The 206,862-nt window shown below is 50.5% G+C and carries 176 protein-coding genes, 6 tRNA genes, 1 rRNA gene and 1 pseudogene; 56 read left to right on the forward strand and 128 right to left on the reverse strand.

Translation table 11 applies throughout. The features are described 5' to 3' along the window. Window positions 1–4: 4 nt before the first annotated feature. Window positions 5–637, reverse strand: coding sequence for a peroxiredoxin (locus G535_RS0100775; RefSeq protein WP_026860321.1), 633 nt, complete (start codon window positions 635–637; stop codon window positions 5–7). 292 nt (window positions 638–929) lie between these two features. Between G535_RS0100775 and G535_RS0100780 the strand changes: the two genes are divergently transcribed. Beyond that, window positions 930–1,682, forward strand: a complete 753-nt coding sequence (locus G535_RS0100780; protein WP_026860322.1) for a sulfite exporter TauE/SafE family protein — start codon at window positions 930–932, stop codon at window positions 1,680–1,682. A 20-nt stretch (window positions 1,683–1,702) separates the two neighbouring features. On the opposite strand, the gene G535_RS0100785 is transcribed toward G535_RS0100780, so the two are convergent. Both G535_RS0100785 and G535_RS0100790 read right to left on the reverse strand, forming a co-directional pair. Beyond that, window positions 1,703–1,960 (reverse strand): DUF2798 domain-containing protein, encoded by a 258-nt coding sequence (locus G535_RS0100785; protein ID WP_026860323.1) that lies wholly within the window; start codon window positions 1,958–1,960, stop codon window positions 1,703–1,705. 42 nt (window positions 1,961–2,002) lie between these two features. Continuing rightward, entirely contained in the window at window positions 2,003–2,587 is a 585-nt protein-coding gene (locus G535_RS0100790) for a Tll0287-like domain-containing protein (RefSeq protein WP_051206869.1), read from the reverse strand. Window positions 2,588–2,722: 135 nt separating this feature from the next. Here G535_RS0100790 and G535_RS0100795 point away from each other — a divergent pair, with 135 nt between their 5' ends. Further along, window positions 2,723–4,288, forward strand: a complete 1,566-nt coding sequence (locus tag G535_RS0100795) for an AbgT family transporter (protein WP_026860325.1) — start codon at window positions 2,723–2,725, stop codon at window positions 4,286–4,288. 5 nt (window positions 4,289–4,293) lie between these two features. Here the strand turns inward: G535_RS0100795 and G535_RS0100800 are convergent, their stop codons facing one another. From G535_RS0100800 to G535_RS0100810, 3 genes are read right to left on the reverse strand one after another with little or no spacing between them, the layout of a single operon-like run. Beyond that, window positions 4,294–5,481 carry a multidrug effflux MFS transporter gene (locus G535_RS0100800; RefSeq protein WP_051206870.1) on the reverse strand — a complete coding sequence of 396 codons (1,188 nt, stop codon included), beginning with the start codon at window positions 5,479–5,481 and terminating at the stop codon, window positions 4,294–4,296. Continuing rightward, complete coding sequence (locus tag G535_RS0100805) at window positions 5,478–7,220, reverse strand: bifunctional metallophosphatase/5'-nucleotidase (protein WP_034727150.1); 1,743 nt, start codon at window positions 7,218–7,220, stop codon at window positions 5,478–5,480. The genes G535_RS0100800 and G535_RS0100805 overlap by 4 nt, the downstream gene beginning before the upstream one ends. Then, on the reverse strand, window positions 7,220–8,152 hold the full coding sequence (locus G535_RS0100810) for an isopenicillin N synthase family dioxygenase (protein WP_026860328.1): 933 nt from the start codon (window positions 8,150–8,152) through the stop codon (window positions 7,220–7,222). The genes G535_RS0100805 and G535_RS0100810 overlap by 1 nt, the downstream gene beginning before the upstream one ends. A 171-nt stretch (window positions 8,153–8,323) precedes the next feature. On the opposite strand from G535_RS0100810, the gene G535_RS0100815 reads away from it, so the two are divergent. Together G535_RS0100815 and argE are read left to right on the forward strand one after the other, a co-directional pair. Continuing rightward, window positions 8,324–8,911 carry an outer membrane beta-barrel protein gene (locus tag G535_RS0100815; RefSeq protein WP_026860329.1) on the forward strand — a complete coding sequence of 196 codons (588 nt, stop codon included), beginning with the start codon at window positions 8,324–8,326 and terminating at the stop codon, window positions 8,909–8,911. A 47-nt stretch (window positions 8,912–8,958) separates the two neighbouring features. Further along, window positions 8,959–10,122: an acetylornithine deacetylase gene (gene argE / locus G535_RS0100820; protein WP_026860330.1), complete on the forward strand. Its 1,164-nt coding sequence runs from the start codon at window positions 8,959–8,961 to the stop codon at window positions 10,120–10,122. Here the strand turns inward: argE and rnhB are convergent. After that, window positions 10,119–10,685: a ribonuclease HII gene (gene rnhB, locus G535_RS0100825; protein WP_026860331.1), complete on the reverse strand. Its 567-nt coding sequence runs from the start codon at window positions 10,683–10,685 to the stop codon at window positions 10,119–10,121. The genes argE and rnhB overlap by 4 nt on opposite strands. 81 nt (window positions 10,686–10,766) lie before the next feature. Between rnhB and G535_RS0100830 the strand changes: the two genes are divergently transcribed. Together G535_RS0100830 and G535_RS0100835 are read left to right on the forward strand one after the other, a co-directional pair. Further along, on the forward strand, window positions 10,767–12,302 hold the full coding sequence (locus tag G535_RS0100830) for an AbgT family transporter (protein WP_026860332.1): 1,536 nt from the start codon (window positions 10,767–10,769) through the stop codon (window positions 12,300–12,302). A gap of 3 nt (window positions 12,303–12,305) precedes the next feature. Further along, entirely contained in the window at window positions 12,306–13,091 is a 786-nt protein-coding gene (locus tag G535_RS0100835) for an SDR family oxidoreductase (RefSeq protein ID WP_026860333.1), read from the forward strand. 39 nt (window positions 13,092–13,130) lie between these two features. Here the strand turns inward: G535_RS0100835 and G535_RS0100840 are convergent, their stop codons facing one another. The 14 genes from G535_RS0100840 to G535_RS0100905 all read right to left on the reverse strand — a co-directional run bounded on the left by G535_RS0100840 (window position 13,131) and on the right by G535_RS0100905 (window position 33,774). Further along, window positions 13,131–14,264 (reverse strand): energy transducer TonB, encoded by a 1,134-nt coding sequence (locus G535_RS0100840; protein WP_026860334.1) that lies wholly within the window; start codon window positions 14,262–14,264, stop codon window positions 13,131–13,133. 119 nt (window positions 14,265–14,383) lie between these two features. Beyond that, window positions 14,384–15,940 carry a dihydrolipoyllysine-residue acetyltransferase gene (locus G535_RS0100845; RefSeq protein WP_026860335.1) on the reverse strand — a complete coding sequence of 519 codons (1,557 nt, stop codon included), beginning with the start codon at window positions 15,938–15,940 and terminating at the stop codon, window positions 14,384–14,386. A gap of 13 nt (window positions 15,941–15,953) precedes the next feature. Continuing rightward, the gene (locus G535_RS0100850; protein ID WP_026860336.1) at window positions 15,954–16,931 is read right to left on the reverse strand and encodes an alpha-ketoacid dehydrogenase subunit beta; all 978 of its coding nucleotides are present in this window, start codon (window positions 16,929–16,931) and stop codon (window positions 15,954–15,956) included. Next, window positions 16,931–18,130: a thiamine pyrophosphate-dependent dehydrogenase E1 component subunit alpha gene (locus G535_RS0100855; RefSeq protein ID WP_026860337.1), complete on the reverse strand. Its 1,200-nt coding sequence runs from the start codon at window positions 18,128–18,130 to the stop codon at window positions 16,931–16,933. The genes G535_RS0100850 and G535_RS0100855 overlap by 1 nt, the downstream gene beginning before the upstream one ends. A gap of 86 nt (window positions 18,131–18,216) precedes the next feature. Beyond that, window positions 18,217–19,260, reverse strand: a complete 1,044-nt coding sequence (astE, locus tag G535_RS0100860; RefSeq protein WP_026860338.1) for a succinylglutamate desuccinylase — start codon at window positions 19,258–19,260, stop codon at window positions 18,217–18,219. After that, the gene (locus G535_RS0100865) at window positions 19,247–19,987 is read right to left on the reverse strand and encodes a DUF599 domain-containing protein (protein WP_026860339.1); all 741 of its coding nucleotides are present in this window, start codon (window positions 19,985–19,987) and stop codon (window positions 19,247–19,249) included. Before G535_RS0100865 ends, astE begins: the two co-directional genes overlap by 14 nt. A 117-nt stretch (window positions 19,988–20,104) precedes the next feature. After that, window positions 20,105–23,272, reverse strand: a complete 3,168-nt coding sequence (locus tag G535_RS0100870) for an efflux RND transporter permease subunit (RefSeq protein ID WP_051206871.1) — start codon at window positions 23,270–23,272, stop codon at window positions 20,105–20,107. Between the two features lie 11 nt (window positions 23,273–23,283). Beyond that, a complete protein-coding gene (locus tag G535_RS0100875; RefSeq protein WP_157981194.1) occupies window positions 23,284–24,453 on the reverse strand; it encodes an efflux RND transporter periplasmic adaptor subunit in 1,170 nt (389 codons plus the stop codon). A 182-nt stretch (window positions 24,454–24,635) separates the two neighbouring features. Then, window positions 24,636–26,603, reverse strand: coding sequence for a monovalent cation:proton antiporter family protein (locus G535_RS0100880; protein WP_026860342.1), 1,968 nt, complete (start codon window positions 26,601–26,603; stop codon window positions 24,636–24,638). Continuing rightward, a complete protein-coding gene (locus G535_RS0100885) occupies window positions 26,600–27,499 on the reverse strand; it encodes a DMT family transporter (RefSeq protein WP_051206872.1) in 900 nt (299 codons plus the stop codon). The genes G535_RS0100880 and G535_RS0100885 overlap by 4 nt, the downstream gene beginning before the upstream one ends. A gap of 13 nt (window positions 27,500–27,512) precedes the next feature. Continuing rightward, the gene (gene tilS / locus G535_RS12565; RefSeq protein WP_051206873.1) at window positions 27,513–28,514 is read right to left on the reverse strand and encodes a tRNA lysidine(34) synthetase TilS; all 1,002 of its coding nucleotides are present in this window, start codon (window positions 28,512–28,514) and stop codon (window positions 27,513–27,515) included. A 12-nt stretch (window positions 28,515–28,526) separates the two neighbouring features. Continuing rightward, window positions 28,527–29,483 (reverse strand): acetyl-CoA carboxylase carboxyl transferase subunit alpha, encoded by a 957-nt coding sequence (accA, locus tag G535_RS0100895; RefSeq protein WP_026860344.1) that lies wholly within the window; start codon window positions 29,481–29,483, stop codon window positions 28,527–28,529. A gap of 37 nt (window positions 29,484–29,520) precedes the next feature. Beyond that, entirely contained in the window at window positions 29,521–33,015 is a 3,495-nt protein-coding gene (dnaE, locus tag G535_RS0100900) for a DNA polymerase III subunit alpha (RefSeq protein WP_026860345.1), read from the reverse strand. Window positions 33,016–33,135: 120 nt separating this feature from the next. Next, on the reverse strand, window positions 33,136–33,774 hold the full coding sequence (locus tag G535_RS0100905) for a hypothetical protein (protein ID WP_026860346.1): 639 nt from the start codon (window positions 33,772–33,774) through the stop codon (window positions 33,136–33,138). A gap of 73 nt (window positions 33,775–33,847) precedes the next feature. Between G535_RS0100905 and G535_RS0100910 the strand changes: the two genes are divergently transcribed. Beyond that, window positions 33,848–34,453: a YqiA/YcfP family alpha/beta fold hydrolase gene (locus tag G535_RS0100910; RefSeq protein ID WP_198678989.1), complete on the forward strand. Its 606-nt coding sequence runs from the start codon at window positions 33,848–33,850 to the stop codon at window positions 34,451–34,453. Between the two features lie 67 nt (window positions 34,454–34,520). Further along, on the forward strand, window positions 34,521–36,548 hold the full coding sequence (locus G535_RS0100915; protein ID WP_026860348.1) for a GGDEF domain-containing protein: 2,028 nt from the start codon (window positions 34,521–34,523) through the stop codon (window positions 36,546–36,548). 71 nt (window positions 36,549–36,619) lie between these two features. Here G535_RS0100915 and G535_RS0100920 read toward each other — a convergent pair whose 3' ends face one another. The 6 genes from G535_RS0100920 to G535_RS0100945 form a co-directional block, all read right to left on the reverse strand. Continuing rightward, window positions 36,620–38,845 (reverse strand): NADP-dependent isocitrate dehydrogenase, encoded by a 2,226-nt coding sequence (locus G535_RS0100920; RefSeq protein ID WP_026860349.1) that lies wholly within the window; start codon window positions 38,843–38,845, stop codon window positions 36,620–36,622. A 180-nt stretch (window positions 38,846–39,025) separates the two neighbouring features. Beyond that, window positions 39,026–41,608 (reverse strand): TonB-dependent receptor plug domain-containing protein, encoded by a 2,583-nt coding sequence (locus tag G535_RS0100925; protein ID WP_026860350.1) that lies wholly within the window; start codon window positions 41,606–41,608, stop codon window positions 39,026–39,028. A gap of 167 nt (window positions 41,609–41,775) precedes the next feature. After that, window positions 41,776–43,971 (reverse strand): M3 family metallopeptidase, encoded by a 2,196-nt coding sequence (locus G535_RS0100930; RefSeq protein ID WP_026860351.1) that lies wholly within the window; start codon window positions 43,969–43,971, stop codon window positions 41,776–41,778. Between the two features lie 139 nt (window positions 43,972–44,110). Then, a complete protein-coding gene (locus G535_RS0100935; protein ID WP_026860352.1) occupies window positions 44,111–44,458 on the reverse strand; it encodes a YkgJ family cysteine cluster protein in 348 nt (115 codons plus the stop codon). Between the two features lie 198 nt (window positions 44,459–44,656). Beyond that, window positions 44,657–44,733: transfer RNA gene (locus tag G535_RS0100940), tRNA-Asp, on the reverse strand. 25 nt (window positions 44,734–44,758) lie between these two features. After that, a tRNA-Asp gene (locus tag G535_RS0100945) sits at window positions 44,759–44,835 on the reverse strand. 235 nt (window positions 44,836–45,070) lie between these two features. Here G535_RS0100945 and dnaQ point away from each other — a divergent pair. After that, window positions 45,071–45,766, forward strand: a complete 696-nt coding sequence (gene dnaQ / locus G535_RS0100950; RefSeq protein WP_026860353.1) for a DNA polymerase III subunit epsilon — start codon at window positions 45,071–45,073, stop codon at window positions 45,764–45,766. Then, the gene (gene rnhA, locus G535_RS0100955; RefSeq protein ID WP_245581313.1) at window positions 45,751–46,227 is read left to right on the forward strand and encodes a ribonuclease HI; all 477 of its coding nucleotides are present in this window, start codon (window positions 45,751–45,753) and stop codon (window positions 46,225–46,227) included. Before dnaQ ends, rnhA begins: the two co-directional genes overlap by 16 nt. A gap of 9 nt (window positions 46,228–46,236) precedes the next feature. Here rnhA and G535_RS0100960 read toward each other — a convergent pair whose 3' ends face one another. Together G535_RS0100960 and G535_RS12570 are read right to left on the reverse strand one after the other, a co-directional pair. After that, a complete protein-coding gene (locus G535_RS0100960; RefSeq protein ID WP_026860355.1) occupies window positions 46,237–46,626 on the reverse strand; it encodes a rhodanese-like domain-containing protein in 390 nt (129 codons plus the stop codon). Continuing rightward, window positions 46,626–47,375, reverse strand: a complete 750-nt coding sequence (locus G535_RS12570; RefSeq protein ID WP_051206874.1) for a methyltransferase domain-containing protein — start codon at window positions 47,373–47,375, stop codon at window positions 46,626–46,628. The genes G535_RS0100960 and G535_RS12570 overlap by 1 nt, the downstream gene beginning before the upstream one ends. 56 nt (window positions 47,376–47,431) lie before the next feature. On the opposite strand from G535_RS12570, the gene gloB reads away from it, so the two are divergent. Further along, window positions 47,432–48,145, forward strand: a complete 714-nt coding sequence (gene gloB / locus G535_RS12575; protein ID WP_051206875.1) for a hydroxyacylglutathione hydrolase — start codon at window positions 47,432–47,434, stop codon at window positions 48,143–48,145. A gap of 72 nt (window positions 48,146–48,217) precedes the next feature. Beyond that, on the forward strand, window positions 48,218–49,831 hold the full coding sequence (locus tag G535_RS0100975; RefSeq protein WP_026860356.1) for a lytic transglycosylase: 1,614 nt from the start codon (window positions 48,218–48,220) through the stop codon (window positions 49,829–49,831). Window positions 49,832–49,854: 23 nt separating this feature from the next. Here the strand turns inward: G535_RS0100975 and ligA are convergent, their stop codons facing one another. From ligA to smc, 3 genes are read right to left on the reverse strand one after another with little or no spacing between them, the layout of a single operon-like run. Further along, window positions 49,855–51,867, reverse strand: coding sequence for an NAD-dependent DNA ligase LigA (ligA, locus tag G535_RS12580; protein WP_034727158.1), 2,013 nt, complete (start codon window positions 51,865–51,867; stop codon window positions 49,855–49,857). Between the two features lie 11 nt (window positions 51,868–51,878). Further along, a complete protein-coding gene (gene zipA / locus G535_RS13740; protein ID WP_051206876.1) occupies window positions 51,879–52,880 on the reverse strand; it encodes a cell division protein ZipA in 1,002 nt (333 codons plus the stop codon). A gap of 38 nt (window positions 52,881–52,918) precedes the next feature. Then, entirely contained in the window at window positions 52,919–56,386 is a 3,468-nt protein-coding gene (smc, locus tag G535_RS0100995; protein WP_026860357.1) for a chromosome segregation protein SMC, read from the reverse strand. Between the two features lie 138 nt (window positions 56,387–56,524). Between smc and cysZ the strand changes: the two genes are divergently transcribed. From cysZ to G535_RS0101010, 3 genes are all read left to right on the forward strand, one after another. After that, complete coding sequence (cysZ, locus tag G535_RS0101000) at window positions 56,525–57,265, forward strand: sulfate transporter CysZ (RefSeq protein ID WP_026860358.1); 741 nt, start codon at window positions 56,525–56,527, stop codon at window positions 57,263–57,265. A gap of 80 nt (window positions 57,266–57,345) precedes the next feature. Then, window positions 57,346–58,140 (forward strand): hypothetical protein, encoded by a 795-nt coding sequence (locus tag G535_RS0101005; protein ID WP_026860359.1) that lies wholly within the window; start codon window positions 57,346–57,348, stop codon window positions 58,138–58,140. A 59-nt stretch (window positions 58,141–58,199) separates the two neighbouring features. Further along, complete coding sequence (locus G535_RS0101010; RefSeq protein WP_084616742.1) at window positions 58,200–59,024, forward strand: S1/P1 nuclease; 825 nt, start codon at window positions 58,200–58,202, stop codon at window positions 59,022–59,024. A gap of 52 nt (window positions 59,025–59,076) precedes the next feature. On the opposite strand, the gene G535_RS0101015 is transcribed toward G535_RS0101010, so the two are convergent. After that, window positions 59,077–60,081: a glycerophosphodiester phosphodiesterase family protein gene (locus G535_RS0101015; RefSeq protein WP_026860361.1), complete on the reverse strand. Its 1,005-nt coding sequence runs from the start codon at window positions 60,079–60,081 to the stop codon at window positions 59,077–59,079. Between the two features lie 51 nt (window positions 60,082–60,132). Further along, window positions 60,133–62,829 (reverse strand): TonB-dependent receptor, encoded by a 2,697-nt coding sequence (locus G535_RS0101020; protein ID WP_026860362.1) that lies wholly within the window; start codon window positions 62,827–62,829, stop codon window positions 60,133–60,135. Window positions 62,830–63,016: 187 nt separating this feature from the next. On the opposite strand from G535_RS0101020, the gene G535_RS13745 reads away from it, so the two are divergent. Further along, on the forward strand, window positions 63,017–64,120 hold the full coding sequence (locus G535_RS13745) for an ROK family transcriptional regulator (RefSeq protein WP_051206877.1): 1,104 nt from the start codon (window positions 63,017–63,019) through the stop codon (window positions 64,118–64,120). A gap of 92 nt (window positions 64,121–64,212) precedes the next feature. After that, a complete protein-coding gene (gene rimO, locus G535_RS0101030; protein ID WP_034727161.1) occupies window positions 64,213–65,598 on the forward strand; it encodes a 30S ribosomal protein S12 methylthiotransferase RimO in 1,386 nt (461 codons plus the stop codon). On the opposite strand, the gene G535_RS0101035 is transcribed toward rimO, so the two are convergent. Together G535_RS0101035 and G535_RS0101040 are read right to left on the reverse strand one after the other, a co-directional pair. Further along, the gene (locus tag G535_RS0101035; protein WP_026860364.1) at window positions 65,595–66,974 is read right to left on the reverse strand and encodes a DNA recombination protein RmuC; all 1,380 of its coding nucleotides are present in this window, start codon (window positions 66,972–66,974) and stop codon (window positions 65,595–65,597) included. The genes rimO and G535_RS0101035 overlap by 4 nt on opposite strands. Next, window positions 66,967–68,478, reverse strand: a complete 1,512-nt coding sequence (locus G535_RS0101040) for a fumarate hydratase (RefSeq protein WP_026860365.1) — start codon at window positions 68,476–68,478, stop codon at window positions 66,967–66,969. Before G535_RS0101040 ends, G535_RS0101035 begins: the two co-directional genes overlap by 8 nt. A gap of 129 nt (window positions 68,479–68,607) precedes the next feature. On the opposite strand from G535_RS0101040, the gene pabB reads away from it, so the two are divergent. Genes pabB through G535_RS0101055 form a run of 3 tightly spaced genes read left to right on the forward strand, consistent with a single transcriptional unit; the run spans window position 68,608 to window position 71,906 of the window. Then, on the forward strand, window positions 68,608–69,924 hold the full coding sequence (gene pabB / locus G535_RS0101045; RefSeq protein WP_026860366.1) for an aminodeoxychorismate synthase component I: 1,317 nt from the start codon (window positions 68,608–68,610) through the stop codon (window positions 69,922–69,924). After that, window positions 69,921–70,514 carry a CoA pyrophosphatase gene (locus tag G535_RS0101050; RefSeq protein ID WP_026860367.1) on the forward strand — a complete coding sequence of 198 codons (594 nt, stop codon included), beginning with the start codon at window positions 69,921–69,923 and terminating at the stop codon, window positions 70,512–70,514. The genes pabB and G535_RS0101050 overlap by 4 nt, the downstream gene beginning before the upstream one ends. An 18-nt stretch (window positions 70,515–70,532) precedes the next feature. Continuing rightward, a complete protein-coding gene (locus G535_RS0101055) occupies window positions 70,533–71,906 on the forward strand; it encodes an L-serine ammonia-lyase (RefSeq protein WP_026860368.1) in 1,374 nt (457 codons plus the stop codon). 5 nt (window positions 71,907–71,911) lie between these two features. Here G535_RS0101055 and cysB read toward each other — a convergent pair whose 3' ends face one another. Then, complete coding sequence (gene cysB, locus G535_RS0101060; RefSeq protein WP_026860369.1) at window positions 71,912–72,886, reverse strand: HTH-type transcriptional regulator CysB; 975 nt, start codon at window positions 72,884–72,886, stop codon at window positions 71,912–71,914. 75 nt (window positions 72,887–72,961) lie between these two features. Here cysB and G535_RS0101065 point away from each other — a divergent pair, with 75 nt between their 5' ends. After that, window positions 72,962–73,309, forward strand: a complete 348-nt coding sequence (locus G535_RS0101065) for a translation initiation factor (RefSeq protein WP_241970471.1) — start codon at window positions 72,962–72,964, stop codon at window positions 73,307–73,309. On the opposite strand, the gene G535_RS12595 is transcribed toward G535_RS0101065, so the two are convergent. The 4 genes from G535_RS12595 to G535_RS0101085 all read right to left on the reverse strand — a co-directional run bounded on the left by G535_RS12595 (window position 73,306) and on the right by G535_RS0101085 (window position 79,829). After that, window positions 73,306–74,961 (reverse strand): ATP-binding SpoIIE family protein phosphatase, encoded by a 1,656-nt coding sequence (locus G535_RS12595; RefSeq protein ID WP_051206878.1) that lies wholly within the window; start codon window positions 74,959–74,961, stop codon window positions 73,306–73,308. The genes G535_RS0101065 and G535_RS12595 overlap by 4 nt on opposite strands. 29 nt (window positions 74,962–74,990) lie before the next feature. Beyond that, the gene (locus G535_RS0101075; RefSeq protein WP_026860371.1) at window positions 74,991–75,296 is read right to left on the reverse strand and encodes an STAS domain-containing protein; all 306 of its coding nucleotides are present in this window, start codon (window positions 75,294–75,296) and stop codon (window positions 74,991–74,993) included. Window positions 75,297–75,450: 154 nt separating this feature from the next. After that, window positions 75,451–76,734 carry an amidohydrolase family protein gene (locus tag G535_RS0101080; protein WP_026860372.1) on the reverse strand — a complete coding sequence of 428 codons (1,284 nt, stop codon included), beginning with the start codon at window positions 76,732–76,734 and terminating at the stop codon, window positions 75,451–75,453. Window positions 76,735–76,736: 2 nt separating this feature from the next. Further along, window positions 76,737–79,829, reverse strand: a complete 3,093-nt coding sequence (locus tag G535_RS0101085; RefSeq protein ID WP_026860373.1) for an amidohydrolase family protein — start codon at window positions 79,827–79,829, stop codon at window positions 76,737–76,739. A 181-nt stretch (window positions 79,830–80,010) separates the two neighbouring features. Between G535_RS0101085 and G535_RS0101090 the strand changes: the two genes are divergently transcribed. Then, complete coding sequence (locus G535_RS0101090; protein WP_034727164.1) at window positions 80,011–80,475, forward strand: c-type cytochrome; 465 nt, start codon at window positions 80,011–80,013, stop codon at window positions 80,473–80,475. A 5-nt stretch (window positions 80,476–80,480) separates the two neighbouring features. Here G535_RS0101090 and G535_RS0101095 read toward each other — a convergent pair whose 3' ends face one another. Continuing rightward, a complete protein-coding gene (locus G535_RS0101095) occupies window positions 80,481–81,110 on the reverse strand; it encodes a cytochrome b/b6 domain-containing protein (RefSeq protein ID WP_026860375.1) in 630 nt (209 codons plus the stop codon). A gap of 170 nt (window positions 81,111–81,280) precedes the next feature. Here G535_RS0101095 and G535_RS0101100 point away from each other — a divergent pair, with 170 nt between their 5' ends. Next, the gene (locus G535_RS0101100) at window positions 81,281–81,658 is read left to right on the forward strand and encodes a response regulator (RefSeq protein ID WP_026860376.1); all 378 of its coding nucleotides are present in this window, start codon (window positions 81,281–81,283) and stop codon (window positions 81,656–81,658) included. Here the strand turns inward: G535_RS0101100 and tyrA are convergent. The 6 genes from tyrA to ffh form a co-directional block, all read right to left on the reverse strand. After that, complete coding sequence (gene tyrA / locus G535_RS0101105) at window positions 81,605–82,759, reverse strand: bifunctional chorismate mutase/prephenate dehydrogenase (RefSeq protein WP_026860377.1); 1,155 nt, start codon at window positions 82,757–82,759, stop codon at window positions 81,605–81,607. The two genes, G535_RS0101100 and tyrA, sit on opposite strands and share 54 nt — an antisense overlap. A 102-nt stretch (window positions 82,760–82,861) precedes the next feature. Continuing rightward, on the reverse strand, window positions 82,862–83,221 hold the full coding sequence (rplS, locus tag G535_RS0101110; protein ID WP_026860378.1) for a 50S ribosomal protein L19: 360 nt from the start codon (window positions 83,219–83,221) through the stop codon (window positions 82,862–82,864). A gap of 20 nt (window positions 83,222–83,241) precedes the next feature. Further along, entirely contained in the window at window positions 83,242–84,012 is a 771-nt protein-coding gene (trmD, locus tag G535_RS0101115; RefSeq protein ID WP_026860379.1) for a tRNA (guanosine(37)-N1)-methyltransferase TrmD, read from the reverse strand. Further along, entirely contained in the window at window positions 84,012–84,542 is a 531-nt protein-coding gene (rimM, locus tag G535_RS0101120; protein WP_026860380.1) for a ribosome maturation factor RimM, read from the reverse strand. The genes trmD and rimM overlap by 1 nt, the downstream gene beginning before the upstream one ends. Window positions 84,543–84,567: 25 nt before the next feature. Further along, the gene (rpsP, locus tag G535_RS0101125; protein ID WP_026860381.1) at window positions 84,568–84,816 is read right to left on the reverse strand and encodes a 30S ribosomal protein S16; all 249 of its coding nucleotides are present in this window, start codon (window positions 84,814–84,816) and stop codon (window positions 84,568–84,570) included. A 107-nt stretch (window positions 84,817–84,923) separates the two neighbouring features. Further along, window positions 84,924–86,297, reverse strand: a complete 1,374-nt coding sequence (gene ffh, locus G535_RS0101130) for a signal recognition particle protein (protein WP_026860382.1) — start codon at window positions 86,295–86,297, stop codon at window positions 84,924–84,926. A gap of 154 nt (window positions 86,298–86,451) precedes the next feature. Between ffh and G535_RS0101135 the strand changes: the two genes are divergently transcribed. Together G535_RS0101135 and G535_RS0101140 are read left to right on the forward strand one after the other, a co-directional pair. Beyond that, entirely contained in the window at window positions 86,452–87,243 is a 792-nt protein-coding gene (locus G535_RS0101135; protein ID WP_026860383.1) for a cytochrome C assembly family protein, read from the forward strand. A gap of 94 nt (window positions 87,244–87,337) precedes the next feature. Then, complete coding sequence (locus G535_RS0101140; protein WP_026860384.1) at window positions 87,338–88,639, forward strand: HlyC/CorC family transporter; 1,302 nt, start codon at window positions 87,338–87,340, stop codon at window positions 88,637–88,639. Between the two features lie 4 nt (window positions 88,640–88,643). Here G535_RS0101140 and G535_RS0101145 read toward each other — a convergent pair whose 3' ends face one another. Together G535_RS0101145 and gshA are read right to left on the reverse strand one after the other, a co-directional pair. Next, window positions 88,644–89,252, reverse strand: coding sequence for a transglycosylase SLT domain-containing protein (locus G535_RS0101145; RefSeq protein ID WP_026860385.1), 609 nt, complete (start codon window positions 89,250–89,252; stop codon window positions 88,644–88,646). A gap of 12 nt (window positions 89,253–89,264) precedes the next feature. Continuing rightward, window positions 89,265–90,869, reverse strand: coding sequence for a glutamate--cysteine ligase (gene gshA / locus G535_RS0101150; RefSeq protein ID WP_026860386.1), 1,605 nt, complete (start codon window positions 90,867–90,869; stop codon window positions 89,265–89,267). 146 nt (window positions 90,870–91,015) lie between these two features. Here gshA and G535_RS12600 point away from each other — a divergent pair, with 146 nt between their 5' ends. Both G535_RS12600 and G535_RS0101160 read left to right on the forward strand, forming a co-directional pair. Further along, window positions 91,016–93,061, forward strand: a complete 2,046-nt coding sequence (locus tag G535_RS12600; protein ID WP_051206879.1) for a response regulator — start codon at window positions 91,016–91,018, stop codon at window positions 93,059–93,061. Window positions 93,062–93,071: 10 nt separating this feature from the next. Beyond that, window positions 93,072–93,251 carry a hypothetical protein gene (locus G535_RS0101160; RefSeq protein WP_026860387.1) on the forward strand — a complete coding sequence of 60 codons (180 nt, stop codon included), beginning with the start codon at window positions 93,072–93,074 and terminating at the stop codon, window positions 93,249–93,251. On the opposite strand, the gene G535_RS0101165 is transcribed toward G535_RS0101160, so the two are convergent. From G535_RS0101165 to G535_RS12605, 9 genes are all read right to left on the reverse strand, one after another. Next, complete coding sequence (locus G535_RS0101165) at window positions 93,248–94,378, reverse strand: sodium ion-translocating decarboxylase subunit beta (protein ID WP_026860388.1); 1,131 nt, start codon at window positions 94,376–94,378, stop codon at window positions 93,248–93,250. The genes G535_RS0101160 and G535_RS0101165 overlap by 4 nt on opposite strands. Window positions 94,379–94,384: 6 nt before the next feature. Further along, a complete protein-coding gene (gene oadA, locus G535_RS0101170) occupies window positions 94,385–96,169 on the reverse strand; it encodes a sodium-extruding oxaloacetate decarboxylase subunit alpha (RefSeq protein ID WP_026860389.1) in 1,785 nt (594 codons plus the stop codon). Between the two features lie 13 nt (window positions 96,170–96,182). Next, window positions 96,183–96,428, reverse strand: a complete 246-nt coding sequence (locus tag G535_RS0101175) for an OadG family protein (RefSeq protein ID WP_026860390.1) — start codon at window positions 96,426–96,428, stop codon at window positions 96,183–96,185. A 114-nt stretch (window positions 96,429–96,542) separates the two neighbouring features. Further along, a tRNA-Arg gene (locus G535_RS0101180) sits at window positions 96,543–96,619 on the reverse strand. Between the two features lie 24 nt (window positions 96,620–96,643). Then, window positions 96,644–96,720, reverse strand: a tRNA-Arg gene (locus G535_RS0101185). Window positions 96,721–96,732: 12 nt separating this feature from the next. Further along, a tRNA-Ser gene (locus G535_RS0101190) sits at window positions 96,733–96,825 on the reverse strand. Window positions 96,826–97,005: 180 nt separating this feature from the next. Then, window positions 97,006–97,197 carry a carbon storage regulator CsrA gene (gene csrA, locus G535_RS0101195; protein ID WP_026860391.1) on the reverse strand — a complete coding sequence of 64 codons (192 nt, stop codon included), beginning with the start codon at window positions 97,195–97,197 and terminating at the stop codon, window positions 97,006–97,008. 136 nt (window positions 97,198–97,333) lie between these two features. Then, window positions 97,334–99,934, reverse strand: a complete 2,601-nt coding sequence (alaS, locus tag G535_RS0101200) for an alanine--tRNA ligase (protein WP_026860392.1) — start codon at window positions 99,932–99,934, stop codon at window positions 97,334–97,336. Window positions 99,935–100,016: 82 nt separating this feature from the next. Next, on the reverse strand, window positions 100,017–100,511 hold the full coding sequence (locus G535_RS12605; protein ID WP_051206880.1) for a regulatory protein RecX: 495 nt from the start codon (window positions 100,509–100,511) through the stop codon (window positions 100,017–100,019). Window positions 100,512–100,603: 92 nt separating this feature from the next. Between G535_RS12605 and G535_RS0101210 the strand changes: the two genes are divergently transcribed. Beyond that, the gene (locus tag G535_RS0101210) at window positions 100,604–101,323 is read left to right on the forward strand and encodes an SIMPL domain-containing protein (protein WP_026860393.1); all 720 of its coding nucleotides are present in this window, start codon (window positions 100,604–100,606) and stop codon (window positions 101,321–101,323) included. On the opposite strand, the gene G535_RS0101215 is transcribed toward G535_RS0101210, so the two are convergent. The 23 genes from G535_RS0101215 to dusA form a co-directional block, all read right to left on the reverse strand. Continuing rightward, window positions 101,307–102,314 carry an agmatine deiminase family protein gene (locus G535_RS0101215; protein WP_026860394.1) on the reverse strand — a complete coding sequence of 336 codons (1,008 nt, stop codon included), beginning with the start codon at window positions 102,312–102,314 and terminating at the stop codon, window positions 101,307–101,309. The genes G535_RS0101210 and G535_RS0101215 overlap by 17 nt on opposite strands. Beyond that, window positions 102,311–103,165 carry a 23S rRNA pseudouridine(2605) synthase RluB gene (rluB, locus tag G535_RS0101220; RefSeq protein ID WP_026860395.1) on the reverse strand — a complete coding sequence of 285 codons (855 nt, stop codon included), beginning with the start codon at window positions 103,163–103,165 and terminating at the stop codon, window positions 102,311–102,313. Before rluB ends, G535_RS0101215 begins: the two co-directional genes overlap by 4 nt. Further along, window positions 103,162–103,764: an SMC-Scp complex subunit ScpB gene (scpB, locus tag G535_RS0101225; RefSeq protein ID WP_026860396.1), complete on the reverse strand. Its 603-nt coding sequence runs from the start codon at window positions 103,762–103,764 to the stop codon at window positions 103,162–103,164. Before scpB ends, rluB begins: the two co-directional genes overlap by 4 nt. Then, the gene (locus G535_RS0101230; protein ID WP_026860397.1) at window positions 103,745–104,572 is read right to left on the reverse strand and encodes a segregation and condensation protein A; all 828 of its coding nucleotides are present in this window, start codon (window positions 104,570–104,572) and stop codon (window positions 103,745–103,747) included. Before G535_RS0101230 ends, scpB begins: the two co-directional genes overlap by 20 nt. 8 nt (window positions 104,573–104,580) lie before the next feature. After that, window positions 104,581–105,204, reverse strand: coding sequence for an L-threonylcarbamoyladenylate synthase (locus G535_RS0101235; RefSeq protein WP_026860398.1), 624 nt, complete (start codon window positions 105,202–105,204; stop codon window positions 104,581–104,583). 21 nt (window positions 105,205–105,225) lie between these two features. Then, the gene (locus G535_RS0101240; RefSeq protein WP_034727171.1) at window positions 105,226–106,059 is read right to left on the reverse strand and encodes a PHP domain-containing protein; all 834 of its coding nucleotides are present in this window, start codon (window positions 106,057–106,059) and stop codon (window positions 105,226–105,228) included. Beyond that, window positions 106,056–108,077 (reverse strand): NADPH-dependent 2,4-dienoyl-CoA reductase, encoded by a 2,022-nt coding sequence (locus tag G535_RS0101245; protein WP_026860400.1) that lies wholly within the window; start codon window positions 108,075–108,077, stop codon window positions 106,056–106,058. The genes G535_RS0101240 and G535_RS0101245 overlap by 4 nt, the downstream gene beginning before the upstream one ends. A 103-nt stretch (window positions 108,078–108,180) precedes the next feature. Beyond that, complete coding sequence (locus G535_RS0101250; RefSeq protein WP_026860401.1) at window positions 108,181–109,587, reverse strand: ABC transporter C-terminal domain-containing protein; 1,407 nt, start codon at window positions 109,585–109,587, stop codon at window positions 108,181–108,183. A gap of 9 nt (window positions 109,588–109,596) precedes the next feature. Then, the gene (gene betT / locus G535_RS0101255; protein ID WP_026860402.1) at window positions 109,597–111,570 is read right to left on the reverse strand and encodes a choline BCCT transporter BetT; all 1,974 of its coding nucleotides are present in this window, start codon (window positions 111,568–111,570) and stop codon (window positions 109,597–109,599) included. Between the two features lie 146 nt (window positions 111,571–111,716). Continuing rightward, the gene (gene rpsQ / locus G535_RS0101260; RefSeq protein ID WP_026860403.1) at window positions 111,717–111,980 is read right to left on the reverse strand and encodes a 30S ribosomal protein S17; all 264 of its coding nucleotides are present in this window, start codon (window positions 111,978–111,980) and stop codon (window positions 111,717–111,719) included. Next, window positions 111,980–112,171, reverse strand: a complete 192-nt coding sequence (gene rpmC / locus G535_RS0101265) for a 50S ribosomal protein L29 (RefSeq protein ID WP_026860404.1) — start codon at window positions 112,169–112,171, stop codon at window positions 111,980–111,982. Before rpmC ends, rpsQ begins: the two co-directional genes overlap by 1 nt. Then, window positions 112,171–112,584, reverse strand: coding sequence for a 50S ribosomal protein L16 (gene rplP / locus G535_RS0101270; protein WP_026860405.1), 414 nt, complete (start codon window positions 112,582–112,584; stop codon window positions 112,171–112,173). The genes rpmC and rplP overlap by 1 nt, the downstream gene beginning before the upstream one ends. An 11-nt stretch (window positions 112,585–112,595) precedes the next feature. Continuing rightward, entirely contained in the window at window positions 112,596–113,282 is a 687-nt protein-coding gene (gene rpsC / locus G535_RS0101275; RefSeq protein ID WP_026860406.1) for a 30S ribosomal protein S3, read from the reverse strand. A 10-nt stretch (window positions 113,283–113,292) separates the two neighbouring features. Beyond that, complete coding sequence (gene rplV, locus G535_RS0101280; protein WP_026860407.1) at window positions 113,293–113,625, reverse strand: 50S ribosomal protein L22; 333 nt, start codon at window positions 113,623–113,625, stop codon at window positions 113,293–113,295. Between the two features lie 12 nt (window positions 113,626–113,637). Beyond that, the gene (gene rpsS / locus G535_RS0101285; protein ID WP_026860408.1) at window positions 113,638–113,916 is read right to left on the reverse strand and encodes a 30S ribosomal protein S19; all 279 of its coding nucleotides are present in this window, start codon (window positions 113,914–113,916) and stop codon (window positions 113,638–113,640) included. Window positions 113,917–113,932: 16 nt separating this feature from the next. Beyond that, the gene (rplB, locus tag G535_RS0101290) at window positions 113,933–114,757 is read right to left on the reverse strand and encodes a 50S ribosomal protein L2 (RefSeq protein ID WP_026860409.1); all 825 of its coding nucleotides are present in this window, start codon (window positions 114,755–114,757) and stop codon (window positions 113,933–113,935) included. 14 nt (window positions 114,758–114,771) lie between these two features. Beyond that, window positions 114,772–115,074, reverse strand: a complete 303-nt coding sequence (gene rplW, locus G535_RS0101295) for a 50S ribosomal protein L23 (protein WP_026860410.1) — start codon at window positions 115,072–115,074, stop codon at window positions 114,772–114,774. Beyond that, entirely contained in the window at window positions 115,071–115,676 is a 606-nt protein-coding gene (gene rplD / locus G535_RS0101300) for a 50S ribosomal protein L4 (protein WP_026860411.1), read from the reverse strand. Before rplD ends, rplW begins: the two co-directional genes overlap by 4 nt. 18 nt (window positions 115,677–115,694) lie before the next feature. Further along, window positions 115,695–116,339, reverse strand: a complete 645-nt coding sequence (gene rplC / locus G535_RS0101305) for a 50S ribosomal protein L3 (RefSeq protein WP_026860412.1) — start codon at window positions 116,337–116,339, stop codon at window positions 115,695–115,697. A gap of 38 nt (window positions 116,340–116,377) precedes the next feature. Next, complete coding sequence (rpsJ, locus tag G535_RS0101310) at window positions 116,378–116,689, reverse strand: 30S ribosomal protein S10 (RefSeq protein ID WP_008488677.1); 312 nt, start codon at window positions 116,687–116,689, stop codon at window positions 116,378–116,380. Between the two features lie 466 nt (window positions 116,690–117,155). Next, the gene (locus tag G535_RS0101320) at window positions 117,156–118,349 is read right to left on the reverse strand and encodes a dipeptidase (protein ID WP_026860413.1); all 1,194 of its coding nucleotides are present in this window, start codon (window positions 118,347–118,349) and stop codon (window positions 117,156–117,158) included. 215 nt (window positions 118,350–118,564) lie between these two features. Further along, entirely contained in the window at window positions 118,565–118,816 is a 252-nt protein-coding gene (locus tag G535_RS0101325) for a hypothetical protein (RefSeq protein WP_026860414.1), read from the reverse strand. Between the two features lie 132 nt (window positions 118,817–118,948). Beyond that, a complete protein-coding gene (dusA, locus tag G535_RS0101330; protein ID WP_026860415.1) occupies window positions 118,949–119,995 on the reverse strand; it encodes a tRNA dihydrouridine(20/20a) synthase DusA in 1,047 nt (348 codons plus the stop codon). Window positions 119,996–120,086: 91 nt separating this feature from the next. Here dusA and zur point away from each other — a divergent pair, with 91 nt between their 5' ends. Further along, window positions 120,087–120,533: a zinc uptake transcriptional repressor Zur gene (gene zur / locus G535_RS0101335; protein ID WP_026860416.1), complete on the forward strand. Its 447-nt coding sequence runs from the start codon at window positions 120,087–120,089 to the stop codon at window positions 120,531–120,533. Window positions 120,534–120,548: 15 nt separating this feature from the next. Here zur and dnaB read toward each other — a convergent pair whose 3' ends face one another. From dnaB to G535_RS0101405, 14 genes are all read right to left on the reverse strand, one after another. Further along, complete coding sequence (gene dnaB, locus G535_RS0101340) at window positions 120,549–121,961, reverse strand: replicative DNA helicase (protein WP_026860417.1); 1,413 nt, start codon at window positions 121,959–121,961, stop codon at window positions 120,549–120,551. Window positions 121,962–122,051: 90 nt separating this feature from the next. After that, complete coding sequence (locus G535_RS0101345) at window positions 122,052–123,014, reverse strand: DUF4097 family beta strand repeat-containing protein (RefSeq protein WP_026860418.1); 963 nt, start codon at window positions 123,012–123,014, stop codon at window positions 122,052–122,054. A gap of 22 nt (window positions 123,015–123,036) precedes the next feature. Next, complete coding sequence (locus tag G535_RS0101350) at window positions 123,037–123,543, reverse strand: hypothetical protein (protein WP_026860419.1); 507 nt, start codon at window positions 123,541–123,543, stop codon at window positions 123,037–123,039. Beyond that, a complete protein-coding gene (locus G535_RS0101355; RefSeq protein ID WP_241970470.1) occupies window positions 123,521–124,093 on the reverse strand; it encodes an RNA polymerase sigma factor in 573 nt (190 codons plus the stop codon). Before G535_RS0101355 ends, G535_RS0101350 begins: the two co-directional genes overlap by 23 nt. A 137-nt stretch (window positions 124,094–124,230) precedes the next feature. Continuing rightward, complete coding sequence (gene rplI / locus G535_RS0101360) at window positions 124,231–124,680, reverse strand: 50S ribosomal protein L9 (RefSeq protein ID WP_026860421.1); 450 nt, start codon at window positions 124,678–124,680, stop codon at window positions 124,231–124,233. Between the two features lie 40 nt (window positions 124,681–124,720). Beyond that, on the reverse strand, window positions 124,721–124,948 hold the full coding sequence (rpsR, locus tag G535_RS0101365) for a 30S ribosomal protein S18 (RefSeq protein WP_006956988.1): 228 nt from the start codon (window positions 124,946–124,948) through the stop codon (window positions 124,721–124,723). A gap of 10 nt (window positions 124,949–124,958) precedes the next feature. Next, the gene (gene priB / locus G535_RS0101370) at window positions 124,959–125,267 is read right to left on the reverse strand and encodes a primosomal replication protein N (RefSeq protein WP_126775179.1); all 309 of its coding nucleotides are present in this window, start codon (window positions 125,265–125,267) and stop codon (window positions 124,959–124,961) included. A gap of 23 nt (window positions 125,268–125,290) precedes the next feature. Next, window positions 125,291–125,662: a 30S ribosomal protein S6 gene (gene rpsF / locus G535_RS0101375; protein ID WP_026860423.1), complete on the reverse strand. Its 372-nt coding sequence runs from the start codon at window positions 125,660–125,662 to the stop codon at window positions 125,291–125,293. Between the two features lie 138 nt (window positions 125,663–125,800). After that, on the reverse strand, window positions 125,801–126,247 hold the full coding sequence (locus G535_RS0101380; protein WP_026860424.1) for a hypothetical protein: 447 nt from the start codon (window positions 126,245–126,247) through the stop codon (window positions 125,801–125,803). Continuing rightward, window positions 126,247–126,993 (reverse strand): 23S rRNA (guanosine(2251)-2'-O)-methyltransferase RlmB, encoded by a 747-nt coding sequence (gene rlmB, locus G535_RS0101385; RefSeq protein ID WP_026860425.1) that lies wholly within the window; start codon window positions 126,991–126,993, stop codon window positions 126,247–126,249. Before rlmB ends, G535_RS0101380 begins: the two co-directional genes overlap by 1 nt. Further along, on the reverse strand, window positions 126,990–129,332 hold the full coding sequence (gene rnr / locus G535_RS0101390) for a ribonuclease R (RefSeq protein ID WP_026860426.1): 2,343 nt from the start codon (window positions 129,330–129,332) through the stop codon (window positions 126,990–126,992). Before rnr ends, rlmB begins: the two co-directional genes overlap by 4 nt. Before the next feature lie 172 nt (window positions 129,333–129,504). Then, the gene (gene ccoG / locus G535_RS0101395; RefSeq protein ID WP_026860427.1) at window positions 129,505–130,866 is read right to left on the reverse strand and encodes a cytochrome c oxidase accessory protein CcoG; all 1,362 of its coding nucleotides are present in this window, start codon (window positions 130,864–130,866) and stop codon (window positions 129,505–129,507) included. Window positions 130,867–130,969: 103 nt separating this feature from the next. Beyond that, a complete protein-coding gene (locus G535_RS0101400; protein WP_026860428.1) occupies window positions 130,970–132,382 on the reverse strand; it encodes an aminotransferase-like domain-containing protein in 1,413 nt (470 codons plus the stop codon). Window positions 132,383–132,517: 135 nt separating this feature from the next. After that, window positions 132,518–132,604 (reverse strand) — tRNA-Leu (locus G535_RS0101405). Window positions 132,605–132,793: 189 nt separating this feature from the next. Here G535_RS0101405 and G535_RS0101410 point away from each other — a divergent pair. Further along, window positions 132,794–133,309 carry an RDD family protein gene (locus G535_RS0101410; protein WP_026860429.1) on the forward strand — a complete coding sequence of 172 codons (516 nt, stop codon included), beginning with the start codon at window positions 132,794–132,796 and terminating at the stop codon, window positions 133,307–133,309. Between the two features lie 31 nt (window positions 133,310–133,340). On the opposite strand, the gene lptG is transcribed toward G535_RS0101410, so the two are convergent. Together lptG and lptF are read right to left on the reverse strand one after the other, a co-directional pair. Next, window positions 133,341–134,417 (reverse strand): LPS export ABC transporter permease LptG, encoded by a 1,077-nt coding sequence (gene lptG / locus G535_RS0101415; RefSeq protein ID WP_026860430.1) that lies wholly within the window; start codon window positions 134,415–134,417, stop codon window positions 133,341–133,343. A 1-nt stretch (window position 134,418) separates the two neighbouring features. Then, window positions 134,419–135,522 carry an LPS export ABC transporter permease LptF gene (lptF, locus tag G535_RS0101420; protein WP_026860431.1) on the reverse strand — a complete coding sequence of 368 codons (1,104 nt, stop codon included), beginning with the start codon at window positions 135,520–135,522 and terminating at the stop codon, window positions 134,419–134,421. A gap of 123 nt (window positions 135,523–135,645) precedes the next feature. Between lptF and pepA the strand changes: the two genes are divergently transcribed. From pepA to G535_RS0101435, 3 genes are read left to right on the forward strand one after another with little or no spacing between them, the layout of a single operon-like run. Then, on the forward strand, window positions 135,646–137,151 hold the full coding sequence (pepA, locus tag G535_RS0101425) for a leucyl aminopeptidase (protein ID WP_026860432.1): 1,506 nt from the start codon (window positions 135,646–135,648) through the stop codon (window positions 137,149–137,151). A 2-nt stretch (window positions 137,152–137,153) separates the two neighbouring features. Beyond that, window positions 137,154–137,609, forward strand: coding sequence for a DNA polymerase III subunit chi (locus G535_RS0101430; protein WP_026860433.1), 456 nt, complete (start codon window positions 137,154–137,156; stop codon window positions 137,607–137,609). A gap of 17 nt (window positions 137,610–137,626) precedes the next feature. Continuing rightward, on the forward strand, window positions 137,627–140,479 hold the full coding sequence (locus tag G535_RS0101435; protein WP_026860434.1) for a valine--tRNA ligase: 2,853 nt from the start codon (window positions 137,627–137,629) through the stop codon (window positions 140,477–140,479). Here G535_RS0101435 and G535_RS0101440 read toward each other — a convergent pair. The 8 genes from G535_RS0101440 to G535_RS0101475 form a co-directional block, all read right to left on the reverse strand. After that, window positions 140,474–141,826 (reverse strand): GntP family permease, encoded by a 1,353-nt coding sequence (locus G535_RS0101440; RefSeq protein ID WP_026860435.1) that lies wholly within the window; start codon window positions 141,824–141,826, stop codon window positions 140,474–140,476. The genes G535_RS0101435 and G535_RS0101440 overlap by 6 nt on opposite strands. A 133-nt stretch (window positions 141,827–141,959) precedes the next feature. Further along, window positions 141,960–146,906 (reverse strand): S8 family serine peptidase, encoded by a 4,947-nt coding sequence (locus G535_RS14330; protein WP_034727187.1) that lies wholly within the window; start codon window positions 146,904–146,906, stop codon window positions 141,960–141,962. 159 nt (window positions 146,907–147,065) lie between these two features. Further along, on the reverse strand, window positions 147,066–147,437 hold the full coding sequence (gene rraB / locus G535_RS0101450) for a ribonuclease E inhibitor RraB (RefSeq protein WP_026860437.1): 372 nt from the start codon (window positions 147,435–147,437) through the stop codon (window positions 147,066–147,068). Then, window positions 147,427–148,164 (reverse strand): 1-acylglycerol-3-phosphate O-acyltransferase, encoded by a 738-nt coding sequence (locus tag G535_RS0101455; RefSeq protein WP_026860438.1) that lies wholly within the window; start codon window positions 148,162–148,164, stop codon window positions 147,427–147,429. Before G535_RS0101455 ends, rraB begins: the two co-directional genes overlap by 11 nt. Before the next feature lie 62 nt (window positions 148,165–148,226). After that, window positions 148,227–150,467: a DNA topoisomerase IV subunit A gene (gene parC / locus G535_RS0101460; protein WP_026860439.1), complete on the reverse strand. Its 2,241-nt coding sequence runs from the start codon at window positions 150,465–150,467 to the stop codon at window positions 148,227–148,229. 14 nt (window positions 150,468–150,481) lie between these two features. After that, window positions 150,482–152,374 (reverse strand): DNA topoisomerase IV subunit B, encoded by a 1,893-nt coding sequence (gene parE / locus G535_RS0101465; RefSeq protein ID WP_026860440.1) that lies wholly within the window; start codon window positions 152,372–152,374, stop codon window positions 150,482–150,484. A 76-nt stretch (window positions 152,375–152,450) separates the two neighbouring features. Continuing rightward, entirely contained in the window at window positions 152,451–152,891 is a 441-nt protein-coding gene (locus G535_RS12610) for a DUF1249 domain-containing protein (protein WP_034727190.1), read from the reverse strand. Beyond that, window positions 152,888–153,493, reverse strand: coding sequence for an NUDIX domain-containing protein (locus tag G535_RS0101475; protein ID WP_026860441.1), 606 nt, complete (start codon window positions 153,491–153,493; stop codon window positions 152,888–152,890). Before G535_RS0101475 ends, G535_RS12610 begins: the two co-directional genes overlap by 4 nt. Window positions 153,494–153,757: 264 nt before the next feature. Here G535_RS0101475 and tolC point away from each other — a divergent pair, with 264 nt between their 5' ends. Further along, on the forward strand, window positions 153,758–155,107 hold the full coding sequence (gene tolC, locus G535_RS0101480) for an outer membrane channel protein TolC (protein ID WP_026860442.1): 1,350 nt from the start codon (window positions 153,758–153,760) through the stop codon (window positions 155,105–155,107). 5 nt (window positions 155,108–155,112) lie between these two features. Then, on the forward strand, window positions 155,113–156,045 hold the full coding sequence (lpxL, locus tag G535_RS0101485) for an LpxL/LpxP family Kdo(2)-lipid IV(A) lauroyl/palmitoleoyl acyltransferase (RefSeq protein ID WP_026860443.1): 933 nt from the start codon (window positions 155,113–155,115) through the stop codon (window positions 156,043–156,045). Here the strand turns inward: lpxL and glnE are convergent. Next, a pseudogene (gene glnE / locus G535_RS12615) lies at window positions 156,042–158,801 on the reverse strand (bifunctional [glutamate--ammonia ligase]-adenylyl-L-tyrosine phosphorylase/[glutamate--ammonia-ligase] adenylyltransferase); the annotation flags it as partial. The gene lpxL and the pseudogene glnE sit on opposite strands and share 4 nt — an antisense overlap. A 16-nt stretch (window positions 158,802–158,817) precedes the next feature. After that, window positions 158,818–160,308, reverse strand: coding sequence for a CYTH domain-containing protein (locus tag G535_RS0101495; RefSeq protein WP_026860444.1), 1,491 nt, complete (start codon window positions 160,306–160,308; stop codon window positions 158,818–158,820). Between the two features lie 229 nt (window positions 160,309–160,537). On the opposite strand from G535_RS0101495, the gene putA reads away from it, so the two are divergent. Further along, the gene (gene putA / locus G535_RS0101500) at window positions 160,538–163,708 is read left to right on the forward strand and encodes a bifunctional proline dehydrogenase/L-glutamate gamma-semialdehyde dehydrogenase PutA (RefSeq protein ID WP_026860445.1); all 3,171 of its coding nucleotides are present in this window, start codon (window positions 160,538–160,540) and stop codon (window positions 163,706–163,708) included. Here the strand turns inward: putA and G535_RS0101505 are convergent. Genes G535_RS0101505 through G535_RS0101515 form a run of 3 tightly spaced genes read right to left on the reverse strand, consistent with a single transcriptional unit; the run spans window position 163,705 to window position 167,721 of the window. Next, a complete protein-coding gene (locus G535_RS0101505; RefSeq protein WP_026860446.1) occupies window positions 163,705–165,483 on the reverse strand; it encodes an acyl-CoA dehydrogenase C-terminal domain-containing protein in 1,779 nt (592 codons plus the stop codon). The genes putA and G535_RS0101505 overlap by 4 nt on opposite strands. Before the next feature lie 60 nt (window positions 165,484–165,543). Further along, window positions 165,544–166,272 (reverse strand): general secretion pathway protein GspB, encoded by a 729-nt coding sequence (locus G535_RS13755; protein ID WP_051206884.1) that lies wholly within the window; start codon window positions 166,270–166,272, stop codon window positions 165,544–165,546. Continuing rightward, the gene (locus G535_RS0101515) at window positions 166,273–167,721 is read right to left on the reverse strand and encodes an ExeA family protein (RefSeq protein ID WP_026860447.1); all 1,449 of its coding nucleotides are present in this window, start codon (window positions 167,719–167,721) and stop codon (window positions 166,273–166,275) included. Window positions 167,722–167,827: 106 nt separating this feature from the next. On the opposite strand from G535_RS0101515, the gene G535_RS14335 reads away from it, so the two are divergent. Then, window positions 167,828–168,943, forward strand: a complete 1,116-nt coding sequence (locus G535_RS14335; protein ID WP_026860448.1) for a tRNA nucleotidyltransferase/poly(A) polymerase-related protein — start codon at window positions 167,828–167,830, stop codon at window positions 168,941–168,943. Here the strand turns inward: G535_RS14335 and G535_RS0101525 are convergent. The 3 genes from G535_RS0101525 to folB are packed head-to-tail and all read right to left on the reverse strand — an operon-like array spanning window position 168,923 to window position 170,611. Further along, the gene (locus tag G535_RS0101525; protein ID WP_026860449.1) at window positions 168,923–169,717 is read right to left on the reverse strand and encodes an undecaprenyl-diphosphate phosphatase; all 795 of its coding nucleotides are present in this window, start codon (window positions 169,715–169,717) and stop codon (window positions 168,923–168,925) included. The genes G535_RS14335 and G535_RS0101525 overlap by 21 nt on opposite strands. A gap of 17 nt (window positions 169,718–169,734) precedes the next feature. Then, the gene (folK, locus tag G535_RS0101530; RefSeq protein ID WP_241970469.1) at window positions 169,735–170,277 is read right to left on the reverse strand and encodes a 2-amino-4-hydroxy-6-hydroxymethyldihydropteridine diphosphokinase; all 543 of its coding nucleotides are present in this window, start codon (window positions 170,275–170,277) and stop codon (window positions 169,735–169,737) included. Further along, window positions 170,258–170,611: a dihydroneopterin aldolase gene (gene folB, locus G535_RS0101535; RefSeq protein ID WP_026860451.1), complete on the reverse strand. Its 354-nt coding sequence runs from the start codon at window positions 170,609–170,611 to the stop codon at window positions 170,258–170,260. Before folB ends, folK begins: the two co-directional genes overlap by 20 nt. Before the next feature lie 98 nt (window positions 170,612–170,709). Here folB and plsY point away from each other — a divergent pair, with 98 nt between their 5' ends. After that, on the forward strand, window positions 170,710–171,300 hold the full coding sequence (gene plsY / locus G535_RS0101540; protein ID WP_026860452.1) for a glycerol-3-phosphate 1-O-acyltransferase PlsY: 591 nt from the start codon (window positions 170,710–170,712) through the stop codon (window positions 171,298–171,300). 6 nt (window positions 171,301–171,306) lie between these two features. On the opposite strand, the gene tsaD is transcribed toward plsY, so the two are convergent. From tsaD to G535_RS0101555, 3 genes are read right to left on the reverse strand one after another with little or no spacing between them, the layout of a single operon-like run. After that, window positions 171,307–172,323, reverse strand: coding sequence for a tRNA (adenosine(37)-N6)-threonylcarbamoyltransferase complex transferase subunit TsaD (gene tsaD / locus G535_RS0101545; RefSeq protein WP_026860453.1), 1,017 nt, complete (start codon window positions 172,321–172,323; stop codon window positions 171,307–171,309). A 51-nt stretch (window positions 172,324–172,374) separates the two neighbouring features. Then, window positions 172,375–173,487: a PilT/PilU family type 4a pilus ATPase gene (locus tag G535_RS0101550; RefSeq protein WP_026860454.1), complete on the reverse strand. Its 1,113-nt coding sequence runs from the start codon at window positions 173,485–173,487 to the stop codon at window positions 172,375–172,377. A 21-nt stretch (window positions 173,488–173,508) separates the two neighbouring features. Further along, on the reverse strand, window positions 173,509–174,546 hold the full coding sequence (locus tag G535_RS0101555; protein ID WP_026860455.1) for a type IV pilus twitching motility protein PilT: 1,038 nt from the start codon (window positions 174,544–174,546) through the stop codon (window positions 173,509–173,511). Between the two features lie 37 nt (window positions 174,547–174,583). Here G535_RS0101555 and G535_RS0101560 point away from each other — a divergent pair, with 37 nt between their 5' ends. The 4 genes from G535_RS0101560 to G535_RS0101575 are packed head-to-tail and all read left to right on the forward strand — an operon-like array spanning window position 174,584 to window position 177,099. Then, the gene (locus G535_RS0101560) at window positions 174,584–175,273 is read left to right on the forward strand and encodes a YggS family pyridoxal phosphate-dependent enzyme (protein WP_026860456.1); all 690 of its coding nucleotides are present in this window, start codon (window positions 174,584–174,586) and stop codon (window positions 175,271–175,273) included. A gap of 16 nt (window positions 175,274–175,289) precedes the next feature. Further along, a complete protein-coding gene (proC, locus tag G535_RS0101565; protein ID WP_026860457.1) occupies window positions 175,290–176,117 on the forward strand; it encodes a pyrroline-5-carboxylate reductase in 828 nt (275 codons plus the stop codon). An 11-nt stretch (window positions 176,118–176,128) separates the two neighbouring features. Beyond that, window positions 176,129–176,653, forward strand: a complete 525-nt coding sequence (locus G535_RS0101570) for a YggT family protein (protein WP_026860458.1) — start codon at window positions 176,129–176,131, stop codon at window positions 176,651–176,653. A gap of 2 nt (window positions 176,654–176,655) precedes the next feature. Continuing rightward, window positions 176,656–177,099, forward strand: coding sequence for a DUF4426 domain-containing protein (locus G535_RS0101575; RefSeq protein WP_034727197.1), 444 nt, complete (start codon window positions 176,656–176,658; stop codon window positions 177,097–177,099). Here the strand turns inward: G535_RS0101575 and G535_RS0101580 are convergent. Further along, window positions 177,096–178,832, reverse strand: a complete 1,737-nt coding sequence (locus tag G535_RS0101580) for a potassium/proton antiporter (RefSeq protein WP_126775177.1) — start codon at window positions 178,830–178,832, stop codon at window positions 177,096–177,098. The genes G535_RS0101575 and G535_RS0101580 overlap by 4 nt on opposite strands. 74 nt (window positions 178,833–178,906) lie before the next feature. On the opposite strand from G535_RS0101580, the gene G535_RS0101585 reads away from it, so the two are divergent. Continuing rightward, the gene (locus G535_RS0101585; protein WP_026860461.1) at window positions 178,907–179,500 is read left to right on the forward strand and encodes an XTP/dITP diphosphatase; all 594 of its coding nucleotides are present in this window, start codon (window positions 178,907–178,909) and stop codon (window positions 179,498–179,500) included. Further along, the gene (hemW, locus tag G535_RS0101590; RefSeq protein WP_034727200.1) at window positions 179,500–180,636 is read left to right on the forward strand and encodes a radical SAM family heme chaperone HemW; all 1,137 of its coding nucleotides are present in this window, start codon (window positions 179,500–179,502) and stop codon (window positions 180,634–180,636) included. The genes G535_RS0101585 and hemW overlap by 1 nt, the downstream gene beginning before the upstream one ends. 15 nt (window positions 180,637–180,651) lie before the next feature. Here hemW and trmB read toward each other — a convergent pair whose 3' ends face one another. Both trmB and G535_RS0101600 read right to left on the reverse strand, forming a co-directional pair. Next, window positions 180,652–181,404 carry a tRNA (guanosine(46)-N7)-methyltransferase TrmB gene (trmB, locus tag G535_RS0101595; protein WP_026860463.1) on the reverse strand — a complete coding sequence of 251 codons (753 nt, stop codon included), beginning with the start codon at window positions 181,402–181,404 and terminating at the stop codon, window positions 180,652–180,654. 85 nt (window positions 181,405–181,489) lie between these two features. Further along, window positions 181,490–182,545 (reverse strand): OmpA family protein, encoded by a 1,056-nt coding sequence (locus G535_RS0101600; RefSeq protein ID WP_026860464.1) that lies wholly within the window; start codon window positions 182,543–182,545, stop codon window positions 181,490–181,492. Window positions 182,546–182,715: 170 nt separating this feature from the next. On the opposite strand from G535_RS0101600, the gene mutY reads away from it, so the two are divergent. From mutY to G535_RS0101620, 4 genes are all read left to right on the forward strand, one after another. Next, window positions 182,716–183,759: an A/G-specific adenine glycosylase gene (mutY, locus tag G535_RS12625; protein ID WP_051206885.1), complete on the forward strand. Its 1,044-nt coding sequence runs from the start codon at window positions 182,716–182,718 to the stop codon at window positions 183,757–183,759. 40 nt (window positions 183,760–183,799) lie between these two features. Then, on the forward strand, window positions 183,800–184,072 hold the full coding sequence (locus G535_RS0101610) for an oxidative damage protection protein (protein ID WP_026860465.1): 273 nt from the start codon (window positions 183,800–183,802) through the stop codon (window positions 184,070–184,072). A 189-nt stretch (window positions 184,073–184,261) separates the two neighbouring features. Continuing rightward, window positions 184,262–185,374 carry a glutamate 5-kinase gene (gene proB / locus G535_RS0101615; protein ID WP_026860466.1) on the forward strand — a complete coding sequence of 371 codons (1,113 nt, stop codon included), beginning with the start codon at window positions 184,262–184,264 and terminating at the stop codon, window positions 185,372–185,374. After that, window positions 185,371–186,624 carry a glutamate-5-semialdehyde dehydrogenase gene (locus tag G535_RS0101620; protein ID WP_026860467.1) on the forward strand — a complete coding sequence of 418 codons (1,254 nt, stop codon included), beginning with the start codon at window positions 185,371–185,373 and terminating at the stop codon, window positions 186,622–186,624. Before proB ends, G535_RS0101620 begins: the two co-directional genes overlap by 4 nt. Here G535_RS0101620 and waaA read toward each other — a convergent pair. Further along, complete coding sequence (gene waaA / locus G535_RS0101625) at window positions 186,621–188,642, reverse strand: lipid IV(A) 3-deoxy-D-manno-octulosonic acid transferase (protein ID WP_026860468.1); 2,022 nt, start codon at window positions 188,640–188,642, stop codon at window positions 186,621–186,623. The genes G535_RS0101620 and waaA overlap by 4 nt on opposite strands. A 5-nt stretch (window positions 188,643–188,647) precedes the next feature. Next, on the reverse strand, window positions 188,648–189,388 hold the full coding sequence (locus G535_RS0101630) for a hypothetical protein (protein WP_026860469.1): 741 nt from the start codon (window positions 189,386–189,388) through the stop codon (window positions 188,648–188,650). A 154-nt stretch (window positions 189,389–189,542) separates the two neighbouring features. On the opposite strand from G535_RS0101630, the gene G535_RS0101635 reads away from it, so the two are divergent. Then, window positions 189,543–191,132: a cryptochrome/photolyase family protein gene (locus tag G535_RS0101635; RefSeq protein ID WP_051206886.1), complete on the forward strand. Its 1,590-nt coding sequence runs from the start codon at window positions 189,543–189,545 to the stop codon at window positions 191,130–191,132. A gap of 51 nt (window positions 191,133–191,183) precedes the next feature. On the opposite strand, the gene G535_RS0101640 is transcribed toward G535_RS0101635, so the two are convergent. Beyond that, a complete protein-coding gene (locus G535_RS0101640) occupies window positions 191,184–192,995 on the reverse strand; it encodes a DEAD/DEAH box helicase (RefSeq protein ID WP_026860471.1) in 1,812 nt (603 codons plus the stop codon). 290 nt (window positions 192,996–193,285) lie between these two features. Between G535_RS0101640 and G535_RS0101645 the strand changes: the two genes are divergently transcribed. From G535_RS0101645 to trxA, 3 genes are all read left to right on the forward strand, one after another. Then, on the forward strand, window positions 193,286–194,743 hold the full coding sequence (locus G535_RS0101645; RefSeq protein ID WP_026860472.1) for an NAD-dependent succinate-semialdehyde dehydrogenase: 1,458 nt from the start codon (window positions 193,286–193,288) through the stop codon (window positions 194,741–194,743). Further along, window positions 194,740–196,101, forward strand: a complete 1,362-nt coding sequence (locus G535_RS0101650) for an aldehyde dehydrogenase family protein (RefSeq protein WP_026860473.1) — start codon at window positions 194,740–194,742, stop codon at window positions 196,099–196,101. The genes G535_RS0101645 and G535_RS0101650 overlap by 4 nt, the downstream gene beginning before the upstream one ends. Window positions 196,102–196,170: 69 nt before the next feature. Further along, entirely contained in the window at window positions 196,171–197,019 is an 849-nt protein-coding gene (trxA, locus tag G535_RS0101655; RefSeq protein WP_026860474.1) for a thioredoxin, read from the forward strand. Here trxA and alkB read toward each other — a convergent pair. Continuing rightward, the gene (alkB, locus tag G535_RS0101660; RefSeq protein WP_026860475.1) at window positions 197,016–197,666 is read right to left on the reverse strand and encodes a DNA oxidative demethylase AlkB; all 651 of its coding nucleotides are present in this window, start codon (window positions 197,664–197,666) and stop codon (window positions 197,016–197,018) included. The two genes, trxA and alkB, sit on opposite strands and share 4 nt — an antisense overlap. Window positions 197,667–197,805: 139 nt before the next feature. Here alkB and G535_RS0101665 point away from each other — a divergent pair, with 139 nt between their 5' ends. From G535_RS0101665 to nspC, 4 genes are all read left to right on the forward strand, one after another. Beyond that, the gene (locus G535_RS0101665) at window positions 197,806–199,224 is read left to right on the forward strand and encodes a sodium-dependent transporter (RefSeq protein ID WP_026860476.1); all 1,419 of its coding nucleotides are present in this window, start codon (window positions 197,806–197,808) and stop codon (window positions 199,222–199,224) included. 5 nt (window positions 199,225–199,229) lie between these two features. Continuing rightward, the gene (locus G535_RS13760) at window positions 199,230–201,134 is read left to right on the forward strand and encodes a tRNA(Met) cytidine acetyltransferase TmcA domain-containing protein (RefSeq protein WP_051206887.1); all 1,905 of its coding nucleotides are present in this window, start codon (window positions 199,230–199,232) and stop codon (window positions 201,132–201,134) included. A 103-nt stretch (window positions 201,135–201,237) separates the two neighbouring features. Continuing rightward, window positions 201,238–202,437, forward strand: coding sequence for a saccharopine dehydrogenase family protein (locus G535_RS0101675; RefSeq protein ID WP_026860477.1), 1,200 nt, complete (start codon window positions 201,238–201,240; stop codon window positions 202,435–202,437). Window positions 202,438–202,446: 9 nt separating this feature from the next. Continuing rightward, window positions 202,447–203,583, forward strand: a complete 1,137-nt coding sequence (nspC, locus tag G535_RS0101680; RefSeq protein WP_026860478.1) for a carboxynorspermidine decarboxylase — start codon at window positions 202,447–202,449, stop codon at window positions 203,581–203,583. A gap of 46 nt (window positions 203,584–203,629) precedes the next feature. On the opposite strand, the gene G535_RS0101685 is transcribed toward nspC, so the two are convergent. The 4 genes from G535_RS0101685 to rrf all read right to left on the reverse strand — a co-directional run. Next, window positions 203,630–204,370: a type III pantothenate kinase gene (locus G535_RS0101685; RefSeq protein WP_026860479.1), complete on the reverse strand. Its 741-nt coding sequence runs from the start codon at window positions 204,368–204,370 to the stop codon at window positions 203,630–203,632. After that, a complete protein-coding gene (birA, locus tag G535_RS0101690) occupies window positions 204,357–205,349 on the reverse strand; it encodes a bifunctional biotin--[acetyl-CoA-carboxylase] ligase/biotin operon repressor BirA (protein ID WP_026860480.1) in 993 nt (330 codons plus the stop codon). Before birA ends, G535_RS0101685 begins: the two co-directional genes overlap by 14 nt. Next, window positions 205,346–206,347: a UDP-N-acetylmuramate dehydrogenase gene (gene murB, locus G535_RS0101695; protein ID WP_051206888.1), complete on the reverse strand. Its 1,002-nt coding sequence runs from the start codon at window positions 206,345–206,347 to the stop codon at window positions 205,346–205,348. The genes birA and murB overlap by 4 nt, the downstream gene beginning before the upstream one ends. A gap of 429 nt (window positions 206,348–206,776) precedes the next feature. After that, window positions 206,777–206,862 (reverse strand): 5S ribosomal RNA (gene rrf / locus G535_RS14410); the annotation flags it as partial.

The following is a 206,862-nucleotide window of genomic DNA, read 5'->3' on the forward strand; positions in this document are numbered from 1 at the left end:
GCGATTAGTCTTTTACTTGGGTAAAGCGCAAGTATGGCTTCACCGTTTTAAAGCCTTGCGGGAATTTCTTCTCGGCGTCTTCCATCGATACTGATGGTGGGATGATCACATCACCGCCAAGTTCCCAATCTGCTGGCAATGCGACGCCATGCTTATCACCGGTTTGCAGTGCATCAATGACACGCAAGATCTCAGTGAAGTTACGGCCCACGCTCATTGGATACGTCATCGTGAGACGAATTTTGTGATTCGGGTCGATAATAAAGACTGAGCGCACTGCTGCAGTTTCACTTTCACCTGGGTGAATCATTTCATAAAGCTCAGCAACTTTCTTGTCAGCATCTGCAACAATCGGAAATTTCACCTGAGTGTTTTGCGTCTCGTTGACATCGTTGATCCAACCATTGTGCTCTTCAACGGTGTCGGTCGATAAACCTAATGGCTTCACGCCACGCTTGGCGAACTCTTCAGCAAGTTGTGCTGTGCGTCCCATTTCAGTCGTACATACCGGCGTGTAGTCAGCTGGGTGACTGAAGAAAAAGACCCAAGAGCCTTTCGCCCAATCGTGAAAATTAATTTTGCCCGCAGTTGTTTCGATGTCGAAGTTCGGGGCGATATCACCAATACGTAATCCCATAATACTTTCCTCTTTGGTTAACTCACTGCTTAGAATGTCTGTACCAAAAATGCTGAGCCTCAAATAAGCTCACCCACTCTGGCAACGCTTTAACGCGCAAGTTCCATTTCAATAGCGCGACATATTTCGTGTTTAACTAAATTACGAAATAAGGTAGACTATTGCAAGTCGAGTTTGTCGATAACCGCTATCGCTTTCTTCAAGCGTTAGTTTGCCGCAAAATTCCTTTACTATGTGCATGCGTTGCTAGGCGTTTTTGTTCTAGCTCATAACTTTTCGAAAGGACGACATCATGATTGGAGCCATTCTAGGAGCGATCTTAATCGGGATCAGTTTAGGGGTCTTTGGTTCAGGAGGGTCGATTCTTACCGTCCCGGTGCTGCTGTACCTTGCCAACATGCCTGCCAATATGGCCATCGCCTCTTCGCTCTTAATTGTAGCCCTCATTAGCTTATTTGGCGGTGCGCTCGCTACCCATAAACGTCTCGTGTCATGGCGCCATGTTTGGTTATTTGGCTTGCCTGGTATGCTAGGCGCCTACGGTGGTGCTTGGGCAGGTACCGCGGTTGATAGTCGTATTCAATTGTTGGTCTTCGTCGTATTAATGATCATCGCCGCCGTAATGATGTGGCGCAAACGAGGTAACCAAGACACACAACCTAGTGATATCAAAATGTTACGCATTACCCTTGATGGTCTTATTGTTGGGGCTATTACCGGTTTTGTGGGCGTTGGCGGTGGTTTCTTAATTGTACCGGCGCTGGTCTTGCTTGGCGGCGTGCCAATGTACTTGGCCATTGGTACCAGTTTAATGATTATCGCCTTGAAGTCCTTTGTTGGTTTTGCCAAGTACTATACAGCGCTAAGTGCGCAAGGTTTGCAGTTTGACTGGCATACCATCGCCATTGTCACCATTGCGGGTATCGTCGGAAGCTTTGCTGGGGCTTGGATCAGTGCGCGTTTGCCGCGTGATAAATTACAAAAAGGCTTTGCGATTTTCTTGATCGTTATGGCCACTGTGGTGCTTACCCAGTCGGTCCTCTAGCGCGGTCACTGTTGAGCCTCTTAATGAGGCTCAACAATAAAGCGGGTTAAACGCTGCACCACCGGCAGCACCATCAACAAGGTCGGGAACGCGACCAACCACGACATCAACCATGCTTGCGGCCATAACCCCAACAACTCCGTAGTAAAACCCACCGCCAAGAGCGTACTCACCAAAGAGACAATACAGGTCATAAAAATCGACAACAGTAATGGCATGACTTTCGATGCATACTTGGCCGGTAACTTACGGGTTTTCTTCTCTACCTTAGGTTCCATACTGCTCTAGTTCCTCATTTATTTCTTACATAAGCTTACGGCTTACTTCGAGAGCCACTCAATTAAGAAGGCGCCGCGTAAATCGCCCACTTCAAAACCCGTTGCTTGATCCTCTGGGTACTTCGCTTGAATCGCCTGTTGCACGGGGGCAGCAATACTACTGCCGTGACAAGCTAGGCACTGAGGTTGCATAACGATAGCGCGCATGTAGGCTTGCGAGCCATCCGCTTGGGTAATGACGTGTTCCGGTACCACACTGGCATCGTCTGCAAGTGCAGCAGCCATGGCCTTCATCACTTCAGCTTGTGCTACGGTCGGCTGATTGTTCGGATTCCGTACCCGCAATGCCGTACGCCCCACCGTAACCTCTTGCTCGCGACTCAAGCGCGATGCAATTTGCGGCGCCTCTAAATGACACACCTCAATGGCATGCACCGGCCCCTGCGCCTGCATTGCCGCCTTGAGTTTGCCCGATAGTTGTTGCTGCAAGTCTTGCGCTAACGCGCGCGATTGGGTTTTGAGTGCGGTGTCACTATCGTCTTGTGCCCATGCTGGCAGTGTCACAAAAGGAAGTGTTGTGCTCAGTAGTATACCAGCAATAAGGGTGCGGGTTGTTGTGAATAGCATGGTCTGATGCTCCTTTGCTTTAATTAAGAACATTCTAAATTAAAACCCTTGCTTTGCAAAGGCCATGAGTACAACCTGTTTTTAGTGTACAATCGCCGCCTTAATTTTTGGTAAAGACGATAGGAGCCTTATTGCATGACGCAAGCCACCTCGCCTTCAGAACAACAAAAACGCGGAGCGTTTACTCGATTTCTCGACACTGTCGAGTGGTTAGGAAACCTACTTCCTCACCCCATCACCCTGTTCGCTTTATTTGCCCTTGGCGTGATCGTCGCCAGTGGTATCGCCAGCTACTTTGGGTTAAGCGCCCTTGACCCGCGTCCAGGCGGTGAAATGATTGAAGTCGTCAGCCTGCTGAACGCCGAGGGCTTACAGCGCATTGTCACAGGCTTGGTCAGCAACTTCGTGGGCTTTACCCCACTTGGTACCGTATTGGTTGCCTTATTGGGCGTTGGTATTGCTGAGCGCTCAGGACTCCTCTCTGCCGCGATGCGTGGCTTAGTGATGAATGCACCGCCGATCCTCGTTACCATCACTGTGGTGTTAGCAGGCGTACTATCCAACACTGCTTCTGAGCTTGGTTACGTGGTACTTGTGCCGCTTGCTGCGATGATTTTCCACTCGCTTGGACGTCACCCACTGGCCGGTCTTGCGGCTGCCTTCTCGGGCGTCTCTGCTGGTTATAGCGCCAACTTGTTCTTAGGTACCGTAGACCCATTGTTGGCCGGTATCACCAGCAAAGCCGCTAACTTGATTGATCCAGCGTACGAAGTCGGTGCTGAAGCGAACTGGTTCTTCATGATGGCGTCAACCTTCTTGATTGCCACTATGGGTACCTTAGTGACCACCTTTATCGTGGAACCTAAGCTGGGCAAATACGATCCTAAAGAAGCCAGTATCGACTTGTCAGAGCAAAAGATTGAATCACTCTCACCACTTGAGAAAAAAGGTCTTATCGGTGCAGGGTTGAGCTTCCTCGCGCTTGCGGCTCTGCTTGCGGTTACTGTCGTTCCAGAATGGGGTATTTTGCGTCACCCTGAAACTGGTGAAGTTGCAGGTTCGCCGTTCTTGAAAGGCATCGTTACCTTTATCTTTATCACCTTTGCCATTCCAGGTTACGTCTACGGCCGTATTACCCGCGTCATGCGCACCGACAAAGATGTGATCGACGCTATGTCTGACGCCATGAGTACCCTTGGCATGTACATTGTGTTGGTGTTCTTTGCCGCCCAATTCGTTGCTTTCTTTGGCTGGACCAACTTCGGTAGCATCTTCGCCATTAAAGGTGCAGAGTTCCTGCAAAACGTCGGTTTAACCGGCCCTGCGGTGTTTATTCTGTTTATCTTGATGTGTGCTTTCGTAAACTTGATGCTCGGTTCAGCGTCAGCACAGTGGGCCATCACCGCGCCGATTTTTGTTCCTATGCTGATGTTGATTGGGTACGCACCAGAACTTATTCAGGCGGCCTATCGTATCGGTGACTCGGTCACCAATATCATCACCCCAATGATGAGCTACTTCGGTATTATTTTGGCCGTGGCGGCCCGCTATAAGAAAGATATTGGTTTAGGCACGCTGATTGCGACAATGTTGCCGTACAGTATGGTCTTTATTGTCGGCTGGACTGCGTTCTTCTTCCTCTGGGTGTTCGGCTTAGACTTGCCAGTTGGCCCGAACGCACCAACTTACTACACACCTTAGTCCTACTAAGGTGTGCGTAACAATCGGTAGGCGATTGTGGCAGTAAGGCCACAACCGCCTATCACCATCAACATCCCAAGCGGATGTAAATGGCCGACACTATTCACCAACGCAGAAATCAACCCCGCAATCAGAAACTGTAAGCTTCCCGTTACCGCAGACGCCGATCCAGCACGTTCTTGCTGCTCTGCCAAAGCGCCAGCCATGGCATTTGGAAACACCATGCCTAGGGTACTGATGTAAACAAACACCACCATCAACACCCACCAAAAACCTGCATTTAGCCAAGCAAGTAATAGCGCACTAAGCGCGACCAATGCCAAAAATGGCAAGGAAACATTGAGGATCTTACGGGCGTCACGGCGACGTAACAACCACGCATTGAATTGTGATAAGCCGATAATACCGATGGCGTTAAAACCAAACAGCCAACTGTAATGGGTCGGATCAAGACCAAAGTGATCAATGAATACCACCGGCGACCCCGTAATGTAAGCAAATAGACCTGCTTGCGCGATACCGCCAGAGAGCGAATAACGTAGAAACCCACGGTCTTTTAACACGTCCCAATAAATCGGTAGACTACGCCGCATTTGCACGGCACCGTTAAAGCCACGGGTTTCCGGCAGACGCACATGCACAATGGCCATACAAGCTAGGGCTAGCGCAGACACAATCAAAAAAATCGCTTGCCAACCCAATGCTTGGGTTACATAAGCGCCAGCCAGTGGGGCCAGTACAGGCGCGATGCCCATCACCAAAATCAAAAACGAGAACACTTGGGCTGAGGCTTGCGCACTGTAGAGATCGCGTACCATGGCGCGGGCGATAACTAACCCTGCACAAGAGCCAATGGCTTGGAAGAAGCGCAGCACGATCAAACTTTCAAGGTTTGGCGCATAAGCACAGGCCAATGATGCCAAAATGTAGATGGTTAAACCAAAATACAACGGCGGCTTTCGCCCCCATTTATCTGAAGCGGTACCATAGAGCAATTGACCAATGAAAAGGCCAAAGAAGAACGAGGTTAACGAAAGTTCGACGCGATTGGCTTCGGTGCCATAGCTGCTGGCAATGTCACCGAATGCCGGGAGGTACATGTCAATGGAGAGTGGCCCAAACATGGTTAACAGGGCCAACACCACCACCATTAAGTCAAAACGCGCTGTGTCCGATACTTGATACTGACTCATTCTGCGACCGCTCGATAGCTTTGTGTGCTATGCGCGCTCGGTCGTTCAATGATTTGCGTTTTGCGTGCCCAATCCACGAAAGACTGCGCATAGTTCACATAAGTGTCCTGCACTAACCCCTGTGCGTTCAACTCACCTAGAAGGCGCCAGCCATCGGCGCCACTCGACAAGAAACTGTTGGTGATCATCGTGTAGTGCTGGGTCGCAACCAGCGGCTGCCAGCCCTCTGCACCTTGAACTTCAAGATTGCTAAAGCGCTCTCCGTCAGGAGCGTTAAGATCAACATCAAAACGAATCCCAGCACCGTGCGGGTAAGCACCATCCGAACCTGAGTCCGACAACGCGTAGCTCACCGCTTGTTCAAGCACTTCTTTGACTTGCGCTCCAGTGATCGCAACCTCGACCAGGGTGTTCGCAAACGGCAACAACTGATAGGCATCGGCGACAGTTAGGCTGCCAGCGGCAATTTCGGTACGTACACCGCCGCCGTTTTGTAGCACAAAGTCAGCCTGCGGCGCACTCGCAAGGAACGCTTGCGCAACCACCGCATGAATGTCGGACTGCCGTCCAATACCACACTCCGGCTGCGTCGCTGGCCCCATCCGCTCGATACATAAACGCTCGGTAACCGTCGCAATTTCAGCTTGCGTTAAATGTTCAAGGCGGTCTTGATACTGCACTAAGACGCGTTGGGCTTCGGCATCAGGCGCTACCGCAGTAATGAACGGCTGTTGTTGCACCGCTTGTGGCGCATCGGTACTCACTAACAGGTGTGGCTGACCACCACACTGCGCAACAGCGTCGCCGGCGAAGGTGATCTGTAACTCCCCCACTACTTGGCTGTATTGCCAGGCTTGCGCAATACACACCGGCGTACCATCCAAGTTTTGTACTTGCATGGGATACGGGCCTACAGTCGGTAGGCCTTGTTGAGCATAATTGCCAAGCAAGGTGTGCGAGTCGCCGCCAATAACAAAGTCGACCGCTGGCAATTGCTCAGCCAGGCGCAAATCATTTTTGTATTGAATGTGCGTAAGCAAACCAATCTTTTCGATGCCTTGCTGCTGCAACTCTGCCACATAATAACGCGCCGTGCTTAGTTCGTCGGCAAACATGGTCGTGGCGTCGGGTTGCGACGAGTTTTTCGTTTTGACGGCAATATCAAGGCCAATCACCCCGACCTTCTCACCATTGAGGCTAAAAATCGTATAAGGTTTAAAGCTATCCCAACGGGTCTTCGGCGTTAGTGGCGATACCCCGACTTCAGGTTGCACGTTGGCGCCTAACACTTCAGTACGACAGTCATCGGTTTGCGCCAAGCTATCTAAAAATAACTTCAGGCCAGCGTCACCATTATCAAACTCGTGATTGCCCAAAGCCATAGCGTCAAAGCACACCTGATTCATCAGTGCAGCGTCGGCTTCACCTTTGAAAATACTGTAAAACAAGGTGCCAGTAATGGCGTCGCCGGCATGCAGCGCCAACACATTTTCGTTGGCGCCACGAATAGCATCAATTTGCGCCACCACACGCGCAAAACCACCCGTTTCAACCGTGTAACTCTCACCACCAACGCGCAGTTGCGTACTTTCGTGCGGCAACAAGTTCGAGTGATGATCATTAATGTGTGCCACCGTTAATTGAAACGGCGCTTCGGGTGCTGGGCTTTGTGCACAACTGGTAAGAACAGCAATACTTACCAGACTACTGGTGACACGAAACAGACGACGCAGTTGCATTATTTCACCAATCCAATTTCACGCAGACGCTCCATCAAGTAGTCATCTGCAGTAATTGCTTCCCAACGTTTTGGATTATCATCGCTGATACAGCTAGCCAGCGGCTCAATCATCACATCTGGGTTGAAGTGCAAGAAAAACGGAATCGAATAACGCGACTTCGCACTATACGGCGCCGGCGGATTCACCACGCGGTGAGTGGTTGATGGCAAGACACCATTGGTCAAACGCTGCAACATATCACCAACATTACAAATGATCGCGCCTTCAATAATGGTCACCGGGATCCAAGATCCATCTTTCGCCAACACTTCCAAACCTGGCTCGCGCGAACCGACCAATAAGGTCAACACATTAATATCTTCATGTGCACCGGCACGTACTGACGGCGTGCCCTCATCAATGATCGGCGGGTAGTGCAATGGGCGCAAAATCGAGTTACCAAGGTTCACTTTATCGTTAAAGTAATCACGTGGCTGCTGCAAATACACCGCCAAAGCTTCCAACACGCGTAAACCTAGCGCGTCGAGTGAACGGTACAGCTGTAGAATTTTGTCTTTAAACGATGGCAACTCTTGCGGCCAAACGTTCGGCGTGAGTTGCGGATAAGGCGCTTCGCCTTCAATTTCACGCCCCACATGCCAAAACTCTTTTAAATCAACATGTTTTGCATCTTTGGCGATTTCGGTTCCAAACGGTGTATACCCACGCGCACCACCGCCACCTGGAATGTGATACTGCTTTTTCACTTGCTCCGGCAGAGCAAATAATTCGCGGCAGGTATCCAAAGCTTCATCAATAAGTTGTTGGTCAACACCATGCTGGGTTAAGGCAACGAAACCATTGCTTTCATAACCTTCACCAACCAAGTTAGCAAATGCCTCAAAATCTGCGTCATAGAGGCTCATATCAATGTGTGGAATCGACTTCATCGGGGACCTTTCGAACGGGTTTAAGAACAGTTGTCTATGTTAGGCAGTTTGCCCCCTAAACACAACGCAAAGCCGCAAAAACAGGCAGGTAAAACTTCGGTAAACCGTCTTTTCAAGTTGCCAAAGGCTTAGCACACTATAGAACGAATTCATTACATGAGGTAATTCATCATGAGTACGTTTAGTAAAGTGTTTACCCTTACTGCAGTAGCCAGTACTTTGGCCGTCGTAACCCCAAGCTTTGCGCAAACGCAAAACAATGCCCCGTTTGAGGCGCCCGAAGTAAATAGCGCTTACAACTTCATTAGCGCTGGTATTGCGGATCACGACGAAGGCGATGATGGGTTTATCCTCGAGGGTAGCTACCAGTTCAACTCACCGTGGTTCGTAGGCGGTTACTTCCGTGACGGCGATGACGGCTTCCAAGGTAATGACCGCGATGCCTACGGCGTGAAACTTGGCCGCCACTTGTGGTTGAGCGATACCGTGTTAGCCGATTTCTCGGGTCGTGTAGGTCACGTTGATTTTGGCGGTTTTGATACCTCGTACTGGGGTGTCGAGGGTAACTTACGTACCCGTATCGACCGTTTTGAGATCTACGGTGGTCTTGGTTGGGTCGACTACAATGACGCCGGCGACGATACTCAGTATCAGTTCGGTACGCGTTTTTACATCAACCCACAATTTGCTGTTGGCGCACGCTATCAAGACAGCGAATTCGGTGACGGTATTCGTTTAGAAGCAAGTTATCACTTCTAATAAAATAAGGTATGCTGTGACTTACCGTGCATTCAATGGAGTACAGTATGTCACAGCTACCCCCTTTTCTGACCCTCTATCGCGAGCTTATCGCGATTCCTTCGGTTTCTTGTCTTGACCCACATTGGGATACCAGTAACAAAGCGGTCATCGACAAACTCGCCGGGTGGCTGACCACACTAGGTTTTGACGTAACCATCAATGAACTGACACGCCAGCAAGGCAAATACAACTTGCTTGCGAAATACACGCCCGCGCAAAGCGACGGCAGTGGTGGCTTATTACTCGCTGGACATACCGACACGGTGCCATGGGACGAAGGCCGCTGGACCAAAGATCCGTTTCAACTACATGAAGCCGATGGCAAACTCTATGGCCTCGGTAGCGCCGACATGAAAGGCTTTTTTGCCTTTGTCCTTGAAGCATTACGTGATATCGACTTAAACAAATTGAGCAAGCCCGTATATGTACTGGCCACGGCTGATGAAGAGACCACTATGGCCGGTGCTCGCGAATTAGCTGCTTTTGAAGGGTTACGCCCTGACTTTGCCATTATTGGCGAACCGACCTCCATGACCCCAGTCACCATGCACAAAGGTCATATGACCGAAGGCATTCGCGTTACCGGGAAAAGTGGCCACAGCTCGAACCCAGCGGCGGGCGTGAATGCGATTGAGATCATGCACGATGTCATCACCAACTTGCGCGAACTGCAGCAGGAGTTCAAGCAGCGCTATCACGATGACCACTTCGATGTGCCCTACCCAACCCTCAACTTCGGCAATATCAATGGTGGCGATGCCGCCAACCGCATTTGTGCCTGCTGTGAGATGCACATCGATATGCGTCCGCTACCAGGTATGAGTATTGATGAGCTTTATGGTTTACTTGATGAGAAGCTCAGTCCGTTAAAACAGCAATTTGCTAACGCGATTTGTCTTGAGCACATGCACGAACCTATTCCGGGCTATCGCTGTGACCCTGACGCCGCCATTGTCAGTTTGGTGCAAGAGTTAACCGGTAACGCAGCAACGCCCGCGAACTACTGTACCGAAGCCCCTTTTGTACAAGACCTCGGCTGCCAAACCATCGTCATGGGGCCTGGCTCGATTGCCCAAGCGCACCAACCGGATGAATTTATTCGTCTCGATGAAATTGCCCCAGCGCAACAGCAGTTGCGCCAAGTCATTTTGCGGATGTGCAGCGCTTAAACGTCTTCACCCAAGACCCGGCGCACAGGTTTAAAGCTGCGCCGGTGAATGGGACACACACCATGTTCTTGAATCAAGGCGAGATGCGCCGGCGTTGGGTACGCCTTGTGCTTGGCAAAATCGTACACCGGATACTGCTCATGCCATGCCAGCATTTGTCGATCACGTTCTACTTTGGCCAAAATCGAGGCTGCACCAATACAGGCATGCAGCGCATCGCCACCAACCACGGCTTCTGCCGGCACTTGTAGTTTCGGTAGTTTATTACCGTCAACCAAGACTTTTTCCGGAGCAATCGGTAAGGCTTCCACCGCACGCTGCATCGCCAGTAATGAAGCCTGTAAAATATTAATGGCGTCAATTTCGTCAGCATCACACTGCGCAATCGCCCAATACAAAGCTTTCGCTTTAATCTCTTCACTTAGTGCCTGACGTTTCTTTTCAGACAACTTTTTTGAATCATTGATCCCTTCAATGGGTCGCTGCGGGTCTAAAATCACCGCTGCGGCGACCACTGGGCCGGCAATGGGGCCGCGCCCTGCTTCATCGGTTCCACAAATCATGGTAGCTCTGTTGTTCTCCTATCCTGATGGGGTATGATACGTGCGTCTTACAAATAATAACAATAGTAAAGGGGTTATCTCATGTCTGAACCTTCCTCGTTACTCAACCGTATGCTCGACAAAGTCGAGAAGGTGGGTAACAAACTCCCTGATCCAGCCGTTATGTTCTTCGGCTTGCTCATCATCGTATGGGTCGCTAGCTTCTTATTATCTGGCGTTCAATTCGATGCTGTGCATCCGCTAACTGGCGAAAATGTTGGCATCACCAACTTATTAAGCGGCGCCGAAATGGCCGACTTCCTCGCCAATATGGTAGGCACCTTTATGGGCTTTGCGCCGTTAGGCGTTGTCTTGGTTGCCATGTTAGGTGTTGGTGTAGCCGAACGTAGTGGCTTTATCAACGTAGCCATCAAACTGATGCTCAACGTAACGCCAAAGCTGTTACTTACGCCGGTCTTGATTCTTATCGCCATTGTGAGTCACACAGCAGTTGATGCCGGTTACGTGTTAGTCATTCCACTCGGTGGGGTGATTTTCTACGCTGCGGGCCGTCATCCATTAGCGGGTATTGCGGCGGCGTTTGCCGGTGTTTCAGGGGGCTTTAGTGCCAACTTTGTGCCATCAGCCATTGACCCGTTATTGCAAGGGTTTACCCAAACCGCAGCGCAGATCCTTGATCCGCAGGTGCAACTCAACCCACTGAACAACTACTTCTTTACCGCGGCGTCTTCCATTGTCGTCATTCTCGTCGGTTGGTATTTAACGGACCGCGTCATCGAGCCGCGTTTGAGCAAAACGCCAATTGACGGTGACCAAGAAGACATGCCAGCCCTTGATGATGTCACCCCACGTGACCGCAAAGCTTTCTACGCTGGTGTGATCACTATGGTACTCGGCTTGGTTGCTTTGTTTTTTGCGGCTACGGCTGAAAATACGCCGCTGGCAGATGCATCTGGTGAACTCGCTTCATTCACTGCACCGTTGATGAAGATGATTGTACCGTTAATCTTCTTGCTGTTTATCCTGCCAGGTATTGTCCATGGTTATATTTCTGGAGCCTTTAAAACCTCGCAAGACGTCATTGGTGCCATGACGAAGTCGATGGAAGGCATGGCTTATTATATGGTCATGGCGTTCTTCTGTGCCTTGTTTATTAAAGCCTTCGGCGACTCAAACTTAGGTATCTTGTTGTCGATTAAAGGTGCAGCCTTCTTAAGTTCACTTGAACTTTCTGGCGGCGTGACCATGGTGGGCATCATCATTTTGGTCGCCTTTATCAACTTGTTTGTCGGTTCAGCCTCAGCCAAATGGGCATTGATTTCACCGATTTTCGTGCCAATGCTGATGCAACTGGGTTATTCACCTGACTTAACCCAAGCGGCGTACCGTGTCGGTGATTCCACCAGTAACATCATCACGCCATTGTTGCCGTACTTCCCACTCGTTGTGTTGTACTGTCAGCGCTATGTGAAAGGCACAGGTATCGGTTCATTGGTGGCACTGATGTTGCCGTTTACTGTGAGCTTGTTAGTGATTTGGTCGGCGTTCTTCGTCTTGTATTGGATGGCCGGCATTCCATTGGGTATTCAAGCCAACTACGTTTACCCAGCGGGCTAAGCTATGCAGTACTACTCAGGTAAAACTGTGTGGTTGACCGGTGCCTCTTCAGGCATCGGTCTTGCCATGGCTGAGCAACTTGCCGAGGCAGGTGCCCACCTGATTTTAACGTCACGCCGTGCCGAAGCGCTTGAGGAAGTCCGTCAGCGCCTCGCCCACCCTGAACGCCACCGAGTCCTCGCTCTCGACCTAAGTCAGCCAGAGCAAGCCGCTACGGAAGCGCAACAGGCACTTGGCGATCAGGTGATTGATATTCTCATCAATAATGCCGGTGTCTCACAACGTTCCTTGATCCTTGAAACCGATCTGAGTGTGTACCGTCAACTGATGGAAATCGACTACTTTGCCGTAGTCGCCCTCACCAAATTGGTGCTACCGCGTATGCTTGAACGTCGCAGTGGACACATTGTCACCGTGTCATCGGTAGCGGGCAAAGTCGGCACTAAACTGCGCAGTGGTTATAACGGTGCTAAGTTTGGTGTGCTTGGGTTTATGGATGCGCTGCGCGCCGAAACTCATACGCATCAACTTGTCGTAACCTCTATTCTGCCGGGCTTTATCAACACTCAAGTGGCGCACAACTCGCTGACGGGGAATGGCTCAGCCTTAGGTCACGAAGACCCTGATAATGCCGGAGGTATTTCTGCGGAGGAATGTGCGCGTCAATCGCTCAAAGCTATTGCCGCGCAAAAAGCTGAAGTGGTCGTGGGTTCTGGCTTATCGAAGCTTGCGCCATTGTTACAGCGCTTCTGGCCGGGCTTAGTACGACGTATTGTCGCCAAGCGCTAATTTGTTGTCGCTGCCTTGGGCAGCGACACCTTCATGACGCTAGAAGAAAATTGGACGCTTGCCACTCTGCTTCTCAATAGAAAAATCAAGCTGGACCTTCAGCCCATCAGCTCGAACAAATTCTCCATTCACAAACCCTGGCGCATAACGCCACATTGCCAATGCTTCTTTCGCGGCGATACCAAAGTATTCGCTGGTCTGCTCAACAACTTCGATATCACTTACGCCACCGTCTTCGTTGACAGCAAAGCTCAGGAGCACTGCGCCACCCTTATCGTTTTGCAGTTCTTCGGTCGGATAGCTTGGGCTCGTACGATAAATCACCGTCGGTTCATGCTTTGCCTCACCTAAGTTCACACTTAGCCGAGAGACGGACTGTGCATGCAGCGCTGCCTCTTTGTCTTCTTTACGCTTGCTGTGAATCCGCGCCAAGCTAGTATGCGCTGCGATGCGTAGCTTTAGCATTTCCGGCGCGTCTGACTCGGGTAAATTAACGATGCGGCGCAAGGTCGACATCGCACTGGTGTGATTATTGTCAGCCTCGTCGTGGCTCGCAATATTGTAGGCCGCGGTCAGGGTGTGCAAATGCGTATCACCCAAGCGCTCAGCGCTTAACTGATACAGCTTTTGCCAACGTGATTTCTCTGAAAGACCATGGTTGAGGAGTTCTGTGGCGAAGAGTACCCGCATGCCAATCACACGCTCGGGTTGCTCATTTACATACTGATTGAGGATGGTTTCAGCTTCTTGTACGTAACCCTTCGTTGCCGCGCTGTCCTTGCCTGCCACGGAACGAACACCAATGAGTAAAGGCGCGACGACCTCATATGCATCCTCACCATAAGCACTGCGAAACACAGTGATCATCTGTGCGGTAAGTTGCTGATACTGCTCTTGTTGGAGTGTCTCGGGAGCTAAAGACAACAAATAATTCATTAACAGGGTCGCGGTATTAATATCGTTTTCGCCAAAATAATCTTGTCCGGCCTGCCAAGCCTCGCGAGCCACCTGTTGTAACTCGTCAGTTGGTGTTGTTGGCGTTTGACGCGCAGTTAAATAAGCTTGATAGCTCGACTGAAATCGCTGTTGAGCTGCTGAGGCTTCCTCGCTATACACGCTGTTACTAAAAAGTAATGCGCATAAGCCCAATCCTATTACAAATAACTGGCGCATACCGACTATCTCCTATTAACAAGTTAATAAAAAGATAACATAGCGTCTACACTAATACCAAGACCGTTAAACACAAAAAAACCGGCCTTTGGCCGGTTTTTACACTATTTATTAACTGGTTAGACCATATGCACAAGCATTGAGGTCGGATCTTCAAGGAATTCTTGCCAACGTTTGTTAAAACGCGCAATCGTCCCGCCATCAATGATCCTATGGTCACCTGACCAACTTACCGTCATGATGTTACGCGCAACCACATTCCCTTGCGCATCAAAACGCGGTAACTGTTGTACTTTACCCAATGCCACAATTGCCGCTTCAGGTTTGTTAATAATCGGCGTCGCTACCGTGCCACCAATCACCCCGATATTCGAGATTGAAATGGTTCCGCCTTTCATATCTTCTTGCGCCACGCGACCTTCACGCGCTGCTTGCGTTAGACGCGTCACTTCGTTGGCGACATCAATCAAGCTCTTGTTTTGTACTTGCTTCACATTCGGAACCAGCAACCCAATTTTGGTATCCACTGCCATACCGATATTGTGATCATCGAAGTATGTCAACTCAGTGCACGCGTCATTAACTTGCGCGTTCATGATTGGGAACTCTTTCAATGCCAACGACAGCGCTTTGATAAAGAACGGCATCATAGTGATACGAATACCTTCGTCTTTATACCGCTCTTTCAGCTGCTTCTGCAGCGCCATTACCGCCGTCAGATCGAATTCATCGGCATAGGTAAAGTGCGGGATCGTACTGACCGATTGGACCATCGCTTTCGCCATCGCCGCTTTCACGCCGCGAATCGCTTCTGTCCGTGTTCCGCCCGTTACTTGTGTCTGTGGCGTCGCTGCTTGCGGGGCTGATGCAGTAGTTGCTGAAGTCGTATCGCCTTTGGCGAAGCGCTCAACGTCTTCTTTCATCACGCGGCCTTTCGCACCAGAACCAGTTACTTGGCTCAAGTCAATATTTAGCTCACGCGCACGTCGGCGCACTGCTGGGCTAGCAATCGCCTTGCCAGAACGAACCTCTGTCTCAGCCTGTGCAGGCGCTGCTGTAGCGACCTCTGCTACGGCAGGTTTTGGCGCTTCGTTAGCGGCCGCTGGAGCGTCACTACCGCCTTCTACGCGAACGGCAAACAAAGGTTCGTGTACTTTGGCGATATCACCTTGTTTGTAATAAAGCTTTTCAACTACACCGTGCTCTTTGGCGGGAATTTGTACCAAGGCTTTATCGGTCATCACATCAACCACAGGTTGATCTTCTTCGATGACATCGCCTTCTTTTACCTGCCACTCAACGATTTCGCACTCAACAATACCTTCACCGATATCCGGTAAGATAAAGTCTGTTACACTACTCCCACTTGCCACCGCCGCCGGTTGCGCCGTTGCCGCAGGTTGTTCAGGTGCAGTCTCATCAGCACTTACATCGTCCCCGTCGGCACGAATCGCAAACAGTGGCGCGTGCACTTGGGCAATTTCACCTTGCTGATAATAAAGCTTCGTAACAACACCATCTTCTTTGGCCGGAATTTGCACCAAAGCTTTATCGGTCATCACATCAACCACAGGTTGATCTTCTTTAATGCTGTCACCCTCTTTGACCAGCCACTCGACGATTTCACACTCGACGATGCCTTCGCCGATATCGGGTAAGATAAAATCTTTACTCATCGCTTAGGCCCTCTTAATAGGTCATCGAAGCTTTAATGGCTTCGTAAACTTTCAGGTGGTCAACGAAGTATTCTTTCTCGTGACTCAATGGGTACGGCGTATCGAGACCACACACTCGCGCAATTGGCGACTCAAGGTACAAGAAACATTTGTCTTGAATGGTCGCAGCAACTTCACTGGCAAAGCCGTTGGTCAGTGGCGCTTCTTGGGTCACGACTAAACGACCGGTCTTTTTCACCGAGGCAGCAACGGTGTCGTAGTCCCACGGTAGTAAGCTCACCAAGTCGATAATTTCGCAATCAATGCCTTGCTCAGCGGCCATATCGGCAGCTTTCTCAGCCATCTCGACTTGGGCACCCCAAGCAACGATGGTCAGGTCTTTACCTTCACGCACCACGTCCGCTTTGCCTAACTCTAAGGTGTATTCACCTTCAGGCACTTCGCCCGTCGAGGCACGATACAAGCGCTTCGGCTCCATGAATAACACTGGGTTCGGATCGAAAATCGCGCTGAGCAACAAACCTTTCGCCATGTATGGGTTACGTGGCATGACAATCTTCAAGCCAGGCGTATGAGCAAAGTAGGCTTCTGGTGACTGCGAGTGGTAGTGACCACCGGCAATACCACCACCGTATGGTGTACGAATGGTTAACCCACCCACGTTAAACTCATTGCCTGAACGGTAACGGAACTTCGCCGACTCGTTTACGATTTGGTCAAACGCTGGGAAGATGTAGTCACCAAACTGGATTTCCGCCACGGCGTAGCTGCCTTGTGACGCGAGACCGTTGGCAAAACCAAGAATACCTTGCTCGACCAGCGGCGTATTAAAGTTACGGTGACGACCATACTTTTCGGTCAACCCAGAAGTCGCTCGGAACACGCCACCAAAGGCGCCGGTATCTTCACCGAAGCTGTATACTTTGTCGCTTTTTGCCATCGCCAAATCAAGCGCGCTGTTGATGGCCTGCAATAAATTCATTTTCGCCATTATTTTTCTCCCCCGTCCATGCGCGACGCAGTTTTCGGGTACGCCTCTGGGTACTTACGAATATGCGCTTTAAGCTCTTCAAGTTGCTCTTGCAACTGCTTGGTTGGGGTATCGTACACATCCTTAATTAATTCATCGATGTGTGGCACCGGTACTTTCTCGGCATCTTTCAATGCAGCCAATACTGCGGCTTTTTTCTCGGCGTAATTCTCTTCAGCAGCTTCTTTGGTAAGCCACTTTTGTGCCATCAGGTAGCTTTCAAAGCGCGCCAACGGATCTTTTGCGCGCCATGCAGCTTCCTCTTCACGGGTACGATACCCGGTCGGATCATCAGAAGTTGAGTGGCCCGCCATACGGTACGACATGCCCTCAATCAATACTGGCTCATTCTCTTCAACAGCCAATTTACGCGCCAATTGGGTCGCTTGATACACTGCGAAAATGTCATTGCCATCAACACGGATGGTTTTCATGCCATAAGCCACACCACGTGGGGCAATACCGTCACCGGCATATTGCTCACCCTGAGATGGCGTTGAAATGGCATAACCGTTGTTACGGCAGAAGAAAATAACGGGAACTTTATACACTGCGGCCATATTCAAGGCGGCGTGGAAGTCACCCTCAGAAGCGGCACCTTCACCGAAGTAGCAAAGGGTACAGTTGCCGGTTTGGTCCATTTTCTGACCGTAGGCATATCCTGTCGCTTGTGGGATTTGGGTCGCAAGTGGCGAAGCAATGGTCATGAAGTTTAACGCCGCGCAACCATAGTGCACTGGCATCTGACGACCTTTACCTAAATCACGCTCGTTCGAGAACAACTGATTCATGAACTGCTCAACAGTGAAGCCACGGAACGCCAAGGCGCCCTGCTCACGATACTGTCCCATGATCATGTCACCATCATCAAGTGCAGCGGCAGAGCCAATGCTGGCAGCCTCTTCACCGAGTGATGACAAATAGAAACTGATCCGTCCTTGACGCTGCGCAGCAATCATACGCTCATCCAAAATACGAATGAACTGCATGGTGTCATGCATCTTTAGTGCAAGTTCTTTATCGATTGCAGGAACGCTTGCGCCTTTTTGAACGCTGCCGTCTTCTTTGAGGATTTGCAGCATGGGGATTTGCAACGCAGAACCGTCAATAAACTGCGGTTCGGTCACAATATCAAGCTGATGTTGTTTGTCCTGTGCCATAACTTTCTCGTTCTAAGAAAAATTGCGCTCACTTTACCTTTACGTCAACTGACATGCAAATAAGTGAGCGTCGGTTTGCACAAAAATCAGACCAGTTGTAACCCCTCAACAGGTAATTCTACAACGGTCAGAAGTGCCCGCTGTCCCAATGCTACCTTAGCATTCGGGAAAATAATCCGTTCGCCGTCCTGACTCACGCGATACTCGGTATCGCCATCAGTGGCCAATAATTCCCCTTTCGCAAATGCCGTAAAATTCGCCACATCATCAGGAAAATGCAGGGTAAAATTCTCGACTGTACGGTTTATTGTACGGTAGACGTCGTAAACTTTTGTCCGTGCCGGATCAAACGTCGGCAAGCGCAACTCACGTTCGCAAATTAAGGCGGTAAACATACGTTCCGCAGCAGCGAACTTGCTTCGGTCATTTTCGCCAAACGGACGTACTTTTCCGAGCTCAACGGTAAAAGCATCGGCCCCGTGGGTGCGCGCACTGTAGTAACTGAAGGTCGTGGTCGGCGCTTGATTCAAGAGTAAGGTCTCAACCCCGCACTCGGCCAAAAAGGTAAACTGTTCTTTCTTGTACGGCGCGCCGTGAGTAAACGGATACACTGCGAACTTTTCATACTGAGAATCACGGATCGCAGTATGCAAATCGTAATGAAAACGACGACGTTCGCCCGCCGGCGCATTCGCATAAAAGCTGCTGACATAGTGTTCGAGGTTTGCCGCGCGATGGTGTTCAGGCGTATCGCCATTGGCATGAGCACCACTAAATAAGCGGTTCATGTTCATATCCACAAAGCGTTTACCAATGCTAATCGCAGCCGGGTTGGCAATCAAAAACAAGGTTCGCTGCACCGGTTTAATCTCACCACGCAAGATGGCATGAATGATGTCGCGAACAATTTCAATTGGTGCGGTCTCATCACCGTGCACAGCACACGACAGCACCACATCTTTATCGCCAGGCTGCTCTGGCTCAACGCTGATCACGCCATAGTCTTGAAACAATAGCGCACCGCCGTCATACGCAATACGTCGGTTTAATAATTGTTGGTCATTCTCAAGTGGTTCACCGGCCGCTCCTTTGAGGGTCCAGGTTAAAACATCCACATCATTGTGCGTCACGCTCTGACTCCTGTTGATTAATTCGTCCTGGTTCCAGCCCTTTTGTCGCTAACAAGGCGCGCAACACGCGCGAACGATACTCGCGACGGTACAATACGCTAACCACCAAAATGGTGGCGATCACAAACAACGCAGGATGTAAGAACCAGCTCAAATAAGCCAGTGCAAAGTAATACGAGCGTAGTCCGTTGTTGTACTCATGCCCCGCTTGGTCCAATACTTTAGCCGACTGACGGGCAAAAATTTCGCGCTGCTCATCAGTGAACTCAGTACTACGATACTGCGGCGCTGCGCCCATCAATACCGAGACAAAACCAAACTGGCGAATCGCCCAGGTAAATTTGAAAAAGGCAAACACGAAAATCAGCGACAGTACGGCCAATTTAAACTGCACTTTCTCGGGTGCCGTATCAGCGGTAAAGGGTAAGGAATGTAAAACATCCACAACTTTGTCAGCCGACGCCAATAAGGTCAGCACACCGGCGAGCACCAGTACCGTTGACGAGGCAAAAAAGGTCACCGTACGCTCAAGGTTACCCAGTAAGCTAGCGTCGGCAATTTGGTGTTCTTTACGGGTCAACGTCGTCATCCAATCGATCCGGAGCTGACGTAAAACATGGGACAAACTATAGGTAGTACGTGCTCGGATGCGAGCGAACTGGGTGTATGAAACCCAAACCGTTACGAAGAATGCCAGTGTAACGATATCGAGTGTAGTGAGACTCATGCTATCGACCTTGCGCTGACTGAAGCGGTGGAAGAAAGCAGCCCTGAATGTCCAAGGCTGCTTCATTAATCATTGTAAGGTCATTAGTTTACCATCATATGACGGAATTGTCCGAGGCTAACTTTTCGGAGCCGGTTTCTCCGTCAATCCGTACCATGACAACATGGTTTTCACGCCACGCTTCGTGTCATCCAAAATCAGATACAAGCATGGGATGAGTAACAAGGTAATGACCGTGGCAAACAAAATACCGAAGCCCAGTGAAATCGCCATCGGGATCACAATTTTTGCCTGCAAACTCTTCTCAAGCACTATAGGTAATAGGCCGAAGAAGGTCGTCAAACTGGTCAAGATAATCGCTCGGAAACGCGCAGAACCAGCATCTTGAACCGCCTTACGCAATGGCACCCCTTCACGACGGGATTGGTTAACGTAATCCACCATTACCAGCGAGTCGTTCACCACGACCCCAGCAAGCGCGATGATACCGAACAAGCTTAGCACCGAGATCGGCATACCTAGAATCCAGTGACCAACGACAGCACCAATCATGCCAAATGGAATAACTGACATAATAATGAGCGGCTGACTGTACGACTTTAACGGGACGGCCATCAATGCATAAATCGCAAACAAGGCCAACACAAACCCAATCGCCAACGAACTGGTCGCTTCCGCTTCATCTTGCGAAGCACCCTCAAGTTTAACTTGCACACTTGGGTACTTATCTAAAATCGGCTGCATGTAGTCACGCTGCACTTGCTGCACCACTTCAAAGGGTTCAACACTATCTTTGTCGACCCGTGCGCGCACGTTCACCGAACGCTCACCATCGTTACGCGTAATCGTGTTATAGCCTTTCGCATGTCGAATCTCGGCCAACTCAGTAAATGGAATCAAAGCGCCATCACTTGAGCGTAACTTCATGCTTTCAAGATTACCGATGGACTGACGTTCGTCGTACGGATAGCGCACCATGATCCGCACTTCTTCATCGCCACGCTGAATCCGTTGTGCTTCCGCGCCATAGAAGGCGTAACGTACCTGGTTGGCTAACTCACTTAAGGTGATCCCCATTGCCGTCGCTAATGGCTTGGTTTCGAGAATGATTTCATCATTACCTTCGCCAAAAGTGTCTTCAACATCAAACACACCATCAAATTCTGTCAACACATCTTTGAGCTCACGCGCTGCTGCGGCAAGCTCGTCAAGGTCTTCACCGGCTAACTGGAACTCCACATCAAAGCCAGCGCCACCGGCAATACTGCCTTGGAAATTAATCGATTTCACGCCAGCAATTTCAGGCGTTTCCATACGCCAACGATTGATAATGCTAAAGCCATCAATATTGCGGTCTTCACCTTTTTCAAGCTCAACCATCACCATGCCACTGGTGTTACTATCGAGCCAAACGTTGGTATGCTTGACGATTCCCGCGCCCTCTTCGTCCTGCACTTGGGCATCCACTCGCAGCAACGCTTGGTTAATACTTTGCAAGGCTCGAATGGTTGCATCTTCAGATGAACCGGGCTGCATTTGCACGCTGGTTTGGACAAAGTCGCTTGGAATATTCGGGAAGAAAACCCAGCGTACCACCCCGCCAGAAATAAGCCCGAACATTAAAATAAACATGCCTAAGAAGCTCGCTAGCGTGGTATAGCGATAATGTAAACACTTCGCCAAGAACGGACGGTAGAAGCGCTCTACAAAGGCGCGTAAGCTATCAGCAATTTTATTGCGCACACGCTGGAAAGCATTTGGCTTGGCATGCACATCTTTACTGTATTTCATGTGAGCGATGTGGGCTGGCAAAATCAACTTCGATTCGACCAAAGAAAACGCCAGACACAAGATCACCACCCAAGCAATGGACTCCCAAATGGCGCCCATACCGCCGTCAACCATCAGCATTGGAATAAAGGCCACCATGGTGGTCAACACCCCAAAGGTTGCTGGTATGGCAACTTTTTTCGCACCACGCACCACGTTGTCAATCGACTTGCCGTTGTTTTCAATTTCAGTGTAGGCGCTCTCGCCTATGACAATGGCATCATCGACCACGATCCCCAGCACCAAAATAAAACCAAACAAACTGATCATGTTGATGGAGATATCAAACATCGGCAGTGGCATTAACGCGATGGTTCCCAAGAAACAAATCGGAATGCCTAACATGACCCAAAATGCTAACCGCAATTGTAAGAAGAGCGATAACATCAGGAAAACCAAAAAGCCGCCGTAAATCATGTTATCGATCATTAAATCAAGACGACCTTGCAGGTAGTAAGAAGAGTCTCCCCAATGGGCAATCTGCACTTCTGGCGGTAGCTCTTTTTGCTTGCGCTCAACGTAATTACGCACGGCTTCAGCAACGGCGAGATCGTTTTGATCGCCTACCGAGTCAACTTTAACGAAGGTTGCAGGCTTACCGTCAAACTCAGTGAAGCGACGACGCTCAATAAACTCATCTTTAACCGTCGCGATATCACCCAGCGTCAACCGCGTACCGTCAGGATTATTGATCAAAACAATGCTTTCAAACTCGTCCCCGAAATAGGCTTGATTATTGGCACGTAAGAGAATGTCGCCATTAGGCGTGCGAATCGAACCGCCAGCCACATCTAAAGAGGTGCCACGTACAGCATTCACGATTTGTTGAAAGCTTAAGTTATAGCGCTGCAGATCGTGCTCAGAGATTTCGATAGAGATTTCGTAATCACGCGCACCAACCACATCTACTTTAGTAATGCCGCCCATACTCCGCAGATCATCACGTACAGCTTTCGCCAACTCTTTTTGATTGCGCTCGGTCATGTCCCCAAAAATACTAATCCAGATCACGTTCCGCTGCGGACGCATGCGATAAATATTGGGATTTTCAATTTGTTGCGGAAAGTTCGGAATCGCATCAACGAGCATCTTCACTTCGTCCATGACCACTTGTTCATCGTAGCCATTTTCGACTTCAATGCTGACCGAGCCAAAGCCCTCACGTGCGGTCGAGGTCATGCGCTCGACACCGTCAATGTCTTCGAGAGCATCTTCGATCAGCAACAGGACGCCTTGTTCCACTTCTTGCGGCGCGGCACCCGGGAAAGGGACTTGGATACTGATCACATTGAATTCAATTTCCGGAAACATCTGTTTGCGGACTTGTGACACCATGAAAATACCGGTGATGATGATCAGCGCCATGAGTAAGTTGGCGGCCACTGCGTTGTTGGCCCACCAAGCGATAAGACCTTTTTCTTGTGGCTTGATATTACGAGGTTCTGACGATTGCATGGAAAATCTCCTTATTCGCCAGCGTCATCAGTATCGCTACTGACCACAACTTCCGTTTCATCTTCCGACGATTCAGCGGCTCCAGAACCTTCCATTTGCTGTGGCAAAGGATCGCCAGGTAAACGTACCTTCATACTCGGTAAGGCATTACTTAATTGCGTTAACACCACTTTGTCGCCACGTTGTAAACCATCACTGATCACCAGATCATTTTCCTCTTGGCGTAAAATGCTCACGCTACGACGTTGTAACCGACGCTCGTCGTCAACCACCCACACGTTACCGTCGATGGTGAGTGCAAAACGCGGAATACGCACCACGTTTTCGACAAACTTACCTTCAATATCCAATTGCACAAAACGACCGAAGCGCAACACTTGCGGATGCGTCTGTCCTTGGCGGTTGTACGGGTCGTCTACTTCGACCACACCGTAGATCACCCGACTGTTGTTATCCAAAATACCTTCACTACGTACCAAATGACCTTGCCAATGATAGGTTTGACCTGCCACGTTTGAGCTCAACTGAACCTGTGGAAACGCATCATTTTGAGAGAAGTCCGGTAGATTTAGGTACGCCAAATCTCGGTCACTTAACGGCACACGAATTTCGGCAACTTTAGTACCGAGCAGTTGGCCCACCTGACTACCTAGATTGACATACTGCCCCAAATCGACATTTTTGTTTTGCAGCAAGCCGTCAAAAGGCGCACGAACTTCAGTGCGTTCCAAGTCACGTTTGGCTTTCGCGTAGGCCGCTTCCGCAGATTTCACACCAGCAACAGCACTAGCAACTTGCGGTTCTCGCAAGCCTAGCGATGGAATCTCGCCAAGCTCCAACGACTCCCACTCTTCTTTGGCGACCCGCGCACGCGCGCTTTCCTCGGCAAGGGTTGCTTGCGCTTGCGCTAAGTTCGCTGCCGCATTTTGTAGCGCCACTTCATAGTCGCTTGGATCGATGCGCAGAAGCACTTCACCTTCTTTAAAAAAGCCACCGTTATTGAAGTTGGGAGCAATCTCAATGACTTGCCCACTGACTTGCGTCACGAGACTGGTGGTGTGCTTCGGCATCACGTTGCCTTGCCCCTGTACCGCGAGGTTGAGGTTCTCAGGCACAACTTCTTGCACTTCGACTAAGGCAGCGGGACGCTCCATGCTGCGTTTAGGAAGCTGTGGTCGCATCGACGACAGCACAAACAGAAGGATAATTGCGAGAATAATTATTGTAGGTGGTAAAACTGCGCGTTTTGGAAAGGCCATTGTCGATTGATTTCCATGAGTTCGTTAATTTCTAGCATATAGTATGCGGGAATAAGTGACGAACAAGAAAGCAGTTTATGTTGCGAGATGTAACAAATGTAACATTATCCATTCAATAGATAACTTTCACTTGCTTCAATCGCGCGGGGGCCGCCCGCCAGCACTACGACATCATCTTGGTGCAAGACAAAATCACCACGTACTTCCGTAAACTCTTCTTCGCCGCGACGGACGGATTTCACTGTAACTGCGAGCTCATCCAACGCCAGTCGTTTTAACTCTTTACCGCACGCATAGGCGCTATCAGAAAGCTGGACCGCGTGTAAAAATTGCAAGCGATCAATTTTCTCTGGGTCCATATCGGTGGTCTCACCGGGATAAAACCCATGCATCTCGCCATAATGCGAGCGCCGTGCTTGATCAAGCCGCGAGAGGATCCGGCGGATCGGAATGCCCGAGCGACTGAGTACTTGCGACACTAACATTAGACTCGCTTCTAGAGTATCTGGCACCACTTGGGTTGCACCCGCCTCCATCAATTGTTGCAGATGCAAGTCATCACGCGAACGTACAATAATTTCAGCGTGTTCATTCAATTCTCGAATCGACTTCAACACTTCAAGTGCTTTCAAGTCTTCGGCGAAACTAATAATAATCAGTTCAACCTGTTCAGCATGGACCGCTTTTAAAATATCCCGCCGCGCCGCGTCGCCGTAATACACTTTGTCACCACCGGCAATCGCTTCTTGCACACGACGTGTGTCATGGTCAATCGCCAAGTGGTCAATGCCTTCTTGCGTCAAGAAACGACTGACCGTTTGACCGACTCGACCATAGCCTAATACCAGCACTTGCTTTGGCTCGCTAAGTTCAGGCTGGCCGAGATCCGCCTCATTTGGCTCTGCAACCTTGCGTAACAATGGCCGTACCAATTGTGCGCAACGTTGAATCACCAGTGGCGTAACCGCCATTCCCAACACACCGACGCCGACGAGCATTGACGCAATTTCGGCGGACAGTAACGAATAACTCAAGGCCAGCGACACTAATACGAAACCAAACTCCCCCATTTGGAAGAGCATTAGCCCTGCGCCCCAGGCGTCTTCGTCGCGCTCTTTCATATAACCCGCCAAGGTACGCACCACCAGCATTTTGATAATCCCAATGCCGAGTACCGCCAACACAATCCAATGCAAGTTGTGCATGAACACTTGCAGATCGAGTTGCATGCCTACGGTAATAAAGAAGAGGCCCATCAAGATATCGCGAAACGGCCGAATATCAGCTTCCAACTGATGCTTGTATTTACTTTCGCCGAGCATCATGCCGGCCAAAAACGCACCGAGCGCCATCGACAAACCAAACAAATGCGTTAAACCGCCCGCAACCAATGCCACCAATAGCGTTGCGAGCACAAAAAGCTCGTCGGTACGTAACCGCGCGATTTCTCGAAAAATATGTGGCAATACCCACTTACCAATGGCCATTAACACCACAACCACCCCAGCGCCCTTAACCAAGGCAACCGCGAGGCTTTCCCAGATACTGACGTCGGTTGAGCTACTTGCCAGCAAGGGAATGATAATCAACATCGGCACTACGGCGATATCTTGGAACAACAGCACCGCAACCGTCGCTTGCCCCTTGCGTGTGGTGAGCTGTGAAGACTCACCAAGTTGCTTAATCACCACCGCGGTTGAACTTAACGCCAAGGTCCCCCCAATCACCATCGCCGCTGTCCAGTCGTCCAACCAAAGGAAGGCGAGCCCCGCAAACAACAAGGTACAAATAACAACCTCACCGGCACCTAAACCAAATACCAAGCGCCGCATGGCAATCATTTTGGGTAAAGAGAACTCTAAGCCGAGCGAAAACAGCAACAACACCACCCCGAGCTCGGCAATAAAATGATAATCGTTCGGGTCTTGAATCCACGCCGTCACGTCAGGCCCAGCAACGATGCCGGCGACCAGATAGGCTAGAATCGCTGGAAGTTTGATCCGCCGAAATGCCCACACCAGCACTACGGCAATGGCGAGCAAGAGTAATACGTCGGCAAACGTTCCATTCATGTTGATTTCCTTTGCAAATAAAGTCCAAGACAGATCAAGCTTAGTCCAAATAAGGTGGTCAGTTGAATGACTTCGCCCAAAATAAAGTAAATAAGTAACAAACTAATGAAGGGGCTCAAGAAAATCAGCATCGATAATTGTGCGGTTTTTTCCGCCGTACGCATTGCCGTAAGCCACAATAAAAAAGTGATACCCATCTCAAACAAACCGACATATGCCGCCGCGGCCAGCGCCTGCCATTGCCCCCAAGGTAAGGCTTGCGGGTCAAGGGCAACGGCAATCCCCAGCAAGCCACAACCGAAGGCGAAACACCAAAACATGGCCGGAATCGGCGCATCGGTGTTTTTGGTATTGATCAGCCAATACAATGCCCACAATAAGGTGCTGAGTACCGCCAGGCCGATGCCGAGCCAGTTGGTTTCACTAAAGTTCCATTGCCCGCCGGTCGCGATCAACACCACCCCACTGTAAGCAATCAGCATGGCAACAAATTCACGGGCCGATAAGCGTTGCTTTAGGATTGGCACGGCCAATAAAGCCATGGTAATCGCCCAAGTATAGTTAATGGCTTGCGCTTGTTGCGCTGGCAACTGGTCGTATGCGGCGAACAACACCCAATAATACGTAAAGGGGTTCAGCGCACCTTGTGCTAAATAAAACAACCAACGCCGCCGGCCTAAGGCTAAGGTTTCCCGCACGCGCCCTTGCCACAACAACAGCGTTGCAAACACCGTAGTGCTGGTCAAGGCCGCCAGAAACAACAAGTGTAAGGGGGATAAATAACCTAAGGCGATTTTGAACGCCGTTGCGACCGTTGACCAAAGCCCCACAGCCATGAGGCCAAAAACCATCGCACGACGCTGATTCAGTGGTGCTGAAACGGCGGATGTGGTCATCGTGACTCCTTGCTTAAACCCGTTGGTGCAGTTGTAAGAAGCGTTCGCGGGTACGCGAAACGTAATGATTGCCCCACGCGACTTGGGGCTGACGATCATTGCCGGTATGGAGCATTTGCACGCGCAGCTGTTCTAACTGAGCGTAAGATGGCATGCGCGCACCTTGTTGTTGCAACCAGGCTCGCAACAAGGCGCGTTGGGTGACCACCGACTGCTTCGCTACAGGCTCAACGGCTAAGGCTCCGTCACTACGGGTCCATTGTGCCAGTTGTGCGCCTAGCAATTCATCTAACACCTGCTGCTGCTCGGCACACAGCTGTGCACTACGCAATACCGCATCACCAAAATGTGGCCAGCGCTGTTCTAAGCGCGTCACAATTTCGTGCCGTAGAAAGTTACGATCGATGCTGGTGTCATAGTTGGTATCATCTTCAATCCAAAACAATTGGTGCTGATGGGCATAGGCATAAATTTCGGCCTTACTCACCCCAATGAGAGGCCGCAGCCATACCTGCTCGCCTGGGCGCTCAGCGGCGTCTGCGGTAATACATTGCGCCATCGCAGCTAAACCTTTTGGCCCGGCACCACGTTTGAGTTGCAGTAAAAAGGTTTCGATTTGATCGTTGCGATGCTGCCCTAGCAACATCACCGCCCCAGGCTCCACCAGTTCACTTAAGCGTTGATAGCGCGCATCACGCCCTGCAGCTTCTTTACTCACGCGCGCGCCAAGCGGCACAGGCAAGGTTTCACAATGCATTGGAAACTGTCGCCGCGCACAGTCAGCCACGAGGCCACTTGCCCAAGCTTCAGAATCAGGATGAAAGTGATGATCAAGATGAATGGCGAGATAGCGGTACTGAGGATGTTCGCTGCGCCAGCGATCAAGTAAGTCGAGAATTGTTTGCGAATCAGCGCCACCACCGAGGCAGGCGACAATTTGCTGTTGCGGACGCAGCGCTAACTGAGTTAGCGCTGCGTTGAAGTCAGAATAGAGATCACGATAGCTAGGAAGCACGGCAATCGAAGGTTAACAATAACCAAACGACATCAGCTTCTGATAACGTTGTTCCAGCAATGCCGTGCGATCAAGGCCTTTTAAGTCTGCCAAATCGCTTTGAATGCGTTGCTTCAAACGTTGCGCCATTTGTTCATAATCACGGTGCGCACCACCTAAAGGTTCAGGAACGATGTTATCAATAAGACCGAGTTCCAAACTACGGTCCGCCGTCACACCCATCGCTTCCGCTGCGAGCGACGCTTTCTCTGCGCTCTTCCACAAAATCGAGGCACAACCTTCTGGTGAAATTACTGAATAGGTTGAGTGCTGTAACATGTTCACGCGGTCACCGACGCCAATCGCCAAAGCACCACCTGAACCACCTTCGCCAATGACGGTACACACAATAGGTACATTCAAACGCGCCATCACTTTCAGGTTGCGAGCAATGGCTTCAGACTGACCACGTTCTTCCGCACCAATGCCTGGGTAAGCACCCGGGGTGTCAATGAAGGTAATGATTGGCATTTTGAAACGCTCAGCCATTTCCATCAAACGCAAGGCTTTACGGTAACCTTCAGGTTTTGGCATGCCGAAGTTACGACGAATCTTTTCTTTGGTTTCACGGCCTTTTTGGTGGCCAATAATCATCACCGGCTGCCCGTCCAGACGCGCAGTACCGCCAACAATCGCGCGGTCATCAGCAAAGGCACGATCGCCTGCTAACTCATCAAAATCGGTGAAAATATGCTCAATATAATCAAGCGTGTAAGGGCGTAGCGGATGACGCGCCATTTGCGCGACTTGCCAAGCACCGAGGTCACCAAAGATTTTTTCAATCAATTGCTCGCGCTTCTCTTGCAACTTGGCAATCTCTTCTTCAATCGAGATATCAAAGTCGCCTTTCGCGCCGACGGCTTTTAACTCGTCAATTTGCGCTTGCAGCTCAGCAATTGGTTTTTCAAACTCTAAAAAATGCAAATTCATTTGGACTCCCATTCACTCCAGCACCTGCCGCAGTGGATCAAAATTCTAGCGTGACGTGTTGCGCTCCAAGCTGTTGTTCCAGCTCGTATAATAATTCATCTTCAGGGGTCACGAACCACTCGGTACCCGCATTATAGGTGGCTTTGACATCAGTGCGATGATAGTCAAATACCAACGGGCAGGCGCCTCCTTTGTACGGCTCCAGCGTTTGCAAAAGCTGTTGCAAGGCTTTGCCTTCCAAATGTTCCGGGCGCACCGTGATCCGTAATCCCTTGGCATACTGTTCGCGAATGCCAGTGATCGTCATCACTTCTCTGGCGGTCATTGTATTGCCGCCAGAGTAATCATCAAAGCTGACCTCTCCTTTTATGACCAAAATCTGGTCTTTGGCCAGCAAATGTTCATAGGTTTCATAATCCTGTGCGAAAAAGCGTACATCAAAGCGGGCTGTTTTGTCATCTAAAGTCACAATCGCCCAACGAGCACCTTTCTTGTTCACCATCACGCGTAAATCGATCACGAGTCCGGCGATACTTGTCATCTGTTCACGCCCCGTCGGACGTACGTTGGCTAAGTTCGCCGGTACATAATTGCGCAATTCCGAGCGATAGCGATTAATCGGATGTCCAGTTAAGTATAGCCCAAGGGTTTCCCGCTCGCCGTCAAGCCAACGCGCTTCTGGCCATGGCGCAACATTCTCAAATTCTGCCGCCGGTGCGTCACTATCATCGGTTGGTGCAAGAACGCCGAATAAATCGGTTTGGCCAATGGCCTCAGCGCGCGCATGTTGCTCTGCTTGGCGCATGGCTTTTTCTAAGGTCGCGACTAAGGCGGCGCGATGCGGTCCAAGCGAGTCCATCGCGCCAGCCCGAATCAAACGCTCGAGCACACGACGATTCAACTTCTTCAAGTCAACGCGACAGCAGAAATCAAACAGGTCTTTGAAAGATCCGCCTTCTTGTCGGGCACTGAGAATGGCTTCAATCGGGCCTTCCCCTACCCCTTTAATGGCACCGATGCCGTAGACGACGTTACCTTGCTCATCAACGGTGAATTTGTATTGACCGACGTTCACATCTGGTGGCAACAGTTTCAGCCCCATCTGCTCACACTCGTCCACCAAGGTGACAATCTTGTCAGTGTTGTCCATATCGGCTGACATGACCGCCGCCATAAACTCGGCTGGATAATGGGTCTTCATCCACAAGGTTTGATACGACACCAACGCGTAGGCTGCCGAGTGTGATTTGTTAAAACCATAGCCGGCAAACTTTTCTACCAAGTCGAAGATTTTCATCGCTAAGTCAGGATCGATGCCCATCTTCTTCGCGCCTTCCGCGAAAACCTCACGCTGTTTGGCCATCTCTTCTGGCTTTTTCTTACCCATTGCACGACGCAACAAGTCAGCGCCGCCAAGTGAATAGCCTGCCAGTACCTGAGCGATCTGCATGACCTGCTCCTGGTACAAAATAACCCCGTAGGTTGGCTCTAGAATTGGCTGTAACCATTCGTGTTGGTAGTCTTTATCTGGATACGAAATAGGCTCACGACCGTGCTTACGGTCGATAAAGTTATCCACCATGCCTGATTGCAGCGGACCTGGTCGGAACAAAGCAACCAATGCGATGATGTCTTCGAAGCTATCCGGCAGCAGCTTTTTGATCAGCTGTTTCATCCCGCTTGATTCCAGCTGGAACACCGCTGTGGTCTGGGCTTTTTTCAGCAGCTGGAAGCAACGCGGATCATCCAGTGGGATCTTTTCAATGGCAATCGGCGCTGCGTTCTGGCGCGCTCGTTTAGCGTTCACCATATCTAGCGCCCATTGAATAATGGTCAGGGTACGCAGACCTAAAAAGTCAAACTTAACCAGACCGGCGGACTCAACATCGTTCTTATCAAACTGGGTGACCGGCTGTTTCCCTTCCTCATCGCAGTACAAAGGGGAAAAGTCTGTGATTTTATCTGGTGCAATAACAACACCACCAGCGTGTTTCCCGGCGTTACGGGTCACGCCCTCAAGAATACGTGCCATATCAATAAGATCACGTACGTCTTCATCTTGGTCGTACATTTCATTCAGGCGCGGTTCAATCTCGAACGCCTTCGCCAACGTCATGCCCGGGTCGCCCGGCACTAACTTGGTAATTTTATCGACAAAACCGTATGGATGCCCCAGTACCCGTCCGACATCTCGAATGGATGCCTTCGCCGCCATCGTACCGAAAGTAATGATCTGTGAGACCGCTTCACGGCCATAGAGCTCGGCAACGTGGTCGATGACCTCGTCCCGCCGTTCCATACAGAAATCGATATCAAAGTCTGGCATTGAGACCCGTTCTGGGTTCAAGAAACGTTCGAAAAGGAGATCGAGCTCTAACGGGTCAAGGTCGGTGATTTTCAGGGCATAGGCCACCAATGAGCCTGCCCCCGAACCTCGTCCAGGCCCAACTGGAATCCCGTTATCTTTTGACCATTGAATAAACTCCATCACGATCAAGAAGTAACCTGGAAAGCCCATTTGGTTGATAACATCGAGCTCAATTTTCAACCGCTCGTCATACTCAGGACGTTGTTTGGCACGCTCTTCAGGATCTGGGAACAGCGCTTCAAGACGCTCTTCTAAGCCTTCTTCGGATTTTTTCACCAAGAAGTCTTCAGGTGACATACCACCGGTTGGGAACGCTGGTAACACGTACTCATCAAGGGTGATGGTCACGTTGCAGCGTTTCGCAATTTCAATGGTGTTGGCAATAGCTTCAGGAATATCGGCAAAGAGATCGAGCATCTCTTCGGGCGTTTTCAAGTATTGTTCACGGCTATATTTCTTCGGCCGACGCTTGTCATCTAAGGTGTAACCATCGGCAACGGCAACCCGTACTTCGTGGGCTTGGAAATCTTCAGGTTTTAAGAACACCACTTCGTTGGTGGCTACGACAGGCACATCCTGCTCAGCCGCCAAAGCAACCGCCGCATGCAAGTAGTCGTCCTCTTGCGGACGCCCCGTACGCAACAGTTCTAGGTAAAAACGATCCGGAAAATACTGTTGGTAAAAGGCTAGTTCCGTCTCAGCCTCCGCTTTACGGTTTTGCAGTAGCTTGCGACCAATATCACCTTCGCGACCGCCACTTAGCAGCAACAAGCCTTCAGCATGCTCTGCCAACCAACCCTTGTTGATGCATGGGCGACCGGCACGATGGCCCGCCAAATAACCACGACTGATCAGCTGTGTTAATTGCTGATAGCCTTCGTTGTTCATGGCTAACGCAGTCAGCCGAAACGGCGTTTCTTGGCTATCGTCGTTCCAATCGTCAGGCAACACCCATAGGTCGCAACCGACAATCGGCTTTAATCCTTTGCCGTGAGCCGTGCGGTAAAAGCGCACCAAACCACACATATTCATTTGATCGGTTAAGGCAAACGCAGGCATTTGAGCATTCGCAGTGGCTTCACAGATCGGCCCAACCTTGGCAAGGCCATCAATCATCGAGAAGTCACTGTGAACCCTTAAATGAATAAATTGTGGGGCTGTCATCGAGGCGTGTTCCGTCATGCGCAATAGCAGTTTCTTGTCGTTAGCTTAGCGCTCTATTGTGCCGTATGCCGCGATTGATGTCATGCCCTGTTTCGTGTTCAACCGCGGCTTTTACATCGACTAAGGCGTGGTCTCGGTGAAGCGTTCAAAAAAAATCGTATGATTACCCTCATGTGCATCGGCTTGAAACAGGGTTTGATAGTCGGAGGTAAACCATGGCCGCTGGCGTAAGGATTTTTGCACTTTAATCAACGTATCCAAAGGTGCTGTGATTTTATCCGAAATGAGTACCTCACACACTGATGTACCGCAACGTACGCCATTGAGCATGTCTGGCGATAAGTCATTGTCTGGGTCGGCGAACACCGCAGCAACATCCTGACTCACTTGGTAGTGCCAATCCTGATCAATTCCTTCGCGATCAACACGCGTGCGTAAATCCTCTAAACGCTGCGTTTGCTTGGCGTGAAATGCCTTCATGTCGATGTCCAAATCTGCGAGCGTAGTCGGAGACTCCTGCTGTTCTCGGGGTCTCGCGCGTTCTACTTCTTCCGGCTCCATCGAACCGCTTGTCCTAGGCTCGGTAGGCGTTGCGGACGCAGCAGTGATGTCTGACGGCACGGTTACCGGTGTCTCTTGCTCGATCACTGCCGTTGGCGCTAGCGCTGAATAAGTATCATCTTGTTGATAAGCTTGCCATAATAGCCCAGAAAGTAGCGCTATAATTGCCAGATAAATCAGGTGCATGAATTTACTCATAAGTATTTCCTTTTTTGCTGGCATTTAATAACAATTATCCAACCTGATCAAGTAACCCCGTAAGGACGGTAACATGCAACCAGTGATTCTCTTTATTCATGGGTTTGGCTCCAATGGCTTTGGTAGCAAAGCGCAAGCCATGCGCCGCTACTGTGAACAGCACGATATCCGCTTCCTAGCACCTTCGCTGCCGGTTATCCCAGCGCTCGCGCTACAAACCCTTGAAGAGCTCATTGAGCAACTGAGCGCCATCATTGCACCACAACCACTTTGTTTGATGGGCTCATCGCTTGGCGGCTTTTATGCCCACACCTTAGCGGTAAAATATGATTTACCTGTAGTGCTCATCAACCCATCCATGCACGCCGGAACCTCGTTGCGCCGGGCGCTGGGTCAAGCGGTAAACTATTACGATGATAGCCCTTACGAATGGCGTGAAAGCTATGTTGAAACGCTGGAATCGATTGAACCTAAGTATCCATCGCCGCTGACCGCCGACAAGTGCTGGCTGTTGGCGCAAACCGGTGATGAGCTATTGGATTACAACGAAGCCGTGAACGCTCTGCCACATGCACGTCAAACCATTGAGCGTGACGGTGATCATGGCTTTGTTGGGTTTGAACGTTACCTCGGGGAGATTGTTGCGTTTTTTCGTGATGCCAGTGACGCAGCGGCATAAGAACCGCTAGACAGTATTTTTCTTTCGGCGTATGGTGAAATTGTATTCGCTAAAAACAAGAATAATCATGCTGTTGAAAACTGTACGCGCCACCCAAGCTTCACTCTCACTCCTATCGGTAGGGCTTGCTATTCTTGGCCTCAGTACTTCAACAGTAGCAGCCCCAAGCGTTACCTTTTCGAGCTTAGAACACACCCATCTTGCCCAGCTCAGCAGCAGCCCGCCGCAGCGCGACAACGACATTGAACAGCAGCTCGATAACTTACTCGACGGCGAGCTAATACCTAGTGATCACGCCGCGTTAGATGAACTGCTCCGCCATATCGATAGCTCCACGCCAATCGATACTTTCGTTCGCGCACACGGCTATCAAGTCATGCGCTTAGCGCGCTCGCAACAAGCTTCTGCTGCCTTAGCGCTGGCACAGGAATTGAAAACTCTGGCCGAGACACACACGAGTAGTAATGCGCTGAGTGAGGTCGAAACCCTCTTCGCAGAAACCTACTTGGCCACGGAGCAAATGCCCTTAGCTCTGACCCAAGTAGAACTGTTGAAACAGCGCCTCCCGCTCACTAGCAGCGCTCGCGTCCGATATCATATGCAACACCTTATCGCACGAGTACTGCAGCAAACAGGAAACTATTCCGAAGCATTGGAGCATCTGCTTGCGGCACGCGAGTTAGTTCCCGCAACGCAAACACAAGGCCAAGCACGGCGGCGGTTGTCATTAAATGTTTTATTGGCACGTATTCAAGCCCATTTGGGCCAATGGCAGGATGCTCAAACCACTACCGCTCAGGCCATTCAACAGGCCATTGCACAAGATTCGCCTCAACACCTGCCAGATCTCTATTTGCTGCATGCCTACGCTCAACAGTATCAATTTGGTCCCTCTGCTACGCTCGTCGAAGCTTTTTTGAAAACCGCCGCAGTCGCGCATGAGGCAAACAATAGCCGTGTTGAAATGCTCGGCTATAACAACGCTGGTGCTGCGGCATTACTGCTGCAAGACCTCAACGCAGCCGCCGAGTACTTGGAACGTGGCCGCGTTTTAGCAACTGCACTAGAACGTCCGCTGGAACGTTCAGTCACTGAATTTAATCTAGGCTATATCCAAGTGTTAGAAGGTAAGCATGCACAAGGTATTGCCGCGATGCTAAGCGCTGCGGAAACCTTTAATCAACTGGCGCAAAAACGTGAACGTATGCTACTGCTCACGCACATCGCGAAAGCCTACGCGATAATGGGGGATTACCAACAGCAAGCCGCAACCTTAGCGCAACAGCTAAAAATGACGCAGGAGCTTGCCGACGAGCAGCGCGACCAACAACTCGCAGACCTCCAGTTACGCTACCAAGCAACTGAAAAAAACTACCAAATTAAGCTGCTCGAACAAGAGGCGGAGTTGCGTGAACAAGAGCTTGCTGCGCAGCAACGACAACAGCAATGGACACAAGCCACCGCTATCGTCGCACTACTCTTTCTTGGCCTTTTGGCATTTGGCTATCGTAAAACAAGGCAATTGAACGGCTTGTTAAATCAAGCCAACAGCGAGTTACAACATCAATCCCTCCACGACCCGTTGACAGGTCTCTACAACCGCCGCGCCCTGACTGACCCAACGGTGGGTGCTGATCCTCGCCTACAAAGCGTTCCTTATGCGGTACTAATTATTGATATCGACCACTTTAAAATGATCAATGATCAGCACGGCCACGCCGTTGGCGACGAAGTGTTGATTGCCTTCGCGCAACGACTGCGCAATAGCATTCGTGCCACTGACAACGCCATGCGCTGGGGCGGTGAGGAATTCTTAGTGTTGTTCAAAGCGATCGATCGTGACAACCTGCTTGAGGTTGTCCAAAGCGTATTGCGTAAGGTCGTACAGTCACCCTTTGCCACCAGCGCGGGCAACTTGCCCGTGCATATTAGTGCCGGATGCGCCTTAGTCACATCGGCAACGACTGACCCTCGTTTAAGCAATGCCGTTAAACAAGCCGATACCCTGCTGTATCAAGCTAAACACGCCGGCCGTCAACGTCTTCACTATGCCCTCTCCCCGGAGCATGTTGAAAGCCTGTCGCTTCGTTTCTAAGCACCACAACGAAAAAGCCGCACCACCTACTAAGGTGATGCGGCTTTGATCGCGTTTGTAGAGCTTAGTGCTTACAGGTTTGCGAGTGCTTCGTTCAATGTCGCCGAAGGACGCATTGCTGCAGACACGAGTTCACCGTTTGGCTGGTAGTAACCACCGATTTCAACGGCTTGGCCCTGAACGCCATTCAACTCATCAACAATCTTGTCTTCGTTCGCGTTTAAGAACTCAGCAAGTTTGCTCATACGTGCGGCAAGGTCAGCATCTGCAGTTTGCGCTGCCAACGCTTCGGCCCAGTACATGCCCAAGTAGAAATGGCTACCACGGTTGTCGATTTGACCCAACTTACGTGCTGGTGACTTGTCATTTTCCAAGAACTTAGCTGTTGCTTGATCAAGCGCATCAGCAAGAATTTGCGCGCGCGCGTTGTCAGTACGCTGTGCCAGGTGCTCCAACGACGCAGCTAAAGCTAAGAACTCACCCAGTGAATCCCAACGTAGGTAGTTTTCTTCGACAAACTGCTGTACGTGCTTAGGCGCTGAACCACCTGCACCTGTTTCGAACAAACCACCACCGTTCATCAATGGGACGATTGACAACATCTTCGCTGACGTACCCAACTCAAGAATTGGGAACAAGTCAGTGAGGTAATCACGTAACACGTTACCTGTTACTGAAATCGTATCTTGGCCAGCTTTCATGCGTTGCAAGGTATGACGGGTTGCTTCAACCGGCGCCATAATTTGGATATCCAACCCAGCAGTGTCGTGATCTTGCAAGTAAGCTTCAACTTTCTTGATCAACTGTGCATCGTGCGCACGGTTAGCGTCCAACCAGAAGATAGCTGGCATACCACTCAAGCGTGAACGCGAAACAGCAAGTTTCACCCAGTCACGGATAGGTGCGTCTTTCACCTGACACATACGCCAGATATCGCCCTGCTGCACGTCGTGCGAGAACACTTCTTCACCGGCTTGGTTCAGTACTTTTACAGTACCGTTCGCAGGAATTTCAAAGGTTTTGTCGTGTGAACCATATTCTTCAGCTTTTTGCGCCATCAAACCAACGTTCGGGCAAGTACCCATGGTTGCTGGATCGAAAGCACCATTTTCACGACAGAAGCTAATGGTTTCTTGGTAGACACCGGCATAACAACGATCAGGAATCATCGCCAAGGTATCTTGACGCTCATCGTTGATGTTCCACATTTTACCTGAGTCACGGATCATCGCAGGCATAGAAGCATCGATGATCACATCACTTGGTACGTGCAAGTTGGTGATACCTTTGTGCGAGTTCACCATCGCCAAGTCTGGCTGGCTCTCGTACACTTTTTGGATGTCTGCTTCGATAAGCTCGCGCTGCTCAGCTGGCAACTCAGCGATTTTCGCTAAGACATCACCAAAACCGTTGGTCGCATCAACGCCCAAGGCTTCAAATTGGCCGGCGTATTTTTCAAACACATCTTTGAAGAAAATCTTCACAGCGTGACCGAACATGATTGGGTCTGAAACCTTCATCATGGTGGCTTTCAAGTGCAGTGACAGCAACACACCTTCTTCTTTCGCTTGCGCAGTTTCGCGCGCGAAGAATTCTTGCAGTTTCGCGACATCCATACGTGCCGCATCGACAACTTCGCCGGCCAGCACTTTAATGCCTTCTTTCAAAACGGTTTGACCCGCTGGCGTGTTCAAAACAACCTTCAATTCATCCGCTTGCGCGAAAGTGGTTGATTGCTCGCTACCGTAGAAATCACCATCGTCCATGTGGGCAACACGCGTTTTTGAGTCTTTGCTCCACGCGCCCATGCGGTGCGGGTGTTTCTTCGCATAGTTTTTCACTGATGCTGGCGCACGACGGTCTGAGTTACCTTCACGTAAGACTGGGTTTACTGCAGAACCTTTAACTTTGTCATAACGCGCTTTAATGTCGCGTTCTTCATCAGTTTTTGGCTCAAACGGGTAATCAGGGAGTGCGTAACCTTGGCTTTGTAACTCTTTGATACACGCAGTCAACTGCGGAATAGAGGCACTGATGTTTGGAAGCTTGATGATGTTCGCTTCAGGCGTTTTCGCCAACTCGCCCAACTCAGCAAGCGCGTCACTGATGCGTTGCTCTTCAGTCAAGAACTCTGGAAAAACAGCAATCACACGACCTGCTAAAGAGATATCGCGGGTTTCAACGGTCACTCCAGCGGCGTCCGTGAACGCACGAATAATCGGCAGCAACGAATAGGTTGCTAAGCGAGGTGCTTCATCGGTTTCCGTGTAAATAATCTTTGAACTATCATTCGCCATGGTGGTTTCCTTTGGAGGTTCAAAAAAGGATGTAAAAGTGGCGCGAATTATAGCAAGAAAGGGTTTTATAGACCAGCCAGCAGAAGTTAAATCTGACTATTCATAGCGTTTATGACAGAACCGTCATCAAGGATAAAAGGTGGGCCTACGCCCACCTTTACTCGGTACAACATTCCAGGGTTAGAATTTGTAACTTACTTTACCGTAGAGGAAAGCACCGCGCGGATTATGTACAGAAGACGCATAACCGTATAAGTCACCGTCACCATCACCGATCGCAAACGGTGGCTCGTCATCTAACACGTTGGTGCCACCAATGACCAATTGCATCTGTGCCGAGACATCGTAGCGCAGTTGCAAATCTAACAAGGTCTGTGCGTCAACAGTACGCGCTTCACTGGCCTCAACATCCTGTGGCGCTTGGTAATCTTCAAACTCACCGATATAGGTAAGTGAAGCTGTCGCGCCCCAGTTGTCACGTGACCAATCCGCCGAAGCTTGCCAACGGTGCTGCGGATAATTGTATTCACCCGCGTAATCAATACCGTTTTTCTCAAACTTGGTCATGTAAGACCAATCCAATTTCAAAGACAAGTTGCCCATATCTTGCAGCGACATGCCGTAATTGGTCGAGAAGTCGAGACCACTGGCTTCTTGTGAGCTGATATTGATGTAGCTGTTACGCAGCTCCGACAATGGCCCTAAGGTCTCACCAGGTAATGGTGCTAAACGCACACAGACGGTGCTGTTTTGATCATTACACTCGGCCGCGTAGACCGCTTCAAAGTCATTCCGATCAATTTTATTGTCTTGGGTGATCGACCAGACATCAGCACTGATATCCCAGTCTTGCGTCACCTGCCACACCGCACCGATATTCCAGCTTTCCGAAGTTTCCGGCTGCAGGTTTGGGTTCCCTTCAAAAACAATGGTGTAGTCCGTCGCAGCACACGCTGAGTTGTTCGGATCGATCACCGGACAACGATAGCTATCGAGGAAGAATTGTGACACTTGCGATGGTCCCAAACCAATTTGCGCCAACGACGGTGCCCGGAAGCCTTCACCATACGAAGCACGGAAGCTCAGGGTATCCGAAGCTTTCCAGCTCAGTTTCACTTGTGGGTTGGTGGTTGAGCCAAAGTCACTGTAATCATCGTGACGCGCAGCAACACTTAGCTCCAAGTTATCGGTGATCGGCGCTAAAAACTCCACGTATGCCGCCCATTGGTCACGTTCCGCTGCAGCAGAAACCGACTCTGTACCAAAGATCAAACCACGTTGGAATTGATCATCCGGCACGTCTTCCACATCTTCTTCGCGATACTCGAAACCGGCGGCCATCATCACCGGACGTCCTTGCATTTCAAACAGCTCACCCGACAAATGACCGTCCACTGCAGTCAAGTGAGATTCACCGCGACGTACTAAGGTAGTGGTGATGGCGTCAATCACTTCTTGTGGGTTGGTCACGCCACCAAATGGGTTATAGCGACCGGCATTAATCTCTTCTTGTAAGAAGTCGGTACGTACCCAACCTTGTGACTTATCACCAGTTTGAATCGAGCGACTACGGGCTTTCTGCACGGCAACATCCCAGTCCCACATGCCGACCATACCACGCAATCCACCAACCAACCGGAAGGTATCTGATTCAATGCTCCACACCCGGTTTCCTGCATCAACGGTACGATAACGGTTAATATCAACACGCTCACCAAATGGGTTGTTCGGATGATCTGCGGGCACATAAAGGCCAGCATCAAGATCAAGCGGTGTTGCCGCACCACCAGCCATTGAGGTGTTGTGTTGGGCAGAGAACTCCATATAACCTTCAATGCTACTGTTCAGCTGACGATTCATTAGCACTAATGCACCTAATCGCTCCGCCGGCGGTAACGCCATCGCATGTGGACCGTAATCGTAGACACAGGTTGAGCCTAAGGCGTTTTCCGCCGGACAACCTGGGTCAATCACCACTTGGCCATTAAGAATAAAGTTGCCTGGGTAACCGCGTGATGAGCGGAAATCATTACCGCCATAAGGGGCCTGGTTCGCAGTACCGTTGCGACCTAACTCGCCGCCCATAATGGTGCTGTTTTTAAAGTAATCAAGAATGACCGTAGTGTTGCTCTTATCATCACCGGCACCCCACACGGCACTCATGGTCGTTTCATCATAAGTTGGCCCAGTCGTACCACCGTAGCCCACATTTAATTCGGTTCCCACGTAGTCATCGCGGAGGATCACGTTCACCACACCGGCAACCGCATCGGAACCATAAATTGCTGACGCACCGTCTTTCAGAATATCAATGCGCTCAATCGCAGCCATTGGAATGGTATTAATGTCCACAAACGAGTTTGCCACGCCTTCGGCAAAGGCCGAGACGTTCACGCGGCGACCATTGACCAGCACCAGCGTCGCATCAGCGCCAAAGCCACGGAGACTTACTGCAGCGCCACCATTGGCGGTGGAGTCTTGGCTATTGCCACGGGTCGAAAATGTACCTACACCCGCAGCAGGCATCCGCTCGAGCAACTGTTGTAGATTAGAAAAGCCGGAAGCATCAATATCATCACGCGTGATCACATCAACCGGAGATGCACCTTCAAGATCGGTACGGTTGATACGTGAACCAGTGACTTGGATACGCTCATCAGCTTGCGACGCGTTCGCTTCGTCTTGTGCTTGAGCATAACTTTGAGGCGCGTACATAGCGGCAAGCGCTAACGTACACAAAGATAAACGAAATGGTGTGTTCATATTCTTATCCCTAGATTGTTTGATTTAACCACTTAACATATTGAAAACAAATATGTCAGTTCTGTTATCGCACAACTTTTGAGCAGAATCAAAACACCACTGTAAAAAAAACGTAAAGACCGCAAGTCATTCAACTTGCGGCCTTTTTCATTTAATTAAGAAACGTCTTAATCAATTTTAGGGGTCGTTAGGCCACGACGCTCAAGCAATGCGTCAACCGTAGGCTTCTGACCACGGAAGTCGATGTACTGTTGCATTGGGTCTTTACTGTTCCCTTTTGACAGGATCGCTTCACGGAATGCCTGACCGTTTTCCAAGGTCAAACCACCGTTCTCTTGCACGTATTTGAACGCGTCAGCAGCCAACACTTCTGACCACATGTAGGCGTAGTAACCTGCTGAGTAACCACCAGCAAACACGTGCGCGAAGTAGTTTGAACGGTAACGTGGTGGTACCGCTTCAACGGCAACACCGTTGCGCGTCAATGCTGCTTGTTCGAAGGTGTTCACATCTTCGATGCTGGCCGCTTCTTCAACTGACAACGTGTGGTATTCAAGATCCAACAATGCCGCTGCGATGTACTCAAGGGTGTCATAACCCATATTGAAGTTTTTCGCTGCCATGACTTTGTCGAGCAATTCTTGTGGGATCTGCTCACCCGTCTCGTAGTGCTTCGCCATGTTCGCGATCACTTTCGGGTTCAAGGTCCAGTCTTCTTGGAAGGTCGACGGGAATTCAACGTAATCACGTGATACTGAAGTACCAGCAAGCGACGGGTACATCACGTCAGAGAACATACCGTGTAAAGCATGCCCCATTTCGTGGAACATGGTGCTTACTTCATCGAAGCTCAGTAACGTAGGTTCACCGTCAGGTGCTTTGGTGATGTTCATGTTATTCAAGATCACCGGCTTGTTATCCAACAATTGTGATTGCGACACGAATGAACTCATCCATGCACCACCACGCTTGCCATCACGGTTGAACCAGTCACCGTAGAACAAACCAAGGCTTTCACCGTCAACGTCTTTCACTTCGTAAACGACCACGTCATCCGCGTAAGTCGGGATATCGTTGCGCTCTTCAAACGTGATACCGAATAACTGATTCATGGCATAGAACACACCATCTTCAACCGCACGGTTAAACTCGAAGTATTGTTTTACTTCGTTTGAATCCAGCGCATATTTCTCAGCACGTACTTTTTCTGCATAGTACGCCCAGTCCCAAGGCTTAACCTCAAAGTCGCCGCCTTCAGCTTCAATAACTTTTGCAATTTCAGCCATTTCAGCTTCAACGTTGCTAACAACCGCTGGCACAAGGTCACGCAACATTTGTTGTGCTGCTTCTGGTTTTGCTGCCATGCTTTGCTCAAGCACGTAGGCACCCCAGTTGTCATAACCTAACAACTGTGCTTTTTCAGCACGTAATTGTGCCATTTGCTTCACTAATGGACGGTTATCGGTGGCGGTGTTACCGCTACCACGCAATGCTGAGGCTTTCCAAATCTGCTCGCGCAACTCACGGTTTTCAAGTGACGCTAAGATCGACTGACGGGTGGTGTTCGTGACGCTAATCACGTATTTACCTGCCATATCTTTCGCTTCTGCAGCTTTCGCGAGCTGAGCAATATGTGACTCGCTTAAGCCGGCAAGCTTAGCTTTGTCGTCTACGACAACCAAGTTTTCATCAACCAAGGTCATCAGGTTGTTACGGAATTCTGTCGTCAATGACGAGAGTTCTGAGTTAATTTCACGAATACGCGCTTTCTCGTCTTCGTTTAACTCTGCACCCGCACGGACGAAACCTTTGTAGGTATCTTCGATCAAACGTAGCGCTTCGCCTTCGTGCTGATCACGATTCTCGTATACCGCTTTAACACGCGCAAACAAATCAGCATTCAAGCTGATGTTGTCGCTATGTGCAGCATATTTAGGCGCCATGGTAACTTGCAATGCACGGGTATCGTCGTTCCCTGCTGAACCTGCAACGTTACCGAATACTGCGCCTACGCGGCTCAAAAGTGCGCCAGACTTTTCCATCGCAACAATGGTGTTTTCAAAAGTTGCTGGTTCTGGGTTGCTCGCAATCGCTTCGATTTCTTTGCTGTGCTCTTCCATACCCGCCAAAATAGCTGGCTCGTAGTGCTCAAACTTGATTTTAGTGAAGTCTGGCGCGTGGAATGGCAAAGTGCTTTCCGCGTAGAAAGGATTGCTTTGGTTAAACTCGCCAGCCGCAGCTGCGGTTTGTGTTTGCTCAGCTTGAACTTCGGTGGTAGCTGGTGATTGAGCGGCGTCTTTATCTGAACATGCAGCGACAGTAAGTGCTGCACCGATAGCAACCGCGATCAGGCTCTTACGCATGAGGTGTTCTCCCTATGGATTTATTATGTTAGCCCTTCACCTTAACAGAAAAGGGCTGCAAAAGAAGTGGCCATTAATGTAACCGTTGGTAACAAGTCACTCAAGCGCTTTCGTGGCGCAAAGCTTGCAATTGAACGGATCAGGCCACGTTTTTGACCGGAATTAAAGGGGCTAAACCATATTTTGCCCGGGCTTTGTCACAATAAGGATTGGCTTCCTCATCCCCCGCCGCGAACTCACGACAGGGTGACGGGCGATCCGCATAGATACGACATCCGACCCGCTGGCCAATTTCGCCTTCCAGCGCAACGCAGCGCGGTTCAGCTTGATTGGTGCCCTGCATGCAAAGCAAATGAGGGTGAAAGTTTTCCGTCAATTCTGAAGGCACGTAACCATTGGGAGCCCCCGTCGCTTCACCCCAATAGAAAGAAACACGATAAGACGCGCAGCAAGCTCCACACGTCAAGCAGGCCGAAACCGTACTCATTGCGCAAAACTCCATAAAAAAGGTTAGGTTTATGGCGAAACATGAAGATGATTTTCGCACCGCTCAGCAGCATTGGCTGATCCGCAAAATAATATAGGAAGAATTGAATTTCGCGCAATAAAAATCGATAACGTAATTTTAGGGAGGGATAAAAACAAAAAAAGCCCAAGTTGAATCAACTTGAGCTTATCAATATAGTGGCGGAGCGGACGGGACTCGAACCCGCGACCCCCGGCGTGACAGGCCGGTATTCTAACCAACTGAACTACCGCTCCGCAGCGGCTATACTGTTGAGGAAAGTGGCGGAGCGGACGGGACTCGAACCCGCGACCCCCGGCGTGACAGGCCGGTATTCTAACCAACTGAACTACCGCTCCAACTTCCTCGCATTTGGGTTGCCTTGGTAGGTCCCCCCGAATGCGGAGCGAATATTACGAGGGCTGCTGGGTCTCGTCAACCTTTTTTTTGAAGATTTATTTCGTTTGCCTGAAAATTCATCAGTTCGTTCTTTTTTTGTAAGTTTTGTCCGGGAATTTAAGCCGTCGTCGCTTTTTTTTATCAGTTACGGTAATCTGCGTAGCTTCTCATGAGCGTCAGCAAGGACCGTCCTACATGCGACAAATCGTACTTGATACAGAAACCACCGGTCTTGACCCGGCCAAAGGCCATCGCATCATTGAAATTGGTGCGGTTGAGTTGATCGGGCGCAAACTCACCGGCAATACCTTTCATGTTTATATCAATCCGCAACGCGTAGTTGAGCAGGAAGCGATTGAAGTCCACGGCATTACCAATGAGTTTTTGCAAGACAAGCCAGTGTTCTCGCAAATTGCTGACGATTTTCTCGAATTTATTCGTGGTGGCGAGTTGGTCATCCATAACGCTGCGTTCGACGTTGGCTTTATGAACCATGAGTTTGCTCTGCTTCGCAATGGCACCGGCGTCACCCGCGATTACTGTCAAGTTCTTGATACCTTATTACTTGCGCGTGAAATGCGACCAGGGCAAAAGAACAACCTAGACGCGCTGTGTCGTGCCTACGGTATTGATAACTCGAATCGAACCTTTCACGGCGCCCTCCTCGATGCCGAATTGCTGGCCGATGTCTACTTAGCGATGACCGGTGGCCAGACCAAACTTGAACTGGCCACGCAAAAGAAAACCTCGCAGCACAATGGCCAAGCGGTGGACTGGACTCGTGTACAGAACAAACCAGCGTTGCGCGTCGTCAAAGCGACGGCGGAAGAAGAGCAAGCGCATCAACAGCGCTTAAGTGTCATTGACGCACCCTTATGGCCACAATCATGAAGCAAGTGCATATCTATACAGATGGCTCTTGTCTTGGGAACCCAGGCCCTGGCGGTTATGGCGTTGTGATCGAGTACGGCAAACACAAAAAAGAACTGGCAAAAGGCTTTCGTCTGACCACCAACAATCGTATGGAAATGCTTGCCGCGGTGGTTGCATTGGAGGCACTCAATCAACCCTGTCAGATCACCTTGACCTCAGATAGCCAATACCTCAAGCAGGGCATTCAGCAATGGATCCACAATTGGAAACGCAACGGTTGGCGCACATCGAATAAGAAGCCAGTAAAAAATGCAGATTTGTGGCAAGCCTTAGATAAAGCCTGCGCCCGACACAAAGTCCAGTGGGAATGGGTAAAAGGACACGCGGGACACCCGCAAAATGAACGCTGTGATGAGCTAGCGCGTGAAGCGGCGAGCCAGCACGCCACCCATGACGATACTGGCTACCAGCCTGAGTAGCGCGTTGCGCTACTCGCCATTAACTTGCGGATACTTGGCTTCATCCCACGCCTGCATACCACCAGCGACGGAATACACATTGGTAATCCCCATACGTTCCAAAGACTCTGCCGCTAACGCTGAACGTCCTCCTGAACGGCAAATCAAGTACAACGGCTGTTGCGCAATGCGTTGCAGGGCATCTTCATAACCCGCGACATCAGGATGCTGATGCAATTGCATTTCTAATACGCCACGTGGCATGTTCACGGCTTGGTGAATATGACCTGCAGCGTACTCACCCGGCTCGCGCACATCAATAACACGGCCACCTTCGGCAATCACTTGCTGTAACTGATGCACATCAATTTCTTTTACGTTCGCTTTGGCTTTCGCACATAATTCTTGAGCTGATAACATTAGAACTCCTTCGTTTGTGTCTGATTTGCCACAGGTACTGTCTGTAACTTTGGTTGTAAATTTCGTTTCGCTACTTTTTCCGGCAATAAGGTCAATGGGTAGGCACGTTTCTTGGCAACGATCATATACCCTGCTCCTAGTTGCGGCAGCCATTGGCTCGCTTTGGTCATGCCCTGCTCCAGCCACAGCCAGCGCTGCTGCAACATGCTTGGCGCTAGATAATGATGGGCACAGACCTCAAAATTAAGCAGTGCCAACCAATCCATCACCCGTGCACAACTAAAGTAGCGTGCATTCCACGGGTACTTTTTTCGTTGTCCCGGCCACAATGCGCGGCAGCGATGCGCTGCCAGCGGGTTTAATCCCACCAGTACTAGCGTACCATCATTAATTAAGCTATAGCTAAATTCTCTTAGTATTTGGTGGGGATCATTGGAAAATTCAAGCTCCATGACAGATAAAATTGCATCAAGACTTTGTTCGGCGAACGGCCAAGCCGTGGCCTCAGCGTAAACATCAGCCTTAACCTGCGTTGATGGCGCTACAGAGAATTGATGAGAAACCTTGCACTGGGGCACTGCGAGGGCCGCTGCAAGCGCACCACTTTTTGCGAAATGATAACCAAACACGCGCCCAAGTGCAGGGCGCAACGCAGCTTCTACCTGTTGCTTGAGCCAAAGGCCATGGGCAATTTCTTGCCAAGATTCGGGGGCCTTTACGTGATTTTCGCGTCGCGCGGGTTTTAACATCGCCCTACCTCACCTGTATACTGGTGCCAAATGAGTTGATTTAGGATGTTAACACTATGATCGTGACACCAATACGAGCATTTGATGATAACTACATTTGGGCCATTCAGCCAGCACCTGACCAAGCCGCAGTCATTGTTGACCCGGGTGATGCTGCACCGGTACTTGCTTGGCTTGCGCAACAGGACGTTGGTCTGGCGAGTATTTTGGTCACCCACCACCATTGGGATCATACCGATGGCATCGCGCCGTTAGTGCAGCACTTTCATGTACCTGTCTACGGCCCTGCCAACCCAGCAATTAAAACCATCACGCATCCGCTTCATGACGGTGACCGCGTCACCCCAGTGGGGTTAACTCAGAGCTTTGAGGTCATTGCCACGCCGGGCCACACGCTGGATCACCTCAGTTACTATGGGGCAGCCAGTTTGTTTTGTGGCGATACCCTGTTCAGCGCTGGGTGCGGCCGCATGTTTGAAGGCACTGCGCCACAATTTTTTACATCTTTACGTAAATTGGCAGAACTTCCTGAACAGACCAGCGTCTATTGTACCCACGAATATACCACTACGAATTTAGCTTTTGCTGCGGCTGCCGAGCCTGATAATCGAGCGATTGCGCATGCACAGCAACGGGTCGCAGAGCTACGCGCGCGCGGCTTACCTTCGTTGCCAACCACATTAGCGGACGAATTGGCGATCAACCCGTTCTTGCATGCACGCAATGCACAAGAATTTGCGCAGTTAAGACAGTGGAAAGACAACTTTTAAAACTTTACACTGTGAACAATTGCGAGCTAGGGATAAGTAGCGAAGCATCAAGTAAAGCATAGGAATTACTGCATGAAAAAATGGATCATGGTTACGCTTAGCGCGTCTGTTCTTGCTGCCTGTCAATCGACGCCAGAACAAACCGCCGCCGAGCAACATCCGCGTAACGCATCCGAGCAGCCAGCGAAGACTGCGAAACAAACGCCTGACGTCATTATTAGTAGTGCCGGAGCAGACGCTTCTGCGCCGACCCCACCCGTTGTCGTGGCAGAAATTCCGCCACAAGAAGAAAGTGATATTTGGCAACGTATCCGTCGCCAATTGACGATGGAAATCCCTGAGAATGCACGCATCAAAGCGCAACGCGACTTTTATCTAAAGCACCCAGCCTACATGGAGCGTATCGCTAAACGTGCTGCACCTTTCATGCATTTGATCGTCGACGAAATTGAGCGCCGTGAACTACCGTTGGAGCTCGCGCTTTTGCCAATCGTTGAGAGCGCGTTTGATCCCTTCGCCTATTCACACGGCAGCGCCGCCGGGATCTGGCAATTTATTCCAGGTACCGCACGCCAATACGGCCTTGATATCAACTGGTGGTACGATGGACGTCGTGATGTTTATGCCTCGACCCATGCCGCACTCGATTATTTAACCGACCTTAATGGCCGTTTTGACAACTGGCTGCACGCTTTAGCCGCATATAACTCAGGGGGTGGACGCGTCTCCTCTGCGATTCGCCGCAACCAAAAAGCAGGTAAACCTACCGACTTCTGGTCGCTCGACTTGCCGCGTGAAACCCGTGCCTATGTGCCTAAATTACTCGCCCTTGTCGATATGCTAGAAAACTACGAAGACTACCAAGTCAGTTGGTTGCCGATCGACAATATGCCTTATTTGCACGTGGTCGAAACCAATTCACAAATTGATCTTGCGCTTGCTGCAGAAAAATCAGGCATGGCGTTGGAGCAATTGCATCATTACAACTCAGGTTATAATCGCTGGGCCACCGATCCAGATGGTCCGCACCGTTTATTACTTCCTGATGAAAACGCACAGCAATTGAAAGACTGGTTGGTATCAGCCGAGGCAAAAGACCTCGTCCGCTGGACTCGTCACAAAGTAAAGTCAGGGGAAAGCTTAAGTGTGATTGCCAAGCGCTACCACACGACCGCGCAAGCGATTCAACAAGCCAATTCGATTCGTGGTCATCTGATCCGCGCCGGCGATTACCTACTGATCCCGGCCGCTTCACAGAACGCTTCCGATTACGTGCTTGCTGCTGATCAGCGCTTGAACGCGACCCAGCAACGCCAACGTCAAGGTAAGAAGGTCGACCACACTATCGTCAGTGGCGACACTTTATGGGACATCAGCCGGAAATATAAGGTGAATCTGCGCGAACTTGCCAAGTGGAATGGTATGGCGCCGTCAGATCCGTTGCGTTTGGGTCAGACCTTGGTGGTCTGGTTAGAGGGTGAGCAAGCCAAATCGACCGGCGTGACGCGTAGCATTCGCTATCGCGTGCGTTCAGGCGACTCGCTAGCCCGCATCGCCCAGCGTTTCAATGTCACCATTCGCGAAATTGAGCAATGGAACAAAATCAAGCGCTCAAGCTATCTGCAGCCAGGTCAGCAACTGAAACTCATTGTTGATGTGACCCGCATTGATGGAAGCGGCACCTAATCTTCGATCAGGTGCCCTTAGTCTTACTTTAGTAACGCGTGTAAATCATCTTCGCTGAGCACTGGCACGCCCAGTTGCTCAGCTTTCGCCAGCTTTGAGCCGGCACTATCGCCGGCAACCACTGCCGTCGTTTTTGCCGATACGCTACCTGTCACCTTCGCACCACGCGCTTGCAGCGCTTGCTTCGCTTCATCACGTGTCATGGTCGTAAGCGTACCGGTAAGCACATAAGTATTGCCAGCAAGCGTCGCTGCTTCTTCAGCGACGACTTCAACCGCTGGCCACTGCACACCAAGCTCGAGCAACTCAGCAATAATTGTCTGGTTATGCGGCTCGCGAAAGAACTGGTAAATATGGCTAGCAACCACTTTACCCACATCAGCAACCTCTTCAAGTTGCTCTTGCGAGGCAGCCATTAACGCATCTAAGCTGGCGAAATGCGCAGCTAAATTCGCCGCGGTAGCTTCGCCCACTTCACGAATACCGAGCGCATACAAAAACCGTGCAAGCGTCGTGGTTTTACTCGCAGCAATCGCCGCGACAACATTCTGCGCAGATTTTTCGCCCATACGCGGCAGCATTGCTAGTTCACGTGCATGTAAACGGAACAAATCTGCCGGCGACTTCAGCCATTCGCGCTCGACCAGCAACTCAATTAATTTATCACCCAAGCCATCCACATCCATCGCCTTACGCGAGGCAAAATGCTTCAGCGCTTCCTTCCGCTGCGCGGCGCAAATGAGGCCGCCAGTACAGCGCGCCACAGCTTCACCTTCTGCACGCTCAACGTGAGAGCCACAAACGGGGCACTCCGCTGGAAAAACGATGACCTCGGTGTGTGCTGGGCGGCGATCCATAACCACACTGACCACCTGTGGGATCACATCGCCGGCACGACGAATGATCACCGTATCGCCAATACGTACATCTAAACGCGCAATTTCATCGGCATTGTGCAACGTCGCATTAGCCACAGTCACACCACCGACAGCAACGGGTTCAAGACGTGCGACAGGCGTAATTGCCCCAGTACGGCCAACTTGAAAATCGACCCCATGGAGGACGGTCATTTCTTCTTGCGCCGGAAACTTCCAGGCGATGGCCCAACGCGGCGCACGTGATACAAAACCTAAGTCTTGTTGCTGTTTAATGTTATCTACCTTGAACACCACACCGTCAATTTCATAGCGCAGCTGCTCCCGCCGTTGCAAAATATCTTGATAATAGGCACTGCAACCTTCGGCATCACTCACCTGTTTCACTTCAGCGCTGATCGGTAGGCCCCAGTCAGACAACTGTTGTAAACGCTGGTAATGCGAGTCGGCCAACACTTGCTCAGCGCTTACCACGCCCATGCCGTAAGCATAAAAGTGCAGCGGCCGCTGAGCGGTGATACGAGAGTCTAACTGGCGCAAACTACCTGCCGCAGCATTACGCGGGTTGGCAAAAGTCTTCTCGCCCGCGGCCAATGCTTTGTCGTTATAGTCGGCAAAAGCTTTGACCGGCATAAAAACTTCACCACGCACTTCTAAGCGCGCCGGATAATCACCTTGCAACTGCAGTGGCAAGTTGCGGATCGTCCGCACGTTACTGGTAATATCTTCCCCTACTTGACCATCGCCGCGCGTCGCGCCACGCACCAACTTACCATCTTCATACAAGAGGCTAACGGCAGCACCATCTAATTTAGGTTCGCAACAATAGGTTACCGCAGCAGCTGTATCCAAACGTTCATTGACGCGTTTACTAAAGGCGTTGAACTCTTCGTCACTAAAGGCATTATCAAGCGACAGCATCGGCGCTTCGTGTTGCACTTGCGTAAACGCATCTAATGGGGCGCTCCCCACTTTTTGCGTAGGTGAATGGCTATGAGAAAGTTCAGGGTGTTGCTGCTCTAGTGCTTGTAACTCGCGAAACAAGCGATCGTATTCGGCATCGGGTACCGTCGGCGCATCAAGTTCATAGTATTCACGGTTATAACGGGTCAATAAAGCGCGTAGTTGCTCTACGCGCTGGGTCACTGAAGGGTCTGTCATAGTAGGTTCTTTTATTGCCGAATCAAACGCTTACGTTCATACTCGCGAATGCTTTGATGAATATGCTGCACCGCCTGACGCGTCAACGGATTACGGTGTTCATCGAGTACTTGCCCGCCTTCCACCGCAGCGGCAATTTTCTCTGCGGCATTGTGCATCATGGTAAACGCTTGCGTTGAGTTACTTTTAATCGGAAGTGCTAAGAATAGCGCTAAGCCTTTCGTGTGAAACTGCTCCATCGCATCAATATCAAAGGTGCCTGGATTAAACATGTTCGCCAAGCTGAAGAGGACCGGGCCGGTGCCAGCGGTATCCACATGGCGATGGAAGATATCGAACTCACCATATTTAAAGCCAAGCTCGGTAAGTTGCTGCAACAAAACTGGGCCTCGAATATCACCCATAACATGCAGCGCGATCACCATATCTGGCGCCTGTGACAAAGCTGGCTCTTCATCTGGTTCAAGCGGCAGATCCATGCTTTGCTGCGTTGGCGCTGGACCTTCATCTTCTTCTCGAGGACGTTTGACACGTGCTGCCTTCGTCGGCTTCTCTGGCGCAACTTTCACTTCATCTTCGGGCACAGACATCGACGGTAATTCAAGACCGTCATCGTCTTGTGCCGCACGAATACTCTCTTGTTGCGGCTCCGGCTCAGTGACAAAGCTCTGCTGCTCAGGCGCTTCATGCGCTGCCGCTGGAGCCTCTGATACTGGCGTAGCTGCTGTTGCTGCAGCCGTTTTCGGTGCTGGCTGTGACGCTTGCCCCTTGGCGGCGGTACGCTGTTGCGCAACACGTTCAGAAGCTCGTTGAATCACCCGAACTTCACCAATCCCATCATCATCAAAGCCGGCGGCACGATCGCTTTGTGCCCGTTGCCGCTTGCGCTCCAATTCAAGCTCAAGTTCCAACTTGCGGCGCTCGTTGCGTCGAATATTCCACATGCCATGACCGATAATTAAACCGATAAAGACAAGGCCAATGATACTAAAAACGATTTGCATGGTACTCATTACAGGCTTTCCATGATTGATGTTCTGTGTTCTTGTTCCTAAGAAGCTTCGGTCATTGCCACTGCCTCGTCGACATCGACCGCAACTAATCGCGACACGCCGGGTTCTTGCATGGTGACGCCAGCAAGGTGCGAGGCCATTTCCATGGCAACCTTATTGTGACTTATATAAATAAATTGCACAGTTTGCGACATTTCTTCGACCAAACGACAAAAACGTCCTACGTTCGCATCGTCTAGCGGCGCATCCACTTCATCCAGTAAACAAAAGGGTGCCGGATTCAAACGAAAAATCGCAAACACCAATGATAAAGCGGTTAAGGCTTTTTCACCACCCGATAACAGGTGAATTGTACTGTTTTTCTTGCCTGGTGGTCGCGCCATGATGGCCACACCTGTTTCGAGTAAATCATCCTCGGTAAGTTCCAGATACGCACTGCCGCCACCAAACACCTTTGGAAACAACTCTTGTAAGCCGCTATTGACCGCGTCATAGGTGGTTTTGAAGCGCTGTCGCGTTTCCCGATCAATTTTGCGTATGGCGGTTTCCAACGTCTCCAAACTAGAACTTAAATCATCATGCTGGGTATCGAGGTAATCTTTACGCTCTGCTAACGTTTCAGCCTCTTCAATGGCGGCAAGGTTAATAGCGCCAAGACGGCTAATGGCACTTTGTAAGCGCTCAACCTCTTGCTGCCATTTTTTCTCTTCCGCAGCTTCAGGTAAATGCTCGAGCACAGGCTTCAAAGGCTGTTGCATTTCTTCCAGCACGGCAAGCACATTACGGCTACGCTCCTGCACTGCAGCCAACTCCATTTGGGTACTTTGGATGAGCTGACGCGCCTTTTCAATTTGCGTTTCAACACCTTTATTCCCGCTACTAACGTCATGCAATTTTTGCTCAAGCTCTGCCAATGCATTGCTGTGCTGCAAACGTTCTTCATCAAGCACTTCACGTTGCGCTAACAACTCTTCCAGTTGCATGGCCAACAGTTCAATGGCTTCGTTACTTTCATCTGGATCGGCTAAAGTCTGTAACTGTTCTTGGGTCTGAGTCTGTTGCTGTTGCACGCGCTGACACAAGGTTTGTAAATGTTGTAGCTGACTTTTCAGTTGCTCAACCTGCAGTGTTTTCTCTTGCCATTGCTGCTGAGCCTGTTGTGCATTGGTGCGTAAACTATCCCGTTCGGCCGCAAGCGCTTCACGCTTACGTTGCCAGTGTTGCTCATCTAACTCAGGCTGTTGCTCTTGCCACTCCAAAAGGCGGAGCGCCAGCTCTTCGTGCTGGAACTGCAGCTCTTGTTGCTGCTCACTGCAGTCAGTGTCACGAACGCTGAGCTGTTCAAGCTTCACCTGCAACCGCTGTTGTTGCTCTTCGAACCATCGTTGCTTTTGTTCAACAGTAGCGAGCTGAGCTTGCTGTTCCGCCCGCTTCTCACGTAGCTGCTGAAGCACACTCTCGAGCTCCTCACGCTCAGTCGTCAACTGCTCCCGTTGCTGTTCAAGCGCGCTATAGTGCTGTGATACGTCAGCTAAAGTTTGCTCAACCTGAAGCAACTCTTGCTGCTGTAGTAACTGACTTTCTTGGGCCGCGATCTGAGTCGCTTGGTAGCCGGCTGCAGACCATAACTGCCCCTCAGGCGTTAAGGCATAGCGCCACTGTTGGGTGGCCAATACCTCCTGCACCGCATCGGCATCTTCAACCACAGCAATGTGTTGCGCCAGCGGCCAAAATGCTAAAGGGCCGCTGAACTGACTGGCAAGACTGCCAGCCGGTGCGGGCGTGTCATGCAGAATCACCAACCGACTGCCGAGCTCCGTGGGCCAATGCGGCGGCACTGTGTCAATGACGAAAGCATCGAGCCAGTTAGTGACAACTTGCTCGGTGGCAAAACGCCAACGTTCGTCAACCTGCAACAACGCGCGTAATTGCCCTTTATGTGTGAGCTGCTGCGCTTGTAGCCATAGCTCTAACGCCTCTGGCCAGTTTGCCTGCGATGCCTGCAACAGCGTTTGCAGCGAACTTTGCCGACCGAGCAGTTGCTGTCGCTGTTGCGCGGCCGCAGCTAAATCTTGCTCGATGCTTTGGCGTTGTTCGCGTAACGCGCTAAGGTGCTGTTGTCGCTGCGTCAGTTCAGCGTCGAGTCGCTGTAACGCCTCACGCTCGGTGTCTAACGCTTGCGCATCGAGCCCCTGTTGCAACTGTGCTTGCTCTGCATTGAGGTCGTGTCGCTGTTGCTGCAATTCCAGCTGCAGCTGTTGTTGCCGTTGCAACTGATCAGCGACACGTTCTTGCTGTAGTCGAAGTTGTTGCTCACCCTCGCGCTGCTGTTGCTGCTCGGTCAAAAACTGTTGGTAATCATTTTGCCATTGCAGCCATTGTTCTTCGTGGGCCTGAGCAGTAAGCTGATGTTCTTCAGCACTTGCTTCCAGCAGCTCTAGCTCGGGCTGCAACAATTCCAGCGCCAGCGCGGCTTCTTCTTCTTGCGCACGGTCCCGCGCCAGCGTCTCTGCCAGTTGTTGCAACTCGGCCACAAGTTGTTGTTGCCGCTGTTCGCGCTGCTGCATTTCCGCGCGCTTGCTTTGCAACTGATGCTCGGTGCCGGTGATATCGTTACCCAGCTGGTAAAAACGTTGCTGTACATCATCAAGCTGTTGCTTGACCTCAGCGGCTTGTTCGCGCAACTCCACCGTGCCACGCTCACTGCCACGTTGTTCAGCGAGCCAGCGCTCCAATTCCGTTTCTTGTTCACGCAAGGTTTGCCGTAAGCGTTCCGCCTGCTGCTCATGATTGAGCCAACGCAGCGCCTGCAACTCCGCCTTAAACTGCCGCTCTTGTTGCTTAAGTTCTTTATACCGACGTGCCGCTGCCGCCTGGCGTTGCAATTTATTGAGTTGACTGCCTAACTCATCCCGGACATCGTTCAATCGCTCGAGGTTATCACGGGTATGCTTCATCCGATTTTCAGTTTCGCGGCGACGTTCTTTGTACTTTGAAATCCCCGCGGCTTCTTCGATAAACACTCGCAACTCTTGGGGTTTCGATTCAATCAGCCGTGAAATCATGCCTTGTTCGATAATGGCGTAACTACGCGGTCCAAGACCGGTGCCAAGAAACAAGTCCGTAATATCCCGACGGCGACATTTGCTGCTGTTGAGAAAGTAATCCGAACGGCCATCGCGGGTTACTAAGCGTTTCACAGAAATTTCAGCATAGCTGGCATATTCGCCCTGAATGCGTCCATCGGTGTTATCAAACACCAATTCAACGCTGGCCTGCGAGACTGGTTTCCGCGCGCCTGAACCGTTAAAAATAACGTCCGTCATGGCATCGCCACGGAGGTTTTTCGCAGAACTCTCACCCAGCACCCAACGCACCGCGTCAATGACATTCGATTTGCCACAGCCGTTCGGCCCAACAACACACGTCATTTGGTGAGGGAAAGGCACTTTCGTGGCATCAACAAAAGATTTGAAGCCAGCGAGTTTAATGTGTTTTAGGCGCATTGAGTCCGAAAATTAGTTATCATTCTTGTCCGTTCATAATGCTAGATTTTGTAACATTTTCAAGATTAGTTGACGAGTATATCCGCGTATACTGCGTTAAGCTTGAGCAAATGCTTTTTTTCTCGACAGGAGTCGTCCATGACCACATCCTCAGCCAGTGATTTTGGCGCTAGTTACGTTGCCCGCGGTTTTGAACTTGCGTTTCAAAAAGGTGTACGCCGCTACGCGCTCATCCCACTCCTGATCAACATCGTATTATTTAGTATCGCCATAGCTGCGGTATTCCACTATACCACGCTTTGGGTGGCAGATTTTATGACCTGGCTGCCGGCGTGGCTGTATTGGCTGGAGGTCATCCTCTGGCCGTTGATTATTGTTGCCGTACTGCTACTTTTTGCCATGACCTTTACCAGCGTCGCGAACATTATCGCTTCGCCTTTTAACAGTTTGTTGGCAGAGAAGGTCGAAGCGCGACTGACCGGTATTCCGGCGCCAGACACAGGCCTTACTGGCTTAATCAAAGATATTCCACGTACCCTTGGCCGCGAATTTCAAAAAATTATCTATTTCTTACCGCGCAGCTTAGGCTTCTTTTTATTACTGCTCTTCCTACCGGTCATTGGACAAGTGCTTTGGTTGTTATGGGGCGGCTGGATGATGACCATTCAATACGCTGACTATGCCTTTGATAACCATAAAGTTCCTTTCCGTGACATGCGGCAGAGTCTGTACCAGCATCAAGGCAAGAGCCTTACCTTTGGTGTGGTGGTCGCCTTCCTCGCCTCGGTGCCAATCATTAACCTGTTAATGATCCCCATTGCTGTATGTGGCTCAACGGCGATGTGGGTCGATCACATGCGCAGCAATCATATCCGCTAGCGAGGCCGTTTAAGTCACGTTATACTGAGCGCACTTCCCATGACAACGAGGTCGCGCGCTTGCGAAGATGGATACTAGTAATGACTGCTCTTACCGCACTGTTGTGCCAGAGTAGCCACGCCGCGCCGCCATTAACCATTCAATGGGGGGTCAACAATGCCCCTCCATTTCATATCCTTGAAGGCTACCTGCATGAAGAAGGGCTTTGTGATGTCATGTTGCAAGCCTTCAACGAAGCCTTACCCAAAACACCGCAAAAACACGTCAGGTATCCACAAGGACGCATTGCTGCACTCATGCAACAAGGTGAAGACCTCTGCTTTCCATGCATGATCCGTAATGGTGACACCCCTATTCCAGTGATCTATTCCGACACCATTTTCAAATATCCGGCCCACGGCATCATCACCCGTCCTGATGTTGCAGAAGACATAGCAGCGAATTTTGGCAATCCGGTCGACTTGGTGGAAATGTTAAAACTCGGCAACTACCGTTACGGCCAACCTTTAGGACGCCGCTATGGTGAATTACAGCCGTATCTGGAGCGTTTTTTACACAACACTCCGCACTACACCGAGATCACTGGCCCTAGTGCCAATGCGAATATGCTGGCCATGGTCAACGCAGAGCGTCTTGATTTTGTCATTGATTACCCGATGGTCATGAACTACCACCGCGAAATTTTGCCCATCGATCTGGTGTTCTTACCGATTAAACAAAATCATCAAAACTACGTCGAGGGTGCTGTCGGCTGTCCGCAAACCGACTGGGGTCAGCACGTTATTGACCGCCTCAACGACGTTATTCCAGCCATTCAAAATAACCAAACCTTTCAACAGGCAAAAGATCGTTGGCTTTCCATTCAGAACCCGTAGAATAATCGGTTCACCATGCACGTTTAGGTGCCCGTTCACAGTTGTAAAAGGTTCCCCCTATGAAAACGTTGAAGTTCTCGCTCGCCAGTATTGGCGCTGCCAGCCTTATTTGTAGTGCCGCTTTTACCGCAACCGATGCCCATGCCTGGGGTAAGATTGGTCACCGTATTACCGGTAAAATTGCCGAAACCTACCTGACCGATGACGCGCGCAAAGCGATTAGCGCTATTCTTGGCGCAGAATCTTTGGCCGAAGCGTCGACCTACCCTGATGAAATGCGCTCGAACCCGGACGAGTACTGGCAAAAAACGGCGAACCCTTTTCATTATGTTACCGTGCATGACGACGCGCGCGGCTACCATGCTGATGACTGTCCTCCTCAAGGTGATGGCGCAAGTGCGCTTAAAGACTTTACCGCCACCTTGCAAGATCCTGAGGCAAGTTTAGCGGACAAGCAGTTGGCATTACGTTTTATCGTGCACATCATTGGCGATCTTCATCAGCCCCTGCATGTGGGCTCTGCCGCACGCGACGACAAAGGTGGTAATGATGTCAAAGTGACCTTCTTCGGTCAGCGCAGCAACTTGCATCGGGTGTGGGACTCAGAGCTGGTTGAGCACCAGAAGCTCTCGTACAGCGAGTTCTCGCATTGGTTACAACGTGCGATTACCAATGAGCAATACCAGCAATGGAACACTGCAGAAGCCAAAACCTGGATCGACGAAAGCGCAGAGTACCGCGAAACGGTTTATCCAGCGCAAGACGAAGATCCGTATCTGTCGTGGCAATATGTCTATGAGTACACGCCACTGATGAAACAGCGTTTACAACAAGGTGGGGTGCGCATCGCAGCCTACTTGAATCACGTCTTTGCTGACAAGTAAGGTCGCGAGCAACAACGAAGGGACGCCAAGGCGTCCCTTTTTTACGTCGCAACTAAGGTGCCAAAGTACGTAGACCGCGTTGCTTGAGATAGTCCAATAAAAACTTAGGCTCATCAGTTTGCATGATCGTTGCGCCCTGCTCCGCCCAGAAACCGAACACCTGGTCGGGGTATTTCAGGCCAAGCACATCATGTCGGCCACCATTCCATTGCAAGTATTCAGGTTTACCGAGCAAAGGGTCAACATACAACGTGTTGACCCACAGATGCACATCATACTCTTTTGCTAAGCGCTTCACGGCGGGTGAGAACAAGACGCCACCATCGGGGGTGCGGGCGACCTTCGCCTGCTGCGGTAAGCCAACAACCATTTCAGCAGCCTGCGGTTGAATGCGCTCAAAGCTGTTGCGCAACTGCTGCAGCGAAGCACCATTTTTATCCCAGTGCATCGGCATAAAATCTACCGGATAGGACAATTCAGCCATCAGCGTTTCAATCGCCGTCAATTGCGCTGGCGTATCCGCAACCTCTTTAAGAATAATTTGCTGTTCCACCCCCTGGGCTTTAGCAATTTCTAACGCTTCAGTTAACTGGTTAATGTTCAGTTTAGGATCTAAGTTGACCATAATCTGATCTTTCACCATCGCATAAACTTCCTCGAGTGAAGGAATACGATACTCCGTACGCTCACCCGTAACTTCATCAATCAGGCGGAGTTGGCGTAACTCCGCGAAAGTCATATCCTTTACCGCGCCTGAGCCATCGGTCGTGCGGTCAACGGTCGCATCATGGATGAGCACAAAGCGGCCATCTTTCGTCGCTTGAATATCCAGCTCGACCATATCTACGCCCAGCGCAATCGCATAAGCAATTGCTGGTAGCGAATTTTCCGGCAAAATAATCTGACCGTTTTCCATGAATGCAGCGCGATGCGCCACTACCATGACATAGTCTGAAGATGGCGATTGCCAATGCTGTAAGATACGCTCCACCGGGGTTGCCGCCCAACTCGTCAGCGACCACGCCAAGCCCACAAAAGCACACATTAGTTGTTTCATGATTTATCCCAAAAGTAATACGGAGCGCGCCCTAGCGCCCCGTAAGTTAAATTAAAAACTACCGCGAATACCAACTTGCACCACTCGTCCTTGCGCTACAAAGCGGTCATTCAACACTTTTTGATAATCCTCGGTGCCATCACTGGTTGTCTTCACTTGATAGGTGTAGATGTCTTCACCTGTCATGTTCAGCCCCTCAAAGAACAGCGTAAACTGGTCATTCAAAGCATAACTCGCGGAGAGATCGAGCTGGCCATAGCTTTCCGTTAGGTTATCGAAGCCATTCCGCCCCCCGGTGGTATAGTCCGAGCGATAATTGTAGGCCGCGCGTAAACTCAGCCCATAGTTCTCGTAATACACCACCGCGTTAAACAGGTCATCGGATTGGCCTGACAGAGGTTTGCTAACGCCTGCATAGGTGGTGCGCTCACTTTCCGAGAAGGTGGCATTAAGCAGCACGCCCATGCCATCGAACGCAGCAGGCAAAAACGACAGGGGCTGTTGGTACTGCAACTCGATGCCACGTAGGGTGCCACTTTCCCCATTCACCGGCTTGGTCACCTGGAACATACTGCCGCATACGTCTTGCCCTTGATCATTGACGATACCCGAGCACTCAACGACCTCATTAAAAGTTTCGCTGACAATGAAAGATTCAATATCTTTGTGGTAATACGTCGCTGCGAGCAAAGCTTCATCGCCGAAATACCACTCCAACGAAAGATCAAGATTATTGGCGCGGAACGGGTCCAGTTCTGGGTTCCCTCGAGAGGCTGATAACACCGTCGGGTTAATCGCAATTGATGGCGCGATATTCGCTAAGGTAGGACGTGTCATGGTACGACTTGCACTCATGCGCGCAATCACATCGTCGTGCAGCTGCCATTTCGCATTAAAACTTGGTAGCCAATCGCTGTAATCGGCAACAAAAGCCACCGCTTCTGGCTGCCCTCCTGACTGCTGGAAGCCAGACGACGTCACATCTGTTTTGACATAACGTGCGCCGAAATCTAAGAAGAGTGGGCGCTCGCCGAGCTCAACGGCAAACTCAGATTTAAAATAAATCCCATAGGTCTGCTCTTCCACTTCATAGGTTTGCAGTTTATCCACGTCACTACTGCTCAAGTCACCCGGCAGAAGTTCGGCATTCGCTTTATCAACATCGGTCAGCAGGAAGTCAGAGCGATAGGGTGCGTCGGCATGATAATTGTCAAACAGGTCACTGGCAGCAATGGCGTAGTCAGCGAAATCAGCAGAAAATGCAGGGCGCAGTTCTTTCAAGCGCGTTTGCCCTTTCACGCGATCGCGCCATTGCATACCAAACTTCAAACGTTGTAAGGCGCCGTAATAGTCACCGGTGAAATCGACACGTAACGAATGCTCTTCATCGTCACGCTGAAACGGCCGAAAACGCAGCTGCTGCGAACTAAATTGACTGGCATCAAGCCAATCTGCACCCTGTAAATTGGGGTAGTGAGGGTTGTCCGAAAAGTCGTACGAAAAGGTGCCTAGGTGTTCCCACAAATATGTACGGCTAAGTTCATCTTCTTGCGCACGCGAGTTTCCGTACACTAGGTTGGAGGTCCAGGTCTCATCCATAAACCATTCCGCACCGAGTGTGATGTGAGTTAGCTGGGTGTCGACTTGGCGAGACAAGGTTTCCGAACGTTGCGACTGGTTGTTGATGGTACCCGCCACGGCAATGCCATTCTCAATCGTCATCGACGTCCATTCTTGTCCCATGTTAAAGCCCGGGATACCGTCAATTGTGGCGCGAATTTCATCTTGGCTAAAGTCAGCAAACAACACATCTGCAGTCAGTTCGACACTATCGCTCGGACGCAACTGCAACGCAGCGGTGACACCGGTACGATCGCGTGCCAACAACTGCGGACCTAAACGCGGCAGTTCAGGAGTAATGGTATTCGCGGCAATGCCCTTAAGTTGCTCAAGATCACTTACCGCCTCACCATTAATCATGACTGTTGGAGCATTCGCTTGATTGAACTGGGACAGGTAATTCGCAAACCCCGAATTGGAGCCACTCCACCCCCAGCCCTCAGAAACATCACCACGCACAGCCGTTTTGGAATGAGACACCGATACCAGTGCGCCGAAGCTATCGCTGAACTGCTTTGAGAACATCCCCACCAGACGAGGCTTCACCTCGTTATCACCTTTCTCAGCATCAGCAACACTGGCCGAGAACGCCAGTTTGTCTTCGTCATAATCAAACGCTCGAGGTGTTTTTAGATCAATGGTCGCGGTCAGTCCACCTTCGGTCAAGTCTGCCGAATTCGATTTGTACACCTTGGCGTTAGTAAAGAGTTCAGAGGCAAAAACATCAAAATCAAACTCCCGCCCTTGATTACCTGTTGCCACCGACAAGCCGTTCACCGTGACTTTAGTCCAGTCAGTTTGGCCACCACGCACTGACACTTGATTGCCTTCACCCCCTACCGAGCGATTCACAGTCACGCCGGCGATGCGTGCCAACGACTCGCCAATATTCAGATCTGGGAAGTCGGCAATATCTTCTGCGGAAATGGCTTCAGTAACACCTACAGCGTCCATTTTTACGCTGAGTGCTCGATTCAGTGAACCACGAACTCCGGAAACCACAATCTCTTCAATTTCTTGTGACTCCGATGCAACCTGATCTTGCGTCAGCGTTTCAGCAATCGCAGCAGGCAAGGTGGCCAAAGTAAACAGCGGCAAGGTGCCAAACAAAGCAGTTTTTAGTTTCATAGTGATGACCCAGTTATTTGCAAAATTAAATTCCCTCGCAGGGGAACCTTGAGTGGGCCACACTATAAGGCAGAAATATGACAGAATTATTATAAAGTATAATTTACTTTACTTAATATTTGATTGCTGAACCAACACCAGGCGCCTATAATGCCTAGCATCATTTGTAAGCTAACTTCTTGACCCTATGAGCCTATTTCCTCTCAACACAAGCGAAAAGTTTGTGTTACGTGCAGTGCACTCCCATGGCGCGGTAACCCGTCAACAAATAGCGACAGCATTGGGCGTGTCGAAAATGCAGGCAACCAATATTGTCAAATCACTCACCGAGAAAGGCTTACTGACTGAAACCCCAAAGAACCAAGGCTTACGAGGTCAACCCGCGCGCGCACTATCGATTCACCCCAAAGGCATGTACACCCTTGGGGTAAACTTTACCGAACAGCATGTTGATACGGTACTTATGAATGGCGTTGGCACCATTGAAGCCAAACAAACCTTTGCCATCGAGCACGCCGACGTAAATGCTATCGTCGCACACGTGAATGCCTTTATCGGCGCTACGCTCTCGCGTAAACGTATTCCTGCCAAGCGCCTAGTGGGGGTTGGGGTATCAGTGCCGGGTGACTTTATCGATGACCGTAAGATCATCGTACCGACCTACTTCCCACAGTTAACCAATGTCAATCTCGAAGCCGCCTTTCAGCAACAACTCGACTACCCCGTTTATATTGAGAACGATAGTAATTGTGCGGGTTGGGGTGAAGCGATGTACGGCCGCGGTAAAGCCTTAAAGCACTTCATCTATATCAACATCGGCTATGGGATTGGTGGTGGCATCATTATCAACCAACGCTTGTATCGCGGCGCGCACGGCAATGCCGGTATCTTCGGAACCCCGTTCCCAGATCGCGACGCACCCCGACCTTCAGGCTCGGATCTGCTTGCCACATTGCAACACCAAGGTATCGATATCAGTAGCTTTCATCAATTGGAACACCTGCCCGTCACCGAGACCCCAGCGGTGCAACAGTGGCTGCAACGCGCTGCTGCACAGCTTCGCCATCCACTCTACGTGTTGGCACGGGCGTTTGACCCTGAAGCCATCATTATCGGCGGCCGCCTACCGATCGCATACTACGATGCGCTGGTCGCCCAGATTGACGACGGCTCGATGTTTCAAAATGACTGGGGCCCCACCCCGCAACCGCAATTGCAGAGCACTAGCCTGGGTGATTTAGCTGGTGTGGTGGGCTCTTGCTCACTCTGCTATACGCAGCTTTTTGATTAAAAACACAGCGAAACGACGCGGTTTTTTGTGACGCGTCCCTTTGCTTTCAGTTAAAATATTCGGACATGTTTTAACTACACAGTAGACACCTTATGTCCGTAGAACAATTCCAGCCAGAACAAACAACTGGCACAAACGCCCCCACAATCGGCTTCGTCAGCCTTGGCTGTCCGAAAAACCTGGTCGATTCTGAGCGTATTCTGACGCAATTGCGCACCGAAGGTTACGATATCGTCAACACCTACGACAATGCCGATATGGTGATCGTGAACACCTGCGGCTTTATTGATAGCGCCGTACAAGAATCGCTCGATGCCATCGGCGAAGCGATTCACGAAAACGGCAAAGTCATTGTCACCGGTTGCCTCGGTGCTAAAGACGACGAGATTCGTGAAGTTCATCCAAACGTACTTGCCATTACCGGCCCGCATGCCTATGAGGAGGTGATGGGACACGTGCATCAGTACGTGCCGAAACCAACCCGAGCGCCGTTTGAAAATTTGGTGCCAGAAACCGGTGTCAAACTTACCCCTCGTCACTTTGCTTATCTGAAAATTTCTGAAGGTTGCAACCACCGCTGTACCTTTTGCATCATTCCTTCGATGCGCGGTGACCTTGTCAGCCGCCCCATTGGCGATGTTCTTGCGGAAGCCCAACGTCTTGCTAACGCAGGCGTTAAAGAGCTGTTGGTGATTTCACAAGACACTAGCGCTTACGGTGTCGACGTGAAGCATAAAACGGGTTTTTGGGATGGTCAGCCAGTAAAAACCCGCATGCTTGAACTGTGCGAAGCACTTGGCAAGCTCGGCATTTGGGTGCGTTTGCATTACGTCTACCCTTACCCATCCGTCGACGATGTGATTCCGTTGATGGCTGAAGGCAAATTGTTGCCGTATTTAGATATTCCGATGCAGCATGCCAATAAACGCATTTTGCGCCTCATGAAACGTCCGGGTTCGGCCGAGCGCACCTTGGAGCGCATTCAAAACTGGCGCAAAATTTGTCCTGAGCTCACCATCCGTAGCACCTTTATTGTCGGCTTCCCGGGCGAAACCGAAGAAGAGTTCGAGGAATTGCTCACCTTCTTGCGCGAAGCACAACTCGACCGCGTTGGCTGCTTCACCTATTCAGATGTCGAAGGCGCGAAAGCGAATGAACTGCCTGACCCTGTGCCAGAAGAGGTAAAGCAAGAGCGTTACGCGCGCTTTATGGAAGTTCAACAAGAGATTAGTGCAGCACGCTTACAACAAAAAATCGGCAAGATTCTGACCGTATTGATTGATGAAGTGGATGAAGAAGGTGCGATTGGCCGCAGTTACGCGGATGCCCCTGAAATCGACGGCCTCGTCTACTTAAATGGTGAGCAAAACGTGCAACCAGGTGAGTTTGTCCGCGTGCAGATTGAGCACGCTGATGAGTATGACTTGTGGGGAACCTTAGTGGATGACAGTGTTGACGACAATGCGATAGCGAGTTAATCCTCGCTATCGTCACCCAGTAATTTACTGTCGAGCTTTTTCGAGGTTTGCACCCCCATTTCTTTAAACTTTTCCACGCGGCCAACGAGGTTACCTCGGCCGCTGGAGAGTTTATTCATCGCCCCGTCGTAGTGGTTCCGTACTGTATCCAAGCTCTTGCCGATTTTTTGCATGTCTTCAATAAAGCCGACGAACTTGTCATAGAGTTTTGCCGCATCTGAGGCAATGCGCTGGGCGTTTTGGTTTTGATGCTCGTACTGCCAAATATTATTCACCGTGCGCAGCGCCACCAATAAGTTGGTTGGACTTACCAACATGATATTGCTGTCCAAGGCGAGTCGAATCAGCTCAGGCTCACGATCCACCGCGAGCAAGAACGCCGGCTCAATAGGAATAAACAACAGCACGTAATCCAAGGTTCGAACACTCTCAAGCTGTTGATAATTCTTTTTCGATAAGCCTTTAATGTGCGCCCGCAACGAGTTGACATGCTCACTCAACGCAGCCTCACGCGCCTGATCATCGTCACTATTAAAGTAACGCTCATAGGCGACCAAAGAGACCTTGGAGTCAATCACCACGTCTTTCTCGTTCGGTAAATGCACGATAACGTCAGGTTTAAACGACTTACCATCTTCATCGCGATGATGGCTTTGCGTTTCATACTCATGCCCTTCGCGCAAACCAGACTGCTGCAGAATCCGCTCAAGCACCACCTCACCCCAGTTACCTTGGGTTTTAGTATCGCCTTTTAGGGCTTTGGTGAGCGCATCGGCTTCGGCCGCCATTTGCTTGTTCAGCTCTTTTAACGACGTAATCTCCGTCGTCAATGACGCACGTTGCTTCAGCTCTTCGGTGTACTGACTCTCGACCTGCTTCTTAAACGCTTCAAGCTGTTGCTTGAATGGTGCCAGCGTCGTTTCTAAAGTCATTTTGCTGGAGTGCTGCAAACGCTCCGATTTTTGCTCAAAAATTTGCTGTGCTAAGCGCTCGAACTCTTTCTTCATGCGCTCTTCACTAGCTTCCAGCACTTGCTGCTTTTCTTGCGCATGCTCGAGCGTCTTCGCCAAATCGGTTTTTAATCCGGCGATTTCAGCTTGCAACTGACCACGCTGCTGCCGCAGCTGCTCTTGTTGTTGCTCATGCTGTTCGATGCGGCGCTCGGCTTCTCGTAACTGCTGTAACGCACGCTGCTCACTTTGCTCTAGCTCATGCTCGAGTTGCGCTTCACGCTGTGCGGCCATGCTTTGTTGGTGCTCCAGTTGCTGCGTAACACGCAGCAACTGTGGGCGTAGCCAAAGCCAGCCCAACACACCACCTAACACCATGGCGCCAGCAGCAGCCAATAACCATTGCCAAATCAGCAGATTAAGCATCTTGCGCTTCCAGTTTCACACGCCAAATTGCTGGGCCTGTTTCATGGGCATTTTCACCGGTGCTATCCACCGCCACTGTTACCGGCATGTCTTCAACTTCGAACTCGTAAATCGCTTCCATACCTAGGTCTTCAAAAGCCACCACGTTGGCTTTCTTGATTGCTTTTGCGACCAAGTAGGCAGCACCACCTACAGCCATCAAGTACACCGCTTTGTGTTGCTTAATACTCTCAACCGTTGCAGGACCACGTTCCGCTTTACCGATCATGCCAAGGATGCCGGTCTTATCGAGCATCAGATCAGTAAACTTATCCATCCGCGTCGCCGTTGTTGGGCCCGCCGGTCCAACCACTTCATCACCCACAGGGTCAACTGGACCTACGTAGTAAATGAACTTGTTGGTAAAATCGACAGGTAGCTCTTCACCGCGATCCAGCATGTCTTTGATGCGTTTATGTGCCGCGTCGCGACCGGTTAACATTTTCCCGCTCAGCAATACCGTCTCGCCGGTTTTCCAGCTTTCGATGTCCGCTTGGGTAAGTTCATCAAGGTTCACGCGACGCGCGTCATCACCAAGCTCAAAGGTAATATCCGGCCAATCTTCTAGTTTCGGCGGCTGCAAATCAGCAGGACCACTACCATCGAGCACAAAGTGTGCATGGCGGGTCGCCGCACAGTTTGGAATTAAGGTTACCGGCTTTGAGGCAGCATGAGTTGGCGCGGTCTTGATTTTTACGTCCATGACCGTCGTAACACCACCAAGACCTTGGGCGCCAATACCAAGCTTGTTAACACGGTGATAGATCTCTAACCGCAACTCTTCTTCAGCATTTTGTGGGCCGCGCTCAAGCAGTTCTTGAATATCAACAGGATCCATCAACGCTTCTTTGGCAAGTACTGCTGATTTCTCGGCCGTACCACCAATCCCCAAACCAATCATCCCCGGTGGACACCAGCCCGCACCGAGTTTTGGCATGGTTTCAACCACCCAGTCAGCGATCGAGTCGCTAGGGTTTAGCATCATCATTTTTGATTTGTTTTCTGAACCACCACCTTTGGCAGCAATCATCACCTCAACGTTATCGCCCGGCACCATGTCAATGTGCACCACAGCAGGCGTGTTGTCGCCCGTGTTTTTACGGGCACCCGCAGGGTCGGCAACAATAGAAGCACGAAGCGGGTTGTCAGCGTTGGTGTAGGCGCGACGGGTTCCTTCATCAACCATTTGTTGCACGGTTAAATCGGTCTTATCCCACTGCACGCCCATGCCAACTTTAACAAAGCAGGTGACGATGCCGGTATCTTGACAGATTGGACGATGGCCTTGTGCAGCCATACGTGAGTTCGTGAGCACCTGTGCAATGGCGTTCTTCGCCGCTTCACTTTGCTCTTGGTGATAAGCTTTTTCTAACGCTTGGACGAAATCAAGCGGGTGATAATACGAAATGTACTGCAAAGCATCAGCGATGCTGTCAATGAAATCAGCCTGGCGAATGGTGGCCATGATTACCTCTACTTCCTCCAATGATAATTGCCCGCTATCATAGCGTTTTCACCCCTCGCTGACCAGTTTTAACACGGTGTATGTTAAGCTTAACCGGCGCGTCGAAAATCTGTGAGGAGCTGAACTGTCGTGTTAATTGAAGCTGTTGCTATTGACCTAAAACCAAGCTTTGCCCAGCTATTTACCGCCATCGCGGATGAACCCTGGGCGCTCCTCCTCGATAGCTGTGCACATGCACAGGGCAACTATGACTTTATCTTCTGGCAGCCCGCGCAAGTGGTCACGGTTGCTGATGACTGGCCAGCGCAATTGCAACAGCTGATGGCGCAAGTACCTAGCTATCAAGGGCCCGCCGACCTGCCGTTTCAAGGCGGTCTTGCGGGAGCTTGGAGCTATGACGCGGGACGCGCACTGGAGCGCCTCCCCGAGCAAGCGAAAGCAGACATTCAGTTGCCGGAAATCGCAGTGGGGCTGTATACCCACGCCTTGATTCGCTGCCATCGCCAGCAGCAAACCTGGTTGCTCTGCCCGTCCACCGAACAGGCAAACTGGCAACGATTTTGGCAACGCGCCGCAACCCCATCGCCAGCAACAGCCGCGTTCAAACTTGCAAACGCCTGGCAAAGCAATATGACGAAAGCCAGCTACCTAGAAAAATTTACCCAGGTACAGGACTATTTGCGCGCTGGCGACTGCTATCAGGTAAACTTAGCGCAACGCTTTCAAGCCCCCTTTCAAGGCGATCCATGGCGGGCCTACCTGCATCTTCGTCAACGCAACCAAGCCCCTTTTTCTGGCTTCATGCGACTCGGTGAAGGTGCCCTGCTCAGCCATTCGCCCGAACGCTTTTTGGCGACCGATGCTCAGGGGCATGTTGAAACCAAACCCATCAAGGGAACACGGCCTCGCCACAGCGACCCTAGTACCGATCAAGCCCTTGCTGATGAGCTCCAAAATGCCAGTAAAGACCGCGCTGAGAACGTCATGATTGTCGACCTCCTCCGGAACGATCTAAGCCGCGTTTGCCTGCCTGGAAGTGTGCAGGTACCAAAACTCTTCGCCATTGAAAGCTATCCTGCGGTACATCATTTGGTGAGTACCGTTGTTGGCCAGCTGCCATCGCCTCAGGATGCGCTATCGCTACTGGCAGCCTGCTTCCCCGGCGGCTCAATTACCGGAGCGCCGAAAATTCGCGCGATGGAAGTTATTGACGAACTGGAACCTCATCGGCGGAGTTTTTATTGCGGCAGTCTGGGGTATTTTTCTCAGCATGGCGCGAGCGATACCAACATTTGTATACGGACGCTGGTCACTGCGGGTGACCAGATCTACTGCTGGGCCGGTGGCGGCTTAGTCATCGACTCCAACGGCGATGAGGAATACCAAGAGACCTTAGATAAAGTGGCAAAAATTTTGCCGGAACTAGGCGCGTTGAACCACTCATGACGCGTGACGAATTTCTCCGCCGCTTTCAACTGCACGGTTCACTCGAGCCACAACGGCCCCTGCCAAAGCGTTTACGCCCAGCAGCGGTATTGGTACCGCTTTGGGAACGCGATGGCGAGCTGCAACTGGTGCTGACCCAACGCTCGTCTCACTTACGTCATCACGCTGGACAAATCAGTTTTCCTGGAGGTCGCCAAGAACCCCAAGATACGACCCTCTTCGCCACCGCCTTACGTGAAGCCGAAGAGGAAATTGGCCTATCGCCAGCAGCCGTGGAGCCCGTTGGGGTATTACGCGATCATCCTGTGATCAGTAATTTTTGTATTCGCCCCTACGTGGTCTTCATTCATCCGCAACAACCTTTGCGTGCCGATCCGAATGAAGTCGCCGAGCTGTTCACCGTGCCACTAGCGCAGGTGCTGCACCAGCGCCAGCACTTTGCCTACCGACTCGAGCGCTTTCATTACGATAAGGTATACTTTATTCCGTATCAGCAGCGAAATATTTGGGGCGCAACCGCCGGAATTTTGCGAGAATTGGCCGATCACGTGTATCCTGAACGGCAGCGTTTTTATCGTTCATTAAATTAAAGGTTTCTAATAACAACTATGATTAGTGTTTTTGATATCTACAAAGTGGGTATTGGCCCTTCCAGTTCACATACCGTGGGCCCAATGCGTGCTGCCAAAGAATTCCTTGAGGCGGCGGACAAAGCTGTTGGTATCGCACAGGCAACCAGCGTCGAAGTTGAGTTATTTGGCTCGTTAGGGCAAACCGGTAAAGGCCACGGTACTGGCAAAGCGGTTATTTTAGGTCTCGCAGGCGAAGAGCCTGAAACGGTCGACACCACCGAAGTTGATGGGTTTTTAGCAACGATTGAAGCTGAGCAACGCCTAAAGTTACTTGGACACCACGACGTGCACTTCCCACGCGACGGTGCCATCGTTTTCCATCGCCGCAAAACCATGCCTCGCCACGCCAATGCGATGGAATTACGCTTGTTGAAAGATGGCGAAGTGCTCTACAAAGATCTCTATTACTCCATCGGCGGTGGCTTTATTGTCCGTGATGCTGATTTCGATGACACACTGGAAGAAGCGATTGAGCAATCAAGCAAGCCCATTCCATACCCGTTTGATACCGCGGAAGAGCTACTCGCCCAGTGTCAGGAGCACGGCTTACGGATCAGCTCATTAATGCTCGCCAACGAAAAAGTATTTCGCAGCGAAGCTGAAATTCGCAGCGGACTTATGCATATCTGGCAAACCATGGACGAATGCATCGACCGTGGTATTCGGACCGAAGGCATTTTACCTGGTGGACTCAAAGTGCGTCGACGCGCACCAGGCCTGTATCAGCGTTTGAAGAATGAAAAATCTGCCGACCCGATGCAGACCATGGACTGGGTCGACTTGTTTGCCCTCGCCGTAAATGAGGAGAACGCAGCTGGCGGCCGGGTGGTCACCGCACCGACCAATGGCGCGGCAGGAATCATTCCTACGGTAATGAAATATGCTGACAAATTTATCGGACAACTGGACGAAGAAACCGTGGTCCGTTTCTTACTGACCTCAGCCGCGATTGGCATTCTTTACAAAAAGAACGCTTCGATCAGTGGCGCAGAAGTCGGTTGTCAAGGCGAAGTCGGCGTCGCCTGCTCGATGGCCGCTGGTGCACTTGCGGAACTCATGGGCGGTAGCCCCACCAACGTCGAAAATGCTGCCGAAATCGGTATGGAACACAACCTTGGTTTAACCTGTGATCCGGTCGGTGGTTTGGTTCAAGTACCTTGCATTGAGCGCAACGCGATGGGCGCCGTCAAAGCCATCAACGCAGCGCGGCTTGCCCTACGTGGCAGTGGTGATCACAAAGTATCCTTAGATAAGGTCATCAAAACCATGTGGGACACAGGCAACGATATGAAGACCAAATACAAAGAAACCGCACGTGGCGGTCTCGCTGTAAATATTATCGAGTGTTAAGGCCTTTAACAGGTCGGCAATTCGATAGCATCAAAGAGGTGATCAATAGCGTCTTGTGAGCGCTGTTGCATCGCCTCTTCCACCACAGGTTTAGTCAAATGTGGCGCAAAGGTCTCTAAGAATTCGTACATGTAGCCGCGTAAGAAGGTCCCCTTGCGAAATCCAATCTTGGTTGTGCTGGCAGCAAACAAATGCGCTGCAGGAAGCGCCACTAAGCCCTCGTCAGAGACAGGATCAAACGCCATCGACGCCACCACTCCGACACCTAGCCCAGCTTTCACATAAGTTTTAATCACATCAGCGTCGGTCGCAGTGAACACGACATTGGCTGTTAAGCCAGCATCACTGAACGCCCGATCAAGTTCGGAACGTCCAGTAAAGCCATGCACATAGGTGACAATCGGCAGCGCCGCCAATTGTGCAATACTCACCTCGGTCGTATTAGCTAAGGGATGATCTTTGGGGACGATAATCGAGCGGTTCCAGTGGTAACACGGCAACATGATAAGATCTTGATAAAGATGGAGCGCTTCGGTGGCAATCGCGAAGTCAGCTTCCCCCTTGGCCGCTAAGGCACTAATCTGCTGCGGTGAACCTTGATGCATATGCAACGACACCTGCGGGTAGCGTTGCATGAATTTCGAAATTTTTGCAGGTAACGCATAGCGCGCTTGCGTGTGCGTGGTTGCAATACTCAGCTTACCGCGGTCTGGCAAGGTGTATTCATTGGCAACGGCCTTAATACTATCGACCTGAGCCAAAATATTACGGGCAATATCAATCACCTCCTGCCCCGCCGTCGTCACCTGCGTTAAATGCTTACCGCTACGCTCAAAAATTTGAATCCCCAACTCGTCTTCCAGCATCCGCACTTGTTTGCTGATCCCAGGTTGTGAGGTATACAGGCTTTCGGCTGTCGCTGAAACATTTAAGTTATGGTTTAATACCTCAACGATATAGCGTAGCTGTTGTAATTTCATAACGGCATCCATTTCGATTCTATATTCTAAATATATATAACACTTTGGTTAGTTATTCCAATAAGAAAATTTGAGGTGACTGTGTCCAGCTTTGCCGATCAACTGAAAAATTTAGGTTTCTCCGCATCAGAATCAGCCTCAGAAAACGAGGCTGAACAGGCGTCTACGTCAGCACCTAACACCCGTCAGCCGGTGCGCATTCAGCGCCAAACGAAAGGACGCAAAGGCAAAGGCGTTACGGTCATTTTTGATTTGCCCAACCAGCCTGAGTTGCTCGCCGACTACGCCAAACGTTTACGTAAACAATGCGGTGTTGGAGGGAGTGTAAAAAATGGCACCATTGAATTACAGGGCGATCAACGTGAAGTGTGTCAGCAATTTTTACAACAACAAGGCTTTACCGCTAAGCTTGCCGGCGGCTAGTGCTTGCTGCGCGGTATCGCGTAATAGGTAAAGCTAATTTCCCGGCCGCCATCATGCCACTCGATATCGGTAGCGAGTTGCCGTAGCAGGTCGATACCGCGACCATAACTGCTGTAGCCGTCTGCCGTTTCATCGAACTCAGGCCACTCCCATGCAGCTCCAGAATTGCGCACATTAAAACGCAAACGGTGGTGCGCACGCGCATACTCGACCCGAATCGTAATGCTTCCTGACTGCAATTGGGCCAAGCGTTCCGCGCGCAGCTGATAGTAGTAGGCAAAACCTTCAGGATCAGCTTTGATCCGCGAGTCAAGTCCCAGCAGACCATGCTCCAAGGCGTTGTTAAACACTTCCGCCAGTAGCAAGTAAATCGTGGTGCGATGATGATGAATAGGCGGCAGGCGCCCCAATACTCCGAGAATAGTCGCCACCACATCGAGGTGCTTTAAATCTTCCGCTTCTAGGTGACTGGTGAAGCTAAATGGTAAGACTTCCAGTTCATCCTGCTCTTCTTGTGGGCCCAGTCCAGTCGGACAGCACTGCAAGATGGCCAAGGATAAATCGTCTTGCAGCGGTTGTGCGCCGCGGAATTGCGCCAGCTTTTTCACCAGTAAATCAAACTCGTCCAAGCCCGAGTACCGCATTAGATAGCGTTCCAGCGCCTCTAGGCCAAGAAATTCACGGTTCTGACTCAACATTTCGATGACACCATCAGTGTACATCGCAATACGGTCATCGGAGTGCGTCTGAATCGTGGTGGTATGGGCTTCAAAAGCATCGCTATCAAGCACCCCGAGCGCCATATGCTGCGCCTTCAGCCGTTGCTTGATTTCACCATCAGCCCCCAAAACTATCGCCGGCGGCATACCGCCATTCCAATAGGTAACACGCTGCCCATTAGCCGACAACTCCATAATAAAACAGGCACAAAACATCTCATTGGGGAGCAACTGATTGAGGCGATAGTTGAATTCTTTCACCATCTCTGCGACCGAGACACTGTTATCAACCATGGCAAAAAATGCCTGTGATAAAGGCAAAGCCCCTGTTGCTGGAGCGAGCCCGTGACCGGTAAAGTCAGCCATCAAGACATAGAGGCTTCCCGTTGAGCCGGGTGCTACGAGGCACAAATCACCGTTAAACTTGGCTGCAGGGGTCAATAAGGTGCGAATATGCGGGTATTCAAGATAATTACGACTAAGGGCATTTTTGAAGATATGTTCGACCAACGCATGCTCGCGATCAACACGCTGGTTATGCCAGAGTAGGCTTTCTCGAACGGCTTGCAGTTGACGACTGTTATTAAAGGCATCGGCAACGGATTTTATCCGTTGTATTACGCGTGTGCCGCTACACTGCTGCCAAGCAAGACTATCGCCCTCCCATTGCATCAACAGTTTGCTACTGAGCTCATTCGGCACAATAAGTAATTGCTCAGGACACCGCAAACGCTGCAGCAGAAAGCTCTCAACGGTCTCAACCACCAACAAGGACGGACGCACCAGCTGTGCTTGCGCAGACCATTCAGCAACAGGAATACATCGAATACGGCGGGCAATATCGAGCTGTTTTAACGCATCACAAACGTGTTGGGCAAAGACGGAGTCATCATAATAAATGTCGATAACTAATTGACGGGACGAACGTAGCATCACGACTGCCTCTCAGTGCGCGCCCCTAATCAATCAATGACAAAGAGCTTATCAAAGCGAGAAATATCTAAGATTGATTTTACTTCCGGACGACAATTGATGATGTGAATCGCATTCACGTGATCACAAATTGCTTTGCGCATATTCAGCAACATTCCAAGCGCTGAACTATCTAGGTACTCAGTTTCGCGGAGGTCAACGTAGACATGTTGGGTTTCTTCACCCAAAGAGCTATAGGCACGTCGAAAGTCATTAACCATACTAAAGTCAAACTTTCCTCGAATCGAAAGCGTGAGATCTTTGCCATCGTTAGAGATATGACGTGATACAGACATTAACCACCTACTCATTATTGTTATTATTGAACGAAATGAAGCTAAATAGTGCCAACTCAACCCAATAAAAACAAGTTATATCCACTTGTTTTACGTTCAAAAAGATAAATAAAAGCCAGTTTAATTAAACTGGCTTTTTATCTTAACAACTTGCTTAAGGCTTTTGCTTATATTTGCTATAGAGCTGCTTGTGGCGGTTATTCAAGTCGACCTGACGCCCTTCAATAAAGAGCTGTTCCACATCTTGACCAATCGGGTCCAACAGATCGCCAGCAGAAATCACCAACGTTGCTTGTTTACCAACTTCAATACTCCCTAAACGATCGGCAACGCCTAAGAACTCGGCAGGCTTCAGGGTAATCGCTTGTAGGGCCTGTTCAGGGGTTAAGCCATAAGCCGCGGCATTCCCCGCCGCAAAAGGCAAGTTCCGAACGTCCCAATAGCCGGGGTAACTAATCGCGAAATCAACCCCAGCCGCAGCGAGCGCAGCTGGCGTAGCAAAAGCTTGGTCAAAGCTTTCATCGTGACGGCTTGGCAAACCGAATGGCGCGCCAAATACCACGCGTACCTCTGCAGCAGCCAATTGGTCAGCCATCCGCCACGCATCGCGCGCACCCATGAGTACCCAATCAAAACCATACTCTTTGGTGAACTCCATCGCTTCTTCGATTTGGCGTTTGTCGTTGGCATGCACAAACAAGGTTGAACTACCATCAAACAATCCCAACATCGCTTCCCAACGCAAGTCGGTACCGTTCAACGCTCCGGCTTGCTTGGCGTCGTGGTAAGCCTTTGCTTGAATAAAAGCAGCTTCGACCTGTTTCCGCGCTTCGGCATTTGCTTTACGTTGTTCTTCCGGCGAGCGGCGCTCCCACCACGCATTGTTGATACCCACACGTGGCCAATTTAAATGCACCCCAAGGTTTAAACGTTCAGCTGCATCTTCGTAAGTCCATCCATCGAGCTGCAATAAGCTTGAGCGTCCGGTAATCAACTCGCCTTGCGGCACAACTTGCGCATGGGTGATGCCGTTGTAACGAATGGTTGGAATAACCTCAGAGTCAGGGTTATAAGCAACGTGACCACTAACTTCCGGAGTCAAGAAGCCCGTTTCACCGGCATCTTCGGTGGCTCGCACAGCTTCAATTTCACGCAAGCCCAGCGTGGTATCCATCGCAATCACACTTGGGTACACATGCTTGCCAGTGACATCGATCACCAGTGCCTCTGCTGGTACGTCAAGGTCAACACCGACAGCAGAAATTTTACCGTCGATGAAGAGCACATCAGCCTCGTTCATCACCCCATTTGTAACCGTATGTAAGGTGCCATTTTGCAGCATGATCGGTTGTTGTTGTGGTGCTCCCGGTACAATGTCATGAGCGGCAGCGGTCAGCGATAAAGTTGCCGCAGTCACGGCAGTCATTAACTTCTTCATTCTTAGTGGTCTCCGTGGCTATGAGCGGTAAACGTCTGTAACCAAGTATCGTGCTCAGTATCACAATGCCAAGTAGGTTGCTCTGGCTTATAGCCATTAGCTGCCCCCTTGCTCGCATTCGGATCAGCAAGTACTTTTTGGATCAGCGCTTGTTTTTCATCGCGCAGCGCGACACGTAAGGCTTGATCCTGCTCACGGTTAAAGAAGTTACGGGCGTTGATCCAGGTCTGTTCCACCCGCGCGTACGAACTCAATGGGTGATGATTCCAGATCACAAAGTCAGCATGCTTGCCTTCTTTGATACTGCCGACATACGCGTCTATTTTTAGCTGCTTCGCTGGATTCAATGTCACCATTTTCAAGGCTTCATGCTCATCCATGCCGCAGTAAGTCACTGACTTCGCAGCTTCGGTATTTAGGCGGCGTTGTAAGTCATTACTATCAGAGTTGACGCTGGTCAGTACGCCTTTATCGGCCATCAAACAGGCGTTTTGCGGAATCGCATCATAGACCTCAAATTTGTACGCCCACCAATCGGCAAAGGTTGAGCCACCGGCACCATGCTTCGCCATTTCTGAGGCCACTTTGTAGCCCTCAAGAATGTGCGTAAAGGTGGTCAGAGTGAAGTTGAACTCTTCTGCCAAACGCAGCAGCATTAGAATTTCAGACTGAACGTAACTGTGCGCATGCACGAAACGTTGACGATCTAAAATCTCTAGCAAGGTTTCTAAACGATAGTCAGGGCGTGGTGCTGCTGTCTGCTTGCGCTCGCTACGACTAAGTTTTTCGTAAGCTTGCATGCGCTCGCGATACTCAAGCGCCGCAGTAAAGCCATCTCGCATCAAGGTTTCAACGCCCATACGCGTTTGTGGGTAACGCGTACTGAGCCACGATGGGTAGCGGCTTTGCTTAACGTTCTCACCGAGTGCAAATTTAATTGACGGCGGCGCTGCATCAAACTTCATTTGATCCGCGGTTGCGCCCCAGCGCAGTTTAATCACCTGTGCTTGTCCGCCCATTGGGTTCGCTGAACCATGGAGCAGTTGCGCCATTGTTGTACCGCCCGCGAGCGAACGATAAATATGAATATCATCAGGGTTAAGCACGTCACCAATGCGGACTTCAGCGGTAATCGCCTCTGAGCCTTCATTGACGCCACGGTCAATCGCAATATGCGAATGCTCATCGATGATACCTGGCGTTACATGCATGCCAGAGGCATCAATCACGGTGTAGCCCGACGGCGTGTTCAAGTCCTGACCAATGCGATAAAACTCACCATTGCGTACCAAAATATCGGTGTTTTCTAACACCCCCGCCTCATCAGCGGTCCAGACCGTGGCATTTTTAATGTGTAAGTTCTGTCGCTCAGGCAAGCCATCAAGGCCGTAAGCCACATTTGGATAGGTCAACCGGCTCACATAATCCGCTGTCGCCTGAGGCGACGATGCGGCCGTTGCATCTGCAGCGGTGGTATCGACCTGACGTTGCGCATCAAACGCGTGCGAACTGCCATCCGGGGCAATGGCAATGCCGCTAAAACGTTGCTCCGCAGCTTGTTCCAAACGCACACGCCAAGCACCTTGCTGTCCTGCCAAGTTGGCGTCAACCACAAAGCTTAAGGTGCCATCATCACGACGCACCGAACGCAGCTTGCTGCTCTCCTCACCTTGCTTCAAACTGCCACTGACGCGGCTTTCACCTTGTAAAACAAAGCTCACGCTTGCACCAGCGATGGTGGCCTGCAACTCACCGGCAAAATCAGCGCGACGCAAAGGGGCGAACTCAGTTTCTTCACCTTGTAACCAGACCGACTTAATCGTCCCTTCAGTAAACAGGTCCCCCTCAGCAACAACAAAGTCAGCCATGTATCCAGGCGCTAAGCGGCCTGCTTTGTCACTCACCCCGGCAATCTGCGCCGGAACTGTTGTCAAAGCAGCTAAAGCACGCTCAGCACTTAGGCCATGGGCAATCGCTTTACGTAGGTTTGGCCAAAAATCAGCGGCTTTACCCAATTGGTGCAAGGTAAAGGAGAAATCAATATCGGCTGCGGCCAGCGCGGCAGCATTCCCCGGAGCACGCTCCCAATGACGCAAATCAGCTAAGTCAACATCAAGGTCATCGTTTACGCCAGAAAGCTCAGGCGCTGCCGGGAAGTTCAACGGCAAAATAATCGACGATTGCGTGGCCTTAATGGCGTCGAGGCGACTGTATTCATAGTTTGAGCCAACGTAAGTGACTGGCACTTCAAAGCTGCTAAACAGCGTGTGTGCGCGTAACAATGACTTATCATCAGCGACTTTAAATACCATACCTTCACGTTCAATCGGGGCAAGCTCTGCCAACGCCGCGTTATATTCAACCGGACCGTTGTAGCTATCTTTGCCGTACGCTTGCTCGTACCAATTGGCATCGGACAAAGTTTGTCGGATTAAGGCGATAGAACCCATTAATGAGCTAGGGTATTGCTGTTGCGACGTGCCCTTATCAAACGAGCCAAAGTGACGCGCTTGCGCACGATAAATCACGTTGTTGGCAATCTTATCTGCCAGTGATAGCGTGACCGCTTGGCCTTGGAAAATACCGTCAAGCCGCGCACTTTGCACCGCCGTAAAGCCTTGAGCAATATAGTCTTGCGCTGCCTTGGTGTCGCTGGCAGCGGCATCGACCCACTGTTTTTGGGCATGAATGGCGTCGTTCGCGGCATTTCCGCCTTCGCGTTTATTATTGTACTGCGGCTTGGTTGAGAACCAAGGTCCCCGCTGCGCCTGCTCTGGGGTCGGTACGCCGTAATTGCTGTAGGCGTCGATAAAGCCCGGATAAATCGTATGGCCGGTTAAATCGATCACGCGCGCGCCTTCTGGTGCGCGGTTATTTTTGTTAATGCGTTCAACTTTGCCGTTGCGAATAACGAGCGTCGCGTTTTCTAAGGTGGTACCTGGTTCGGTGACGATGGTCGCGTTTTGCAATGCCACAAACTGCGACGAATTGTCATGAAGCCCCTGTATGGTGGTGGTTTGCGACGCGCTGGCTAACGCTGGCAGCGCTGCGCACATCGCCACCGCCAACTTACTCAGGCGGTTACTTCTAAGCATCGTTATCCCCTTGAATTGTTCTTGTTCGGTAAGGTTTTAGGTTTAAAATAATTGTTAACTAGCTTACATTAAGTGGAATGATGCGTTAAGCGCAATCCATTAAGGGATAAACAGCGTAGTTCAATCGGTAAAGCGTTGTATGATGATTGAGCTGCAATATTTAATACAGAGGAGTTGTTTCATGTTATCAAAAGTAGTTAAAACGACTGTGGTTGCTCTTGCTATCGCCGGCAGTACAGCAGTGCTTGCACAGCACGCCTTTAATGATGCGGACAAAGCCGTTGAGTACCGCCAAAAAGCCTTTTCTATTATGCAAAACAACTTTGCTTACATGGGCGATATGGTGAAAGGTGATGTGGCATTTGATGCAGCCATTTTCGCTGAGCGCGCAGAAACCTTTGCCAAGCTTGCCGGTGTACCTTGGACAGGTTTCTCACAAGAAGGCGCAATGCCAGGCGACAATACTGATGCTTTGCCAGCAATTTGGGATAATTGGGATGACTTCCAACAGCGCGCTGCAGACTTCCAAAAAGATGCAGATAATCTAGCTGTTGCTGCGCGTTCTGGCGACCAAGGTGATATTCGTTCAGCCTTTATGGCCGCGGCAAAAAACTGTAAAGGTTGCCACGACCAATATAAAGACTAACGCGATTAAGCCCAGAAATACCAGCCGCTGGCAGCGAGCAACGCTGCCACGGCCCACGCAATAAGACTTGGCCGTAAACGTGGCGCAGTCACATTCTCTCGCTTTCCGTGCAGCATCGCCGCCAACAAATTAATGCCTCGCAAGCGATACACTACAATCGCGAAAACATGCAAGCCAACCAAGGCTAGCAGCACATTAAAATTCCCTTCATGAATATCGGTCAACGTACCTTGCCAATCGCCACTCACAAGACTCGCAAGAGGGCCTGAGAAGAAGATCTCATCAGTTGCGAATAAGCCCGTGGTAAGCTGCACTGCCAGTACCAGCCACAAGGCCAACACCGCCCAGCCCCCCATGGCGTTGTGGGTATTACCCGGGGTATAGTTCTTTGCACGCATATGCTTCGCGTGTGCTAGTACTTCTCGCGGGCCGCGGACAAAAGCGCGGAAACGCGCATTTTCGCTCCCCACTAATGCCCAAACAAGACGCGCAAGTAGCAAGCTACCTAAAACAATGGCGATCTTTAGATGCCATTCCATCTCACCGTTTTCCCCCGTCCACCAAAGGCCTGCTACAGCCAAGACCATTAACCAATGGTAGCCGCGGACAAAACTATCCCAAATTTTTACCTTCATTGTTGTTCGCCTTTGCCGAAATTGATCGTCATTATGTTAGCGCTAATTTCTTACAACGAGAAGACGCTCAATTGATCCTGCGCATGATTTCGCTCGTTCCCCATAACATCGCTTTTTAGTCACGACTTTGTTAAGTTAACCAGCGAAGAGATGTTGAGGAGGTTTTCACGGTGGCATCAAATTTATGTGTTTTAATTGTCGACGATGACTTCATTTCGCAAGAGGTTGTCAAAGCGATGCTTAGCTCGTTTACGCACGTCACAACATACGTCGCTGCGAGCGGAGCTGAGACCTTACAACAGTTAGCACAGATACAACCGCAATTGATCTTACTTGATCATGAACTGCCTGATACGACCGGAGAAGCCTTGCTGCAACAGATTCAACAACAGCACCCGTCAGGCGCTGTCATCGCCATTGTCACTGGCCATCAGGCAGATGCCCTTCGCGCCCACTACGCGAGTTTAGGCACCCACCATCTGCTCCAAAAGCCGTTAGCTCCCGCCGACCTTGCTGAGTTGGTGCGCATCGCCAGCACTGGCGAGTAAGCGCTGGCTATCCTCGAGGAACTTCTTCGAAAATTCACCGAAGTACTGCCCAACTTCGGTGAACTTCTGCGTAAACTGTGATTTTTCACCTCGCTCAAGATGACTTAATGTCTCATTAAAGGTATCGAGGTAGCGTCGCATCATGGCAAAGTTTTCTGGGTGCGCCAAAATAATATCAGCATAAAGGTCAGCGTTTTGTGCGAACAAACGTCCGACCATCATTAACTCTAGTCGGTAAATCGGTGAGCTAAGATCCAATAGTTCTTGGATATTGGCATGTTCCGCTTGTAAATGTGCGCCATACACGAACGTTGATAAGTGACGCATCACCTGGATAAAGCCCATTGCCTCGTCATGACGCGCAGCGGTCGTTTGATATAACTGGGCGCCCCAACGCTTTAACGTTTCCAACAACCATTGATAGGCTTCAGCTTGGCGGCCATCCGTCACGACAATCAACTGCTTCGCTAGGGTCGCCAATTGAGGTCCAAACATCGGGTGCAAGCCCACCACTGGACCTTGGTGTTGTGCCAACATCGCCTGCATAGGTTTCACTTTAATACTGGTAATATCGGCAAGCACACAATGCTCAGGCAGCGGCGGTAGTTGCGCGATCAGGTCACAGGTAATGTCTATCGGAACCGCAAATAACACGAGATCAGCCTTGGGCCACCACTGCGCTGCAGCTTGCCAATCGTTTGGTCCCAGACGAAATACCTCAGCACCAGCTTCGGCAAAACGTTCCGCAAAGAAGCCGCCGAGGGCACCATCACCACCTACGACAACAATGGTTTTATCTTCAAGGTGAACATCTGCGGCTTGTTGCTGCAAGTATGACTCTCGCATCACACGACGCAGCACATCTTCAATCAGATCAGGAGAAAGGCCCACAGCCTCTGCCTCTGCACGACGCGCGCTGAGCAATGCAGCCTCACGCTCTGGCACATACAACGGCTGACCAAGCGCGCGTTTCACCACGCCTACCTCAGTGGCAAGCTGACGGCGCTGCTGCAAAAGTTGTAACAAGGCACTATCGGTCGCATCAATGGCTTCGCGTAACTGCGCTAAACGTTGAGCTGGGGATGCTGTGGCTTCTGACATTCATTAAACTCCTAAGGCGTGGGCAAGCGAGACTTCATTGTGCCTTATTTTGGCCATAAAAAAACCCGCCAGAGGCGGGTTTTTTCAGGTTTGCGAGAAACCTTATGACAACTTCTCGCGGATACGTGCAGATTTACCTGAACGCTCACGCAAGTAGTAAAGCTTAGCACGACGTACCGCACCTTTACGCTTCACTTTGATGCTGTCGATGATTGGGCTGTGCGCTTGGAATGTACGCTCAACACCTTCACCATTTGAAACTTTACGAACCGTGAATGAAGAGTGCAAACCACGGTTGCGTTTAGCGATAACCACGCCTTCAAATGCCTGAACACGCTCACGGCTACCTTCAACAACCTTAACATTAACGACCACTGTATCACCCGGTGCGTAGTCCGGAAGGTCGGTTTTCATTTGTTCGTCTTCGATCGCTTTGATCAAATTTTGACTTACTTTTGCCATAATAGCCTCACTTTCCTAGGTTAACCGCCCGCCGCAGCGTCGGCTTGATGCTCATGTATATAAGCGTCGAGCAGCTGTTGCTGTTCGTCAGTCAGAGCTAGGTCATTTAACAATTCTGGACGTCGGAGCCAAGTTCTACCAAGAGCTTGCTGCAAACGCCAGCGTCTAATTTGTTCATGGTTGCCACTCAGTAATACCGGTGGCACAGCCTCACCATCGAGCACTTCTGGTCGTGTATAGTGTGGGCAATCCAGCAAACCTGCGGCAAAGGAATCTTCTTCTGCTGAGCCCTGATGACCGAGAACGCCTGGAACCAGACGCGCTACACTATCAATCATGACCATTGCGGGTAGCTCACCACCACTTAACACGTAATCTCCAATCGACCATTCTTCATCAACGTGGCGTGTAATCACGCGTTCATCGATGCCTTCATAGCGACCGGCGATTAAGATGAACTTGTCACGCTGTGCCAATGTTTGCACACCTGCATGATCAAGCTTGCGACCCTGAGGTGATAAATACATCACCTTGGTATCGGCTCCTAGTTGTTGCTTGGCTGCTGCAATCGCATCAGTGAGCGGTTGCACCATCATCAACATACCAGGCCCACCGCCATAAGGACGGTCGTCTACGGTGCGATGTTTATCGTGAGTAAAATCACGCGGATTCGTAAGATGAAGCTCTAACAACCCATCGCGAACGGCTCTACCCGTTACACCGTTGTCGGTAATCGCTTGAAACATTTCAGGAAACAGCGTAATTACGCCGACCTGTAATTTCTCAGCCATTAAAAGTCCGACGGCCAATCCACAACAATGCGTTTGTTTTCTTTGTCGACATCTTGAATGTACTGACTCTGAATAAACGGAATCAGACGCTCAGAGCGACCAAATGCATCATTGCTGTTCGCTTTCACCACCATCACATCATTCGATGCTGTGGCCATAATCTGGTCAACGACACCCATGTTGTAACCGTCGGTATTCACCACGGTCATGCCCATCAGGTCGCGCCAGTAAAATTCATCCTCTGGCAATTCAGGCAGCTGTTCCGCCGCAATCACAATGTCAGCACCCGTAAATAAGTGCGCGGCATCACGATCTTCGACACCAACAAGCTTCGCAATCAATCCTTTGTTATGTCGACGCCATTCCTCGACTTGGATTTCTTGCACTTGTCCCTGCTTACGAATTTGCCAAGGGTGATAATCAAAAATGGCTTCAACGTCATCAGTATAGCTTTGAATTTTTAGCCAGCCTTTTACGCCGTACACTGCCCCAAGTTGGCCAATGACTACGTGTTCAGAAGGTTGATTCATAGCTACCTATCTTCGATATCGTTGATTAAGCTGCGCTACGCGCATCTTTTAAAAGCTTAGCTACGCGCTCAGATACTGTTGCGCCGTGACCAACCCAGTGATCAACACGCTCAAGATCTACACGTAATTTCTCTTCTTGACCACGCGCTAGCGGGTTGAAGAAGCCTACATTTTCAATGAAACGACCGTCGCGGGCATTGCGACTGTCGGTCACTACCATTTGGTAGAATGGACGCTTTTTAGCGCCGCCGCGTTGTAAACGAATGGTTACCATTACGTTCCTCGATACAGTTTTATAATGTTAAGTAAATAGAAAAATCTCCGACCGGGGTCGAAGAGCCCGGCAATTCTACCGATTTTTCTTCCGAATGCAAGTATTCTCTAGCGCTTAGGGAACATTCCGGGGGGCAATTTGCCGCCCATTCCGCCCATGCTGCGCATCATCTTCGCCATGCCGCCGCCTTTCATTTTTTTCATCATCTTCTGCATTTGCATGAATTGCTTCAATAATTTATTGACGTCCTGGATCTGCGTTCCAGAACCAGCAGCGATACGACGTTTACGTGAACCTTTAATCAAATCAGGGTATTCACGTTCTTTCGGTGTCATGGAACTAATGATAGCTTCCATACGCACCGTCATTTTGTCATCCAGTTGACCTTTCATTTGCGCAGTCATTTTGCCCATACCAGGCAATTTGTCCATGAGCCCCATCATGCCGCCCATGTCACGCATTTGCGCCAACTGTTCACGGAAGTCTTCCAACGAAAACTTCCCTTCTTTCATCACTTTTTTGGCAACACGTTCGGCTTTACTGCGATCAACTTTTTGCTCTAGTTCATCAATCAGTGAGAGCACGTCTCCCATTCCCAAAATACGCGATGCAACGCGTTCAGGATGGAAAGGTTCAAGCGCCGTGTTTTTCTCACCAACACCTAAAAACTTAATTGGCTTACCGGTAATGTGTCGAATCGATAACGCTGCACCACCACGCGCATCACCGTCGGTCTTCGTCAGGATGACACCTGTTAAGGGTAACGCTTCGTTAAAGGCTTGCGCGGTATTCGCCGCATCTTGACCGGTCATGGCATCCACCACGAACAAGGTTTCAATCGGTGTGATTGCCGCATGGAGCTCTTTGATTTCCGCCATCATGGCTTCATCTACCGCAGTACGACCGGCGGTATCCACCAACACCACATCAATGAACTTTTTCCGCGCATGGCTGATCGCTGCTTCGGCAATCGCCACCGGACGCTGGTCCGTCGATGAAGGGAAAAACTCAACTTCAACTTCCTGCGCGAGCGTTTCCAGCTGTTTAATCGCCGCAGGACGATAAACGTCAGCAGAAACCACCAAAACTTTTTTCTTTTCACGCTCACGTAAATAACGCGCGAGTTTACCGACACTGGTGGTTTTACCCGCACCTTGTAAACCCGCCATCAAAATCACAGCCGGCGGTTGCGTGGCCAAGTTTAACGGCACATTGCCTTCACCCATGGCGTGTTCAAGTTCTTGCTGAACAATTTTCAGAAACACTTGGCCTGGCGTGAGGCTCTTATTCACTTCAGTGCCTACTGCGCGTTCTTTCACCCGTTTAATAAATTCACGGACCACCGGCAGTGCAACGTCGGCTTCAAGCAAAGCCATACGCACTTCACGCAAGGTGTCTTTGATGTTGTCGTCGGTCAAACGACCTCGACCGGTAATGTTCTTTAACGACTGCGACAGGCGTTCACTTAAATTCTCAAACATGGCTTACTGTCCATCTAACTGCTAGCTGACAATGATCTGGCGGCGATTATAGCGTAATTCAAGCAAAGTTTCGCTCCCCTATTGGGTTTCTTGTGAAGAATGAATATACTCAAAACTTCATTTCGTGCTGTGAAACCCGTTGGATAACAAAACCATGATGGCAAGCCTACTCGCTTTAACGCTGATTCTCTACTTCGCAAGTGCAGTCTCACTGTGGCGACGCCTTGCACATGACCATGCCCCGAACCGCTTGGCATGGTGGTTAGCACTTGGCGCCATCGTCTGTCACGGCGCCCTGCTTGGCGTATACCTTGCTGGTGATGCCTTTGACCATTTGAATGTGGCCAGTAGCTTAAGTAGCGTTGCCTTTTTGCTCGCAGCCTTTTCATTGGTGCAAGTCAAACGCAATAGTGGCCTCGTATTACGTCCGGTGATTTATCTTTTTGCCGCGGTAAGCTGCGTCTTGTTAGTGGTAAGTCCTGCCCATTGGGGTGCCACCATCGCTGGCTCGCACGGCTTAGTCATTCATATTGTGTTGAGTTTGTTGGCCTACGCAGTATTGATGCTTGCCACCTTGTACGCTGTGCAACTACTGTACCTAAGCTACCTGCTGAAAAACCATCGTCGCAGCGCGGTCTCAAGTTACCTACCGCCACTGATGATGGTTGAGAGTTACTTTTTCCGCCTTTTAAGTACGGGCACGGCGCTGCTCTTTATTGCGATTGGCAGTGGCTTTGTGTTTCTTGATGACATGTTCGCCCAAGGTCAGGCTCACAAAACCATTTTGAGCTCCATTGCTGCGCTTATTTACCTTGCCGTTGTGTTCTTGCATGGCGTTAAGGGCGTGCGCGGACGCGGTTTGGTGATTACCAGTGTCGTCGCCAGTGTGTTACTTAGTCTTGGTTATTTCGGTAGCCGCTTCGTTCGTGATGTTTTATTGAGCTAAGACAAAGAAAAACGCCGAATATCGCATGTCAAACTTGACTTGTTTGACCATCCGATTAAATTAGGCGTTCAAATGTTTAATATAGGTAACCTTCTTGGACGAAATAGCCACGTCGACCCTGCTGATAATATTGGGTCTCTTACTGTTTCTCTCAGCGTATTTCTCAGGTTCGGAAACCGGCATGATGTCAGTCAACCGATACCGTCTACGCCATCTCGCTCAACAAGACCATACTGGCGCGCAGCGCGTACAGTATCTGCTTGACCGTCCCGACCGCCTGATTGGTCTGATCCTTATCGGCAACAACTTGGTCAACATTGGCGCCTCCGCCATTGCCACCGTGCTCTGCATTCGCTGGTTTGGTGACGCGGGTATTGTGGTTGCCACCTTTGGTTTAACCATTATCGTGCTGATTTTCGCTGAGGTAACCCCCAAGACCATCGCGGCCTTGCATCCTGAGCGGGTTGCCTTTCCTAGCTCCGTGATCCTCAAGCCGTTGCTCGTGATCATGTACCCTTTCGTGGCCAGCGTGAACTTTATCACCAATGGCTTCATGCGCTTACTCGGTATCAACCCTAACACCACTATGGGCCAAGATGCGCTAAGCTCGGAAGAACTACGCACAGTGGTCAACGAAGCGCAATCAATGATCCCCAGCAGTCACCAAGACATGCTGATCAGTATCCTCGATTTGGAAAAAGTTACCGTCGAAGACGTCATGATTCCACGCTCGGATATTAGCGGCATTGACGTGCAAGATGACATTAAAAGTATCGTCAAACAGCTCTCTCAAGCACAGTACACTCGTCTGTTGCTCTACCGGGGGGAAATTGATGATGCAATTGGTTTCTTACACGCCCGTGATATCATGCAATTGGTCACTAAAGCCAATGGTGACGCTGATAAAGCCGAGCTGATTCGCTCTGCCCGCGAGATTTATTACATTCCAGAAGGCACCACTCTGAACGTGCAGCTGTTGAAGTTCCAGCACAATAAAGAGCGGATTGGCCTGGTGGTCGACGAGTACGGTGATATTCAAGGTCTGGTAACGCTTGAAGATATTTTGGAAGAAATCGTCGGTGACTTTACCACCAACATTACTCCGGCGCCGAGTGAGTCCGCACTGCCACAGGAAGATGGTTCCGTGGTGGTTGAAGGAACCGCGAACATTCGTGAACTCAATAAAGAAATGAACTGGGAGCTGCCGACCGACGGTCCAAAAACTGTCAGTGGGCTCATTGTTGAGTTACTCGGGGATATTCCACAACAACCGTTGTGTATGCGTATCGAAGGTTACGCGTTAGAGATCATTGAAAGCAGCGAAAACATGGTGAAACAGGTTCGTTTTTTACCGGCCGAGTCACGCCATCAAGAACAACAAAACTTGTTCAACTAAGCGCTTACGAGAATAAGCGCCAGAACCAGCCACGCTGCAAGTCATCCTCACACCGACGTAGTTGCGCGCCATAATTACTGGCGCGCTGCTTCACCCGCTCAGCGACATTCTGCAACCAGGCTTTATTGCGATAGGTGCCACGCTTATAGCCGGTCCAGCCTTCATGGTAGTTCAGGTAGAGTGCGTAAGTATCCCATTTGGAGACGCCATTGACACGATGGCTTTTATCAATAAACCAGCCCATAAAATCAATCGCATCATCAAAAGAATCGCGTGACGCCCAGCTATTTCCCGACTCCCGCTCGTAGTCGTCCCACGTTGGTGTTTTTGCTTGCGAGTAACCATAAGCACTGCTGACACGTCCCCAAGGAATAATCCACAGCAGGTAATCGCGTGGTGGCAAGGCGTCATGCTTAAACGAACTCTCTTGATACATGATCGCCATCGGAATTTGGATAGGTACGCCCCAGCGGTCACGCATGTCCGCCGCCGCGTCGTACCAATCCGGTTTCTCATAGAAGATTTCACATAGATCATCGGGTTGTTTAGGTGGCGCAGTGGCACAGCCACTCAGCACTACCAAGGCTGCGCCCAAGATCACTCCCCGTTGCATCCAGTAACCCTCTTATCCTTTTGCGACCGGCAAATGTGCCTTAGCAAAGTAATCGTCAAGAAAAGCGTCAAACGACGACCCTGCGTCATCTGCTTCACGTTCGGCTTGTTTCGCAATCGAGGTTGCCGTCCATTGCTCAAACTGCGCTTCGGTAAAATAACGGAGCGGCTGTTGCAGCTGTGCTCGATACTGACGCGCCAGCTCCATGCCTAAGCAACTATTGTCCATGTCCTGATCGCGCATCAGCTTCATCATTTGTCCCGAGAAGGTCAACTCTGGATTCAACACCATCGGGTAGTGCTCGCGTACCGTTTGCTGATACGCATCATCGTGCGCACCATCTAAATAAGCAGCAATCCCTTGGAGGTCGGCAAAAAGCTCTTCTAACCAATCAGAGATTGGCCGTTCATAGCCGTTATCTTGCAAGGTTAAACGCGGATTACGACCATCGAGCACGACGCGGTTGAAGTTTTGCTCAGTAATCAATTGCGCGTCCCAGTCCAATTCGGGGCTGTCATTAAACAAGCACCATAACAGCAGCAAATCGAGCATACGAATTTGCGCCGCACTAATGCCGACGGGACTAAACGGGTTTACATCCAACGCCCGCACTTCAATGTACTCCACCCCACCACGCTCAAGCGCTTGGGTCGGTGTTTCACTGCCCTGTGCAACACGCTTCGGCCGAATCGGCGAGTAGAACTCATTTTCAATCTGCAAAATATTGTCATTCAACTGACGATACGTGATTTCACCCGCAGCGTTGGTCTGCTTTACACCAATTTTAGTAAATTGCTGCGACGGCGTGCTGATCGCACGTCGTAAGCGTGCAATATAATCGGTCAATGAATTATAGGTAATACGCAGATCAGCTTGTTCTTTGTTTGTGTAACCAAGGTCGCTCATGCGCAGTGAGGTCGCATATTCACGGTAGACCGTGCCTTTGCCCATGCTTTTGAATTCAATTTGGCTGTCTGCGTGCTCTAGAAACGATTTACAAATCGCGGGAGAAGCACCAAATAAATACGGAATCACCCAGGCGATGCGTTTGTAATTGCGGATCAGACCGAAATAACGTTGCGAGATATAAGCGGCATCTGGCTGTTGCTGGTCAGCACTGGCTAACACCTCCCACATTGCGGCTGGAATAGAGAAGTTGTAATGCACGCCAGCAATGACCTGCATGCCGCCACCATATCTATGGGTCAGCCCCTCACGATAGAGGTTTTTCATGCGTCCGCTGTGCGAGCTACCATAACGTGCAATCGGGATCTCACTGTCTTTGTCGACAAAGCACGGCATACTCAACGGCCACATTAATTCATCACCAAGGTAACGATAAGTGTAACTGTGAATATCGGTCAATTGGTCAAGCGTCACCTGAATATCGCTGGCCACTGGCGTAATGAACTCCAGTAACATTTCAGCATAATCAGTGGTGATATGTGGATGCGTTAACGTACGTCCCAACCCCTCAGGATGGGAGGTTAACGCAAGCTTTCCGGCGGGAGTGATACGTAAACATTCACGTTCAATGCCGCGTTGAATTTGCTTGAGCGCTTGTGAGTCGCGACACGACTCAAGGCTTTTTAATGTTTGGCTTAGCGATTCTTGCAAAGTGGATCCTGCCCGTCTACTACATCGGCTTTACATGATGCAAAGCTTACTGGTTATCAAAGGATACGTCCATGATCATGAGATCATTTGGCGAACTGCACAGCTCATGGCATCATGACCACTCACAATGCGAGAGAGTCATCTATATGAGTGCGAATCACCCTAAAAACAACCCTCCTCACGCCGATACCCTTGCTGAATTAGAGCAGGCGATCGCATCTGCTAAAGCGGCAGATAAAGCGAAGAGCGAGTTTTTAGCAAATATGAGCCACGAAATTCGTACCCCGATCAATGCCATTTTAGGGATGACACAGCTCTGTTTAAAAACCGATTTAAATGAAAAACAACGCGGTTACCTGCGTTCGGTCGAGAGCTCATCGAAAATTTTGCTCGGAATTGTGAATGACTTGCTCGACTTTTCCAAGCTCGAAGCTGACAAACTCACCATTGAATCCATTCCGTTTGATCTTGAGCAGGTCCTGCATAATCTGTCTGATCTCTTTGCCTATCGTGCACATGATAAAAATATCGAGTTTGTGATTAATTTGCCGCCGAATCTGCCGACGCGGTTGATCGGTGATCCACTGCGCTTGAACCAGGTTTTGGTGAATTTAGTCAGCAACGCCATCAAGTTTACTGAGCATGGTGAAGTGGTCGTATCGGTCACTAAACTTGACGAAACCGATAGCCATTTGTACTTGCGTCTGTCGGTCACCGACACTGGCATTGGCATGGACGAAGAACAGCGTCATAAGTTGTTTCATGCATTCACCCAAGCCGATAGCTCAACGACGCGAAAATATGGCGGCACCGGCCTTGGCCTAGCCATCAGTCAACGCATTGTTAAATTGATGAATGAACACGGTATTGGCGTGGTTAGTAGCAAGGGACAGGGCACGACCTTTTTTATTGAATTGCAGTTGCCATTGCAGTTGCCCAAACAAGAGCGCATCCCCAGTGAAGTGCTCAACGCGCTGCAAAACAAACATGTGATGATTGTTGAAGACAACCTCACCACCCGTGAAATGCTGAATGACCAGTTACGCAGTTTACACATTAATGTGAGCAGCTATCGCACCGCCGAAGATGCTCTTGCACATGCACCGTTCAACGCGATTGATGTGTGTATTATTGATTGGCAACTGCCCGGCCAATCAGGGCTGGAGTTGTGCCAGCATATTCTTGCTCAAGCACAGGCACCGAAGTGTATTTTGGCCACCTGCTATCACGCCACCGATCTGATTGATAGTGCGCGGGCGGTCGGCGTACATGGCCACCTCCCCAAACCCTATACCAGTAACGCCGTGATCCGTGAATTGGCACGTGTGTTCGCACTGACGCAAACCAGTAGTGGTAAGCAACTGAATTGCGACATCCATGACCTACAAGGCACCCGCGTGCTACTGGTCGAAGACAATGATATCAACCAACATATTGCCAAAGAAATGCTTGAGCACCTTGGCCTGATCGTCAGTGTTGCAGGCAATGGTGAAGAAGCCTTAGAAGCCGTACAACACACCAGTTTTGGGTTGGTACTGATGGACATTCAAATGCCGGTTATGGACGGTTACAGCGCCGCGCAAGCCATTCGCGCCCTCTACGCCTATGAGCAACTACCGATTGTGGCGATGACAGCGAACAGTTCTAGTGAAGATATCGAACGCTCGCTTGCCGCCGGTATGCAAGACCACTTGTCCAAACCTATTGACGAAGCACAACTCATTGCCGCCATCGAGAAATGGTGCTGTCGTGACCGCTGTACCACCGGCAGCACACCAACATCAACCACTCCTGAGCCCGCTAAGTTTCGCTATCCGACGCACCACGACATCGATTTTCAAGGGGCGCTAGAGCGCTTAAATCATAACATTACTTTGTATGTGGACTTGGTTCACCGCCTCTACGACGGGTATCAAGACGCCCCTTTAACAGTGCTCGACTTCATCACCAAAGGTCAGCATCAAGAAGCACAGCGTTACTTTCACTCGTTAAAAGGCTCTGCCGCCAACTTGGGATTATCTGGCATTGCGCAGCTCGCAGGACGCCTTGAACAAGCGATGAAAACTACCGAACTTGATCAGGTCGCTGACCACATTACACGTTTACGGCCGATGCTGGAGCAAGCCAAACTGGCTGCCTCGGACTTAAAGCTCTGGGTCGAACGCCAACCTAATTCGCCATTATCGTCGTAGGGAACTGACTATGATTCGTTTTTTATTTTTAATTCCGTTGCTACTTGGTTTGCTGTGGTGGGTCTATCTCATGACCAACGGCTGGACGCTGAAACAAGGACGTAAAGGCTTTCTCTACATCCTTATTTTCAGTGTGGTAATTGCGGTGTTTTACGGAGTCTTACTCTGGCTGACCGGACGACAATTTTAGCCCACTAACGCCAACAGAATACCGGCAGCGACCGCGGACCCAAGCACACCCGCCACATTGGGTCCCATCGCATGCATCAGCAGGTAATTGTTCGGATTCGCCTCTAAGCCAACCTTATTCACCACCCGCGCAGCCATCGGCACCGCAGACACGCCCGCAGCGCCAATCAACGGGTTAATCGGCGTTTTACTATAACGCGCAAGCACCTTAGCCATTAACACCCCTGATGCAGTACCAATTGCAAAAGCTACCGCGCCAAGCGCCAAAATACCGAGTGTCTGTACACTTAAGAACTCTCCCGCTGAAAGCTTAGAGCCGACCGCCAACCCAAGGAAAATAGTGACAATGTTAATCAACTCATTTTGCGCGGTGTGGCTGAGTCGATCCACCACACCGGCTTCACGCATCAAGTTCCCTAAGCAGAACATCCCCACTAAAGGCGCTGCTGCCGGTAACAGCAACGCAGTTAGCAATAACACTAAAAGCGGAAATAAAATTTTCTCCCGTTTCCCGACTGGCCGCAGTTGCTCCATTTTCACCGCCCGTTCGGCTGGGGTTGTCAGCAACTTCATGATGGGGGGCTGAATAATCGGCACTAACGCCATATAGGAATAGGCTGCAACGGCAATCGCACCAAGCAGATCGGGACTCAGCTTAGAGGCCAGAAAAATAGCCGTGGGACCATCCGCGCCACCAATAATGGCAATCGCAGCAGCATCCTGCAGCGAAAATTCAAAGCCCGGTAACGCATTCAGCGCAATGGCACCAAACAAGGTGGCAAAAATGCCAAACTGAGCAGCAGCGCCGAGCAATAAGGTACGGGGGTTTGCCAACAAGGGGCCAAAGTCGGTCATCGCCCCAACCCCCATAAAGATCAGCAGTGGAAATACTGCGGTGTCGATCCCTACTTGATAGATGTAATAAAGAATACCATTGGGCTCAGCGAGGCCAGCTAATGGGATATTGGCAAGAATAGCGCCAAACCCTATAGGTAACAGTAACAGCGGCTCAAATTTCTTTTTAATGGCCAAATACAGCAGTACCAAACCAACTGCCATCATCACAGCTTGTTGCCATGTAAACGCTGATAGTGCGGTACTTTGCCAGAGGGTTACCCAACGTTCCATAGTCGATTACTCCACTCTCAGAAGTACATCACCCACGGCAACACTGTCGCCCTCTTTGATCAAAATCTCCGCCACAGTACCCGACTGTTCCGCTTTGATATCCGTTTCCATCTTCATCGCTTCCAACACAATCAAGACGTCACCTGCGTTGACTTGTTGCCCCGCTTTCACGACCACTTTAAACACGTTGCCAGCGAGCGGTGCAGCAACCTCATGACCCGCGCTAGTCGATGCAGCAGGGCTTGCCGTTGGTGCGCTGACTTCCTCAGTATGAATCGCACCAGCAGGCCCCACCTCGACGCGAAACACTTTACCGTCAACTTTCACATCATACACGGCCGCATCACCAGCCACGTTTTCAGGTGCTGCTTGAACAGGTTTGCTTGCTGGTGTCTCGGCGCCGCCATTCGGGACAGGCTCAAAGGCATCCGGATTGTCACGATTGGTTAAAAATTTCAGACCAATTTGGGGAAACAGCGCGTAGGTTAAAACATCATCCACCTGCTGCTCTGCTAAACGAATTGACTTCTCTTTGGCATGCGCCAACAATTCAGTGGTTAGCTTATCCATTTCGTCATCGATTAAGTCCGCCGGACGACAGGTGATCGGCGCATCGCCTTCCAGCACCTGTTGCTGCAGCTCGGCGTTCACCGGCGCAGCGGTCGCCCCATACTCTCCGCGCAACACACCTTTGGTTTCTTTCGAGATCGATTTATAACGTTCACCGCTCAATACGTTGAGTACGGCTTGAGTGCCCACAATCTGCGAGGTTGGTGTTACCAATGGGATATAACCTAAATCTTCACGTACCCGCGGAATTTCCGCCAACACCTCATCAAATTTCTCGACCGCGCCTTGCTCACGTAATTGGTTTTCCATGTTGGTCAACATGCCGCCTGGCACTTGCGCCAACAAGATACGCGCATCAACGCCTTTCAGTGAGCCTTCAAACTGTGCATACTTTTTACGAACCTCACGGAAGTAGCCCGCAATTGCTTCCAACTTCTCAAGGTCCAGCCCGGTATCACGTTCCGTTCCTTCGGTCATCGCCACTAAGGTTTCTGTTGCCGAATGGCCGTAGGTCATACTCATTGACGAAATGGCGGTATCAAGCATATCGATGCCCGCATCAATGGCCTTCTGATAAGTCGCAGTACTTAACCCTGTGGTTGCATGGCACTGCATCGCAATTGGCAGCCCTGTGGCTTGCTTAAGCGCTGTAATGAGCTCATAGGCAGCTTGCGGGCGCAATAATCCGGCCATATCTTTAATACACAGCGAGTCACACCCCAAATCCGCCAGTTCTTCTGCCATCGCCACCCACTTTTCTAAGGTGTGAACAGGACTTACAGTGTAGGACAAGGTTCCTTGTGCATGACCTTCAACGTCCTTGGTCGCTTGAATCGCAGTTTGCAAATTCCGCACATCATTCATCGCATCAAAAATGCGGAACACATCAACCCCATTGATTTTTGCGCGCTCGACAAAACGGCGCACCACATCATCGGCATAATGGCGATATCCAAGTAAGTTCTGGCCTCGCAACAGCATCTGTTGTGGTGTTTTCGGCATCACCTTTTTGAGCTCACGAATGCGCTCCCACGGGTCTTCCCCCAAGTACCGAATACAGGCATCGAAAGTAGCTCCACCCCATGACTCCATTGACCAATATCCAACGTCATCTAATTTTTCAGCGATCGGTAACATGTCATCAAGACGCATCCGCGTCGCTAGCAACGATTGGTGCGCATCGCGCAAAACTAGCTCCGTAAGTTGCAATGGTTTAGTCATGGAAAGCTCCTTCTTACTGATGAGGTGGGTGGTCACGACGATAGGCGTGAACCGCTGCGGTAATCGCAGCTATACGTTGTGCATCGGTAGAGGCTGTCGAAGCCGTGGCAACGGCCTGGGGAAGTGCACTGTCGTGAGGAGGCTCAGCCGCAAAGCGGCGTAAAAGTCCCATCACCAGCAAAAGCAACGACAAAAACACCACAACGGAAAGCATTCCGGTGGTCATTATCATCAAGGCATCGAGGAGTTGTTGCTGCATATCACTTCACCCGTCTGTGCAATCATACCGATAAGCGTAACTTAAAAGCAGGATAACACAACTTCTGAAGGGGTCAGTCTAAGTAAAGGATATACAAGATATAAATCTGAGAAATGGCGCGCTCGGGAGGACTCGAACCTCCAACCGCCTGGTTCGTAGCCAGGTACTCTATCCAGTTGAGCTACGAGCGCACTTTTCAGTTGGCTTTGTCAAAATGGCGCGCTCGGGAGGACTCGAACCTCCAACCGCCTGGTTCGTAGCCAGGTACTCTATCCAGTTGAGCTACGAGCGCGTTGTTGACAAATGGCGGTGAGGGAGGGATTCGAACCCTCGATAGAGCTACAAACCCTATACTCCCTTAGCAGGGGAGCGCCTTCAGCCTCTCGGCCACCTCACCGCTTACTTGTGGCGATGAATTCTAGCGACGTTGAAAATAATGTCAAACAGTTTTTTGTGTTTCTACGTGCGTTTGTGGGATTTTTAAACATCTCGAGCAAATTTCCCGCAGAACTCGAGATAATTCTACGTTAGATACAAAAAAAGCCGATGTTTAAACATCAGCTTTTTGCGGGAAGATCTAATCTTGGTTTTCAGACTTATCGCTATTTTCAGCCTGAATGCGCATGTAAATTTCTTCGCGGTGGACTGAAACATCTTTTGGCGCATTCACGCCAATGCGAACTTGATTGCCTTTAACACCCAGTACGGTGACGGTTACATCGTCGCCAATCATTAAGGTTTCGCCGACGCGACGCGTTAAGATTAACATGATACCTGCTCCTTCCCTACGATTAACACTCCATCATGGAGCGTGGCTATTACTCACAGCCGAACTTCAACATTCTAGCAGGGAAATGCCGCCTTGACAGCAAGTTTAGCGGCATCCCATGCAACTTCTTCGTGCTTTACTGAAGTAAGGCTTCCAATCGCTGTTGCGCTGCTGCTAACGCGGCAGGAATAGCGGCTGGATTGCTACCACCAGCTTGCGCCATGTCTGGACGACCACCGCCTTTACCACCGACTTCAGCAGCGGCGACGTTCACGACATCTCCAGCTTTTACTTTAGCAGTCAGATCCTTAGTTACGCCAACAATCAGGCTAACTTTTTCGCCTTGACCGACAGCCAAAACCACAACACCCGAGCCTAACTGATTTTTCAGATCATCAACCATACCGCGTAACGCTTTACTTTCTACGTTATCAAGTTCGGCTACGATCACTTTATGACCGCCAATCAATTGCGCGTTTTCGACTAAACTACCGCCCGCTTGTGCAGCTAATTGTTGCTGTAAGTCAGCAATCGTACGTTCAAGCTCTTTCGCGCGTTGCAGCTGTTGCTGCACCCGTTCTGGTAATTGGCTGGGCTCGGCTTTTAATAACTCAGCACTGTTGCGTAACAATTGTTGCTGCTGCTGACTATAGCCTAAGGCAGCCAGACCTGTTACCGCCTCGATACGACGCACGCCTGAAGCAATGCCAGCTTCGCTGACCAGGCGGAAGCTACCGATGTCGCCAGTCTGCTGTACGTGAGTACCGCCACACAGCTCCATCGAATAATCCCCCATCCGCACCACGCGCACGTCATCATCGTACTTCTCACCAAACAGCGCCATTGCCCCAGCTTGCTTAGCCTCTTCAATGGGCATTAACGCCGTTGATAACGCATGGTTCGCAATAATTTGTTCATTCACTTGGCGCTCAATTGCAACGATTTCGTCGTTGGTTAACGCGGCAAAGTGTGAGAAGTCAAAACGCAAACGCTCGGCGGTAACTAAACTACCCTTTTGCGTCACATGCTCACCCAAAATGTTACGTAAGGCTGCATGCACTAAATGGGTTGCACTGTGATTACGCTTAATCGCAGCCCGGCGTTGCGCGTCAATTTCTGCATGCGCGCTCGCGCCAATGGTCACTGTTGTCTCAGCGCGACCGTGATGCGCAATGGCTTTACCGATATATTGTGTGTCTTCTACCACAAACACACCATCGTTAAGTACCAAGCGTCCGGTATCTCCGGCTTGGCCACCGCTTTCCGCATAAAACGGCGTCGACGACAACACCACGATGCCTTGTTGCCCTGCAGCCAATTGCTGGACGGCTTCGCCTTCGGCAAATAACTCGACCACTTCACTGCTACCTACTGTTTCGGTATAACCTGTGAAGGTACTGCGCTGCGAGGATTTTAATCGCGCGTTGTAATCAACACCGAACTGTGACGCTTGCTGCGCACGCTTGCGCTGTGCTGCCATCTCGCTCTCAAAGCCATCATGATCAAGGGTTAACTCTTTTTCGCGGGCAATATCCGCAGTCAAATCGACTGGGAAACCGTACGTGTCATAGAGTTTAAAGACCACATCACCCGGGATAACGGTGCCTTCAAGGTCGGCCAAAGCATCGTTCAAAATCGCCAAACCACGCTCGAGGGTCTTGTTAAACTGGTCCTCTTCGCGGGCTAACGCATCAGCGATAATCTGCTGTTTTTGCACCAACTCTGGGTACGCTTGTCCCATCTGCGCAGTTAGGGCCGGCACCAACTTATGGAAAAAGGCGCCCTTCGCACCTAATAAGTTACCATGACGTACAGCACGACGAATAATACGACGTAGCACATAACCACGGCCTTCGTTCGACGGTTGCACACCATCGGTGATTAAGAAGCTACATGAGCGAATGTGATCGGCAATAACACGTAATGATTTATTGCTTAAATCATCGGTACCGATTTCTTTCGCCGTCGCCTTAATCAAGGCATCAAACAAATCAATTTCATAGTTGCTATGCACGTGCTGCATAACGGCAGCGATACGTTCTAGGCCCATCCCGGTATCGACCGATGGCTTTGGCAACGGTTGCAAAGTACCGTCAGCTTGACGGTTGTATTGCATGAAGACCAAGTTCCAAATTTCGATGTAACGATCACCGTCTTCATCTGGAGTTCCCGGCGGTCCACCCCAAACGTCTTCGCCATGGTCAAAGAAAATTTCCGAGCAAGGACCACAAGGACCAGTGTCGCCCATCGCCCAGAAGTTGTCTTTTTCGCCGATGCGCGCAATACGCTCTTCAGGTACACCAATATCATTCGCCCAGATCGCGTAGGCTTCGTCATCTTCGGTAAATACCGTGACCCACAACTTATCCGCTGGCAGTTTCAAGATGTCAGTGAGGAACTCCCAAGCGTAATGAATTGCTTCACGCTTGAAGTAATCGCCAAAACTGAAATTCCCCAACATTTCGAAGAAAGTATGATGGCGCGCGGTATAACCTACATTCTCAAGGTCATTGTGTTTACCACCGGCGCGAATACAACGCTGCGCTGATGTGGCGCGCGAATAATCACGCTGCTCGTCACCTAAAAAGACATCTTTAAACGGCACCATCCCGGCATTAACAAATAACAACGTGGGATCATTGTTAGGAATTAATGATGCCGACGGCACACGTTGGTGGCCTCGCTCGGCAAAATAGGACAAAAACGCTTCACGGATTTCGGCGCTAGTCATACTCATGTACACTTTCCTACTACGACTTGTTGGAGTGAAAAATTTCGATTAATTAGCGCGCAAGACTACCATGATTGCTACGCCACGACTAGTACGAGTGTGCGTCGTCACTTGCGTTTTGTTGTGCCAGAATTTGCTTCACATGATCAAAGTTAAAGCCTCTGCCCTGCAAATAACGCATCCGCTTTTCACGCTCACTTTTTTGCGCCGCCGGCGCTGCGCCAAAACGCTTACAGAGTTGTTCAAAGCCAATCGCGACCCAATCCGGTTCAGCCTGCATAAGCGCGTGGTCTAGCAGCTCACTACCAATGCCTTTACTGGCCGCTTTGGCTTTAATTTTTAACGGCCCATTGCCCGTCGCCAACTGTTGTCGCAACCAAATCTCGGTGTAACGTTCATCCGATTGCCAACCGTTGGTTTCAGCTTTAACTAACAACGCCTGAATAATGTCATTAGGGAACCCACGCTGGCGTAATTTCTGGCGCAGCTCAAACTGGCTATGCTCACGCCGCCCCAGCAACCGTAGTAAGGATTCTTCGGCTTGCACGCGCAGCTCTTCAGAAGTTGCCTCCTCAGCGACCATGCTTTACTCCTTATTAACTTATTTGTTGTCACAGGGAATCTTTTCAATCCGTCATACTCTCACTACTTAAGTCGTAAAAAAAGGATGTCTTTATGAAACGTATGATTCCACTTTCTTTGATCGTCGCCAGTGCCGCTTTGTTAGGCTGCCAGCCACAAGCAAACGCAATGCCAAACGAGAGCGTAGCGCCAGCGACAATTTCCGTGAACGGCAGTGCTGCTGTTGAAGCTGTCCCAGACCGTGTTCAAGTTCGCCTGAATGTTGAGCGCACAGGCAAAGATATTCCCGCGTTAAAAGAGGAAGTCGATGCCATTACTGCGGAGCTTTTGAGCTACCTTGCTAGCGAAGGTATCGCAAAAGAAGATATCCAATCCTATGCAGTGCGTATCAACCCGAAATACCGCTACGATGACGGCGAGCAAATTCTACTTGGCTATCAAGTGAGCCGTCGCGTCGTGGTTGATTTTGATGAAGCCGACCAGCACAGTGCTTTCTTAGAATTTGCACTTGATAATGGGGTCCAGCGCGTTGAAGAACCGCAGTACAGCATCAGCAATGCCGATGGCCTCTACGAGCAAGCGCTTGCGCAAGCCGTTGCCAACGCCCGTAGCAAAGCAGATAAACTTGCAGCTGCAGCCGGCGTTACCATCACTGGCGTGCGCCAAGTGAATGAAAACTCGCACCAAGCGCCAGTGGCTCGCTATCGCATGATGGCCGCCAATGAAATGGGCAGTGCAGATGTAAGCTTACCAGGTCAACAAAGCGTGAACGCACAGGTTCATGTCGTGTTTGAAATCAGCGCGAAAGACTAGGTAGCACCGTTGTCATACAGTGCGGGCCGCCCCCGGCCCGCACAAACTCTCGAGCATCAACGCCAACCACACTTACCTCAGGCAGCGCTTGTTGCAGCGTTTGCAAGGCCAGGGCGTCATCTGCATGCGCAAATTGTGGGACAAGCAAAACATCTTTTAACCGCAAGAGATTAGCATAACTACGCAGCAGCGGCTGCTGGCCTCGCGCCATTACACCAGGAACGCGACGCACATCGTGAAACAATGCAGCATCGTCTTGCCAAGTTTGCGCAGCCGGTAACGCTATCCAACGATAGGCTTGCGCCCAGGGTTGTTGCTGCAATGCCTGTACTTCGGCGTTCCACGCCGGGTCATGAGGGCTTTGCACATACACCAAGGTATCGGCGGCAATAAACTGCACTTGGTTATCGACATGACCTCCGGTCTCATCGGCACCTAGTGCCTGTTGCAACCAGATCACCCGCTTAAGCCCAAACATCTGACATAAACGCCGTTCCAGCTCTGCAAGACGCAGCTGCGGATTCCGTTGCATTAAACTTTTCGCGTGGATAATTGCTGTTCCCGCACCATCGGTGGTTAACATTCCGCCTTCAAAAATCAGTTCAAGCGAACGCCAGCGCACGCCGTGCTGACGCGTTAGTTGCTTGGCAAAGCGGCGGTCACGTTGGTAATTACAGTTCAGATCATGCCAGCCGTTAAAGTCTGCCACCACAGCCTGTTGCGGTGTCAGCCAAAGTGGCGAGATATCACGAGCCCAAGCGTCGTCGTAGGCAATCGGGAACCACGCCAACCCGCTTGGTAACTGCGGCAAGGCTTGGTGTAGATAAGGCGGATGGATACCAAGGATCACGGGATGGTGCGGCGCGATCGCCGCGAGCATGGTCAGTACTTGCTGTTGCGCATACTGTGCCTGACCACGCCATACATCATTGCGATAAGGCCACAGCATCAGCAATGGCCCTGTCAGTTGCCAGTCGGCAAGAAGGCTCATTTTCGTGTCTGTCGTTTCGCGTTCTGTAACCGTTGGGCTTGACTACGACGCGCGCGAGCATAGCGCTTTTGCCGCGTCTCAGGTTTCCGAGGATCGATAAACGAGCGGTCTTCTGCGGGCAATTGCACCAATTGTCGCAGGTAATTGATTTGTTCAAGCGGCAGCTCGCCCCAGCCACCTTGTGGTAAGCCCTGCTCCAAACGGATCGAGCCATAACGCACCCGCATAAGACGACTGACGGTCACCCCTTGCGATTCCCACAACCGACGTACTTCGCGATTCCGGCCCTCGGTAAGTACCACGCGATACCATTGGTTCATACCTTCGCCGCCGCCACGCTTAATTTCTTTAAAGGCAGCAGGGCCATCTTCTAATTGCACACCTTTTTGCAGCTTCCGCAGCATGGCGTCGGTCACTTCACCAAACACGCGTACCGCGTATTCACGTTCAATTTGGCTACCAGGGTGCATCAATCGGTTCGCCAGTTCACCGTCGGTGGTAAAGAGCAAAAGACCCGAGGTGTTAACATCAAGGCGACCCACAGCAACCCAACGCGCACCTTGGACACGCGGCAAACGGTCATACACCGTTGGGCGCCCTTCAGGGTCTTTACGGGTACATAGTTCGCCTTCAGGCTTGTGATACATGAGCACACGACAGACCACATCTTCTGGTGGCTTAATCGTTACTTCATGTCCATCAATTCGCACTTTGGCGTCAGCATCAATACGTTCGCCCAAAGTTGCCACTTTACCATTAACGCTCACGCGTCCGGCCGCAATCTTCGCTTCTAATTCACGGCGTGAGCCATGACCTGAACGGGCTAATACTTTTTGTAACTTTTCACTCATGGGGCGCTTTCACTCTCTTCTGTCGCTGTCTCAGCGGTTTTCTCTTGAGCAACTGGCCCTGTATTCGATGCCTTTGCTGGGGGCTCTGGAATAGCAGGTAACTCAGATAGATCTGTCAAATTAAAATAATCGAGAAAGGTACTGGTGGTGGCGTACAATTGTGGTCGACCGGGAACTTCCCGATGCCCTACCACTTTGACCCAGCCCCTTTCTTGCAAGGTTTTCATGATCTGCGAACTCACGCTTACGCCGCGCACTTCTTCAATGTCGCCACGCGTAATCGGCTGTCGATACGCAATCAATGCAAGGGTTTCCATCAGCGCTTGTGAGTAACGCGGTGGTTTCTCTTGCCACAGACCGGCGATTATACCACCTAATTCGGCGCGCGTCTGAAATCTGTAACCCGATGCCACTTGCTGCAACTGAATACCACGTTCTTGATAATCGCTCTGCAATTCAGCGAGCACGTTCCGCACCTGCTGCCGTGATACATCGCGGCCATGCGCGAGAAAATGATCAACAATTTGCTGCACATTCATCGGCGCCTCAGCAACAAACACTAAGGCTTCGATCAGTTGCTTAAGCTGTTGTTGTTGCATAAGCCTCCCCTCGGGTCGACAAATGAATTTCTGAGAATGCTTCCACCTGCACCACTTCAATCAAAGCTTCTTTGGCGAGTTCCAGAATGGCGAGGAAGCTTACCACCACACCAGCCTTTCCTTCGCTAGTCACCAGCAGGTCAGCAAAGCGCACCCGCGGCTGTTGTTGCAAAAAATCTAAGATACGACTCATCCGTTCTCGGGTTGAGAGTTTCTCCCGCTGTACCTGATGGTGGTTCAATAACTGCGCCTGCGCCATGGCTTGTGCAAAAGCAACAGCCAAATCCGCCAAAGCAACATCAGGTAACGGCTGTTCCACATGTGCTTTGGCATCCGTTTCGGCATGCACGACAAACAAGTCGCGCCCTTCTTGCGGCAATTCATCTAAATGACCGGCACCTTGGCGAATTGCTTCGTATTCTTGCAAGCGCCGAACCAATTCGGCGCGAGGATCAATCTCGTCCTCCTCGTCAGCTGGAGGACGCGGCAACAACAAGCGACTTTTAATCTCGGCCAACATTGCTGCCATCACCAAATAATCCGCAGCCAATTCGAGCTTGAGTTCTTTCATCATCTCGACATAGGTCATATATTGCTTGGTGACCGGCAAGATCGGTAAGTCGACAATATCGAGTTTGTCGCGACGAATAAGGTACAACAGCAAGTCCATCGGCCCTGAAAAGCTCTCCAAAATGAGCTCCAGGGCGTCCGGAGGAATGTATAAGTCTTCAGGCTTTTCAATGACAGGTTCGCCACGCACGAAGCCGAGCGGCAAAGATTGCTGTTGCGGCGCTACCTGCTCAGTCATACCCGTCCTTACTGGACAAAAGGCGCAACGTCACCGGCGCCTTCACGCACAATCACGACCTCACCATCGGCAAGATCAATAATTGATGTCGGCGCTTCGCCACGGTGTTCGCCGTCGACAATCACGTCGACTTGACGCTCAAGACGGTCACGGATCTCATAGGGATCTGACTCAGCAAAGTCGTTACCGCTCAATACCAAGCTGGTCGACATTAGCGGCTCACCAAGCGCTTCTAACAAAGCCAGCGTGATGGGATCATCTGAGACACGGATACCGATGGTTTTGCGTTTCGGGTTGAGTAAACGCTTCGGCACTTCTTTGGTGGCCTTCAAAATGAAGGTAAAGGGACCAGGCGTGTTATTTTTCAACAGGCGAAACGCAGTGTTATCAACCCTCGCATAGGTCGATAATTCCGAAAGGTCACGGCACATCAAGGTAAAGTGGTGATCTTTATCAATGTCACGAATGCGGCAAATACGCTCCATGGCATTTTTCTCACCAATACGGCAGCCGATGGCGTAACCCGAATCGGTCGGATAGACAATGACGCCACCTTGCATGACAATTTGCACTGCTTGCTGGATCAAGCGTGCCTGTGGGTTTTCACGATGAATACTAAAATACTGACTCATAAAGTTCGAAGGTCTCGGAAGTTAACGCGCGTGCCATTGTTGCCATATTGGCACAGTGTTTGCGGGGAGACAAAGATTTTTACCTAGCTCTCGCCATGGCCGCGGGCCGTGAAAGTCAGAGCCTGCCGACGCTTTCAGCCCTAACTCTTGTGCCATCGTCGCCAATGCCATACGTTGTCCAGGGCTTTGTTGACCTACCGCCACCTCGACCCCATCAAGGCCATAATCTTTGGCTTCTTGGAGTAAGCGACGTAACCATTTATTACTCAGCTGATAGGCATGCGGATGCGCGAGGGCACTGTGTCCACCGGCGGCTCGGATGACCTGAATGGCCGTTGCTAAATCGCACCACTCGGTCGCACAGTAGGCTTGCTGCCCTTTGCCTAAATAACGCCGAAACGCTGTGGCAAAATCTTTCACCCAACCTTGTTCAACCAGCGCATCTGCCAGATGTTTGCGGGTTGGCATGGTCATTTCCGCAGCCAAAGGCGGCTGGACATCAATGCCTGCTTTGTGCAATTTTGCCAACATCTGTTCGTAGCGATTGCAGCGTAACTGCTGCTGAGCCTGCAGTAACTGTTGTAACTCGGGGTGCTCAGGGTCAATGTTCAACCCCATCAAGTGAATTTCAAAACCTTGCCAACCACAGGTGATCTCAACACCGTTGATCAGCGTTAATGCTAAACCTTGTTGCTGCACAGCCGCATGCGCCGCGGCTAAACCCGAGACCGTATCGTGGTCGGTCAAGGCCAAATGGGTCACGCCATGCTCAGCAGCCCGCGACACTAACTCAGCGGGGGCCAACTCACCGTCAGAATAATGGCTGTGGCTGTGTAAATCGTAACACTCACTCATAATTGCGCTGCAAGCTCCGCACCTTGTCGAATCGCCCGTTTCGCATCAAGCTCTGCAGCGACATCGGCACCACCAATCAAGTGCACCGAGGCACCGGCGTCAATAAGCTCTTGTTGAAGCTCGCGTTGTGGTAACTGCCCGGCACACACCACCACATGATCAACGGCGAGCAGTTGCTCCTGTCCATCGATTTCAATCCATAAGCCTTCATCGGTGACTCGTTTGTAGGTCACACCAGCAAGCATATGCACACCTTTCTTCTTTAACGTCGCACGATGTACCCAGCCTGAGGTTTTGCCCAAGCCTTTGCCAACTTTGCTGGTTTTACGCTGCAGTAGCCAAACCTCACGAGGACTATGCTCCTCTGCTGGTGCTTTCACTCCGCCACGCTGTTCATAATCAGTATCAACTCCCCAAATGGCGTTCCATTCGGTCGTATCGAGGGTCGGTGAATGTTCCGTCGTAATATACTCCGCAACGTCAAAACCGATACCGCCAGCACCTATCAACGCCACTTTCTTACCAAGTGGTTTGTGGTCACGCAGTACATCAAGGTAGCCCACGACTTTGGCATGGTCATGCCCAACAAAGTCGACCTGACGTGGCACCACTCCCGTTGCTAAAACAACATCGTCAAACTGCTGCGCCAACAACTCTTTGGCCTTCACAGGCGTGTTTAAATGCAGGTTCACACCGGTATCTTGCAAGCGTTGGTTAAAATAACGGATTGTCTCGTGAAACTCTTCCTTGCCGGGGATTTGTTTGGCGTAGTTAAACTGGCCTCCAATGCGCTCACTGGCATCGAACAAATGCACCTCATGGCCGCGCTCGGCGGCATAACAGGAGAATGCTAAACCTGCAGGCCCAGCACCGACCACGGCGATGCGTTTTGCCGTAGCTGTTGGCTGCATCACCAGCTCGGTTTCATAACAGGCCTGCGGGTTCACCAAGCAGCTCGCCCGCTTGTTCTCAAACACGTGATCCAGACAAGCTTGGTTACAGGCAATACAGGTATTGATCTTCTCGGCGTGTCCCGCCTCAGCCTTGGCGACAAAGTCAGCGTCAGCCAGCAACGGACGCGCCATCGAAACCATATCGGCTTCGCCATCAGCGAGAATTTTTTCGCCGATTTCAGGGGTGTTGATACGGTTTACCGCGACCACTGGAATCGTTACTTCGGCCTTCACCCGCGCGGTGATCCAACTAAAGGCACCGCGTGGCACTGAGGTAACTATGGTCGGAATACGCGCTTCATGCCAACCGATACCACTGTTGATCAGTGTCGCTCCTGCCTGTTCAATGGCTTTAGCTAAACTCACGACCTCATCAAAGTTATGCCCATCTGGCACCAAATCAAGCATCGACAAGCGATAAATGATAATAAACTCAGGCCCCACCGCTGCTCGGACGGCTTTCATAATTTCTAAGGCGAAGCGAGCACGGTTTTCAAATGAACCACCCCAACGATCGGTGCGCTTGTTGGTGCGCGGACACAAGAACTGGTTAATCAAATAACCTTCTGAGCCCATCACTTCGACCCCATCGTAACCAGCTTTTTGTGCAAGCTTGGCACAGCGCGCGAAGTGTTTGATGGTGGTAAGAATTTGTCGCTCAGACATGGCCTTTGGTGTGAACGGCGAGATGGGCGCTTTTAACTTACTCGGCGCGACGGCCAGCGGATGAAACGCATAGCGCCCTGTATGCAGAATCTGCATACAAATTTTACCACCATGACGGTGCACAGCTTCAGTAATTTGGCGATGCTTGGCCACATGCCAAGGCTTACTCAGCTCAGAGCCGAACGGCTGCACACGACCGCGAAAATTTGGACTGATACCACCGGTAACAATGAGACCTACTCCACCTTTGGCGCGCGCCTCATAAAAAGCTGCAAGCTTGGCAAAGCCCTGCTTTTCCTCTTCAAGCCCAGTATGCATTGAGCCCATTAACACGCGGTTTTTAATTTGGGTAAAGCCTAAATCAAGCGGCTTGAGTAAGTGCGGGTAGGACGTTGTCACAGTGACCTCAACTTAAACGGTTGTTTGAATTTTTTCACTGTACTTATTTCGCTGCTTGGCGGCAAGAGCTAAGCAGCGAATCTTTCTCTCGGTACAGGTTATCTTAGAAATAATAACCGATATTGATATTAAAACGTGTTTTGGTTTCATCGGCGTCACCCATCATTGAACCACCGACAAATGGCTGATTCTTGGCCGTGACCAAATCGAAGTAGGTGTAGAGTCCACCGGCGGTCACCGCCATCCCGAGCACGTTCATAATGGTGTCTTCCGAGCCGCCACGTTTGTTGGTCATCCAACTGTAATCATTGTAAAAGGTTAAGTTGGTGACCGGGCCCCATTGCACTGGCAAGCTGTACGCAATGTTTGCCGTGTACAAAGTTGCCTGACTTGGAATCGTGTCATAAAACGCGTAGGCGCCAACCACAATGCCGTCATTCGCCATATCCATGGCATAGTCATAGTGGCTTACTTGGCCCATAAAGGTCCAACGGTCGACCGAATAGACGCCATGAGCGGCCCAAGCACTGCGCTCACCCACGTTCTGGGTGCCGTCATTCATGTCACCGTATTGACCCGACACGCCAAACTCAAAGCTTTGGTCGTGACCCCATTGATACTTTCGTGCAACCCGTGCGGCAAAACTATTGGCTTCCGCCACGGCTAAGGTGGGGGTGTCGTAAAGGTCTTCACCGGCAAGTCGCACACCGAGCGCGTCGTAGGCATAGCGATCTTCACGCTGACTGACAAAACCGTCGACCCCGCCTTGCTCGTCATTCTTAAAGAAGGCGATATCAAAGTCCCAATCATCATCACGGTACAAGAGTTTTACTCCAGCATCGTGATCATCCTCGAGTCCAACGTAAAAGTTTGAACTAAAGAAGTAGCTGTTTGAGTTATATGGCGTCATGCCAAAGGGTACTTTGGTGATACCAATCTGACCTTGCCATTGATCGGTAAAGTTATAACCGACCCAAGCATGTTGCACCGCATCCATGTATTGAAACCAGCGATATTGGGCGGACAGCACAACGTCACCAATGGTGCCGCTATAGTCAATCCGCACCAAATCAAAGTCCAGATCGCCACCGCGATCTTTGTTCGCAGTATTGTAATCTTCCCACACATACTGCGCCCGCACCGCACCACCAATCCGAATCGGTGCATTTTCAGCAGCAGCAATGTCATCCTCTAACTGCGCCACACGTTTGGCCAATGGCGACGTTTGAGCAGCTTGTCGCGGTGCAACAGCTGTGGTTTGTGTCGCGCTTTGCGCAACTGGGGTTGTGGTACTTGCGACCGCGGTAGTAGAGGTCGCTTGCTGCTCCTCTTCAGCTACTGTCGCATCAGCAAGTTGCTGCTCAAGTTCCTCCACCCGCTGCTGCAATTTTTGCACCTGTTCAAAAAGCTGTGCAAGCTGTGCGTCACTTAATTCCTGCGGCGCTTGCCATGCGTAGCTTGGCGCACTGACGAGCGCCGCTATCGATAAAGCTAACCATTGCTTTTTCATCATCTCTCCTTAACGCAGCACGTGTAAAAAGTGCATATGTTTATGGTAGTGATCGATGACATCGCCAATCACTGCGTCCGTTGACCAACCCAAAATATCGTAGTTTTGCCCACCTTCGCGCAGGTGCACTTCAGCACGATAGTATTTTTGCTCTTCGGCAACGTCTTCTTGCGCTTCATCTTCCTCAAGGCGTACAAACGCTGGTTGCACGTGTGAGGCCAAATGCACTTGGTAAATAAAGTCGATTTCATCCCCATGAACTACCTTCAACTCCATGTTGTCTTGGTCGTCAATTGTTAACTTCACCGTTAAGCCGCTTTCACGCATTTCTTCTGCGACTTCTTCAAACGCCGGTCTCACAACTTTTTGCAAAAACCGTCGGCCGACATTCTTGCTCGGGAAATCAATAATATTGTGTAAGCGTTGACGCCAGTTCTTGTTACTTACCGAGGTATTGGTCAGGTAGTTATTTTGCAGCGCTTCTTTCTTGTGTAAGTCAACCCGCAAAGCTTTCACTAAGCCGTAGGTGGCAAACATCAGCACTATGGTAAACGGCAAAGCACTGGCAATCGTCATGGTCTGCAACGCCCCCAGCCCACCGGCAAGGAGAAGAATGATCGCCACCACGCCCTCGGTACTGGCCCAGAAAATACGCTGCCAAGCTGGGGTATCATCACGACCATTCGAGCACAGCATATCGACAACCATAGAGCCTGAGTCCGATGAGGTAACGAAGAACACCACCACCATCACCGTTGCCAATCCTGACAAGAAGGTACTAAAGGGGAAATTCTCAAGGAACAAGAATAACGCCTGTGACTCATCTTCTTGGACTAACCGAGCAAGACTTTCTGCGCCTTGGTTCATGATCATCTCAATCGCCGAGTTACCGAAAAAGGTCATCCACATTAAGGTGAAGCCAGCTGGCACCAACAACACGCCAGAAACGAACTCACGAATGGTACGGCCACGTGAAACACGCGCAATAAAGAGCCCGACAAAAGGCGCCCAGCTTAACCACCAGCCCCAATAGAGTAGCGTCCAACCGCCAATCCAATCGGTTTTCTCATAGGCAAATAAATTAAAGGTATTGCTCACGATATCTGATACATAGGCCCCGGTGTTTTGCACAAAGGCCTGTAACAAGAATACCGTTGGCCCCATGATTAAAATGAACACCAGTAACAGCACCGCCAGCCCCATATTGAGCTCAGACAAACGGCGGATACCTTTATCTAGACCCGTAGTTACCGACACAATCGCTAATAAGGTAACACCAACAACTAAGCCGACCTGCACCAAATTCGAAACTGGAATACCAAAGAGGTAGCCCAAACCTGAGTTAATCTGCGCAACACCATAACCCAGTGAGGTTGCCACCCCGAACACCGTACTGATCACCGCGAACACATCCACCGCGTGCCCAATAGGTCCATAAATCTTGTCGCCAATCATTGGGTATAAGGCGGAGCGTAGGGTCAACGGCAAATTGTGGCGGTAGGCGAAGAATGCCAAGATCAATGCCACAATTGCGTAGATCGCCCAAGCATGTAGGCCCCAATGGAAGAAAGTAATCTTCATTGCTTCTCGTGCCGCTTCAGCGGTTCCCGCTTCTACCACAGGAGGGGCGAGAAAATGCATGACCGGTTCGGCCACCCCGAAGAACATTAAGCCGATACCCATACCGGCAGAGAACAACATCGAGAACCATGTCAAACGAGAGTAGTCCGGTTCGGCATGGTCAGGACCGAGTTTAATCGTACCGAACTGAGAAAAGCCTAAGTACACCACCGAGATCAAGATCACGGCCACCGCTAATACATAGAACCAACTGGCATTACCTATGATGGCGGATTGTACGCTTTGAAAGGCACTATCTGCGGTTTTTGGGAAAATCGCGGTAAACAATAACAGAAGGGAAATTAGTCCGGCTGCACTGTAAAACACGGGAGGGTTCAGACGTGCTTTATCATGAGACGCCATGCTCGCTGCTCCTTATACGTTGTTTTAATAACGATATATTATAAGGGCTTAGAAAATTAATGCGAATCGCACAAAAAACAAACACAAAAAAAACCCCCTCAAGTGAGGGGGCTTTGATGCTTTTGTCTATCTTTTCGCAATTGCGATTAGATAGTTACAGCGCGCTCTACAATTTCAACTAATGCCCAAGACTTGGTCTTAGAAACTGGACGCGTTTCGCGAATGATCACGAGGTCGCCAGTGTTGCATGAGTTGTCTTCGTCATGTGCGTGAAGCTTCGTCGTACGAGTAATGTACTTACCGTAGACTGGGTGTTTTACCCGGCGCTCAACAGCAACAGTGATAGACTTGTCCATCTTGTTGCTTGTCACACGACCTTGCACAGTACGAACACGTTTTTCTTCAGCCATTACGCACCTGCCTTCTGATTCAAAATAGTTTTCACACGTGCGATATCACGACGCACTTGCTTCAACTGGTGAGTTTGATTCAGCTGACCAGTCGCTGCTTGCATACGCAGATTAAACTGCTCACGACGCAAACCTAACAACTCTTCTTGCAGCTGCTCAACGGTTTTTTCATTCAGTTCGTTCGCTTTCATTACATCACCGTCCGAGATACAAAGGTAGTTTTGAATGGCAGCTTACGTGCTGCAAGAGTGAACGCTTCACGCGCTAGCTCTTCCGAAACACCGTCCATTTCATACAGGACGCGGCCTGGCTGAATTTGGGCTACCCAATATTCCACGCTACCTTTACCTTTACCCATCCGCACTTCAAGAGGCTTCTTGGTAATTGGCTTGTCTGGGAAAACGCGGATCCAGATTTTACCCTGACGTTTCACGTGACGCGTCATAGCACGACGAGCCGCTTCGATTTGACGCGCAGTCATGCGACCACGGTCAACAGCTTTCAAACCGAAAGTACCGAAGCTAACTTTGTTACCTGCTTGCGCCAGACCACGGTTGCGGCCTTTGTGAACCTTACGGAATTTTGTACGCTTTGGTTGTAACATCTAGTCTCTCCTTACTTGCGGCCTTTAGGGCGTTTCGCTGGAGCTTGTGGTTTTTCTTCAACTGGCATGCCGCCAAGTACTTCACCACGGAAGATCCAAACTTTCACACCGATGATACCATAAGTAGTGTTAGCTTCTGCTGTTGCATAGTCGATGTCCGCACGCAATGTGTGCAATGGAACACGACCTTCACGATACCATTCAGAACGTGCGATTTCTGCACCGCCCAAACGGCCGCTAACTTCTACTTTGATACCCTTGGCACCAAGACGCATTGCGTTTTGTACCGCGCGCTTCATTGCACGACGGAACATAACACGACGCTCAAGCTGACCAGCGATATTTTCGCCAACCAATTGCGCATCCAATTCTGGTTTACGCACTTCTGAAATGTTGATTTGAGCTGGAACACCAGTCAATTTAGAAACTGCTTGACGCAACTTCTCAACATCTTCACCTTTCTTACCGATAACCACGCCTGGACGTGCAGTATGAATGGTGACACGAATGCTCTTCGCAGGACGCTCAATAACGATGCGAGAAACTGAAGCGTTGCTCAGTTGCTTCTGCAACATTTGGCGAACCTGGTGATCACTGTGCAGGTTATCAGCAAAATCTTTTGTATTCGCGAACCAGGTTGCATTCCATGGTTTGGTGATACCTAGGCGAATACCATTAGGATGTACTTTCTGACCCATAACTTATCTCCTAGCTATCTGATACAACCACAGTAATGTGGCTGGTACGCTTAAAGATACGATCAGCACGACCTTTCGCACGAGGCTTGATGCGTTTCATGGTAGGACCTTCGTCAACCATTACTTTAGCAACTTTCAACTCGTCGATGTCGGCACCTTCGTTGTGCTCAGCATTCGCGATAGCTGACTCCAACACCTTTTTCAACAGACCAGCTGCATCTTTAGGGCTGTAGTTCAGGATATCCAGCGCTTTCGCTACTGGTAAACCGCGAATTTGGTCAGCAACCAACCGGCCTTTCTGCGCAGATAGGCGGGCAAACTTGTGAATAGCAATAGCTTCCATCTTTTGTCTCCCTTACCGTTTCTTCGCTTTCTTATCCGCAGCGTGGCCACGGTAAGTGCGGGTTGGTGCAAATTCACCAAGCTTGTGACCAATCATTTCGTCAGAAACGAAAACTGGTACGTGCTGGCGACCGTTATGAACAGCGATTGTAAGGCCGATCATATCAGGGATAATCATTGAACGACGAGACCAAGTTTTAATAGGCTTCTTGTCCCCGGCTTCCAACGCTTTCTCCACCTTATTCAGCAGGTGAAGGTCGATAAATGGACCTTTTTTAAGAGAACGTGGCATGTTTAATCCTCAACTCTTATTTGTTGCGACGACGTACGATGAACTTATCAGTACGCTTGTTCTTACGGGTCTTATAACCCTTAGTCGGTGTACCCCAAGGAGTAACCGGATGACGACCACCTGAAGTACGGCCTTCACCACCACCATGCGGGTGATCAACTGGGTTCATCGCCACACCACGAACGGTAGGACGAACACCACGCCAGCGCATTGCACCAGCTTTACCCAATTGACGCAGCATGTGTTCTGCGTTGCCGACTTCACCGATGGTTGCACGACAATCCGACTGGATGCGGCGAACTTCGCCAGAACGCAGACGTAGAGTGACGTAATCGCCATCGCGAGCCAAAAGCTGTACATAAGCACCAGCTGAACGAGCCAGCTGTGCGCCTTTACCAGGCTTCATTTCGATTGCGTGTACCACAGAACCAACTGGGATATTACGCAATGGTAAAGCGTTACCCGCTTTGATTGGTGCATCTGAACCAGACTGGATTTGATCGCCAGCTTTCATGCCCTTAGGAGCAAGAATGTAGCGACGCTCACCGTCTGCATACAGAACCAATGCAATGTTTGCTGAACGGTTTGGATCATATTCCAAACGCTCAACTTTCGCAGGGATACCGTCTTTATTACGTTTAAAGTCAACTAAACGGTAGTGGTGTTTGTGACCACCGCCGATGTGACGAACCGTAATACGACCGTTGTTGTTACGACCACCTTTCTTGTTGTTTTTATCCAACAAAGGTGCGTAAGGCTTGCCTTTATACAGGTCTTCGTTAACCACTTTAACTACGTGGCGACGACCCGGAGACGTAGGCTTACACTTAACTAATGCCATGTGAATTCCTCCTCTTACTCAGCGCCGCCGACGAAGTCGATGTCAGCACCTTCTTTCAGGGTGACATACGCTTTTTTCCAGTCACTACGCTTACCGAAGCGCATACCGGTGCGTTTGGTTTTGCCTTTCACGTTGACAGTGCGAACAGCTTCAACTTCAACTTCAAACAGTTTTTCAACTGCTGCTTTGATTTCAGCTTTGTTAGCAGTCGTCGCTACTTTGAAAACAACAGTATTTGCAGTTTCAGCTGCAACAGTTGATTTCTCAGAAACGTGAGGGGCAAGGATCACTTGTAATAAACGTTCTTCACGCATCATGATAATGCCTCCTCAAGCTGCTTAACTGCGTCCGCAGTCATAAGAACTTTTTCAAAAGCAATCAAGCTAACTGGGTCGATACCCTGAACGTCACGGGCGTCAACTTTGTGCAGGTTGCGTGAAGCTAAGAACAAGTTTTCGTCAAGTTCTTTGGTCACGATCAACACGTCGTTGAGTTCCATTTCTTTCAATTTAGCAGCAAGTGCCTTTGTCTTAGGTGCGTCAACACCAAAGCTCTCTACCACGATCAAGCGATCTTGACGAACAAGTTCAGACAAAATGCTTTGCATTGCACCGCGGTACATCTTTTTGTTTACTTTCTGGTCGTGACTACGCGGTTTAGCTGCGAAAGTCGTACCACCTGAGCGCCAAATTGGGCTACGGATAGTACCCGCACGCGCGCGGCCAGTACCTTTCTGACGCCATGGCTTTTTGCCACCGCCAGAAACTTCAGAACGCGTCTTTTGTGCTTTAGAGCCCTGACGAGCACCTGCAGCATAAGCGACAACGACTTGATGAATCAAAGCTTCGTTGAACTCACGTCCAAAGGTAGCTTCGGAAACTTCAAGAGCGCCTTTAGCGTCTTTTAATGTTAATTCCATCACCATTCTCCTCGGACGTTACGCCTTAGCCTTGACTGCTGGCTTGATGATTACATCACCACCAGTAGCACCAGGGACAGCGCCGCGAATTAGCAACAAACCACGCTCAGCGTCAACACGTACAACATCAAGTGTTTGAACGGTTACTTGTTTGTTACCCATTTGGCCTGCCATTTTCTTGCCTTTGAATACCCGACCAGGAGACTGGTTTTGACCGATAGAACCCGGAGCACGGTGTGACAACGAGTTACCATGGGTAGCGTCCTGAGTACGGAAATTCCAGCGCTTAACAGCACCTTGGAAACCTTTACCTTTTGAGGTACCGGTAACGTCTACTTTTTTGGTGTCCGCAAAAATTTCTACGGTGATTTCTGAACCTACTGCGAAATCTTCACCTTCGCCGTCTTCTAGGCGGAATTCCCAGAGACCACGACCTGCTTCAACACCCGCTTTCGCGAAGTGACCAGCAGCTGGTTTGTTTACGCGGTTCGCTTTTTTGTCACCTGCTGTAACCTGAAGCGCACGATAGCCGTCTGTTTCCTCAGTTTTAACCTGAGTCACACGGTTAGCAGTCACTTCAATCACAGTAACAGGTACAGAAGCGCCGTCTTCTTGGAAGACACGTGTCATTCCTACTTTACGACCGACTAGACCAATAGCCATTGTTAAAACCTCTCGTGTGTAATCCTATTACTGCCCGATTAACCAAGGCTGATCTGAACATCAACGCCAGCTGCAAGGTCAAGGCGCATCAACGCGTCAACAGTCTTGTCAGTTGGGTCCATGATATCGATCAGACGCTTGTGGGTACGGATCTCGTACTGGTCACGCGCATCTTTGTTCACGTGTGGAGAAATCAACACAGTGAAACGTTCTTTGCGCGTTGGCAGAGGGATTGGACCACGTACCTGAGCACCAGTGCGTTTTGCAGTCTCAACGATTTCTGCAGTTGACTGGTCAATCAGACGGTGATCGAACGCTTTCAATCGAATCCGAATTCTTTGATTAGCCATAAAAAATCAAAGCCTCAAATAAAGAGCATTTAAAAAAAGAGCACAGAAAAAAACCTACACCCTGGCAGCATACCGGGCGAGGTATTTTCAACGAAAAATCCATTCAATCCCCTATCGGGACTGCTGTGGCAACCTAACTACCAGCTGCTTTCAACACCGAACACCAAGTGACGGTTCGGCAACTGTGGCCGCGAATTATACACGGATTAGGCGGGAAAGCAAGTTGCTTGTTGCTTGTTGCTTGTTGCTTGTTGCTTGTTGCTTGTTGCTTGTTGCTTGTTGCTTGTTGCTTGTTGCTTGTTGCTTGTTGCTTGTTGCTTGTTGCTTGTTGCTTGTTGCTTGTTAACAGCAAATCCCGACCCACAACCCAACACAAGCTTATTTCGTTTTTTCTTTGCGCTGTTTTGGCTTTGTTTTTCGCTTTTTCAAACAGCAAGCAACAAACAACAAGCAACGAATAACGAACTTAATGCTCTGCGGCGTACGCTTCTACCTCACGCCAAACCCGCAATAAGTTTTCATTCAAGATCTTCTTGATATCAGCTTCCGAGTAGCCACGATCCAATAGACCTTGTACTAAATTCGGATAGGTCGAGACATCTTTTAAGCCGACCGGCAGTGAGTCGCCGACACCGTCGTAGTCAGAACCAATACCCACATGTTCAATGCCAATCAATTTCACGACGTGGTCGATGTGGTCCAACACTTGTTCAAGCGTTGCAAACGGGAATGGGTTGTCTGCTTCGAGTGCAGCAATTCGTTGCTTCGCTTCGTCTGACTCTGCGCCATACTGTTCTTTAACTTGTTCGATTTGCTGCTTGAGCATGTCACGATAACGGTTGGCAGCTTGGGTTACGAAGGTAGAACCGAAGTTAATCATGATGACGCCACCGTTCTCACCTAAAGCTTTAATCATCTCGTCGCTCATGTTGCGCTCAAAGCCTGGGGTATAACGACGTAATGATGAGTGCGACGCAATTACTGGCGCTTGAGAAAGTTCAATCGACTGCCAAAACGCATCATCGGAAACGTGCGAGATATCGATCATCATGCCGATATTGTTCATTTCTTTCACCAGCTCTTTACCGAACGGGCTCAAGCCATCCCACTGGCGACGTAAATCGTAAGAAGAATCTGCAATGTGGTTCGATTGTGAGTGCGATAAGGTGATGTAGCGAATACCGCGGTCGAAGAACTCTTTAAGGTTGGCCATGTCACCTTCCATCGGTGAACCATTTTCCATCCCTAAAGCAAGTGAAATTTTGCCGTCTGCAAATTGCTGCTCAACATCAGCCACCGAATAAGCCATGGCAAATTTGTCTGGCGCACGCCAAGCCAATGCTTCCATACTATCAATCAACTGATGGGCAAGTTGTTTACTCGCACCCGGCGTTTGTTCAAGACGCGCAGGAATATAAATCGACATGAAGGGTACGTTCAAACCACCTTCTACTGCACGTGGGTAATCAAAATCCCCCCGCTGCGTGGCTCGGCTTACATCTTCCCAATCTTCCGTGAGACGGTAAGGCACATCAATGTGCGTATCGATGAGCATGTTTTCTTGGGCAATTTTGCGTGCTTCTGGACTTGCGTTGTAGTCTTGCGCCATCACGGTATTTACCGATAAAGCCACCGCGCTTAAGCTAAGTGCGCTGACCATTCCTAACCAGGTCTTTTTGTTCACGAGAACTTCCTCTAGCAGTTGTTTTCATTGTTATTGTTTCAGCAGACTAGCACAAACAACAATTGAAAATCACCCTGTCTTCGAGGCATTAGCCGCGTGGTTCGTAGCAACGACCGCACCCACGAGTACTGTTCCAAGTACGGGTGCGATCGTAATTACCGTGAGCCACAGGAAAGCGCTAAACATATTGCTTACCCAACGCGCTTAGCGTTAGCTTTTTGAATTTTCGCGAGGCTTAACGGTTGCTGCTCTGGCTGCAGCCAATCAAGTTTTTGAAACGCACGCTTCTGCTGTAGGCGGTCTTCGACAGTCAAGGCTTGGGTGACCTGATGTGCTTGTGCACGGAAGCTCGCTGCTAGAGCGGTTTCTAAATCAACTTTTTGCGCCAACGCTGGGCTGGCAACTGAAGCCAAAACAACTGCAAGTGAAAGTACTGTTTTCATGAGTGTTCTCCTAACGTTAATGTCGTTAGAAGTTATTCAAAGGTTGTGCCAACTTTGAAAAATATTCACAACCTTATGTTTTAAAAGCACTTTTATTAATGAGGCAAACGAAAAGTATCACTTTACTTGGTTTTAACGGTTAGCGAGTTCCGCTAAATCTTGGTCATATTTCACACGGGCCTGAGCGACCAAAGTGAGTCCGTCACGGAGCAATTGTTCGGCACTATCCACCGTCGGACCTTGTTGACTTAACCATTGACGCCAACGCTTCGCACCAGGCTGACCTTGGAACAGTCCTAACATATGACGAACCACATGCCAGCAGCGACCACCAGCATCGATGTGGCGTTGCACATAAGGGATCATTTGCTCTACCGCTGCAACTTGCTGCGCATAACTCGCCCCCGCAATCTCGGGAACTTCGTGCGGAGCTTGCTGTAGCGCATCAAAGCAACCAAGAAACGCTGGGTTTTGATAAGCTTCACGGCCAATCATCACACCATCAACATGGCGTAGATGCTCAACGATGGCAGCAGCATCGGTAATACCGCCATTAATCATCATATGCACGTCGGCGTACCGTTGCTTGGCAAGGTACACACGTTCATATTGTAACGGCGGAATCTCACGGTTCTGCTTCGGACTTAAGCCTTTCAGCCAGGCTTTACGAGCATGCAAAGTAACGTCACGGCAACCGGCTGCCGTCACAGTGTCGAGAAAGCGGTAAAGAAATTCATCGCTATCCTGTTCATCAATGCCAAGACGGGTTTTCACCGACACACGCATCTGTGGCGCAGCACTCTGCATAGCACTAACGCACGCCGCAACAGTGTCAGGGTCCGCCATCAAGCAGGCACCAAAACTGCCGTTTTTCACCCGATCAGAAGGACAGCCCACATTGATATCGACCGCACGATAACCACGCTCGTAAGCACGTGCCGTGCACTCTGCCATAGCGCCTGGATCGCAGCCACCGAGCTGTAATACGACAGGCTGTTCGGCAGGGTCAAACGCCAAAAAGTCATACTTGCCGTAGATAATGGCGCCAGTAGTCACCATTTCCGTAAAAAGCACGGTTTTTTGTGTTAATAGCCGATGAAAGTAGCGACAGTGACGATCAGTCCAATCCAGCATAGGAGCTACTGCTAACGTCGGTGCTGCAAAAGGATGATCTACCATAACTACCTCGAACCAAAAAAGGACGCCGTATTCTACGTGGAAAGCGCTTGCCTGACTACCTGTTTACAAAGTTGCATGGTAGACTGCGGCCATGAACACGAAAGAAACGCAACGCCTGGTCACCAAGGCGCAACAATTATGTGAACAGCGCGGCGCTCGATTGACTCCGGCGCGTCGTGAAGTATTTGAGATCCTAGCGGCTGAATCTGGTGCCGTCGGCGCTTATGACTTATTAGATAAGCTCAAAGCAGCGGTGCCAAACGCGAAGCCGCCGACGATTTACCGCGCGCTCGATTTTTTGCAAGAACAAGGCTTTGTGCACAAGATCACCTCGTCAAATAGCTACGTGCTTTGCAGTCACTTTGACCACCATCATCCGGTGCAAATGCTGATTTGTGAGCGCTGTGGTTCAGTGCAGGAAATTCAGTCTGATGGGGTCTACAACGCCCTGCTCAAGCAAGCTGAAGACCAGGGCTTTCATGTAGAAAGTCAAACCATTGAAGCGCACGGCACTTGCAGTAACTGCCGCGCCGCTTAACTCACGCTTGGTTAATTAATATTCAGGGCCATCCGGTATTTCATGCAAGGCAAGGTTGTCAAAGCGTGAGTACTGGCCTTGGAACTTCAGTTTCACGGTACCGATAGGACCGTTCCGTTGCTTCCCTAAAATGACCTCAGCAATGCCCTTCTCTTCCGTTTCTGGGTGATACACCTCATCACGATAGATGAACATGATCACGTCAGCATCCTGCTCAATCGAACCAGACTCACGCAAGTCAGAGTTCACCGGACGTCGGTTGGAACGTTGCTCAAGTGAACGGTTCAGCTGCGACAGCGCGACGACAGGTACTTCGAGTTCTTTTGCCAAGGCTTTCAATGAGCGTGAGATTTCAGCGATTTCTAGCGTTCGGTTTTCAGACATCCCGGGTACCGTCATCAGCTGCAAGTAATCCACCATGATTAACGATAACCCGCCATGCTCACGGAACACGCGGCGCGCACGCGAGCGTACTTCTGTCGGGGTGAGGCCTGAAGAGTCGTCAATATAGATGTTGTTACGGTCTTTCAAAATCGAAATGGTTGAAGCCACACGGCTCCAATCTTCTTCTTGCAACTGACCATTACGAATTCGGGTTTGGTCGACATGACTTAACGAGGCCATCATACGCATCATGATTTGCTCTGATGGCATCTCCAGACTGAAGACTAACACCGGCTTGTCTTCTTTCATTGCGACGTTTTCACACAGGTTCATCGCAAACGTCGTTTTACCCATCGACGGTCGTGCCGCGACAATAATTAAGTCTGACGACTGTAAACCAGCGGTCATCTTATCGAGATCCGTAAAGCCTGTTGAACGACCCGTTACGCCATTTGGGTTATTGCTACGGCTAAGTTCATCGATACGATCGACAGTACGTTGCAGTATCGGCGCGATCGCTTGCGGCCCTTCGTTCGCATCGGTGCGCTTCTCGGCAATGTGGAAAACTTTACTTTCTGCGATATCCAACAGTTCCGCACTAGCACGATTTTGCGTGTCATAGCATGACTCGGCAATTTCGTTGGAAGCAGAGATTAACTCACGGAGCACCGCCCGCTCACGCACAATTTGTGCGTAGGCGCGAATGTTCGCGGCACTTGGCGTATTCTTCGCAATTTCACCTAAGTAGGCAAAGCCACCCACTTCTTGCAATTCACCCGCAGCTTCAAGGGACTCAGACACTGTGACCAAGTCAATCGGCTGACTTTGCTCCGCCAAGCGGTGCATGGCGCGGAAAATAAGACGGTGGCCGCGGTGGTAAAAGTCATCACTAATAATATCGCCAGAGATACTATCCCAAGCCTGATTGTCCAGCATTAACCCGCCCAATACGGACTGTTCAGCTTCAATAGAATGCGGTGGGGTTTTGATTGCAGCGAGTTTATCGTCGTTGCGTTTTTGCTTGTCAGGACGGTTAGCGGCCATAACTCTCTCATTCATAGGTGGCGAACCTAAGACTATACAAAATGCCGCGGTAGGAAGAAAGCGGTTCGCATCGCGAACCGCTCCAATTGCTTACTTTTTATCGAGCTGGATATCACCACTCATGGTGCTCACATCAATCCGACCCGAGCCATCACCAAAGCTGGTCTGCAAACGTGCGCCTGCGCCCCAACGTGGCTCTTCAGCTTTCACATCGCTCAAGTTGTTGATGATTGAACCACCACCACTAACTTCCGCGTTCAATTTCGCATGAACTGCGTCGGCAAAGTGCAACAACACACCTCCGCTAACCGAGTTCGCTTCAATCTTGCCATCTTTCGCCAGTGCGAGACGCGCAATCAAGTCACCGCTTACCGCCTTCATCTGCAACCGGTCAAGCTGTTGCAAGCGCGCTTCGACATCTCCTGACACCGTTTCAAGGCGCACATCTCGCGCACTGCTTGCTACTTCGATATCACCACTGGTCGAGGTGTAATGCACTCGCTCAGCGCTGTTATCAACATCTTCGATATCGCCGCTGACGGTTTTCATCGTCACCTCACCACTTAAACCTTCGGCTTCAATGTCACCACTTACGGTCGTCAATTGTGCCGTCCCGGCCAAGTTTTCTGCCTCGATGTCACCACTGACCGTATTCACCCGTACCGAACGCTCGAAGCCCTTCACCTCAAAGTCACTCGAAACACCATTGATGTCCAATTGGGCAGAGGCTGGTAAACGCACGGTTAAGTCGGTCGCTTCATCGCCGCGGAAGTTGCCACGCTCAGGCATCTCAACAACGATGTTTAACGTATTGCCGTTGAGTTCAAACGTAAACCCTGTCGCATATTCATCGAGTTTCCCTTTGACTTCAGCGTAGTTACCTTCGCCACCAATAAGGGTTACTTCACCACGCATATTGTTCACATTCACGGTAACGCTACTTGGTACCTCGATACGTTCATCAACCTGTTGCTGTTTCGCCAACGCTGCTAGCGGAAAATAACTCCCGGCAAGCAAAGCTGCGCCCGACACTACTGTCATAACTGTTTTCATGCTTTTCTCCTTCACCAGACCATTACACTTGTTGCAGCTGTTCGCGCACAACAAATTGTGATTCAATTAACTCCAGTTCTTTCTCATACAGCCACTGCAATAGTTGCCACAGCGCCTGATTATTTGGTTCGTCCGTCAACTGGGCCGTGACCTCGACGATACTGGCTCGAATTTGTTCGAGCTCCTGTTGAACATAGGTGCTCTGGCCATTCCAGCCGACCGTTTGGTAGTGCACCAGCACTTCTTGCCGTTGCTGTTGATGCTGCGCATTTAGCGCACTAAGTAACTGGTCCACCGGCGCTACTTGGGACATCTGTGCTGGGCTCATATAAGCCATCATTACGCCCACTGCGAACACTAAACTTGCGGCAGCGGCCCACCAAGGCCAGCGTCCTCGTGCAGATGATTGACGCGCGATGCCATGGTCAATGCCAGGCCAAAGGTCACGCTGCGGCGCAGGCATATGTTCGACATCATGAGCTTGTTCAATTAAGCGATCTAAGCTGTTAGCTGTTGTTCGTTGTGTCATCACTTAGCCACTCCTCTAGTAACGCTCGCGCACGATGCACTTGTGTTTTACTGGTTCCCACGGCAATACCTAACTCCTGCGCCACCTCTTCGTGACGTAACCCTTCAATACAGTGCAACACGAAGACCCAACGCATCTGTACCGGCAATCGCAAAATCAAACGGTCCAATAAACTCACATCTGTGCTTTGCGCGCTGGCAAGCTGCTCACTGTAAGTAGGATCATCAGTGAGGACCAAGCCCTGTTGCCAGCGTTTTTGCTTGCGTAGCTCACTAATCGCAACACGGGTTGCCACCGTATGCAACCAAGTACTGAATTTACTCTCACCACGAAAGCTCGTTAAACTACGCCAAACTTTGATAAACACCTCTTGGGTGACATCATGCGCACTGTCATGATCACCAGCGAGTCGCCAAACCAGCGCATAAATACGTCGGTAGTGACGGTCAAAAAGCTGGCGAAACGCCTGACTATTTCCTTGCACAGCTTGCGCCACAAGATCCGTATCCGAGTCTTCCAGCTCTGGCTGTAGCTGCAATGCCGCTGTCACATCGTGTCCTTATTAAGTGATCGTACTGAGTTGGACGCAGTGATCGTGCCGAAGGTTTACACGATCCCAGAAAAAATTAAAAAAAAACCGCGGTCTGTTTCCAGACCACGGTTTCTTCAAGCTTTAGTTGATGCAAATTAAGCAGCAACAACCTGCAACTTGATGTTTGCAAATACGTCAGCATGCAAGTGCAACTCGATGTCGTACTCGCCCACTTCACGCAAGGTGCCGTTTGGCAACAATACTTCGCTCTTCTGCACTTCAACGCCTGCTGCAGTTACTGCATCAGCGATGTCGCGCGTACCGATTGAACCAAACAATTTACCTTCGTCACCAGCTTTAGAGCTAACAACGATAGCTTCAAGTGCATTTACTTTCTCTGCACGCTCTTCCGCAGCAGCTAAGTCAGCAGCGATTTTCGCTTCCAATTCAGCGCGGCGCTCTTCAAAAACTTTAATGTTCGCTTCGGTTGCAGGAACTGCTTTACCGTTAGGGAACAAGAAGTTACGTGCATAGCCAGACTTAACAGAAACTTGGTCACCCAAGCTACCTAAGTTGGCAATTTTGTCTAATAGAATGATTTCCATTGTTCGCTACCTCTGAGTTTCGATCGTTCGCGATGCTGGCTTACTGATGTGAATCAGTATAAGGCAGCAACGACAAGTAACGTGCACGTTTGATGGCACGCGCCAATTGACGCTGGTACTTCGCAGAAGTGCCAGTGATACGGCTAGGAACGATTTTGCCACTCTCAGTGATGTAGTTTTTCAGAGTAGCGATATCTTTGTAATCAATTTCTTTTACGCCTTCAGCCTTGAAACGGCAGAATTTACGGCGACGGAAAAAACGAGCCATGATGGTCTCCTCAAATCTTCACAAGTTGCTGGGCATGAATCACAAGTTTTGCGACACCGTTTTTATCTTCGATTCGATTCAAAAAACCGCTGACTTGTACTTGCATCCCAACGTTTAATTCGTTTGCCCATTGCGGTGCATCATCGCCACTCATTACGACTTGTATGCGAACATAACTGCGTCGTTGTAGTCCTGCTTCGTGTTGCAATGAACGGTGTTCAAGTGCGAAACGAAGGTGGCTTACACCAGCTGGACTGCGAGTCAATTTAGGCGGAAAACAAATACTGCCACCTAAAACGAATTGATTGCTTAATTCCACAATAGTTGACGATACCTCACAGCTTATGCTGATGCGTTCTCGTCTTGCTCTTCAGTACGGCTATCTGATTTGCGTTCTTCTTTTTTGTTCAAAGGAGAAACTTCAGTCACCGCTTCTTTCTTACGCATAACCATGTTGCGAAGTACTGCATCGTTGTAACGGAAAGCTGTTTCCAACTCTTCAACAACTTCAGCTGATGCTTCGATGTTCATCAACACGTAGTGCGCTTTGTGCAACTTGTTGATTGGGTAAGCCAATTGACGACGGCCCCAGTCTTCCAAACGATGGATGGTGCCGTTACCTTGTTTGATCGTTTCGCTGTAACGCTCGATCATACCAGGTACTTGCTCGCTCTGGTCCGGGTGGACCATGAATACGATTTCATAATGACGCATTTCTGCTCCTTATGGTTCATAGCTACTGGTAGGCTCAGTCACACCTGCAGCAGCAAGGAACGCTTTTTGGATAGTTAAACTAACTTAGACTGATTTAAGCCGCGGGATTCTAGCTGAAAAAAGCGCCGATCACAAGCTTTACTCGACGCTTTCCGCTTTCTCAATAAGGTCAACCAGCACTTTGACAAAGCGCTCCGGTAGCGCGCCAGCAACTTCTTTCGGCCCTTGAATCCGAAATTTTTGCTGCTCGACCACGCCTTCAGCGTTTTTAGGAGTTAACAATTGTCCGTTCAATACCACTTGCTCCTGCTCTGCCACACTAATTTCAACCGTCCAAGCGTAGTCGGCAGGTTCATCCACAAGTAACCACTCATGGCGACTTTCAATGCGCTGCTGCACGTCAAATTGTACATCGGCAGTGAACTGCGATTCATGCTGCTCTTGGTAGCTGACATAAAGCTGTGGCTTTTCAGTTCGCTCGCCAGGTAAGTATTCGCCGGTCGGCAACCACGCTAACGCTAATAGCACCATCACAATGAGCGATAGCATAATCGGGCGCATCCGCAACATCGGAAACTTTTGCATTAGCGGCCCACCTGACGTTGACGAACCACTTCAAATAAACAAACACCCGTCGCTACCGAGACGTTCAAACTTGATACCGTTCCCAACAATGGAATTTTGATGAGCTCATCGCAAGTTTCACGCGTTAACCGGCGCATGCCGTCACCTTCTGCCCCCATCACTAACGCGGTGGCTCCTTTAAGGTCAACATCATAAACGGACTGCTCTGCTTCACCTGCGGTGCCCATCACCCAAACATTAAGATCTTGCAGCTGCTTCAACGCCCGCGCCAAATTGGTCACTTGCACCAAAGGTACAGTTTCAGCCGCACCACAGGCCACTTTACGCACCGTCGGATTTAACGACGCCGACTTGTCTTTTGGCACGATGACCGCCGTAACACCTGCGGCATCAGCTGTCCGCAAACAAGCGCCCAAATTATGTGGGTCGGTAACCCCATCAAGTACAAGAAATAAAGGTGCTGACGACTTCTCTACTAAATCCGGTAAATCATTGTCGCTCAACAGCGGCGCCTCTAACGCCACAACGACGATCCCCTGATGGTTGCCACCGTCAGCCTTTTTATCTAAGGTCGCTTTGGGCACAAATTGCGGTTTCACGCCCATACGCTGTGCGCCTTTAATCAGTGACTGCAAGGCATTATCTTGACGTTCACGGGTCGCAAACATCTCCACCACCCGCTCCGGGTGACGTTCCACCAACGCACGCACCGCATGTAAGCCAAATACCGCTACCTTTTTACTCATGATGTTCGTTTACCTTTTTTTCCTTTCGCTGCTTTACGCTTACTTTCAACTTTGGCGCGTTTCGCTTTGAGTTTTTTAGACTTTTCACGTTTCTTTTGACGTTGACTACGCGGTGGCTCGGGTGCTTTTTCAGCACGCGGCATACGTTCTTTGCCGGTCGGGCTCTCGGCCGCCAGAAGCGTAAGATCGATTTTCCGTTCGTCCAAATTCACGCTGCGAACGCGAATACGAACCTTGTCGCCCAACCGATACACGCGACGGCTGTTCTCGCCAATCAACAAATGCCGCTCATTATCGTAGTGATAATAATCATTGTCGAGATTTGAAATGTGGACCAGTCCATCAATATGCAGGTCATTTAAGCGAACGAATAACCCAAAATTGGTTACGGCAGCAATAACACCGTCAAACTCTGCGCCAATGTGATCTTGCATGTATTCGCATTTCAACCACTCATCGACCTGACGGGTAGCGTCGTCAGCACGTCGCTCAGTCATCGAGCAGTGCTCACCGAGTTCATCTAATTGCTCATCGGGGTACATCCATGCGCCTTCAAGTGCCGGACTTGGACCTTGCTGCTTTTTCAAAATGGCTTTTACGGCACGATGCAGAATCAAGTCAGGGTAACGCCGGATGGGCGAGGTAAAGTGCGCGTATTGCTCCAGTGCCAAGCCAAAGTGTCCAGCATTGTCCGGTGAATACACAGCTTGCTGCATCGAGCGCAGCAACATGGTTTGGATCAGCTCAGCATCTGGCCGTTCGCGGACTTGCTCAAGCACTGCTGCGTAATCTTTCGGCGCAGGGTCATCGCCACCACTCATGGTCAAACCTAACTCAGCCAAAAAGCCGCGGAAATTGGTCAGTCGTTCACTGGCGGGTGGTTCATGCACGCGGAACAAAGCGCCAGCTTCGTCATGTTGTTCAATAAAACGCGCGGTCGCCACATTCGCCATGATCATACATTCTTCAATGATCATATGAGCGACATTACGGCGCACCGGCTCAATGCTTTCAATTTTTCGCTCAGCGTTAAAAATGAAGCGCGTTTCGAGCGTTTCAAATTCAATGGCTGAACGCAATTGACGGGCCTTTTTCAACACTTTGAAAAGACGATGAAGATGATCAATTGGCGTCAAAATCGCCGCATGCTCCTGCCGCAACTTAGGTTCGCCATCTAAAATTGCCGCCACCTTGGTATAGGTCATGCGCGCATGTGATTTCATTACCGCCGGATAAAACTTCGCGTCACCTAATTTGCCATGCGCGGAAACATGCATTTCCGCGACCATGCACAAGCGATCCACGTCAGGGTTCAATGAACACAAGCCGTTAGAGAGCTTTTCGGGCAACATAGGTACCACAAAGTTTGGAAAGTAGACCGAGTTGCCGCGTTCAAGGGCATCTCGATCAAGCGGTGTGTTCGGGCGTACGTAATAACTCACATCGGCAATGGCCACCCACAAGCGCCAACCGTCGCCATCAGGTTCAGCGTACACGGCATCATCAAAGTCACGGGAATCATCGCCATCAATGGTGATCAACGGTAATTCACGCAAGTCGACCCGACCTTCGTAAGCACTCTCCGGTACAGTTTCAGCCAAAGCATCCACTGCCGCTTGTGTCTGTGCTTGCCACTCGGTCGGAATATCATGTTCGCGGATGGCGATTTCAATTTCCATCCCTGGCGCCATATGCTCACCCAAAATCTCAGTGACTTCACCGATTGGCGAAGTGCGACGATTTGGCCGGCGGGTAATTTTCACCACCACAATTTGACCATGACGCGCACCATTTCGACCTTCATCTGGGATCAAAATATCTTGATTCAAGCGACTATCGTCAGGCACCACAATGCCTAAGTCATGATCGACAAAGAAGCGCCCCACCACACTGGTTTCACGCGGTTCAATGACACGAACAATACGCCCCTCTTTACGGCCTTTGGGGTCTTTACCCTGCTCTTGCACCAAAACCACGTCACCATGCATGACGCTATACATTTGATTCGGTGCAATAAAAAGGTCATCACCGCCATCTTCCGGGCGGCAAAAACCAAAGCCATCACGGTGGCCAATGATACGGCCTTTAATTAAGTTCATCCGCGACGGAAGGCCATACGCATTGGCTTTGGTATAAATCAATTGTCCATCACGCTCCATCGCGCGCAAGCGACGTTTTACACCAATATGTTGGCGTTCGTCGGTGAGCTCGAAACGGGCGAGGATTTCCTCGAAAGTGATGGGTTTTAAGCGTGCTTCGACAGCTTCTAAAAGCTCATCACGCGAAGGGATCTCAACCTCATACTCAGGTTGCTGTTTTTCAAAGTCGTTTGTAGACATAGATTCTCAATGGTAAGTCGAGACGAAATTGCCTCGACAGAATAGCCCTGAGTATAACAGAAAATCAAACCACAACCGAGATCTCGACCATTGAATCCGTATATTTTTTAATCTTTTACCTGCGGCGGCACCGTCTTCATTGCACCGCCCCACGAACCATACAAGAAACCCGCTACAAGTTTGAATAAAACAGGGTTGTTTTGGTTTCCGTCTGCTCTGATTCATGCGCAAAAATACGTAACCGTAAATCGCTCATACGTTGCTCGGGTTTCGTCACGGCCACCACAGTCACCACCTGATGGTGCAGCGCACCTGCTGGCACGGTAAATGGCTGTGCGCCGAGCATTTGTAAACCATCGCCATCAACTAGTTCCAGCTCAAAAACTTGGGCGTAAGTAGCTTTGTTTAATAGCTTGATGGTGTATGTATTTTCCACCTGCCCTAGAGCGTTAATGCGAGACAGCGCTTGTCGATCGCGGATAATGTTCACCTCGAAGTTCTGCCAGCTTAGTGCCCACCACAGCGATGCGATAATCGTCACTGCCGCCATGAGTCCGTAGCCCCAGCGTACGACTTTTGCCGGCTTTTCACCGCTCGAGGATTGAAAACGAATCAAGCCTTTCGCATAGCCAAAACGCTCCATAACTGGGTCACAAGCATCGACACAAAGTCCGCAATTAATGCATTCATATTGAAGGCCATCGCGAATATCGATACCCACCGGACAAACCTGCACACACAACTGACAATCAACGCAATCGCCCAAGCCTTCGGGGTTTGAATTGCGTTTGCGCGGACCTCGTTGCTCACCTCTTTCGGTGTTATAGGTTACCAAACGTGTCGTCGCACCAAACATTGCAGATTGAAAACGTGCGTAGGGACACATGTGCTGGCACATTTTTTCCCTTAACCACCCCGCATTCAGATAAGTACATAACGCCAAAACAATAACCCAACCACTGATGACAGCCGATAAATTCAAGCTAAACAATTGTTGGTAAAGCTCCTTCACGGGCACGAAATACGCCATAAAGGATGTTGCCGTGCCTAGCGCTATGGCCACCCAAATCGTGTGTTTAGCGAGCTTCTTTAGCAACTTAGCGAAGGTCCAAGCCCCTTTATCTAACGCACGACTCTGGTGATGAGTACCTTCGATACGCCGTTCAACCCAGTTAAACAGCAAGGTCCAAACTGTTTGCGGGCAAGTAAAGCCACACCACACTCGGCCGTAGTAGGTGGTGACAAAAAACAGCACGAACGCGGCAAAAATGAATAGCAAAGCGAAAACCAACAGATCTTGTGGAAATAACGTAAGTGAAAATAGCCTTAAGGTTTGCCCAGACACGTCAAACAAAATAGCTTGCTCGCCTTGGTACTGCAGCATGGGAAAGCCAAGAAAAAGAATGAACAACACCACATTTAGCCAGCGTCGTCGCTGCTGGTAGCGGCCTTTCTCTTCTTTTATGTAGATTTTTCCGACACTGTTTCCGGTTTTGAAAATAATGTCTTTTTCGGCGATGCGGTTCGACTTCACGGCACAACTCACTCTGCAATCTTAAGTTGCGCCAAGTTTAATGACGCTAGCGCGCGCCAATAGATACAGACGAGAGAAGAAAAACTAGATCAGACGTCGCGTCTTATGCGCGACAAAAGTCAGGTAAGTGTTGTTTGATTTCGGCGAAGAACGCACGTAGCCATTGCTTATTGGCATGCGTAAGCGCAAACGAAGCATTCACCCGCAACCCGTGATTAAAGTGGTCATTCAAAGCGAACAGCTTACCCGGCGCGAGCGTAATATTTCGTTCCAACGCCGCTTTGTAAATTGCCGTGGTGTCAATGTTCTCAGCAAATACCACCCATAAAAAATAGCCCCCAGCATGACAGTGCACGGTGGCAATATCATCAATTTCATCACACAAAAACTGATACATCTCTTGCTTGCGCAAGGCCAAGGTCTTGCGCAATTCATCTAGATGCTGCTCATAGTTTTTCGTTGCGAGATAATCAACCAGTGACAATTGCATTGGCGCACTGGTCGCCAAAGTGCTCATCAACTGCAACTTTTGCACTGCCAACGCGCGCCTTCCAGCAACCACCCAGCCGATCCGAAAACCTGCCACCAAACATTTCGAAAACGAAGAACACAACATGACGTTATCCTCGGTATCAAAATGCTTCACGGTTTCGGGAGCCGTTGCACCTTCATACAACTCACCATAAACATCATCTTCAACCAACACCACCTGGTGCTGTTGCAACAGTGCAGCCACGCGCGCTTTTTCCGCACGCGTTAACGAGTAGCCCACAGGGTTTTGATAATTAGACATCAGCCAACAGGCTTTAATGTCATGGTCATTTAACGCCTGCGCAAGGGCTTCCAACTCCAGGCCGTGAACAGGGTCGGTCGGTACAGTTACAGCTTTGAGTCCCAGCCGCTCAAGCGTTTGTAACGCTCCGTAAAATGCCGGCGCTTCAATAATTACCGAATCCCCAGGCTGGGTCACCGCTTGCAGGCTTAAACTTAACGCCTCAAGCGCCCCTGCGGTGATCACTATGCCATCGGGGTTAACCTCTAGCCCGCGTGCGGCATAACGCTGCGCAATCAATTGTCGTAACGCTTGATTGCCCGGCGGTAAATTATCCAGCGCGGTCATTAACTCGATACGTTTCGACGCCGCAGCAATGGACTTATTCAATTGCTGCCGTGGCGAAAGCGCAGGATCTGGATAAGCAAATCCGAGGCTTAAAGTGTGAATGTCGCGCGAGGCTTGTAAGACTTCGAAGACAAAGTCATTAACGCTCACGGCTTCAGGGCGTTGATACAACATCTCAGCGTTGGTAACGGAGGGCGCAACCACATAACCAGAACGTTCATGAGCACGAATATACCCTTGGGACTCAAGCATCTGATAGGCGTGCACTACGGTCATCATGCTTAAACCGGAACGCTTCGCTTGTTCCCGAAGTGACGGCAACTTCTGCCCTGGCAACCAAATCTTGCTTTCAATTTGCGAGCGCAGTTGTTCGGCGAGTCGTTGGTACTTTTTCATAGGCTTCGCTTCGACAGAGTCACGGAAATACAGCAGATTGCGCGATATTATGAAGCTAAATACTTTGCAGGTATAGGCTAATCAATGATTTCAATAAGAATGATTCAATCAGATTTCTGGGCGATTGCCAGATGATGGTGCCGAAGGGGGGACTTGAACCCCCACGCTGTTACCAGCGGCGGATTTTGAATCCGCTGCGTCTACCAATTCCGCCACTTCGGCTTGAAGATTTGACTTGTACGTCGGTAGTGGCAGGCATTATACGCAACAGTTTTCCGTGATCAAGAAAATTATGACAAGTTTTGGTTCGTTCGGCTATTTCATAACCAAGTACGTCTTTTTTTACCCAATCCTTGCGTCTGCGCCCCCAGTTCAAGATAATCTGCAGGCATTTTTATCCAAGGAGTTGCTATGGCGAACGACAGCCCAGCCCAAAAATTACACGCATCGTTTCCAAGCGCTGGCTTTTTTCGCCGTTTCGCCGCTTGGGTTTATGATTTTTTAGTGGCTGTTGCCATTGTCATGTTGGCCTCAGGTATCGCCCTTGGTTTCGCTGCCCTGCTGACCGCAACTGGTGTCGTCACTCTTCCCGCCGACATGGACCATGCAGCGTGGCTCAATAGCTCACCTTTGTATGGGGTCTACTTACTCTTGGTACTCGCTGGCTTCTTCGGTTGGTTTTGGCGCCGCAGTGGCCAAACCCTCGGCATGCGCGCCTGGCGCTTGAAAGTTCAGCAACGTGACGGTAGCCGACTGACGCGCAAACAAACGTTGATCCGTTTACTCACCTGCTTATTTGGACTCGGTAACTTGTGGGTCTTGGTGGACTTCAAACATCGCCGCGCGTGGCACGATTACGCGGCCGGCACTGAGTTAGTCACGCTCTCCAAAGAAGCCAACCAACTGTATTACTGGAAAGAGCTTTAACCCCCCAAAAGGCGCCCACGGCGCCTTTTTGTTATGCGCCACGGCGCTGCATCATCCAAATGGCGGCGGTGGCAAAGAGTGCACTGGGTAGCAAGGCACCGAGCATCGGCGGCAATTGATACACTTGCGCTAAGGGGCCAAAAATCTCATTGCTGACATGGAAACCAAAGCCAGTGATGACCCCCAACAAAATGCGCGCCCCCATGGTTTGTGAACGCAGTGGACCAAAAATAAACGATAACGCCACCAACAACATTACCGCCACAGTCACCGGTGCCAATAGTTTACGCCATAACGCTAATTGATAACGATCGGTCGCCTGTTGATTCGCTTGTAAATAGTCCAGATAATCCACCAAGCCAGAAATAGATAAAGCCTCAGGTTTCACCGTCACGACCCCGAGTTTATCGGGAGTTAATGACGACTCCCACACCCATCGCGGGTGTTGCTGTTCAACGATTTGTTCAACACCATGCTCAGTAATCACCACGTCACTGAGTAACCATTGACCATTTTGATAGGTTGCTGCTTCGCCTTGCACTACCGACTTAAGATCACGCTGTTCATCAAAACGATAGATCGTCAGCTCACGCAAGCGTCCGGTATCTTCCACCTCGCTAATATTAACAAAGTGGGTGCCGTCCTTCGCCCAAACGCCTTGCTGAGCGGAGATCAAACTGCCGCCAGAAATCGCCGAAGCGCGCAGCTCTCGCCCTTGCGCTTCGAGTTGTGGGGCAACCCACTCGCCCATGGCCATGACCGCCAACATCATCACGACCGCGGCTTTCATCACCGAGCCAACAATGTTTAAGCGTGAGCGCCCTGCGGCCAACATCACGACAATCTCAGAGTTGCTGGCAAGCATCCCCATCCCAATCAAACCACCTAATAGCGCCGCCATTGGGAAAAACACTTCGACATCACGCGGCAAGCTATACAACACAAACAAGCCGGCGTCGGCGACAGAATAGCTACCTTTACCGACCGACTTAAGTTGTTCGACAAAACGAATCATCGCTGACAAGCCACTCAACACTGCTAAGCTTAACAGTGACGTGGTCAGTACTGTGCGGGCAATGTAACGGTCTAAAATAGAAAAATTCAGCATCTTAAGACCTCCGCAACTGGGCGAGCAGACGCAAGCCAAAGGGGCGGCCTTTGCCAATCAAAATCATGCCAAAGATAAGCAGCAACACATGAATCCACCATAAGCCTATCGCTGCTGGAATTACACCGTCAGCAACAGCAGAGCGTGCAGCCATAAGCAACAGGAAGTAGCCCAAGTAAATCAATAGCGCCGGCGCCATGCGGGCGAACTTACCTTGGCGCGGATTCACACGGCTCAGCGGCACTGCAATCAACGTTAGTAGTGGCATCGCCAATGGAATCGCAATACGCCACTGCCACTCTGCCGCAGCTTCTGGATGGTTTTCTTGCCACAATTCAGGCGTACTGTACGCCTCTAGCTTACGGCTATACTCTGTCGACTCTTGTTCTTTAATTTGTAGCTGGTAACGGGTGAATTCCATCACCTGATAATCCCCTTCGCCGCTATTCCGTGCATATCGCGTTCCATCATTCAGCACCAACTGTTGTGAACCTGTATCGGTTGCAACCACACTACCGGTGTCTGCCATCACCACACTACCGCCAACCACCCGGTTGTTCTCATCGCGCAGCGACTGCGCTACAAAAACTTCATCCAAGTCGCCCGTTTCCGTGAGCCCTTGCACAAAAATCACCGCTTTTTGGTTACTTGCTTGCTGAAAGCGCCCCGGAAAAATCACTGATAAGCCACTATCGCTACGTGCTTTTTCTTCTACTTCGCGTTCTTTTTCGAGCGACCAAGGCACCATCCATAAGGTCAAGGTCGCGGTAATTAGTGCCAACACACAAGCGACCACCAAGGTCACCCGAGCGACATACCACTCGCTCACGCCGCAGGCATGTAGTACAGTCATTTCGTTATCCGCGTAAATACGTCCGTGCGCCAACAAAATGCCAAGGAATAAACTCAAAGGAAGAATAAGCGCCGCCAACGCCGGCAGGTTCAAACCGAGCAGTTTTATGACGAGGTCGCCAGGGATTTCACCCGCAGAGGCGTCGGCCAGCACACGAACGAACTTTTGGCTGACAAATATGGTCATCAACACCACTAAAACGGCGATCTGAGATTTGAAGGTTTCTCGCATTAAATAGCGGAATATACGCACTAGTGACCACTCTTAACGTTGCTTTTTGCTGGAAAATACGCAATTTTTCAGTAAACTTGTCATTTTACCAAGAATTATTCTATGACAGTCTTACCCTGTCAACCGCCTAACACGGGAGTACCTATGGAGTTTAGCGTCAAAAGTGGCAGCCCAGAAAAACAACGCACGGCGTGTATCGTCGTCGGGGTTTTTGAACCACGTCGTTTATCAGGTGTAGCTGAACAGCTCGACCAGGTTAGCGAGGGCTACCTCAGCGGACTGCTACGCCGCGGGGACCTCGAAGGTAAAGCTGGCCAAATGCTGTTGCTGCACCACGTACCAAACATCCTCAGCGAACGCGTTCTTCTCGTTGGTTGCGGAAAAGAACGTGAGCTTGATGAACGTCAGTATAAACAAATTATTGAAAAAACCATCCATACATTGAACGAAACAGGTTCAATGGAAGCCGTTTGCTTCTTAAGTGAACTGCATGTTAAAGGTCGCGACACCTACTGGAAAGTACGCCAAGCGGTCGAAGCAGCGCAAGCTGGTTTGTACACCTTTAACCAATTAAAAACCCGCAAAGAAGAACCGCGTCGTCCGTTGCGGAAGTTGGTGTTCAATGTTCCGACCCGCCGTGAATTGCCCCTCGGTGAGCGAGCCATTCAACATGGCCTCGCAGTGAGTAAAGGCATGAATGTTTGTCGTGACGTGGCCAACATGCCACCGAATATTTGCACGCCGCGCTATTTGGCTGAACAAGCCGAAGCTTTAGCTGAACGCTATGACAACTTATCTTTCAGTGCGGTCGACGAGCAGCAAATGGCAGAACTAGGCATGAACGCCTATCTTGCTGTGGGCCGTGGCTCAGAGCATGAGTCAGTACTTACCTTGTTGCATTACAAAGGTGCTGCCGACGATAGTGCTCCGATCGTTTTGGTCGGCAAAGGCCTCACCTTCGATGCTGGCGGTATTTCGATCAAACCGTCGGCCAATATGGATGAAATGAAATACGACATGGGCGGCGCTGCTTCTGTGCTCGGTACCATGCAAGCCTTGGCCGAATTGCAATTGCCCGTTAACGTAATTGCCGCCATTGCTGGCTGTGAAAACATGCCAGATGGCAAAGCCTACCGTCCGGGTGACGTGCTCACGACCATGAGCGGCCAAACTGTTGAAGTGCTCAACACTGATGCCGAAGGTCGTTTGGTCTTGTGTGACACCCTCACCTACGTCGAGCGCTTTGAGCCAGATACGGTGATTGATGTGGCCACCCTCACCGGTGCCTGTGTCATTGCCTTAGGGGCACACGCAAGTGGTTTAATGAGCTCACACAACCCTCTGGCCCATGAATTACTCAATGCCTCTGAGCAAAGTGGTGACCGCGCATGGCGCTTACCGCTTTGGGACGAGTACCAAGAGTCGCTCGAAAGCCCATTTGCCGACATGGCCAACCTCGGTGGGCGTGAGGCGGGAACCATAACCGCCGCCTGTTTCTTATCGCGCTTTAGCAAGAAGTACAACTGGGCGCATTTAGACATCGCTGGTACCGCTTGGCGCAGCGGTGCGAAAAAAGGCGCAACGGGCCGTCCAGTACCTCTGTTAACGCAATTTTTGTTAAATCGCGCTGACAGCGGACAGTCAGACTAATTATGGTGCACGGGATCTTTTACGTCCTCGATGGCGTCGACGAAGCACAACAGCAACAACTGTTTTGCGACATTATTACGGAACGCTGGCGTGAGCTTGGCAGCGTTCGCGTGTGGTGTCGCGATCAACAGCATGCCGAAGCACTCGATGAGTTACTTTGGCAACAGCCTGCTGAACGTTTTGTGCCGCACAACCTGGTCGGCGAAGGCCCCGCTCAAGGTGCGCCAGTAGAACTCTGTTGGCCGACAGCAGCTGTGAGCCAGCGCCGCTGTAAAGTGGTCATCAACTTTATGCCAACCGCGCCGCAGTTTGCCGGCGCGCAACTTATTATTGATCAAGTTCCCAGCGAGCCCGAACAGCGCCAGCTCGCCCGTGAGCGTTTTAAATGGTATCGCCAACAAGGTGTACAACTGACCACGCAAAACGCGACAGAACTTACCTCAACTCAAACTAATTAACGTCGTGAAGGTTTCTCATGGATAAAACGTATTCGCCAAATGCCATCGAGCAAGCGCTCTATGAAAAGTGGGAGCAGGCAGGTTATTTTAAACCGTCCGGCCAAGGTGACAGCTACTGTATTATGATCCCACCTCCCAATGTCACCGGGAGCTTGCATATGGGTCATGCGTTCCAGCACACCATTATGGATACCTTGACGCGCTACAAGCGTATGGATGGCTTCAACACGCTTTGGCAGGTTGGTTCAGACCACGCCGGTATCGCCACTCAAATGGTGGTCGAGCGTCAATTGGCCGCACAAGGGCAAAGCCGTACCGAGCTAGGACGTGACAAGTTCATTGAAAAAATCTGGGACTGGAAAGCACAATCTGGCGGTACCATCACTCAGCAAATGCGTCGCCTGGGTGACTCAGTCGACTGGGATCGCGAGCGCTTTACCATGGATGATGGCCTTTCGAACGCAGTAAAAGAAGTGTTTGTGCGTTTGCACAAAGAAAACCTTATTTATCGCGGTAAGCGTTTGGTCAACTGGGATCCTAAACTGCAAACCGCCATTTCCGATCTCGAAGTAGAAAATAAAGAACAACAAGGTCACATCTGGCACCTACGTTATCCGCTTGCTGATGGTGCAACCACCGCAGACGGTAAAAATTACCTAGTGGTCGCCACCACCCGTCCAGAAACCATGCTGGGCGACGTTTGTGTTGCCGTGCATCCTGATGATGAACGTTATCAAGCACTGGTTGGCAAGTTTATTGACCTACCACTGGTGAATCGCCGTATTCCGATCATTGCTGATAGTTATGTGGACCAAGAATTTGGTACCGGCTGTGTGAAAATCACCCCAGCCCATGACTTCAATGACTACGATATTGGTAAGCGTAACCAGATGGCGATGATCGCCGTGCTCGACGACCATGCCAAAGTGCGTCAACAAGCCGGTCTTTACACTGCTACCGGTGAAGCCATTGACACTATTGATGGCTTTGACGGCACCCTGCCAGAAGCCTATCAGGGACTGGATCGTTTTGATGCGCGCAAACAGGTCGTTGCTGACTTTGATGCGCTTGGCTTACTCGACAAAGTTGAGAAGCATACCAATAAAGTGCCATATGGTGACCGTGGTGGCGTGCCGATTGAACCGCATCTCACCGATCAGTGGTACGTGCGTGTTGCGCCAATGGCCGAAGTTGCGACCAAAGCAGTGGAAGACGGCGAGATTGAGTTTGTTCCTAAGCAATACGAGAACATGTACTTCGCTTGGATGCGTGACATCCAAGATTGGTGTATTTCACGTCAGCTGTGGTGGGGCCATCGTATTCCAGCTTGGTATGACGCTGAAGGCAACGTTTATGTCGGTCGTGATGAAGCAGAAGTGCGTGCTGAACACGGCTTAGCCGACGACGTCGTGTTAAGTCAAGACGAAGACGTGCTCGATACCTGGTTCTCGTCTGCGCTGTGGACCTTCTCCACTTTGGGCTGGCCAGAGAATACTGACGACTTGCGCACCTTCCATCCGACCGATGTCTTGGTGACCGGTTTCGACATTATTTTCTTCTGGGTCGCCCGCATGATCATGATGACCATGCACTTCCTCAAAGACGAAAATGGTAAGCCGCAGGTACCGTTCAAAACCGTTTATGTGACTGGCCTCATTCGTGACGAAGAAGGTCAGAAAATGTCGAAGTCAAAAGGTAACGTGCTTGACCCTCTCGACATGATCGACGGTATTGGTCTTGAAGAGCTTGCGCAAAAACGCACCGCCAACATGATGCAACCGCAGCTGGAAGCGAAAATTAAGAAACGCACCGAAAAGCAGTTCCCTGAGGGCATCACCGCTCATGGTACTGACGCCTTGCGTTTCACCCTCGCGGCACTGGCCTCGACCGGTCGTGATATTAACTGGGACATGAAGCGCCTTGAGGGCTACCGCAACTTCTGTAACAAACTCTGGAACGCCAGCCGCTACGTGTTGATGAATACCGAAGAACATGACTGCGGTATGGATGGCGGCGCGATGGAGCTGTCGTTGGCCGACCAGTGGATCATCGAGTGCTTCAATGACACGGTAAAACAGTTCCGCTCAGCGTTAGACAATTACCGTTTTGACCAAGCAGCGGCAATTGCATATGAGTTTACTTGGAACCAATTCTGTGACTGGTACTTAGAGCTTACCAAGCCGGTCTTGTTCAATGGTTCAGAGGCGCAGTTGCGTGGCACACGTCATACGCTTGTGACCGTGCTAGAACAGTTGCTGCGTTTGTTGCACCCATTGCTGCCATTTATCACTGAAGAGATTTGGCAGCGCGTCGCACCGCTGGCGGGTATCCAAGCAGACACCATCATGCTGCAAGCCTACCCGCAAGTGGCCGAGCAACGCTTCGCTACCGCGCGTGACGATATGGAGTGGTTAAAGCAAGTGATTCTTGCGGTGCGTAACATTCGTGGCGAAATGAACTTGTCACCAAGTAAGCCTTTGCCAGTGATGATTGCCAATGCCGACGAGCAAGCGCAAGCGCGGTTACAGCAAAACGAAAGCTTCCTTGCAGCCTTAGCAAAATTCGAAAGTATTGCTTTCCTTACCAGCAGCGACGAAGCGCCAGCAAGTGCCACAGCCTTGGTGGGTCGTATGGAGATTCATATTCCAATGGCTGGTCTTATCGATACCGCAGCTGAGCTTGCGCGTCTTGATAAAGCACTTGAGAAAGCTGAAAAGGAAGTCGCAATGTTCGCCCGCAAGCTAAGCAACGAGAACTTCGTTAGTAAAGCACCTGCGGACGTTATCGCGAAAGAACGTGAAAAGCTGCAAAATGCCGAAGAAACCCTTCAGCAATTGCAACAACAACGTGAGAAAATTGCGGCGCTATAACAGCGCCGCAAGCATCGCAATCACTGCAGCTAGTAGTGGAATTGCCACGGTGACCACAAAGATGTCTTTATAGGCCTCTTTGTGGGTCAACCCCATCAAGGTTAGCAGTGCAATCACTGCACCAGAGTGTGGCAAAGAATCTAACCCACCTGCGGCTAAGTTTGCCAAACGGTGGAGCACCTCTGCACTGACCCCAGCCTCCAAATAAGCCGGCGCCAAGCTCGACATGAAAATCTGTAAACCGCCTGATGCTGATGCCGTGATCCCCGAAATTAAGTTTGCTGACACTAACACCGATACTAGCGGTGAAATATCCAAGCTTAACAACCAAGCGGCGAACGCATGAAAACCTTCGGTTTGAATCACCACACCACCAAAACCTATCACCGCCGCGGTGTTAATTAGCGGTAGCATGGCATCATCAACCCCATGCCCCGCCGTCGCAACAAAGTCCTTACGTACGGAAGCAAACAACAGGTAACACAACAGGCTGCCCACCAGCAACGCAAAACTCGCCCATAGCACAGGCTGACTGTTGGCGAAGGTTTGCCACGCCGAAGTAACACCTGCCATGGTTAAAACTCGCGGGAGCATAATGGTTATCAACACCACCAAAATCGGTGTTAGTGAAAGCATCAAACCAGGAAGCTTAGTGCCCTCTTTGGGCGCCAATGCCGCCATCTGCTCATCTTTGTCGTTGGCCACGTACACTTCACCCTGCGCCTGCGCACGCCGCCATTGCCACTGCAGATACCACATGCCACCCAGCGCCATCACTAAACCGGCAAGCACACCGTACCAACCACCAGCGAAGAGATCAGTCCCCAAACTACGCGCCGCAATCACGTTGTGGATCGATGGTGTACCCGGTAGTGCGGTCATGGTAAAGGTACCGGCACCTAACGCGATCGCCGCAGCATACAGCCGGCGTGGTATATTGGCTTCACGCATTAAGGTAACGCCGATCGGATACATGGTGAACATCACTACAAACACTACCACGCCACCATAAGTCAGCACCGCACACACCAGCATCGCAATCCACAGCGCCCGGTGATGTCCCAAACGCTCGGTAATACCAACAGCAACGCCCTGCGCCGCATGGCTCGCCGCCATCACCCGGCCAAACAACCCGCCACACAAAAACAGCAGTAAGAAATTCCCAGCAAAACTGAATGCGCCTGAGGGGCCAAACGGGAAAAACTTCAAAAAAACATCGGCGAGCGACAGTTGATTGGTCACGCCAATCACCAAAATAGACACCAACACTGCGAGTAAAATATTCACGCCACGCAATGCCAAAACAATCAATAAAACTAACCCAGCCACTAAGCCAACATCGGCCATCGTCCTGCACTCCTAAGCAATTTATCGTAATTATTATGTTGCTTAGTTGTACGCAGTTTCAGCTTGAAAAGCAAAAAAAAGTGGCCGCCCTGAGGCCGCCACTTTGGTTTCAAAGTTATGTATTTTCAACTACTTAACGACGGCGGCGTACACCAACCATCAGTAGGCTTGCGAACACAAATAACCATCCCATGTTGCCGCTTGACGATGAACCTGAATCAGGCTCACTGCCACCATTATCACCACCACCGGTGGCTGGTGGCTCTTGACCATCAGAAACAACGGTTAAGGTAAAGCTGGTTGACGCTTTGTCGGTTGGATATTCGCTATCGTAGACAGTTACCGTGACCGTCGTTTCACCATGGAAATGCTCAGCTGGAATCAAGTTAAAGCTATCGCCTTCAACTTCAGCTGTGACATTGTCGCCAGTGGCTTCGATCACATTTGGTGCTGCGTTAACATCGGTGTATTGCACACGAATGTCATCAATACGGCTGTTTTCATCGACACTCATATCGGCAATAGGCGCGATTTGAATGTTACCTTGAACCGCAACATCATGTACTTTGGTTACCGTTTCACCGCGCTCAATCATGTGCGTTAACGTGATCGGTAAAGTTTGGCCAACGGCTTCTGGCTGCACAAAGACTTGGAACGAAAGCTCTACTTCGCTTTGCTCCGGACCTTGGTAGTCAAAACACATCACCAAGTCGTCTTCGAGCACCTCATCAAGGTTGTCATAACCAACAAATGTTTGATGATAGCCGTCTTTTGGACCACCGTTTTTCGACCAAGTGCTAGTGAAGCCTTCGATGAAAATACCACCTTCAGCGACATTGGCACCTAAGTTGTCATAGGCCAAAACGATCTCAAACATGTCAGGGTTGTAGTCCATACCACTGCGGAGAATCACTTGATAATCAAAGGTCTCACCAGTGTTGGTATCGGTTACGTTATCGTACTCAAGGAAGACCAGGTCACCCAGGTCCGGACGTTCGCTGGCGTACTGACTCGCAATGGTTAAGCCTTGCGGGTCTTCCCAATGGCGCGCATAGGTCATCTCAAAACTACCGCGCCAGAACGGCGCGATGGCCTCACCCAAGAAGCCCGGGCCACGGTCCCATTTCATCGGCCAGAAACCACCGTTAAATTGCAACACGCCAACATTGTGCAGGCGCACATAGCCACCGCTTTCAGCGTTATACAACTCAAACTTGGCGTTCTCGTTGGCAAACAACCAGTTCAGAGGAACATCTTGGAACTGTGTCGCGTCACCTACCAACCAAGGCGCATTCGGCTGAATGCCAAACTCTTCAAACAAGTCGATGTAACCACCGCTCGAATACTCATCAATAAGCGGTGTATGACATTGCGCTGAACTCAAATTGGTCGTCATCACATACTCAGGCGCGACATCACGCGTTGAGATTTGCTGTCCTGAAAGGTTCAGGTTGACATCACTCACACTCAGTTGCTCTTGCAGGTCATCACGACTGATCCGCACCGTTTCAGGCACGATACGTAAGCCCTCTGGCAAGGCCACATCAAGATCGTAACTACGATCGTCACGTTCTAAGTTAGCATTGAGTTTTAGCTTAACGTCCAGCAACTGCTGTGGGCGCGCTTTGGTCTGACTCACACGCCACTCCACCACGTCTTTCGCGCGTTTGAAGTTTAACGAAGCAAAGCCAATACTGCCGGGCGCATCCGCGTTCACACCAAGATCGAAAGCACCGTAGTAGCGTTCGCCTTGTTCCGCTTCAGGCAAGTTCCAATGCAATTCAACATCGTAACGTCCCTGCCCGTCATGGCTTGGCGTGCCGCTAAGTGACAACAAGCCAAGATCATCGGTCTCATGTAACACCGCATACCCGGTGGTTACCTCGACTGCACCTTCACCATAGGCCATTGCCGTGGCAACCCAGTATTGCCCTGGAGCTGGGTTTTCAAGGCTACAGTAGTTGTGTTCCGACTGACTGGTCGACATACACACCAACTCACTGTCATACTCAGCTTTAATGGCTGATGCGTCCGCCTCTGCTGATGGAATGAAACCTTGGTTCCCATTCGCGTCGCGCCCCATAATGATGTACGGCATCAGCTTGGCATAGCGAGTCTCCAGTGGGTTCACACCGCCAACAATTTCCGCGCGTTGCGTTTCCACTACTAAGCGCTTGGTGCCTACCGGTACGTCAACGAGCTGAATATCCCAACCACGTTCAATTTGATCAGGCTCCAAAAACGGCCCCACGGCGTCCAGCGTCGCGGTTGATGTGGTTGGCTTCACTGGCCCATAGAAACGTGGGGTAAGCTCACTGAATGCTTCGGTATCAAGGGTAAAGCGCGCACTGCCATAATCACGGCTGTAGTCAATATCAATCGAGCTTGGCAACTGCCCTTGCGAACTACCAACCAAAATTGGCATGTGTGCGGTTGGATGACGGCCTGAGGTCTCGGTTAATACGACGTTGCCGTTAAACAGCATGCCAGCGTTACCAACATTATCCCAAGCTCCGCCTGGCTCATCTGGCTCAATGTTGTGCTCGATGCGGTCAGGCACCTCAACATTAATCACTAGCGTTTGGCTTTGACCAGCTTGCAAGGTAAAGCTTGCCGGTGTGACCGTCACTTCGACACCTTCTTCTTTGCCTTGTCCAGTCACTGTCCATGAACCATCTGCGGTGGCTGTCACCGTACGCATCCAGCTACAGCTTTGGTCACAGTTCATCTCAACCATCGAAGGTACGTTCAGCCAGTTTTCAGTGCCGCCGTTACTCGGGTCAGCATCGCGATAATTCTCGATACTCTCGTCCATGACCAAACCAGAACGGACGGCACGCTCAACGTTGATCGAACCTGAGCCCATCATAGCGTTGTTGTACGGTTCCAACAGTGTGTAACCGTTGTTTAACCGCACTTCTCCCGCGGTCAGCATCAATGCTGATTGAATTTCCGCTGGCGACCAATCTGGATGTGCTTGAGCCAGTAACGCCATCGCCCCTGCCACATGCGGAGACGCCATCGAAGTACCACTCATAAAGGTCCAGTCCGAGGCACGCGGTGCCGCGGTGAACGGCTGGTCATCAGCATTGGCAGCATAAATCTGTACACCAGGAGCGACCACATCAGGTACTAGCGTGTTGTTGGTACGACTTGGTCCCATTGACGTAAACGGCGCGAGGTTGTTGGCGAGGGCCTCATCAAAATCATAGTAGTTTTGATAATCGGTGATGGTTGCTGTCGCTGTACCGGCAGCACTATTGTTGACCCAGTTACGTAGTTGCCAGCGCACGCTTCGCGGCACTTGAATGCCAGGAATCACGTACTCTTCAGCCACTAAGTTGTCGGCGCGCCAATCGATATTCTGCAGAATAAAGCCACCTGCGCCACCCGCTGCCACATGCACAGCTTTATCGGTACGCGGAATACCACCGCGTTCGCATAACACGATTTGGTCGCTGGTAAAGGTGCCAGCAGGGAATGGCACATTACAGGTCTCTGCACCGAAATCATCCGTTGGATCAGGGTCTGCATAGTTCCCCGCTAGCACGACTTCACCGGTAATGCTTCCCGAGAAACTTACCCCTTGAATCGCTTCACTCGGTGGACGCGTTGAATCAGCACCGAAGTTTTGCAGCGCTTTCACACCTGCGGCCATCACTCGGTCATGTGACGCGGCACCGACGGTTGTGACCCACGGTGAACTATGGTCGGCTGACCAAAACGCTCCTGCGTTACCCGCTGCTGCCGCAACCGAAATGCCCGCTTCACGCGCAGCTAAGAAACCCAATTCAATCGGGTCACGCCAAGGTAAGCTTTCAGCGCCACCAATAGAGAAGTTGATAACATCGACACCATCCAGAATGGCGTCATCAATTGCTGCCAAAATCGCTGACTCAGGACACCCCGCATACGGATCACCTGACTGACCTGGCAAGCACACTTGATAAGATACAATATGTGCACGAGGAGCGACGCCACTGGTTTGCGGGAAGGCAAACGGCACGTCAATACCATCACTGACAGCTTCACCAGTGATCATTTGCAATGGTGTATCTAGAATGAGGTTGCCCGCGGCTGTTGATGCCGTATGTGAGCCGTGACCGTTATAGTCTTCACCGTTTGCCGGGCGCGCCATCTGTGGCGTACCCCAAGGGTTATCCTGCCACTCAGGGCCTTTATAGCTATCCGTGATATCGCTGTACGAACGCACCCCAACTAACTTATCGTTACAAAGGCTTGGATCGGTTTCACAATCGCCGACATAGTTGCCCGCGCCAAACGGGTTTGAGCTCGCGTAGCTGCCATCATCGGCGAACGCAGGATGATCAGTATTAATACCAGTGTCGAGTACACCGACCACCATCCCCTCGCCTTTCGCGCCAATCCCAGAAGGCACAGCAGTGCCCTGCCATACCGAAGTAGCACCGATAAACTCAGGACCACGGTCCGTACGGATCGACAACATGCGGTTCGGCGTAATGCGTTTTACCCCAGGCTGCTGAGACAAAATCAGCGCATCGTTTTGGCTCATTTCAACGACTGCCGCGTTATTCGCGATGGTCAATTGACGGCTGACGCGCAGTGCTGCACCGTGACCGCGCGCTTGTGACAACACCTTGTCTTGCTCTGTGCTCAGAAAAGCACTATAGCTGCGTACATCGTGGTCCGCCATGCTCAAGGTGCTGCGTCCCACGTAGTTACGTGATGACTTACGCGCTGTCGCGGCAAAACCTTGAACACCACCGTTGTAGGTGGCGACCGGTTGATGCTCAAACTGAACAATATAAGATTGGACGCCGGTGACTTCAGGGTCGTAATTGAATACCCCGCCATCTTGTTGACCGCGATGTTGATTAAGTACACCTGGCTGTCCGACAAACAAATTACCGGTTAACTCCGCTTGGCGTTGTGCGTGTGCCGCTTGAAATGCGGCAGCGTCAACTTCAGGTTGACCAAAGCCACCATCGCGGGTTTGCTCTACTGCCGCATACACCGCGCTACCGCTGTAAAGCGCGATACATGAAGCGAGAACGCTCTTTCGCAACAGGCGCCCTTTATTATTTTTATTAACTGTCATAGTTCCCCTCAAAATGAGTTAGTGCAAAAAAATTGCGCAACTCTTATAACAGGTCTATGACGTTCGTTGTGTAGCATTTTGTAGCACCGCAAGGGCGCATGAGGACAGAGGCAAGGTGCAATGCACCTTCACCTCACACAGCTAGAGTGGTAAGAGGAGTTAATGTAATTCGGCTTCGTCGGTATCGGTGTCGAAATAAGTGCCCCAGCCGTCGTATTCTACGCCGGTTTCGTTGGCAATTTCGCCCACCTGCTCCGTTTGCTGAGCTAGCAAGGTTGCCTCTAAACGCACCCGAGCTTCGGCCACGAAAGCAAATAAGCGTGAGCCATCGTCAAGCTCAAACTCATCGGCATCATCAACATGATAACCAACCTTCACCAATTCAACCGCAGCCTTTTCAAGCTTAGTAAAATCGGTACTTACTAAGTGATGCTCAATCGTAAAAAGCTCTTCCGTGGAAGCGCCATCGTCGATCAAAGCCGCTACGGTCTCATTACTTTGTTGCACAAGTGCTGCAATATCATTTGTCATCGAGCGCTTTCCCTTCTGCGAGTTCGTGATCAAGGTCACTGATCTTAGTTTGCATCAGTTGGTGACAATGCGCAGACAACGCACGCACCGACTCAGCACTGTAGTCATTAATTTTAACAGGCTTTAGCATTTCAACAATGACAGTACCGTTATTCCAACGATTGAGTTTGATGCGCCCGTGTAGGTTTGAGACACAAATCGGCACAATATCGACGTTTGCCTGTAACGCTGTACGAAAAGCCCCGGTTTTAAAAGGTAACAAGCCGCGACCATAGCTACGTGTTCCCTCAGGGAAAAGTAACACCGAGATTTTACGTTCTTTAATCGCCTCTGCAGCTTGCTCAATGGTGCCGCGCGCGCGTCCGATATTGTTGCGATCAATCAGAATATTGCCGGCAAGCCAATACAGTTGCCCGAAGAACGGGATCCATTTTAGGCTTTTTTTACCAATACTCACCGTACGCGGCGGCATCGCTCGGCTCAGCGTAAAAATATCGTAGGTGTTCTGATGATTGGCAATGTAGACGTACGGCGCACCTTCATACAGGCCTTCTGGCACACGAATGTCGAGCTTAACGCCCAAGATTTTGTGCATGCGGCCATACCAGTGGGCAAAGTAAGGCGTGTTATTTGGATGAAACGGCCGGATCAGACAGGTTAGTAATCCCAGCACACCACAAATCACAACAAAACATCCAAGTAAAATAATACGTACAACAGCGAGCATGCCATCTCCTCTTTAATGACTGCTCGCTATTATACCTATTTCTGTCGGCAAAATACCTCCGATCAGTCCTGCGCTTCAACAATAATCGCATCAACACGCTGCAAGCCACGCGGCAACTTATTCCCGCGACGGCCTCGCTCACCTCGGTAGTGCTCAAGATCACTTGGCTTCAAGGTAAGTTTGCGCTTACCTGCGAGCAAAGTAATCGGCGTATCGCTTGGCACCACATTGGTCGCCACAACATATTCTTCGCGTGATTGTGCGCGTAACGCCGGAATGCTGATCATTTTGTTGCCTTTTCCTTTCGCCAATTCCGGCAAGTCAGCTACAGGGAACAACAACATGCGACCTTCGTTCGAGACAACGACCAAGAGGTCATGGGCGATATCGACCACTTTGTTAGGCGGTAAAATTTTGGCGCCAGTAGGCAAGTTCAAAATGGCTTTACCGTTTTTATTGCGCCCCACCAGATCACTAAACTTGCAGACGAAACCGTAGCCTGCGTCTGAGGCTAGTAAATAGCGCTGTTCATCTTGCGCCATCAAGACCTGTTCAATGCTCTCGCCACCAACCAAGTTGAAACGCCCAGTTAAGGGTTCGCCTTGGGTTCGCGCCGACGGTAGTAAATGCGCTTCACAGGCAAAACTACGCCCTGAACTGTCTAAAAACACCACTTGCTGGTTGCTCTTACCTTGCGCGCTAGCAAGGAAGCTATCGCCAGATTTATAGGCTAAGGAGGCACCATCGACATCATGTCCTTTCGCAGCACGAACCCAGCCTTTTTGTGACAACACGACAGTCACCGCTTCAGCCGGCGTCAAATCGCGCTCGCTTAAGGCTTTAGCTTCATCGCGCTCGACCAGTGGTGAACGACGCGCATCTCCATATTTCTCTGCATCAGCAAGGATCTCTTTGCGGATCAAGGTCTTCATACGACGGTCAGAGCCTAACAACAACTCGAGTTGTTCACGCTCTTTTTCTAACTCGTCTTGCTCACCTTTGAGCTTCATCTCTTCAAGTTTGGCTAAGTGGCGGAGTTTTAACTCCAAAATAGCTTCAGCTTGCGTTTCTGATAGGTTAAAGCGCTTGATCAGTTCAGCTTTTGGCTCATCTTCATAGCGAATAATCGCGATAACTTCATCAATATTCAGATACGCGATCAGCAAGCCTTCGAGAATATGCAAGCGCGCCAGCACTTTATCTAAACGGTGCTGTAAACGACGTGTCACAGTATTTTGCCGGAACACCAACCACTCTTTAAGGACATTCAAGATCGGCTTAACTTGCGGACGACCGTCCAGTCCAAGCATGTTCAAGTTGACGCGATATTGCTTCTCTAAATCTGTGGTGGCAAACAAGTGTTGCATCATTTGCTCAACATCAACGCGATTCGAACGCGGCACAATCACCAACCGCGTTGGGTTTTCATGGTCCGATTCATCGCGTAAATCCGACACCATAGGTAATTTCTTCGCCTGCATTTGCCCGGCAATTTGCTCTAACACCTTAGCGCCAGAAGCTTGGTGCGGTAAGGCATGAATCACGACCTCACCATCTTCAAGCATGTACTTCGCGCGCATCCGCACGCTCCCACGCCCGGTCTCGTACATTTTTACAATGTCTTCGCGCGGGGTGATGATTTCAGCATCCGTTGGGTAGTCAGGACCTTGTAAATGCTCCATCACCTCGGCAAGGTCGGCACTTGGTTTTTCCAACAAGAGCGCACACGCTTGCGCTACTTCACGAGCGTTATGTGGTGGAATATCTGTTGCCATACCAACGGCAATACCGGTAACACCATTGAGCAAAATATGCGGCAAACGCGCCGGCAGCATGCGCGGCTCTTTCATGGTGCCGTCAAAATTCGGCACCCAATCAACGGTACCCTGACCTAACTCACTGAGTAACAACTCACTAAAGCGTGACAAACGCGCTTCGGTATAACGCATCGCCGCAAACGATTTCGGGTCATCTGGTGAGCCCCAGTTCCCTTGCCCATCCACCAACGGATGACGATAGGAAAAAGGTTGCGCCATCAAGACCATCGCCTCATAACAGGCGCTGTCACCATGCGGGTGAAACTTACCTAACACGTCACCGACGGTACGCGCAGATTTCTTATACTTCGCTAACGCCGACAAACCAAGTTCTGACATCGCATAAATGATGCGGCGTTGGACCGGTTTTAAGCCGTCACCGATATGCGGTAACGCACGGTCCATGATCACGTACATGGAATAGTTAAGGTACGCTTCTTCGGTGAACTGGCGTAATGGAATTTGTTCAACGGTATCCATAGTCATCTTCGATAGTCTCCTTACAGCTCAGCCAAGTCGACGAGATTGCCTTTGCTCTCGAGCCAATCCCGACGGTCACCGGAACGCTTCTTCGCGAGTAACATATCCATAATCTCTTCGGTCGCTGAAGGTTCATCTACAGTGAGTTGCACCAAGCGACGTGTATTCGGGTCCATGGTTGTTTCACGCAGTTGCAGCGGATTCATTTCACCCAAACCTTTAAAGCGCTGTACGTTAACCTTGCCCTTGCGCTTTTCCGCTTCGATACGGTCCAAGATCCCTTGCTTTTCGCCTTCATCTAACGCGTAAAACACTTCTTTACCCACATCGATACGATACAAGGGTGGCATCGCCACATAAACATGCCCCTGCTCCACAAGGGCTTTAAAATGGCGCACGAAGAGCGCACACAGCAAGGTTGCGATATGCAGTCCATCGGAGTCGGCATCGGCCAAAATACAGACTTTGCCGTAGCGCAACTTCTCCAAATCATCTGAATCAGGATCAACCCCAAGGGCGACGGAGATATCGTGAATTTCCTGCGAGGCGAGGATTTGATCCGATTCCACCTCCCACGTATTCAAGATTTTTCCGCGCAGTGGCATCACTGCTTGAAAGTCACGATCACGCGCTTGCTTGGCAGAGCCCCCTGCAGAATCCCCTTCCACTAAAAAGAGTTCACTACGCGATGGATCTTGGGTTGCACAATCGGTCAACTTACCTGGCAACGGTGGTCCTTGGGTAACTTTTTTCCGCACCACTTTTTTACTGGCGCGCATCCGTCGCTGCGCATTGTTAATGCACAGCTCGGCAAGCTGCTCAGCTTGCTCCGTATGCTCATTCAGCCATAAGCTAAAAGCGTCTTTGACCACGCCTGAGACAAACGCAGCGGTTTGACGTGACGATAGACGCTCTTTGGTTTGTCCAGCAAACTGCGGATCTTGCATTTTCACTGAGAGAATATGCGCGCAGCGCTCCCAAATGTCTTCTGGCGTTAAACGCACGCCGCGCGGCAACAAATTACGAAACTCACAAAACTCACGCATGGCCTCGAGTAAGCCTTGCCGCAAGCCGTTCACGTGAGTCCCACCTTGCGGGGTAGGAATAAGGTTTACATAACTTTCGGTAACACCTTCGCCACCTTCAGGAAGCCAGGTTACGGCCCAGTCAACCGCTTCTTCTTTGCCACTGAATGAACCAATAAATGGCTCTTCTGGCAAGGTTGGCAATTCTTCTACAGCCTCCACCAAGTAATCACGTAAACCATCTTCGTATTGCCAGGTCTGCTCAGTATTGTCGACATGATTCTTGAAAGTGATCTTTAATCCCGGGCAGAGTACCGCTTTGGCGCGCAGCAGGTGCGTCATTTTCAACACGGAGAATTTCGCCGAGTCAAAATAAGAGGCGTCTGGCCAGAAGCGGATCACGGTGCCGGTATTACGCTTACCAACGCTGCCAGTAATGGTTAAATCTGAAACCTTGTCACCATTTTCAAAGGCCATTTCATAGACATTACCGTCGCGTTTGACCAACACATCCACCCGTGTCGACAAAGCGTTCACCACTGAAATACCCACCCCGTGCAAACCACCAGAGAAGTTATAGCTCTTGTTGGAGAACTTACCCCCGGCGTGCAACTTGGTCATGATGAGCTCAACGCCCGGCACCCCTTCTTCAGGGTGAACGTCGACAGGCATCCCGCGGCCATCATCTTGCACCTCTAGTGACTGGTCGGCATGTAAGATCACCGTTAATTGCCGCGCGTGGCCTGCTAAGGCTTCGTCGACACTGTTATCGATGACTTCTTGACCGAGGTGGTTTGGGCGTGTGGTATCGGTATACATTCCCGGGCGGCGTCGCACCGGTTCGAGGCCATTGAGGACCTCAATCGCATCTGCTTTGTAGTCTGACATGCGCTCTTCTTTTTGGTGACAGGAATTGTAATTATCGAATGATCATATACTGTTACAGGATGAGCATAAACTCAAGCTAGTATTGTGTGACCCATCCCTTGGCACGAATGAGATCGAGCCACTCTTGTAAGAACTTATTCACTTGAAACTTTTCGTTCGGTTGATGCATTTTTGCATTCGGCTGCGGATACACAGCTGCAAGACGTTCAACATTTTGACTGCGCATCACTTCTGCCAGTTGGGCGTCATGGTACAAACGCACGTCAAGCTGAGCTTCCACCCAGCCTGGAATCGGCAGTTCCGGCAGCTGCTGTTCAATACGAATATCGGTCGTGTAAGGCGCACGATGCAAAACAGCCACCCGGAACGATAACTGCTGACCAACATGGATCAGCTTCTCACTGCCTGCTTTTACATGCGTCACCAATTTCACCAAGCTCGCATAGTTCACTGCGGCGAGGCGCTGCAGTGCGGCCAGGTCAAATTGATAGCGGTGGCGTTTCACGTCTTGAATCATAAGGCTTGGTAGCGCTCCAAATGTAATTGTAACCATTGTAGCCCAATCACGCTGGCGGCATTATTAATTTTTCCCTGCTCTAACAGCTTCACGACGTCGGTACGCGGTAGCACATGCACACGGATATCTTCATTCTCCGAAGCAAGACCACCATGACGGGCAGCTTGGCTGCTATCTACATGGGCGATATAAATCGAAATTTTTTCGGTGCAGCCGCCCGGCGTGGAAAGGTAAGTTAACGCGTAATCCATCTGCGCGCTGGTCAAGCCAGCCTCTTCGTGTAACTCGCGATGCGCGACAGCTTCGGCTGACGCATCATCCGCGTCAATCATACCCGCGACAAACTCAAGCAGCCAAGGTGAATCATCTTGCTCCAGCGCACCAATGCGAAACTGCTCCAAGACCACCAAGGCATCACGGGCCACGTCATAGGGCAATACCACCACCGCGTGCCCGCGTTCCATGACTTCTCGCTCAAATTCCGCAGACCAACCACCGGCAAACAATTTGTGCTTCAAGCGATAGCGAAATAGGCTCAAAAAACCTTTGCGGATCGAGGTTTTTTCAAGGATTTGATAATCATCGTGATTAAATTTTTGCACAAAACAACCTTTTGTTCGTTGATAACGTCATAGAGAAGTACGTAAACACCTGCCGTATTGTTTACTATGTAAACGTTAATTGGGTAGGCAGTACGCTCATAATTGGTTACATTTAAGCGATAACTCTTGCAACTCAAAGCATGATTCTCGCGGCCTATCGGAGTATGCTAGTAATCATTCAAATGTGTATGTAAACTATCACAGAACAAAATTAGCAACGGTCACTGAGCCAGACAAACTTTCACATTCAGGATTACTGAACTCATGAAAAAAAAGATTCTCTCTGCTTTAATTGGTTTTTCTTTCGCTGCAAGTAGCTCGGCCACCTATGCTGACGATCTTGCACAAATATTTCAACTTGCGCTGCAAAACGATCCAACGCTAAAACAAGCACAAGCGCAACGTGACGCGGCACAAAAGAATGTCGATATTGCGCAAGCGGATTGGTGGCCACAAGTAGGTTTTGAAGCGGGATACTCTCGTAGTCAACGCGAAACCATGAACTTCGATAGTACTGGTAGCTCGTACATGTACGACATCACCAATACGGGTTGGAATGCTGGTGTGAACTTAAGCCAAACCTTATTTAGCAAAGCGGTTTGGGAACAAACGAAAATCGCTGACAAGCAAGCTTATCAAGCTGAGGTGAACTACTTAAGCGAACGTCAAAAACTGATGGTGCGCGTGGTAAATGCTTACTTCAGCGTACTTGAGCGTTCAGACGACTTAGAATTCGCACAAGCAGAAAAGCGCGCGATTGAGCGTCAGCTTGAGCAAACCAAACAACGCTTCTCCGTAGGTTTAACGGCAATGACTGATGTGCACGAAGCACAAGCTCAGTTTGATAACGCTGTGGCACAAGAAATTCAAGCGAAGAACGCGGTAGAAATCGCCCAAGAAAGTCTGCGCGAGATCACCGGTCAATACCATCAAGAATTGGCTGAACTGGATACCAAAAACTTCTCACCAACCTCACCAGCGCCAGCGAATGCTGATGCTTGGGTGACTAACGCTGAAGACAAAAACTTGCAGCTTTTGGTACAACGCGTTGCGGTTGAGATCTCAGAACAGCAAATCATGCTCGCGCAAGCAGGCCACTATCCGAACGTTAGCTTAGACGCAGGCTACTCAACCCAAGATAGTGAGAGCGAAGTCGAAGGGATCACCTCTGACACGCCGCGTATGGATAGCTCGTCGATTGGCGTCACCGTGCGTGTTCCCCTGTTCAGTGGCTTCCGTACTACCGCGCAAACCGAACAGGCCCGTGCCAACTACGTAGCCAGCAGCCAGCAGATGGAATTCACCCGTCGTGGTGTCGAGCGTGAAGTACGTAACGCCTACTATGACGTAGTTGCAGCTATCGCAACCATTCGTGCCTTGGAGCAAGCTGTGGTTTCTGCAGAAAGTGCATTGAATGCAACCCAAACAGGTTTTGAAGTGGGTACGCGTACCATTGTCGATGTCCTCAACAGCACCCGTAACTTATTCAACGCACGTCGTAATTTATCGACTGCACGCTACAATTACATCCGTCGCTCACTGACACTGCAGCAAGCTTCAGGTAAAATCAGTGAACAGGATCTTATGGCTATCAATGCAAGTCTGATTAATTAATGAAAATTATTGAGAAACCTTCCTTTCAAGCAAGGTTTTTACTTCCTAAGTATTGGCTGACCTGGTTAGGGGTCGGCCTTCTTTATTTTATTTCTTGGCTTCCCTACAAGTGGCAACTTGCGTTAGGGCGTGGCTTAGGCCGTCTGTTTTATAAAGTCGTGCCGAAACGCGCAGAGGTCGCTCGTCGCAACCTTGAACTGTGTTTCCCCGAGCTATCGAGCGAGGCGGTCGAAACCCTCGTGAAGAAAAACATGGAAAATACCGGGATCGCTTTTTTCGAGACAGGTATGGCTTGGTGGTGGCCGAACTGGCGCATTCGGCGCAAGCTGCATGTACATGGCCTTGAACACCTGCAAACGCCACAGAACGAAGGCAAAGGCGTGTTACTCCTGTTGTTTCACTTCCTTAGCCTTGAAGTTCACGCGCGCTTACAGGGGTTCATTATTCCCGGCGTCGGCTTGTATCGACCACACAACAACGCGGTGATGGAGTTTTTACAGACGCGTGGACGTGGGCGCTCGAACAAGTACATGATTCCGCGTACTGATGTGCGCAGTATGAAGCAAGCGATTGAGCAAGGTGAAGTCGCTGGCTACTTACCAGACCAAGATTATGGTCGCCGTCGCACGGTGTTTGCTCCGTTCTTTGCGGTAGAGCAAGCCAGTACGACCACGGGGACCTTGTTATTTGCGAAAAGTAAAAAGTGTGCGGTGCTTCCAACGACGTGCTACCGTCGCGAAGATGGCACAGGTTATGACGTTACCTTTTATCCCGAATTCGAGAACTTTCCGACGGGTGACGATATCGCTGATGTGACTCGGGTCAATCAAATGGTGGAGTTTGCAATTCAGCAGCAACCTGACCAATACCTATGGGTGCACCGACGCTTCAAAACCCGTCCTAGTGAAGACGATCCAAGTTTGTACAAGCGCAGTTAATCCGACTGCGCTTGTACTCCTGCAAACCATTCCGCCCAAGCCTGTTGCACAATAGCTCGCTCCGCCTCTAACGAGCGGTGCAGTAACGACCCTTGATCATCTAACGCCAGTTGATGCAGCCATTCACGTTCTTTCACATAGACTTCTGTCAGCGCCTGAGCCTGAGCTGCCGACATAAGTTGTAGCTCGCCTGCACGCTCAAGAATACGCACATTATCGGTATACTCGGTTAATGCAGGGTAATCTGAACCAAAACGTAAAACGAGGTATTGTACTAAGAATTCAATATCGGTAATGCCACCAGCACCTTGCTTTAGATCAAAGGCAAATGGCCCTGCTTTTTGTTCATTGTGTTCCCGCATTTTTTCTCGCATATCAACCACCTGCTGCGCCAGCACATGACCGTCACGAGCTTGGCACAACTGCTGCTGGCGAAGTTTTTGAAAAGCCTGACACAAGGCCGCATCGCCAAATACCGGGCGGGCACGGACGAGTGCTTGTAGTTCCCATGTCCATGCATCTTCCGCCAAATAGCTGGCGTAGGTCGACAACCGTGACACCAACAGGCCTGCTTTGCCTGAAGGACGCAAGCGCATATCTATGTCATACAAAGTGCCAATCAGTGTTCGGGTCGTGAACAAATGCAAAATGCGTTGCGCTAAGCGCAAATAAAACTGCTGTACCTCAAGCGGTTTTGGGCCGTCCGTTTCGCCTTGGTAGTCACTGTCGGTAATAAACACCAGGTCCAAATCGGAGCTATAACTCAGTTCCAAGCCACCGAGTTTGCCATAGGCAATCACAGCGAAGCCGGTATCTTCCAATGAACGCCCCGGCGGACAGCCATGACGTTTAGCTAAGTGTTGCCACGCCAAACGCACTACCGCAGCAATCACCGCTTCGGCGAGATAGCTCAAATGATCGCTCACTTTCATCAAAGGGAGTCCGCCACTGATATCAGCTGCGGCAATTTTTAACTGGCACGACTGGCGCGCTTGCCGAAGCGCATTCATTTGCGCTTCTAAGTCTTCTTCCTGTTCTGGGATCCGGATCAGATACTCGGCAAGAATCGCAGGATATTCAGACAAGGCTGGAAGCTCGTACAAGTGCCGAGGGTCGATCAGCTCATCAAGTAAAATCGGATATTTCGCAAGGTGTTGAGACAGCCACGAACTGGCGCGACAAAGCTTAATCAGTTGCTCTCGGGCACCACTATTTTCAACCAAAAGCTCAACATACGCGGTTCGACTCATGATCGCCCGCAGCACGGTAAACACCCGCTCTAGCACTACTTCCGCATCGGCAAGCTGCAAGCTGCGTTGCAATAGCAGCGGAACCAGTTTGGCCATGGCTTTACGGCCACGCGGACCGCTACCGCGCTTGCTGGTTTCTTGGCGTAGGGTTTCAATATGTCCCCATACCAACTGCGCGCGCTGCTTATCCAAGCCAAACTCGTTTAAGACATCGAGCGCGGTGTCCTCTTCAACCATGTCTTGCCACAACAACGGCAAGGGGCCATTGTGCTCTTCATCCGCTTCGTCGTTGCCAATCACGCCGTTGAAATGTTGGTGAACCTTAGCCATCGCCTGTTGAATACGCTGTTCCAACTGCGGCCAATCGAGCTGAAAAATAGCCGCCAATCGCGCCCGCTTGTGCGGGTCTTCCGGCAGCGTCTGAGTTTGCTCGTCGTTTAACTCTTGCAAACCATGCTCAACCCGGCGCAACCACTCGTAACTCTGTAAGAGCTCCTTAACCACCGTTTTAGGCAGCAAGTCTTCAGCGGCGATGACCTCATAAGCCTCATACAATGACACCGTTTGCAATTGTCGCTGTTGGCCGCCACGAATCAGCTGAAAGGTTTGCGCGATAAACTCAATCTCACGAATGCCGCCGGGGCCAAGCTTAATATTATTGCGGACACCCTGGCGCAGTGTTTCTTGGCGAATCAAGGCTTTCATTTTGCGTAATGCATCAATGGCAGAAAAGTCGATGTAACGGCGATAAACAAAAGGTCTAAGTAGTTGGCGAAGCTGTTGCTGATAATTCTCGCTGCCGCCTATCAAGCGCGCCTTTACCATCGCATAGCGCTCCCAATCACGCCCTTGTTGCTGATAGTAATACTCTAATGCTGCTAGGCTAGTGACCACAGGCCCTGATTGGCCAAAAGGTCGTAAACGCAAATCGACACGAAATACTTGGCCATCGCCAGTAACCGTATCCAATAGGTTTACTAGAGCTTGCACGAGACGCGTGAAAAACACATCGGTTTCGAGAGGACGCCGCGGGTGATCCGTTTCCCCACGCTCGGGATAGCAAAAAATAAGATCAATATCCGAAGAGAAATTCAGCTCGCGCCCACCGAGTTTACCCATGCCAATGATCAACAACGGCTGGGCTTGCTGCGCACTATCTCGCGGCGTGCCATAACGCTCACAGAAACGTGGATACAGCCAATCGCGCGCCGCCGTAATACAAGCATCGGCTGCCGCAGAAACGTGCGTTAACATGTCTTTTAGCGATAACTGGCCAAGAATATCGGCTGCCGCCAACGTCGCAAACCAACGCTTGCGATAGCGTCGCAAAATACGCTGCGCGTCAGTATCTTGGTGGGCGTCTGCAAGAGCTTGCTGAAGCTGTGCTAAGTATGCGCTGCTAGGGTCAACATGGACCTGACCGTCGGCGTCAAAACGCAGTGCTTCAGCGTCGTTGTTCACGACCTCAGCGACAAAGTGGCTGATTTCGCAGACCTGCTTTAATGCGGCATCCTGTGGCATCTTAATTAACCCAATAAGGCTCTTGCTTCAGCGCTGCTTTACGCGAATGTTTCAACGCATACAGTAGCGACTCAAGCTGAACGGTTTGCCAGTTCAACAAGCGCTCCAACTGACTATCCTCGTGATCTTTAATTGCTTCTCTGAGTAGCTTCAGCGCCATAATTTCACGAATGCCACGTACCATGTCCTGCCATGGCGCACGGAACGCTTCCCGATGTTCGGCATCGAATAGATAGCCGACACAGTAGCCAAGCTGCAGCGAGCCTTGCAGTAACGGCAATTGCTTCAAATAATACTCGGGCTTCAGCTCACCGTCTTTGGTGAAGGCATCAACCACATTTTGCCAGTCTTCACGCAAGCGTTGACTGGCCCACTGCTTTAAGGGCAACTCGGCCAATTGCTGATGGCGCGGCTGTTCCTGACATAAAGCGCCAAGCTCCAACAAGGTCAGTTGATAATCATCACGAATACTTAAACTTTGCACCAACTCAAGCTGCACCGCATGCTCTTGTTGCTCTAAAATTGCTTCGTATAATTTCGGATAGGCTTTCAACGCACGATGGTATGCACCGTCTTCGGCGGTAAGTTCTGTCAAGCCATCATAGCGGCTCAACCAGCCCAAATGCCCTAACATTTGCTCTAAGCGCATAACGTGATCGCTGACATCAATTTCGAGCAAGGCGAGCTGCTGTAGCACCACCTTACTTAAACGAATGCCATCGGTAATTCCCGCCACAGCGCGAACGCTTGGGTTTTCACTCAGACAGGCGTCATTGTGCTGCCAATATTGCAACGCATAGGTGAGCGCGCGGTACAGTCCGGCACCAACATCGTCTTGTGGTTGCTGCGGTACAAAATGAGCATGGGTGAAGGGTTCAAGCACACTTTTACCAGCCGCTAAATAGCCTCGTGCAGCTTTACTCAAGGTTCCCATGCGCGCGTTCAAGCGCGTGATAAAACGTCTGGCAAGACGATACGCATCTTGCATATCACCTTGTTGTACCTCAATTTCAACCTCAGCAATTGCACGTGTTTCATCGCCCGCTTGAATCGTGCCAAGGTCAAATACCAGCTCAATTTGTCCGTCACCACTTGGCAAATACCAACGATGACGCGTAAAGTCTGTGGCAAAGATTTCTTCGAGATCACGATTAATATCAAAGAGTGGGAAATCATCCGGCCAAATCGACTCTTCAAACAAGGTCAGATCCGGGTGATCTTGATGGGTCACAGCATTGTATTCGGGTCGGCTGTGCATACCACCGAGCACCTCACCAGCCAGTTTAATGGTCTGCTCTCGGTGCTCACCGCGCTGTCGAATTCGCAGCCCCATATCGTGTTGACGCAAGCGCAAATCGGCGGTGTCGAAATAACGGTTGGTCAATTCCAATACCGTGCACTCAGCGCCTTTCGCAAGGCTCTCACACAGGGCAATGACTTGCTCGGGCGCAACGCCATCCACCAATAACTTGATCTCAACTTCCTGGCTCACAAAAACTCTCATTTTGGCTGCTTTTTTATATCTTTCTACGGTACTCGCAGGCACCAAATTGGTCAACATAAATGGGCTTGACAACGCTGTGCAAAAATCGCACCGTGGACGCCAAAAAAAAGTTCTAAAAAAAAGCGACGAACGAGGCTTTACGCGCAGTAAAAAAACAATATACTGGCGCCCAAATTATGTCCCCTCCAGCCAAAGGCTGAGTCCTACAGGAGATGCTATGTTCAAAGCCAGTGAAGTACTTCAGGCTCAGTATACCAGCGCCGATTTAGGCAAGTTACAGCGTGCCATCACCGACAACTACATTGTCGATGAGAACGCGTACCTCGCAGAGCTGATGCAACTGGTCCCTAGTGACAGTGACACTATCGCTCAGGTTACTCACCGCTCTGCTGAGTTAGTTAAAGCCGTGCGCGAGAATGCCGATGGTGGCGGTGTCGACGCCTTCTTACAAGAATACAGTCTTGATACCAAAGAAGGCATTATCCTTATGTGTCTTGCCGAAGCCTTGTTGCGGATTCCTGATAGCTACACCGCAGACGCACTGATCCAAGACCGTCTGTCTGGAGGTGATTGGCAAAAACATATGGGGCAAAGCGCCTCATGGTTAGTCAACTCAGGAACTTGGGGCTTAGCCTTAACCAACTCCATGATTAACCCTACCGGCCAGCCGATGGAAACGCCACGGGGTACCTTCCGTCGTTTGACCCGCCGTTTGGGCATGCCCGTTGTGCGTAAAGCGACCTATACCGCCATGCGTATTATGGGCAAGCAGTTCGTTTTGGGCCGTACCATTCAAGAAGCGTTGAAGAATAGCCGTGCCAATCGCGAACTCGGTTACACCCACTCATACGATATGTTGGGTGAAGCAGCACTGACGATGGCGGATGCACGTCGTTATCACGCTGACTACGTCAACTCGATTAAGATTGTTGCGCAAGAGAACTTCAATAACCCGAACGCGCCGCGTCCGACCATTTCAATCAAGCTCTCTGCGCTTCATCCGCGTTATGAAACCGCCAATCATGAGCGCGTACTCACTGAGTTAGCACAAAGCTTGACGGAATTGGTGAAGTTAGCCAAAGAAGCCGACGTCGGTGTAACCATTGATGCCGAAGAAGCTGACCGTCTTGAGCTATCGTTGGAGCTATTCGAAAAAGTCTACCGTAGCGGTGTGTGTAAAGGTTGGCCACGTTTCGGCTTGGTCGTTCAGGCATACTCGAAGCGCGCCCTGCCGGTGTTGTGCTGGGTGACCGCCCTCGCTCATGAGTGCGGCGATGAAATTCCAGTACGTTTGGTCAAGGGCGCCTACTGGGACACCGAAATCAAACTTTGCCAAGTGAATGGCTTAACGGGCTACCCGGTATTTACCCGTAAAGCGAATACTGATGTCAGCTACCTCGCTTGTGCACGCTATCTTTTATCCGATGGTGTTAAAGGTGCTATCTATCCGCAGTTTGCTACACATAACGCACAAACCGTGGTCAGCATTCTTGAGATGAACAAAGCCCATCAGCGTCGCATTGAGTTCCAGCGTTTGCACGGTATGGGCGATGACCTTTACGATACGCTGCTGAAAGAAGATCCAAACACCACCGTACGTATTTATGCACCGGTCGGTGCCCATAAAGATTTACTGCCTTACTTGGTCCGTCGCCTGTTGGAAAATGGTGCGAACACATCGTTCGTACATAAGCTCGTTGATCCGGCCACACCTGTAGAAGAGCTGATTCAGCACCCGCTCAACACGATGGCGAACTACCCAGAGTATGCCAACAGCAAAATTCCTTTACCGACGCATATTTTCAGCGATCGCAAGAACTCGTTAGGATTGAACATGAATATTCACTCGCAAGCAGATGACTTTATCGCCGCAGTACAACAGTACAGTGATAAACAATGGCAAGGCGCGCCAATCGTTAATGGCGACGTTATCACAGATGCGCACCATCAGGTCAGTATCAACAGCCCGCAAGCAACTCAGCACCAAATTGGTAGTATTTGTTGGGGTGATAAAGCATTAGCAGAGCAGGCGCTCAATTCAGCCAACGCAGCCTACCGTCGCTGGCGTGACACTGATGTGGAAGTACGCGCGAAAGCATTAGAGAAGTTTGCTGACTTGATGGAAGCGAACATCGAAGAACTTATCGCACTTTGTACCCTCGAGGCAGGCAAAAGCTTGCAAGACGGCATTGACGAGGTTCGCGAAGCTGTTGATTTCTGTCGCTACTATGCGGTTGAAGCGCGCAAGTTGATGGCTGACGGCACAACCTTGCCAGGGCCAACAGGCGAAACCAACGAATTGTTCGTGCAAGGCCGTGGCACCTTTATTTGTATCAGCCCTTGGAACTTCCCATTAGCGATTTTCACCGGCCAAGTGGTTGCAGCTTTGGTCACTGGTAACTGTGTTATTGCTAAACCAGCAGAACAAACTGGCTTGGTCGCTTTCCGCGCCATTCAGTTGATGCTCGAAGCTGGTATCCCTGGCGATGTTCTGCACTTCATGCCTGGCAGTGGTGCAGAAGTTGGCTCCTTCTTGGTCAGTCAAGAAGACATCGGCGGGGTGTGCTTTACCGGTTCAACCTATACCGCACAGTCGATCAACCGTGCCTTGGCTGCACGTACAGGCGCTATTGTACCGCTGATTGCGGAGACCGGCGGCCAAAACGCCATGCTTATCGACTCCACCGCACTGCCAGAGCAAGCCGTTACAGATATCGTCGCCAGCGCCTTTAAGAGCGCCGGTCAACGCTGTTCAGCGTTGCGCGTACTGTTCGTCCAAGACGACATCGCCGAGCGCGTGATCGACTTGTTGAAAGGTGCAATGGCAGAACTTAAAGTTGGCGACCCTATGCTGCATGAAACCGACGTAGGTCCTGTTATCGATGGCGTTGCCAAAAGTAACCTTGAGCAGCACGTCAATGATATCTTACAAGCAGGTCGTTTGATTGCGCGTGCACCAATGCCGGATTACACCAACGGCGGTACCTTCGTCGCACCAACGGCGATTGAAATCGACAACATCAACCAGCTGGTGAAAGAGAACTTTGGCCCTATCTTGCACGTGATTCGTTACAGTACAGATAAGCTTGATGAAGTGGTCGCGAGCATTAACGCAACTGGTTTTGGTTTGACCTTCGGAATTCACAGTCGGAACGAAACTTTCGCCGCTGATATTGCCCGTCGTATCGACGTCGGTAACGTCTACATTAACCGCAACCAAATTGGTGCTGTGGTTGGCGTGCAGCCATTTGGTGGCCGCGGCATGTCAGGCACTGGACCTAAAGCAGGTGGACCACACTACCTCACCCGCTTTATTACTGAGAAAACGCGCACCAACAACATTACTGCTGTTGGTGGCAACGCAACCCTACTTTCACTGGGCGATTAAAAATCGCCCAGCTCGTGTAGGTACAACGACTGGCTGCCGTCTTCGATGGCGGCGGCCAAGCTTTCCACTCGCGGTAACAACCGCGCCATGTAAAACTTCGCAGTTTTCACTTTGCTCGCTAAGTATGGGCGCTCTGACAGCAACGGCTGTGCCGTTTTCGCCATACGTAACCATAAATAACCGTAGGTGACGTAGCCGAGCAGGTGCAAGTACTCCACCGCAACACTATTGATCACATTCTCGTCACCACTACCAACCTGCGTTAACACCAGTTCGGTAACTTGGGTGACACGCTTCACCGCAGCGCCAAGCTGTTCATACTCTTTTGCCAACTCGGCTTCTGGCGCTGCAAGTAACGCTTGAATATCCTCTAACAGTGGCGTTAACAATTGGCCACGCGAGCCTGCGACTTTACGACCGAGCAGATCAAGTGCCTGAATACCATTGGTACCTTCGTAAATCTGAGCAATACGACAGTCACGTACTAACTGCTCTTGGCCCCATTCACGAACAAAGCCATGACCACCGAGCACCTGTTGGCCGAGCACCGTCGCTTCAAAGCCGGTATCGGTAAGGAAGGCTTTGGCGATTGGCGTTAGCAAAGCAACCAGCGCTTCAGCGCGTGCTTTCTCTTCGGCATCTTCACTGTACTTGGCCGTATCAAGCTGCTGTCCCACGTAGGTCGAAAACGCACGACCGCCTTCGACAAAAGCTTTCATGGTTAACAGCATACGACGAACATCACCGTGCACAATCAACGCATCAGCTTCTTTCGTCATATCGCGGGTCGCCTTAGCTCCCCGACCTTGAATACGGTCTTGTGCATATTCAAGCGCCGTCTGATACGAGCGCGCGGCGGCGCCTAAACCTTGAATACCAACCCCAAGACGTTCGTAGTTCATCATGGTAAACATTGCTGGGAGTCCTTGGTGTGGTTCACCGATCAACCAGCCCTTGGCACCGTCAAAGTTCATCACGCAGGTCGCTGACGCATGAATGCCCATCTTGTGCTCAATCGAGCCACAGCTGACGCCGTTACGCTCGCCAAGTGAGCCATCTGCATTAGGAATAAACTTCGGCACTAAGAATAAGCTAATGCCTTTGCTGCCTGCCGGAGCGTCAGGTAACTTTGCTAATACCAAGTGGACGATATTTTCGACCAAGTCGTGCTCACCACCGGTAATAAATATTTTTGTACCGCTAATCGCAAAAGAACCATCTTCTTGTGGGATGGCTTTACTGCGGATAATTCCTAAATCGGTGCCCGCATGCGGCTCAGTCAAACACATGGTGCCGGTCCATTCACCCGCCGTCATGCGAGGTAAATACAGCTCTTTTAACTCATCACTGGCGTACGCATCTAAAGCGATGATAGCTCCCGCAGTTAGGCCGGGGTACAACGAAAAAGAAATATCAGCGGCGCAGAGCATTTCTTCGTATTGGGCGGAAACGACTTTTGGTAGGCCCATGCCGCCAAACTCAGGGTTCGCGGTTACACCGACCCAGCCGCCTGCGGCGAGTTGTTGAAAATGCTCTTTGTAGTTGGCTGGCGTGGTGACTTCACCATCGTTGAAGTGCACACCTTCTTCATCAGCAGCGCGAGCGTTCGGCGCCAATAAAGTTTCGGCAAGCTTCGCGGCTTCGTCAATAATGGCGGTCGCCATTTCCATATCGACATCAGCTAGCGCAGGATAACGCGCCCAGTCTTGATCGACCTTAAACACATCTTGCAGCAAAAACTGCATGTCTTCGCGAGGAACTCGATAATCCGCCATAACCACCTCTTTAAAAATCAAACAGTGAATTTAAACAGGTGTTTTAATATCAACTTCTAGCTAGTTTGTCCAGTCTTCCAACGCAGGTTGCTGGAAGGCTTGGTTGCCAACCGCGAGCACAACATGATTCGGCGCAATGGTCAGTACTTGCACATTTTGCCAGCTATCCCCCTGCCGCAAGCGTTGATTATTAAACGTAATAAAACGATCGCGCTCACGTGAGGAATACTGATGAGCGTCATAACTAAAGCTTGGAACGCGTTGCTGCAAACTCACGGGTAAGGCGCCTAACCGAGGCAGTACGGAGCTTGAAGAAGACGGTGTACGGGTTTCTCCCGCCCCTGACGTTAAGGCCACGGCTTCTTCAAAGGCAGCCAGTAAGTCTGGCGAGACTTGGTTTAAATCAACCGCTTGATTGCGTTCTAATGCGGGGGCTTCGGCAAAATTCGACGTCACTGGTGGTACAGCAGGTTGCTCCTGTACCGGAGTCGGGGTTGGCTGCTGCACTTCCGGTAAACTCACTACGCGTACAGGCTCTGGCGTTCCTAATTGAAATTCAGCCGCTGTCGGAGTCTGCTGTACTGGCGTGGTCTGTGTAGGCGCAGACGAAGTCGGTACCGCTAACCACACCGCAACGCCACCTATGGCGACGGCCAAAGGTACAGTAACGACCAGCCACCAAGCATTCGAGCGACCTTTGGTCGGTTGTACAGGATCCAAATGAATTGCTTGATGTTGTGGTGCAAAATCGGCTTGCTGCTGACGTAACGCTTTTAACACTGACGACATTTAATTGCCCTCCTCGGCGGTAGCTAAACGAGGACCAATTGTGGTTGCGTGACTTGTTAACCAAGCCAAGGTCACTCCATCGAGCTCACCACTTATGGGTAAACCATGCCGTTCCTGTAGCGCTTGTGCTAAGGCATTCAAGTCATCCGCTGCCGCGGTCGTACTTTGATACTCCGCCAACTGTGTTTGCAGCCAACGCTGGTAGGTTTTGCTGTCACTGAGTTGATACCCTGGAGGGTGTGGCCAAATGGCCCAGAATTCACCGGTCCAATCACTCGCAGGTTGTTCCGTACTAGCACCGACAAACTGCCAACGACCATCGCTCAGTTTAAGTAAAACAGGCAAGTTCAAGGCTTGGATCCGATCAAACCGCAGTTGTCCTTGTACACAGCCCAGTTGATACTCACCCAACCAGTCACAAAGCTCACGCGTTCTCGGAGGTTGCGGCAACTGCCAAGCGCGCACCAATTGTTGCATGGCTTGAGGCTGCTGAGGCGTTACCGCCGCCTGTTGCGCTTGCGTCGCCGTCACCTGCGATTGTGGCCAAAGCAACCAACTCGTCACCGCCACACTCACCACTAGCGCCAGCGCGGTGACTGCCACCAGCGGGAAACTGCGACCTTGGGTCTGTCCTGAAGCGCCGACTTCACCAAGTTCAGCCGCGGCTCGGCGAATTTGCGCTTTGCTTACCGTCTGTACTTGGTCGTTATATGCCGCCAAGAGCGCCCGGTCGCATAACAGGTTTAATCGCCGCGGGATCCCTTCACTCAATTGGTGGACCAAGCGCACTGCGCCATCATCAAACAAGGCGCGTTGTGCCCCAGCCACTTGCAATCGATAATTAATGTACCGTGCGGTGTCACTAGCCTGTAACGGCAACAGGTGATAGCGCGCGGTAATACGTTGCGCTAATTGCCGCAATTCACGACGACGAAGTAAATCTTGCAGCTCAGGCTGACCGATTAAGATCACCCGCAGTAATTTGTTTTGGTTGGTTTCAAGGTTGGTCAATAAACGCAACTGCTCCAGCACTTGTGGTTTGAGGTGCTGGGCTTCATCAATCAACACGACACACTGTTCTCCCTCAGCGTGTGCAGCGAGCAGAAACGCCGACAACTTATCCGTTAAGGTCTTATTGGTCATGCTGCGTTTCGCGTAGCGAATGCCGAATTCATCACATAAGGTCGCCAACAACTCAGTTTCATTGAGCATCGGATTCAAAATGAAGGCTGTGCGCGTTTGTTCTGGCAGTTGATCGAGCAACGCCCGTGACACAGTGGTTTTTCCGGTACCTACTTCGCCCGTCAATAAGATAAAACCACCACTACCTTGCAAGCCGTAACTCAGGTGCGCTAGGGCTTCTTGATGGCGCTCGCTCATGAACAAAAAATGTGGGTCCGGAGCAATCGAAAAGGGTTCGGTTTGTAAGCCAAAGTAATTTAAATACATAGCGTTATGTCGTTCACCAACCTAAAGTCAACCTTCAGTGTAACGATTGACTTGCATCAGGGCTAGTCATTAGCGATGATCAACGCAACTTTAACGGGAGTCAAACGTGGAAATCTACTTAGTTGGCGGTGCGGTGCGTGACAAATTACTCGGCAAAACGGTGCACGAGCGAGACTACGTGGTGGTCGGAGCGTCGCCTGCAGAGCTGACTAAGCTGGGCTACCGTCAAGTTGGTAAAGACTTTCCGGTGTTTCTCCATCCGACAACCAATGAAGAATACGCGTTAGCGCGCACCGAACGAAAAGCCGGCGTTGGTTACACCGGTTTTGCCATTGATGCAGCCCCCACCGTTACCCTTGAGCAAGACTTATTACGACGCGATTTGACGATTAATGCTATTGCCGAACGCGAAGATGGTAGCTTGGTTGATCCCTACCACGGGTTGCGTGACCTTGAAGCCCGGGTGTTGCGTCATGTATCTGAGGCGTTTGTCGAAGACCCTTTAAGAGTTTTACGGGTTGCGCGCTTTGCCGCTCGCTTTGCCGAGGACGGCTTTACGGTAGCGCCGGAAACCCTCGCTTTAATGCGAGCCATCAGTGCTGGCGGCGAGCTTAGTACACTCGCCGCTGAGCGGGTCTGGCAAGAAACGCGCAAAGCCTTTGCCACAGCCGCGCCGATCACTTACTTACGTACGCTGCAACAAGCCCACGCGCTACAACCTTGGTTGCTGGAGTTCAACGATAGCGCGTTGCTCGACCGGCTAGAACAGCGTCTTAGCGGCTTATGTCCAACGGAACCTATGTTGGCCTATGCCTGTTGCGTCGGAGAGCTTGACGCAACTGCGGGACAAGCCTTGGCGACACGTTTGCGGGTACCTAATGAGTGGGAATATATGGCAGAGCTCGCACGGCACTGTCACTATCAGAATCTCCCCACAACCAATGCTGAGCAATGGATGCAATGCATCCAGCGGGCGGATGGCTGGCGCCGGCCAGAGCGCATTGATTATCTATTGCAGATTTGGCGCCAGCAAGGACAATCACAACAACAGGGAGAACAGTTTGTCGCCGCCTACCAGGCAGCTAAAGCAGTAAATGCACGGGAACTGATTGCCGCAGCGAAAGCGCGCGGTGAACAACTGCATGGTCCCGCCGTAGGCGACGCCGTCGACGTCGCTCGTCTTGCGGCCATCACTGCGCAGTTAGATGAACCACACCAGTAACACAACACCAAGCAACAAACGATAGAGCACAAATGGCAACATGCCCATGCGCTCGATGACTTGTAAGAACACTTTGATGCAGAGATACGCAGCAACAAAGGAAACCACCATCCCCGTCAAGACGGGTGCCCACGCCACAGCTTCGGCTTGCTGACTTAGTTGCAGACCTTTATAGCCACCGGCTAAGGTAATCACCGGAATCGACAGGAGAAATGAAAAGCGCGCTGCATCCGTGCGTTTAAGCCCTAACAACAACCCAGCAGTAATCGTGATACCGGAACGCGACGTACCTGGAATTAAAGCGACCGCTTGCGCAATACCAATCAACATCACTTGCCGCAATGACAAAGCTTCAATTGAAGCGGTCTCGCTTGCACGTTTATCTGCGTACCATAGTAGCCCACCAAAAATCAGTGTCGTCGTGGCGATGACCAGTGCCGAACGACCGTAATTTTCTAACAGGTCATTGCCGAATAAACCAGCGAGTCCTGCGGGCACTGTGGCCCATATGATAAACCACGCCAGTCGACTTGCGGGATTATGCTGCCCTTTGAAACTGCCAAGCCAACTCACCAGCAGCTCAGCGACTTGCTGGCGATAATAAAACACCACAGCAGCTAAGGTCCCCACATGCACAGCGACATCAAATGCAAGCCCTTGGTCTTGCCAGCCAAGCAGCTGAGAAGGCAAAATCAGATGCGCAGAACTGGAAATTGGCAGAAACTCAGTGAGTCCTTGAATCAACGCGAGGATAATAGCTTCAACAGTCGACACTGTGTACGTCCTTGTTTCTAAGGGGTTTGCAGGTATGGTAAGGCTTCAAAGACGAATTCTAGCGGTTTTAACCGCTGCTCGCAACGGTAGTTTTGCCAAAGTTGCGCAAAGGTTTGCCCCTGCACTGGATGGACGAAGGTCGGTGCTAGTTCAGCTAGAGGCCAAAGCACAAAAGCATTCTCTAGCACCTCAGTCCGCGGCAACACAATCGGCTGTTCACAGACCAGATCGGCGTAGAGCAGCACATCAATATCCAGGGTGCGAGGGCTGTACTTAGGTGCACTCGATGGGTGACCATGTTCGCGTTCAATCGTTTTACAGGCGGCAACCAGATCCGCCACCGACACATCGGTCTCAATGGCGACCACAGTATTGTAAAAGTCATGCCCGTCGAAACCTATCGCGGCACTTTCAAAGACTCGAGCCACCCGTATCGGGTGCTCTGCTGACGCAAAGCGCGCATGCAACGCTCGAATACCAGCACCAATATGATGGGTTCGCCGACGGTTACTTCCCAAACCTAAGTAGGCCGTCTGCATCTTAGGGTCGGCTTCGCTCAATCTGAACTCCAACGGTGGTCGCTATGGTTAATGCTTGCGGCTTTTCAACCCGCACACATACTCGCGTGACTGAAAACTCAGTGAGAATCAATTGCGCGACTTCTTCAGCAACCGTTTCAATCAACTGTCTCGGACGCGCTTCTACCAGCTGTTTCACAGCCTGACTCAGGGCATCGTAATCCAGCGCATCAGCAATCGCATCAGATGCTGCCGCAGCCCGTTGGTCCCAGTCCATTTCGAGATCAAATAACAAAGGTTGTCGTTGTTCGTGTTCCCACTCATAAACCCCAATCAAGGCATCGGTACGTAAACCGGTTACAAAAACTTTGTCCATTGTCGCTCACTTTTGTTGTCAGCATAGCTATTTTATCGCAAAGCGCTTATGCTAAGTGCTTTACACTTGAATGAAAAGCGCACCGGAAAAGAAACCTTATGGGTGGATTAATTGTTCTCGCCATTGTTGTTGCCTACCTGTTTGGCTCAATCAGTAGTGCAGTCCTTATCTGCAAACTGTTTGGCCTCCCAGATCCGCGACACACCGGCTCGAATAATCCAGGCGCCACCAACGTCTATCGTCTCGGCGGCAAAATTCCCGCCATTCTGACCTTATTCTTCGATGTCTTGAAAGGCATGATCCCAGTCTGGGGCTCTTACTTTCTCGATATCCCACCACTCTTTCTCGGCTTAATTGCCGTGGCAGCCTGTATTGGCCATATTTTCCCGCTGTATTTTCATTTTCGTGGCGGCAAAGCCGTCGCTACAGCACTTGGCGCGATGTTTCCCGTGGCATGGGAAATGGCTTTATTACTTATCTTCACTTGGTTGGTGGTCTTCAGGATCAGCAGAGTTTCATCCCTAGCGGCAATTATTACCGTCTCGCTTGCGCCGTTTTACGCCTATTGGATCAAGCCTCAATACACAGTTCCAGTAATCATGATTTCTGCCCTGATCATTTGGCGCCATCAATCGAATATTTCGCGACTACGCAGTGGCGACGAACAACGCATTCGTCGCAATAGTTAACGCCACTTACGATAAGGCTTGAAGTTGTTCTAACGGCCACCGCGGATAAGTTTTAATGCGTTCATCAACTGACTCACCTGCCAATAAACGCTGTGCCCCCGCATAAGCAATCATTGCACCATTATCGGTACAGAACTCCGAGCGCGGAAAATAAACACGGCCATTAATTTGTGTCGCAAACGCCTGCAGTTGCTGTCGTAATGCTTGGTTGGCACTTACCCCACCGGCCACGACCAAACGTTTCAACCCTGTTTGTTTTAACGCCCGCCGACATTTAATCAATAAAGTATCGACCACAGCGTCTTGGAAAGCACAGGCAATGTCAGCACGGGTTTGTGGATCACTGTCTGCCGCTGCGATGGTATTTGCTGCAAAGGTTTTCAATCCACTAAAGCTGAAGTCCAAACCTGGACGATCCGTCATGGGACGTGGGAATTGATAGCGACCACTGCGACCTTCTGCAGCCATTGCCGCTAAACGAGGGCCGCCTGGATAATCAAGCCCCATGAGTTTGGCGGTTTTATCAAACGCCTCACCGGCGGCATCATCGACAGATTCACCGAGTAGCGTGTATTGACCGATGCCATCCACCTGTACCAGCTGGGTATGACCGCCCGAAACCAGCAAGGCGACAAAGGGGAACTGCGGCGCATCTTCTTCCAGCATTGGTGCTAACAAGTGCCCTTCCATATGGTGCACAGCGACCGCTGGAACTTGCCAGCCAAGCGCCAAACTGCGCCCCACACAGGCGCCGACTAAAAGCGCCCCAACTAAGCCGGGCCCAGCTGTGTAGGCGATGCCATCGATGTCGGCCGAGGTCAATTTTGCTTGCTGCAGGGCTGCTTGAATTAAAGGTAAGGTTTTTCGCACGTGGTCACGCGAGGCCAACTCCGGGACAACCCCGCCGTAATCCGCGTGCAACTTCACTTGCGAGTAGAGTTGGTGCGCCAACAAGCCCTGCTCGGTATCATAAATAGCGATACCCGTCTCATCACACGACGTTTCGATTCCTAATACACGCATAAACCCTACCCGACTCCTCACAACATAACAGGGACGCTAGTTTAATCGAACTCAATCGAGATCAACAGTCACACCTTTCAATGGACCATCTTCATCACGTCCCATATCACCGCTCAACTTAATGCGTAGACGTAAATCATTTGGAGCATCAGCATGCCGCAAGGCATCCTCAAACGAAATCTTACGTGCTTTGTATAGGTCGAATAAGGCTTGGTCAAAGGTTTGCATGCCAAGCTCTCGCGATTTAGCCATGATCTCTTTGATTTCGCCCATATCGCTGGTGGCAATTTTCTCTGCCACAATCGGGCTATTGAGTAACACCTCAATTGCCGCAACACGTCCACCATCGGTGGTTGGTACCAATTGTTGTGCGACAATACCGCGTAGGTTCAACGACAAATCAAACATGAGTTTGCCAATTTTTTCTTTTGGCACCATATGCATGATCCGCTCAATCGCTTGGTTGGCGTTGTTGGCGTGCAAGGTCGCGACACATAAATGGCCCGTTTCCGCAAAGGTAAGTGCGTACTCCATCACCTCTTGCGAGCGGATCTCACCCACCAAAATCACATCTGGAGCCTGTCGCAATGAGCTTTTTAGCGCTGCTTCAAAGCTCTCAGTGTCGGTGCCTACTTCACGCTGAGTAACCATCGACTGTCCATGTTCATGGACAAACTCTACCGGATCTTCAATGGTCAAAATATGTCCGCGCGAATGCTGATTCCGATAACCAATAAGCGCTGCCAAACTGGTCGATTTACCCGTTCCGGTACCACCGACGACCAGCATCAAACCGCGTTTTGCCATAATAAGTTTCGTCAATACGTCAGGCAGCTTTAGCTCTTCCACGGTTGGAATTTCAGTGACAATACGGCGAATCACCATGCCGGCGCGTTGACGCTGCCAAAAGACACTGACACGAAAACGGCCAATACCTTCACGAAAAATGGCAAAGTTCGCTTCGCGCTCCTGCATAAATTCATCAAGGTGCTTTTTACCGAGTGCTTCTTTAACTAAATCGAGCGCCCCTTCATCGGTCAGCCGTTGCTCGGTAATATGGCGTAGCTCACCATTAATTTTAAGGCTTGGAGGTAAGTTCGCCGAAATGAACAAATCCGACGCCTGCTTATCAATCATTACTTGTAATAGTTTATCGAGCAGCATGCCGCTAACCCTCCTTCGCCGTTACTTAAAGGTTTCTTTGTTGGACGCTTTGCCACGCGCCTCAAGACGCGAAATCAAACCTTGGTTAAGTAGGTTCAATAAACCTTGATCAAGGGTTTGCATACCATGCGCTGCACCGGTTTGGATAGATGAATACATCTGCGCGACTTTGTCCTCACGAATGAGGTTTTTAATTGCTGGTGTCGCGATCATAATTTCATGGGCGGCAACACGACCACCACCGACACGTTTTAGTAGGGCCTGAGAAATAACTGCACGCAAGGACTCAGATAGCATTGAACGCACCATAGGTTTTTCATCCCCTGGAAAGACATCGATAATACGGTCAATGGTTTTCGGCGCTGACGTGGTGTGCAAGGTGCCAAACACTAAGTGACCCGTTTCAGCGGCCGTCATCGCCAAACGAATGGTTTCTAAGTCACGCATCTCACCGACCAGAATCACATCAGGATCTTCACGAAGCGCCGAACGCAAAGCGTTGTTAAAGCTATGGGTATCTCGGTGAACTTCACGTTGGTTGATCAAGCTCAGTTTATTTTTATGAACGAATTCGATCGGATCTTCGATGGTTAGAATATGGTGATGCTTACTTTCGTTGATAAAGTCCACCATCGCCGCCAACGTCGTTGATTTACCAGAACCTGTTGGCCCGGTCACCAAGACTAAACCGCGCGGTTGGTCAGCAATGGTTTTAAAAATCTCAGGAGCCCCCAGCTGCTCAAGCGTTAACACATCACTTGGGATGGTCCGCAGCACTGCACCACAGCCACGGTTTTGCACGAATACATTCACTCGGAAACGGGCCAGATCAGGTACTTCAAACGAGAAATCACACTCTAGGTTTTGTTCGTATTCCTTGCGTTGACGGTCATTCATAATGTCATAAACCAGCTCTTGCACTTGTTTATGCGTTAACGCTGGAATATTGATTTTACGAACGTCCCCATCTACTCGTATCATAGGGGGCGAATCAGCCGAAAGATGTAAGTCAGAAGAGTTATGTTTGACGGCAAAGCTAAGTAACTCTGTAATATCCATACTTGATCTCTTATTGTTATTGGTGAGCCGTTACCCGATGAATAGCATAAATACGCGTTTCACAGAAGTCAGCAACAGCATTCAGACAGCGTGTCAACAGTGCAATCGTAGCCCAGAATCGGTGCAATTGTTAGCTGTCAGTAAGACGAAACCTGCAACTGCCATTCGTGAGCTCTATCACCTTGGCCAGCGTGACTTTGGTGAAAACTACTTGCAAGAAGCTTTAAGCAAGCAACAAGAGCTCGCCGATTTGCCCGATCTCGTCTGGCATTTTATTGGTCCTATCCAGTCCAATAAAACCCGTGATATCGCGCAATCTTTTCAATGGGTTCACAGTCTGGACCGCGAGAAAGTCGCACGGCGTTTGAGTGAGCAACGACCTGCCCACCTACCGCCTTTAAACGTACTCATCCAAGTGAACATTGATGATGAGCAGAGTAAGTCAGGGGTTCACCCGGATGCGATTGCCGCCTTAGCGGACTTCATCGTCCAACAGCCCCAGCTGCAATTACGTGGTCTCATGACCATTCCTGCGGCGCAAGTAAGTGATCAACAACAGCAGCAGAGCTTGCAAGCCATGCAACGGTTGTTTTCTCAGCTTGCGTCCCAATATTCTACCGTAGATACACTTTCTATGGGTATGTCGAATGACCTGACCGAAGCCATCGCTGCTGGCTCAACGCTGGTGCGTATCGGTACAGCCTTATTTGGTGCCCGCACGACCTAACAACAAGGAGTAACAAATGACCAACCAGCCTCGCAACATCGCATTTATCGGCGCCGGAAATATGACGCAGAGTATTGTCGGAGGCATGGTAGCCAGTGGTTACCCAAGCAATCAGATTTGGGTCAGCAACCCAAGCCCAGCCAAGCTGGAGAAGTTGGCGCATGAACTTAACGTGCATACCAGCCATGACAATGCCGAAGTTGCCAAACACGCAGATGTCATCGTGCTGGCTGTGAAGCCGCAATTGATGGCTGACGTCTGCGCCGCATTACGCAACGAAGTTGCCGATTTGGCCGATAAACTGATCGTCACCATTGCCGCTGGTATCCGTATCGAAAAATACCGCGACTATCTTGGCGCCAACATTCGCATGATTCGGGTGATGCCAAATACCCCATCTTTGGTCGGTAAAGGTATGTCGGGGCTCGTCGCTGATGATCGCGTGAGTGATGACGATAAAGCTTACATCACTGAAGCTTTTGATGGCGTAGGAGCGACCTTATGGGTGGCCGATGAAGACGAGCTTGATATTCTTGGTGCAGTGGCAGGCAGTGGCCCTGCCTACTTCTTTGAATTCATGGCGAGCCTACAAAAAGCTGCCGTTGGACTTGGTTTTGATCGTGAAAAAGCGCGCGCTATGGTACAACAGACAGCATTAGGTGCTGCCGAAATGGCCATCGCCAGTGATTTAGAGCTCGAAGACTTACGGAAACAGGTCACGAGTAAAGGTGGCTCTACAGCTAAGGGCATTGAACAATATCAGGCTTACGATATTGATAAAATTTCAGACGATGCCGTCAAGGCTGCGGTGCAACGCAACCAAGAAATGGCAAAACTCTTTTAAGGTAACGAACTATGGAACTGACCCGCTTTCTTATCACCATACTCTTCGAGTTGTTTTTGATGGTGGTCATTTTACGCGTATGGCTACAAGCCGCTCGCGCAGATTTTTATAACCCTATGAGTCAATTCGTAGTGAAAATCACCAACCCATTGGTATTACCGCTGCGTAAGTTGATCCCGACCGTCGGCGTCTGGGATCTTGCCTCTGTAGTGTTAGTTTTACTGGTGAGTTTTGGCAAGTACGTCGCCCTTTCAGCCGCGCTTGGTTACCCATTTATTTGGCCGGACCTTGCGTTACTTGGGGTGCTTGGCGCTATCAGTCAGTTCCTCCAGTTGCTGTTCTGGATTGTCATTATTCGCGCTTTGTTGAGCTGGTTTTCACAGGGCTACAATCCAATGCAAGCTATTTTAATTCAGTTAACTGAGCCATTTTTAGCTCCGATCCGTCGTATCTTGCCTCCGATTGGCGGCCTAGATTTATCGGTGTTAGTGCTAGTTATTGGTATTCAAGCCTTACGCATCTTAATTGGAGTTTAATCATGGCAGGTTATTTAGCGCGTTTCCTCGTTGCTTTATGTTTCGTTGGCGCCTTGGCACCAGCGTCTGCGCTCGCCGAGCAAAGCAAACGTTTGGGCCCATGGGAAGTTCATTACAACGCCTTTAACTCGACGCTGTTACGCCCCGAAATGGCGCAACAGTATAACCTTGAGCGCTCGTCACGGATTGCGACGCTGAACATTGCCGTGCTGGCGGCAAATGAAGCCGGTAAGCCTGCGCAACGCGTGAGCATCGAAGGATATGCGATGAACCCGCTGAGCATGCAGCAAAACCTTGAATTTCAAGAGGTGGTTGAAGGTGATGCGGTGTACTACATCGCGCAAACGTCGTTCACCCACTTAGAGACGTTGCGTTTTTTCATCACCATGAAACAAGGTAAAGAGCAACACGAACTGAAGTTCTCGAAAGAGTTTTGGGAAAATTAATCCTCATTACTCAGCAACTTCACCCCAACTTTGAGTAAGTATCCCTGCTCGTCCAACTCGCGTACCGTGAGTTGGACACTTCCCAACACCAATTGATCCCCCACGACCACGCGACGGTGGAATTTCCGGGTGAAATACTCGTGTAAGGTCAGCGGCAACACCGCATCATCCAGCTCACCGAGCGGATAGAAGTCGGCCACATCAGCTAAACTGAGCTCGCCGTTTAAGGCAAAGTCACCAAAGAAGTCACTGACATTCAACGTGCGGGCTTGTCCTCCTGCGGCCAACACACGACTGATTTCATCGACATGTTGCACTTGAGCAATCACCAGCACCTTGTCGCCTTCACGCAGTTGCGGCCGCGTGTGTGGTCGAATCCATTCGCCGTCGCGGATCAGCCCAACAAACTCGAGCGGGACCGCCCAACGCAGCTCATGCCAACCATGATCACAAGCCGGAGATTGCTCGCGCATTTCATACGACCACAACTCTAGGGGATCGTTACTACCGACCTGATCGAGCGCCATGCGACGGTCCGGTTCCGCAGCAGCGGGGACTTCAAGTTTTAACCAACGCGCCATTGGTGCCAGCGTCCAACCTTGTAAAACCAACGACACCATGACCACCACAAAAGCGATGTCAAAGAACAACTCTTGCCCGGGTACGCCACTGAGCCAAGGGTAAAGCGCCAAAATAATAGGTACTGCCCCACGCAGCCCGACCCAGCTGATAAAGAGTTGCTCTCGCAGCGGGTATGAAAAGGGTAGTAAGCTCACCAATACCGCGATCGGACGCACGATAAAAATCATCATTCCCGCGACCGCGAGCGACAACCCGAGGTTTTCGACAAGGTGTGAGGGAGTGACCAGCAACCCAAGAATTAAGAACATCATAATTTGGCTTAACCACGCCAAACCATCTTGCACCTGCAAAATATGCATTAACTGCGGTAAACGCGCATTCCCGATGATATAGCCCATCAGGTACGCGGCGAGGAAGCCACTTCCGCCAGCTCCTGAGGTTAACGCAAACACCACCACCGCACCGGCGGCCGCAAGTAGTGGGAAAAAGGCGAATTGGGCGGTAATTTTTCGCGCAATAAAAACAAAACAACGACCGCCGAGCCAGCCACCGATATAACCAAGCACCAGCTGTAGTAAGACATCTAGCACTACGGCAGGAATCGAGAAAGCTTGCGCTGAGACGATACCGGTGGTCATCGTCATGGTTAAAATGACCGCCATCGGGTCGTTGGTCCCCGATTCAATCTCGAGGGTAGATGTGACACGTTGCTTGATTCTGAGGTTTTGCGATTGGAAGATACCGAACACTGCGGCAGCGTCGGTCGAACTCAAAATAGCACCAATCAATAATGCAATCGGCCATGGCACCGCGAATAGATAAACCAAACCAACAGCGGTTAGGGTACAGGTTAAGGCTACACCTATCGTGGAGAGACTTATCGCCGGCCACAACGCCACGCGAAAACGTTCTTTGCGGGTACGCATACCGCCGTCAAAAATAATGATAACTAGCGCGAGGGAGCCAATAAAAAAGGCGACTTGCGGCTCATCAAAGGCAATCCCAAGCAGCCCCTCTTCACCGGCCAACATGCCCACCACAAGAAACACCAGCAACAACGGCGCACCAAAACGTGAGGACACTACTGCGGCTAAAATGCTGACCAGCAGTAACGACCCCATCAACAACATGACACCATTTAAATCTGTCACTGATTTCTCCTTTGGTCGCTTAGCCTAGATAGCTTATAATGCCTCCTATTGTGCCGAAAACCAAAGAATCTGTCATGCAAGAAATCGTATTAGCTACTGGAAACCAAGGCAAAGTCCGTGAACTTAGTGAACTCCTTCGTCCGTTAAACTGGCGTGTGCGCGCGCAAAACGAATGGCACTTCGAGGAAGTTGAAGAGACTGGCCTGACCTTTGTCGAAAATGCCATCTTAAAAGCTCGCCATGCTGCTCGACTGACTGGTTTACCCGCGTTGGCAGATGATTCAGGTTTGGCGGTCAACGCCTTGGCCGGCGCGCCAGGCATTTATTCCGCGCGCTACGCTGGCCCCCAGGCAAGTGACGCTGACAATGTCAGCAAATTACTGGACGCCTTAGCATCAACGCCAACGGAACAGCGCCAAGCAAGTTTCCACTGTGTGTTGACTTTTATGCGCCATGCCGACGACCCGACGCCTATCATTTGTCACGGCAGTTGGCATGGCGAAATCGCCCAACACGCGAGCGGCAACGGTGGTTTTGGCTACGACCCAGTGTTCTTCATTCCAACTCTCGGCTGCACTGCTGCCGAGCTCGATAAAGCCCAGAAGCAACAGCTTAGCCACCGTGGACAGGCCTTACGAAAACTTCTCGACGAGCTGGCAACGCAGTGATGACGCTGCCCCCACTCGCGCTCTATGTGCACATACCTTGGTGCGTGCAAAAGTGCCCCTATTGTGACTTCAACTCGCACGCATTGAAGGCAGGCGTGCCTGAACAAGCCTATGTCGCCCGTCTGCTAGATGACCTGCGCGCCGATCTCGAGTGGGTACAGGGTCGTGTCATTCAAAGTATTTTTATTGGTGGCGGTACCCCTAGCCTCCTTACCCCACAAGCGATGCAACAATTGCTTGATGGCATCGCTAAGCAAGTGACATTGGCCAGTGATTGCGAAATCACCATGGAAGCCAACCCGGGTACCTTTGAACAAGCCCGGTTTCAGGGCTTCGCGGACGCCGGTGTCAATCGCCTCTCGATCGGGGTGCAAAGTTTAGATGCTGAGCAGCTCAAAGGGTTAGGTCGCATTCATGACCCCGCACAGGCCATCACGGCGGCGCAGCACGCGCAAACCTTGCCGCTAAGAAGCTTTAATCTTGATTTAATGCATGGTTTACCGGGACAGTCCGTTGCCGCAGCTATGGCCGATCTCGACGGTATTTTGGCGCTTAACCCACCTCACATCTCGTGGTATCAGCTCACCATCGAACCGAATACCTCTTTTGCGAGCCGCCCACCACAACTTCCAGAAGATGAAATTTTGGAAGACATCTACGAACGTGGACAAGAAAAACTGCGCGCGGCGGGATATGACAACTATGAAGTGAGTGCGTACGCGAAACCAGGTCACCAAAGTCGCCATAACCGCAACTACTGGCAATTTGGCGATTATCTTGGCATTGGTTGCGGGGCACATAGCAAAATCACCCTGCCCCACGAACAACGTATTTTACGCTGTGAGAAGATCCGTCATCCGCAAGGCTATCTCGACCTGACACGACCGCTGCGCTACCGTTTATGGCAGGTCGAACAACACGAGCTACCGTTCGAGTTTTTTATGAACTTGCTGCGACTTGCTGAACCGATTGAAAAGCGTCTCTTTACTGAGCGAACTGGCCTGTCGTTATCGGTAGCAGAGAAGGCATTGGCTCCGGCGCTAGAAAAAGGACTGATGGAAAGTTCACCAAGCCATTGGCAAACGACGCCACTAGGGCGTCGTTTCGTGAATTCAATTCTTGATGAGATGGTGTAATAAACGCCGCACCACTTACTTCACACGGCGGAATTTAAGATCCCAAACGCCATGACCTAAGCGTTCGCCACGACGTTCAAACTTGGTTAATGGCCGTTCTTCCGGACGCGGAATATAATCATTTGAAGCCGACAAGTTTTGCCAGTTTCCTTGTGCCTCAGCTGCTTGCATCACCTCGAGCATATGCTCGGCGTAATTTTCCCAGTCGGTCGCTAAATGCAAGATACCGCCAATCGCGAGCTTCTGGCGCAGCAACTCTACAAACTCAGGTTGAATCAAACGGCGTTTATGATGGCGTTTTTTATGCCAAGGGTCTGGAAAGAACACTTGTACGCCGGCGAGGCTTTGGTCCGCGATGCAGTCATTCAATACTTCGACCGCGTCGTGCTCAAATACGCGTAGGTTCTCGACCTGTTGAACTTCAGCTTCCATTAAACAAGCGCCGACGCCTGGGCGGTGTACTTCAATACCGATAAAGTTCTTTTCTGGCGCTGCCGCGGCCATTTCAACCAACGAGTGTCCCATACCAAAGCCAATCTCAACAATGGTATCCGCCTGACGCGCAAACACCTTGTCCAGATCTAACAGCCCCATCTCATGGGTCAGGCCCATGCTTGGCCAACAGCGCTCAAGTGCGCCAGCTTGTCCTTTGGTAAGACGGCCTTCACGTTTTACAAAACTACGAACTTTACGGATATAGCGACCTTGCTCTTGCGCATTGGCAAGATTCTCTTGAGTATCGCCGTGGGTACGGTCTTGCTCTGCCATAACTTAACTTTCATTCCTCTACAAACACAAAAAAGGCGCTGCTAAGCTTACGCCTAGCGCGCCTTTTAATAAAGCACTATGAAACTTAGTTGTCTTTTTTCACTGGAACTTCGTTAGTGACAGACATTTTCGCTTCGATGCGACGGTTCTTCGCGCGGTTTTCTTTAGAGTCGTTTGGTACTAATGGACGGTCTTCACCGTAACCTACAGTACTTACACGCTCTTGCTCGATACCGAAATCTTGAATCAAGCTATCGCCAACAGACTTCGCACGACGCTCAGACAAGCCTTGGTTGTATTGCGCAGGACCAGTGCTGTCTGCGTGGCCTTCAATACGGATATCCAATTGTGGGTTATCACGCATGAAGTCAGCGGTATCTTTGATCTCAGGCTTCTCAGAAGCAGGTACGTCATCTGAATCAAACGCAAAGTTAATCATCAACTCATGGGTGATGGTTTCGTTGCGATACATTACACAGCCATTCGCATCTACTTTGAAGGTAGGCTGAGTGTTAGGACACAAGTCTTTGTCATCAGTCACGCCGTCGCCATCAGAGTCAGCAGTCGTAGTTTCAACCACTGGCGCTGGAGCTGGAGCTGCGGCTGAACTACCGAAGTAGTAACGCAAACCAGTCATCACCATCCACTCTGTCAAGTTGCTGTCATCTTGTTGCACAGCAGCTTCAACGAACAAGTTCAAGTTATTGGTAAGTTGCTCAGTGTAACCCGCACCAACACGCAAGAAGCGGTTAGAAACGTCACCTAGCTCAGTGTTGTTTAAACCTAAGCTACCGTAAACGTTGTCGGTGAAGTTATACAACACGTCAACACCATAAACACGACCGCTTGCGCTGTCAGCGAACTCTAAGTCGCCACGCAAGTAATCATAATAAACACGAGCACCCCACTCAGGAGTAAATTGGAAACCACCTTCAACACCATAGAAGGCGCTGTCCGGACCACCTTTGAAGGTGCGGAGCTGATTGTTGTCGATTGCAACACGATCAGAGTCCGTTCCGAATGCTCCCAGACGTGGGCCTACATACCACTGACCATCTTTGTCGGTAGATTGCGCGAACGCTGTACCTGTTACAGAAAGGCCTGCGGCTACTGCAAATGAAATTGCTGCGATACGATTCACGAGATGCTCCTTAAATTTCCCAATGAATAGATTTTTATTTCCCGTTACTATATACGAAATCTATCGTTTTTGCTTGGTTTTTAGCGAATTCTTTACCGTTTACACAAGCTTTACATAAGCTTAAACGAACTTTCCAACCCACTTCATCAGAGTAAAAGAGAATACTTGTTATGCAAAGGGTTACACCGCAGGATGCCAACGCTGTGATAAGCGCCGACGACTTTGCTCAAACGGTCGTCAACTGGCAGCGCCAGCATGGTCGGAATGACTTACCTTGGCAACAACACAATGATCCTTACCATGTTCTTGTCAGCGAGTTAATGCTGCAACAAACCCAAGTAAAAACAGTGATCCCCTATTTTCAGCGCTGGCTTGAACAGTTTCCTACCTTCACTGCACTCGCCAATGCTGATGAACAAGAGGTGATGGCCTGCTGGCAAGGCTTAGGATACTACCGACGTGCACGCAACCTCCAAGCCGCCGCACAAAAAGTTGTTGCGGACTATCAAGGCACCATGCCACAAGCGATGGAAGAGCTACGAGAAATTCCTGGCGTCGGACCTTATACCGTCGGAGCTATTCGTGCATTTGCCTTCGATGCCCCTGCGGCAATTGTTGATGGCAACGTAAAGCGCTTACTTGGACGCCTGTTCACCTTGCCCTACGTGGTGAATAAAAGTACCCACGACAAGTACTTTTGGGAGCTTTCCGAACATTACACTCCGACAGTTAACAATCGGCGTTTTGCTCAAGGTCTCCTTGATTTAGGCGCCACCGTTTGTAAACCTCGTCAACCGACATGTGAGCTTTGTCCGCTGCAAAAGGTGTGTTGCGCCTACCAACAGGATTGCGTAGAGGACTACCCTAAGCGAGAGGTGAAAGCCCGTATTCCAACGCGTCCGGGTCACTTTTGTCTGGATATCAATGGGCAAGGCGTGGTGTTGGAGCAACGGCCCGCTGATGGTATTTGGCCAAGTCTTTGGAGTCTTCCAGAATGCAAGGAGGCGCCGCAGGGGAAGCCGCTTACGCGCTTCAAGCATACCTTTAGTCATTACAAACTGGATGGTCACGTGTGGGTCACTAGCTTACCGCCGAGCGATCGACCACGACGACGCATTGAGCCCGAGCACCTTGCCAACATAGGTTTGCCGGCTCCCATCCGCAAGCTACTCGAACAATTGAACTGGGACGAAGTTTGTCAGATTCAGCTTTAATGCGTAGAATCTGACGAGCACTAATTTATTAGAGGTTGTTATGAGTCGAACTGTGTATTGTCAGTATTTAAAGCAAGAAGCTGAAGGATTAGATTTTCAGCTCTACCCTGGAGAACTCGGCCAACAGATCTTTGAGAACATCTCGAAGCAAGCCTGGGGCGAATGGCAAAAAAAACAAACCATGCTGATTAACGAAAAGCGACTCAATCTGATGGATCCCGCGGCACGTGAGTTCTTAGAAGAAAAAATGAAAGCCTTTCTGTTTGAGGGGAAAGATGTAGAAATTGAAGGCTACACCCCTCCCAGCGCATAAACCAATTCATAAAGCCCCGATATCGGGGCTTTTTTTTACCTCATTTTTAAACTCCCCTCACAAATTTAGCGCATTATTTGTGCGATTTTAGTAGTGTATGACTGAGATAGATGGCATTTATGTGCTGAATCTAGAGAAACGCCATCCAATCTGTTAGACTACGAACGAATTTTTCAAAAGGGAGCTACTATGAACATGCCTTCCTGGCAGCGTGCCGTCGTTAAGGTTGGCAGCGCGTTAATTGCGCCAGACAATACAGGAACGAGCAGTAAATATTTATTGGCCATTGCCCGCTTTATCATCGAGTGTCGAGAGCGCGGACAAGAGGTCGTATTGGTTTCATCCGGCAGTGCTGCCGCAGGGCGCACGCACATCGCCTATGACGGCCACCCCATTCCGGTACCTATTAAAAAAGCAATGGCGGCTGTAGGTCAGCCCGACATGATGGCTAACTGGTCTAGATTTTTCGACTTCCCGTGCGCACAGATTTTGATTACGCATGGTGACCTCCGCGATCGCGCCCGTTATGTCAGTGTTCGAAATACCATGCACACATTGTTAGAACACGATGTATTGCCCGTGGTCAACGAAAATGACGCCTTAGCCACCGACGAAATGAAGGTCGGTGACAACGATAACCTTGCCGCCATGATTGCGACGCTGGTCGACGCTGATGCGCTGTTCATTTGTTCGGACATCGATGGTCTTTTTGATGCAGACCCGCGGGTGAAACCTGACGCCAAGAAAATGCCTATCGTGGAAGAAATCACCGAAGACATTTTTGCTCTTGCAGGTGGTACAACCAACAAAATTGCGACCGGCGGTATGCGAACCAAAATTGAAGCGGCCGAGAAAGCTACTTCACACGGTATCGACACTTACATCGTGAATGGCAGCAAAGGTGAAACTTTTGAGCTGTTGCTGCAGGGCCAAAACCCAGGCACGTTGTTTAAGCGCCAGCAAGATCCAATGAGCAACAAAAAGCATTGGTTACGCCATACCCTCGTCTCGCAAGGCGAAGTCGTGGTTGATAGTGAGACAGCCGATGCCGTGGTCGCTGGCGATGCCCTCACCACCACCGGCATTGTTGACGTACAAGGTGACTTTAACCGCGGTGATGCCGTGGTGATCCGCAATGGCGAAAATACTGAAGCTGTCGCCAAAGGCATTTGCCAATACAGCTCACACGAACTGCTGCACATCAAGGGGCAAGAAGTGAGCTCGATTGCCGAGCAATATGGCTATAGCCCGATAACTGAAGTTATTGAAAGTAACGATTTAACTATTTTGGAGGATGAATGAGTAACTCCGTAGCAACCGATATTGCCAAGCGCGCAGCCATTGCTGCTCGCGCTGTAGCTCCGCTGACAGAAACAGAAAAAAATGCGGTACTGCAACGGATGGCCGATGCCATTCGCAAACACCAAGCTGACATCTTAGCCGTCAATGAAAAAGATATGGCTGCAGGCCGTGAAAAGCAGCTTAGCGAAGCGATGTTAGACCGCCTACAACTCAATGCAGAACGTATTGAGGGTATGGCAACCGCCATCGAAGAAATCATCGCATTAGCCGATCCTGTTGGTGAGCGGATGCCGCTGACCACCCGTCCAAATGGCATCGAAGTTGAAAAAATGCGTATTCCATTGGGCGTTATTTGCATGATTTATGAAGCACGTCCGAATGTGACAGCTGATGCCGGTGCGCTTTGCTTCAAATCAGGTAATGCAGTGATTCTGCGTTGTGGGCGTGAGGCGATTGAAAGCAGCAAAGCCATTGCAGCAGCTTTACACGAAGCGCTACGTGACAGTGGTTTGCCTGAAGATGTCATTGCTGTGGTGCCAACTCCTGACCGCGAGTTAATGCTCGACCTGTTGCAACAGCATGAACACATCGATTTGGTCATTCCACGTGGTGGTGAAGGCCTAATCCACTTTGTTAGCGATAACAGCAAGATCCCTGTGATCCAACATTACAAAGGGGTCTGCCACCTATACGTTGACAAAGACGCTGATATCGAGAAAGCATTAGCACTACTATTGAATGGTAAAACCCATCGCACCGGTGTCTGTAACGCGCTCGAGGGACTTTTAGTCGATGAGGCTATCGCTGCTGAGTTTCTGCCGAAGGCGGCCCAAGCGCTGCAAGAGAAAGGGGTTACCGTGCACTGCGACCAAGCTTCAGCAAAGTATTTCGACAATGCTGATGTAATTGCTGACGACGCTTTTGGCGAAGAGTATCTCGCACTTGAAATCGCAGTACGCACCGTGGCTGGTTTCGAGGGCGCTCTCGCGCATATTCAAGCCTTTGGTAGCGGCCACACCGAAGTGATTGCCACCGAAAATGAAGCGACAGCACAGCGTTTCATTCGTGAGGTAGATTCAGCGGTAACCATGTGGAACGCGTCATCACGTTTCAGTGATGGTGGGCAACTCGGCTTGGGCGCTGAAATTGGTATTTCGACCAGTAAACTCCATGCCTATGGCCCTATGGGTCTACAAGCCTTAACGACCGAGAAGTTTGTCGTGACCGGTAACGGTCAAACACGCGCCTAAGACGCGTGTTGGTATCCTGCAAGTAATAACGGCCAATCGCGCGCTTCCTGCCAATGGAAGTTGCGCTTGGCCTCTTCCGCTTTAGCTAACTCTTTATGGAATGAGCGTAGCAAGCGCGCCAAATTGGCATCACGCCACTCGCCAGGCGAACGAAATCCACATTTATCGAAATCAACAATCCACGCTTTATCCTCGGCATCGAGCATAATGTTGTGGCAGTTTAAGTCCGAATGGTAGACCTCAGCATCATGTAACTGACGAATGGCAGCGCCTAATACGTGCCACTGCGCCGCCTCCAATTGTTGCTCGCCCAACAACTTAAACACATCCTTCGCGTTTGGGATCACTTCCACCAAGATATCGGCGCGATAGCCCCAAGCCGGCGCGTTTTTATAACGTGCCGCTAAAGGCTCTGGTACCGGCAAGCCACGCGCACGCAACTGCATCAACAACTCGAATTCAGCCATAGCGCGGCTTTGCGCGATGGGTTCACGTTTGAAGCGATCACGATTGATCTTGCCCACCAAACCACCGCGGTAATAGTGGCGTAACAACATTGCTTGCGCACCATCACGGATAAACCAGGCCGTACTTCGGCCGGTTGCAGCACCGACAATTTTCGCTTCATTATGCCAATGCGCAGCATCAAAATAGGCTGCATCAAAGTGCTCAAAACGGTCCTTGCGGTACCAAATTTCTTCACCTGTTACCGGCGTTAAGGTTTCCACATTCGACATAGCATAGTTTTCCTGTAACCAGTTGGGCACATGACGCACCACATCAGCCAACATGGCCGCTGTCGCACCTTGGTCTTGTGCAAACTCATCCCGCGCTGCTTGCTGCATTGCTTGCCGTTGCGGAGCATCTGCCAAAAGTGTCAGCAGTTGCTCTGCTAACTGGCCGCTATTGTCCGCCCAAAGGACAGCTTGAGCATCCGCTAAACGCTGGAAAATTTCTTGAAAATTAAAGACATGAGGTCCGCTAACCACAGCTGTATCGGTCGCCACCGGTTCCAATGGATTGTGGCCACCGCGCGTAATCAGGCTACCGCCGATAAAGGCGACGTCGGCAAGGGCATACCATAACAACAGCTCGCCCATAGTGTCACCCAGCCACACCTGCTGCTGAGCCGTCGGCTGTTGTTGCTGGCTACGGATGGCAAGCTTGAAACCTTGCTCACGAACGAGGTCGGCCACGCTCGCAAAACGCTCTGGATGACGCGGTACCAAAATGAGCAGTGCATCGGCATGCTGTTGCAACACCTGGTGAAAGGCCGCAAGCACCATTTCGTCTTCGCCTTTATGGGTGCTGGCAGCAACCCAAACCGGCCGTTGTAATTGCTGCTTGAGGGCGTTCGCTTGCGTCCACACTGCTGCGGGTACTTGACTGTCGAACTTTAAATTGCCCCGCACTACAGCTCGCTCAGCCGGAACGCCAAGGGTGATAAAACGCTGCTGACTTGCGCTATTTTGTGCCGCAACCCAGGTTAATTGGCGCCATATATTGCCGAGGAGCCAGCTATAACGTTGGTACGAATGAAGCGATTTCTCTGATAACCGCGCGTTCAATAGCATGAACGGGATCTGACGCTGAACAGTTTCGCGCAACATACAAGGCCAAACTTCTGTTTCCAGCACCACCACCGCCTCTGGGGCAAATTTGTTGAAAAAACGCGCCATTGCAGCGGGGGTATCTATGGGCAAGTAAACGTGATGCACCCGCTCACCAAACACCTGCTGCGCTAGGCTTGCAGCTGTAGGCGTCATCGACGATAAGGTGACAGGAACGCCGGGGTAACGCGCCAGGATCTGCGTAATAAGTTGTCGCGCTGCGACGGTCTCACCAACGGACACACAGTGAATTAAAATGCCGCCGCGCGCTGCAGCAGGAACGGCTTGACGTGCAAGCCGCTCACACCAGCGCTGGCGATAGGCAGGCGCCTTCCGGCCCCGCAGCCATAAATAAACAAAAACAAAAGGCACTAACAGCCGAATAAGCAGTCGATAAGCGGCTGTCATTGCAATTAACGCCAGTACTCACTAATCCACGTGGTCGGCAATACCTTACGGTACCACTTACCACTACGACCAGCGACAGCGTCGTCTGGGTGCGGGCGGCCATGGAAAATAATCACTTTCGCGCCCTCTGGGATCCGTGGTTGTTGGAAAAAGCTCAGTGGGAATGGGCGTAAACAATGACGTTTGAAACTACGGCACCACTCTGCTGGCCAATACTGCAACTTCCCTTGGCGATCGACGAACTGGGTAATGAATTCTTGTTCATTACGAACATCTTTGCGTGAGCCGACAGGATCGTTTTTCAAGTGCTCGATGGCATCAACATGCGCACCGATGTTGAAACGAAATACCGAGGTATTCCCGGTAGCATCGGATTTATCCCACTCTTTAATAACGAGGAAATCGCCTTCAGGCTCAAAAAATTCATCGAGGCTGCCAACAATCACGATATCTAAGTCAAGGAACAAGGTCGGTCCTTCGAGGTCGTAAAGTGGTTGTGCAAACACGGTCAACTTCAACCAGCCATGTCCGAAGGTCCACGGTTTGCGCTCGTCAAAATCAGCAAAGCCGACCTCAGGAATTGGCTTTACTTCTACTTCTTCACGAATGCCATCATTGTCATCGGTAAAGCAGACAAAGCGGAACGGGCGCGAGAGATTGCGGCTGACCATCGAATAGAGAGTGTTGACATAATCAGAGCCGTATTTTTGGCCCCACTTAATACAAATAATGTTAACTGGCTGCATAGTATCCTGCCTGTATGACGCTGTTTCTAGGCCGCCATAATGCCAAATATTCCGCACTGTGGCTATGCTCAAGCGGGTATTTGGCGATCTTTTCCTGACTTTTCCCCGTATTTCGATCAACAACCTCTTTTTTCATTATTTAGAATCAACAAACATGACCTCTTTTGTGCTTTCTGAGGACTGCTATCAGCACCTTAGTGATGTTCCTAGTGAGCGGTTTACCCAGCTTGCGCTAGTGCTCGGCGACCAACTCAACGCCAAACATTCGTGGTTTCAAGAACGTCAAAACGAGCGTTTATTTGTACTCTTAGAGCTGCGCCAAGAAACCGATTATTGTCGCCACCATATCCAAAAAGTTGTCGGCTTTTTTGCTGCCATGCGCAACTTTGCGAACGCCTTGGTTAAGGCCGGCCATCACGTACTCTACCTGACCCTTGATGCAACAGCGCACAGCCCGAGTCTCACCACGCACCTCGAGGAAATTATTAGCACAACAGGCGTACGCGAACTCCATCTCCAGCAGCCAGATGAATATCGCGTCGATAAACAACTACAGGATTGGCAAGCGCAACAGTCGCTCGCCGTAACATGGTTTGATAGTGAGCACTTTTTAACGGAGCGCAGTGTCTTACAGGATTGGTTTGGCGATAAGCCTAGCTATCTCATGGAGTATTTTTACCGCCGCGTACGCAAACAGACCGGCTATTTAATGGAGCAAGGCAAGCCGCTTGGGGGCAAGTGGAACTTTGATAAAGAAAACCGTAAAACCCCAGCGCAATCGCATCAATTTCCGCCGCCTATCACCTTCGCAACGGATGTCAGTGCCCTTGTCGAAATGCTGCAGCGCCATCAGGTAAAGACCATGGGAACACTGAACCCTACCCAGTTTCTGTGGCCAGTATCACGACGGCAGTCGCTAGAGGTACTTGATTATTTCATCACGCATCTACTGCCATACTTTGGGGACTATCAAGATGCCATGGTGCAAGGTCAGTGGAGCATGTACCATTCACGCCTATCCTTTGCACTCAATACCAAAATGGTAAGCCCACGCTATGTGGTCGAAGCAGCACTGCATGCGTGGCAACAGTACCCAAATAAAATCAGTTTGAATCAGATTGAAGGATTTATCCGTCAAATCATCGGTTGGCGGGAGTTTGTTCGCGCCGTTTATTGGCAATTTATGCCGGACTATCAACATCTCAATGCGCTCGATCACCAACGCCCGCTGCCAGACTTTTATTGGGACGCAAAAACCGATATGAATTGCTTGCAACAAAGCATTCAACAGTCTTTGGATTATGCGTATGCCCATCATATTCAACGGTTAATGGTGACCGGTAATTTCGCCCTACTGAGCGGTTGCGATCCGGCTCAGGTCGATGCCTGGTATTTGGGTATTTATATTGACGCGTTAGAGTGGGTAGAAATGCCGAACACGCGTGGTATGAGTCAATTTGCCGATGGTGGCATTGTGGCAACCAAACCTTATGTTTCAAGTGGTAGCTACATCCAAAAAATGTCGAACTATTGCGACACCTGTTCCTATGACGTGAAACAAAAAACGGGCCCACGAAGTTGTCCGTTCAATAGCCTGTACTGGCACTTTATTGATCGACACATGGAGCAGTTTGACAAAAATCCTCGGATGGCGCTTATCGCGAAGCAATGGCAACGGCGTGACGCTGAGACAAAACGGGCTCTACTTGAGCGCGCAGAACAATTCCTCGCCCAATTAAATTAAAAAGGGAGCCATGATAGGCTCCCTTTTGATTAACTTTAATAGCAGCGTAACTTACTGGAAGTTACGACCACGACGCTCGCCACCGCGGCGCTCACCACCACGACCTTGGCCTTGACGCGGCTTACCGGCAAAACCTTTAGGTCCTGAACGCTCACCACGAGGCTTACGTGGACGTGCAGCGATGGTTTTATCCGATAACTCCATGCCCATTTGCTGCTGACGCACCCGGGCACGTTGTAGAATACGCAATACACCTGTAGGCATATCTTTCGGCAACTCAACCAAGCTGTGGTTATCAAACAACTGGATTTGACCGATAAATTTACTGTCAATATCTGCTTCGTTGGCAATCGCGCCAACGATATCTTGTGGTCGTGCACCGTGCTCGCGACCCACTTGAATTTGATAGGTATCAAAATCAATGTTGGCGTCACGGCGATCGCGACCAGGGCGCTTCTCTTGACGACCACGGTCGCCACGTTCACCACGCTCCGGGCGGTCAGCGAACTTACGTGGTGGTGGATCTGCAGGCACAACCAAAGGACGCGCTGCTTGTTGCTCGGCTAACAAGGCAACGGCGATTTGCTCAGCGCTCAAGCCTGTTTGCTCCTGCATGTTAGCAACGATTTGCGCCATCTGCTCTAAGCCCCCACTGCTAACTTTAGCGACAATACTGTCTTGCAAGATTTGCTGACGATGCGCGCTTAATTGCTCCGCATTCGGCACCTCGAAAAACTCGATGGTGCTGTTGGTCAAACGCTCATACTGACGTAACAAGTGCTTTTCACGCGGGCGATAGAACAAAATAGCTTCACCACTACGTCCAGCACGGCCGGTACGACCAATACGGTGCACGTAAGATTCATTGTCACCTGGCAAATCATAGTTAATCACATGAGTGATTTCTGGCACGTCAAGACCACGCGCCACAACATCCGTTGCCACCAAAATTTCAATATGACCGCTACGTAATTGATTGACCGTTTGCTCACGTTGAGTTTGGTTCAAATCACCGCTCAAAGGCGACGCTTTAAAGCCTGATTTTTGCAGTAACTCGGTCAGCTCCATGGTATCGCTACGCGTACGAACGAAGATCAACACGCGTTGATATTCCAACGTCTCTAACAAACGTGTTAACGCCGCCATTTTGGTTAAGCCACGCACTTGCCATGCACGCTGACGAATGGTCGACTTGGTCGCAGCTTTTGGTGCAATCTTAATGTTCACTGGCTCGTCACCAGCACTATTCACCAAGAAGGTTTTCGCTAAACGGCGAATCGCACTTGGCATGGTTGCTGAGAACAATGCACGCTGTGACGTACTAGGAACAGCACCCATGATGGTTTCGATATCGTCGATGAAGCCCATGTTGAGCATTTCATCAGCTTCATCAAGTACCGCCATACGCAAGGCATCAAGCTTCAATACGCCTTTGTTCAGCATATCGAGTAACCGACCTGGGGTACCTACGATGATTTGTGCACCGGTACGCAAGGCTTTGATTTGTGGGCCAAACGCAGCACCACCATAAACAGTTGCGACTTCAAGGCCACGGGTTTGACGACCAAACTCGGCCAAAGCTTCGGCAACCTGAATTGCAAGTTCACGCGTCGGTGCAACCACCAACATTTGCGTTTGACGTAATTTGGCATCGATCAGGGTTAAACCTGGCAAACCAAACGCGGCAGTTTTACCCGTACCGGTCTGTGCTTCACCAAGCACGTTTTTGCCATTAAGTAAGGCAGGGATCGATTGTTGTTGGATTGGTGTTGGTGCAGTAAAACCCATGCTTTCGATTTGGTTAAGCACAGCAACAGGCAGGCCTAAGTCGGCGAACGACTGGCCAGTCATTAATTCAGACATATTTTTCTCTCATCAATTCTGAGCAATAGTATGGGGGATGTACGCCCAGCTACAGAACACGATGAACACTCTGGCAGGAAATAGGCGCTGAACCCCAGCGTATCAGGGGTTGAGCCGCTCCCATCATTAGCGGTAGTAACCCTGAGGAGCGCGAACTATACGCAAAAGCGCCGCAAATATCAAGTTAAACTGGCATTGCAACACTGAACGATAACCAACATACTCGGGTCAGAACTCATTCAAGTCACCGATGGATGTGATGTCATTCTGCAGACCAAAGGGGAAAGTCTATGTCTACTCATAGTATGCGTTCGCTCACCAAAAGCCATGCCTTTATTGACGGTCATTGGGTGCCCGTTGAGCAGTCGTTCGATGTTATCAATCCTGCCGACGGCTCGGTTATTGCCGCAGTAGCTGATGCGCCAAGCAGCCTTGCCGAGCGCGCCGTCGAAGCTGCGCACCGCGCCCTACCGGCGTGGCGTAGCCGCCCCGCGCGTGAACGCGCCGAGCTGCTTTATAAATGGTTCCACGCGGTTAAGGCCAATCAACGCGCACTGGCTGAACTCTTGAGTCTTGAGCAAGGTAAGCCACTTGCCGAAGCCGAGGGTGAAATTGCCTATGGTGCAAGCTTTATCGACTGGTTCGCTGGTGAAGCTGAGCGCAGTTATGGCGATGTGCTGCCGCTACAAGCCACAGACAAACGCGCTTGGATTACCAAGCAAGGCGTGGGGGTATGCAGCGCCATCACCCCTTGGAACTTCCCTAACGCAATGATCACCCGCAAGCTAGCGCCAGCTCTTGCTGCTGGCTGTACGATGGTGGTGAAGCCTCCGCAGTTAACGCCATTATCGGCCCTCGCACTAGCGCAATTGGCAAGTGAAGTCGGTATCCCTGATGGTGTGCTCAATATTATCCCCACGACCGACGCCAAAGGCGTTGGCAAAGTTCTTACTGAGCACCCGGTGATCAAAAAATTTAGCTTTACGGGCTCTACCGAGATCGGCAAAACCCTCATGCAGCAATGCGCCAGCACCATGAAAAAAGTCTCCTTTGAACTTGGTGGCAATGCGCCTTTTATTGTCTTTGCGTCGGCCGATCTCGACCTTGCGGTGAAGGAGCTCATGACCTGTAAGTTTCGCAACGCTGGACAAACCTGTATCAGTGCCAATCGCGTGTTAGTTCAAGCCAGCGTCCATGACGCTTTCGTCGACAAACTTACCGCAGCGATGCAGCAACTGAACGTCGGCCCTGGCGATCAGGACGACGTCGATTACGGCCCACTGATTGATAGCGATGCTCTGGACAAAGTTCAACGTTTAGTCCGCGAGGCAACAGATAAGGGCGCAGAATGTCGTATCGGTGGCGAGCCCTTGCATGAAATCGGGGACCTCTTCTATGCGCCGACCTTGCTTACCGGCGTCACCTCGGCGATGGCAATTACACAAGAGGAAATTTTCGGACCTGTGGTTGCCATCCAGCAGTTTAACGACGAAGCTGAAGGCGTCCGAAAAGCCAACGATACACCTTTTGGCTTAGCTGGCTACTTCTGCAGTGAAGATTATCGTCAAATTGAGCGTGTCTCCACAGCATTAAGTTGCGGTATGCTGGGCATTAACGCAGGCGCTATTTCGCATTGCTACAACGCCTTTGGTGGCGTTAAAGCATCAGGCATCGGCCGCGAAGGCTCGCGCTACGGATTAGCTGAATACCAAGAAACCAAAACCCTTACTTTAGGTGGATTTGCATGAACGACATAATGCAACGCTTACGTCATAGTTACATCAGCGGACTCACACGTCCGCTGAGTTGGCGTTTACAGCAACTAAGTCAGCTTGAGCAACTGCTCAACGAACATGAGCAAGCCCTGCTCGATGCCCTGCAAAGTGACCTTGGCAAAAGCGCCGCAGAAGGCTGGCTGAGTGAGATTGGTTTTTTACAAAGTGATTTGCGACACACCCGCAAACATTTGAAGCGTTGGATGAAACCAAAGCGCGTCGGTCAGCCGCTGCTTACCGCGCCAGGGCGCAGTTATATTTATCCAGAACCACTAGGGGTTGTGTTGATTATGGGAGCCTGGAACTACCCGTTGCAACTACTGCTAAGCCCTCTCATTGCCGCACTTGCAGCGGGTAACTGCGCGATCGTCAAGCCCTCTGAGTTAGCTCCTAAGACCGCGGAACTACTGGCCCGCTTGCTACCTGACTACCTTGCTAACGAGGCTGTGCAGGTGATCACCGGCGGCGCCGACGTCGCCGCTGCACTTCTGGAACAACGTTTTGACCATATCTTTTATACCGGCGGTGGGCGGGTAGGCCGCATTGTCATGAGCGCGGCAGCACAACACCTCACCCCGGTTACCTTGGAGCTCGGCGGGAAGAGTCCCGCAGTGGTACTGAGTGATGCCGATCTACAAACCAGTGCGCGACGTATTGCCTGGGGTAAGTGGCTTAATGCGGGGCAAACCTGCATCGCGCCCGATTACGTGCTGGTCGCCGCAGAAGTGCATGACCGTTTCGTGCAAGCACTTGTCGATGCTATCACCGAGCTTTATGGTGATACCCCACGCGAGGCCGAAGATTACGGCCGTATCGTCAATACAGCTCACTGGCAACGCTTGGTGAATTATCTCGACGACGGCACCATCGCTAGCGGCGGTGAGCACGACAAAGACGAGCGCTTCTTGGCACCGACCGTATTAACTCAGGTCAGCCCGGAAAGTCCTGTCATGCAAGAGGAGATTTTCGGCCCGATCTTACCGATTATTGCGGTACCGAATCTTGCCGAAGCCATACACTTTATTCGTGAACGAGATAAACCGCTGGCACTGTATGGCTTTAGCGCATCGGCGCATAGTTTGCAGCAACTAACAGAACAAACCCATGCCGGTAGCCAGTGCAACAATGATACCTTAATGTTTATGCTCAACCCTGCTCTTCCTTTCGGAGGCGTAGGCCCAAGTGGGATGGGGAGCTATCACGGTAAATTCGGCTTCGATACCTTTTCGCATCAAAAGGCGTTAATGCACCGACCGTTTTGGTTTGATCCTAAGTTTCGCTATCCACCTTACACCACGTTCAAACAAAAGCTCTTACGTTGGTTTAATTAATACTATGCATTGAAAACAGTGCTTGTCTGCCCCATCTAGGCAGCAAGCACCATAAGATGAGGACGTCCCGTGAGCAGTGTAGGAATTAATGTCACAGTAGAGAATTTTCAGCAGGTTATTCTAGAAGGTTCGACCGATAAATTGGTCATGGTCGATTTCTGGGCCGATTGGTGTGAGCCTTGTAAACAGCTGATGCCAGTGCTGGAAAAACTAGCAAGTGAGTACAGTGACCACGTTGTCTTGGCCAAAATCGACTGCGAAGCGCAGCAGCAGTTAGCCGCACAATTTGGTATCCGTAGCCTACCAACGGTCGCCTTTTTTAAAAATGGCCAGCCGGTCGATGGCTTTGCTGGAGTTGAACCTGAAAGTGCCATCCGTGCACGCCTGGAACAGCATGTGCCAAGCCCAACGGATGAACTCATGCAGCAAGCGCAAGCTTTGCTGCAGCAAGATGATTTTCAAAATGCTTATGCGGTTGCCAAACAGGCGTACGACTTGCAGCCTGAAAACCCTCAAGCACAGTTGCTCCTCGCCGACGCTGCTTGTAGTGTTGGTCGTCACGAACAGGCTGAATCGTTGTTAGCCACCATAGGTCTTGCTGATCAAGATAGCTACTACCAACATGTGGTTAGTAAACTACAACTTGCTCAACAAGCCGCCGACAGCCCAGAGTTGCGTGCGCTGCAAGAACAACTTGCCGAGCAGCCGGATAACCTTGAGCTCGCACTTGAACTTGCCAACCAACTTTACCAAGCACAACGTGTCGAAGAAGGACTAGAGCAGGTCTTTGCAGTACTCAAGCGTGACTTCAATTTCGCCAACGCCAAAGCTCAGGCGCTTGATATGCTAAACGGGCTTCCGGCCGGAGATCCCCTAGCGGCACGCTATCGTCGTGTGCTGTACAGCATGATGTACTAACGCTTAGCCTGACGAAAGGTAAGATTAATCCGCTGCCCACCAAGCAGCGGATGATTTCCTCCAGCAACTTTAGCAATGCCATGAAAACGTAACCGGTCTTCCCCACCCCAGACCACGACATCACCGTGTTGTAAGCGGATACGTTGGACTTTGTCCGAGCGCTGCCACCCTCCCCATAAAAATTGCGCTGGCAACCCTAAAGAAAATGAGACGATAGGGGCGCTTAGATCTTCTTCATCACAATCTTGATGAAGGCCCATTTTTACCCCTGGTTGATAACAATTCAAGAGACACGCATCAGGTTGAAAGTCTGCGAAACCAGCTTCTTCTGCTGCTGCTTGCGCCTGTTCGACAAACACCTGAGGTAACTGTGGCCACGCTTGACCAGTTAAAGGGTCACACGCCACATATCGGTACCCCGCGCGATCACTGTACCAGCCGTACTTACCGCAGTTTGACGTCCGTACCGACAGCTTGCGACCACCGGGGGTGGTGAGTTGACGCCAGGGCGCACGTGCGATGATGGTGTCGATTGCGCGGACAAGTTGCTGCTCATACGCGGATAAAAACTGCGGCAGTAACAACGCATCAGCACCGATAGAAATAGGTTCTGGGGCATCATTGGTCGTAAAAAGGTCGTGTTGCATCGTTTTCTCGTCCGGTTGGTGCTTGCCGCATTTTACGCCATAGGCTAGGATTGAGCGAATAACTCGCCGGGGTCACAAGATTCGGACTACCGAACACCCCGTAAAGCTACGTATAATAACTATAACGATAGGTCTCCATATGAGTACATCGCGCGAGCATTTCAGCTCGAAAATCGGGTTCGTTTTGGCAGCAGCTGGCTCTGCTGTAGGTATTGGCAACTTGGTTGGATTCCCTGTTGCTGCGACCAAAAACGGTGGTGGTGCTTTTCTCATTATCTACGCACTTTTCGTCGCCTTTATTTGTTTGCCAATTATGCTGGCGGAGATGAGCCTTGGCCGCCGCACGCAACACAGCCCATATAAAGCTTACGCAGAGCTCGGCAAAGGCGCCAACCGTTGGCGTTTGGCTGGCTGGTTAGCCACCATTACACCATTTATGATCGCAGTGTTTTATATGGTCATTACCGTGTGGATCTTCGGTTATCTGTTCCAAACCCTGGCGGGGAATCTAGAGCTGATCGCCCAACCTGATTACTTCGGTACCTTCGTCAACGATTACTCCTTCGTCTTCTATTTAGTCGCGGTGCTGTTGATCATCAACACTATCCTGGTTGGCGGTGTACGCCAAGGGATTGAGCGTGCCTCGAAGATTTTAATGCCAACGCTCTTCGTTATGCTATTGCTCTTGGTCGTGTTCGTCCTGACCCTTGATAATGCGATGGAAGGCGTGAAGTTTTACTTAGTTCCAGACTTTAGCAAGATTAATGGTGGTGTCATCAATGGTGCGCTTGCCCAAGCCTTTTTCTCGCTTTCACTAGGGATGGGCATTTTGATCACCTACGGCTCGTACTTTCGCCGTAGAGACAATATTGTCAGTTCTGGTAAATTAGTCGCTCTTACCGATACCGCAGTAGCCTTCACAGCAGGTTTGATGACGCTGCCTGCTATTTTCGCCATCTACCCAGATACCAACCCGGCAACCTTGAGCGAATCATCCGTATCTATGGTGTTCTCGTTCTTCCCGCAAATTTTTATGCAGCTTTCGAACATTGTCGGTTATGGCTTTGCCAGTGTTGCTGCGGCGATTTTCTTCTTGCTCGCTTTCGTTGCAGCAATTACATCGCTCGTTTCCATTATCGAAGTACCGACCTCATCCTTTATGGAGCGCCATAACGTTTCACGGAAGAAGTCGTTGTTGGTGATGGGCTTTGCCATTACCTTGCTAACCTTGCTGGCTGCGACATCTTTCGGTTTAGTACCTTGGGTGAGTAATTTCGTCCACTATGCGGGTGCTGACAAATCGCTGTTCGATGTGATTGTCGACGTGTTCTATGAAACTATTTTGCCACTGAACGGTTTAATCATTTGTCTGTTTGTCCGTTTCCGTTGGAAGCGCGCCAACATGGCGGCAGAGCTTGCTGAAGGTAACCCTGACTACCAGCAAACCTTCCTACATAAATATATCGATTTCGCTATTGGTACCTTTATTCCGGTGATTTTGGCGGTGATTTTTGCCAACACTGTAGCCAGTAAGTTTTTTAACTACTCGTTTATTTAATAACGATGCACGCAGCGACGTTTGAAAAGTTACTGCAACACCTGAAAACAGCACGACAACGTGCTGTTTTTCTTTTAGCGCCAACCACTGCGGCAGCACAACAAGCCTTCCTGCAGGAATTACCGCAGCGGCTACCGCACCACCTGTGGTTAAGCGATAGCCCGGCAATCGCTACCCAAGCAGCCATGGATCGCTATCGCGACTACCTTGGTGCGACCCATAGTCAGGTGGTATTAGAGTTTCATCGGCATGTGCATGCAGACGCGCTTGCGGCATTGTCCGGTACTGTTGCTGGCGGCGGCTGTTTATGGCTGCTATTGCCTCCCTCTCAAACGCCGTTTACTGAACGGCTGCTCAACGCAGCAAGCGACTTTGCCTTGGTCAATGTCGCCACCACCCTTGAGGAACTCGCACAACAGCTACGTAGACTTACCCAACTGGCACTGCCAGAAGCAGCGCAGCCAAGCCTTCCAAGTGACGCTCAGGCCACCATCATCGAAGCAATGGCCTCGAACATGACCGCAACCCACGTGCTCTTGGCCGACCGAGGTCGCGGCAAAAGTACGACCTTGGGGCGCGCTATCGTAACCACGTTTAGGGCGACCGAGCTCCCCATTTGGGTGACGGGGCCTCATCCACGCTCGGTGCAAACACTGCTGCACGAAGCACAAGGGAAAGCGCTTTTTCGCGCTTGGGACAAGCTCCTGAGTGAACCCGAAAATTTTGGCCAGCGACTGGTGATCGATGAAGCTGCCGCCTTACCTCTGCATGTCTTGCGTGAACTCGTGCAGCGCTATGACGTGTGGGCATTAGCTACCACCGTCGATGGTTATGAAGGCTGCGGTAAAGGGTTTGCGGTACGCTTTTTTACCGAGCTACAGCAGCAAACCAAGGTTATCCGACACGAATTACGAGAACCCTTACGTTGGTGCGCTGCTGACAGCGCTGAGGCATGGTTGAATCAACTCCTACTACTGAAGCCGCAACCATTACCCAAGTTTGCACTTACATCGAGTCAGCTCAGTTGGCGGCACTGTTCAGCGGCCGAGCTAGATGAAGACGGTTTAAGCCAAGTGATGGCATTGTTACTCGAGGCACATTACCAAAGCAGTCCGAATGACTTACGCCTATTACTTGACGACCCTGCCCAGCAGCTCATTATTGGGCAACAGCATGCTGACATTGTTGCCGTATGTTGGGCCGCGATAGAGGGCCCGTTAGAGCCAGCTCTGGCAACCCATGTCTGCCAAGGCGAACGACGCCTCAAGGGACAACTACTGCCACAAGCGTTAGGCTTCTACCGGCAACAATTCGCCTGTACCCAATGGCGTTGGTTACGCATTGTGCGGATTGCGACGTTACCGGCATTGCAACGACAAGGACTTGCCTCAACCCTGCTTGATACCGTTGCTACACAAGCTTTGGCGCAAGGAATCGATGCGCTGGGAACGAGTTTTGGGGCAACGCCAGAGCTGAATACGTTTTGGCGTAAAAACAGTTTTCTTGAGCTGCGACGTGGGCAGAAGCGCAATGCCTCAAGTGGTGCAGTCAACACACTCTGGGCCCGCCCTCTACAGCCACATACACAGCCTCTGATAGCTACCCTCGCGCAACTACAGCAAGCTGAGCAGCAGTGGTATGAACATCAAACTCTGGCGACGCCAACACCATGCTTAACCCAGCAAGCAAAAGCTCTCCTCAAAGGCTTTAGAGCGGGTCACTTACCCTTCTCGAACGTACGTTTTGCGTGGGTCTATTTGTACGCTGTTAAACAGCTTCCGCTGACCAACATACAAGCTGATATCGCCCAACCAGAACGCGTCCTTGCAGAAGTTGCGCAAGCTCACCGCTTTAGCAGTCGAGGCGCTTTTGAGAACTGGCTGCGCGACCAAGCACAAGCGTTGTGTTAGTCACTCGAACTTCACCAACAATTACTAATGTTTTTTGCAAAAATATGCTATCTTTCAGCCTTTATGTCACCCGTAAACGGAATCGAAAATAAGGGTTGTTTACATGTCACGAGTCTTAATTATTGGTGCTGGCGGCGTCGCTGGCGTAGTCGTAAAAAAATGCGCAATGTTACCTGAGTACTTCTCAGAAATTCACCTTGCCAGCCGTACGGTTGCAAAGTGTGAAAAACTGCAAGAAGAAGTCGGTAAAGATCGTGTGGTTGGGGTCTATCAAGTCGACGCTGACAATGCTGCTGAAGTTGCTGAGCTGATCCGCAACGTCGAGCCAGCGTTAGTGATCAATGTGGCATTGCCTTATCAAGATTTACCGATCATGGATGCTTGTTTAGAAACTGGCGTACATTACCTTGATACCGCCAACTACGAGCCAAAAGACGAAGCCAAATTCGAGTACTCTTGGCAATGGGCGTACCATGAGCGTTTCAAAGAGAAAGGCATTATGGCGTTATTAGGCGCGGGATTCGACCCCGGCGTCACCAACGTATTTACCGCTTATGCAGCCAAGCACTACTTTGATGAAATCCACTATCTGGATATCGTCGACTGTAACGGTGGTGACCACGGTCAAGCCTTTGCTACCAACTTTAACCCTGAGATCAATATTCGTGAGATCACGCAGCGCGGTAAGTTTTGGGAAAATGGCGAGTGGCACGAGACCGATCCTATCAGCGTGCGTGAAGATTTAGACTATCCAAATGTTGGTGTACGTCCATCTTACCTGTTGTTCCACGAAGAGCTTGAGTCGTTGGTGAAACACTTCCCAACGCTAAAACGCGCTCGTTTCTGGATGACCTTCGGTGATCAATACCTCACCCACTTACGAGTACTTGAAAACGTGGGTATGACATCTATCGCGCCGATCGAATTCCAAGGCCAACAAATTGTACCTTTGGAGTTTTTGAAAGCCGTATTACCTAACCCAGGTTCGCTTGCGGAAGGCTACACAGGAAAAACCTGTATCGGAACTTATGTTACCGGGATCAAAGATGGTGAAGAGAAAACAATCTTCATTTACAACAACTGCGACCATGCCGTCTGTAATGCTGAAGTCGGCGCGCAAGCCGTCTCTTACACCACAGGTGTACCAGCAATGATTGGTGCATCGATGATGTTACAAGGCCACTGGATGCAGTCAGGCGTTTGGAACATGGAACAATTTGATCCAGATGAGTTCATGAATCGTCTGAATCAATATGGCCTGCCATGGCAAGTGGTCGAGTGCGACTCGCCATTTAAACGCTAAGTTAGCACCATGACGACGAACTATCATTCTTCCGTTATCCCTTCGCCTTGTTACGTTTGTGACGAGGCGTTGTTGGAACGTAACCTCAAGCTCATGCAGCGCGTGCAGGAAGAAAGCGGCGCTGACATCATCTTGGCTTTGAAAGGCTTTTCAATGTGGAGCACCTTTCCGTTGGTACGCAAGTACCTGAAAGGTTGCACGGCAAGTTCAGTCTGGGAAGCCAAGCTTGCTGCTTATGAGTTTAATCGTGAGGTTCATGCCTACGCTCCGGCCTATAAGCCAGCAGATATTGATGAACTGATCCCCTTGGTGAATCATATTTCTTTCAATAGTCTAAGCCAATGGCAACGCTATAAAGATCAGATCCTCTCGGCCGGCTTATCTGCCGGATTGCGGGTGAATCCTGAACATCAAGAAGCGGAAACAGAGCTTTATGATCCTAGTGCTCCTGGCTCGCGCCTTGGCATTCGCGCATGCGACCTCGAGAATGCTGATTTAAGCGGCATTGAAGGGCTACATGTACACAACCTTTGCGAATGTGACTCTTACGCTCTAGAGCGTACTTTAGCCGCCGTAGAAGAGAAGTTTGGCGCACTGCTACATCAAATGAAATGGCTTAACCTTGGTGGTGGCCATCTGATGACGCGTGCTGGCTATGATGTTGAGCACCTTATCGCGCAATTGAAGCGCTTGCGTGAAACCTATGCAATTGACGTTATTCTTGAACCAGGTTCAGCCGTTGCTTGGCAAACCGGACCTTTGATTGCTGAGGTTGTGGATATCGTCGAAAACGATGGCGCGATTGCCATTCTCGATATTTCCGCAACAGCCCATATGCCAGATGTGTTAGAAATGCCTTATCGACCGGCCATTACAGGAGCGGACGAGGCTGGTGTTTTGCCGCATACCTATAAACTAGGTGGCAACTCTTGCCTTGCTGGTGATGTGATTGGCGCCTATAGCTTCGCTGAGCCATTACAACCGGGTAGTCGTATCATCTTTGAAGACATGATGCATTACACTATGGTGAAAACAAGCTTCTTTAACGGCGTAGAACACCCGTCGATTGGTATTTTGCGCACCGACGGTCGTTTTGATTTGATCCGTAAGTTTGCCTACGAAGACTTTCGTAGTCGCTTATCATAAGTTCGTGCCTAGCGCCCTACCCTGTAGGGCGCTACTTATCCTTCCCCTAGTTGGCGTACAAAGCTAAACCTTGTAACACTAACTCACTGCGTTGCTCACCGCGCCGCTTTAACTCGATCGGCAACAATGGTGTCGAACCACCGCTAAACAATAAGCGATAATCAAACCAATCGAGCTCAGTTTCAGTCACCTGGATTGCTTGACGTACCAGCCCAGCAAACATATTGACACAACCGTCGGTAAGTCCATCTGGGGTGCTTTGTCCCAACTGATTGGCACGGCCCCACATCGCCTCCGCATCGGCAAACACTTTTGGTGTACGGGCGAGCAAGGCATTTTGCATCAGCTCTACGCCCGGAGTGATCCAGCCGCCTAAATGCTGGCCCTGCGCATCGACCCAGTCCACCGTTATCGCTGTACCTGCATCAATAATGAGCGTCGGCTTTGGCTGCTCATTATAGGCACCAAGCATCGCCAACCAGCGGTCGACGCCTAACGTTTCAGGCTTTTGATAAGCATTGGTCACGCCAAACTTGGCCTGCTCTGAATGGATTGATTCAAGCTGCTGATCTAACCCGAACTTAGCAAGCCATTGGTAGACACGTTGTTGTTGGCTTTCGCCACCAACAGCTGCGAGCCAAACCTTACCCACGGAAGAGGCGATCGTTTCTTCATCCAACTCGTCATAGGCGCGATTAAACCAAGGCTCGATGTGCCCTTCGGCGTCCATGTAGGCCGTTTTAACCCGTGTATTTCCGGCATCAATTAGTAGTTTAATTGGCGTCATATCGTAAACTTACCTCGCCTGCATGATAGCGTTTCACTTCACCTTCAACTTCGACCAATAAGGCACCATCCTCGGCAATGCCTTTCGCATATCCGTGAATAGTCGTTTGCCCCATCAGTAGGGTTACCGCCCGATCATGTAAATTATCGTACGCCAGCCAACGTTGTACAAAAGGTGAAAGTCCTTGTTGTTTAAATTCTTCGAGCGCATCGCTAAGGGTTGCCAATAGTGTTGCAACCCAAAGGTTGCGTGGCACGCGTTGCCCCAGCTCAGTTTGTAAATCAGTCCACGGTTGATCGACATACTCTTCTACCATTGTCGGTAAGTTGATATTCACTCCAATGCCAATAATTGCATGAGCGTTATCAACCGCTTGCCCCTCTAACTCAATCAGTATACCGGAGAGCTTCTTACCCTTTACTAAAACATCGTTAGGCCACTTCAGACGCACATCTGCGATACCGAGCTGTCGGGCGGCATCCGCCACTGCATACCCCGCTACGATGCTTAAGCCCATCGCCGCAGCCATGCCCTGCTCAAGAGGCCAATACATACTCAGGTATAAACTGCTCGCATACGGTGAGTACCAACGTTTACCACGCCGTCCGCGGCCATCTGTTTGCGCTTCTGCGACAAGTGTCTCACCGGCTTCTAAAGGGCCTTGCTTTAAGTAGCTCCGCAGCACGTCGTTGGTCGAGGAAACGATCCGCTCAACGTGAAGTTTTAACGGCTTTTGCCCACGTTGCGCAAACTCCTTGAGAATGTCATCAACGTCAAGCAGCTCGATCGGCATCGCTAAACGATAGCCTTTACCAACGACTTTAAAAACGTCTAGACCCAACGCTTGAATCGCTTTAATGTCTTGGTTCACCGAAGCGCGTGTCACACCGGTCACAGCACCAATAGCCTCACCCGAGTGAAACTCGCCATCGGCAAGGAGCTCAATTACCTGAACTAAGCGCTCCGTTCGTTTATTCATAGATGCACCAACTCTTCCGCGCCAAGCAGACGCACTTCGGCCTCTAAAGTCACGCCAAAATGCTCTTGGACACGCTCTTGAACCGTACGAGCTAAGGCTAATACGTCTGCACCAGTCGCACTGCCTGCGTTGGTAAGCACCAGCGCTTGCTTATCATGCACACGCGCACCACCACATTGAAAGCCCTTTAAACCTAAACGATCAATCAACCATCCCGCGGCAAGCTTCACCTGCGTTGCATCGACTGCAAACGAAGGTATCTCAGGGTAACGTTCCTGCAACGCTGAGAACTCCTCAAGTGAGATAACAGGATTCTTGAAAAAGCTACCCGCATTCGGAATGTCGTTGGGATTTGGCAATTTTGCGTTTCGAATGCGAATCACCTCAGCCTTGATCTGTTGCGCCGAAGCATCCGCTGGAAGTTCTGCCAATGCACCATAACTTAATGTTGCTTGCCATGTTTTGGGAAAGGAAAACTGCACCTGAGTGATCACAAACCGACCCTGACTGCGCTTGAAGATACTATCGCGATAGCCGAATGCGCATTGCGCTTTGGTGAAAGTCACCAGCTTGCACTCATGACGATCCCACGCGTCGACACTTTTAATGTAACGGCTCACCTCAATGCCATAGGCACCAATATTTTGTACTGGAGCAGCGCCAACACTACCAGGGATTAATGCTAGATTTTCCAGGCCTTTGACGTCCTGATCGAGCATCGTCGTTACGAACCTGTGCCAATTTTCGCCAGCGCCCACGCTAACATCATAAGTGTCAGAGGTTTCTGTAATCTCAATACCGCGAATCAGAATACGAACCAAAGGTTTAATGAAGTCGGTGGTAAAAATAGTATTACTACCTTCACCTAAGACCCAATAGTCATCTTCAAGCTGACTTAATTGCTCAGCCGAGGTAATAGCAACCATCGTCGCTGCTTTATAAGGCAGTTGAAAGGTATGAAGTGATTTAAGTGAGATATTACTGCTATGTGTTGTCATAGCTGCATTCTAAACTAGGCCTGTGAATTAGGGAATAGTTGCTTGTTGCTTGTTGCTTGTTGCTTGTTGCTTGTTGCTTGTTGCTTGTTGCTTGTTGCTTGTTCACAGCAAACCCCACCCCACAAGCCAACACAAACTTTTTCGCACTTTCTTTGCGTTGTCTTTCGCTTTGTCTTTCGCTTTTTCAAGCAGCAAGCAGCCAGCAGCAAACAACAAAAAAGCCCCCAGCGTTAGCTGAGGGCTTTTTCTTATTTGAAGCCTGGCGGTGTCCTACATTACTCCGGGCCTCCTGCCCTCCGCCCTTCGGGCCGCTGCACGCAGCGGTCAAAATTGCTCCCGGCAATTTTGTCACATGCCCATGTTCGGGTAGCACAACACCCAAAACAAAAAATCCCCCGTACTTTCGTACGAGGGATGTTTTTATTTGAAGCCTGGCGGTGTCCTACTCTCACATGGGGAAGCCCCACACTACCATCGGCGCTGAAGCGTTTCACTACTGAGTTCGGAATGGGTCA

The sequence above is a fragment of the Pseudidiomarina sediminum DSM 21906 genome, assembly GCF_000423165.1.
GTDB lineage: Bacteria > Pseudomonadota > Gammaproteobacteria > Enterobacterales > Alteromonadaceae > Pseudidiomarina > Pseudidiomarina sediminum.

What these genes read in the sequence shown, in the direction of transcription:
- rimO (WP_034727161.1), top strand. Translation starts at nt 64,213, where the DNA reads ATGTCCGTAGAACAATTCCAGCCAGAACAAACAACTGGCACAAACGCC.
- nspC (WP_026860478.1), top strand. Translation starts at nt 202,447, where the DNA reads ATGACGACGAACTATCATTCTTCCGTTATCCCTTCGCCTTGTTACGTT.
- alkB (WP_026860475.1), bottom strand. Translation starts at nt 197,666, where the DNA reads ATGCAACACGACCTTTTTACGACCAATGATGCCCCAGAACCTATTTCT.
- G535_RS14330 (WP_034727187.1), bottom strand. Translation starts at nt 146,906, where the DNA reads ATGACAGTTAATAAAAATAATAAAGGGCGCCTGTTGCGAAAGAGCGTT.
- G535_RS0100850 (WP_026860336.1), bottom strand. Translation starts at nt 16,931, where the DNA reads ATGGCGAAAATGAATTTATTGCAGGCCATCAACAGCGCGCTTGATTTG.
- rpsR (WP_006956988.1), bottom strand. Translation starts at nt 124,948, where the DNA reads ATGGCTCGTTTTTTCCGTCGCCGTAAATTCTGCCGTTTCAAGGCTGAA.
- dnaQ (WP_026860353.1), top strand. Translation starts at nt 45,071, where the DNA reads ATGCGACAAATCGTACTTGATACAGAAACCACCGGTCTTGACCCGGCC.
- G535_RS0100805 (WP_034727150.1), bottom strand. Translation starts at nt 7,220, where the DNA reads ATGCAACTGCGTCGTCTGTTTCGTGTCACCAGTAGTCTGGTAAGTATT.
- G535_RS0101570 (WP_026860458.1), top strand. Translation starts at nt 176,129, where the DNA reads ATGGAACTGACCCGCTTTCTTATCACCATACTCTTCGAGTTGTTTTTG.
- G535_RS0101215 (WP_026860394.1), bottom strand. Translation starts at nt 102,314, where the DNA reads ATGAGCCTTCTTGCCGACTGGCAACTGACAGGGCCATTGCTGATGCTG.
- oadA (WP_026860389.1), bottom strand. Translation starts at nt 96,169, where the DNA reads ATGACTAAACCATTGCAACTTACGGAGCTAGTTTTGCGCGATGCGCAC.
- G535_RS0101555 (WP_026860455.1), bottom strand. Translation starts at nt 174,546, where the DNA reads ATGGATATTACAGAGTTACTTAGCTTTGCCGTCAAACATAACTCTTCT.
- G535_RS0101380 (WP_026860424.1), bottom strand. Translation starts at nt 126,247, where the DNA reads ATGCAAAAGTTTCCGATGTTGCGGATGCGCCCGATTATGCTATCGCTC.
- rpmC (WP_026860404.1), bottom strand. Translation starts at nt 112,171, where the DNA reads ATGAAAGCGAACGAACTGAATGAAAAAACCGTTGAGCAGCTGCAAGAA.
- proB (WP_026860466.1), top strand. Translation starts at nt 184,262, where the DNA reads ATGAACATGCCTTCCTGGCAGCGTGCCGTCGTTAAGGTTGGCAGCGCG.
- zur (WP_026860416.1), top strand. Translation starts at nt 120,087, where the DNA reads ATGAACACGAAAGAAACGCAACGCCTGGTCACCAAGGCGCAACAATTA.
- G535_RS13760 (WP_051206887.1), top strand. Translation starts at nt 199,230, where the DNA reads ATGCACGCAGCGACGTTTGAAAAGTTACTGCAACACCTGAAAACAGCA.
- G535_RS0101325 (WP_026860414.1), bottom strand. Translation starts at nt 118,816, where the DNA reads ATGAAAACAGTACTTTCACTTGCAGTTGTTTTGGCTTCAGTTGCCAGC.
- tolC (WP_026860442.1), top strand. Translation starts at nt 153,758, where the DNA reads ATGAAAAAAAAGATTCTCTCTGCTTTAATTGGTTTTTCTTTCGCTGCA.
- G535_RS0101515 (WP_026860447.1), bottom strand. Translation starts at nt 167,721, where the DNA reads ATGTATTTAAATTACTTTGGCTTACAAACCGAACCCTTTTCGATTGCT.
- G535_RS0101320 (WP_026860413.1), bottom strand. Translation starts at nt 118,349, where the DNA reads ATGGTCAGCGCACTTAGCTTAAGCGCGGTGGCTTTATCGGTAAATACC.
- rraB (WP_026860437.1), bottom strand. Translation starts at nt 147,437, where the DNA reads ATGACAAATGATATTGCAGCACTTGTGCAACAAAGTAATGAGACCGTA.
- csrA (WP_026860391.1), bottom strand. Translation starts at nt 97,197, where the DNA reads ATGTTAATCTTAACGCGTCGCGTCGGCGAAACCTTAATGATTGGCGAC.
- accA (WP_026860344.1), bottom strand. Translation starts at nt 29,483, where the DNA reads ATGAATTTGCATTTTTTAGAGTTTGAAAAACCAATTGCTGAGCTGCAA.
- G535_RS0101230 (WP_026860397.1), bottom strand. Translation starts at nt 104,572, where the DNA reads ATGACTGAGCAGGTAGCGCCGCAACAGCAATCTTTGCCGCTCGGCTTC.
- trmD (WP_026860379.1), bottom strand. Translation starts at nt 84,012, where the DNA reads ATGGCTGAGAAATTACAGGTCGGCGTAATTACGCTGTTTCCTGAAATG.
- G535_RS0100910 (WP_198678989.1), top strand. Translation starts at nt 33,848, where the DNA reads ATGCAACCAGTGATTCTCTTTATTCATGGGTTTGGCTCCAATGGCTTT.
- G535_RS0101085 (WP_026860373.1), bottom strand. Translation starts at nt 79,829, where the DNA reads ATGCTTAGAAGTAACCGCCTGAGTAAGTTGGCGGTGGCGATGTGCGCA.
- argE (WP_026860330.1), top strand. Translation starts at nt 8,959, where the DNA reads ATGTCACAGCTACCCCCTTTTCTGACCCTCTATCGCGAGCTTATCGCG.
- G535_RS0100775 (WP_026860321.1), bottom strand. Translation starts at nt 637, where the DNA reads ATGGGATTACGTATTGGTGATATCGCCCCGAACTTCGACATCGAAACA.
- G535_RS0101645 (WP_026860472.1), top strand. Translation starts at nt 193,286, where the DNA reads ATGTCTACTCATAGTATGCGTTCGCTCACCAAAAGCCATGCCTTTATT.
- G535_RS12600 (WP_051206879.1), top strand. Translation starts at nt 91,016, where the DNA reads ATGAGTGCGAATCACCCTAAAAACAACCCTCCTCACGCCGATACCCTT.
- G535_RS0101015 (WP_026860361.1), bottom strand. Translation starts at nt 60,081, where the DNA reads ATGAAACAACTAATGTGTGCTTTTGTGGGCTTGGCGTGGTCGCTGACG.
- rpsC (WP_026860406.1), bottom strand. Translation starts at nt 113,282, where the DNA reads ATGGGTCAGAAAGTACATCCTAATGGTATTCGCCTAGGTATCACCAAA.
- G535_RS0100935 (WP_026860352.1), bottom strand. Translation starts at nt 44,458, where the DNA reads ATGAGTACGGTTTCGGCCTGCTTGACGTGTGGAGCTTGCTGCGCGTCT.
- tsaD (WP_026860453.1), bottom strand. Translation starts at nt 172,323, where the DNA reads ATGCGTGTATTAGGAATCGAAACGTCGTGTGATGAGACGGGTATCGCT.
- G535_RS0101560 (WP_026860456.1), top strand. Translation starts at nt 174,584, where the DNA reads ATGAATAGCATAAATACGCGTTTCACAGAAGTCAGCAACAGCATTCAG.
- plsY (WP_026860452.1), top strand. Translation starts at nt 170,710, where the DNA reads ATGGGTGGATTAATTGTTCTCGCCATTGTTGTTGCCTACCTGTTTGGC.
- rnhB (WP_026860331.1), bottom strand. Translation starts at nt 10,685, where the DNA reads ATGATTTGTGGAACCGATGAAGCAGGGCGCGGCCCCATTGCCGGCCCA.
- G535_RS0101430 (WP_026860433.1), top strand. Translation starts at nt 137,154, where the DNA reads ATGGTGCACGGGATCTTTTACGTCCTCGATGGCGTCGACGAAGCACAA.
- G535_RS0101505 (WP_026860446.1), bottom strand. Translation starts at nt 165,483, where the DNA reads ATGGCGGATTATCGAGTTCCTCGCGAAGACATGCAGTTTTTGCTGCAA.
- smc (WP_026860357.1), bottom strand. Translation starts at nt 56,386, where the DNA reads ATGCGCCTAAAACACATTAAACTCGCTGGCTTCAAATCTTTTGTTGAT.
- G535_RS0101050 (WP_026860367.1), top strand. Translation starts at nt 69,921, where the DNA reads ATGACGCGTGACGAATTTCTCCGCCGCTTTCAACTGCACGGTTCACTC.
- G535_RS0101685 (WP_026860479.1), bottom strand. Translation starts at nt 204,370, where the DNA reads ATGACGCCAATTAAACTACTAATTGATGCCGGAAATACACGGGTTAAA.
- cysB (WP_026860369.1), bottom strand. Translation starts at nt 72,886, where the DNA reads ATGAAATTACAACAGCTACGCTATATCGTTGAGGTATTAAACCATAAC.
- G535_RS13745 (WP_051206877.1), top strand. Translation starts at nt 63,017, where the DNA reads ATGAGCCTATTTCCTCTCAACACAAGCGAAAAGTTTGTGTTACGTGCA.
- G535_RS0101235 (WP_026860398.1), bottom strand. Translation starts at nt 105,204, where the DNA reads ATGAGTCAGTATTTTAGTATTCATCGTGAAAACCCACAGGCACGCTTG.
- rpsQ (WP_026860403.1), bottom strand. Translation starts at nt 111,980, where the DNA reads ATGGCTGAAGAAAAACGTGTTCGTACTGTGCAAGGTCGTGTGACAAGC.
- G535_RS0101435 (WP_026860434.1), top strand. Translation starts at nt 137,627, where the DNA reads ATGGATAAAACGTATTCGCCAAATGCCATCGAGCAAGCGCTCTATGAA.
- ffh (WP_026860382.1), bottom strand. Translation starts at nt 86,297, where the DNA reads ATGTTTGAGAATTTAAGTGAACGCCTGTCGCAGTCGTTAAAGAACATT.
- dusA (WP_026860415.1), bottom strand. Translation starts at nt 119,995, where the DNA reads ATGGTAGATCATCCTTTTGCAGCACCGACGTTAGCAGTAGCTCCTATG.
- G535_RS0100875 (WP_157981194.1), bottom strand. Translation starts at nt 24,453, where the DNA reads ATGCGACCACAGCTTCCTAAACGCAGCATGGAGCGTCCCGCTGCCTTA.
- birA (WP_026860480.1), bottom strand. Translation starts at nt 205,349, where the DNA reads ATGAATAAACGAACGGAGCGCTTAGTTCAGGTAATTGAGCTCCTTGCC.
- alaS (WP_026860392.1), bottom strand. Translation starts at nt 99,934, where the DNA reads ATGAGTATGACTAGCGCCGAAATCCGTGAAGCGTTTTTGTCCTATTTT.
- rnr (WP_026860426.1), bottom strand. Translation starts at nt 129,332, where the DNA reads ATGTCTACAAACGACTTTGAAAAACAGCAACCTGAGTATGAGGTTGAG.
- betT (WP_026860402.1), bottom strand. Translation starts at nt 111,570, where the DNA reads ATGGCGTCTCATGATAAAGCACGTCTGAACCCTCCCGTGTTTTACAGT.
- tyrA (WP_026860377.1), bottom strand. Translation starts at nt 82,759, where the DNA reads ATGTCAGAAGCCACAGCATCCCCAGCTCAACGTTTAGCGCAGTTACGC.
- zipA (WP_051206876.1), bottom strand. Translation starts at nt 52,880, where the DNA reads ATGAGTACCATGCAAATCGTTTTTAGTATCATTGGCCTTGTCTTTATC.
- G535_RS0100810 (WP_026860328.1), bottom strand. Translation starts at nt 8,152, where the DNA reads ATGAAGTCGATTCCACACATTGATATGAGCCTCTATGACGCAGATTTT.
- G535_RS0100880 (WP_026860342.1), bottom strand. Translation starts at nt 26,603, where the DNA reads ATGAATGGAACGTTTGCCGACGTATTACTCTTGCTCGCCATTGCCGTA.
- G535_RS0101210 (WP_026860393.1), top strand. Translation starts at nt 100,604, where the DNA reads ATGAAACGTATGATTCCACTTTCTTTGATCGTCGCCAGTGCCGCTTTG.
- rplB (WP_026860409.1), bottom strand. Translation starts at nt 114,757, where the DNA reads ATGGCATTAGTTAAGTGTAAGCCTACGTCTCCGGGTCGTCGCCACGTA.
- G535_RS0101585 (WP_026860461.1), top strand. Translation starts at nt 178,907, where the DNA reads ATGCAAGAAATCGTATTAGCTACTGGAAACCAAGGCAAAGTCCGTGAA.
- rplI (WP_026860421.1), bottom strand. Translation starts at nt 124,680, where the DNA reads ATGGAAATCATTCTATTAGACAAAATTGCCAACTTAGGTAGCTTGGGT.
- G535_RS0101350 (WP_026860419.1), bottom strand. Translation starts at nt 123,543, where the DNA reads ATGACACAACGAACAACAGCTAACAGCTTAGATCGCTTAATTGAACAA.
- G535_RS0101240 (WP_034727171.1), bottom strand. Translation starts at nt 106,059, where the DNA reads ATGAGTGAGTGTTACGATTTACACAGCCACAGCCATTATTCTGACGGT.
- G535_RS0100845 (WP_026860335.1), bottom strand. Translation starts at nt 15,940, where the DNA reads ATGAGTAAAGATTTTATCTTACCCGATATCGGCGAAGGCATCGTCGAG.
- G535_RS0101010 (WP_084616742.1), top strand. Translation starts at nt 58,200, where the DNA reads ATGAAAACGTTGAAGTTCTCGCTCGCCAGTATTGGCGCTGCCAGCCTT.
- hemW (WP_034727200.1), top strand. Translation starts at nt 179,500, where the DNA reads ATGACGCTGCCCCCACTCGCGCTCTATGTGCACATACCTTGGTGCGTG.
- G535_RS0100795 (WP_026860325.1), top strand. Translation starts at nt 2,723, where the DNA reads ATGACGCAAGCCACCTCGCCTTCAGAACAACAAAAACGCGGAGCGTTT.
- G535_RS0100800 (WP_051206870.1), bottom strand. Translation starts at nt 5,481, where the DNA reads ATGAGTCAGTATCAAGTATCGGACACAGCGCGTTTTGACTTAATGGTG.
- proC (WP_026860457.1), top strand. Translation starts at nt 175,290, where the DNA reads ATGACCAACCAGCCTCGCAACATCGCATTTATCGGCGCCGGAAATATG.
- G535_RS0100835 (WP_026860333.1), top strand. Translation starts at nt 12,306, where the DNA reads ATGCAGTACTACTCAGGTAAAACTGTGTGGTTGACCGGTGCCTCTTCA.
- trmB (WP_026860463.1), bottom strand. Translation starts at nt 181,404, where the DNA reads ATGGCAGAGCAAGACCGTACCCACGGCGATACTCAAGAGAATCTTGCC.
- ligA (WP_034727158.1), bottom strand. Translation starts at nt 51,867, where the DNA reads ATGACAGACCCTTCAGTGACCCAGCGCGTAGAGCAACTACGCGCTTTA.
- G535_RS0101160 (WP_026860387.1), top strand. Translation starts at nt 93,072, where the DNA reads ATGATTCGTTTTTTATTTTTAATTCCGTTGCTACTTGGTTTGCTGTGG.
- rimM (WP_026860380.1), bottom strand. Translation starts at nt 84,542, where the DNA reads ATGAATCAACCTTCTGAACACGTAGTCATTGGCCAACTTGGGGCAGTG.
- rnhA (WP_245581313.1), top strand. Translation starts at nt 45,751, where the DNA reads ATGGCCACAATCATGAAGCAAGTGCATATCTATACAGATGGCTCTTGT.
- G535_RS0101665 (WP_026860476.1), top strand. Translation starts at nt 197,806, where the DNA reads ATGAGTACATCGCGCGAGCATTTCAGCTCGAAAATCGGGTTCGTTTTG.
- putA (WP_026860445.1), top strand. Translation starts at nt 160,538, where the DNA reads ATGTTCAAAGCCAGTGAAGTACTTCAGGCTCAGTATACCAGCGCCGAT.
- G535_RS0101090 (WP_034727164.1), top strand. Translation starts at nt 80,011, where the DNA reads ATGTTATCAAAAGTAGTTAAAACGACTGTGGTTGCTCTTGCTATCGCC.
- rpsS (WP_026860408.1), bottom strand. Translation starts at nt 113,916, where the DNA reads ATGCCACGTTCTCTTAAAAAAGGTCCATTTATCGACCTTCACCTGCTG.
- G535_RS0101005 (WP_026860359.1), top strand. Translation starts at nt 57,346, where the DNA reads ATGACTGCTCTTACCGCACTGTTGTGCCAGAGTAGCCACGCCGCGCCG.
- G535_RS0100925 (WP_026860350.1), bottom strand. Translation starts at nt 41,608, where the DNA reads ATGAACACACCATTTCGTTTATCTTTGTGTACGTTAGCGCTTGCCGCT.
- G535_RS13755 (WP_051206884.1), bottom strand. Translation starts at nt 166,272, where the DNA reads ATGTCGTCAGTGTTAAAAGCGTTACGTCAGCAGCAAGCCGATTTTGCA.
- rluB (WP_026860395.1), bottom strand. Translation starts at nt 103,165, where the DNA reads ATGAGTGAAAAGTTACAAAAAGTATTAGCCCGTTCAGGTCATGGCTCA.
- waaA (WP_026860468.1), bottom strand. Translation starts at nt 188,642, where the DNA reads ATGACAGCCGCTTATCGACTGCTTATTCGGCTGTTAGTGCCTTTTGTT.
- G535_RS0100905 (WP_026860346.1), bottom strand. Translation starts at nt 33,774, where the DNA reads ATGAGTAAATTCATGCACCTGATTTATCTGGCAATTATAGCGCTACTT.
- mutY (WP_051206885.1), top strand. Translation starts at nt 182,716, where the DNA reads ATGCAAAGGGTTACACCGCAGGATGCCAACGCTGTGATAAGCGCCGAC.
- G535_RS0101040 (WP_026860365.1), bottom strand. Translation starts at nt 68,478, where the DNA reads ATGGCCACCATTCGCCAGGCTGATTTCATTGACAGCATCGCTGATGCT.
- dnaE (WP_026860345.1), bottom strand. Translation starts at nt 33,015, where the DNA reads ATGACAGCCCCACAATTTATTCATTTAAGGGTTCACAGTGACTTCTCG.
- G535_RS0100785 (WP_026860323.1), bottom strand. Translation starts at nt 1,960, where the DNA reads ATGGAACCTAAGGTAGAGAAGAAAACCCGTAAGTTACCGGCCAAGTAT.
- gloB (WP_051206875.1), top strand. Translation starts at nt 47,432, where the DNA reads ATGATCGTGACACCAATACGAGCATTTGATGATAACTACATTTGGGCC.
- scpB (WP_026860396.1), bottom strand. Translation starts at nt 103,764, where the DNA reads ATGCAACAACAACAGCTTAAGCAACTGATCGAAGCCTTAGTGTTTGTT.
- G535_RS0101610 (WP_026860465.1), top strand. Translation starts at nt 183,800, where the DNA reads ATGAGTCGAACTGTGTATTGTCAGTATTTAAAGCAAGAAGCTGAAGGA.
- G535_RS0100830 (WP_026860332.1), top strand. Translation starts at nt 10,767, where the DNA reads ATGTCTGAACCTTCCTCGTTACTCAACCGTATGCTCGACAAAGTCGAG.
- rplS (WP_026860378.1), bottom strand. Translation starts at nt 83,221, where the DNA reads ATGGCAAAAGTAAGTCAAAATTTGATCAAAGCGATCGAAGACGAACAA.
- rplW (WP_026860410.1), bottom strand. Translation starts at nt 115,074, where the DNA reads ATGATGCGTGAAGAACGTTTATTACAAGTGATCCTTGCCCCTCACGTT.
- G535_RS0100870 (WP_051206871.1), bottom strand. Translation starts at nt 23,272, where the DNA reads ATGCAATCGTCAGAACCTCGTAATATCAAGCCACAAGAAAAAGGTCTT.
- G535_RS0101035 (WP_026860364.1), bottom strand. Translation starts at nt 66,974, where the DNA reads ATGCTTAATCTGCTGATTTGGCAATGGTTATTGGCTGCTGCTGGCGCC.
- folB (WP_026860451.1), bottom strand. Translation starts at nt 170,611, where the DNA reads ATGGACAAAGTTTTTGTAACCGGTTTACGTACCGATGCCTTGATTGGG.
- G535_RS0100930 (WP_026860351.1), bottom strand. Translation starts at nt 43,971, where the DNA reads ATGCGTAAGAGCCTGATCGCGGTTGCTATCGGTGCAGCACTTACTGTC.
- rplC (WP_026860412.1), bottom strand. Translation starts at nt 116,339, where the DNA reads ATGGCTATTGGTCTAGTCGGTCGTAAAGTAGGAATGACACGTGTCTTC.
- G535_RS0101345 (WP_026860418.1), bottom strand. Translation starts at nt 123,014, where the DNA reads ATGAAAACAGTTATGACAGTAGTGTCGGGCGCAGCTTTGCTTGCCGGG.
- G535_RS0100840 (WP_026860334.1), bottom strand. Translation starts at nt 14,264, where the DNA reads ATGCGCCAGTTATTTGTAATAGGATTGGGCTTATGCGCATTACTTTTT.
- G535_RS0100865 (WP_026860339.1), bottom strand. Translation starts at nt 19,987, where the DNA reads ATGAGTCTCACTACACTCGATATCGTTACACTGGCATTCTTCGTAACG.
- G535_RS0101675 (WP_026860477.1), top strand. Translation starts at nt 201,238, where the DNA reads ATGTCACGAGTCTTAATTATTGGTGCTGGCGGCGTCGCTGGCGTAGTC.
- G535_RS0101400 (WP_026860428.1), bottom strand. Translation starts at nt 132,382, where the DNA reads ATGAAAAAGTACCAACGACTCGCCGAACAACTGCGCTCGCAAATTGAA.
- G535_RS0101620 (WP_026860467.1), top strand. Translation starts at nt 185,371, where the DNA reads ATGAGTAACTCCGTAGCAACCGATATTGCCAAGCGCGCAGCCATTGCT.
- G535_RS0101165 (WP_026860388.1), bottom strand. Translation starts at nt 94,378, where the DNA reads ATGGAACGTTGGGTAACCCTCTGGCAAAGTACCGCACTATCAGCGTTT.
- rpsP (WP_026860381.1), bottom strand. Translation starts at nt 84,816, where the DNA reads ATGGTAACCATTCGTTTACAACGCGGCGGCGCTAAAAAGCGTCCATTC.
- G535_RS0100790 (WP_051206869.1), bottom strand. Translation starts at nt 2,587, where the DNA reads ATGCTATTCACAACAACCCGCACCCTTATTGCTGGTATACTACTGAGC.
- G535_RS0101455 (WP_026860438.1), bottom strand. Translation starts at nt 148,164, where the DNA reads ATGCTCGCTGTTGTACGTATTATTTTACTTGGATGTTTTGTTGTGATT.
- G535_RS0101175 (WP_026860390.1), bottom strand. Translation starts at nt 96,428, where the DNA reads ATGCAGCAACAACTCCTCGATGCCTTGATGATAATGACCACCGGAATG.
- G535_RS0100960 (WP_026860355.1), bottom strand. Translation starts at nt 46,626, where the DNA reads ATGTTATCAGCTCAAGAATTATGTGCGAAAGCCAAAGCGAACGTAAAA.
- rlmB (WP_026860425.1), bottom strand. Translation starts at nt 126,993, where the DNA reads ATGAGTAAAAAGGTAGCGGTATTTGGCTTACATGCGGTGCGTGCGTTG.
- G535_RS0101410 (WP_026860429.1), top strand. Translation starts at nt 132,794, where the DNA reads ATGGCGAACGACAGCCCAGCCCAAAAATTACACGCATCGTTTCCAAGC.
- G535_RS0101250 (WP_026860401.1), bottom strand. Translation starts at nt 109,587, where the DNA reads ATGAAAAAGCAATGGTTAGCTTTATCGATAGCGGCGCTCGTCAGTGCG.
- G535_RS0101145 (WP_026860385.1), bottom strand. Translation starts at nt 89,252, where the DNA reads ATGCAACGGGGAGTGATCTTGGGCGCAGCCTTGGTAGTGCTGAGTGGC.
- G535_RS0101550 (WP_026860454.1), bottom strand. Translation starts at nt 173,487, where the DNA reads ATGCTGCTCGATAAACTATTACAAGTAATGATTGATAAGCAGGCGTCG.
- G535_RS0100975 (WP_026860356.1), top strand. Translation starts at nt 48,218, where the DNA reads ATGAAAAAATGGATCATGGTTACGCTTAGCGCGTCTGTTCTTGCTGCC.
- G535_RS12610 (WP_034727190.1), bottom strand. Translation starts at nt 152,891, where the DNA reads ATGATTCAAGACGTGAAACGCCACCGCTATCAATTTGACCTGGCCGCA.
- G535_RS0101095 (WP_026860375.1), bottom strand. Translation starts at nt 81,110, where the DNA reads ATGAAGGTAAAAATTTGGGATAGTTTTGTCCGCGGCTACCATTGGTTA.
- dnaB (WP_026860417.1), bottom strand. Translation starts at nt 121,961, where the DNA reads ATGGCCGCTAACCGTCCTGACAAGCAAAAACGCAACGACGATAAACTC.
- G535_RS12605 (WP_051206880.1), bottom strand. Translation starts at nt 100,511, where the DNA reads ATGGTCGCTGAGGAGGCAACTTCTGAAGAGCTGCGCGTGCAAGCCGAA.
- G535_RS0100920 (WP_026860349.1), bottom strand. Translation starts at nt 38,845, where the DNA reads ATGGCGAATGATAGTTCAAAGATTATTTACACGGAAACCGATGAAGCA.
- G535_RS0101020 (WP_026860362.1), bottom strand. Translation starts at nt 62,829, where the DNA reads ATGAAACTAAAAACTGCTTTGTTTGGCACCTTGCCGCTGTTTACTTTG.
- rplP (WP_026860405.1), bottom strand. Translation starts at nt 112,584, where the DNA reads ATGTTACAACCAAAGCGTACAAAATTCCGTAAGGTTCACAAAGGCCGC.
- cysZ (WP_026860358.1), top strand. Translation starts at nt 56,525, where the DNA reads ATGACCACATCCTCAGCCAGTGATTTTGGCGCTAGTTACGTTGCCCGC.
- G535_RS0101075 (WP_026860371.1), bottom strand. Translation starts at nt 75,296, where the DNA reads ATGTCTGTATCACGTCATATCTCTAACGATGGCAAAGATCTCACGCTT.
- rpsF (WP_026860423.1), bottom strand. Translation starts at nt 125,662, where the DNA reads ATGCGTCATTATGAAATCGTATTCATGGTCCACCCGGACCAGAGCGAG.
- rplD (WP_026860411.1), bottom strand. Translation starts at nt 115,676, where the DNA reads ATGGAATTAACATTAAAAGACGCTAAAGGCGCTCTTGAAGTTTCCGAA.
- G535_RS0101575 (WP_034727197.1), top strand. Translation starts at nt 176,656, where the DNA reads ATGGCAGGTTATTTAGCGCGTTTCCTCGTTGCTTTATGTTTCGTTGGC.
- lptG (WP_026860430.1), bottom strand. Translation starts at nt 134,417, where the DNA reads ATGCTGAATTTTTCTATTTTAGACCGTTACATTGCCCGCACAGTACTG.
- G535_RS0101135 (WP_026860383.1), top strand. Translation starts at nt 86,452, where the DNA reads ATGATGGCAAGCCTACTCGCTTTAACGCTGATTCTCTACTTCGCAAGT.
- G535_RS0101440 (WP_026860435.1), bottom strand. Translation starts at nt 141,826, where the DNA reads ATGGCCGATGTTGGCTTAGTGGCTGGGTTAGTTTTATTGATTGTTTTG.
- G535_RS0100885 (WP_051206872.1), bottom strand. Translation starts at nt 27,499, where the DNA reads ATGACCACATCCGCCGTTTCAGCACCACTGAATCAGCGTCGTGCGATG.
- G535_RS0101640 (WP_026860471.1), bottom strand. Translation starts at nt 192,995, where the DNA reads ATGTCTGAATTAATGACTGGCCAGTCGTTCGCCGACTTAGGCCTGCCT.
- G535_RS12570 (WP_051206874.1), bottom strand. Translation starts at nt 47,375, where the DNA reads ATGTTAAAACCCGCGCGACGCGAAAATCACGTAAAGGCCCCCGAATCT.
- rplV (WP_026860407.1), bottom strand. Translation starts at nt 113,625, where the DNA reads ATGGAAGCTATTGCTATTCACAAGTTTGCCCGCCTATCTGCGCAGAAA.
- G535_RS12595 (WP_051206878.1), bottom strand. Translation starts at nt 74,961, where the DNA reads ATGCTACGTTCGTCCCGTCAATTAGTTATCGACATTTATTATGATGAC.
- G535_RS0100855 (WP_026860337.1), bottom strand. Translation starts at nt 18,130, where the DNA reads ATGGCACAGGACAAACAACATCAGCTTGATATTGTGACCGAACCGCAG.
- G535_RS0101635 (WP_051206886.1), top strand. Translation starts at nt 189,543, where the DNA reads ATGACCTCTTTTGTGCTTTCTGAGGACTGCTATCAGCACCTTAGTGAT.
- G535_RS0100915 (WP_026860348.1), top strand. Translation starts at nt 34,521, where the DNA reads ATGCTGTTGAAAACTGTACGCGCCACCCAAGCTTCACTCTCACTCCTA.
- G535_RS0101080 (WP_026860372.1), bottom strand. Translation starts at nt 76,734, where the DNA reads ATGAAGAAGTTAATGACTGCCGTGACTGCGGCAACTTTATCGCTGACC.
- G535_RS0101055 (WP_026860368.1), top strand. Translation starts at nt 70,533, where the DNA reads ATGATTAGTGTTTTTGATATCTACAAAGTGGGTATTGGCCCTTCCAGT.
- G535_RS0101650 (WP_026860473.1), top strand. Translation starts at nt 194,740, where the DNA reads ATGAACGACATAATGCAACGCTTACGTCATAGTTACATCAGCGGACTC.
- rpsJ (WP_008488677.1), bottom strand. Translation starts at nt 116,689, where the DNA reads ATGGCTAATCAAAGAATTCGGATTCGATTGAAAGCGTTCGATCACCGT.
- murB (WP_051206888.1), bottom strand. Translation starts at nt 206,347, where the DNA reads ATGACAACACATAGCAGTAATATCTCACTTAAATCACTTCATACCTTT.
- parC (WP_026860439.1), bottom strand. Translation starts at nt 150,467, where the DNA reads ATGACTATGGATACCGTTGAACAAATTCCATTACGCCAGTTCACCGAA.
- pepA (WP_026860432.1), top strand. Translation starts at nt 135,646, where the DNA reads ATGGAGTTTAGCGTCAAAAGTGGCAGCCCAGAAAAACAACGCACGGCG.
- G535_RS0100780 (WP_026860322.1), top strand. Translation starts at nt 930, where the DNA reads ATGATTGGAGCCATTCTAGGAGCGATCTTAATCGGGATCAGTTTAGGG.
- G535_RS0100815 (WP_026860329.1), top strand. Translation starts at nt 8,324, where the DNA reads ATGAGTACGTTTAGTAAAGTGTTTACCCTTACTGCAGTAGCCAGTACT.
- G535_RS0101630 (WP_026860469.1), bottom strand. Translation starts at nt 189,388, where the DNA reads ATGCAGCCAGTTAACATTATTTGTATTAAGTGGGGCCAAAAATACGGC.
- parE (WP_026860440.1), bottom strand. Translation starts at nt 152,374, where the DNA reads ATGTCAGACTACAAAGCAGATGCGATTGAGGTCCTCAATGGCCTCGAA.